Origin of the sequence: Streptomyces sp. NPDC088794 (genome assembly GCF_044750545.1) — a bacterium.
Classification (GTDB): domain Bacteria; phylum Actinomycetota; class Actinomycetes; order Streptomycetales; family Streptomycetaceae; genus Streptomyces.
In genome coordinates this window covers 481216-707629 of record NZ_JBIVKB010000002.1, presented here as the reverse complement: position 1 = coordinate 707629, position 226414 = coordinate 481216, and the positions used below count along the sequence as shown (strand labels likewise).

General features: G+C 70.1%; 218 protein-coding genes, 4 tRNA genes and 1 pseudogene (2 of these 223 running past the window's edge). 147 read left to right on the top strand and 76 right to left on the bottom strand.

Annotation, left to right across the window (positions count from 1 at the left end; all coding sequences use genetic code 11):
* The 20 genes from ACIP6U_RS07895 to ACIP6U_RS07800 all read right to left on the bottom strand — a co-directional run.
* Positions 1–614, bottom strand: the beginning of a protein-coding gene (locus ACIP6U_RS07895) for a tyrosine-type recombinase/integrase (RefSeq protein WP_401714119.1). 754 nt of this gene lie to the left of the window's left edge; the window shows 614 of its 1368 coding nt (coding positions 1–614); it begins with the start codon at positions 612–614; the stop codon falls past the left edge of the window.
* Complete coding sequence (locus ACIP6U_RS07890) at positions 611–820, bottom strand: excisionase (protein ID WP_280878513.1); 210 nt, start codon at positions 818–820, stop codon at positions 611–613. Before ACIP6U_RS07890 ends, ACIP6U_RS07895 begins: the two co-directional genes overlap by 4 nt.
* A gap of 175 nt (positions 821–995) precedes the next feature.
* On the bottom strand, positions 996–2237 hold the full coding sequence (locus ACIP6U_RS07885) for a DUF3631 domain-containing protein (protein ID WP_401714117.1): 1242 nt from the start codon (positions 2235–2237) through the stop codon (positions 996–998).
* The gene (locus ACIP6U_RS07880) at positions 2234–2575 is read right to left on the bottom strand and encodes a hypothetical protein (protein ID WP_401714115.1); all 342 of its coding nucleotides are present in this window, start codon (positions 2573–2575) and stop codon (positions 2234–2236) included. Before ACIP6U_RS07880 ends, ACIP6U_RS07885 begins: the two co-directional genes overlap by 4 nt.
* Positions 2576–2781: 206 nt before the next feature.
* Entirely contained in the window at positions 2782–3453 is a 672-nt protein-coding gene (locus tag ACIP6U_RS07875; RefSeq protein ID WP_401714114.1) for a hypothetical protein, read from the bottom strand.
* Between the two features lie 113 nt (positions 3454–3566).
* Positions 3567–3902 carry a hypothetical protein gene (locus ACIP6U_RS07870; protein ID WP_401714112.1) on the bottom strand — a complete coding sequence of 112 codons (336 nt, stop codon included), beginning with the start codon at positions 3900–3902 and terminating at the stop codon, positions 3567–3569.
* 64 nt (positions 3903–3966) lie between these two features.
* Entirely contained in the window at positions 3967–4878 is a 912-nt protein-coding gene (locus ACIP6U_RS07865) for a bifunctional DNA primase/polymerase (RefSeq protein WP_401714110.1), read from the bottom strand.
* On the bottom strand, positions 4875–5618 hold the full coding sequence (locus ACIP6U_RS07860; RefSeq protein ID WP_401714108.1) for a DNA methylase: 744 nt from the start codon (positions 5616–5618) through the stop codon (positions 4875–4877). Before ACIP6U_RS07860 ends, ACIP6U_RS07865 begins: the two co-directional genes overlap by 4 nt.
* 89 nt (positions 5619–5707) lie before the next feature.
* On the bottom strand, positions 5708–6157 hold the full coding sequence (gene ssb / locus ACIP6U_RS07855; protein WP_401714106.1) for a single-stranded DNA-binding protein: 450 nt from the start codon (positions 6155–6157) through the stop codon (positions 5708–5710).
* 23 nt (positions 6158–6180) lie between these two features.
* Positions 6181–6486 (bottom strand): hypothetical protein, encoded by a 306-nt coding sequence (locus ACIP6U_RS07850; RefSeq protein WP_401714104.1) that lies wholly within the window; start codon positions 6484–6486, stop codon positions 6181–6183.
* Positions 6487–6497: 11 nt separating this feature from the next.
* Complete coding sequence (locus ACIP6U_RS07845) at positions 6498–6836, bottom strand: MazG-like family protein (protein WP_401714102.1); 339 nt, start codon at positions 6834–6836, stop codon at positions 6498–6500.
* A gap of 17 nt (positions 6837–6853) precedes the next feature.
* Positions 6854–7159, bottom strand: a complete 306-nt coding sequence (locus ACIP6U_RS07840; RefSeq protein ID WP_401714100.1) for a hypothetical protein — start codon at positions 7157–7159, stop codon at positions 6854–6856.
* Positions 7160–7380: 221 nt separating this feature from the next.
* Complete coding sequence (locus tag ACIP6U_RS07835) at positions 7381–9516, bottom strand: hypothetical protein (protein WP_401714432.1); 2136 nt, start codon at positions 9514–9516, stop codon at positions 7381–7383.
* A gap of 23 nt (positions 9517–9539) precedes the next feature.
* Positions 9540–11087, bottom strand: a complete 1548-nt coding sequence (locus ACIP6U_RS07830) for a hypothetical protein (RefSeq protein WP_401714098.1) — start codon at positions 11085–11087, stop codon at positions 9540–9542.
* A 91-nt stretch (positions 11088–11178) separates the two neighbouring features.
* Entirely contained in the window at positions 11179–11418 is a 240-nt protein-coding gene (locus ACIP6U_RS07825; RefSeq protein WP_401714096.1) for a hypothetical protein, read from the bottom strand.
* Complete coding sequence (locus ACIP6U_RS07820) at positions 11415–11744, bottom strand: hypothetical protein (RefSeq protein ID WP_401714094.1); 330 nt, start codon at positions 11742–11744, stop codon at positions 11415–11417. The genes ACIP6U_RS07825 and ACIP6U_RS07820 overlap by 4 nt, the downstream gene beginning before the upstream one ends.
* 232 nt (positions 11745–11976) lie before the next feature.
* Positions 11977–13032, bottom strand: coding sequence for a hypothetical protein (locus ACIP6U_RS07815; protein WP_401714092.1), 1056 nt, complete (start codon positions 13030–13032; stop codon positions 11977–11979).
* Between the two features lie 41 nt (positions 13033–13073).
* The gene (locus ACIP6U_RS07810) at positions 13074–13451 is read right to left on the bottom strand and encodes an RRQRL motif-containing zinc-binding protein (protein ID WP_401714090.1); all 378 of its coding nucleotides are present in this window, start codon (positions 13449–13451) and stop codon (positions 13074–13076) included.
* Positions 13451–13780 (bottom strand): hypothetical protein, encoded by a 330-nt coding sequence (locus tag ACIP6U_RS07805; RefSeq protein ID WP_401714088.1) that lies wholly within the window; start codon positions 13778–13780, stop codon positions 13451–13453. The genes ACIP6U_RS07810 and ACIP6U_RS07805 overlap by 1 nt, the downstream gene beginning before the upstream one ends.
* Positions 13777–14067, bottom strand: a complete 291-nt coding sequence (locus ACIP6U_RS07800) for a hypothetical protein (RefSeq protein ID WP_401714086.1) — start codon at positions 14065–14067, stop codon at positions 13777–13779. Before ACIP6U_RS07800 ends, ACIP6U_RS07805 begins: the two co-directional genes overlap by 4 nt.
* A gap of 846 nt (positions 14068–14913) precedes the next feature.
* Between ACIP6U_RS07800 and ACIP6U_RS07795 the strand changes: the two genes are divergently transcribed.
* A complete protein-coding gene (locus ACIP6U_RS07795; RefSeq protein ID WP_401714431.1) occupies positions 14914–15921 on the top strand; it encodes an XRE family transcriptional regulator in 1008 nt (335 codons plus the stop codon).
* Here the strand turns inward: ACIP6U_RS07795 and ACIP6U_RS07790 are convergent.
* Entirely contained in the window at positions 15905–16693 is a 789-nt protein-coding gene (locus ACIP6U_RS07790) for an NUDIX domain-containing protein (RefSeq protein ID WP_401714084.1), read from the bottom strand. The genes ACIP6U_RS07795 and ACIP6U_RS07790 overlap by 17 nt on opposite strands.
* Positions 16694–16919: 226 nt before the next feature.
* Entirely contained in the window at positions 16920–17891 is a 972-nt protein-coding gene (locus tag ACIP6U_RS07785) for a hypothetical protein (RefSeq protein WP_401714082.1), read from the bottom strand.
* Positions 17892–18589: 698 nt separating this feature from the next.
* Between ACIP6U_RS07785 and ACIP6U_RS07780 the strand changes: the two genes are divergently transcribed.
* Positions 18590–18670: transfer RNA gene (locus ACIP6U_RS07780), tRNA-OTHER, on the top strand.
* A gap of 156 nt (positions 18671–18826) precedes the next feature.
* A complete protein-coding gene (locus tag ACIP6U_RS07775) occupies positions 18827–19039 on the top strand; it encodes a hypothetical protein (RefSeq protein ID WP_401714080.1) in 213 nt (70 codons plus the stop codon).
* Between the two features lie 25 nt (positions 19040–19064).
* Here ACIP6U_RS07775 and ACIP6U_RS07770 read toward each other — a convergent pair whose 3' ends face one another.
* Together ACIP6U_RS07770 and ACIP6U_RS07765 are read right to left on the bottom strand one after the other, a co-directional pair.
* A complete protein-coding gene (locus tag ACIP6U_RS07770; protein ID WP_401714078.1) occupies positions 19065–19721 on the bottom strand; it encodes an NAD(P)H-binding protein in 657 nt (218 codons plus the stop codon).
* 119 nt (positions 19722–19840) lie between these two features.
* Complete coding sequence (locus ACIP6U_RS07765; RefSeq protein WP_401714076.1) at positions 19841–21136, bottom strand: amidohydrolase family protein; 1296 nt, start codon at positions 21134–21136, stop codon at positions 19841–19843.
* A 261-nt stretch (positions 21137–21397) separates the two neighbouring features.
* On the opposite strand from ACIP6U_RS07765, the gene ACIP6U_RS07760 reads away from it, so the two are divergent.
* The 8 genes from ACIP6U_RS07760 to ACIP6U_RS07725 all read left to right on the top strand — a co-directional run bounded on the left by ACIP6U_RS07760 (position 21398) and on the right by ACIP6U_RS07725 (position 26788).
* Positions 21398–21470, top strand: a tRNA-Thr gene (locus ACIP6U_RS07760).
* 46 nt (positions 21471–21516) lie between these two features.
* Positions 21517–21589 (top strand) — tRNA-Met (locus tag ACIP6U_RS07755).
* An 88-nt stretch (positions 21590–21677) separates the two neighbouring features.
* On the top strand, positions 21678–21842 hold the full coding sequence (gene rpmG, locus ACIP6U_RS07750; protein ID WP_003948671.1) for a 50S ribosomal protein L33: 165 nt from the start codon (positions 21678–21680) through the stop codon (positions 21840–21842).
* Between the two features lie 101 nt (positions 21843–21943).
* Positions 21944–22396, top strand: a complete 453-nt coding sequence (locus ACIP6U_RS07745) for a MaoC family dehydratase N-terminal domain-containing protein (RefSeq protein ID WP_401714074.1) — start codon at positions 21944–21946, stop codon at positions 22394–22396.
* A 7-nt stretch (positions 22397–22403) separates the two neighbouring features.
* Complete coding sequence (locus ACIP6U_RS07740) at positions 22404–22832, top strand: MaoC family dehydratase (RefSeq protein WP_401714072.1); 429 nt, start codon at positions 22404–22406, stop codon at positions 22830–22832.
* 163 nt (positions 22833–22995) lie between these two features.
* Positions 22996–23583, top strand: a complete 588-nt coding sequence (locus ACIP6U_RS07735) for a TetR/AcrR family transcriptional regulator (protein WP_401714070.1) — start codon at positions 22996–22998, stop codon at positions 23581–23583.
* Between the two features lie 145 nt (positions 23584–23728).
* A complete protein-coding gene (locus ACIP6U_RS07730; protein ID WP_401714068.1) occupies positions 23729–25171 on the top strand; it encodes an MFS transporter in 1443 nt (480 codons plus the stop codon).
* Positions 25172–25732: 561 nt separating this feature from the next.
* Positions 25733–26788: a UDP-N-acetylmuramate dehydrogenase gene (locus tag ACIP6U_RS07725; protein WP_401714066.1), complete on the top strand. Its 1056-nt coding sequence runs from the start codon at positions 25733–25735 to the stop codon at positions 26786–26788.
* Positions 26789–26828: 40 nt separating this feature from the next.
* On the opposite strand, the gene ACIP6U_RS07720 is transcribed toward ACIP6U_RS07725, so the two are convergent.
* Complete coding sequence (locus ACIP6U_RS07720) at positions 26829–27461, bottom strand: NAD(P)-dependent oxidoreductase (protein WP_401714065.1); 633 nt, start codon at positions 27459–27461, stop codon at positions 26829–26831.
* Between the two features lie 102 nt (positions 27462–27563).
* Between ACIP6U_RS07720 and ACIP6U_RS07715 the strand changes: the two genes are divergently transcribed.
* Positions 27564–28160 carry a TetR/AcrR family transcriptional regulator gene (locus tag ACIP6U_RS07715; protein ID WP_401714063.1) on the top strand — a complete coding sequence of 199 codons (597 nt, stop codon included), beginning with the start codon at positions 27564–27566 and terminating at the stop codon, positions 28158–28160.
* An 8-nt stretch (positions 28161–28168) separates the two neighbouring features.
* Here ACIP6U_RS07715 and ACIP6U_RS07710 read toward each other — a convergent pair whose 3' ends face one another.
* Both ACIP6U_RS07710 and ACIP6U_RS07705 read right to left on the bottom strand, forming a co-directional pair.
* Positions 28169–29206 carry an adenosine deaminase gene (locus ACIP6U_RS07710; RefSeq protein WP_401714062.1) on the bottom strand — a complete coding sequence of 346 codons (1038 nt, stop codon included), beginning with the start codon at positions 29204–29206 and terminating at the stop codon, positions 28169–28171.
* A gap of 141 nt (positions 29207–29347) precedes the next feature.
* Positions 29348–30574: a pyridoxal phosphate-dependent aminotransferase gene (locus ACIP6U_RS07705; RefSeq protein ID WP_401714060.1), complete on the bottom strand. Its 1227-nt coding sequence runs from the start codon at positions 30572–30574 to the stop codon at positions 29348–29350.
* Between the two features lie 282 nt (positions 30575–30856).
* Here ACIP6U_RS07705 and ACIP6U_RS07700 point away from each other — a divergent pair.
* The 12 genes from ACIP6U_RS07700 to ACIP6U_RS07645 all read left to right on the top strand — a co-directional run bounded on the left by ACIP6U_RS07700 (position 30857) and on the right by ACIP6U_RS07645 (position 45439).
* A tRNA-Trp gene (locus tag ACIP6U_RS07700) sits at positions 30857–30929 on the top strand.
* 108 nt (positions 30930–31037) lie between these two features.
* Complete coding sequence (gene secE, locus ACIP6U_RS07695; RefSeq protein ID WP_401714058.1) at positions 31038–31322, top strand: preprotein translocase subunit SecE; 285 nt, start codon at positions 31038–31040, stop codon at positions 31320–31322.
* 80 nt (positions 31323–31402) lie between these two features.
* Positions 31403–32251 (top strand): transcription termination/antitermination protein NusG, encoded by an 849-nt coding sequence (nusG, locus tag ACIP6U_RS07690; RefSeq protein WP_401714056.1) that lies wholly within the window; start codon positions 31403–31405, stop codon positions 32249–32251.
* 14 nt (positions 32252–32265) lie between these two features.
* The gene (locus tag ACIP6U_RS07685) at positions 32266–32781 is read left to right on the top strand and encodes a DUF3592 domain-containing protein (RefSeq protein ID WP_401714055.1); all 516 of its coding nucleotides are present in this window, start codon (positions 32266–32268) and stop codon (positions 32779–32781) included.
* A 120-nt stretch (positions 32782–32901) separates the two neighbouring features.
* A complete protein-coding gene (gene rplK, locus ACIP6U_RS07680; protein ID WP_030359033.1) occupies positions 32902–33336 on the top strand; it encodes a 50S ribosomal protein L11 in 435 nt (144 codons plus the stop codon).
* 82 nt (positions 33337–33418) lie between these two features.
* A complete protein-coding gene (rplA, locus tag ACIP6U_RS07675; protein WP_123998331.1) occupies positions 33419–34144 on the top strand; it encodes a 50S ribosomal protein L1 in 726 nt (241 codons plus the stop codon).
* A gap of 167 nt (positions 34145–34311) precedes the next feature.
* Positions 34312–35253: a hypothetical protein gene (locus ACIP6U_RS07670; RefSeq protein ID WP_401714053.1), complete on the top strand. Its 942-nt coding sequence runs from the start codon at positions 34312–34314 to the stop codon at positions 35251–35253.
* Positions 35250–36080: an LppX_LprAFG lipoprotein gene (locus tag ACIP6U_RS07665; RefSeq protein WP_401714051.1), complete on the top strand. Its 831-nt coding sequence runs from the start codon at positions 35250–35252 to the stop codon at positions 36078–36080. Before ACIP6U_RS07670 ends, ACIP6U_RS07665 begins: the two co-directional genes overlap by 4 nt.
* Before the next feature lie 285 nt (positions 36081–36365).
* Entirely contained in the window at positions 36366–36896 is a 531-nt protein-coding gene (gene rplJ / locus ACIP6U_RS07660; protein ID WP_280878475.1) for a 50S ribosomal protein L10, read from the top strand.
* A gap of 123 nt (positions 36897–37019) precedes the next feature.
* On the top strand, positions 37020–37400 hold the full coding sequence (gene rplL / locus ACIP6U_RS07655; protein WP_401714430.1) for a 50S ribosomal protein L7/L12: 381 nt from the start codon (positions 37020–37022) through the stop codon (positions 37398–37400).
* Between the two features lie 553 nt (positions 37401–37953).
* Complete coding sequence (rpoB, locus tag ACIP6U_RS07650) at positions 37954–41439, top strand: DNA-directed RNA polymerase subunit beta (RefSeq protein ID WP_401714049.1); 3486 nt, start codon at positions 37954–37956, stop codon at positions 41437–41439.
* A 100-nt stretch (positions 41440–41539) separates the two neighbouring features.
* Complete coding sequence (locus tag ACIP6U_RS07645) at positions 41540–45439, top strand: DNA-directed RNA polymerase subunit beta' (protein WP_123998326.1); 3900 nt, start codon at positions 41540–41542, stop codon at positions 45437–45439.
* A gap of 61 nt (positions 45440–45500) precedes the next feature.
* Here the strand turns inward: ACIP6U_RS07645 and ACIP6U_RS07640 are convergent, their stop codons facing one another.
* The 3 genes from ACIP6U_RS07640 to ACIP6U_RS07630 form a co-directional block, all read right to left on the bottom strand.
* Positions 45501–45794, bottom strand: coding sequence for a hypothetical protein (locus tag ACIP6U_RS07640; RefSeq protein ID WP_401714047.1), 294 nt, complete (start codon positions 45792–45794; stop codon positions 45501–45503).
* Between the two features lie 40 nt (positions 45795–45834).
* Complete coding sequence (locus ACIP6U_RS07635; RefSeq protein WP_401714045.1) at positions 45835–46164, bottom strand: hypothetical protein; 330 nt, start codon at positions 46162–46164, stop codon at positions 45835–45837.
* Between the two features lie 254 nt (positions 46165–46418).
* Positions 46419–46859, bottom strand: coding sequence for a helix-turn-helix domain-containing protein (locus tag ACIP6U_RS07630; protein ID WP_401714043.1), 441 nt, complete (start codon positions 46857–46859; stop codon positions 46419–46421).
* A gap of 209 nt (positions 46860–47068) precedes the next feature.
* Between ACIP6U_RS07630 and ACIP6U_RS07625 the strand changes: the two genes are divergently transcribed.
* The 7 genes from ACIP6U_RS07625 (at position 47069) to ACIP6U_RS07595 (ending at position 54789) form a co-directional block, all read left to right on the top strand.
* Positions 47069–47812 carry a hypothetical protein gene (locus ACIP6U_RS07625; RefSeq protein WP_401714041.1) on the top strand — a complete coding sequence of 248 codons (744 nt, stop codon included), beginning with the start codon at positions 47069–47071 and terminating at the stop codon, positions 47810–47812.
* A 253-nt stretch (positions 47813–48065) separates the two neighbouring features.
* Positions 48066–48530 (top strand): DUF1707 and DUF4190 domain-containing protein, encoded by a 465-nt coding sequence (locus ACIP6U_RS07620; RefSeq protein ID WP_401714429.1) that lies wholly within the window; start codon positions 48066–48068, stop codon positions 48528–48530.
* 332 nt (positions 48531–48862) lie between these two features.
* The gene (gene rpsL / locus ACIP6U_RS07615; RefSeq protein ID WP_003948652.1) at positions 48863–49234 is read left to right on the top strand and encodes a 30S ribosomal protein S12; all 372 of its coding nucleotides are present in this window, start codon (positions 48863–48865) and stop codon (positions 49232–49234) included.
* A 2-nt stretch (positions 49235–49236) separates the two neighbouring features.
* Entirely contained in the window at positions 49237–49707 is a 471-nt protein-coding gene (gene rpsG, locus ACIP6U_RS07610) for a 30S ribosomal protein S7 (RefSeq protein WP_007384059.1), read from the top strand.
* Between the two features lie 39 nt (positions 49708–49746).
* Positions 49747–51876 carry an elongation factor G gene (gene fusA / locus ACIP6U_RS07605; RefSeq protein WP_401714039.1) on the top strand — a complete coding sequence of 710 codons (2130 nt, stop codon included), beginning with the start codon at positions 49747–49749 and terminating at the stop codon, positions 51874–51876.
* 142 nt (positions 51877–52018) lie between these two features.
* Positions 52019–53212: an elongation factor Tu gene (gene tuf / locus ACIP6U_RS07600; protein WP_123998321.1), complete on the top strand. Its 1194-nt coding sequence runs from the start codon at positions 52019–52021 to the stop codon at positions 53210–53212.
* A gap of 326 nt (positions 53213–53538) precedes the next feature.
* Positions 53539–54789, top strand: coding sequence for an acyltransferase family protein (locus ACIP6U_RS07595; protein WP_401714036.1), 1251 nt, complete (start codon positions 53539–53541; stop codon positions 54787–54789).
* Between the two features lie 36 nt (positions 54790–54825).
* Here ACIP6U_RS07595 and ACIP6U_RS07590 read toward each other — a convergent pair whose 3' ends face one another.
* Positions 54826–56163, bottom strand: a complete 1338-nt coding sequence (locus ACIP6U_RS07590) for a S41 family peptidase (protein WP_401714034.1) — start codon at positions 56161–56163, stop codon at positions 54826–54828.
* A 199-nt stretch (positions 56164–56362) separates the two neighbouring features.
* Here ACIP6U_RS07590 and ACIP6U_RS07585 point away from each other — a divergent pair, with 199 nt between their 5' ends.
* The 37 genes from ACIP6U_RS07585 (at position 56363) to truA (ending at position 81089) form a co-directional block, all read left to right on the top strand.
* Positions 56363–60964, top strand: coding sequence for a DUF6531 domain-containing protein (locus tag ACIP6U_RS07585; protein ID WP_401714032.1), 4602 nt, complete (start codon positions 56363–56365; stop codon positions 60962–60964).
* Between the two features lie 11 nt (positions 60965–60975).
* Positions 60976–61728 (top strand): hypothetical protein, encoded by a 753-nt coding sequence (locus ACIP6U_RS07580; RefSeq protein WP_401714031.1) that lies wholly within the window; start codon positions 60976–60978, stop codon positions 61726–61728.
* On the top strand, positions 61721–62104 hold the full coding sequence (locus ACIP6U_RS07575) for a hypothetical protein (protein WP_401714029.1): 384 nt from the start codon (positions 61721–61723) through the stop codon (positions 62102–62104). The genes ACIP6U_RS07580 and ACIP6U_RS07575 overlap by 8 nt, the downstream gene beginning before the upstream one ends.
* A 4-nt stretch (positions 62105–62108) precedes the next feature.
* Positions 62109–62708, top strand: a complete 600-nt coding sequence (locus tag ACIP6U_RS07570) for a hypothetical protein (protein WP_401714028.1) — start codon at positions 62109–62111, stop codon at positions 62706–62708.
* A 56-nt stretch (positions 62709–62764) separates the two neighbouring features.
* Positions 62765–63178 carry a hypothetical protein gene (locus ACIP6U_RS07565; protein ID WP_401714026.1) on the top strand — a complete coding sequence of 138 codons (414 nt, stop codon included), beginning with the start codon at positions 62765–62767 and terminating at the stop codon, positions 63176–63178.
* On the top strand, positions 63175–63627 hold the full coding sequence (locus ACIP6U_RS07560) for a hypothetical protein (RefSeq protein ID WP_401714025.1): 453 nt from the start codon (positions 63175–63177) through the stop codon (positions 63625–63627). The genes ACIP6U_RS07565 and ACIP6U_RS07560 overlap by 4 nt, the downstream gene beginning before the upstream one ends.
* 279 nt (positions 63628–63906) lie before the next feature.
* A complete protein-coding gene (gene rpsJ / locus ACIP6U_RS07555) occupies positions 63907–64215 on the top strand; it encodes a 30S ribosomal protein S10 (RefSeq protein ID WP_003948644.1) in 309 nt (102 codons plus the stop codon).
* A gap of 17 nt (positions 64216–64232) precedes the next feature.
* Positions 64233–64877: a 50S ribosomal protein L3 gene (rplC, locus tag ACIP6U_RS07550; RefSeq protein ID WP_123998314.1), complete on the top strand. Its 645-nt coding sequence runs from the start codon at positions 64233–64235 to the stop codon at positions 64875–64877.
* 7 nt (positions 64878–64884) lie between these two features.
* Positions 64885–65541: a 50S ribosomal protein L4 gene (gene rplD / locus ACIP6U_RS07545; protein WP_401714023.1), complete on the top strand. Its 657-nt coding sequence runs from the start codon at positions 64885–64887 to the stop codon at positions 65539–65541.
* A complete protein-coding gene (rplW, locus tag ACIP6U_RS07540) occupies positions 65541–65960 on the top strand; it encodes a 50S ribosomal protein L23 (RefSeq protein ID WP_401714021.1) in 420 nt (139 codons plus the stop codon). The genes rplD and rplW overlap by 1 nt, the downstream gene beginning before the upstream one ends.
* A gap of 38 nt (positions 65961–65998) precedes the next feature.
* A complete protein-coding gene (gene rplB / locus ACIP6U_RS07535; protein WP_123998311.1) occupies positions 65999–66835 on the top strand; it encodes a 50S ribosomal protein L2 in 837 nt (278 codons plus the stop codon).
* 12 nt (positions 66836–66847) lie between these two features.
* The gene (rpsS, locus tag ACIP6U_RS07530) at positions 66848–67129 is read left to right on the top strand and encodes a 30S ribosomal protein S19 (protein ID WP_030930516.1); all 282 of its coding nucleotides are present in this window, start codon (positions 66848–66850) and stop codon (positions 67127–67129) included.
* A gap of 40 nt (positions 67130–67169) precedes the next feature.
* Positions 67170–67517: a 50S ribosomal protein L22 gene (gene rplV, locus ACIP6U_RS07525; protein WP_003974262.1), complete on the top strand. Its 348-nt coding sequence runs from the start codon at positions 67170–67172 to the stop codon at positions 67515–67517.
* Positions 67517–68350 (top strand): 30S ribosomal protein S3, encoded by an 834-nt coding sequence (rpsC, locus tag ACIP6U_RS07520; protein ID WP_401714019.1) that lies wholly within the window; start codon positions 67517–67519, stop codon positions 68348–68350. The genes rplV and rpsC overlap by 1 nt, the downstream gene beginning before the upstream one ends.
* Positions 68351–68355: 5 nt before the next feature.
* Positions 68356–68775: a 50S ribosomal protein L16 gene (gene rplP / locus ACIP6U_RS07515; protein ID WP_030788270.1), complete on the top strand. Its 420-nt coding sequence runs from the start codon at positions 68356–68358 to the stop codon at positions 68773–68775.
* Positions 68775–68999 (top strand): 50S ribosomal protein L29, encoded by a 225-nt coding sequence (gene rpmC, locus ACIP6U_RS07510; RefSeq protein ID WP_003998824.1) that lies wholly within the window; start codon positions 68775–68777, stop codon positions 68997–68999. The genes rplP and rpmC overlap by 1 nt, the downstream gene beginning before the upstream one ends.
* A complete protein-coding gene (gene rpsQ / locus ACIP6U_RS07505; protein ID WP_280878456.1) occupies positions 68999–69283 on the top strand; it encodes a 30S ribosomal protein S17 in 285 nt (94 codons plus the stop codon). The genes rpmC and rpsQ overlap by 1 nt, the downstream gene beginning before the upstream one ends.
* Before the next feature lie 107 nt (positions 69284–69390).
* Positions 69391–69759 carry a 50S ribosomal protein L14 gene (gene rplN / locus ACIP6U_RS07500; RefSeq protein ID WP_003998823.1) on the top strand — a complete coding sequence of 123 codons (369 nt, stop codon included), beginning with the start codon at positions 69391–69393 and terminating at the stop codon, positions 69757–69759.
* Positions 69760–69761: 2 nt separating this feature from the next.
* Positions 69762–70085 (top strand): 50S ribosomal protein L24, encoded by a 324-nt coding sequence (gene rplX, locus ACIP6U_RS07495; protein ID WP_052839850.1) that lies wholly within the window; start codon positions 69762–69764, stop codon positions 70083–70085.
* A complete protein-coding gene (rplE, locus tag ACIP6U_RS07490; RefSeq protein ID WP_266435027.1) occupies positions 70085–70642 on the top strand; it encodes a 50S ribosomal protein L5 in 558 nt (185 codons plus the stop codon). Before rplX ends, rplE begins: the two co-directional genes overlap by 1 nt.
* Positions 70643–70647: 5 nt before the next feature.
* Positions 70648–70833 carry a type Z 30S ribosomal protein S14 gene (locus tag ACIP6U_RS07485; RefSeq protein ID WP_003948630.1) on the top strand — a complete coding sequence of 62 codons (186 nt, stop codon included), beginning with the start codon at positions 70648–70650 and terminating at the stop codon, positions 70831–70833.
* A gap of 208 nt (positions 70834–71041) precedes the next feature.
* On the top strand, positions 71042–71440 hold the full coding sequence (gene rpsH / locus ACIP6U_RS07480; protein WP_007384075.1) for a 30S ribosomal protein S8: 399 nt from the start codon (positions 71042–71044) through the stop codon (positions 71438–71440).
* Between the two features lie 21 nt (positions 71441–71461).
* Positions 71462–72001, top strand: coding sequence for a 50S ribosomal protein L6 (gene rplF / locus ACIP6U_RS07475; RefSeq protein ID WP_401714016.1), 540 nt, complete (start codon positions 71462–71464; stop codon positions 71999–72001).
* A 3-nt stretch (positions 72002–72004) separates the two neighbouring features.
* Positions 72005–72388 carry a 50S ribosomal protein L18 gene (rplR, locus tag ACIP6U_RS07470; protein WP_123998306.1) on the top strand — a complete coding sequence of 128 codons (384 nt, stop codon included), beginning with the start codon at positions 72005–72007 and terminating at the stop codon, positions 72386–72388.
* Between the two features lie 38 nt (positions 72389–72426).
* Positions 72427–73035, top strand: a complete 609-nt coding sequence (gene rpsE, locus ACIP6U_RS07465) for a 30S ribosomal protein S5 (protein ID WP_007384078.1) — start codon at positions 72427–72429, stop codon at positions 73033–73035.
* On the top strand, positions 73035–73217 hold the full coding sequence (gene rpmD / locus ACIP6U_RS07460; protein WP_280878454.1) for a 50S ribosomal protein L30: 183 nt from the start codon (positions 73035–73037) through the stop codon (positions 73215–73217). The genes rpsE and rpmD overlap by 1 nt, the downstream gene beginning before the upstream one ends.
* A gap of 2 nt (positions 73218–73219) precedes the next feature.
* Entirely contained in the window at positions 73220–73675 is a 456-nt protein-coding gene (gene rplO, locus ACIP6U_RS07455) for a 50S ribosomal protein L15 (protein WP_123998304.1), read from the top strand.
* Between the two features lie 187 nt (positions 73676–73862).
* Entirely contained in the window at positions 73863–75176 is a 1314-nt protein-coding gene (gene secY / locus ACIP6U_RS07450; protein WP_401714012.1) for a preprotein translocase subunit SecY, read from the top strand.
* Positions 75176–75838: an adenylate kinase gene (locus tag ACIP6U_RS07445; protein WP_123998302.1), complete on the top strand. Its 663-nt coding sequence runs from the start codon at positions 75176–75178 to the stop codon at positions 75836–75838. The genes secY and ACIP6U_RS07445 overlap by 1 nt, the downstream gene beginning before the upstream one ends.
* Positions 75839–75959: 121 nt before the next feature.
* Positions 75960–76796, top strand: coding sequence for a type I methionyl aminopeptidase (gene map / locus ACIP6U_RS07440; protein ID WP_401714010.1), 837 nt, complete (start codon positions 75960–75962; stop codon positions 76794–76796).
* A gap of 153 nt (positions 76797–76949) precedes the next feature.
* A complete protein-coding gene (infA, locus tag ACIP6U_RS07435) occupies positions 76950–77171 on the top strand; it encodes a translation initiation factor IF-1 (RefSeq protein WP_003948620.1) in 222 nt (73 codons plus the stop codon).
* A gap of 29 nt (positions 77172–77200) precedes the next feature.
* Positions 77201–77314, top strand: coding sequence for a 50S ribosomal protein L36 (gene rpmJ, locus ACIP6U_RS07430; RefSeq protein WP_003998809.1), 114 nt, complete (start codon positions 77201–77203; stop codon positions 77312–77314).
* 214 nt (positions 77315–77528) lie between these two features.
* Positions 77529–77909: a 30S ribosomal protein S13 gene (rpsM, locus tag ACIP6U_RS07425; protein WP_280878449.1), complete on the top strand. Its 381-nt coding sequence runs from the start codon at positions 77529–77531 to the stop codon at positions 77907–77909.
* Positions 77910–77978: 69 nt separating this feature from the next.
* Positions 77979–78383, top strand: a complete 405-nt coding sequence (gene rpsK / locus ACIP6U_RS07420; RefSeq protein WP_003956432.1) for a 30S ribosomal protein S11 — start codon at positions 77979–77981, stop codon at positions 78381–78383.
* A 114-nt stretch (positions 78384–78497) separates the two neighbouring features.
* Complete coding sequence (locus ACIP6U_RS07415; protein ID WP_019055532.1) at positions 78498–79520, top strand: DNA-directed RNA polymerase subunit alpha; 1023 nt, start codon at positions 78498–78500, stop codon at positions 79518–79520.
* An 83-nt stretch (positions 79521–79603) separates the two neighbouring features.
* Positions 79604–80101, top strand: a complete 498-nt coding sequence (rplQ, locus tag ACIP6U_RS07410; RefSeq protein ID WP_401714008.1) for a 50S ribosomal protein L17 — start codon at positions 79604–79606, stop codon at positions 80099–80101.
* Positions 80102–80231: 130 nt separating this feature from the next.
* Positions 80232–81089 (top strand): tRNA pseudouridine(38-40) synthase TruA, encoded by an 858-nt coding sequence (truA, locus tag ACIP6U_RS07405; RefSeq protein ID WP_401714007.1) that lies wholly within the window; start codon positions 80232–80234, stop codon positions 81087–81089.
* Between the two features lie 101 nt (positions 81090–81190).
* On the opposite strand, the gene ACIP6U_RS07400 is transcribed toward truA, so the two are convergent.
* Positions 81191–82069, bottom strand: coding sequence for a hypothetical protein (locus ACIP6U_RS07400; protein WP_401714005.1), 879 nt, complete (start codon positions 82067–82069; stop codon positions 81191–81193).
* Positions 82070–82179: 110 nt separating this feature from the next.
* Between ACIP6U_RS07400 and ACIP6U_RS07395 the strand changes: the two genes are divergently transcribed.
* From ACIP6U_RS07395 to glmM, 4 genes are all read left to right on the top strand, one after another.
* A complete protein-coding gene (locus tag ACIP6U_RS07395) occupies positions 82180–83328 on the top strand; it encodes a glycosyltransferase 87 family protein (protein ID WP_401714003.1) in 1149 nt (382 codons plus the stop codon).
* A 209-nt stretch (positions 83329–83537) separates the two neighbouring features.
* Positions 83538–83981 carry a 50S ribosomal protein L13 gene (rplM, locus tag ACIP6U_RS07390; protein ID WP_401714001.1) on the top strand — a complete coding sequence of 148 codons (444 nt, stop codon included), beginning with the start codon at positions 83538–83540 and terminating at the stop codon, positions 83979–83981.
* A gap of 46 nt (positions 83982–84027) precedes the next feature.
* A complete protein-coding gene (rpsI, locus tag ACIP6U_RS07385; protein ID WP_280878442.1) occupies positions 84028–84555 on the top strand; it encodes a 30S ribosomal protein S9 in 528 nt (175 codons plus the stop codon).
* Between the two features lie 247 nt (positions 84556–84802).
* Positions 84803–86161 (top strand): phosphoglucosamine mutase, encoded by a 1359-nt coding sequence (gene glmM / locus ACIP6U_RS07380; protein WP_401713999.1) that lies wholly within the window; start codon positions 84803–84805, stop codon positions 86159–86161.
* A gap of 123 nt (positions 86162–86284) precedes the next feature.
* Here the strand turns inward: glmM and ACIP6U_RS07375 are convergent, their stop codons facing one another.
* From ACIP6U_RS07375 to ACIP6U_RS07360, 4 genes and pseudogenes are all read right to left on the bottom strand, one after another.
* Positions 86285–87223, bottom strand: coding sequence for a DUF389 domain-containing protein (locus ACIP6U_RS07375; RefSeq protein ID WP_401713998.1), 939 nt, complete (start codon positions 87221–87223; stop codon positions 86285–86287).
* Between the two features lie 16 nt (positions 87224–87239).
* Positions 87240–88208: a type I pantothenate kinase gene (gene coaA / locus ACIP6U_RS07370; protein WP_401713997.1), complete on the bottom strand. Its 969-nt coding sequence runs from the start codon at positions 88206–88208 to the stop codon at positions 87240–87242.
* A 627-nt stretch (positions 88209–88835) separates the two neighbouring features.
* Entirely contained in the window at positions 88836–89282 is a 447-nt protein-coding gene (locus ACIP6U_RS07365; RefSeq protein ID WP_401713995.1) for a hypothetical protein, read from the bottom strand.
* A 9-nt stretch (positions 89283–89291) separates the two neighbouring features.
* Positions 89292–91391 (bottom strand): annotated as a pseudogene (locus tag ACIP6U_RS07360) (Tox-REase-5 domain-containing protein); the annotation flags it as partial.
* A gap of 341 nt (positions 91392–91732) precedes the next feature.
* Here ACIP6U_RS07360 and glmS point away from each other — a divergent pair.
* Positions 91733–93580, top strand: coding sequence for a glutamine--fructose-6-phosphate transaminase (isomerizing) (gene glmS, locus ACIP6U_RS07355; protein ID WP_401713993.1), 1848 nt, complete (start codon positions 91733–91735; stop codon positions 93578–93580).
* Between the two features lie 65 nt (positions 93581–93645).
* On the opposite strand, the gene ACIP6U_RS07350 is transcribed toward glmS, so the two are convergent.
* Both ACIP6U_RS07350 and ACIP6U_RS07345 read right to left on the bottom strand, forming a co-directional pair.
* A complete protein-coding gene (locus ACIP6U_RS07350; protein WP_401713991.1) occupies positions 93646–94002 on the bottom strand; it encodes a hypothetical protein in 357 nt (118 codons plus the stop codon).
* A 97-nt stretch (positions 94003–94099) separates the two neighbouring features.
* Positions 94100–94600 carry an RICIN domain-containing protein gene (locus tag ACIP6U_RS07345; protein ID WP_401713989.1) on the bottom strand — a complete coding sequence of 167 codons (501 nt, stop codon included), beginning with the start codon at positions 94598–94600 and terminating at the stop codon, positions 94100–94102.
* 132 nt (positions 94601–94732) lie between these two features.
* Between ACIP6U_RS07345 and ACIP6U_RS07340 the strand changes: the two genes are divergently transcribed.
* The 3 genes from ACIP6U_RS07340 (at position 94733) to ACIP6U_RS07330 (ending at position 97640) form a co-directional block, all read left to right on the top strand.
* Entirely contained in the window at positions 94733–95104 is a 372-nt protein-coding gene (locus ACIP6U_RS07340) for a holo-ACP synthase (protein ID WP_401713987.1), read from the top strand.
* 49 nt (positions 95105–95153) lie between these two features.
* On the top strand, positions 95154–96620 hold the full coding sequence (locus tag ACIP6U_RS07335) for an NAD(P)H-hydrate dehydratase (RefSeq protein WP_401713986.1): 1467 nt from the start codon (positions 95154–95156) through the stop codon (positions 96618–96620).
* Positions 96621–96728: 108 nt separating this feature from the next.
* Positions 96729–97640 carry a L,D-transpeptidase gene (locus ACIP6U_RS07330; protein WP_401713984.1) on the top strand — a complete coding sequence of 304 codons (912 nt, stop codon included), beginning with the start codon at positions 96729–96731 and terminating at the stop codon, positions 97638–97640.
* On the opposite strand, the gene ACIP6U_RS07325 is transcribed toward ACIP6U_RS07330, so the two are convergent.
* Positions 97637–98635 carry a phosphotriesterase gene (locus ACIP6U_RS07325; RefSeq protein WP_401713983.1) on the bottom strand — a complete coding sequence of 333 codons (999 nt, stop codon included), beginning with the start codon at positions 98633–98635 and terminating at the stop codon, positions 97637–97639. The two genes, ACIP6U_RS07330 and ACIP6U_RS07325, sit on opposite strands and share 4 nt — an antisense overlap.
* Positions 98636–98823: 188 nt before the next feature.
* Between ACIP6U_RS07325 and alr the strand changes: the two genes are divergently transcribed.
* From alr to ACIP6U_RS07305, 4 genes are all read left to right on the top strand, one after another.
* Entirely contained in the window at positions 98824–99999 is a 1176-nt protein-coding gene (alr, locus tag ACIP6U_RS07320) for an alanine racemase (protein ID WP_401713981.1), read from the top strand.
* A 120-nt stretch (positions 100000–100119) separates the two neighbouring features.
* Complete coding sequence (locus tag ACIP6U_RS07315) at positions 100120–101370, top strand: alpha/beta fold hydrolase (protein WP_401713980.1); 1251 nt, start codon at positions 100120–100122, stop codon at positions 101368–101370.
* A complete protein-coding gene (gene tsaE, locus ACIP6U_RS07310) occupies positions 101336–101848 on the top strand; it encodes a tRNA (adenosine(37)-N6)-threonylcarbamoyltransferase complex ATPase subunit type 1 TsaE (RefSeq protein ID WP_401713979.1) in 513 nt (170 codons plus the stop codon). The genes ACIP6U_RS07315 and tsaE overlap by 35 nt, the downstream gene beginning before the upstream one ends.
* 158 nt (positions 101849–102006) lie before the next feature.
* Positions 102007–102180, top strand: coding sequence for a hypothetical protein (locus tag ACIP6U_RS07305; protein WP_401713978.1), 174 nt, complete (start codon positions 102007–102009; stop codon positions 102178–102180).
* 19 nt (positions 102181–102199) lie between these two features.
* Here ACIP6U_RS07305 and ACIP6U_RS07300 read toward each other — a convergent pair whose 3' ends face one another.
* Positions 102200–102757 (bottom strand): hypothetical protein, encoded by a 558-nt coding sequence (locus tag ACIP6U_RS07300; RefSeq protein WP_401713976.1) that lies wholly within the window; start codon positions 102755–102757, stop codon positions 102200–102202.
* A gap of 218 nt (positions 102758–102975) precedes the next feature.
* Here ACIP6U_RS07300 and tsaB point away from each other — a divergent pair, with 218 nt between their 5' ends.
* From tsaB to ACIP6U_RS07280, 4 genes are read left to right on the top strand one after another with little or no spacing between them, the layout of a single operon-like run.
* Positions 102976–103635 carry a tRNA (adenosine(37)-N6)-threonylcarbamoyltransferase complex dimerization subunit type 1 TsaB gene (tsaB, locus tag ACIP6U_RS07295; RefSeq protein WP_401713975.1) on the top strand — a complete coding sequence of 220 codons (660 nt, stop codon included), beginning with the start codon at positions 102976–102978 and terminating at the stop codon, positions 103633–103635.
* Entirely contained in the window at positions 103632–104141 is a 510-nt protein-coding gene (rimI, locus tag ACIP6U_RS07290; protein ID WP_401713973.1) for a ribosomal protein S18-alanine N-acetyltransferase, read from the top strand. The genes tsaB and rimI overlap by 4 nt, the downstream gene beginning before the upstream one ends.
* On the top strand, positions 104134–105246 hold the full coding sequence (gene tsaD / locus ACIP6U_RS07285) for a tRNA (adenosine(37)-N6)-threonylcarbamoyltransferase complex transferase subunit TsaD (protein ID WP_401713971.1): 1113 nt from the start codon (positions 104134–104136) through the stop codon (positions 105244–105246). The genes rimI and tsaD overlap by 8 nt, the downstream gene beginning before the upstream one ends.
* Positions 105243–105500 carry a hypothetical protein gene (locus ACIP6U_RS07280; RefSeq protein ID WP_401713969.1) on the top strand — a complete coding sequence of 86 codons (258 nt, stop codon included), beginning with the start codon at positions 105243–105245 and terminating at the stop codon, positions 105498–105500. The genes tsaD and ACIP6U_RS07280 overlap by 4 nt, the downstream gene beginning before the upstream one ends.
* On the opposite strand, the gene ACIP6U_RS07275 is transcribed toward ACIP6U_RS07280, so the two are convergent.
* The 3 genes from ACIP6U_RS07275 to ACIP6U_RS07265 all read right to left on the bottom strand — a co-directional run bounded on the left by ACIP6U_RS07275 (position 105451) and on the right by ACIP6U_RS07265 (position 107369).
* Positions 105451–105963, bottom strand: a complete 513-nt coding sequence (locus tag ACIP6U_RS07275; RefSeq protein ID WP_401713967.1) for a hypothetical protein — start codon at positions 105961–105963, stop codon at positions 105451–105453. The genes ACIP6U_RS07280 and ACIP6U_RS07275 overlap by 50 nt on opposite strands.
* Positions 105964–106059: 96 nt before the next feature.
* The gene (locus tag ACIP6U_RS07270; protein ID WP_401713966.1) at positions 106060–106698 is read right to left on the bottom strand and encodes a TetR/AcrR family transcriptional regulator; all 639 of its coding nucleotides are present in this window, start codon (positions 106696–106698) and stop codon (positions 106060–106062) included.
* The gene (locus ACIP6U_RS07265) at positions 106695–107369 is read right to left on the bottom strand and encodes a DUF998 domain-containing protein (RefSeq protein WP_401713964.1); all 675 of its coding nucleotides are present in this window, start codon (positions 107367–107369) and stop codon (positions 106695–106697) included. Before ACIP6U_RS07265 ends, ACIP6U_RS07270 begins: the two co-directional genes overlap by 4 nt.
* An 86-nt stretch (positions 107370–107455) precedes the next feature.
* Here ACIP6U_RS07265 and ACIP6U_RS07260 point away from each other — a divergent pair, with 86 nt between their 5' ends.
* Positions 107456–108289: a Scr1 family TA system antitoxin-like transcriptional regulator gene (locus tag ACIP6U_RS07260; protein ID WP_401713962.1), complete on the top strand. Its 834-nt coding sequence runs from the start codon at positions 107456–107458 to the stop codon at positions 108287–108289.
* Positions 108286–108495 (top strand): DUF397 domain-containing protein, encoded by a 210-nt coding sequence (locus ACIP6U_RS07255; RefSeq protein ID WP_401713960.1) that lies wholly within the window; start codon positions 108286–108288, stop codon positions 108493–108495. The genes ACIP6U_RS07260 and ACIP6U_RS07255 overlap by 4 nt, the downstream gene beginning before the upstream one ends.
* Here ACIP6U_RS07255 and ACIP6U_RS07250 read toward each other — a convergent pair.
* A complete protein-coding gene (locus ACIP6U_RS07250) occupies positions 108414–110738 on the bottom strand; it encodes a glycoside hydrolase family 3 N-terminal domain-containing protein (RefSeq protein WP_401713958.1) in 2325 nt (774 codons plus the stop codon). The two genes, ACIP6U_RS07255 and ACIP6U_RS07250, sit on opposite strands and share 82 nt — an antisense overlap.
* 133 nt (positions 110739–110871) lie before the next feature.
* On the opposite strand from ACIP6U_RS07250, the gene ACIP6U_RS07245 reads away from it, so the two are divergent.
* The 6 genes from ACIP6U_RS07245 to ACIP6U_RS07220 all read left to right on the top strand — a co-directional run bounded on the left by ACIP6U_RS07245 (position 110872) and on the right by ACIP6U_RS07220 (position 118646).
* A complete protein-coding gene (locus ACIP6U_RS07245; protein WP_401713956.1) occupies positions 110872–111942 on the top strand; it encodes a LacI family DNA-binding transcriptional regulator in 1071 nt (356 codons plus the stop codon).
* Between the two features lie 81 nt (positions 111943–112023).
* Positions 112024–113382 carry an endo-1,4-beta-xylanase gene (locus tag ACIP6U_RS07240; RefSeq protein ID WP_401713954.1) on the top strand — a complete coding sequence of 453 codons (1359 nt, stop codon included), beginning with the start codon at positions 112024–112026 and terminating at the stop codon, positions 113380–113382.
* 81 nt (positions 113383–113463) lie between these two features.
* Entirely contained in the window at positions 113464–114516 is a 1053-nt protein-coding gene (locus ACIP6U_RS07235) for an LCP family protein (protein ID WP_401713952.1), read from the top strand.
* A gap of 197 nt (positions 114517–114713) precedes the next feature.
* Entirely contained in the window at positions 114714–115070 is a 357-nt protein-coding gene (locus ACIP6U_RS07230; protein WP_401713950.1) for a YciI family protein, read from the top strand.
* A 137-nt stretch (positions 115071–115207) separates the two neighbouring features.
* Complete coding sequence (locus ACIP6U_RS07225; protein WP_401714428.1) at positions 115208–116434, top strand: RNA polymerase sigma factor; 1227 nt, start codon at positions 115208–115210, stop codon at positions 116432–116434.
* 190 nt (positions 116435–116624) lie between these two features.
* Positions 116625–118646, top strand: coding sequence for a cell wall-binding repeat-containing protein (locus ACIP6U_RS07220; protein WP_401713948.1), 2022 nt, complete (start codon positions 116625–116627; stop codon positions 118644–118646).
* A gap of 18 nt (positions 118647–118664) precedes the next feature.
* On the opposite strand, the gene ACIP6U_RS07215 is transcribed toward ACIP6U_RS07220, so the two are convergent.
* Positions 118665–119825, bottom strand: coding sequence for a methyltransferase domain-containing protein (locus ACIP6U_RS07215; RefSeq protein ID WP_401713947.1), 1161 nt, complete (start codon positions 119823–119825; stop codon positions 118665–118667).
* A gap of 90 nt (positions 119826–119915) precedes the next feature.
* On the opposite strand from ACIP6U_RS07215, the gene ACIP6U_RS07210 reads away from it, so the two are divergent.
* The 4 genes from ACIP6U_RS07210 (at position 119916) to groL (ending at position 124012) form a co-directional block, all read left to right on the top strand.
* Positions 119916–120875 (top strand): polysaccharide deacetylase family protein, encoded by a 960-nt coding sequence (locus tag ACIP6U_RS07210; protein ID WP_401713945.1) that lies wholly within the window; start codon positions 119916–119918, stop codon positions 120873–120875.
* On the top strand, positions 120872–121693 hold the full coding sequence (locus ACIP6U_RS07205) for a polysaccharide deacetylase family protein (protein WP_401713944.1): 822 nt from the start codon (positions 120872–120874) through the stop codon (positions 121691–121693). The genes ACIP6U_RS07210 and ACIP6U_RS07205 overlap by 4 nt, the downstream gene beginning before the upstream one ends.
* A gap of 265 nt (positions 121694–121958) precedes the next feature.
* Positions 121959–122267 carry a co-chaperone GroES gene (gene groES / locus ACIP6U_RS07200; RefSeq protein WP_008747517.1) on the top strand — a complete coding sequence of 103 codons (309 nt, stop codon included), beginning with the start codon at positions 121959–121961 and terminating at the stop codon, positions 122265–122267.
* A gap of 122 nt (positions 122268–122389) precedes the next feature.
* Positions 122390–124012, top strand: coding sequence for a chaperonin GroEL (gene groL, locus ACIP6U_RS07195; RefSeq protein WP_401713942.1), 1623 nt, complete (start codon positions 122390–122392; stop codon positions 124010–124012).
* 199 nt (positions 124013–124211) lie between these two features.
* On the opposite strand, the gene ACIP6U_RS07190 is transcribed toward groL, so the two are convergent.
* A complete protein-coding gene (locus ACIP6U_RS07190; RefSeq protein WP_401713941.1) occupies positions 124212–124985 on the bottom strand; it encodes an SDR family NAD(P)-dependent oxidoreductase in 774 nt (257 codons plus the stop codon).
* Positions 124986–125126: 141 nt separating this feature from the next.
* Positions 125127–125813, bottom strand: coding sequence for an MOSC domain-containing protein (locus ACIP6U_RS07185; protein WP_401713940.1), 687 nt, complete (start codon positions 125811–125813; stop codon positions 125127–125129).
* Between the two features lie 91 nt (positions 125814–125904).
* On the opposite strand from ACIP6U_RS07185, the gene ACIP6U_RS07180 reads away from it, so the two are divergent.
* On the top strand, positions 125905–126804 hold the full coding sequence (locus ACIP6U_RS07180; protein WP_123998262.1) for a LysR family transcriptional regulator: 900 nt from the start codon (positions 125905–125907) through the stop codon (positions 126802–126804).
* A gap of 87 nt (positions 126805–126891) precedes the next feature.
* Here ACIP6U_RS07180 and ACIP6U_RS07175 read toward each other — a convergent pair whose 3' ends face one another.
* Positions 126892–127221, bottom strand: a complete 330-nt coding sequence (locus ACIP6U_RS07175) for a WhiB family transcriptional regulator (RefSeq protein ID WP_401713939.1) — start codon at positions 127219–127221, stop codon at positions 126892–126894.
* 382 nt (positions 127222–127603) lie between these two features.
* On the opposite strand from ACIP6U_RS07175, the gene ACIP6U_RS07170 reads away from it, so the two are divergent.
* The 4 genes from ACIP6U_RS07170 to ACIP6U_RS07155 all read left to right on the top strand — a co-directional run bounded on the left by ACIP6U_RS07170 (position 127604) and on the right by ACIP6U_RS07155 (position 132030).
* On the top strand, positions 127604–128215 hold the full coding sequence (locus ACIP6U_RS07170; RefSeq protein ID WP_003948568.1) for a response regulator transcription factor: 612 nt from the start codon (positions 127604–127606) through the stop codon (positions 128213–128215).
* A 311-nt stretch (positions 128216–128526) separates the two neighbouring features.
* Positions 128527–129114 (top strand): sigma-70 family RNA polymerase sigma factor, encoded by a 588-nt coding sequence (locus ACIP6U_RS07165; RefSeq protein ID WP_123998260.1) that lies wholly within the window; start codon positions 128527–128529, stop codon positions 129112–129114.
* 183 nt (positions 129115–129297) lie between these two features.
* Positions 129298–130800 (top strand): IMP dehydrogenase, encoded by a 1503-nt coding sequence (guaB, locus tag ACIP6U_RS07160; protein ID WP_401713938.1) that lies wholly within the window; start codon positions 129298–129300, stop codon positions 130798–130800.
* Between the two features lie 105 nt (positions 130801–130905).
* Positions 130906–132030 carry a GuaB3 family IMP dehydrogenase-related protein gene (locus tag ACIP6U_RS07155; protein WP_123998258.1) on the top strand — a complete coding sequence of 375 codons (1125 nt, stop codon included), beginning with the start codon at positions 130906–130908 and terminating at the stop codon, positions 132028–132030.
* Between the two features lie 658 nt (positions 132031–132688).
* Here the strand turns inward: ACIP6U_RS07155 and ACIP6U_RS07150 are convergent.
* A complete protein-coding gene (locus ACIP6U_RS07150; protein ID WP_401713936.1) occupies positions 132689–133897 on the bottom strand; it encodes a nucleotide sugar dehydrogenase in 1209 nt (402 codons plus the stop codon).
* Between the two features lie 398 nt (positions 133898–134295).
* On the opposite strand from ACIP6U_RS07150, the gene ACIP6U_RS07145 reads away from it, so the two are divergent.
* Positions 134296–136002, top strand: a complete 1707-nt coding sequence (locus ACIP6U_RS07145; protein ID WP_401713934.1) for a glycerol-3-phosphate dehydrogenase/oxidase — start codon at positions 134296–134298, stop codon at positions 136000–136002.
* Positions 136003–136094: 92 nt separating this feature from the next.
* Here the strand turns inward: ACIP6U_RS07145 and ACIP6U_RS07140 are convergent, their stop codons facing one another.
* Positions 136095–137144: a serine hydrolase domain-containing protein gene (locus ACIP6U_RS07140; RefSeq protein WP_401713932.1), complete on the bottom strand. Its 1050-nt coding sequence runs from the start codon at positions 137142–137144 to the stop codon at positions 136095–136097.
* A 437-nt stretch (positions 137145–137581) separates the two neighbouring features.
* On the opposite strand from ACIP6U_RS07140, the gene ACIP6U_RS07135 reads away from it, so the two are divergent.
* The 5 genes from ACIP6U_RS07135 (at position 137582) to ACIP6U_RS07115 (ending at position 148623) form a co-directional block, all read left to right on the top strand.
* The gene (locus tag ACIP6U_RS07135) at positions 137582–139915 is read left to right on the top strand and encodes a serine/threonine-protein kinase (RefSeq protein WP_401714427.1); all 2334 of its coding nucleotides are present in this window, start codon (positions 137582–137584) and stop codon (positions 139913–139915) included.
* Between the two features lie 162 nt (positions 139916–140077).
* Positions 140078–143116 carry a protein kinase gene (locus ACIP6U_RS07130; RefSeq protein WP_401713930.1) on the top strand — a complete coding sequence of 1013 codons (3039 nt, stop codon included), beginning with the start codon at positions 140078–140080 and terminating at the stop codon, positions 143114–143116.
* Between the two features lie 210 nt (positions 143117–143326).
* Complete coding sequence (locus tag ACIP6U_RS07125; RefSeq protein ID WP_401713928.1) at positions 143327–145201, top strand: protein kinase; 1875 nt, start codon at positions 143327–143329, stop codon at positions 145199–145201.
* Between the two features lie 92 nt (positions 145202–145293).
* Positions 145294–146970 (top strand): protein kinase, encoded by a 1677-nt coding sequence (locus ACIP6U_RS07120; RefSeq protein ID WP_401713926.1) that lies wholly within the window; start codon positions 145294–145296, stop codon positions 146968–146970.
* Between the two features lie 54 nt (positions 146971–147024).
* Positions 147025–148623, top strand: coding sequence for a serine/threonine-protein kinase (locus ACIP6U_RS07115; protein WP_401713924.1), 1599 nt, complete (start codon positions 147025–147027; stop codon positions 148621–148623).
* Between the two features lie 7 nt (positions 148624–148630).
* On the opposite strand, the gene ACIP6U_RS07110 is transcribed toward ACIP6U_RS07115, so the two are convergent.
* Positions 148631–149542: an AraC family transcriptional regulator gene (locus ACIP6U_RS07110; RefSeq protein ID WP_401713922.1), complete on the bottom strand. Its 912-nt coding sequence runs from the start codon at positions 149540–149542 to the stop codon at positions 148631–148633.
* A 104-nt stretch (positions 149543–149646) separates the two neighbouring features.
* Here ACIP6U_RS07110 and ACIP6U_RS07105 point away from each other — a divergent pair, with 104 nt between their 5' ends.
* The 5 genes from ACIP6U_RS07105 to ACIP6U_RS07085 all read left to right on the top strand — a co-directional run bounded on the left by ACIP6U_RS07105 (position 149647) and on the right by ACIP6U_RS07085 (position 157408).
* The gene (locus ACIP6U_RS07105) at positions 149647–150552 is read left to right on the top strand and encodes an MBL fold metallo-hydrolase (protein WP_401713920.1); all 906 of its coding nucleotides are present in this window, start codon (positions 149647–149649) and stop codon (positions 150550–150552) included.
* A gap of 58 nt (positions 150553–150610) precedes the next feature.
* Positions 150611–152443: a protein kinase gene (locus ACIP6U_RS07100; RefSeq protein ID WP_401713918.1), complete on the top strand. Its 1833-nt coding sequence runs from the start codon at positions 150611–150613 to the stop codon at positions 152441–152443.
* 135 nt (positions 152444–152578) lie between these two features.
* Entirely contained in the window at positions 152579–154207 is a 1629-nt protein-coding gene (locus ACIP6U_RS07095) for a succinic semialdehyde dehydrogenase (protein WP_401713916.1), read from the top strand.
* Positions 154208–154247: 40 nt separating this feature from the next.
* Positions 154248–156026 (top strand): GMC oxidoreductase, encoded by a 1779-nt coding sequence (locus ACIP6U_RS07090; RefSeq protein ID WP_401713914.1) that lies wholly within the window; start codon positions 154248–154250, stop codon positions 156024–156026.
* Positions 156027–156265: 239 nt separating this feature from the next.
* Positions 156266–157408, top strand: coding sequence for a hypothetical protein (locus ACIP6U_RS07085; RefSeq protein WP_401713912.1), 1143 nt, complete (start codon positions 156266–156268; stop codon positions 157406–157408).
* Positions 157409–157981: 573 nt separating this feature from the next.
* Here ACIP6U_RS07085 and ACIP6U_RS07080 read toward each other — a convergent pair.
* Positions 157982–158314 (bottom strand): chorismate mutase, encoded by a 333-nt coding sequence (locus tag ACIP6U_RS07080; RefSeq protein WP_401714426.1) that lies wholly within the window; start codon positions 158312–158314, stop codon positions 157982–157984.
* Between the two features lie 232 nt (positions 158315–158546).
* On the opposite strand from ACIP6U_RS07080, the gene guaA reads away from it, so the two are divergent.
* On the top strand, positions 158547–160127 hold the full coding sequence (gene guaA, locus ACIP6U_RS07075) for a glutamine-hydrolyzing GMP synthase (RefSeq protein WP_401713910.1): 1581 nt from the start codon (positions 158547–158549) through the stop codon (positions 160125–160127).
* A gap of 13 nt (positions 160128–160140) precedes the next feature.
* Here the strand turns inward: guaA and ACIP6U_RS07070 are convergent, their stop codons facing one another.
* Positions 160141–160614: a pyridoxamine 5'-phosphate oxidase family protein gene (locus ACIP6U_RS07070; RefSeq protein WP_401713908.1), complete on the bottom strand. Its 474-nt coding sequence runs from the start codon at positions 160612–160614 to the stop codon at positions 160141–160143.
* A gap of 141 nt (positions 160615–160755) precedes the next feature.
* On the opposite strand from ACIP6U_RS07070, the gene ACIP6U_RS07065 reads away from it, so the two are divergent.
* Positions 160756–161550: a class II aldolase/adducin family protein gene (locus tag ACIP6U_RS07065; protein ID WP_401713906.1), complete on the top strand. Its 795-nt coding sequence runs from the start codon at positions 160756–160758 to the stop codon at positions 161548–161550.
* A gap of 35 nt (positions 161551–161585) precedes the next feature.
* On the opposite strand, the gene ACIP6U_RS07060 is transcribed toward ACIP6U_RS07065, so the two are convergent.
* Positions 161586–162482 (bottom strand): DUF4429 domain-containing protein, encoded by an 897-nt coding sequence (locus ACIP6U_RS07060; protein ID WP_401713905.1) that lies wholly within the window; start codon positions 162480–162482, stop codon positions 161586–161588.
* Between the two features lie 186 nt (positions 162483–162668).
* Here ACIP6U_RS07060 and ACIP6U_RS07055 point away from each other — a divergent pair, with 186 nt between their 5' ends.
* The gene (locus ACIP6U_RS07055; RefSeq protein WP_401713903.1) at positions 162669–163994 is read left to right on the top strand and encodes a hypothetical protein; all 1326 of its coding nucleotides are present in this window, start codon (positions 162669–162671) and stop codon (positions 163992–163994) included.
* Between the two features lie 166 nt (positions 163995–164160).
* Positions 164161–164691: a DoxX family protein gene (locus ACIP6U_RS07050; RefSeq protein WP_401713901.1), complete on the top strand. Its 531-nt coding sequence runs from the start codon at positions 164161–164163 to the stop codon at positions 164689–164691.
* A 134-nt stretch (positions 164692–164825) separates the two neighbouring features.
* Here ACIP6U_RS07050 and ACIP6U_RS07045 read toward each other — a convergent pair whose 3' ends face one another.
* Together ACIP6U_RS07045 and ACIP6U_RS07040 are read right to left on the bottom strand one after the other, a co-directional pair.
* Positions 164826–165062: a hypothetical protein gene (locus ACIP6U_RS07045; RefSeq protein ID WP_401713899.1), complete on the bottom strand. Its 237-nt coding sequence runs from the start codon at positions 165060–165062 to the stop codon at positions 164826–164828.
* The gene (locus ACIP6U_RS07040) at positions 165049–166548 is read right to left on the bottom strand and encodes a PspC domain-containing protein (RefSeq protein WP_401713897.1); all 1500 of its coding nucleotides are present in this window, start codon (positions 166546–166548) and stop codon (positions 165049–165051) included. The genes ACIP6U_RS07045 and ACIP6U_RS07040 overlap by 14 nt, the downstream gene beginning before the upstream one ends.
* A 244-nt stretch (positions 166549–166792) precedes the next feature.
* Between ACIP6U_RS07040 and ACIP6U_RS07035 the strand changes: the two genes are divergently transcribed.
* Entirely contained in the window at positions 166793–168085 is a 1293-nt protein-coding gene (locus tag ACIP6U_RS07035; protein WP_401713895.1) for a PspC domain-containing protein, read from the top strand.
* Positions 168082–168804, top strand: coding sequence for a response regulator transcription factor (locus ACIP6U_RS07030; RefSeq protein ID WP_123998235.1), 723 nt, complete (start codon positions 168082–168084; stop codon positions 168802–168804). Before ACIP6U_RS07035 ends, ACIP6U_RS07030 begins: the two co-directional genes overlap by 4 nt.
* Before the next feature lie 16 nt (positions 168805–168820).
* Here the strand turns inward: ACIP6U_RS07030 and ACIP6U_RS07025 are convergent, their stop codons facing one another.
* Positions 168821–169894, bottom strand: a complete 1074-nt coding sequence (locus ACIP6U_RS07025) for an NlpC/P60 family protein (protein ID WP_401713892.1) — start codon at positions 169892–169894, stop codon at positions 168821–168823.
* A 414-nt stretch (positions 169895–170308) separates the two neighbouring features.
* On the opposite strand from ACIP6U_RS07025, the gene ACIP6U_RS07020 reads away from it, so the two are divergent.
* Positions 170309–170662 (top strand): hypothetical protein, encoded by a 354-nt coding sequence (locus tag ACIP6U_RS07020; RefSeq protein WP_401713890.1) that lies wholly within the window; start codon positions 170309–170311, stop codon positions 170660–170662.
* Here the strand turns inward: ACIP6U_RS07020 and ACIP6U_RS07015 are convergent.
* Positions 170640–171623: a tellurite resistance/C4-dicarboxylate transporter family protein gene (locus ACIP6U_RS07015; protein WP_401713888.1), complete on the bottom strand. Its 984-nt coding sequence runs from the start codon at positions 171621–171623 to the stop codon at positions 170640–170642. The two genes, ACIP6U_RS07020 and ACIP6U_RS07015, sit on opposite strands and share 23 nt — an antisense overlap.
* Before the next feature lie 185 nt (positions 171624–171808).
* Complete coding sequence (locus ACIP6U_RS07010) at positions 171809–172960, bottom strand: NlpC/P60 family protein (RefSeq protein ID WP_401713886.1); 1152 nt, start codon at positions 172958–172960, stop codon at positions 171809–171811.
* Positions 172961–173254: 294 nt separating this feature from the next.
* Here ACIP6U_RS07010 and pcrA point away from each other — a divergent pair, with 294 nt between their 5' ends.
* Positions 173255–175753, top strand: a complete 2499-nt coding sequence (gene pcrA, locus ACIP6U_RS07005; protein WP_401713884.1) for a DNA helicase PcrA — start codon at positions 173255–173257, stop codon at positions 175751–175753.
* An 83-nt stretch (positions 175754–175836) separates the two neighbouring features.
* Here pcrA and ACIP6U_RS07000 read toward each other — a convergent pair whose 3' ends face one another.
* The gene (locus ACIP6U_RS07000; RefSeq protein ID WP_401714425.1) at positions 175837–177273 is read right to left on the bottom strand and encodes a M23 family metallopeptidase; all 1437 of its coding nucleotides are present in this window, start codon (positions 177271–177273) and stop codon (positions 175837–175839) included.
* Between the two features lie 318 nt (positions 177274–177591).
* Positions 177592–178461, bottom strand: coding sequence for a lipase family alpha/beta hydrolase (locus ACIP6U_RS06995; protein ID WP_401713882.1), 870 nt, complete (start codon positions 178459–178461; stop codon positions 177592–177594).
* A 385-nt stretch (positions 178462–178846) separates the two neighbouring features.
* Here ACIP6U_RS06995 and ACIP6U_RS06990 point away from each other — a divergent pair, with 385 nt between their 5' ends.
* Positions 178847–179263 carry a cobalamin B12-binding domain-containing protein gene (locus ACIP6U_RS06990; protein ID WP_401713880.1) on the top strand — a complete coding sequence of 139 codons (417 nt, stop codon included), beginning with the start codon at positions 178847–178849 and terminating at the stop codon, positions 179261–179263.
* A 6-nt stretch (positions 179264–179269) separates the two neighbouring features.
* Here ACIP6U_RS06990 and ACIP6U_RS06985 read toward each other — a convergent pair whose 3' ends face one another.
* Together ACIP6U_RS06985 and ACIP6U_RS06980 are read right to left on the bottom strand one after the other, a co-directional pair.
* Entirely contained in the window at positions 179270–180940 is a 1671-nt protein-coding gene (locus tag ACIP6U_RS06985; RefSeq protein WP_401713878.1) for a DUF5691 domain-containing protein, read from the bottom strand.
* A 76-nt stretch (positions 180941–181016) separates the two neighbouring features.
* The gene (locus ACIP6U_RS06980) at positions 181017–182372 is read right to left on the bottom strand and encodes an SWIM zinc finger family protein (RefSeq protein ID WP_401713876.1); all 1356 of its coding nucleotides are present in this window, start codon (positions 182370–182372) and stop codon (positions 181017–181019) included.
* 156 nt (positions 182373–182528) lie between these two features.
* On the opposite strand from ACIP6U_RS06980, the gene ACIP6U_RS06975 reads away from it, so the two are divergent.
* From ACIP6U_RS06975 to sucD, 7 genes are all read left to right on the top strand, one after another.
* Positions 182529–183659, top strand: a complete 1131-nt coding sequence (locus ACIP6U_RS06975) for an AAA family ATPase (protein WP_401713874.1) — start codon at positions 182529–182531, stop codon at positions 183657–183659.
* A gap of 310 nt (positions 183660–183969) precedes the next feature.
* Positions 183970–186618, top strand: a complete 2649-nt coding sequence (locus tag ACIP6U_RS06970; protein ID WP_401714424.1) for a DUF5682 family protein — start codon at positions 183970–183972, stop codon at positions 186616–186618.
* Positions 186615–186785 carry a hypothetical protein gene (locus ACIP6U_RS06965; protein ID WP_401713872.1) on the top strand — a complete coding sequence of 57 codons (171 nt, stop codon included), beginning with the start codon at positions 186615–186617 and terminating at the stop codon, positions 186783–186785. Before ACIP6U_RS06970 ends, ACIP6U_RS06965 begins: the two co-directional genes overlap by 4 nt.
* Before the next feature lie 65 nt (positions 186786–186850).
* Entirely contained in the window at positions 186851–188008 is a 1158-nt protein-coding gene (locus ACIP6U_RS06960; protein WP_401713870.1) for a VWA domain-containing protein, read from the top strand.
* 199 nt (positions 188009–188207) lie between these two features.
* Entirely contained in the window at positions 188208–189173 is a 966-nt protein-coding gene (locus ACIP6U_RS06955; protein WP_401713868.1) for a hypothetical protein, read from the top strand.
* 511 nt (positions 189174–189684) lie between these two features.
* Positions 189685–190863 carry an ADP-forming succinate--CoA ligase subunit beta gene (gene sucC, locus ACIP6U_RS06950; protein ID WP_401713866.1) on the top strand — a complete coding sequence of 393 codons (1179 nt, stop codon included), beginning with the start codon at positions 189685–189687 and terminating at the stop codon, positions 190861–190863.
* Positions 190864–190883: 20 nt separating this feature from the next.
* A complete protein-coding gene (gene sucD, locus ACIP6U_RS06945) occupies positions 190884–191768 on the top strand; it encodes a succinate--CoA ligase subunit alpha (RefSeq protein ID WP_401713864.1) in 885 nt (294 codons plus the stop codon).
* Between the two features lie 189 nt (positions 191769–191957).
* Here sucD and ACIP6U_RS06940 read toward each other — a convergent pair whose 3' ends face one another.
* Positions 191958–193115, bottom strand: a complete 1158-nt coding sequence (locus ACIP6U_RS06940) for a helix-turn-helix domain-containing protein (RefSeq protein ID WP_401713862.1) — start codon at positions 193113–193115, stop codon at positions 191958–191960.
* A 96-nt stretch (positions 193116–193211) separates the two neighbouring features.
* Between ACIP6U_RS06940 and ACIP6U_RS06935 the strand changes: the two genes are divergently transcribed.
* Entirely contained in the window at positions 193212–194843 is a 1632-nt protein-coding gene (locus tag ACIP6U_RS06935; RefSeq protein WP_401713860.1) for a DUF6350 family protein, read from the top strand.
* Between the two features lie 139 nt (positions 194844–194982).
* On the opposite strand, the gene ACIP6U_RS06930 is transcribed toward ACIP6U_RS06935, so the two are convergent.
* Complete coding sequence (locus ACIP6U_RS06930; RefSeq protein WP_401713858.1) at positions 194983–195570, bottom strand: hypothetical protein; 588 nt, start codon at positions 195568–195570, stop codon at positions 194983–194985.
* 137 nt (positions 195571–195707) lie between these two features.
* Positions 195708–196529, bottom strand: coding sequence for a hypothetical protein (locus ACIP6U_RS06925; RefSeq protein WP_401713856.1), 822 nt, complete (start codon positions 196527–196529; stop codon positions 195708–195710).
* A gap of 334 nt (positions 196530–196863) precedes the next feature.
* On the opposite strand from ACIP6U_RS06925, the gene purN reads away from it, so the two are divergent.
* The 3 genes from purN to ACIP6U_RS06910 all read left to right on the top strand — a co-directional run bounded on the left by purN (position 196864) and on the right by ACIP6U_RS06910 (position 199934).
* The gene (gene purN / locus ACIP6U_RS06920) at positions 196864–197502 is read left to right on the top strand and encodes a phosphoribosylglycinamide formyltransferase (protein WP_401713854.1); all 639 of its coding nucleotides are present in this window, start codon (positions 196864–196866) and stop codon (positions 197500–197502) included.
* On the top strand, positions 197499–199073 hold the full coding sequence (gene purH / locus ACIP6U_RS06915; RefSeq protein ID WP_401713852.1) for a bifunctional phosphoribosylaminoimidazolecarboxamide formyltransferase/IMP cyclohydrolase: 1575 nt from the start codon (positions 197499–197501) through the stop codon (positions 199071–199073). Before purN ends, purH begins: the two co-directional genes overlap by 4 nt.
* Positions 199074–199193: 120 nt before the next feature.
* Complete coding sequence (locus ACIP6U_RS06910; RefSeq protein WP_401713850.1) at positions 199194–199934, top strand: AAA family ATPase; 741 nt, start codon at positions 199194–199196, stop codon at positions 199932–199934.
* 93 nt (positions 199935–200027) lie between these two features.
* On the opposite strand, the gene ACIP6U_RS06905 is transcribed toward ACIP6U_RS06910, so the two are convergent.
* From ACIP6U_RS06905 to ACIP6U_RS06890, 4 genes are all read right to left on the bottom strand, one after another.
* The gene (locus ACIP6U_RS06905) at positions 200028–200429 is read right to left on the bottom strand and encodes a hypothetical protein (protein ID WP_401713848.1); all 402 of its coding nucleotides are present in this window, start codon (positions 200427–200429) and stop codon (positions 200028–200030) included.
* A 90-nt stretch (positions 200430–200519) separates the two neighbouring features.
* Positions 200520–202079, bottom strand: coding sequence for a protein kinase (locus ACIP6U_RS06900; protein WP_401713846.1), 1560 nt, complete (start codon positions 202077–202079; stop codon positions 200520–200522).
* Entirely contained in the window at positions 202076–202825 is a 750-nt protein-coding gene (locus ACIP6U_RS06895; RefSeq protein ID WP_401713844.1) for an FHA domain-containing protein, read from the bottom strand. Before ACIP6U_RS06895 ends, ACIP6U_RS06900 begins: the two co-directional genes overlap by 4 nt.
* A 136-nt stretch (positions 202826–202961) precedes the next feature.
* Positions 202962–203651 (bottom strand): RDD family protein, encoded by a 690-nt coding sequence (locus ACIP6U_RS06890; RefSeq protein WP_401713842.1) that lies wholly within the window; start codon positions 203649–203651, stop codon positions 202962–202964.
* Positions 203652–203904: 253 nt separating this feature from the next.
* On the opposite strand from ACIP6U_RS06890, the gene ACIP6U_RS06885 reads away from it, so the two are divergent.
* The 6 genes from ACIP6U_RS06885 (at position 203905) to ACIP6U_RS06860 (ending at position 210185) form a co-directional block, all read left to right on the top strand.
* Entirely contained in the window at positions 203905–204762 is an 858-nt protein-coding gene (locus ACIP6U_RS06885; protein ID WP_123998210.1) for a bifunctional methylenetetrahydrofolate dehydrogenase/methenyltetrahydrofolate cyclohydrolase, read from the top strand.
* Between the two features lie 82 nt (positions 204763–204844).
* Positions 204845–205375: a DUF3017 domain-containing protein gene (locus tag ACIP6U_RS06880; RefSeq protein WP_401714423.1), complete on the top strand. Its 531-nt coding sequence runs from the start codon at positions 204845–204847 to the stop codon at positions 205373–205375.
* A 233-nt stretch (positions 205376–205608) separates the two neighbouring features.
* The gene (locus ACIP6U_RS06875; RefSeq protein WP_401713839.1) at positions 205609–206103 is read left to right on the top strand and encodes a helix-turn-helix domain-containing protein; all 495 of its coding nucleotides are present in this window, start codon (positions 205609–205611) and stop codon (positions 206101–206103) included.
* A gap of 380 nt (positions 206104–206483) precedes the next feature.
* Positions 206484–207749: a DUF2690 domain-containing protein gene (locus ACIP6U_RS06870; RefSeq protein WP_401713837.1), complete on the top strand. Its 1266-nt coding sequence runs from the start codon at positions 206484–206486 to the stop codon at positions 207747–207749.
* A 358-nt stretch (positions 207750–208107) separates the two neighbouring features.
* Positions 208108–209097 carry a malate dehydrogenase gene (locus ACIP6U_RS06865; protein ID WP_401713835.1) on the top strand — a complete coding sequence of 330 codons (990 nt, stop codon included), beginning with the start codon at positions 208108–208110 and terminating at the stop codon, positions 209095–209097.
* Between the two features lie 158 nt (positions 209098–209255).
* A complete protein-coding gene (locus ACIP6U_RS06860) occupies positions 209256–210185 on the top strand; it encodes a hypothetical protein (protein WP_401713834.1) in 930 nt (309 codons plus the stop codon).
* A 60-nt stretch (positions 210186–210245) separates the two neighbouring features.
* On the opposite strand, the gene ACIP6U_RS06855 is transcribed toward ACIP6U_RS06860, so the two are convergent.
* Together ACIP6U_RS06855 and ACIP6U_RS06850 are read right to left on the bottom strand one after the other, a co-directional pair.
* Positions 210246–210935, bottom strand: coding sequence for a siderophore-interacting protein (locus ACIP6U_RS06855; RefSeq protein ID WP_401713832.1), 690 nt, complete (start codon positions 210933–210935; stop codon positions 210246–210248).
* Between the two features lie 41 nt (positions 210936–210976).
* Positions 210977–212386 (bottom strand): MFS transporter, encoded by a 1410-nt coding sequence (locus ACIP6U_RS06850; RefSeq protein ID WP_401713830.1) that lies wholly within the window; start codon positions 212384–212386, stop codon positions 210977–210979.
* 108 nt (positions 212387–212494) lie between these two features.
* Between ACIP6U_RS06850 and ACIP6U_RS06845 the strand changes: the two genes are divergently transcribed.
* Positions 212495–213469 (top strand): LysR family transcriptional regulator, encoded by a 975-nt coding sequence (locus ACIP6U_RS06845; RefSeq protein ID WP_401713828.1) that lies wholly within the window; start codon positions 212495–212497, stop codon positions 213467–213469.
* On the opposite strand, the gene ACIP6U_RS06840 is transcribed toward ACIP6U_RS06845, so the two are convergent.
* Complete coding sequence (locus ACIP6U_RS06840; RefSeq protein WP_401713826.1) at positions 213424–214353, bottom strand: GNAT family N-acetyltransferase; 930 nt, start codon at positions 214351–214353, stop codon at positions 213424–213426. The two genes, ACIP6U_RS06845 and ACIP6U_RS06840, sit on opposite strands and share 46 nt — an antisense overlap.
* Before the next feature lie 153 nt (positions 214354–214506).
* On the opposite strand from ACIP6U_RS06840, the gene ACIP6U_RS06835 reads away from it, so the two are divergent.
* The 3 genes from ACIP6U_RS06835 to ACIP6U_RS06825 all read left to right on the top strand — a co-directional run bounded on the left by ACIP6U_RS06835 (position 214507) and on the right by ACIP6U_RS06825 (position 217472).
* A complete protein-coding gene (locus tag ACIP6U_RS06835; protein ID WP_401713824.1) occupies positions 214507–216213 on the top strand; it encodes a hypothetical protein in 1707 nt (568 codons plus the stop codon).
* Complete coding sequence (locus ACIP6U_RS06830; RefSeq protein WP_401713822.1) at positions 216203–216562, top strand: hypothetical protein; 360 nt, start codon at positions 216203–216205, stop codon at positions 216560–216562. The genes ACIP6U_RS06835 and ACIP6U_RS06830 overlap by 11 nt, the downstream gene beginning before the upstream one ends.
* Before the next feature lie 178 nt (positions 216563–216740).
* Positions 216741–217472 (top strand): hypothetical protein, encoded by a 732-nt coding sequence (locus ACIP6U_RS06825; RefSeq protein ID WP_401713820.1) that lies wholly within the window; start codon positions 216741–216743, stop codon positions 217470–217472.
* 31 nt (positions 217473–217503) lie between these two features.
* Here the strand turns inward: ACIP6U_RS06825 and ACIP6U_RS06820 are convergent, their stop codons facing one another.
* Positions 217504–218295, bottom strand: a complete 792-nt coding sequence (locus tag ACIP6U_RS06820; protein ID WP_401713818.1) for a hypothetical protein — start codon at positions 218293–218295, stop codon at positions 217504–217506.
* A 207-nt stretch (positions 218296–218502) separates the two neighbouring features.
* Between ACIP6U_RS06820 and ACIP6U_RS06815 the strand changes: the two genes are divergently transcribed.
* From ACIP6U_RS06815 to ACIP6U_RS06795, 5 genes are all read left to right on the top strand, one after another.
* A complete protein-coding gene (locus ACIP6U_RS06815) occupies positions 218503–220032 on the top strand; it encodes an aldehyde dehydrogenase family protein (protein ID WP_401713816.1) in 1530 nt (509 codons plus the stop codon).
* 64 nt (positions 220033–220096) lie between these two features.
* Entirely contained in the window at positions 220097–221650 is a 1554-nt protein-coding gene (locus ACIP6U_RS06810) for a GMC family oxidoreductase (RefSeq protein WP_401713814.1), read from the top strand.
* On the top strand, positions 221650–222690 hold the full coding sequence (locus ACIP6U_RS06805) for a glycine betaine/L-proline ABC transporter ATP-binding protein (protein WP_401713812.1): 1041 nt from the start codon (positions 221650–221652) through the stop codon (positions 222688–222690). Before ACIP6U_RS06810 ends, ACIP6U_RS06805 begins: the two co-directional genes overlap by 1 nt.
* Before the next feature lie 31 nt (positions 222691–222721).
* On the top strand, positions 222722–224665 hold the full coding sequence (locus tag ACIP6U_RS06800) for an ABC transporter permease (protein WP_401713811.1): 1944 nt from the start codon (positions 222722–222724) through the stop codon (positions 224663–224665).
* Position 224666: 1 nt separating this feature from the next.
* A complete protein-coding gene (locus ACIP6U_RS06795; protein WP_401713809.1) occupies positions 224667–225614 on the top strand; it encodes an ABC transporter substrate-binding protein in 948 nt (315 codons plus the stop codon).
* Positions 225615–225647: 33 nt separating this feature from the next.
* Here the strand turns inward: ACIP6U_RS06795 and ACIP6U_RS06790 are convergent, their stop codons facing one another.
* Positions 225648–226373, bottom strand: coding sequence for an isocitrate lyase/phosphoenolpyruvate mutase family protein (locus ACIP6U_RS06790; protein WP_401714422.1), 726 nt, complete (start codon positions 226371–226373; stop codon positions 225648–225650).
* A gap of 2 nt (positions 226374–226375) precedes the next feature.
* A protein-coding gene (locus tag ACIP6U_RS06785; protein ID WP_401713807.1) for a carboxymuconolactone decarboxylase family protein crosses the window boundary here: on the bottom strand, positions 226376–226414 show its 3' end. The gene runs 483 nt beyond the window's last position; the window shows 39 of its 522 coding nt (coding positions 484–522); the start codon falls outside the window, past its right edge — the gene reads right to left on this strand; it ends in the stop codon at positions 226376–226378.

The following is a 226414-nucleotide window of genomic DNA, read 5'->3' as shown; positions in this document are numbered from 1 at the left end:
CCGAGGGCGTTGTGGAAAATGGCTCGCTTCCTGCGGATCACGCTCGCGGCGGCCGTCGTGCCGTCCAGCTTCTTCGTCAGCGCGTCCAGAGCGGCACGTACCTGCATGCGGTCCGCCAGAGCAGATGTGGGCACGGACTTCAGCTCGAACCAGGCGAGTACCTTCACGACTTCGTCCGGGGGCTCCTTCGTCCAGCGGTTCTTGTTGAACGCCCAGCTATAAAGGGCAGTGCGTACGACTCGCGGATCCGCCATGCCCTTGGTGTCCTTCACCATCGCGGCCGTAACCGTCGCCATGGCTTCGGCGAGCGTGCGGCGCGTGGACGCGGGGGAGTGGTCCCACTTCATGGCGATGTAGTTGCGGGCATGCTCGTACCACGAGATGTCGCGTTCCTTGGCGAGCAAGGACTTCGGGAGGCCGCTCTCCACATCGAATGGTTCGCCCGCGCGAGTGGCCGTGATGAGCTGGGCCCGGCGGCTCTCCGCCAGGCCCGATGTCTTGAAGGACTCCGAGTGCGGGCGAGTGCCCGTTCCCCAGCGCACTTGGTAGGGCTTCCGCGTCGAATCGCGCTTGCGGATAGCCCAGATCTTGACGTCGTAAGTCCACTCAGTCACGCGGCATCCAGTTCTTCTTTGAAGGTGTCCAGGACACTTCGGCGCACACAAATGCGGCCGGACGGCGTGCGCCGCGCCTCCGGCGTGTAGCCGCGGTTTCGCCACCGGTACCAGGTGGCGCGGGTTATGCCGATCTCGTCCAGCACGTCGCTGAGCGGCACCAGTTCGTCTTTGGGCTCGCGACGGCGGCGGGAAGGGGTGGCCATGTCGGGGTCTCCTTGAGACAGCAGGAGGGGCAGACGAACGAGAGGGACCGCCGCCACCCCTTTCGGGATCGCGCGGCCCCTCTCGGGAATCCGCTACATCCGCTACATCCGCTACAGCGCAGGTCAGGGGCCTGGTTCGTGTCGCGGATGGGTGGGATGTAGCGGATAGGTGGCGCTACGCCGTGCGGTGGGCGGTAGCGGCTTTGGGGGTGATGTAGCGGATGCCGGGAAGCTCTTCCGCTACAGATTCACCCCCGTTGACCTGCGATGTAGCGGATGTAGCGGATGTAGCGGATTTCTCAGGGGGGAGGGGGCAGTAGCGCAGCCACGCGTCCGCGAGATCTTCCGCGTAGTAGCCCTTTGGCACGCCGTGCGCGGTGCGGATGGACCGGGGCCGGATCGGGGTGTTGTCGGGACGCACGTACTGGCTCAGGAGCTTGGACAGGCCCCGTGCGGTCAGTGCTTTGCCGTCGTCGGTCAGGTCGGCCCACGGGGCATCGTCAAGTCCGAAGAGGACTTCGAGGATGGCGGCGGTGGGCATGCGGTCGGCACCACAGAACACGCGGTCGCGCAGGTCCGTCAGCAGGCGTACCCCGAGGGAGGCTTCGTCGCCGTCCGTTGCGGATTTGATGAGCGCTGTGCAGGCGGCGCGGGCGCGTTCGGGCCAGTGTCCGCCGGCCGCGTCGGCGACGGCGAGCAGGGGTTCCCACACGTCGGCGGGCCGGTCAGAGACGCCGTCGGGCATCTCGGGCCAGGCTTGGGCCACTTCGTCGTGGACGGTAGCGGCCCAGTCGGCGAGTTGGTCGCGCAGCGCGTGGCCCTGCTTCTCGTGGACACGCCGACGGTAGGGCTCGGCCTTCTCGTTGGGGGCCTTCTTGCGCATGCGGATGATGACCGAACGGGTCAGGATCGTGTCCGGCAGCGAGCCGAGCCCCGCCATGGCGACCGCGCAAAACGAGGAGAACCACTCCGTGTTCTGGTTCGAGCCGTCACCGACGCAACGCAGGGACTTAGCGCCGCGCCGGTAACCGGAGTTGAGGAACCCGCGGACCTCTTCGTTCCCGCCAGCTTTGGGACCGAAGACGGTGTCGATCTCGTCAAAGAGCAGCGTCGGGGTTCCGCCGTCAGCTTCTACGAGCCGGAAGAGGGCGTTCGCGGACGCGTTGACGGTGGTTGCCGCGCGCGGGGTGAGGGTTTCCACGATCTCCAGTGCACGGGACTTGCCCGATCCCGGTTCGGGGGAGAGGAATGCGAGGCGGGCGGTGCCGTCGAACGCGTCGATGAGGTGTGCGTGGGCGTCCCAAAGGGTGACGGCGACGTATGCGGCTTCGGTGGGGAAGACGTTGAAGCGGCGGTGGAAGGCTTCCACCTCGTCGAGCAGTGCGGCGCCGTCGATGAGGGCATGGGGCCTGGTCATGCGGCGTTCCCCCTTTCGGTACGGAGGGTGGGGGTACCGGTACAGAGGTTCTTGTGTGCCTCGTGCTCGGTGACCAGGTCGGCCACGGCGTCCTGTCCTTTGGCGGCGCCGGTCTGGCCGCAAGGACAGGCGTAGACGGCGGTGGGGGTGACGCCGTAGCGCTTAGACCAGCGGGCGCCGTCGTAGTGGTGGCGGTAGATCGGCGGGGCGTAGATGCGGATACCCGGCCGATCCGGCGTCGGATCCTCGTTGTCGTGGCGAGGCCGGCCGGTCGGGTGCGGGTCAGAACCAGGAGCTGAAAGGACGCCCTTGCGGGCGGCCTTCTTTCGGCCGCTCACGCCGGTCGGGGGTCGGGGGCTGTTGGCGGCTGAGGGTTGAGGGCTCTCCGTTGCTTGGGGTCGCCCGAAGGGGACGGGATCGGTCATGCTGGATGTCTCCTGATCTCTGTGTGAGGGCAGGGGTGACCGGAGCGACCGCGTGTCTTTGGCGAGATGGGGCGGTCGCTCCGGGAATTTGAGGGGTTACGGCTGGACTGGCGGCGCTTCTACCTGCGGTGTCCCGTGCGGGGACGCAGGGTCCAGTTCTTGCCGTTGGAGACGCCGCGGCGCTCGTACCAGATGGTGTTCATGCCGTACATGAGCATGGTGAGTCCGCTGCCGTTGAAGAGGGTTAGGTAGCCGACGTTGTACTGGCCGAGAAGGCCGTCGATGAAATGGCCCAGGTCGTCAACGCCGTCGCCAGGGAGGTTGCGATTTCGAACGAAGGGGTCGGGGCACATGAGGATCGGCAGACGCCCGTAGCCATCCCAGTCGACCATGGAGTAGTCGATGGCCTGAGCTACCCAGCCGATGCGGTCCTTCCTACTCGCGTCTGCGACATGGGAGTCCCAGGCCTTGAACTCGATTCCGAGCGCTACACGGGGGTTCTTCCAGACGTGGGCGTCACGCGGCCTGAGGACGGCGTCTATCCGGCAGGGGCTGCCGGTGGGGTGGGTGCCGGTGACCTCGCGCTGGATGCGAAACCAGGGGGTCAGGCGTCCAAGAACGGCCGTGGCAAGTGCGGCTTCGTCGGCGTAGCCGGCCAGGGGGACCTGTAGACCGGAAAGCGGGTAGCCGGGCGGTGGGCCAAACGGGGAAGGCTCACCGGCGAGCGGCTGGAAGGACGCGGCAGCACTCTGGAGCAGTAAGGCGGTCTCCACAGGGGCATCTGTCGTCACGGAGGGGGTCTCCCGATGGGTCATGGTCCAGCAGGACCGGCGGAAAGACGGCTGCAACATGGAGGGGGGATGCCTCCGCTCCATGTTGCAGCCGGTTGGCGCAGCCAACCGTTTCAACTACCCAACCGCCGGGGCCGTTTGGCACCCATCCGAAGACCTGAGGCGATGGTGCCGTGTGCTTCGCGTTCGCTCTGACCGACACCGCAGCTCGCGGTGACGAGCCATTCGGTCACCTCGTGCGCGGCGAGTTCGCCTCCCGCGATCAGTTGTCCCAGAGCCACCGACGCACGGTGCAGCAGTGGGGCGTAGATGCGGATCCCGGGCCGATCCGGCGTCGGATCGGGCGTGGTGTGGCGGGCCTGGTCGCTGCGGAACTGGTCAGAGCCAACAGCAGTGAGGACGCCCTTACGGGCGGCGCCTTTCGGCACGCCTACGGCCGTCGTGTCCACAGCCTGTGGAGCGGCCGACTCTCGGGGGAGGCGGGGGAGGCTCTTAGTAGGCGGGGGGGGGTGCTCATGCCGCCCTCCCACCAGAGCTGTTGTGGGAGATCGACCAGTCCAGACCACGCGTGATCACGTCGTCGTAGTAGCGCTGGGACTCGGTCGCGTTGCCCGATGCCGCCCTACTAAGAGCCTCCTCGACATCCCCACGGTCCAGGTCGCCGGACGCGACCAGCCGACCCAGAGCCCGCGCGGCCCGCAGCAGCACGGCGTTGCGGGTGCCGGCCGCGGCGGTGGCCACGTTGTGCGCCTCACCGCGCAGCGCCGCCGCGGCGTACCCGCTCGCGCGGGTCGTCACGGCGACCGTACTGCCCTGTACGGGCCGCGGGCGGGGCTTGAGTAACTCGTGCAGCCAGTCGGGCAGTACGGCCGGGGGCCGGTCGTCCAGTACCTCGTACGTGCCGTCCGGGGTGGTGCTGCCGGGGGCGACGACGTACCCGCCCCACCCGCGAGTGTCGATCTTCTTCGCGAGGCGTCCGGCAGTGGAGTGCAGCCGGACACTGGGGGGTCGGGTGAAGTACAGGTGCTCCCCACCGCGCGCGGTCCGCACCCGGTGGGTCGCCGGCATGTCCTGTCCGGCGCGCTCGCAGAGCGCTGCAAAGGAAGTCGCGCCGTCAGGCGCTCCTTTCGGATCTTCGGGCTTGAGCGTGTCCAGGTCGACCACCAGCAGCCCGGACGGGCCGGTGGCGATGCCGACGTTGTACGGCTGCCGCGCCCACGCGACGATGAGCAGTTCAAGATCCGTGGTAGCGCGCTGCTCGGGTGTCCTGTGCCCGTCCGTGCAGCGTCCGGTGCCGGGGCAGTACTTGCCCGCGTGGCCGGCCGGGCGTTTGTCGTGCGGCCGGAGCGGGATCACGTGCCAACCGCGTTGAGCGGCCTGCGTCGCCCACGCCAGCAACCCGAGCCGGACCAGGTCGATGCTCATGCCGCGGCCCCCAGCTCAAGCACGGGCACAGCGGCGAGAAAGGCCCGGCCGATCCACTCCGTGTAGCCGGGCGGCAACGCCTCCCGTAGACGCAGGTGGTCGGTAGACCAGTTGATGCCCTTGGCCGCGCGGATCTCGTCCACGGTGGCTTTGCCGCCGCCCTCGCCGTACGCGGCGACGTACGGGCCCTCGCGGTACTCGCCGTGGCGCCAACCGCGCACGTAACCACGGTGCTTGGGGTGCGCCGGTTGCGCGGTGGTCCAGCCTCCGAGTTCGAAGTAGCGGTGCATAAGCACCCCGAGCCCGAACTGTTCCCCGCACAGGCGGATGTCCTTGCGGACCTCCGAGCCGGGGACGTTCTCCATCACGTACGGCCGGCCCGTGGCCTCCAACGCGGCACGAGTGGGGGCGATCAGGCGGGGGTAGGTGCGGCCGATCGCGGCGTTCCGTGCCTTGTTGGTGCCCTTGGTGGGAGCACCCTCTCCCTGGCAGGGCGGGGATGCGTGGATGAAGTCGTACTCGTGGCCGTGGGCGCGGATGAAGTCGATCGCGTCGCCCTGGTGGAAGGCGTCGCCCCGGTAGTCGGGTTGGGCCTGGATGTCGACGCCGGTGATGTGGACGCGGGGGCCGAACGCGCGGCGGTATCCCTCGGTGCCGCCGCCGATGCAGGAGTAGGCGTCCAACACTCGGAAGGGTTCGGGCAGGGCGAGCAGTCGTCCGATGTCGGTGGGTTGGGTCATGCTGGATGTCTCCAGTTCCCTGGTAGGTGACTGGCTGACAAGGGCGACCCCGGTTCTTTGGCGAGATGCGGGGGTCGCCCTTGGCGTAGCTAGAACGGGGGCTCGGCGTCCGCCGCGCCTCCGGTACTGGTCTTGGCCCACGGGTCATCGCCGCCAGCACCGCTCTGGGTGGCGGGCTTGGCGTTGATGCTCACGGTGGTGAAGCGGATGGAGGCGCCGATGTCGTCGACTTCGACGGCGAGCATGGAGCGCTTCTCGCCCTGCTCGTTGGTCCAGTCGTGCTGGCGCATCCGTCCCGAGGCGACCACGCGCGAGCCCTTCTTGAGGCTGTCGGCGACGTGTTCGGCCAGGGTGCGCCAGGCTGCGCAGCGGTAGAACGCGGTGGTGCCGTCCTTCCACGTGTTCGCGGTGCGGTCGAAGCTGCGCGGGGTGACGGCGATGGTGAACTTCGCGAGCGCCGCGCCACCTTCGGTGAACTTCAACTCCGGCTCGTCGGTCAGGTTGCCGACCAGCGTCACGGGGGTCTCTCCGAACGACATGCTTGTCTCCTGATCTCGCAGGGCTAGAAGGGCAGTTCGTTGCTGTAGCTGCCCGGCAGGGTGGCCGGGCGGAGACGGACCGGCGTGCACGGCGGGGCCGTGTAGAAGTACGGCTTCTCGCAGACCACGCACACGGAAGGGATCCGCCAGCGCTCGACCCTGGTGGGCTTCCCGTCGACTTTGACGTCCTCGTGGCAGGAGAACCGGGGAAGGCCGATCACGCGTACGCCGGCGGTGTGGGCCGGACCGGGACCGCAGTACGGGCTGATGTCCAGCACGTCGCCGGACATCAGCTCCCGGACACGACTCTCGTTGCGACTGAGGGTCATCGCGTGGCCTCCTACTCCTCGGGGAGAGGCCAGGAGGGTCCGGCGTTCAGCCGCCGGACCGCGGCGTGCAACTTGGCGTCCAGGACGGCGGGCGGCGCGGTGGTGAACGCGTACAGGGCAACCGCGCTGGCGATGATGACGTCGCACAGCTCATCGGCCACGTCCGCGCGGGTGTGGTTGACGCCCTTGCGGGGGTTTTGGCCGGTCATGCCGATGTACGCGGCCGACGCCTCGCCCGCCTCTTCGACCACCTTCATCAGGCGCATCGCCACCTCGTGCTCACCGGTGCCGTTGGCGATGTTCAGGGCAGCGACGATGCGGGCCACGACGGGCCACAGAGCAGCACTCATCAGGGATCCCTTCTGGGTCACTTCTTCGAGAAGAGCTTGAGAGTGATGCCGCCGGCGCCGACGGGTCCGGCGACGCTGGCGATGACGGTGGCGGTGTGTGCGGCGACGTCCATCAGCCAGCACAGTGCGGCGACCACGCCCCACGTGCCGAGCGCGGCGGAGCCGGCGATCGCGAGCGGGATGAGTAACCGCTGCCAGGGGAAGCCGGCCGGTGCGGTGTCGTGGACGACGATGACGACGGGTTGTCCGGTGGCTTGGGCGCGGTGGTAGACGTCGGCGGGGATGTGCGGGGCGAGGTGTCCGGGCGGATCCGTGCGGTGCATGTGGTGCTCCCTTCCGGCATGCCGGGGACATGCGGGCGCCCGCCGGGAGGTGTTCCGGGCGGGCGCCTGCTGGTGACGGTGTGTGGTTGTAGTGGCTACCGGCTAGTGCCTACTGGCAACCCGGAAAGCCCTGTTGAAGGCCCCTGGTTGCCAGTAGAGGGCCGTTCTACTGGCTAGTGGCAAGTTGTCACTAGCCAGTAGCCGGTAGCCGTGTGTGAGCGTCAGGCGTGGTCGGGGTGGACGTAGACCGAGTGCGGTCCGTTGTCCCGGTAGACCAACTCCCCCCGCTCGGCAGCGGCCTTGAGCGCGTCGCGGACGGCCTGCCGGCTCCTGCGGACGTGGTCGGCGACGGCGGACGGTTTCATGCCCGTCGGGCCGGCATCGGCCAGCGCGGCGATCGCGTCCGCCAGCCAGTCCGGCCCCACGCTCGGAACATCCTCCGCAGCGGGCGCCTGCTCGTCGCCGCGCAGCGCGGACAGGTTCAACCCCGGACGCTCCGAGCGCGGACGCTCCGGTTCGGGGGCGGTGGCAAAGTGCTCGTCGATCTCGCGCATGAACGCATCCGCGAGCCGATCCACCTCCGAGCCTGCTCCCGCAACGGGCGCTTCACTCGAACTACCCTGCAGAGCAGACAGGTTGAGCCCCTGCCGACTCTCCCCACCCTCGTTGCCGAGCGCGGCGGGGGTGGTGTGCGGACTACCCATCCATGCGATGCGGCCGGCGTCCCAGCGGCGCGCGTACGCGTCGCCGGCGGCCACGGCCGACACGGAGTCGAGCCCAGGATGCCGCTCACTCGTTGCGGCGACGATCTCCCGGATTTGGTGCGGGAGGATCCGCCACGTCTTGAACAACGCGGCCGGCGATTCCGGTGTTCCCATGAAACCCGCCCCCTTGTACGGGGCTTGCTCGACACGCAGGCCACGGGAGCCGGGGAACATCTTCGACAGATCCATGCCCTCGGTCTCGCCCCCGGTGAGCGCGACGCGCACCTTGGCCTCACGGCGGATCATGAGGTTGCCCAGCACGCTGCCGGTGGCACCGAGCGCGGTCAACACGGTGCGGATGCCCATGGAGCGGGCGATGCGGATGACTTCCAAGATCTTGTCTGCCAGCTTGCGCATACGCCGGTCGTTGCTGACCAGGATCTCCGCACCCTCGTCGATCAGGATCTCAATCTGAGGGATCGCGGGACTGATCGGCAGCAAGTCGGTGTTGTTGCGGTGCATCAGATCTTGGTAGGCGGTCTTGCGGTGCCGCGCCACCGCCAGCGCCGTGTCGAGCATCAGCGTGGCCTCCTCGTAGGTGGAGGCCAGCCAGTCCACCCCGGGCCGCATCGGACGCTCGCCCGGGGCGGGTTGGTGGGTGAGAGCAGGCAGAACCCAGGGCAGGCCTGCCGAACCGGCGTTGAGGTCGATCACCCACGGCAGCACATCCGTGGCGCGAGCAAAGCCGGCCAGGATGATGTGGACCATGTTGGTCTTGCCCGATCCGGTCGGCCCGACCATCAGCGCACACTGCTCCCGCAGGTAGACCAGGATCTCGTCCGCGTTGGAGCGGTAACCCCACGGAATGCCGGAATGCACCGACAGTGGCGCGTAGTCGACGGGGTAAGTGCGCTCATCCATCAGCACGTTGACCGTGGCCACATCGATCAGCGCACGGCCCTGGTGGATGCCGGGGCCGGCGGCGACGGTGCAGCCGTGCGGCAACTGCGCATCCGCGGACAGCGCCGCGGACCGCTTGCTGATCAGATCGAAGGTCGCGCCGCCGGGCAGTTCCGCGTCGATGGTGAACCCGGTTCCCGCGGCCCACTTCTCGACGGCGAGCACCCGCAGCCGGATGCCACAGATCCGCTCGATCCGCGCCACCCACTCCTCTGCGACCGCGCGGCGTTCCGCAGACAACTCCGCAGCCACCGCCCGCTGTTCAGCAGCGATCGCTTCCTCTTCGCGGGCCTCTTCGTAGAGGTTCGTCGACCTGGTCGCTGTACCCATCCCGACACCGATCACAGCGAGGGAGCCGAGCGCTTGCCAGGTCAGCGGACCGTGCGTCATGGCCCACGTCGTCCAGCCTGCACCGACCAGCCAGGACGCCGCGCGTGCGGCGATCGTGCGGCCGGCGTTGCGCAGCCGGATACCGGCGGCGGCGTGCCCGAGCGCGCCGGCCGTGCCGACGGCGAGTGCCCACCCTGGGGGCATGCCGGTGGCGGTGCCGGTGGTGGCGACGGCGAACATGCCGGTGGTGGCGGACAGGGCGCCGGTCACGGGTCCGTGACCGGCAGCCCAGTCCCACACCGGACCACCCTGGGAAGCGGGAGCCTTCTTCGACGTACTGCTCTTCCTGTTGTTGCTGGTCATGGTGGCCTCGGTGGCAGTCATGGCTAGACGTTCCAGCCCTTCTCAGCGTCGGTGCCGTTGCGGGGGTCCTCGTGGCGGGCGATGTCCGCGGCGTGGACGTCGCGGAAGAGCGGCACGAGGGTTTCGCCGGAGTCGACCGCGTTCAGGAGGGTGCGGTGGATGTCGTCGAAGGCGTCGGCGACGCCCTTCTCGAAGGCGAATTCTTGGTCGGAGCGTTCGGCCAGGATGCGGAAGGTGTTGGCGACCGACAGCAGCGCGGTGGGCAGGTTGTCGATCATCGTGAGGATTTCCATGTTGCCGTCGGGCTCGTAGGTGCGGGCCGCGTTCTCCATCTCGGCCGCGGCCTCTTCGAACTTGAAACCAGACATGTGAATAGCCTCCTGACCAGGAATGACGGGAATGAGGTGGGTCGGGCGCTGCACGCGGTCACCGATCTCACCCGTGCCGGCCGCATTGGCGGCGGCCTCTTCCGCGGCGCGAGTGGCGCGGACATGCTCGTCGCGAGCGGCACGCTTCTCGCGCGCCGCTTGCACCAGGCGCCGGTACAGGCGCCTGCCGGGGTGCATCAGCGCTCGCCAGCCGAGCTTCCTGCCGAGCGGGGTGGTCAGGCAGCCCAGCACGCCGGCCGCGCCGCCCGCCAGCGCGGCGAGCAGGCGGCGGCCCTGGAAGCGGGCCGCGGACTTCAACAGCCCCCAGCGCGCCTTCCGGCGAGCAGGCGCCTTACGCACCTGGTCACGCTTGGCATCCACCTGACCAGCGGTGTTCCGGTCCCGCAGAGCGCGGGCCTTGTTCACCAGGGCGCGGGTGCCGGACGCCGCCCAGCCACCCGCCCGACCCAACCGGCCGCGCGAGGCAGCCGACTTGGCCGCACGGGTCGCGGTGCGGACATCGCGGCGGGCGTCGGCAACAGCACGTCGTGCGGCGGTGGTCTGCTGTCGTGCCGCCGAACGGGACGGCGACTGAGCGCGGCTCTTCTGACGCAGCGCGCGCACCTGCCCAAGACGTCCGGCACCGCCACCGTGACGGCCCGTGCCGGTCGGTGCAGTGCCGGGGCGGGAGGTGTGACGTCCGGTGTGGCGGCCCGCCATGCCACGACCGGAGCGCAGGCCCGATGCCAACGCGCCTTTGCGGCTGCGGGACTTGGCGCCCGTTCCGTGTCCGCGCCCGCCGGCGAACAGGCCGGAGGAGCCACCGGTGCGGGATGCGGGCGAGCGGGTGGTGCGGCTCGCGCGGCTCTGCCGGTTGGAGCCTGTGGCACGTCGACTGCCCCTGCCCGTACCGGAGTTGCGGCGGCGGGCGCGGAGGGCGGCGGTGGTGCCCAGGACGGCGGCGCCGCCCGCGGCCACGGCGAGCGCGATCGGTCCGCCGCCGACCAGGGCGACGGCGCCGACAGCGCCGACCGCGCTGTTCGTGCCGGACAGGGCCAGCGGCAGGACGGGGATTCCGCCGGGGGTGTGCGCCAGGTCCGGGGGAACGGCCGCGGTGGTGGCCTGCTCGCCGGGCGGCAACGGTCCTGGCGGGGGTGGGGTGGCAGTCGGCGGGGCTACCGGTTCGGTGGTGGTGTCGGTCATGCTGGGGGCACTCCTTTATGGGGAGGCAGGGCCCGGATGCGCGCTTTGGACGGCAGGGCGTCCGGGCCCTGCGCATGGGGAAACGGGCTGGTCAGAGCTGGTTGGGTTCCAGCGAGAAGAACACGACCGTGGCGCCGCGCAGATACGGGTCGCCTGCGGTGACGTACTCGTAGATCTCGCGGTAGGCGCTCGCCCGGGTGCTGCCGGGCGGCGGGGTGTAGGTGCCGGTGCGAGTGGCACAGGCCATACCGGGCTTGTCCACGGACAACACCCAAAAGTGCGTGTCCTGCCCGCGCTGCTGGCCGGCATCGGTCGGTTCGGCGGTGCTCACAGTGCGCTCCCCGAGCCGGCCATGTGGTCGGGGTGGGCGGCGGCGATCTCCTGCCAACGCCGGTTTTCCGCAGCGTCGGTGTGGGTCAGGCGTACCTGGAAGTCGCAGCCGGCCGCGGTGCAGTGGTGGGTGGTCGTCGACCAGGCATCCACCACACGGAAGAACAGACTGGAGAAGGTGGCCAGGCAGGACAAGCAGCACGCCAGCAACAGCGCGGAGGGCACGCCGTAGCCGGACAGGCGCACCCCGATCACGGCGGACAGAGCCGCACTCGCGGCGACAACCGCCGACAGCGCGAAGCGGCGGCGGATGGATGAGGTGTTCACCAGGGAAGTTCCCTTCAAGAGAGCAGGACTTGAGACGTCGTGCTGAACCCCGGACGCGGTGGCGTGTGGGGGTGGTGGTCAGCTCGCCGGGTCTGCTCCGGGTCTGCGAAGGTGCCGCTCGCCGGTGCTCACCGGGTCTGCTTCACTGGTGCGGTCGACTGCTCCGGCAGTCGCGACGAAGGCCAGCCCAATTGCCGTGGGCTGGCCTTCATTGATGTGTGCCGGAGACGGCTTACGCTTCGGTTTCCTCGTGAGACATCAGTGAGCCCCACGCTTTGCGCACCCGCTGCTCGCCGCCGACGAAGCCGGCTTCGCGGAACGCGGCGACGGCCTGGCGGTAGGACAGCGGCGGGTCGTCCAGGTAGCGCAGGTGACGCAGCACGACAACGAGCTGTGCGTCCGTCAGTGGCTCCCCGAGAGCCGGTGTCGGTACCCCGGCTATGGCCGCCAACTCTTTTAGCGTCACGGGCGGTTCGACCGGCGGCGTCACGGGCGTGACGCGCGGCGGCGGAACGGCCGGGAGGAGGGGTGTGACCTGCGTGCCTTCCTCCGTCACGGGGGGCGTGACACTGTCCTCGGTCGTGGCCGCGAGCGCGGGGGGTTGCGGGGTGGGCGTCACGGCCGTGACGGGGGGTGTGACGGGCAGGGCGAACATGCCGGCAAGCGCGGCGTCCGCGCCGGCCGTCATCCGCTCGCGCTGCACGTCGACCAGGTGCGCCCCGAGCAGAGCGTCACCGGTGCCGACCTTCTTCGCGAGCTTCCACGACTCCAACTCCGAAGCCTTCCGGGCGTCTTGGTTGGGGTGGTTGGCGGCGCGGGCGCGGTGGTAGGCGAGGTGCTGCATGACCGCGGCGTTGCGGCGCTGTGCTTCGGCATCAACTCCGGTGCGAAACACCACGATTCGGCGGGCGAGCAGGCCCATGCCCTCCGCGGCCACGCACATGGCCATGGGGGTGAAGGCGAACACCACCGACTCCGTTCCGGTCGGCGCGATCACCGCGCCGGTCACGGAGGCCAGTGCGGGCAGCGTCCACAACCCGAGCCGCACGGCCGCGGGGGAAGACTGGCCCAGCATGGTCAGCCCGACCAGGGTCAGCGCGAGAACGAGGGTGGCACCCTCACCCGCGGCGACCACACCCAGCGCGGTCGCGGACCGGTGGAACACGGACGTGATGTTGGAGTAGGTTCCCCACGCACCCAGGCCACCGAAGCCGACCATGGGCAAAGCGGCGGCACCCAGTACGAGTACCTGGCCCCAGCTCAGGGCCCTTTCCGGGGGATGCTTCACAACGTGCTCCTTCACAGGGAGATACCGCCCGACCAGGCCGGTCAGGCGGCGCACTGGTCCTCGGGATACGCGCACGGGACGCACACCCCAAGCGAGGCAGGGATGACGTATCCGGCGTCGGTGCGGCACTGCGGGCAGGTCCGCCGGGCGCGCATCGCGCACTCCAGCGCGCGGCGCTTCGCCGGCGTCATCGGCCGCACAGGCTTGGCCTGGTCGAGCCGGTAGAGATAGGCCACCAGCGGCCCGCGCCGATACCGCGGCCGGAGCACCTGCCCCACGACCGGCTGACCACCGGGGCGCAAGCCACGGGCCCGTAACTGCCGTCTAGTGGCCAGCCCGTCAGGGGCACAGCGCCAGGGGAAGGTGGGGATGCCGTGCCGGGCACCGGTGGGGTCGATGCACTTGCCCCACGCGGCCATCAGGCCGACGCCCCAACCTGCTCAGGGGCGGGAATGTGGCCGTAGCCGACCAGCTCCAGCGTGGCGCCCCCGTACTCGGTCACCATGCGCAGGACACGGGTCCGGCCCGCGCTCTGCGTCCCATGGGTGACCGCGTCCGGGGCGATGCCGAGCGCTTCGCGCCAGGACTCGAAGCCGGCCAAGTCGTCATGGAAGTCCAGTTCCAGACGGTCGGGCCAGATCGTCGTGACTCGCACGGCAGGCGCCGGCAGGTGCCCGAAGTCGACGGCGAGTAGGCGTAGCGCCCGCAGCGCTACGGACAGGTCGTCCAGGGTGAGAGCGTCGCTCATGCCGCAACTCCCTTGCGCGCCGAACGGCGGGTGGGGCGGGCGAGCGGGACCACGTTGAACAGGTCCGGGTGGGTCTCGACAACCTGCGCGGCGAGACGGAGCAGGTCGTCGGGCAGGCTGCGGAACTCGGGGGCGGTGAGGATGTCGCGGGCCGCGTCCAGGCGGGCCGCTCGCTCCTCGTTGCTCTCGCCGTCGACCCCGAGCCACAGCTCAACTGGGGTGCCCAGCGCCAGTTCCGCGAACTCCGAATCAGTCACGGCCTGATGACCGGCAACGATGTACTTCATGGGACGGACTCCTCATAGACGGGAACGGCCCAAGACAGCGGCCCCGGTGCTCGAACACCGGGGCCGCGCGCCGTTGTGGAACCAGCTGATTCCGGCTCCCCTCAACCCCGCCCGTACGGGTGCCGCGCAGTACGCGGAACCGGACGGGCGAGGGAGGCAACCGGCCGCGGCGCTGGCCGCCGCGATGGCAGGAAGAGAACGGACCAGGTTGGCCGTGAGCGCGTGTGCTCCGCTCACGAACCGGGAGGTCGTACGGGCGTCGCCGGCCGGTCCATCACGGCGGCGCCCACCGATGTCGTCGGTGCACCGGGATTCCTCTCAGCCGAGATCAACACATGTGAAGCACTGCAAGGGGGACCAAGTCCCCACACGCCGGCCGTTGCTCGCGGTCACCGGGCCACCTCGCCAGTCGGGCCGAAGCCCTGTCCCCTGGCCTTTAGCGGGATTGCAGCGTCCCCGCCCTCTGCTTTGCACACCGCGAATCGGATGCGACTCCATCATCTGGTGCGCACCAGAAGGAAAGCATCTGGTGCGCACCAGAGTCAAGAGGTCTCGCCGCTTCGAGCGGCGAGGGCCCGCCTCGGTGCATCTCCAGAAGACCCGTTCGGGAGGGTGGTCGGTAGCCAACAGGCCTTAACTCGCGTCCTGTTAACCCCTGTTGACCTGCGGCGACGTGAGGCATGCTGGGAAGGTCATGAATGGACCTATCGCCGGACGGTGGGCGTGAGCACAGGACTGCGGAGCGCGCGAACGGCGCGAGGCTGGTCTCAGGAGCGACTGGTCCGCGAGATCGAGCAGTACGCCCGACAGCACGTCACGGACGTTGCGTCGACCGCGAGTTTGCGGGTGTACGTGTCCGAGTGGGAGAACGGCAAGCGCAATATCTCGGATCGCTACGCGGCGATCCTGCGACAACTCATGGGCGTCACGGACGCAGAGTTGAGGGGCGGTCCGCTCGTAGTTCCCCCGTCGGTGGCCGACGGGTACGACGAACTTCTGAGCAGGATCGATTCAGCCAGTAGCGTCAGCCAGTCCATGGTGAAGGCATTCGAAGCTCAGACCGAGCTACTGCGGACCATGGACCGGGAGAGAGGTGCGTCTGGTCTGGTGGACCAGATGGCGGGACACCTGGGCGCACTCGAAGACGCCCTGAACTTCGCAGTGCTCCCGAATGCCAGGCGGCCCGTGGCACTCGCCCTCGCAGGGGCGTCCACCCTCGCGGCGTGGCAGGCGATCGACTCGGGCGCGGTCGAAAGGGCGTGGCGGCACTACGAACTCGCGAAGCGAGCGGCGCGCGACGCTGAGGCCCCGATGTACCTCGCGCACGCGATGGCTGAGCAGGCGTACGTATTGTGTGAAGCAGGACGGCCGACGCTCGGTGTCGAACTGGTCCGCGATGCCCAACGCGCCATCGGCCAAGCCGGATCACCCCGGCTTCGGGCATGGCTGTACGCCGCGGAAGCGGAATTGTGCGCCCATGCGGGACTGCCCGACGATTGCCGACGAGCACTCGATGCGGCCATGTCGACGATTCCTCCGGGCTCGGAGGATCGAGACCCGGACATGCTGAGCATCTTCCTGAACGGCGCTCATCTGGCCCGATGGCACGGCAACGTGCTTGCCCTGCTCGGCGACGGTGAGGCGGTGACCAGCCTCTATGACGCGCTGGACGTGATGGACCCGACCTTTGTCCGAGCGCAGGCCGGGTTGCATGCCGACCTCGTGCAGGCGCACTTGTCGCGAGCCGAGTACGACGATGCGCACACCCACCTGAGGCAGGCGCGGCTGTTGGCGAGCCGCACCGGTTCGGTGCGGCAGCGCCGCCGTGTCGACCTTCTCAGTGCGAGGTTGTGACCCCCGGCTTACCCCGGCTTACCAGGATGTGTAGCAGGGCCACGAGGGTGCCGGAACCCATCAGTTCACCGCGAGCCATCAGGCCAGGGATTTCAGCCAACGGCACCCATTCGACGTGTCCAGCCTCTTCAAGGTCCGTCGGTGAGCCGACTCGCTCGGCTCCGTGTCCCACGAAGATCTCGTGAGGCGAGTCGACCATGCCGACCATGGGCTGATAGCTGACGACATGTTCCACGGACTTCGGGCGCCACCCTGTCTCTTCTACGACTTCTCGCACTGCTGTGTCCGCCGGCTCTTCCCCTTCATCGACGATCCCGCCGGGGAGTTCCCAACCCCACTGCTGTGGCACGAAGCGGTAGCGCCACATCATCAGTACGCGGTCCGAGTCGTCCAGGACTGCGGTAATGGCGACGCGGTGCAGCTTCACCACGTGATGTTCGAAGCGCTCCACGCCGGGCGGCTCCACGTCCCACAGTTGGAGCTTGACCCACGGATTGTCGTACACATCCCGCTCACCGTGGATGCGCCATGGCTCCAACCCTTCGGGGGCCTTGACGCTCACGGCCCCGGGCACACGGTACGAACTACGCCCGCGGACTTCCAGGGCGCCCTCGGACACGAGTCGGGCCATGACCTGACGGAGCGCGGTGCGGCCGATGCCGAGGTCTTCCACGAGCGCCCGTTCTGAGGGGAACTTGTCACCGGGGGCGTACTCGCCGGCGGTGAGCCGTTCGCGAAGCGCCTCGTAGACCTTGGTCGTCTTCGGACCCATGCTCGGAGCACTCTCCGTTCTGCCGTGGTGCGTACCAGGGTAGCGGGCAGGAACTGTTCATCAGGGGTGTTGGCAGTTCCTGTTCAGTTCGCACCAGTCGTTGTCTAGCGCGCTGGCGGACGGCGAGTGTTGCCTCCGTAGCGACCGGCGTGCGCTCCATCACTCGGTCCGTATCGATTAGGCTTGAAAGTAGGTCGAGAATTGGGTGCACCTGCTCGGCTGCGCTCTAAAATGGAGGTTCATCTGCAACGCTCAGGATCCTTTGAGCCAGCGCATCATCACCATACTTTCTGATCTGCTCTGCATATTCTGAATGTTTATCGTAGGGAATTCCTCGGAGGATGTCGCGAATTAACTCATCGACTGATTCGTGATTCGCGATTTCGTCAACCATGTTCTTAATTGAGTACCAGCCAGCGGCTCCGACTCCTCGGAGAATCCTCGTCGCGTCGCCGGTTTCCCCTGACGTGCGGAACGCAAACACAACCTCGGGAACGCGATCGGTCTGTCGCTTCGATCCTACGAACTCAAGAACCTTGTTCGCGTCGGTTGTCAGTGTGGCTGCCCGTAACTGTCGGACTATGTGCTGAATGCTGCGTGCTGGCTGTAGGCGGGCATTGGCGATGAGATATTGATTGACGTGCTCGCCGATTTCTGCTCGGCGCATGGCTACGACGATGGCGGGAGTTGCCCTTGCTCCATGCCTTCGGGCCGTGTGGGTCAGTAGTGAGCCAACCGTTCGATCATTCTCGCTGACTAGCCAGGGGTTTGACTTTTTCCACGGATCGGATTCTGTATCGGGGAAGACTTCGTTGAGTGCTACGAGGGTTTGAATGATCTGTTGAGGGCTGTCTTCCGCGGCCCTTTTTGTGAATTCGAGAACAGACATCTCGGCAAGCAGCATCGGTGCCACTACCTTTGGAAGCCAGGATGCGGTTGGGGTATCGCCGGAATTCTGGACGATCTCGACGAGGTCGTGCATTTGAGCCAGCTTCAGTGCCTCCACGTTCCATGGCCTCTGCTGTTCGGCGGAGATAGGTGCCGTGTGCGACGCGCTGAGAGTCCTTGAGGGTGCTTTCTTAGAGGCTGATACCCGCTCGCGCCAGACGCCGGGATCTATTTCCTGAGAGGGAAGTGGAGCTCCACTGAGCCTCGCGTGTTCTGCCAGCGCCTCAACAATTGACAGCACTTCAGGCAAGTTAGATGGGCTCTTCCCTGATAACTTGTCCTGAATGGTCGAGCGTGCCATTTTTCGGTCTCGCCCTTGCCGCGCAATTAGGCGCTCAATCTGGCGAACTGTCGGGCTCCCTGCCCGTAACCGCAACTCCTGAAGTTGTGGCGCCAAGCTCATCTCTCGGCTTCCTTTCTGCGTCCGCAGCCGTCCGGGCATGGCCGAGGCTGTCCGGTGCCGTCCGGCGGATGCGCCAAAACCCTAGTTGACATGCATCGAAGGTGTCCGGACTTTGCCGGACTTGGCCGAGGGCATCGCTTCGCTCGCGCCGGACGGGTTGTGTTGCAACAGGAAGAACAGGGGCGCCCCCGTCGTGGCTGACGGGGGCGCCGCCGATTCGCGCGGCCATGGCACTAGGACTGCTCATGGCACTTCATTGACCGGAGGAGCAATCTGATGAAGCCCGAGACCCCTCCTGTTGAGGAGCGTAGGGAGGACCACCCCCACTGGGTCAACCGCTCGCTGCCCGCAGTGACTGCTCTGGCAGGATTGATCGGGGCATTCGCAGCATTGATCAGTGCCCTTCGGGGGTGAGTGGAACCTTGCCTTCGATGGGGCGTGAGTCACTGCCGTCACGCGGGAGCGAACTTGATCCAAGCTGCTGTGGACGACACGTGGACGGCTCATGGCCCGACACCCTGCACCTCTACCAAATGTGCAGGTCAGGCGACGTACCTTGGCGCCATACATAGCAGACTGTAAATCTGCCGGCTCAGCCTTCCCAGGTTCGAATCCTGGCGCCGCCACACGGGAAAAAGACCCCCTCCGACTTGCGTAAGAGCAGGGCGGAGGGGGTCTTTGCGTGCTCCGCCGGTTTCCTCATGCCGCCACCCCGGCTGACGTCCACCTCGCCCCGGCCGCGCGCACGCGCAACACAGTGACCCTCGGGGCACACTGACAGCATGTCCACTCCCCGTAGACACTGTCCCGAATGCCGGCGTGAGATCGCCGTGGTCGCCGGACGGATCGCGCGGCACGATCCGCCCGGGGCGCGAGAGGCGGGGGAGCTGGTGTCGTGCCCCGGGTCGCGCCGTCAGACGCAACTGGGTGCCGCGCAGCCGTCGTTGGACGGCTACACAGTTCCCGAATTCCCCGGCCAGCTCCCGCTCTTCTGACCGCTCCGACGGACTGCCGTCGGTCTCAATTCCCCGCCACCGACTTGACCGCGACCGACACCGGCGTCGAGCCACTGATCAGTTCCAGAACCAGGCCCGCCGTCGCGACGCTGTCCACCAACTCCGCCAGTACGGCGGCCACGTCGTCGCGCGGTACCGCGCCGCGGCCCGTGCGGGCCTCCAGGCGGACGAGACCGGTCCCGGCGTCGTTCGTGAGCGCGCCGGGGCGCAGGATCGTCGCGTCCAGCGCGTTCAGGCCCTGCACGTACGCGTCCGCCTCGCCCTTGGCGCGCAGGTACACGTCGAAGATGCCGTCCCCCTGGTGCGCGGGGTCGGCGCCCATCGACGAGACGACCACGTGTCGTCGTACACCCGCCTTGACCGCCGCGTCCGCGAACAGGACCGCCGCGCCCTTGTCCACCGTGTCCTTGCGGGCTGCGTCGCTGCCCGGGCCCGCGCCCGCCGCGAAGACCGCCGCGTCGGCGCCCCGCAGTTTCTCCGCGACCTCCTCCACGGAGGCCGACTCCAGGTCCAGGAGCACCGGTTCGGCACCGGCCTCCCGCAGATCGTCGGACTGTTCGGGGTGGCGGATGATCCCCGCGACCTCGTCTCCGCGCGCGGCGAGCAGGCGCTCCAGCCGCAACGCGATCTGACCATGACCACCAGCGATGACAATGCGCATGCCTTCGACCGTACGCCCGGACGGCCGCATCCGCCGTACGACTTGAGCCACGCCTCAGGGGCGCACCCGGGAGCGGATACAGGCGGCTCGCGCGCCGGAGGCGTGCGCCATCCGCCCCGTCACGACACCTCGCCCCGGCCCTGCCGAGGCAACCCCAGTTCCGCTGCCGCCGCCGAGTTGCAGTACTCCCGTACCGCGCTCGTTCGTGCCACCACGCGCCCCCGGTGTACGACGATGCGGCTGTACGCCAGGGAGAGGGCGCCCGCGAGTCGGTCGCCGCGTACCGCGAGGAGTTCGGCGGGGAAGCCGGCCTCGACGCGGACCTCGGGCAGGCCGAGGGCGGCGCGGGCTGAGGAGCTCACGGCGTCGTAGGCGTCCTCGGGGCGCAGGCCGTAGCGGGAGGCCAGGAGGTAGGCCGCCTCCAGGGGGTCCCCGCGGCCCACCGGGTTCGACAGGTCGCGCAGGGCGCCGCTGCCCGCGGCGACGCGTACGCCGGCCGAGCGCAGCAGCCGTACCGGAGCCGTGTCGCGGCGGTCGACGGCGGCGCAGCCGCCCTGGGGCAGACACACCACGGTCACGCCGGCCGTGGCGAGCCCGTCGGCGATGCGCGGGGCCGCCTCGGCGGGCAGCCGGTCCAGGCCGCCGCACGGGCCGAGGGTCACGCCGGTGCGCAGACCGCCGGACATCGCGGCGAGGCGGGCGAGGCGCGCCGGGTCGGCGGCGTCGGTGTGCAGGTCGACGGGGCAGCCGTGCTCGGAGGCGACCTCGAGAACCGCCTCCACATAGCCCGTCGGGTCGGGGTCCAGGTCGGGACAGCCGCCCACCACCGAGGCGCCCATCTTCAGCGCGTCCCGGAGCATCGCGAGCCCGTCCGCGCCGGCCACGCCCGTCAGCAGCCGCGGCATGGCGACCGCCGTCAGCTCCGTCAGGCCGCGCAGCGAACGCCGTGCCTGCAGCACCGCGGCCAGCGCGCCGAGCCCCTGGACGTCACCCACGCGCACGTGCGCCCGTACGGCGGTCGCCCCGTGGCCGAGTTGCAGCAGCGCGGCCTCGGTCGCCCGGCGTTGGACGTCCTCGGGGGCGGAGGAGGCGGGCCCGTCGCCGTCGGCCGACAGGGCGGTGTCACCGTGGGTGTGCGGTTCGGCCGGGGCCGGCAGGAGCAGATAGCCGGTGAGGTCCACGCGCGCGCCGCAGCCCCGAGCGGCGTCCGTCGCCAGGCTGCCGGCCGTACCGACCGCCTCGATACGCCCGCCACCCAGCCGTACGTCCACCGTCCGGCCGTCGGTCAGCCGCGCCCCGCACAGCAGCAGGGAGGCCGAGTCGCCCTGTCCCGACGAGCCCGCGGGGCCCGAGGAACCGGAGGAGGAAGACGAGGAGGACGACGAGTGGGGCGGCTGCGGCTGGCTGTCGGGCATCGCGCTCCAGGGGCTCGGGGCTGCGCGGACTCGGGCACTGCGGACCGGGTGCTCACCGGGGCGGCAAGATCACGCAGAGTGAGTCGAGCCTAGGGCGGTGATCCGCCCGTGTCGGGGAGGAGCGCAATAGTCGTACCGGTGTGGTCCGACGGTCCCGAGGGGCTCCGGAGGCCGCTGGGGGAGCGGCTGGATGGGCCTGTATGGGGGCCACGAAACGGATTTGGGTGAACGGCTGCCGAGCGTGTAATGTCTTCATCGCTCGCCCCAATAGCTCAGTCGGTAGAGCGTCTCCATGGTAAGGAGAAGGTCTACGGTTCGATTCCGTATTGGGGCTCTGGTGTGAGAGGTTCCCGTCGCAAGGCGGGAACTGATCGCATCACAGCGGTGTAGCTCAGTCGGTAGAGCAAGCGGCTCATAATCGCTGTGTCACCGGTTCAAGTCCGGTCACCGCTACTGACAGTAGCCGATTGCGGGGTCGGTCCTTCGATCGGCTACTCTTTTATGCGTTCATCGTCCCATCCGTTCGTCAAGGAGCACTCCTGTGGCTGCCACCGACGTCCGCCCGAAGATCACGCTGGCCTGCGTGGAGTGCAAGGAGCGGAACTACATCACCAAGAAGAACCGGCGTAACAACCCGGACCGACTGGAGATGAAGAAGCACTGCCCGCGTTGCAACGCGCACACCGCGCACCGCGAAACGCGATAAATCAGGCTCGTACACGAGGCCGCCCCCGCAGTCGGGGGGCGGCCTCGTGTCGTTATCGGCCCCGGTTACCGACCGGTTCAGACAACAGGAGGTGCCGAGCCATGGCGCTCGACCAGTCCTTCGTGGGGCGGACCTATCCGCCCACCGACCCGTACGAGGTGGGCCGGGAGAAGATCCGTGAGTTCGCGGTCGCGGTGGGAGACACCAACCCGGCGTACACGGACCCGGAAGCCGCCAAGGCGCTCGGTCACCCCGATGTGATCGCCCCGCCGACCTTCGTGTTCGCGATCACCTTCAAGGCCGCGGGACAGGTCATCGAGGACCCGCAGCTGGGCCTGGACTACAGCCGGGTCGTGCACGGCGACCAGAAGTTCGTCTACGTCCGCCCCGTGCGGGCCGGTGACCGGCTCACCGTCACCTCGACCATCGAGGCCATCAAGTCCATGGCCGGCAACGACATCCTGGACATCCGCGGCGAGGTCCACGACGAGGCGGGCGAGCACGTCGTGACCGCCCTGACCAAACTGGTCTCCCGCGCGGCAGAGGAGGCGTGAGGAACCGATGACGGCGAAGATCGCTTACGACGACGTCGAGGTCGGCACCGAGCTGCCCGCCCAGACCTTTCCCGTGACCCGTGCCACGCTCGTCCAGTACGCGGGCGCGTCCGGGGACTTCAACCCGATCCACTGGAACGAGAAGTTCGCCAAGGAGGTCGGGCTGCCGGACGTGATCGCGCACGGCATGTTCACCATGGCCGAGGCGATCCGTGTGGTCACCGACTGGACCGGCGACCCGGGCGCGGTCGTCGAGTACGGCGTCCGCTTCACCAAGCCGGTCGTCGTCCCGAACGACGACCAGGGCGCCGTCATCGAGGTCAGCGGCAAGGTCGCCGCCAAGCTCGACGACAACACGGTCCGCGTGGACCTCATGGCGACCAGCGCCGGCCAGAAGGTGCTGGGCATGTCCCGGGCGGTCGTACGGCTGGGCTGAGACACGCACGCGTGGCTTGCGGTAAGGGGCGTACTCCATCGAGGGCGCCCCTTACGCATGCCTCGGCCTTCACCCCAACCTCCCCCTCCGTCTCCACAGCCTCCTCAACCACCTCTTCCGCACCCACTTGACGTAGTTAGTGATTGAGTACTAACTTCGTCACATGGTCAGGATGAGCGCAGAAGAGAGGCGCGAGAGCGTCATCCGTGCGGCGACCGCCGAGTTCGCGCGGGGTGGGTACTACGGCACGTCGACCGAGGCGATCGCCAAGCGCGTCGGTGTCTCGCAGCCGTATCTCTTCCGGCTCTTCCCGGGCAAGAAGGCGATGTTCCTCGCGGCGGCGCAGCGGTGCGTGGACGACACGATCCGCACGTTCGAGGAGGCCGCCAAGGGGTTGCAGGGCGAAGAGGCCCTGCATGCCATGGGAGAGACGTACCGCAAGGTCATCGCGGAGCAGCCGGAGCGGCTGCTGATGCAGATGCAGATGTACATCACCGTGGCCGCCGCCGAGCAGGCCGGCGACCTCGAACTCGGCGAAGAGGTGCGGGCGGGCTGGTCGCGGCTGTGGGACACGCTGCGGCTGTCCTTCGGTGCCGATGTCGACGAGACGACGTCGTTCCTGGCGTACGGGATGCTCATCAACTGTCTGGTGGCCATGGGTTTTCCGCCGGAGCATCGGGTCTGGGAGGGCTTTGGGCCGGAGGCCCGGCTCAGGGGCAATCCGTGCAACCAGATCACCGGGAACGGCTAGTTCGACCAACGCAAGTGGTTCACGTGAGCGGGGAGAAGGCGCCGCAACCGCCTTTTCATGCCCGCAAAAGTTAGTAATCAATAACTAATTAAGTAAGCAGCAGCAGACTCACCACCGAAGCGACTGATCACTCTCTGGGGGAGCGATGTCAGAGCAGACAGCACGTCGCGGGGGAACCGTCTGGGCCCTCGTCATCACCAGCGTCGCCGGATTCATGGCGGCCCTCGACAACCTCGTGGTCACCACCGCCCTGCCCTCCATCCGCAAGGATCTCGGCGGCGCGCTGGGCGACCTCGAATGGACCGTGAGCGCTTATACGCTCACCTTCGCCGTGCTCCTGATGTTCGGCGCGGCGCTCGGTGACCGGTTCGGCCGCCGACGGATGTTCCTCGTCGGCATCAGCGTCTTCACCGTCGCGTCCGCGGCGGCGGCCATGGCCACCGGCATCGACAGCCTCATCGCGGCGCGTGCGGTCCAGGGCGTAGGCGCGGCGATCATGATGCCGTTGACCCTCACCCTCCTGACCGAGGCCGTACCGGCAGCCAAGCGCGGCATGGCGTTCGGAATCTGGGGCGCGGTCAACGGCCTCGCAGTGGCATCCGGCCCCCTCATCGGCGGCAGCCTCACCGAGCACATCTCCTGGCACTGGATCTTCTGGCTGAACGTCCCGCTCGGCATCGCGTTGCTGCCCCTGGCCCGCCTTCGCCTCTCCGAGTCCTTCGGCACGGGTGCGCCGCTGGACGTACCCGGCACGCTCCTCGCCAGCGGCGGCCTGTTCGGGATCGTCTACGGCCTGGTCCGCGGCCCCTCCGACGGCTGGAACAGCTCTCTGGTCCTGACCGGCCTGTTCGCCGGAGCCGTATTGCTCGTCGGATTCGTCCTCTACAGCATCCGGGCCAAGAACCCCATGCTCCCGATGCGGCTGTTCCGCTCGCGGGCCTTCGCCGGCATCAACGCGGCGAGTCTGCTGATGTTCCTCGGGATGTTCGGGTCGATCTTCCTGCTCAGCCAGTACATGCAGGGTGTCCTGGGCTACTCGCCCACCGAGGCGGGCCTCCGGATGCTGCCCTGGACCGGTATGCCGATGCTGGTCGCGCCCATCGCGGGCATCCTCTCCGACCGGATCGGTGGCCGCCCCGTCGTCGCCACGGGCCTTTTCCTTCAGGCGGCCGGTCTCGCCTGGATGGCTTCCGTGGTCACCCCTGATGTGTCTTACGCCGTCCAGTTGCCGGGTCTGATCGTCAGCGGCATCGGTATGGCGCTGTACTTCGCTCCGGCCGCCAACCTGGTCATGTCCAGCGTTCTGCCCAAGGAACAGGGGATCGCGTCCGGGGCGAACAACGCCCTGCGCGAGGTCGGTGGCGCGCTCGGCATCGCCATCATGGCGTCGATCTTCGCGTCTCAGGGTGGGTACGAGTCGGGGCAGCGGTTCGTGGACGGCCTGCAGCCGGCGCTGGTGACGGGGGCGGGGGTTGTGGCTCTCGCGGGTGTTGCTGCGCTGCTCATCCCGACGCGGCGGTCCGAGAAGGCGGCGGAGTCTTCGCGGACGGAGGACCAGGCGCCGGCCTTGGAGTCGATCGCCGGCTGATAGCCCGACCCGGCCGCAATGAAACGGCTCTGCCAGGACAGGCAGGGCCGTTTCGTCGTACCCGCGCACTGGAGCTGGTGCGGGGGTGGGTCGCGCAGCCCGGCGCTGACGGGGCGCCGCCTGCGCCCACCCGTGCCGCCCCAGCGGCACGACTGCCCGCAGCTTGGGTGGGGGGAGGCGGGTGGGGATGTGCCGACGGCCCGCACCCGCCCTCGGTGTGAAGGGACGTATCGACGGCCCGCACCCGCCCACCGTGTGAAGGGACGTATCGACGGCCTGCACCAGCCCTCTGTGTGAAGGGGGTTGTCCACGACCCGCACCCGCTCACCGTGCGAAGGGGACGGGGCGGGGGGTGTCCGCCCGCAGTGGCCGGCGTTCACGTACCGCGCTTCGTCGGTCGGCGGTACCGCCGGTCCGAGGACGGATACCCCCCGCCCCGGCCCCGACCCACGGTGCGCGCGTAGGCGCTACGCGCGCCCCCGCCGATCCCGCGCAGGCGCCGCAGGCATTCGTCCCTGGCCCCGGCCGACCCTGTCAGTCCCGTCTCGTACTCTTGGGCGCGTGCAGGAACTTCACGATGCCCCCCTCGCCCCGTTGACCACCTTTCGGCTGGGTGGGTCCGCTGATCGGCTGATCACCGCGACGAGCGACGCCGAGGTGATCCGGGCTGTTCGGGACGCCGATGACGCGCGGACGCCGTTGTTGGTGATCGGTGGGGGGTCGAATCTGGTGATCGGGGACAAGGGGTTCGCCGGGACCGCACTCGTCGTCGCCACCAAGGGTTTCCAACTCGACGGCACCCGTCTCGAGCTTGCCGCCGGTGAGGTGTGGAGCGACGCCGTCGCCCGTACCGTCGAGGCCGGGCTCGCCGGGATCGAGTGTCTGGCCGGGATTCCGGGGTCGGCAGGCGCGACGCCGATCCAGAACGTGGGGGCGTACGGACAAGAAGTGTCGTCCACGATCACCGAGGTGGTCGCGTACGACCGGCACGCCCGCGAGACGGTCACCCTCGCGCCCGCCGACTGCGCCTTCTCCTACCGCCACAGCCGCTTCAAGGCAGACCCCGAGCGATACGTCGTCCTGCGCGTCCGCTTCGACCTGGAGGACGCGGACGGCCTCTCCGCGCCGATCAAGTACGCCGAGACGGCCCGCGCACTCGGCGTCGAGCCCGGCGACCGCGTCCCGCTGGCCGCCGCCCGCGAGACCGTCCTCAAGCTGCGAGCCGGCAAGGGCATGGTCCTGGACCCCGACGACCACGACACCTGGTCGGCCGGTTCCTTCTTCACGAACCCGATCCTCACCGACACGGAGTTCGCCGCGTTCCACGCACGCGTGCGTGAGCACTTGGGCGAGGGCGTGGAACCGCCCGCGTTCCCGGCGGGGGAGGGACACACCAAGACCTCCGCGGCCTGGCTGATCGACAAGGCGGGCTTCACCAAGGGCTACGGCACCGGCCCGGCCCGCATCTCCACCAAGCACACCCTCGCCCTCACCAACCGCGGCGACGCCACCACCGAGGACCTGCTCACCCTCGCGCGCGAGGTCGTCGCCGGCGTCCGGGAGACCTTCGGCATCACGCTGGTCAACGAACCGGTGACGGTCGGCGTGACCCTCTAGCACCACAGCCTCACTTCAACTCAGCCCAGCGCAGCCCACCTCAATACGCCACCCCCACCCCCTGCTTCACCACCCCCGGATCCCCGGTCATCGCCAACATCGCGTGCGCCACATCCGCCCGCCCGATGAACCGCCCCTTGGCAGGGAAACCGCCGACCACCGTCCGGTACACCCCCGTGACCGGCTTGTTCTGCAGCCGCGGCGGCCGCACGACCGTCCAGTCCGTGGCGCTACGGCCCAACTCGGCCTCCATCGCGCCCAGGTCGGCGTAGACATCCTTCAGAAGCGCCGTGACGATCCGTCGTGCCGTGCGGTCGAGGAGACCCTCCACCGCGGGCACCGGACCCACCGGACCCGCGCTCACCACGACGAGCCGCCGTACCCCCGTCGCGTCCATCGCGCCCAGCACCGTACGCGTGAGCCGGGCCGTGACCCCGGCCTCCTTGCGGGTGCGCGCGCCCAGCCCCGACAGGACCGCGTCCCGGCCGGCCACGGCGGCCCGCACCTCCTCCGGGTCGGTCAGCTCCGAGCGGACCACCTCGAGCTGCTCACCGGTCGCCGCCAGCCGCGCCGGATCCCGTACCACCGCGGTGACCCGGTGCCCCGAATCCAGGGCCTGCCGGACGATCTCCTGGCCGATGCCTCCCGTGGCACCGAAGACTGTGAGGTGCATGGCTCCTCCTGGGTTCGTGTGGTGGGTGAGTATTCACTCACCTCTGCCTCTCCCTAGAATGGGTAAGCACTCACTCACCCGTCAAGCCCGATTGGCCGTGCCATGGAGAAGAAGCCAGCCCGCGTCCGTCTCCTCGACGCCGCTCACGAACTGATGCTCACCGTCGGGCTGGCCCGTACCACCACCAAGGAGATCGCCAAGGCGGCGGACTGTTCCGAGGCGGCGCTCTACAAGTACTTCGACAGCAAGGAAGACCTGTTCATCCGCGTCCTCACGGAGCGGCTGCCGCAATTGACGCCCCTGCTGAGCAGCCTGGTCGCCGAGCCCGGCCGGGGCACACTGACGGAGAACCTCACCGAGATCGCCCGCCGGGCCGCCCTCTTCTACGAGCAGAGCTTCCCGATCGCCGCCTCGCTGTACGCGGAGACCCAGCTCAAGCGCCGGCACGACGACGCGATGAGGGAGATCGGCGCGGGGCCGCACCGGCCCATCGAGGGCCTCGACGCCTACCTGCGTGCCGAACAGGCCGTCGGCCGCGTCCGCCCCGATGCCGACACCTTCGCCGCCGCCTCCCTGCTCCTCGGCGCGTGCGCCCAGCGCGCGTTCGCGTACGAGGCGACCGCAGAGGGCGTACGGCCGCCGGTCGACGAGTTCGCCGCACGGCTGGCCCGCACCCTGCTCGCCGGGATCGCGGACTGACCCCGCCGCTACACGCCCTGCGCCAGCCAGTCGTCGACCCCCGCCAACAGCTTCGCCTTCACATCCGCCGGCGCCGCCGAACCCCGCAGCGACTGCCGTGCCAATTCCGCCAACTCCTCGTCCGTGAAGGCGTGATGGCGGCGCGCGATCTCGTACTGGGCGGCCAGCCGCGAGCCGAAGAGCAAAGGATCATCCGCCCCCAGAGCCATCGGGACCCCCGCCTCGTACAGCGTGCGCAGCGGCACGTCCTCGGGCTTCTCGTAGACGCCCAGGGCGACGTTCGACGCCGGGCACACCTCGCAGGTGATGCCCCGCTCGGCGAGGCGCTTCAGCAGCCGCGGGTCCTCCGCCGCGCGCACCCCGTGACCGAGCCGGTCGGCGTGCAGGTCGTCGAGGCAGTCCCGCACCGACGACGGCCCCGTCAGTTCGCCGCCGTGCGGAGCGGACAGCAGTCCGCCCTCCCGCGCGATGTGGAAGGCCCGGTCGAAGTCCCGCGCCATACCCCGGCGTTCGTCGTTCGAGAGGCCGAAGCCGACCACGCCCCGGTCCGCGTACCGCACCGCGAGCCGGGCCAGCGTGCGCGCGTCCAGCGGGTGCTTCATCCGGTTCGCGGCGACCAGCACCCGCATCCCCAGGCCCGTCTCGCGGGAGGTCGTCTCGACCGCGTCCAGGATGATCTCCAGCGCCGGGATCAGCCCGCCCAGACGTGGTGCGTACGACGTCGGGTCGACCTGGATCTCCAGCCACCCGGAGCCGTCCTTGACGTCCTCCTCGGCGGCCTCGCGCACCAGCCGCCGGATGTCGTCCGGCTCCCGCAGACACGACCGCGCCGCGTCGTACAGACGCTGGAAGCGGAACCAGCCCCGCTCGTCGGTCGCCCGCAGACTCGGCGGTTCCCCGCTGGTCAGCGCCTCGGTGAGGGCGTCGGGCAGACGGACGCCGTACTTGTCGGCCAGTTCCAGCACGGTCGCCGGCCGCATCGACCCGGTGAAGTGCAGATGCAGATGGGCCTTCGGCAGCTCAGAGACATCACGTACACGCTCCATTCGAGGATCCTGCCGTACCGCGGAGGCCTCCCGATACCGGATTCCCCGTACGTGGTCTTGCTCGCACGCAGAAACGGGCCGCCTCCCCCAGGGGAGACGGCCCGTCACGCGCGCGTGGAGCGCGAAAACGTCAGTCCAGCGTCAGTCCTGCGCCTCGGCCAGCAACTTCTGGATCCGGCTGACGCCCTCGACGAGATCCTCGTCACCCAGGGCGTACGACAGCCGCAGATACCCGGGGGTGCCGAAGGCCTCGCCCGGGACGACCGCGACCTCGACCTCCTCGAGGATGAGCGCGGCCAGCTCGACCGAGTCCTGCGGGCGCTTGCCGCGGATGTCCTTGCCGAGCAGCGCCTTGACCGACGGGTACACGTAGAAGGCGCCCTCGGGCTCCGGGCAGACCACGCCGTCGATCTCGTTCAGCATCCGCACGATGGTCTTGCGGCGGCGGTCGAAGGCCTCCTTCATCTTCTCCACGGCGGAGAGATCACCGGAGACGGCGGCCAGCGCGGCGACCTGGGCCACGTTGGAGACGTTCGACGTGGCGTGCGACTGGAGGTTCGTCGCGGCCTTGACGACGTCCTTGGGGCCGATGACCCACCCGACCCGCCAGCCGGTCATCGCGTACGTCTTGGCGACACCGTTGACGACGATCGTCTTGTCGGCCAGCTCCGGTACGACCACCGGGAGGGAGTGGAACTCCGCGTCGCCGTACACAAGGTGCTCGTAGATCTCGTCCGTCAGGACCCACAGGCCGTTGTCGGCGGCCCAGCGGCCGATCTCCTCGATCTGCGCGCGCGTGTAGACCGCGCCGGTCGGGTTGGAGGGGGAGACGAAGAGGAGGACCTTCGTGTTCTCGGTGCGCGCCGCCTCCAGCTGCTCGACCGAGACCCGGTAGCCGGTCGTCTCGTCCGCGACGACGTCCACCGGGACACCGCCGGCCAGCCGGATCGACTCCGGGTACGTCGTCCAGTACGGCGCCGGGACGATGACCTCGTCGCCCGGGTCGAGGATCGCGGCGAAGGCCTCGTAGATGGCCTGCTTGCCGCCGTTGGTCACCAGGATCTGGGACGCCTCGACCTCGTAGCCGGAGTCGCGCAGCGTCTTCGCGGCGATCGCGGCCTTCAGCTCGGGCAGACCGCCGGCCGGCGTGTAGCGGTGGTACTTGGGGTTCTTGCAGGCCTCGACGGCCGCCTCGACGATGTAGTCCGGGGTCGGGAAGTCGGGTTCGCCGGCGCCGAAGCCGATCACCGGACGCCCGGCGGCCTTGAGGGCCTTGGCCTTGGCGTCGACAGCGAGGGTGGCGGACTCGGAGATCGCGCCGACTCGGGCGGAGACCCGGCGCTCGGTGGGAGGGGTTGCAGGGCTCATGGGCCCCATCGTTTCAGACCGGAAACGCCACCGGCACGCGGGTTTCACAGACTGAACATGTAGCGGTCGGCCACTGAACACCCGTCCGGAATCACGCGGTGGCCAGGTGATCTTCCGTCGGTTTTCCGGCGATCTTCCTCCGCCAAGGCCCCTACGGGCGCTTTCTGTTCGACGGGGCGCCCCGGACCACGTACACTCTCACCTCGTTGGCCATCAACTGCCGCGCCGTGGAAGGTGCACTCCGAGCACCCGGTCGGATGCGGTACGTTGGGGGACGCGCAAAGGGTCGTAGCTCAATTGGTAGAGCACCGGTCTCCAAAACCGGCGGTTGGGGGTTCAAGTCCCTCCGGCCCTGCTACACACACCTTCGCCAGGATGTGTGTGCATGTACGTACAGTAGTGCACAGCCGTGCGGCTCATACCGGGCGCGGCACGGCCACGACCCGGGAACAGGTGAGGACGAATGGCGGACGCCGTGGGCTCCATCGACACGCCTGGTGCCCAGGACGAGGCGCAGGAGACGAAGAAGACCCGAAAGGGCGGCAAGCGGGCCAAGAAAGGTCCGTTCAAGAGGCTTGGCCTCTTCTACCGTCAGGTCGTCGCCGAGCTGCGCAAGGTCGTCTGGCCCACGCGCAACCAGCTGACGACGTACACGACCGTGGTCATTGTCTTCGTCGTCATCATGATCGGCCTGGTGACCGTGATTGACTATGGGCTCAGCCACGCCGCCAAGTACGTCTTCGGCTGAGTCTAGAGCGAAGGGCGCCGAGGTAACCGGCGCCCCTTTCGCATGTTCCACCCCTATGTATCCAGGAAGAAGCAGCCATCGTGTCTGACCCGAACCTGAACGACGCCGCCGTCGAGCCCGATGAGTCGGTCGATGACGAGCTCGACATCGTCGAGGGCTCGGACGAGCAGGACGAGTTCGAGGCTGCCGAGGCCGAGGCGGGCGAGCCCGCCGAGGAAGCCGCGCTGCACGTCGAGGACGAGGACGAGAGTGCCGAGGACGCGTCCGACGAGGACGCCGAGGACGAGCTCGTCGAAGAGGAGCCCGAGCCGGTCGACCCGGTCGAGGCCCTCCGCCAGGAGCTGCGCGCGCTGCCCGGTGAGTGGTACGTCATCCACACCTACGCCGGTTACGAGAACCGCGTGAAGACCAACCTCGAACAGCGTGCCGTCTCGCTGAACGTCGAGGACTTCATCTTCCAGGCCGAGGTGCCGCAGGAAGAGGTCGCGCAGATCAAGAACGGCGAGCGCAAGACGATCAAGCAGAACAAGCTCCCGGGCTACGTCCTGGTCCGCATGGACCTGACGAACGAGTCCTGGGGCGTCGTCCGCAACACCCCTGGCGTCACCGGCTTCGTGGGCAATGCCTACGACCCGTACCCGCTGACCCTGGACGAGATCGTCAAGATGCTCGCGCCGGAGGCCGAGGAGAAGGCCGCCCGTGAGGCCGCCGAGGCCGAGGGCAAGCCCGTTCCGCAGCGCAAGGTCGAGGTCCAGGTGCTGGACTTCGAGGTCGGCGACTCGGTCACCGTCACCGACGGCCCGTTCGCGACGCTCCAGGCGACCATCAACGAGATCAACCCCGACTCGAAGAAGGTCAAGGGCCTGGTCGAGATCTTCGGCCGCGAGACGCCGGTCGAGCTCTCCTTCGACCAGATCCAGAAGAACTGACGCACGCGGGTCCGTTGACCGACACAGACAGAGAGAGCGCCCTGAGCCGGGCGGCAGTCACGCCACGGCTCGGGCGCTCTCGTCGTTTTCTGCTCGCCGGAGTGTTCCTGCTGATCGGCGCGGTCGTCTCGGCCTGCGCCGCCTACGTGGGCGTGACCCAGTGGGCGCAGGTCTCCTCGCTCCAGCGGGACGGGGTCCGCGCGGTCGGCGTCTTCCACAACGAGGGCGCGGCCAACTGCTGGCGCCACCGCTGCTGGGCCGAGTTCGAGCTCGACGGGAAGAAGGTGGAGGCCGATCTGCCGGCCCTCACCGCCGCCAAGAAGAACAAGGTCTCCCGCGAGGGCGAGCCGATCACCATCCGGTACCGGCCCTCGGACCCGACGGTGGCCGCCGAGGAGGGCGGGCTCGGTCAGGTGGGCGCCATCACCGCGCTCATCGGCATGTTCGGGGCCGGGTTCCTGATCGCGGGGCTGGTCCAGCTGGTGGTCGCGAGCCGGGACCGTACCCCCGCGCCCGTGCAGCCGTCCTGACCTCGACGATTTCTTTCCGGGGGAGGTCATCGGCTACCGTGGTGCGGTATGCCATCTGCCGGATGATTCATCCAATTGATGCAGCTGGTAACCAACTCTCAGTAAGGACCCGGAGAGAGCATGCCTCCCAAGAAGAAGAAGGTCACGGGGCTCATCAAGCTCCAGATCCAGGCCGGCGCGGCCAACCCGGCTCCGCCGGTCGGCCCCGCGCTGGGTCAGCACGGCGTGAACATCATGGAGTTCTGCAAGGCGTACAACGCCGCGACCGAGTCGCAGCGTGGCTGGGTGATCCCGGTGGAGATCACGGTCTACGAGGACCGTTCCTTCACCTTCATCACCAAGACGCCGCCGGCCGCCAAGATGATCCTCAAGGCCGCGGGTGTGGAGAAGGGCTCCGGCGAGCCGCACAAGACCAAGGTCGCCAAGATCACTCAGGCGCAGGTCCGCGAGATCGCCACCACGAAGATGCCCGACCTCAACGCCAACGACCTGGACGCCGCGTCGAAGATCATCGCCGGCACCGCCCGTTCCATGGGCATCACGGTCGAGGGCTGAGCCCCACCCCCCGTTCCACCGCAGAAGTGGCAGGACCTGCTCGGTCCGGACCACGACTCCTCAAGACTCACCAGGAGAAGAAGTGAGCAAGCGCAGCAAGTCTCTCCGCGCTGCGGACGAGAAGATCGACCGGGACAAGCTCTACGCCCCGCTCGAGGCCGTCCGTCTCGCCAAGGAGACCTCCACCTCCAAGTTCGACGGCACCGTCGAGGTCGCCTTCCGCCTGGGTGTCGACCCGCGCAAGGCCGACCAGATGGTCCGTGGCACCGTGAACCTTCCGCACGGCACCGGTAAGACCGCCCGGGTCCTGGTCTTCGCGACCGGTGACCGTGCCGAGGCCGCGACCGCCGCGGGCGCCGACATCGTCGGCTCCGACGAACTCATCGACGAGGTGGCGAAGGGCCGGCTGGACTTCGACGCCGTCGTCGCCACCCCGGACCTCATGGGCAAGGTCGGCCGCCTGGGCCGCGTGCTCGGCCCCCGTGGCCTCATGCCGAACCCCAAGACCGGCACGGTCACCCCGGATGTCGTGAAGGCTGTCAACGACATCAAGGGCGGCAAGATCGAGTTCCGCGTCGACAAGCACTCGAACCTGCACTTCATCATCGGCAAGGCGTCCTTCGACGACACCAAGCTGGTGGAGAACTACGGCGCCGCGCTGGAGGAGATCCTCCGTCTGAAGCCGTCCGCCGCCAAGGGTCGCTACATCAAGAAGGCCGCGATCAGCACCACGATCGGCCCCGGCGTTCCGGTCGACCCGAACCGCACCCGCAACCTCCTCGTCGAGGAGGACCCGGCCGCCGTCTGAGCCGAGCGCTCATCCCGGTAGCCGCGTCAGGGACGCGACAAAAGCACGACGGGCTCCGCAACCTTCACGGGTGCGGGGCCCGTCCTTTGTGTGTGCGGATATTTCCGTACGGCTGTCAGTGCCCTGAGCTACCGTCGGGACACAGCAAACGCTTAGGGGTGGGACGAATGAAGAGCACGACCGTGCGCCGGGTGGCCCTGTCGATCGCTGTGGGGACCGCTCTGGCAGGGGTGGCCGCCTGCGGTTCCTCGGACTCCGGCGGCGGGTCCGCCAAGGACGACAACGCGGCCGGCAAGGGCAGCGCCCGGTTCAGCCCGATAGCCGCCCTGCGCACCGCCGAGAAGTCCACCGACGGCGCCGACTCCGCCAAGGTCGAGTCCACGACGTCCATGGGCTCCGTGATGTCGATGACCGCCGACGGCGCCCTCGGCTGGGCCGACGGTCTCACCGGCAACCTCGTCATCACGTACACCGGCGGCACGATGGCCGACACCATGCGCCAGCTGGGCACCACGTCGATGCAGGCCCGCTATCTGCCCGACGCCTACTACGCGAAGATGGGCGAGCAGTTCGCCCAGCAGGCCGGCGGCAAGCACTGGATCCGGTACGGCTACGACGACCTCGCGGACCTCGGGGGCAGCTCCGGCGCGTACCTCAAGGACCAGATGCAGAACACGACCCCGAACCAGTCGGTGAAGCTCCTGCTGGCCTCCGGGGACGTCAAGAAGGTCGGCACCGAGAAGGTGCGCGGCGTGCAGACCACGCACTACTCGGGCACGGTGGACGTGGCCGACCTGGCCCGCAAGAACTCCAACCTCACCGCGAGCCAGCTGGCGGGCCTGAAGAAGCAGCTCACCCAGGCCGGTGTCAGCACCGAGACCGTGGACATCTGGATCGACGGCAAGGACCTGCTGGTCAAGAAGGTCGAGAAGGGCCAGATGACAGCCGGTGAGTACACGCAGACCGCGTACTACAGCGACTACGGCACGAAGGTGTCCGTCACCGAGCCGGCGGCGAGCGACACCGAGGACTTCAAGGACCTGCTGAAGAAGCAGGGCATGACACCGGGCAGCGGCGACACCGCCAGCGGCTCCGACTCCAGCTCTTGAGATCGGCGGTCGGGGCGGGCACGGTCGGAGCGACCGGGCTCGCCCTGCTGCTGTGCGCGGGCTGCGTGGACGGTAGTGGTGGCGCGGGAGGGTCCTCGGACTCGTCCGCCGCCGCGGCCGTCGCCCGGGCGGTCAGGGCGACCGAGGGCGTCTCGTCGGTGCACTACCGGACCAGCGGGCGGATACCGGAGCAGGGGCAGGTCGAGACCGAGGCGTCCGTCGCCGCGAAGCCGGCCCGGGCCCGCATGGTCACCAGCAGCCGGGACGACGGCAACTCCACGGAGGCCGAACTGCGCCTGGTCGACGGGGTGTTGTACCAGAAGGCGACCGACAACGGCGTGGCCCAGCAGGCACACGGCAGACACTGGGCCGACTTCGGTTCAGAGGCCAAGTTCACCGCGGCCGGCGGACTCAGGATGGACGTCGGTGGGCTACGCGACCAGGTCGGGCAGAACCCGGCCCGGGACGCGGCCTTCCTGGCGGCCGCCGACGACGTACGGCGGACCGGCACCGAGACCGTCGCGGGCACCCGCACCACGCACTACACGGGAACGGCGACCCTCGACGGCCTCCGCGACTCCGTGACCGGGAAGGCGAAGGCGGACCTCGCGCAGTACGAGAAGCTGGGCGTCGACGAGCTCACCCTCGATGTGTGGGTGGACGGCGACGACCACGTCAGGCGGCTGCGCACCCAGGGCTTCGGCCGGCACGGGGAGCTCGATCTCACCGTCACGCTCCTCGACTTCGGCAAGCCGCTGACGGTGCGGGCACCGGCCGCCGACGACACGGTGGACGTGCCCGAGGCGGTCGAGGAGTCGCGGGGCTGAGCATCGTAGGAGCGGATTTGCTTGACAGGGATGCGGTCCCGTACTCTCCAGGAGAAGCCAAAGACCGCTGGTCGTTGCCGGGCTCTCGGAAGAGGGTTCGGTGGCCGAAGGATCCGCTGAACTGCGGACGACCCGCGCAGGTGACACTGTGGAAGTACTCCCGGAGTCTGCTGCCCAACAGCTGCTGAATCCGGTCGAGTTACGCCCCGTGCGCCTGCGCCGGGGCGTTTCGTATTCCTCAGCCCCTTCTGAGCGGTCCAACACCCGGAAGGAGGCCGACGCTCTATGGCAAGGCCCGACAAGGCTGCCGCGGTAGCCGAGCTGACGGAGCAGTTCCGCAGCTCGAACGCCGCCGTGCTGACCGAGTACCGGGGTCTCACCGTGGCGCAGCTCAAGACGCTGCGTCGTTCGCTCGGTGAGAACGCCCAGTACGCCGTGGTGAAGAACACGCTGACCAAGATTGCGGCCAACGAGGCCGGGATCTCCACGCTCGACGACCTGTTCAACGGTCCGACGGCGGTCGCCTTCGTCACCGGTGACCCGGTGGTGTCGGCGAAGGGTCTTCGTGACTTCGCCAAGGACAACCCGAACCTCGTCATCAAGGGCGGTGTCCTTGACGGCAAGGCGCTGTCCGCCGACGAGATCAAGAAGCTCGCGGACCTCGAGTCCCGCGAGGTTCTGCTCGCCAAGCTGGCGGGTGCCTTCAAGGGCAAGCAGACCCAGGCTGCTCAGGTCTTCCAGGCGCTCCCCTCGAAGTTCGTCCGCACCGCGGAGGCGCTTCGTGCCAAGCAGGCCGAGCAGGGCGGTGCCGAGTAATTCGGCTCGCGAAATGACCGCCGCCTGAGGCTCCGCGCCCCGAGGCAACGGTCGTAGCGGGCCGAACGTACGCCCGCCAGACATGTACACACCCGGCACCAGCCGAATTAGTGAAGGGAAGCCATCGTGGCTCTCACCCAGGACGAACTGCTCGCCGAGTTCGAGACGATGACCCTCATCCAGCTTTCCGAGTTCGTGAAGGCGTTCGAGGAGAAGTTCGACGTCACCGCCGCCGCCGCGGTCGCCGCCGCCCCGGCCGGCCCGGCCGCCGCTGCCGAGGTCGCTGAGGAGCAGGACGAGTTCGACGTCATCCTCACCGGCGCCGGCGAGAAGAAGATCCAGGTCATCAAGGTCGTGCGTGAGCTGACCTCGCTGGGCCTGAAGGAGGCCAAGGACCTCGTGGACGGCGCCCCGAAGCCCGTCGTCGAGAAGGTCGCCAAGGAGGCCGCCGAGAAGGCTGCCGAGTCCCTCAAGGCCGCCGGCGCCTCCGTCGAGGTCAAGTAACACCTTCGAGGCCCCCTGGGCCTCCGCGCGCGAACGCGGCCCGATCGGGCTGTAACGCGAGAGCACCGAAGAGCGATCATCCATCCGGGTGGTCGCTCTTCGGCGTTACGGGGAGGCGGGCCACGGTTGCCTTGCACCCGCTGTGGCGGCGGGTATGGTGATCTTCGTCGTGTCTCCCGCGCACCGGGTTTGCGCAGAGGGGCCTTGACGAACCGCACGGAGCGCGCAATTCTCAGGACGCGTCGCCAGAACGGTCCGAATCCGAGGCATGGATCGGCGACGAAGAGGGCAGTATCAACGTGCGTTGAAGGCAGGCATGGCGCAGGCGTTGAGGACAACGAGGGTCTCAGAAAATGGGGACTGGACATCAGTGTGCCGAGTGGCTACACTGACCCTTTGCGCTGCCTGTTAGCTGTCCCCTGCCCGTCACCAGGGGTCTGCCCTCACCTGAGCACCGATGACCGAAGCCCCTTTGAACTGGGGTTTCTGTCTCCGTGGCCGGGGAGGGACCGGGGAGCGCGTAGTGAGTCCGAGCCCTCGGAAGGACCCCCTCTTGGCCGCCTCGCGCACTGCCTCGACCGCGAATACGAACAACGCTGCCAGCACCGCCCCGCTGCGCATCTCTTTTGCAAAGATCAAGGAGCCCCTCGAGGTTCCGAACCTTCTTGCGCTGCAGACCGAGAGCTTCGACTGGCTGCTCGGCAACGACGCGTGGAAGGCTCGAGTCGAGGCGGCTCTGGATTCCGGTCAGGACGTCCCCACCAAGTCCGGTCTGGAGGAGATCTTCGAGGAGATCTCCCCGATCGAGGACTTCTCCGGGTCGATGTCGCTGACCTTCCGCGACCACCGTTTCGAGCCGCCTAAGAACAGCATTGACGAGTGCAAGGAGCGCGACTTCACGTACGCGGCTCCGCTCTTCGTCACCGCCGAGTTCACGAACAACGAGACCGGCGAGATCAAGTCCCAGACCGTCTTCATGGGTGACTTCCCCTTGATGACGAACAAGGGCACCTTCGTCATCAACGGCACCGAGCGTGTCGTGGTGTCGCAGCTGGTCCGCTCGCCGGGTGTCTACTTCGACTCCTCCATCGACAAGACGTCCGACAAGGACATCTTCTCCGCCAAGATCATCCCGTCCCGGGGTGCCTGGCTGGAGATGGAGATCGACAAGCGCGACATGGTCGGTGTCCGTATCGACCGCAAGCGCAAGCAGTCCGTCACCGTTCTCCTGAAGGCTCTCGGCTGGACCACCGAGCAGATCCTCGAGGAGTTCGGCGAGTACGAGTCGATGCGCGCCACCCTGGAGAAGGACCACACCCAGGGCCAGGACGACGCGCTGCTCGACATCTACCGCAAGCTGCGTCCGGGCGAACCGCCGACCCGTGAGGCCGCGCAGACGCTGCTCGAGAACCTCTACTTCAACCCCAAGCGCTACGACCTGGCCAAGGTCGGCCGCTACAAGGTCAACAAGAAGCTGGGTGCGGACGCTCCGCTGGACGCGGGCATCCTGACCGTCGAGGACATCATCTCGACGATCAAGTACCTGGTGAAGCTGCACGCCGGTGAGACCGAGACGGTCGGCGACAGCGGCGGCTCCATCGTCGTCGAGACCGACGACATCGACCACTTCGGCAACCGTCGTCTGCGCAGCGTCGGCGAGCTCATCCAGAACCAGGTCCGCACGGGTCTGGCTCGTATGGAGCGCGTCGTGCGTGAGCGCATGACGACCCAGGACGTCGAGGCGATCACGCCGCAGACCCTGATCAACATCCGGCCGGTCGTCGCCTCCATCAAGGAGTTCTTCGGCACCAGCCAGCTGTCGCAGTTCATGGACCAGAACAACCCGCTGTCGGGTCTCACCCACAAGCGCCGTCTGTCGGCTCTTGGCCCGGGTGGTCTCTCCCGTGAGCGGGCCGGCTTCGAGGTCCGTGACGTGCACCCCTCGCACTACGGCCGCATGTGCCCGATCGAGACCCCTGAAGGTCCGAACATCGGTCTGATCGGTTCGCTCGCCTCCTACGGCCGCGTCAACGCGTTCGGTTTCGTGGAGACGCCGTACCGCAAGGTCGTCGACGGTCAGGTCACCGACGAGGTGGACTACCTGACGGCCGACGAAGAGGACCGATTCGTCATCGCGCAGGCCAACGCCACGCTCAACGACGAGATGCAGTTCACCGAGGCCCGGGTCCTCGTCCGCCGCCGTGGCGGCGAGGTCGACTACGTCGCCGGTGACGACGTGGACTACATGGACGTCTCGCCGCGCCAGATGGTGTCGGTCGCGACCGCCATGATCCCGTTCCTCGAGCACGACGACGCCAACCGTGCCCTGATGGGCGCGAACATGATGCGTCAGGCCGTTCCGCTCATCAAGAGCGAGGCCCCGCTCGTCGGCACCGGCATGGAGTACCGCTCCGCCGTCGACGCCGGTGACGTGGTCAAGGCCGAGAAGTCGGGTGTCGTCCAGGAGGTCTCCGCGGACTACATCACCACCGCCAACGACGACGGCACGTACATCACGTACCGCCTGGCCAAGTTCGCCCGCTCCAACCAGGGCACCTCGGTCAACCAGAAGGTCATCGTCAACGAGGGCGACCGGATCATCGAGGGCCAGGTCCTGGCCGACGGTCCGGCCACCGAGAACGGCGAGATGGCGCTGGGCAAGAACCTGCTCGTGGCGTTCATGCCGTGGGAGGGTCACAACTACGAGGACGCGATCATCCTGTCGCAGCGCCTCGTGCAGGACGACGTCCTCTCCTCGATCCACATCGAGGAGCACGAGGTCGACGCCCGTGACACCAAGCTCGGCCCCGAGGAGATCACCCGGGACATCCCGAACGTCTCCGAGGAGGTCCTCGCCGACCTCGACGAGCGCGGCATCATCCGGATCGGTGCCGAGGTCGTCGCCGGTGACATCCTCGTCGGCAAGGTCACGCCCAAGGGCGAGACCGAGCTGACCCCCGAGGAGCGCCTGCTCCGCGCGATCTTCGGTGAGAAGGCGCGCGAGGTGCGCGACACCTCGCTGAAGGTGCCGCACGGCGAGATCGGCAAGGTCATCGGCGTCCGCGTCTTCGACCGCGAGGAGGGCGACGAACTGCCGCCCGGCGTCAACCAGTTGGTCCGGGTGTATGTTGCGCAGAAGCGCAAGATCACCGACGGCGACAAGCTGGCCGGCCGCCACGGCAACAAGGGCGTCATCTCGAAGATCCTGCCGATCGAGGACATGCCGTTCCTGGAGGACGGCACCCCGGTCGACATCATCCTCAACCCGCTGGGTGTCCCGTCCCGAATGAACCCGGGACAGGTCCTGGAGATCCACCTCGGCTGGCTCGCCAGCCGCGGCTGGGACGTCTCCGGCCTCGCGGACGACTGGGCGCAGCGCCTCCAGGTCATCGGCGCCGACCAGGTCGCGCCGGGTACCAACGTCGCGACCCCGGTCTTCGACGGTGCCCGCGAGGACGAGATCTCGGGTCTCTTCGAGGCCACGATCCCCAACCGCGACGGCGACCGGCTGGTCCAGCCCTCCGGGAAGGCCAACCTGTTCGACGGCCGCTCCGGCGAGCCGTTCCCGAAGCCGATCTCCATCGGCTACATGTACATCCTCAAGCTGCACCACCTGGTCGACGACAAGCTGCACGCGCGTTCGACCGGTCCGTACTCGATGATCACCCAGCAGCCGCTGGGTGGTAAGGCCCAGTTCGGTGGCCAGCGCTTCGGTGAGATGGAGGTGTGGGCGCTGGAGGCTTATGGCGCCGCGTACGCCCTCCAGGAGCTGCTGACCATCAAGTCCGACGACGTGACCGGCCGCGTGAAGGTCTACGAGGCCATCGTCAAGGGCGAGAACATCCCCGAGCCCGGCATCCCCGAGTCCTTCAAGGTGCTCATCAAGGAGATGCAGTCCCTGTGCCTCAACGTGGAGGTGCTGTCCTCGGACGGCATGTCCATCGAGATGCGCGACACCGACGAGGACGTCTTCCGCGCTGCGGAGGAGCTTGGCATCGACCTGTCCCGGCGTGAGCCGAGCAGCGTCGAAGAGGTCTGACGGGAGTCCGGCCGAAGGTCCTGGTGAGGAATCTTCGGCCGGCCCCTGGACCCCCGTATCAGACCCCATGACTTACAACCCTGAGAGGGATTGACGCATAGTGCTCGACGTCAACTTCTTCGATGAGCTCCGGATCGGTCTGGCCACCGCTGACGACATCCGTCAGTGGAGCCACGGCGAGGTCAAGAAGCCTGAGACCATCAACTACCGCACCCTCAAGCCCGAGAAGGACGGACTCTTCTGCGAGAAGATCTTCGGTCCGACCCGGGACTGGGAGTGCTACTGCGGCAAGTACAAGCGCGTTCGCTTCAAGGGCATCATCTGTGAGCGCTGCGGCGTCGAGGTGACCCGCGCCAAGGTGCGCCGTGAGCGGATGGGCCACATCGAACTGGCCGCGCCCGTCACGCACATCTGGTACTTCAAGGGTGTCCCGTCGCGACTGGGCTACCTGCTCGACCTCGCCCCGAAGGACCTCGAGAAGGTCATCTACTTCGCGGCGTACATGATCACGTTCGTCGACGAGGAGCGCCGCACCCGCGACCTGCCCTCCCTGGAGGCGCACGTCTCCGTGGAGCGTCAGCAGGTCGAGAACCGGCGTGACTCCGACCTCGAGGCCCGCGCCAAGAAGCTCGAGGCCGACCTGGCCGAGCTGGAGGCCGAGGGTGCCAAGGCCGACGTGCGCCGCAAGGTGCGCGAAGGTGCCGAGCGCGAGATGAAGCAGCTGCGCGACCGTGCGCAGCGCGAGATCGACCGCCTGGACGAGGTGTGGACCCGGTTCAAGAACCTCAAGGTCCAGGACCTGGAGGGCGACGAGCTCCTCTACCGCGAGCTGCGTGACCGCTTCGGCACGTACTTCGACGGTTCGATGGGTGCCGCGGCGCTGCAGAAGCGCCTGGAGTCCTTCGACCTCGACGAAGAGGCCGAGCGGCTTCGCGAGATCATCCGCACCGGCAAGGGCCAGAAGAAGACCCGTGCGCTGAAGCGGCTGAAGGTCGTGTCTGCCTTCCTGCAGACCTCCAACAGCCCCAAGGGCATGGTCCTCGACTGCGTCCCGGTCATCCCGCCGGACCTTCGCCCGATGGTGCAGCTGGACGGTGGCCGCTTCGCGACCTCCGACCTGAACGACCTGTACCGCCGTGTGATCAACCGCAACAACCGCCTGAAGCGCCTTCTCGACCTCGGTGCCCCCGAGATCATCGTGAACAACGAGAAGCGCATGCTCCAGGAGGCCGTCGACGCGCTCTTCGACAACGGCCGTCGTGGCCGCCCGGTGACGGGCCCCGGCAACCGTCCGCTGAAGTCGCTGTCCGACATGCTCAAGGGCAAGCAGGGTCGCTTCCGTCAGAACCTGCTCGGCAAGCGCGTGGACTACTCGGCGCGTTCCGTGATCGTCGTCGGTCCGCAGCTGAAGCTGCACCAGTGCGGTCTGCCGAAGGCCATGGCGCTGGAGCTCTTCAAGCCGTTCGTGATGAAGCGCCTGGTCGACCTGAACCACGCGCAGAACATCAAGAGCGCCAAGCGGATGGTCGAGCGCGGCCGCACGGTCGTGTACGACGTCCTGGAAGAGGTCATCGCGGAGCACCCGGTTCTGCTGAACCGTGCGCCCACGCTGCACCGCCTCGGCATCCAGGCCTTCGAGCCGCAGCTGGTCGAGGGCAAGGCCATCCAGATCCACCCGCTCGTCTGCACCGCGTTCAACGCGGACTTCGACGGTGACCAGATGGCCGTGCACCTGCCGCTGTCCGCGGAGGCGCAGGCCGAGGCCCGCATCCTGATGCTGTCCTCGAACAACATCCTCAAGCCCGCCGACGGCCGTCCGGTGACGATGCCGACCCAGGACATGGTGCTGGGTCTGTTCTTCCTCACCACCGACGGCGAGCTGCGGAACGTGAAGGGCGAGGACCGCTCCTTCGCGTCCGTCGCCGAGGCCATCATGGCGTTCGACGCCGGCGAGCTCTCGCTGCAGTCGCGCGTGGACATCCGCTTCCCGGTGGGCACCATCCCGCCGCGCGGCTGGACCCCGCCGGCGCAGGAGGAGGGCGAGCCGGAGTGGCAGCAGGGTGACAGCTTCCGGCTGAAGACGACCCTGGGCCGCGCGCTCTTCAACGAGCTGCTGCCCGAGGACTACCCGTTCGTCGACTACGAGATCGGCAAGAAGCAGCTCTCCGAGATCGTCAACGACCTCGCCGAGCGCTACCCCAAGGTCATCGTGGCGGCGACGCTCGACAACCTGAAGGCGGCCGGCTTCTTCTGGGCGACCCGTTCCGGTGTCACCGTGGCCATCTCCGACATCGTCGTGCCGGACGCGAAGCGCGCGATCGTCAAGGGCTACGAGGACCAGGACGAGAAGGTCCAGAAGCAGTACGAGCGTGGTCTGATCACCAAGGAAGAGCGCACGCAGGAGCTCATCGCGATCTGGACCAAGGCGACCAACGAGGTCGCCGAGGCGATGAACGCGAACTTCCCGAAGACCAACCCGGTCTCGATGATGGTGAACTCGGGCGCACGAGGCAACATGATGCAGATGCGTCAGATCGCCGGTATGCGTGGTCTGGTGTCGAACGCCAAGAACGAGACGATCCCGCGTCCCATCAAGGCGTCCTTCCGTGAGGGCCTGTCCGTGCTGGAGTACTTCATCTCCACGCACGGTGCCCGTAAGGGTCTGGCGGACACCGCCCTGCGTACCGCCGACTCGGGTTACCTCACTCGTCGTCTGGTCGACGTCTCGCAGGACGTCATCATCCGCGAGGAGGACTGCGGCACCGACCGTGGCCTCAGGCTCCAGATCGCGGAGGTCGGCGCGGACGGCGTGCTGCGCAAGGCCGACAACGTCGAGACCAGCGTGTACGCCCGTGCGCTGGCCGAGGACATCACCGTCGACGGCAAGGTGCTGGCCCCGGCCAACACCGACCTGGGTGACGTCCTCATCGACGAGCTGGTCAAGCACGGTGTCTCCGAGGTCAAGACCCGCTCGGTCCTGACCTGTGAGTCCGCCGTCGGCACCTGCGCCATGTGCTACGGCCGCTCGCTGGCCACCGGCAAGCTGGTCGACATCGGTGAGGCGGTCGGCATCATCGCCGCCCAGTCCATCGGTGAGCCCGGTACCCAGCTGACGATGCGTACCTTCCACACCGGTGGTGTGGCCGGTGACGACATCACCCAGGGTCTGCCCCGTGTCGTCGAGCTCTTCGAGGCTCGTACGCCGAAGGGTGTCGCCCCGATCTCCGAGGCCCAGGGCCGCGTGCGGATCGAGGAGACCGAGAAGACCAAGAAGATCGTCATCACCCCGGACGACGGCAGCGACGAGACGGCGTTCCCGATCTCCAAGCGCGCCCGTCTGCTGGTCAGCGAGGGCGAGCACGTCCAGGTGGGCCAGAAGCTCACCGTGGGTGCCACCAACCCGCACGACGTGCTGCGGATCCTCGGTCAGCGCGCGGTCCAGGTCCACCTGGTCGGCGAGGTCCAGAAGGTCTACAACTCGCAGGGTGTGTCGATCCACGACAAGCACATCGAGATCATCATCCGGCAGATGCTGCGCCGGGTGACGATCATCGAGTCGGGCGACGCGGAGCTGCTGCCCGGCGAGCTGGTCGAGCGTTCGAAGTTCGAGACCGAGAACCGTCGTGTGGTCCAGGAAGGCGGCCACCCGGCCTCCGGCCGTCCGCAGCTGATGGGTATCACCAAGGCCTCGCTGGCGACGGAGTCCTGGCTGTCGGCCGCCTCCTTCCAGGAGACGACCCGAGTGCTGACGGACGCGGCGATCAACGCCAAGTCCGACAGCCTCATCGGCCTCAAGGAGAACGTCATCATCGGTAAGCTCATCCCGGCCGGTACGGGTCTGTCCCGCTACCGCAACATCCGGGTCGAGCCCACCGAAGAGGCCAAGGCCGCGATGTACTCGGCCGTCGGCTACGACGACATCGACTACTCGCCGTTCGGCACCGGCTCCGGCCAGGCCGTCCCGCTGGAGGACTACGACTACGGTCCGTACAACCAGTAAGGCGTACGTCTGCTGAAGGGCGGTCACCTCGCTTCGCGCGGGGTGGCCGCCCTTCGGCATGTCAGCGAGCGGTGAGCTGGACGAAGGTCACGACCGCGGTGGCGATCGCGGCCAGGACGCCGATGCTGGCGAGCGGCCAGCGGGAGCGCTCCAGCGACTCCACGCGCCGCTCGTGGTCGGCGAGTTGCCGGTCGGTCTGGTCGCAGCGCTGGACCACGAGCGCCAGCGAGCCGTCGACCCGGGCGAGGCGGGAGTCCAGGGAGCCGCGCAGGCGCTCCAGCTCCAGTGCGACGGCGAGCGAGTCGGTCTGGTCAGGGTCGGTGCCGGCCTGGTTCCGCGAGTTGGCGGGGCCCACGTTGCGTCATCTCCTCGGGGGTCTGTTCGGTACGGCCGTCTCAGGGCCGTTCGGTGTCCGGGTGGGGGCGGGCCGGCTGGGGGCCGGAGAGGGGCGGGAAGGGGAGGACCGTCGCGTCGGCGGGGGTGCCGTGGCGGGGCCCCGGCTGTGCCGCCGCCTCCGCCCTGCGGCGCTCGTCGTGTTCGCCGCGGTCCCGCCAGCCCTGGCCGTACGCGGTGAACTCCCGGCGCTCGATCTCGGTCCGTGTGGTGATCACCAGGTCCGGCGGAATCGGACGGCCCTTGAGGTGTGCGGCAAGGGCCCGTCGTAGCTCGGCGCTTGTCCCGGCCTCGTCGGTCTCGTTCCGTTCCGTGTCGTCGTCCCTGGTCATGAGGCCCTCGTATCCCTCCGTACCGTGCGGACCCTCGCTCGGTTCCACTCCGTTCGAATCGAACAAGTGAGCGATAGCTGTTCGCAGGGTACTCCACGCGTGTGCCCGCGCGGGGGAGAAACGGAAGCGATCACCTCCGGTGGGGGGTTCGGGGTGCGGACATGCGAAACGGCGGGCCGTCACCCGGTGTCCGGGTACAGCTCCGCCGCTGCGTCTACTGTGACATGTTGCGATCGCGCTCGCAACTAGTTGGCTCAGTCGGCCGCGAGCGTTCCGGCATCGCCCTCGTCCGGCAGGAACTGCTCGACCACCCGTACGAACATGTCCCGCCGGTCGGCCGGTACGCCCAGCAGCTCCGCGACCTCCTGGGGAGTGGGCCGGCGGCCGGGCTCGGCGCCCGTGGCGGGGAAGGGGGCTCGCTCCTGCGGGTCGGCCAGCTCCTCGGCGGTCAGCCGTCCCGAGCGGATGAGCAGGTCGCGCACCGGCACCCCGAGCACGCGGGCGAGCCGGCGCGTGGTCTCCAGGTCAGGCATGCTCTGGCGGTGCAGGAGGCGAGTGACGGCGGCGCGGTGCACGCCCGCCTCGTCCGCGATCCGCGACTTGCCGCCGCCGCGCGGACTGTCGATGTCGTAGCCGCGGTCGCGCATCAGGCCCTCGACCCATGTGGCGAACGCGTCCAGATCCGGACTGGTCATCTGTCTGCTCGCTTCCCTAGGCGGGGACGTCCAGTTTGCTTGCGCGCGCGGTACTACGTGCGCTCGTGCAAGCAATGAGTATAGAGGCGTGGGTGTCGGATGGGCAGAGTGGCCGGAACTAGATTGCGTGCGCACGCGCAACATGTCAGGGTGGACGGCCCCTGAAAGCCCCCTGCTCCTTCCCCTTTTCTCCCGGACCGAGAGAGGCCATGGCTCCCATCACCCCCGCCACGCCCGCCACCCCCACCGCCCAGGCCGCCCGCTGGATCGACCGGCTGCTCCAGCAGCTCCCCGAACTGGTGGCGGAATTAGCGCCGGGCCGCCCGGCACCGGCCCACCGCCTCGCTGCCCCGCCGTCGACCGGCCACGGCACCGCCCCGATCCGCGTCCACGTCTCCGACGCCCTCCGTGACATCACCGACGGCGTGTTCGAACTGGAGGAGGCCGTGTGCGACCGCCTCGGCCTGCCCCGGCCGCACCGCGCGTCCGTGCCCGAGCGGCTCCGGCGTATCGCCGCGCTCCTCGACGGCATCGCCGCCGACCCCGTGCTGGCCGCGCACGTGCGCGACGAGAGCCGGCGGCTGGCCCGGCGGTGCGCGCGGGCGCTGGGGGACACCGAGACCGTCGTACGGGTCTCCGGGCGCTGCCCCCGGTGCGACTCCGTCTCGCTGCGCGACTTTCCCGAGCGGGGTGCCGTCCTCTGTGTGAACCCCGGGTGCCCGGCGGGCCCGGAGCGGCGGCAGGGGCGGGACGAGGCGGTTCCCGGTGCCCTCGCCGCCCGGGAGGTCGGGGTCGCGCCCGCGACCGTCCGCAAGTGGGTCCAGCTCGGCCGGCTTCAGGTGGCCGGGCGGGCGGGGCGGGCGCGGCTCTTCCGGCTGGAGGACGTGTTCGCGGCCGAACGCGCGGCGCGGAGCGGCTCGCGGGGCCGGGGTGATTCGGGCGACGCACCCTGACGGCAGGGCGTCCGATGCCGCATCATGGAGGAACCTCGGGGGGTTCGGGAGGTGCTCGGTGTCTCAACCGTCGTGGCAGCCGTGGCAGGACAAGGACGAGTCGTCGGCCAACGGCACGCCGTACGACACACCGGGGAGAGACGCGTCCCGGCCGAACTCCCACCCGCACCTTCAGCCCCAGCCGTACTTCCAGCCCCAGCCCTCTCCGTATTTTCAGCCGTGGCAGACCCCCGTCGCCCACACCGCCCCCGCCATGCTCGCCTCGCACGCCGACCGCGAGCGGGCCGTGGACGTGCTCAGGGCGGGGTTCGGGGAGGGGCGGCTGGAGAAGGGGGAGTTCGACCGGCGGGTGGAGCGGGTGTACGCGGCCCGGACCGTCGGGGAACTGGCGCTGCTCGTGGCCGACCTGCCGCTGGGTCCCGTACCGCAGCCGGCGCCCGTCACCGTCGTACCGCGGACGTTCCTGCCGCAGCCGGTGCCGCGGACGAACGGGAAGGCGGTGGGGGCCGCCATCTGTGGGGTGCTGTGTCTGCCGACCTTCGGGCTGACCGGGATACCGGCGGTGGTGCTCGGGCACACGGCGCGTACGGAGATCCGGCGGACCGGGGAGAGCGGCGACGGGCTCGCGCTGACCGGGCTCGTCCTGGGCTGGCTCTCCACGGCGGGCTGGGCGCTGCTGCTGACGCTGATGATCCTGGTGGGTGTCACGACCGGATGACGGCCCGATGACGACCTGGCCCGGCGTGTGCGGAATGTGAAATCGAAGATCGACTACGGCGTAGGGGCTTGACACCGGAGGCCCGGCACTGTTGGTGCCGTCCATTTGTTTTGACCGCAGCGTATGAGCTAGGTACCCTCGGACCTTGTGCCTGGGGTGTGCCCTGGCCCTTGTGCGTGCCTTCGAACCGTACTCGGACCGTGAGCGGCCACCGCAATCTGCGCTCTTACTGCCTGGCGGCGGAAGTCTGCAGCATTCGACACACCCGACCGCGTGGGTCGGCGACGTTCCAGGTTAGCTTCACCATTCGGCACACAGAAACCGGAGAAGTAGTGCCTACGATCCAGCAGCTGGTCCGGAAGGGCCGGCAGGACAAGGTCGAGAAGAACAAGACGCCCGCACTCGAGGGTTCCCCTCAGCGTCGTGGCGTCTGCACGCGTGTGTTCACGACCACCCCGAAGAAGCCGAACTCGGCCCTGCGTAAGGTCGCGCGTGTGCGTCTGACCAGCGGGATCGAGGTCACCGCTTACATTCCGGGTGAGGGACACAACCTGCAGGAGCACTCCATCGTGCTCGTGCGCGGCGGCCGTGTGAAGGACCTGCCCGGTGTTCGCTACAAGATCATCCGCGGCTCCCTTGACACCCAGGGTGTCAAGAACCGCAAGCAGGCCCGCAGCCGCTACGGCGCCAAGAAGGAGAAGTAAGAATGCCTCGTAAGGGCCCTGCCCCGAAGCGCCCGGTCATCATCGACCCGGTCTACGGTTCTCCTCTTGTCACCTCCCTGATCAACAAGGTGCTGCTGAACGGCAAGCGCTCCACCGCCGAGCGGATCGTGTACGGCGCCATGGAGGGCCTGCGCGAGAAGACCAGCAACGACCCGGTCATCACGCTCAAGCGCGCGCTGGAGAACATCAAGCCCACGCTTGAGGTCAAGTCCCGCCGTGTCGGTGGCGCCACCTACCAGGTGCCGGTCGAGGTCAAGCCCGGCCGCGCCAACACGCTGGCGCTGCGCTGGCTGGTCGGTTACTCCCGCGCCCGTCGCGAGAAGACCATGACCGAGCGTCTGCTCAACGAGCTTCTGGACGCTTCGAACGGCCTCGGCGCGGCCGTCAAGAAGCGCGAGGACACGCACAAGATGGCCGAGTCCAACAAGGCCTTCGCGCACTACCGCTGGTAGTCGCTACCCACATCGAGACCGAGAGAAGACCGAAGCCTTATGGCTACTACTTCACTTGACCTGGCCAAGGTCCGCAACATCGGGATCATGGCCCACATCGACGCGGGCAAGACGACCACCACCGAGCGGATCCTCTTCTACACCGGCGTCAGCTACAAGATCGGTGAAGTCCACGACGGCGCCGCCACCATGGACTGGATGGAGCAGGAGCAGGAGCGTGGCATCACGATCACCTCTGCTGCCACCACCTGTCACTGGCCGCTTGAGGACGACGACTACACGATCAACATCATCGACACCCCCGGGCACGTCGACTTCACCGTCGAGGTGGAGCGTTCGCTCCGCGTCCTCGACGGCGCCGTCACCGTGTTCGACGGCGTGGCCGGTGTCGAGCCGCAGTCCGAGACGGTGTGGCGTCAGGCCGACCGTTACGGCGTGCCGCGCATCTGCTTCGTGAACAAGCTGGACCGTACCGGCGCCGAGTTCCACCGCTGCGTGGACATGATCTCGGACCGCCTGGGCGCCGTGCCGCTCATCATGCAGCTGCCGATCGGTGCCGAGGCCGACTTCAAGGGCGTCGTGGACCTGGTCCGCATGAAGGCGCTCGTGTGGTCCGCCGAGGCCGCCAAGGGCGAGATGTACGACGTCGTCGACATCCCGGCCACGCACACCGAGGCTGCCGAGGAGTACCGCGGCAAGCTGGTCGAGGCGGTCGCGGAGAACGACGACGAGATCATGGAGCTGTTCCTGGAGGGCCAGGAGCCCACCGAGGAGCAGCTGTACGCCGCGATCCGTCGTATCACCATCGCGTCCGGCAAGTCCGACGGCATCACGGTCACCCCGGTGTTCTGTGGCACCGCGTTCAAGAACAAGGGCGTTCAGCCCCTGCTCGACGCGGTCGTGCGCTACCTGCCGACCCCCCTGGACGTCGAGGCCATCGAGGGCCACGACGTCAAGGACCCCGAGGTCGTCGTCAAGCGCAAGCCGTCCGTGGACGAGCCGCTGTCCGCGCTCGCGTTCAAGATCATGAGCGACCCGCACCTGGGCAAGCTCACCTTCGTCCGGGTGTACTCGGGCCGCCTGGAGACCGGCACCGCGGTGCTGAACTCCGTCAAGGGCAAGAAGGAGCGCATCGGCAAGATCTACCGCATGCACGCGAACAAGCGTGAGGAGATCGAAGCGGTGGGCGCCGGCGACATCGTCGCCGTCATGGGCCTGAAGCAGACCACCACCGGTGAGACGCTGTGCGACGAGAAGCAGCCGGTGATCCTGGAGTCCATGGACTTCCCGGCGCCGGTCATCCAGGTCGCCATCGAGCCCAAGTCCAAGGGCGACCAGGAGAAGCTGGGTGTCGCCATCCAGCGTCTCGCGGAGGAGGACCCCTCCTTCCACGTCCACTCGGACGAGGAGACGGGCCAGACCATTCTCGGCGGTATGGGCGAGCTGCACCTCGAGGTGCTGGTCGACCGTATGAAGCGCGAGTTCAAGGTCGAGGCCAACGTCGGCAAGCCGCAGGTCGCGTACCGCGAGACGATCCGCAAGAGCGTCGAGCGTCACGACTACACCCACAAGAAGCAGACCGGTGGTACCGGTCAGTTCGCCAAGGTGCAGATCGCGATCGAGCCGATCACCGAGTCGGACGGCCCGGCGTACGAGTTCGTGAACAAGGTCACCGGTGGCCGTATCCCGCGGGAGTACATCCCGTCGGTGGACGCCGGTGCGCAGGAGGCCATGCAGTTCGGCATCCTGGCCGGCTACGAGATGACGGGCGTCCGCGTCATTCTTCTCGACGGCGGCTACCACGAGGTCGACTCCTCCGAGCTCGCCTTCAAGATCGCCGGCTCGCAGGCCTTCAAGGAGGCCGCCCGCAAGGCCAGCCCCGTGCTGCTCGAGCCGATGATGGCCGTCGAGGTCACCACGCCCGAGGACTACATGGGTGAGGTCATCGGCGACATCAACTCCCGCCGTGGTCAGATCCAGGCCATGGAGGAGCGTGCCGGTGCCCGCGTCGTGAAGGGCCTCGTGCCCCTCTCGGAGATGTTCGGCTACGTCGGCGACCTCCGCAGCAAGACCTCGGGTCGCGCAAGCTACTCGATGCAGTTCGACTCCTACGCCGAGGTTCCCCGGAACGTCGCCGAGGAGATCATCGCGAAGGCCAAGGGCGAGTAACACACCCCGTTTACACGCTTTAGGCTTGACACCGACCGCCGGGGCTCACCCGGGAGGGCAGACCCCGGCGGGCGGCACCCCAGCAAAGATCACCTGGCGCCGATGAGTAAGGCGTACCAGAACCACTCCACAGGAGGACCCAGTGGCGAAGGCGAAGTTCGAGCGGACTAAGCCGCACGTCAACATCGGCACCATCGGTCACATCGACCACGGTAAGACGACCCTCACGGCCGCCATTACCAAGGTGCTGCACGACGCGTTTCCGGACCTGAACGAGGCCTCGGCCTTCGACCAGATCGACAAGGCTCCTGAGGAGCGCCAGCGCGGTATCACGATCTCGATCGCGCACGTCGAGTACCAGACGGAGACCCGTCACTACGCCCACGTCGACTGCCCCGGTCACGCGGACTACATCAAGAACATGATCACCGGTGCGGCCCAGATGGACGGCGCCATCCTCGTGGTCGCCGCCACCGACGGCCCGATGCCGCAGACCAAGGAGCACGTGCTCCTGGCCCGCCAGGTCGGCGTTCCGTACATCGTCGTCGCCCTGAACAAGGCCGACATGGTGGACGACGAGGAGATCCTGGAGCTCGTCGAGCTCGAGGTTCGTGAGCTGCTCTCCGAGTACGAGTTCCCGGGCGACGACCTGCCGGTCGTCAAGGTCTCGGCGCTCAAGGCCCTTGAGGGCGACAAGGAGTGGGGCCAGTCCGTCCTCGACCTGATGAAGGCCGTCGACGAGAACATCCCGCAGCCCGAGCGTGACGTCGACAAGCCGTTCCTCATGCCCATCGAGGACGTCTTCACGATCACCGGTCGCGGTACGGTCGTCACCGGCCGTATCGAGCGTGGTGTCCTGAAGGTCAACGAGACCGTCGACATCATCGGCATCAAGACCGAGAAGACCACCACCACGGTCACCGGCATCGAGATGTTCCGCAAGCTGCTCGACGAGGGCCAGGCCGGTGAGAACGTCGGTCTCCTCCTCCGTGGCATCAAGCGCGAGGACGTCGAGCGCGGCCAGGTCATCATCAAGCCCGGCTCGGTCACCCCGCACACGGAGTTCGAGGCCCAGGCGTACATCCTGTCCAAGGACGAGGGTGGCCGTCACACGCCGTTCTTCAACAACTACCGTCCCCAGTTCTACTTCCGTACGACGGACGTGACCGGCGTCGTGACCCTCCCCGAGGGCACCGAGATGGTCATGCCGGGTGACAACACCGAGATGAAGGTGGAGCTCATCCAGCCCGTCGCCATGGAAGAGGGCCTGAAGTTCGCCATCCGTGAGGGTGGCCGGACGGTCGGCGCCGGCCAGGTCACCAAGATCAACAAGTAGTTCTGTTGGTCTGACCCGGTAGCTCCAACGCGAGTTCCAGAAAAGGTCCGTACGACTTCGGTCGTACGGACCTTTTCGTTTGCGGGGCCCATTCGTTGCCGGGCCCTTCTGCTGTCGGGCCTTTCTGCTGTCGGGCCACGGCGATGATTCCTGGGTGAAGTCTTGGAGAACCTTGTGAGGCGTCTTTTCGAGGACTGAGCCAATTCCGGGCGGCCGGTGCACCGAATGTTCTTGTCTGTTCGCTGTGGGGTGGTTGTGACGGCCTAGCGTGGAGGGCTCGTAGGGCCGGCGGGGCCAGGACGCACACAGGGGATGGCTGGAGTCTGATGCGTGAGGCGCACAGCGGATCGTTGATCGTCACCGGCGGCACCAAGGGCGGCATCAAGGGCGGGGTCCCGCAGCAACGACAGCTGCTGGACGACGTACCGACCCAGCAGCTGCGGACGGTACGGCCGGGACAGCACAGGACGGCCCCGAGTGTCCCGAGCACCCCGAGCGCCCCCGTCCGACGTGAACGCCCGCGCCTGTACGCCATCGATGGCATCCGTCTGGTCGCCGCGCTGATGGTGGCGGTGCACCACTACGCGGGCACGTACCGCGTGAACCAGCCGCACAACGCCATCTGGGACCGGCCGGTGTCGGACATCATGCCGACGGTGTTCCATGTCGCGACCTACGGCTGGATCGGCGTCGAGATCTTCTTCGTCATCAGCGGTTTCGTGATCTGCATGTCGTGCTGGGGCCGCACCCCGAGGCAGTTCTTCACCTCCCGGGTGATGCGGCTCTACCCGGCCTACTGGTTCGCCATCGCCTTCACCACGGCCGTGCTCGTCGCCCTGCCGGGCGTCTGGGACCGGCAGCGGCCGCGCGACACCCTCCTCAACTTCACGATGCTGCAAGCGGGTTCGAAGGTCGGCAACGTCGACGGCGTCTACTGGACCCTCTGGTCGGAGCTCCGCTTCTACCTCCTCTTCCTCGTCGTCGTCGCCATGGGTCTGACGTACCGCAGGGTCGTGCTGTTCTGCTGTCTGTGGGGCGCGGCGGCGATGCTCGCGCCGGTCGCGAAGTTCCCGCTGCTGGAGCTGGTCGCCAACCCCGAGGGCGCCTGGTACTTCATCGCCGGCCTCGCCCTCTACCTCATGTACCGCTTCGGCCAGGACCTGCTGCTGTGGGGCATCCTCGGGATGGCCTGGCTGATGGGCCAGCGCGAACTGGGCCTGCGGATCGACGAGGTCGAGCATGTGTCGGGGTGGCGGGGGAGCGTGGCGATCTTCACCGTCTTCCTGCTGGTCATGGTCGCGATCGCCCTCGGCGCGACGGACCGCGTCCAGTGGAAGTGGCTGGTGACGGCCGGTGCGATGACGTATCCGCTGTACCTGATGCACTACGTGGCCGGTACGACGCTGATCCACCGGCTCAAGGACACGATGGACGCGCGGCTGCTGGTCGCGGTGGTCATCGCCGGCTTCATGGCGCTGAGTTGGCTCGTGCACCGGCTGGTGGAGCGGCCGGTGGCGGGGCTGATGAAGCGGGGGTTGGACACGTCGTTCGCACGGCTGCGGAACGCGGGGTCGTAGGGGCGGGGTGCCGCTCCGGGGCCGGTGGGTTCGTGTTCAGGACCGGCGCAGTACGTTCACCGCGGTGTCGAAGGCGGAGTCCCGGTTCTTCGCGAACTCCTCCTTCGTGAACACCGGTTCGGTCAGCTGGGGCGGGATGCCGGTGCCGTCGAAGGTGCGGCCGGTGCGGGTCAGGAACTCCTCGTTGGGCAGCCAGGCGACCATGCCGTTCGGCAGCCGGCGGGCCATGGTGTCGGAGAAGACGCCCTGGGTGGCCTGACCGATCCGGACGGTCCGGCCCGGTCGGTCGATGAGGGCCTGCGTGAAGGTCTCCCCGGCGCTCACGGTGGAACCACCGGTGAGTACGGCGATCGGGCCCGTGTAGCGCGGTGCCTTGGCCGGCGTGACGCGGATCGGCTCGGGACGCGTGAACCGGGTCGGGTCGGCGGGGTCGTTGCGGGCGCGCTTGGCGTAGGCGACGTAGGGCGTGTCCGTGAGGCGCTCGGCGATGTGGATGCCGAGGGAGTCGGCGCCGCCGCCGTTGACGCGGAGGTCGATGATCAGGCCGCGGAGGTGCCGGGTGCGGTCGGGGGTGAGTACGGCGGTCAGGGCGCGGTCGAGTTCGGTGAGATCGGCGGCGTAGGAGTCGTCGTCGGGGTTGTAGCCGGAGAAGGTGGCGATGCGGAGGTATCCCAGGGTGCCGGTTCCACCCTTGAGGTCGGCGTAGGTGATCAGGCCACCGGCGAATTCCTGTACGGGTGAGGCGCCCTTGAGGTCCCTCGCGATGACGAACTTCCGTACCTTGTCGTTGAGTTCCGGGCCGGGAATCTCGGTGCCGGGGCGGCCTTCGCCGTAATGGCGGTCACCGTCCTGGACGACGACGTGGGCGTCGTGCAGGGGCTTCACCATGCGGCTGAAGAGCGCGAACAGCTCGTCGCGGGTGGTGTCCGCGTGGACCTGCGGGCGGTAACGGTCCCGGACGGCCCGCCAGTCGATGCCCTTGGCGGCGAAGAAGGGGTAGTTCTCCTCGAACGACTGCCAGAAGACGTCGAAGGCGGCGCGGGGGTCGTCGGCGGGGAGCGGGTGGGCGCAGGCGGCGGGGAGGGCGGCGTGGTCGTGGTCGGGCCCCGGCCGCACGGTCAGCACGGCACCGCCCGTGGTGTACGTCCCCGGACCCGACCGCGCGGCGAAGTCGCCCTTGACGCAGCTGACGGCGGTCGTCTGGTACTCCTGTAGGCCGTCCTCGGTGAGGGCGAGGACGGTGCCGTAGCCGTCCGTGCGCCAGAGGGTGGGGGTGCGGAGGCCCGGGCCTTCGGAGCCGGCGACGGCGGCCGGGGCCGCGACCGCGGCGAGGGTGAGGGCGACGGCCGGGACGAGGGCGAGGCTGGTGCGCACGGTGGGGTCCTCTCGATGGCGATGTCTCCACGGTGACGGCGAGATCACCGGGGGACCATCCGGCCCGCTGGTGCTTGGGGGGTGGGGAGAGCCCCAGGCCCGGTGACCGGGATGCCCTTCACATCGAAACTCCGTGCCGGGTAAGTTCGCGTGTGCATACGGGTGTTGATGGTGTGGTGCGCGTGACGGGGGTTGCGGGATGGCGGGGTATCGGCCTTCGGACTGGCATGTGCTGGATCTGGACAGGGATCCGACGCCGGGTGATCCGGATCGTGTGCGCTCGTTGGCGAAGCAGTTGCACGACTTTGCGGATGACGTGTCGGATGCGTTGCGTCTGGTCAAGGGGATGGCTGAGGACGATGCGACGTTGCAGTGGGCGGGGAAGTCGGCGGAGGTGTTCCGGGATCAGTTCTCGGGTGTGCCGAAGAATCTGAAGAAGCTGAAGAAGTCGTACGAGTTGTGCGGGAACGCACTGACTGATTTCTGGCCGAAGCTGGAGCGGGCGCAGGCGCTGGCGGACAAGGCGCTCGTGAAGGCGCGGGAGGCGCGCAGCAACCTCTCGTCCGCCCAGTCGCGGTTGTCCTCTGCTGACTCGTGGGTGACGCGGGCGTCGAAGGAATCGGACAAGTACAAAGACGATCCGACCGGCAGCAAGTCGGATGCGGACAAGCCGGATGAGGCGAAGGTCCGCGCCGCTACACGTGATGTGCAGAACGCCAAGTCGGCCCACACCAAAGCCCAGTCGGACGTCTCCGATGCCCAGGATGCGTTGGCCGCGGCGAAGAAGATGGCGGCTGATGCGCGGCAGATGCGGGACGAGGCGGCGGGGGACGCGAAGCGGAAGATCGACGAGGCGTCGGACGCGGGTATTCAGAACCGGTCGTGGTGGGAGGACGTGGGGGACTGGTTCGAGGACAACTGGGACACCATCGTCACGGTCTGCAAGGTGGTCGTGGCGGTGCTCGGCATCGTCGCGATGATCATCGGTGGGCCGATTCTGGGCGCGATCGTGCTCATTGCCGCCCTCGTCGTTCTGGCCGACACGCTCTACAAGTATTCGAAGGGCCAGGCGTCCCTATGGGACGTGGCGTTCGCGGCGCTGGACTGCATACCCGGCGGCAAGGGCATCACCAGTCTCGGCAAGCTCGCCAAGGGCATGAAGACGCTCGGCAAGGGCGGGCTGAAGGCCATGGCGAAGGGTCTTGGAAAGGGGCTGCGCAGGGAGGCCGACGACGCTGTCGCGAAGAGCAAGCCGGGTGAGGGGAGGTGCCTCAACGGCGATCCGATCGACATGGTCTCGGGCGAGATGTTCATGGGGCACACCGATGTCGAACTGCCCGGCCTGCTTCCCCTGATCCTGCGCCGTACCCACGTGTCGAGCTACGCCTCCGGACACTGGTTCGGACCCTCCTGGGCCTCGACCCTCGACGAACGCCTCGAACTCGACGGCGAGGGTGTCCTCTTCGCAGGGGAGGACGGGATGGTGCTCGTCTATCCGATCCCCGCCCAGGGCGCGTCGGTGATGCCTCTCGAAGGGCCGTGCTGGCCCCTCGACTGGGACGGTGGGCCGGGGGCACCCATCCGGATCACCGATCCCGCCACGGGGCGCGTGAGGCATTTCGCGGCGCCGCACGAGCAGCCCGCCCACGCCGATACCTTCACGCTTCCGCTCGTCGCCGTGTCCGATCGCAATGGTCATCGGATCACCGTCGACCGCGACGAGCGCGGTACGCCCGTCGGTCTGCGGCACTCCGGTGGATACCACGTCCACGTCGACACCGACGGCGAGCGGATCACACGGCTGCGGCTGAGCGACCCCGATGCGGGCCCTGAGGGCGTCACCCTTCTCCGGTACGGCTACAGCCCCGAGGGCAACCTCACCGAGATCCACAACTCAAGCGGTCTTCCGTACCGGCTGACGTACGACGACCGGGAACGCGTCACCTCGTGGACCGACCGCAACGGATCCTGGTACCGCTACACGTACGACGCGCTCGACCGTTGCATACGGGGAGAGGGGGCCGACGGCTTCCTCAGCTGCGCGGTCGTCTATGACGAGGACGTCCGGGAGACGCGGTACACCAACTCCCTCGGCCACACCACGGTCCATCGCTACAACGACCTCCTCCAGCGCACGGAAGTCACCGATGCCCTGGGGCGCACGGTCCGCACCGAATGGGACCGGCACAACCGGCAGGTGTCCCGCACCGACGCGTCGGGGCACACCACTACCTTCGAGTACGACCCGCGCGGAAACCTCGTCACCATCACACGCCCCGACGGATACCGCACCACGGCGGAGTACGACGAACTCGACCTTCCGGTCCGAGTGGTCGAAGCCGACGGAGCCGTCTGGCAGCAGAACTTCGACGCACGGGGCAACCGGCTGAGGACCGTCGACCCGGCGGGGAACTCACGTCAGTACGCCTACGACGGGCAGGGGCGGCTCACGGCCGTGACCGATGCCCTCGGCCATGTGCGGCGCACCGAACGCAATCCGGAGGGGCTCTCGGTCGGCGAGACCGACGCCCTCGGCCACACGACCGTCGCGCGGCGGGACGCGTTCGGCCGGATCACGAGCGTCGTCGACGCCTCGGGCGGGGTCGAGCACATGGGCTGGACGGTCGAAGGAGCGCCGGCCTGGCGGGTCGCCGCCGACGGCAGCCGGGAGAGCTGGGAGTGGGACGGGGAGGGCAACCTCGTCGCGCACGTCGACCGGACCGGCCGGCGGTCCGCCGTCCGGACGGGACACTTCCACCAACCCACCAGCCGGACCGACCGCGCCGGCGTCGAACACCGCTTCACCTATGACACCGAGGTGAACCTGACCAAGGTGACGAATCCGCAGGGCCGTACCTGGGAGTACGTCTACGACGCGACCAACCGCCTGCTCTCGGAGACCGACTTCGAGGGGCGCACGCTCACCTACACCTATGACGCCGCGGGCCGCATGGCATCCCGTACCAATGGCGCGGGCGAGGAGATCGTCCTGATCCGCGACGAGCTGGGCCGGACGGTCGAGCAGCACATCGGTGATCGGACGACACGCTTCACCTACGACCCCGCGGGCCGCCTCCTGCGGGCCGTGGGCGCCGACTGCACGCTGGAGAGCTCGTACAGCGTCACAGGGCGTCTGGTGCGTGAGGTCCTCGACGGCGCCGAGACCACCTACGCATACGACGCCCTCGGGCGCCGCGTGGAGCGCCGTACCCCCAGCGGAACGGTCTCCACCTGGACCTATGACGCGGTGGGCCGTCCGGCGTCGCTGGCAGCCGCCGGGCACACCGTGACCTTCGACTACGACGCTCTGGGGCGTGAACTGTCCCGCGCGTTCGGGGACTTCGCGACGCTCACCCAGGCATGGGACGACATGGGGCGCCTGGTCGGGCAGCAGGTCCGCGGCACCCGCCAACCCGGTGAAGTCCTCCTTGAGGAACGGTCGTACGGATACCGCCCCGACGGCCTCCTGGCGGAGATCACCGAACTCACCACCGGGCGGCGCACGTTCGACCTCGACCCGGCGGGGCGTGTCACCGCCGTGCGCGCCCGGAACTGGACCGAGAGCTACGCGTACGACGCCCTCGGCAACATCAGCGAGTCGATCGCGCCGTCCGGCGGCGAGCGGCCCACCGAGCGCGAGTACACCGGCACGCGACTCGTGCGGTCGGGCCGGACGACGTACGAGTACGACGGTCAGGGGCGCCCGGTCCGGACCGTGAAGAGGCTGCTCAACGGGCAGAAGCGCGTCGCCGCCTTCACCTGGGACGCGCAGGACAGGCTGACGGCGGCCGTCACACCCGAGGGCGACCGATGGCGATACCGGTACGACCCCACAGGGCGGCGGTGTGCCAAGGCCCGCCTGGACTCCGGCGGCGAGGTGGTCGAGGAGACCCGGTTCACCTGGGACGGCACGAGGGTCGGCGAACAGCGGACGGACAAGGCGGAGGCGATCACCTGGGACTACTTCTCCGGTACCCATCGCCCGCTGACCCAGGTTCACCGGGACGCCGACGGGACCCGGTTCCACGGGGTCGTGACGGACACGGTGGGTTCGCCGACCGAACTGGTCAGCAGTGAGGGCGAGTTGGCGTGGCAGCGCAGAACGGAGCTGTGGGGACGGGCACGGGAGTCGGACCCGTCCGCGCAGCCGTCCGGTACCGCGGTCGACTGTCCACTGCGCTTTCCAGGACAGTACGCCGACGCCGAGACCGGCTGGCACTACAACTACGCGCGCTACTACGACCCCGACAACGCGCGTTACCTCACCCCCGACCCGTTGGGCCTGGCCCCGCAGCCCAATCACTACGCCTACGTCCCCCACCCCTTCTCCTTCACGGACCCGCTGGGGCTGGATCAGGTGCGCGGACCGGGGGGCCGGTACGCGAGGGATCCCGACGCCCCGGAGACCCGGCACAACCGATCGTCGGAGTACCCGCATCAGTACGAGACGTCGACGCACGAGGACATGGTCACGAGGTTCACCGACGAGGGGCGGGCGGCCGGCGGCTGGCCGCTGGACGAGCACGGAAACCGAATTCCCAGGGATCAGCTCACGTGGCGCAACAATGCGGGTGAAGTCATTCCGGCGGACTCGGCCACGCTCACCTACGACCACAATCCGCGTGTGGTCGAGCACTGGAACGAGACGGGATACAACACCAATTATGCGGAACGGGCAGATTGGTACAATGACACGACTGATATGGAACCGATGACCAGGGCCGACAACGGGCGTGACGGTCAGCGGGCTCCGAGATACCGTCAGGACACCGGTCCGAATTATTCGTGCAGAGGCGCTTAAGGGGAGGAATCATGGATCCGGCTGCTGTCGTGGCGGGCTTTCCAGGAGTTGAGGAGTTCGCGGGTGTTCCCGATGCGTGGCACTGGTCGCCGGTGCCGGGGCTGGACTTCGCGGCGGCTCTGAGCGCGGACGGACGGCACCTGTTTCAGGTGAGCGCCCGTGACACGTACGACGAGGAGCTGGTGCGGGCGATTCTCGTGACCGCGCGGGAGAACAGCTCCCGGTTGTTGGCCGAGGACGTATTGCTGGGCACCCAGCCGGGATTTCGCTTTCCGGGCCGCGACTTCGAGGTCGTCGCGGCGGCGAGGCCGGGTGTCCACCGGTACCACGAGGTTCAGCAGCCTGAATTGCAGAAGGTCACCTGGGCGGTATTTCCTGGATACTCGTGCGAGTTCGCGGCACCGGACCATTATTCTCTCGAAGACGCGCGTGAGAGTTTCATCAGGTTCCTTTCCCCGGCCGACCTGGACCGGGAACCCGTCCCTTTTCTCAGGCTGTGGTTCGACAACACGGTCACCAAGGGGGGGACGGACAACCCCGACGGGATCCTCGCGTTGCCGAAGACTCTGTACCGCGAGATCAAGCTGCTTGAGCGCGCGCCGGGCAGTTTCGTCCGGTTCGAGAACTTCCTGGGGCAGGGCTTCCGGGTCGAATGGGACGCAGAGCACGCCTGGACGCTGGGGGAGGAGTCCAAGGGCGGTGCGGCACGTCCCGTCGAACTCGCCGATCTGCTGGCGTTCGTGGAGAAGACTCTCTGTGGCTGAGCACCGGCTGCGTCTCTCGAACGCGGACGGCGACACGTGGGACGACCCCTCCGAGGAGCAGATCGACCGCCACTACTCCAGGCTCAACCTGCGCCACCGGTTCCTCGTTCTGGATCGGCTCGATGTGCCGGCAGCGGAGGTTGGTGAGCATTACCTGCAACTCGCCCTCAACGACGACTTCAGCGTGGTGATCGAGTACCGGGAGGGGGGTGCCGACGCCCACTACCGCGCCGAGGTGACCACACCGTCGGACCGGGGAGGCGACGAGATGGTGCGTCCGGTGCTTCTCGGTTGGGCGGCGGGCCGTCCGGGTTGGGGCGACGGGTTGTCGTGGGTGCGATGGGATACGGCACGGGAGCGTCCCTGGGATGCCTAGGCTCATGGATCTTCAGTCCGCCATCGCCGGATTCCCCGACGTGACCCCCCTCGAAGGCCTGCCCCACGCCTGGCAGTGGAGTCTCAACCCCGTGCTGCGCTACGCGGGCGTGCTGACCGCGGACGGGACGCGGCTGCTGCAGATGAACACGCGGGGGAAGTACAGCGAGGAGCTGACCCGTGCGGTGCTGTCCTTCGCACAGTCGCATGAAGGGGAGCTGCTCCAGGAGGGGCGGTTCCTCGGGGTCGTCGGGGGGTTCGGCGTTGCGGGGCGCGGCTTCGATGCCGTCGCGGTCGCCGATCCCGAGGTGGCGCAACTGCACAAGGTGCGGGATCCTGCCCTCACGCCGGTGACCTACGCGGTCTTCCTGCCTACGCCTGTGAATTCTCGGGCACCGAGACCCCAGGAGAAGATCCTGCTCCAGGAGATCCCGAAGCTGGAGAACGAGCCCGGCGGCTTCGTCGAGTTCGAGAACCGGCACGGGAAGGTCTGGCGTGCCGAGTGGGACAACGGCTGGTTCCTCGGGGAGGAGAGCGGCGCTGCGGCTCGTCCGGTCGCGCTCGCCGAGCTTCTTCCCTTCGTGAGCGCACGGTTGCGCGAATGAACGGGGTCAGGGGTGTCCAGGGGGTGCCAGGACCTCTTCCGGCCGATCATCGGGAGTTGACCCGTACCTATGGCACGGGCTGTTTCGACGAGTTTCTGTGGATCTTCGCGGACGGTGCGGCGAACGCCCGGCTCGACATCCGTCACCAGACCGAGCAGTTGCGGTCGACACTCCACGGCAAGCCGTTGGATGCGCTGAGGGGTGTGCTGAACGAGCACGGGGCCTGCCCCGGGGACCTGATCCAGTGGGGCGTGACCGACAATGCCGACGTGTTGGCGTGGATCGCGGTGGGGGAGCCCGACGACTGGCCGACGGTGATCATCCAGGCCGGGCAGCTCGGTGCCGTCGTCTCGACCGAGGGCTCGGCCGGCACGCTGCTCCGTCTTCTCGCGGGCTCGCTGCGGGTGCCGTTCTTCCCGGAGGACTTTCCGAGCGGGCATCCGGGGTTCTCCGTGGACCCGTATGCGTGAGCGCGGACATGGCTGCGCCTCGACTGCGCCTCTCGAACGCGGACGGCGACTCCTGGGACGACCCGTCCGAGGAGCAGATCGACCGCCACTACTCCAGGCTCAACCTGCGCCACCGGCTCCTCGTTCTGGATCGGCTCGACGTGCCGGCCGCGGAGGCCGGTGAGCACTACCTGCAGCTCGCTCTCAACGACGACTTCAGTTACTTCTCGGCTGGGCGGCGGGTCGCTCGGGATGGCGTGGCGGGCTGGAGTGGGTGCGGTGGGATACAGAGGGGGAGCGGCCGTGGGGTGCTTAGCGGCGCCGGGATTCCGGCGGAGGTGCAGGCCGGGACGCCACGCGGGTGGTACCTGTGTTTGACCTGCGTCACTCCCGGGGTATTCTCTCCGGCCCGATTGGCCAGGGCCCTGCGCCATATGGCAGACTGTCGGAGTTGCTCGGTCGAGTGTTGATGCTGCGCGCCTCCCGCCGGGAGGACCGGAAGCGAGTCCCACAGTACTCGTCGCCCTAACTGCCGTAAGGCAGCGCTGGGGCGGACGTACGGGAATCTTTCGGGAAGTGCGGTGCAGCGCCGGCCAGGCGCCCGGTGAACCTCTTTCTCAGGCAAGGGATGTTCGGACAAGGGACATCTGTGTCGGTGAGAGTGCGACACACCCGACCGCGTGGGTCGGAGGAAGTCGATGGAGCACCGGGTTCCAGAGCTGTAAAAGAGACAGGACTACTGAGTAGCCATGGCGGGACAGAAGATCCGCATCCGGCTCAAGGCCTACGACCACGAGGTCATCGACTCCTCGGCGAAGAAGATCGTCGAGACGGTGACCCGCACTGGTGCGTCGGTCGCGGGCCCGGTGCCGCTGCCCACTGAGAAGAACGTGTACTGCGTCATCAAGTCGCCGCACAAGTACAAGGACTCTCGCGAGCACTTCGAGATGCGCACGCACAAGCGCCTCATCGACATCCTCGACCCCACCCCCAAGACCGTTGACTCTCTGATGCGACTCGACCTCCCGGCCGGTGTCGACATCGAGATCAAGCTCTAGGGGTCGGTGAGCTGAAGATGGCAAAGCAGATCAAGGGCATCCTGGGCGAGAAGCTCGGCATGACGCAGGTGTGGGACGAGAACAACCGTGTTGTTCCCGTCACCGTCGTCAAGGCCGGCCCCAACGTCGTGACCCAGGTCCGTACGAACGACAGTGACGGCTACGAGTCGGTCCAGATCGCCTTCGGCGAGATCGACCCGCGCAAGGTGAACAAGCCCCTCAAGGGCCACTTCGCCAAGGCCGATGTCACCCCGCGTCGCCACCTCGTCGAGATCCGCACCGCGGCCGCCTCCGAGTACACGCTCGGCCAGGAGATCACCGCTGAGGTGTTCGAGGCCGGCGTGAAGGTCGACGTGACCGGCAAGAGCAAGGGCAAGGGCTTCGCCGGTGTCATGAAGCGTCACAACTTCAAGGGCCTCGGCGCCGGACACGGCACCCAGCGCAAGCACCGCTCTCCCGGCTCCATCGGTGGCTGTGCCACCCCGGGCCGTGTGTTCAAGGGCCTCCGCATGGCGGGTCGTATGGGCAACGAGCGGGTCACCACCCAGAACCTGACCGTCCACGCCGTTGACGCGGAGAAGGGCCTGCTCCTCATCAAGGGCGCGGTTCCTGGTCCGAACGGCGGCCTCGTCCTGGTCCGCACTGCGGCCAAGGGGGCCTGAGGTACCGATGAGCACTGTTGACATCCTTTCGCCTGCAGGCGAGAAGACCGGCTCCGTCGAGCTCCCCGCGGAGATCTTCGGCGTGGAGAAGATCAGCATCCCGCTGATCCACCAGGTCGTCGTCGCGCAGAACGCCGCTGCCCGCCAGGGCACGCACAAGACCAAGCGTCGCGGCGAAGTCCGTGGTGGCGGCAAGAAGCCGTACCGCCAGAAGGGCACCGGCCGCGCCCGTCAGGGCTCGACCCGTGCGCCGCAGTTCGCCGGCGGTGGCGTCGTCCACGGCCCGCAGCCGCGTGACTACTCGCAGCGGACCCCGAAGAAGATGAAGGCCGCGGCCCTGCGCCACGCCCTCACCGACCGGGCCCGCCATGACCGCATCCACGTCGTCTCCGGCGTGATCGAGGGCGACAACCCGTCCACGAAGGCCGCTCGGACGCTGTTCGGCAAGATCTCGGAGCGCAAGAACCTGCTCCTGGTCGTCGAGCGCGCCGACGAGGCCGCGTGGCTGTCCGCCCGCAACCTGCCCCAGGTGCACATCCTGGAGCCGGGCCAGCTGAACACGTACGACGTGATCGTCTCCGACGACGTGGTCTTCACCCAGGCCGCTTTCGAGTCCTTCGTGTCCGGCCCGCAGGCCACCGACACCGAAGGGAGCGAAGCCTGATGGCTACGCGTCACCCGAGCATTGCCCCCAAGGCGGCCAAGGCCGCCAAGGCCGCGCGCGTCGCCAAGGCGAAGCGCCACGCGACCGAGGGCAAGAACACCGTCGTCACTCCGCTCAGCAAGTCGTACACGGACCCCCGTGACGTGCTGCTGAAGCCGGTCGTGTCGGAGAAGAGCTACGCGCTCCTGGACGAGAACAAGTACACGTTCATCGTCGACCCGAACGCCAACAAGACCCAGATCAAGCAGGCCGTCCAGGCGGTCTTCTCGGTCAAGGTCACCGGGGTCAACACGATCAACCGCATCGGCAAGCGCAAGCGCACCAAGACCGGCTTCGGTCAGCGCGCGGGCAGCAAGCGAGCGATCGTGACCCTCGCTGAGGGCGACCGTATCGACATCTTCGGCGGTCCGTCCGCGTAAGCGGGTCGGATCGTCCGATATCGGACGAGGACTGAAAAATGGGAATCCGCAAGTACAAGCCGACTACGCCGGGCCGTCGTGGCTCCAGCGTCGCCGACTTCGTCGAGGTCACGCGGTCCACGCCGGAGAAGTCGCTGGTCCGCCCGCTGCACAGCAAGGGCGGCCGTAACAACGCCGGTCGTGTGACCGTTCGCCACCAGGGTGGCGGACACAAGCGCGCCTACCGTGTCATCGACTTCCGTCGCCATGACAAGGACGGCGTGCCGGCGAAGGTCGCGCACATCGAGTACGACCCCAACCGCACCGCGCGCATCGCGCTGCTGCACTACGCGGACGGCGAGAAGCGCTACATCCTCGCCCCGCGCAACCTGCAGCAGGGCGACCGCGTCGAGAACGGTCCCGGGGCCGACATCAAGCCGGGCAACAACCTGGCGCTGCGCAACATCCCCGTCGGTACGACGATCCACTCCGTGGAGCTTCGTCCGGGCGGTGGCGCCAAGTTCGCCCGTTCCGCCGGTGCCTCCGTGCAGCTGCTCGCGAAGGAGGGCTCGATGGCCCACCTCCGCATGCCGTCCGGTGAGATCCGTCTGGTCGACCAGCGCTGCCGCGCCACGGTCGGCGAGGTCGGCAACGCCGAGCAGAGCAACATCAACTGGGGCAAGGCCGGCCGCAAGCGCTGGCTGGGCGTCCGCCCGACCGTTCGCGGTGTGGCGATGAACCCGGTTGACCACCCCCACGGTGGTGGTGAGGGCAAGACCTCCGGTGGTCGCCACCCGGTCAGCCCCTGGGGTCAGAAGGAGGGTCGTACTCGTTCGCCGAAGAAGGCTTCGAACAAGTACATCGTCCGCCGCCGCAAGACGAACAAGAAGCGCTAGGAGCGGGTTTAGATGCCGCGCAGTCTCAAGAAGGGGCCTTTCGTCGACGAGCACCTCGCCAAGAAGGTGGATGCTCAGAACGAAGCCGGTTCCAAGAACGTCATCAAGACCTGGTCCCGCCGCTCGATGATCGTCCCGGCCATGCTGGGCCACACGATCGCGGTGCACAACGGCAAGACCCACATCCCGGTGTTTGTCACCGAGTCGATGGTCGGCCACAAGCTCGGCGAGTTCTCGCCGACGCGCACCTTCCGGGGTCACGTCAAGGACGACCGGAAGTCGAAGCGCCGCTAGCGCGGGGCGACCGACCATGACAAACACTGAAGGGACAACCATGGAAGCCAGGGCCCAGGCGCGGTACATCCGCGTCACGCCCATGAAGGCCCGCCGCGTGGTGGACCTCATCCGTGGCATGGACGCCACGGAGGCTCAGGCGGTCCTGCGTTTCGCCCCGCAGGCCGCGAGCGTGCCGGTCGGCAAGGTGCTGGACAGCGCCATTGCCAACGCCGCGCACAACTACGACCACACCGACGCCGACAGCCTCTTCATCTCCGAGGCCTACGTCGACGAGGGTCCGACCCTGAAGCGGTTCCGTCCGCGCGCCCAGGGTCGTGCCTACCGGATCCGCAAGCGGACCAGCCACATCACCGTGGTCGTCAGCAGCAAGGAAGGAACCCGGTAATGGGCCAGAAGGTTAACCCGCACGGGTTCCGGCTCGGCATCACCACGGACTTCAAGTCCCGGTGGTACGCCGACAAGCTGTACAAGGACTACGTCAAGGAAGACGTCGCCATCCGTCGGATGATGACGTCCGGCATGGAGCGCGCCGGCATCTCGAAGGTGGAGATCGAGCGCACCCGTGACCGTGTGCGTGTGGACATCCACACCGCGCGTCCGGGCATCGTCATCGGCCGCCGTGGCGCCGAGGCCGACCGCATCCGCGGTGACCTCGAGAAGCTCACGGGCAAGCAGGTCCAGCTGAACATCCTCGAGGTCAAGAACCCCGAGACGGATGCCCAGCTGGTCGCGCAGGCCGTCGCCGAGCAGCTCTCCTCCCGCGTCTCCTTCCGCCGCGCCATGCGTAAGAGCATGCAGTCGGCGATGAAGGCCGGCGCCAAGGGCATCAAGATCCAGTGCGGCGGTCGCCTCGGCGGCGCCGAGATGTCCCGCTCGGAGTTCTACCGCGAGGGCCGCGTGCCCCTGCACACGCTCCGCGCGAACGTGGACTACGGCTTCTTCGAGGCCAAGACGACCTTCGGCCGCATCGGCGTGAAGGTCTGGATCTACAAGGGCGATGTCAAGAACATCGCCGAGGTCCGCGCTGAGAACGCTGCCGCCCGTGCGGGTAACCGCCCGGCTCGCGGTGGCGGCGGCTCCGACCGTCCGGCCCGTGGTGGCCGTGGCGGTGGCGAGCGGCGCGGTCGCAAGCCGCAGCAGGCTGCCGGCGCCGAGGCCCCCAAGGCCGAGGCTCCCGCTGCCGCCGCTCCGGCTGAGAGCACCGGAACGGAGGCCTGACCGACATGCTGATCCCCCGTAGGGTCAAGCACCGCAAGCAGCACCACCCGAAGCGCCGCGGCGAGGCCAAGGGCGGTACGACGGTTGCGTTCGGCGAGTACGGCATCCAGGCCCTCACTCCGGCGTACGTGACCAACCGCCAGATCGAGGCGGCCCGTATCGCGATGACCCGCCACATCAAGCGTGGCGGCAAGGTCTGGATCAACATCTACCCGGACCGCCCGCTGACGAAGAAGCCTGCCGAGACCCGCATGGGTTCCGGTAAGGGTTCTCCCGAGTGGTGGATCGCGAACGTGCACCCGGGCCGGGTCATGTTCGAGCTGTCCTACCCCAACGAGAAGATCGCCCGTGAGGCCCTGACTCGCGCAGCCCACAAGCTGCCGATGAAGTGCCGGATCGTCAAGCGCGAGGCAGGTGAAGCGTGATGTCGGCCGGTACCAAGGCGTCCGAGCTGCGCGAACTGGGTGACGAGGAGCTTCTGGCGAAGCTCCGCGAAGCCAAGGAAGAGCTGTTCAACCTCCGCTTCCAGGCGGCGACGGGTCAGCTCGAGAACCACGGTCGGCTCAAGGCCGTCCGCAAGGACATCGCGCGGATCTACACCCTGATGCGTGAGCGCGAGCTGGGCATCGAGACGGTGGAGAGCGCCTGATGAGTGAGAACAACGTGACCGAGACCGCAGAGGCCCGCGGCTTCCGCAAGACCCGTGAGGGTCTCGTCGTCAGCGACAAGATGGACAAGACCGTCGTCGTCGCCGTCGAGGACCGTGTGAAGCACGCGCTGTACGGCAAGGTCATCCGCCGTACGAACAAGCTCAAGGCCCACGACGAGCAGAACGCCGCAGGCGTCGGCGACCGTGTCCTCCTCGCGGAGACCCGGCCGCTGTCCTCGACGAAGCGCTGGCGCATCGTCGAGATCCTCGAAAAGGCCAAGTAAATCTCCTGCGGGCACCCCCGCAGGACAGTTCCGCCAGGCTCGGCAGGGGCCTCTCCTCGTAAAGAGGCGGCCCCTGCCGGGAACCGGCAGACAAACAGGAGATAGACGTGATCCAGCAGGAGTCGCGACTGCGCGTCGCCGACAACACTGGTGCGAAGGAAATCCTTTGCATCCGTGTGCTCGGTGGCTCCGGTCGCCGCTACGCGGGCATCGGTGACGTCATCGTCGCCACCGTCAAGGACGCGATCCCCGGTGGCAACGTGAAGAAGGGTGACGTCGTCAAGGCGGTCATCGTTCGCACCGTCAAGGAGCGCCGCCGTCCGGACGGCTCGTACATCCGCTTCGACGAGAACGCCGCCGTCATTCTGAAGAACGACGGCGACCCTCGTGGTACCCGCATCTTCGGCCCGGTCGGGCGCGAGCTGCGCGAGAAGAAGTTCATGAAGATCATCTCGCTGGCTCCGGAGGTGCTGTAAGCATGAAGATCAAGAAGGGCGACCTGGTTCAGGTCATCACCGGCAAGGACAAGGGCAAGCAGGGCAAGGTCATCGCGGCCTTCCCCCGCGAGGACCGCGTCCTGGTCGAGGGTGTCAACCGGGTCAAGAAGCACACCAAGGCCGGCCCGACCGCTCGCGGTTCGCAGGCCGGCGGCATCGTCACGACCGAGGCGCCCGTCCACGTCTCCAACGTCCAGCTGGTCGTTGAGAAGGACGGCAACAAGGTTGTCACGCGTGTCGGTTACCGCTTCGACGACGAGGGCAACAAGATCCGCGTTGCCAAGCGGACGGGTGAGGACATCTGATGACTACCACCACGACTCCGCGTCTCAAGACGAAGTACCGCGAGGAGATCGCGGGCAAGCTGCGTGACGAGTTCAAGTACGAGAACGTCATGCAGATCCCCGGCCTCGTCAAGATCGTGGTCAACATGGGTGTCGGCGACGCCGCCCGTGACTCCAAGCTCATGGACGGTGCCGTCCGTGACCTGACCACCATCACCGGTCAGAAGCCGGCCATCACCAAGGCCCGCAAGTCCATCGCGCAGTTCAAGCTGCGCGAGGGTCAGCCGATCGGTGCCCACGTCACTCTTCGTGGCGACCGCATGTGGGAGTTCCTGGACCGCACCCTGTCGCTCGCGCTGCCGCGCATCCGCGACTTCCGTGGTCTGTCTCCCAAGCAGTTCGACGGCCGTGGCAACTACACCTTCGGTCTCACCGAGCAGGTCATGTTCCACGAGATCGACCAGGACAAGATCGACCGCGTCCGGGGTATGGACATCACCGTGGTCACCACGGCGACCAACGACGCCGAAGGCCGTGCCCTTCTCCGTCACCTCGGCTTCCCCTTCAAGGAGGCGTAAGCGAGATGGCGAAGAAGGCTCTGATTGCCAAGGCTGCTCGTAAGCCCAAGTTCGGAGTACGTGGCTACACGCGCTGCCAGCGCTGCGGCCGTCCGCACTCCGTGTACCGCAAGTTCGGCCTGTGCCGCGTCTGCCTTCGTGAGATGGCTCACCGTGGCGAGCTGCCGGGCGTGACCAAGAGCTCCTGGTAATCCCTTCAGGGATTCCGGAGTCTCTCGGTAAGCAAAGGGTTTGGTCAGGAGCCCACCCCTCCATGGCTTAGGCTAGGAGGGTTGGGCGCTCTGACGCCCGTAAGACTTACTACGCCGTAGGTCCACCGTGCCGCACCCGCCCCGTCTCGGATCGGGGAGAGGGATGGCGCACCAGGAAACCCCGGCGAGAGAGGCCGAAGGCCACTTCATGACCATGACTGATCCGATCGCAGACATGCTTACGCGTCTGCGGAACGCGAACTCGGCGTACCACGACTCAGTGACGATGCCGGCGTCCAAGATCAAGTCTCACATCGCGGAGATCCTCCAGCAGGAGGGCTTCATCACGGGCTGGAAGGTCGAGGACGCCGAGGTCGGCAAGAACCTCGTTCTCGAGCTGAAGTTCGGCCCGAACCGTGAGCGCTCCATCGCGGGCATCAAGCGGATCTCCAAGCCCGGTCTCCGGGTGTACGCGAAGTCCACCAACCTGCCGAAGGTGCTGGGCGGCCTGGGCGTGGCGATCATCTCCACGTCGCACGGGCTCCTCACCGACAAGCAGGCCGGCAAGAAGGGCGTAGGCGGGGAAGTCCTCGCCTACGTCTGGTAGCGGAAGGGAACGGAAGAAGCTATGTCGCGTATTGGCAAGCTCCCCATCACGGTTCCCGCCGGCGTGGACGTCACCATCGACGGCCGCACGGTGTCGGTCAAGGGCCCCAAGGGCACCCTGTCCCACACCGTCGCCTCGCCGATCGACATCGCCAAGGGTGAGGACGGCGTGCTCAACGTCACCCGCCCCAACGACGAGCGTCAGAACAAGGCCCTGCACGGCCTGTCCCGCACGCTGGTGGCGAACATGATCACCGGCGTGACCGAGGGTTACGTGAAGAAGCTCGAGATCAGCGGTGTCGGTTACCGCGTTGCGGCCAAGGGCTCGAACCTCGAGTTCGCGCTCGGCTACAGCCACTCGATCACCGTCGAGGCGCCCGAGGGCATCTCGTTCAAGGTCGAGAACCCGACGCACTTCTCGGTCGAGGGCATCGACAAGCAGAAGGTCGGCGAGGTTGCGGCCAACATCCGCAAGCTGCGCAAGCCCGACCCGTACAAGGCCAAGGGCGTCAAGTACGAGGGCGAAGTCATCCGCCGCAAGGTCGGAAAGGCGGGTAAGTAAGCCATGGCATACGGACAGAAGATCCTTAAGGGCGACGCCTACAAGCGCGCCGCGATCAAGCGCCGTCACATCCGGATCCGTAAGCACATCAACGGAACGGCGGAGCGTCCGCGTCTGGTCGTTACCCGCTCCAACCGCCACATCGTGGCCCAGGTGATCGACGACATCAAGGGTCACACCCTGGCGTCGGCGTCCACCCTGGACACCACGGTCCGTGGCGGCGAGGGTGACAAGTCCGCGCAGGCCAAGCAGGTCGGCGCCCTGGTCGCCGAGCGTGCCAAGGCCGCCGGTGTCGAGGCTGTCGTCTTCGACCGTGGCGGTAACCAGTACGCCGGGCGCATCGCCGCTCTGGCGGACGCCGCCCGCGAGGCCGGGCTCAAGTTCTGAGCCGCCGTAGCTAGCGGATATAGAGAGAGGTAATTCCAATGGCTGGACCCCAGCGCCGCGGTGGCGGTGCCGGTGGCGGCGAGCGGCGGGACCGGAAGGGCCGTGACGGTGGCGCAGCTGCCGCCGAGAAGACCGCGTACGTTGAGCGCGTCGTCGCGATCAACCGCGTCGCCAAGGTTGTCAAGGGTGGTCGTCGCTTCAGCTTCACTGCGCTCGTCGTAGTGGGCGATGGCGATGGCACCGTCGGTGTCGGTTACGGCAAGGCCAAGGAGGTGCCGGCCGCGATCGCCAAGGGTGTTGAAGAGGCCAAGAAGCACTTCTTCAAGGTCCCCCGTATCCAGGGCACCATCCCGCACCCGATCACGGGCGAGAAGGCCGCGGGCGTCGTCCTGCTCAAGCCTGCCTCCCCCGGTACCGGCGTCATCGCCGGTGGCCCGGTGCGTGCCGTGCTCGAGTGCGCCGGTGTGCACGACATCCTGTCGAAGTCGCTCGGCTCGTCGAACGCGATCAACATCGTGCACGCGACCGTGGCGGCCCTCAAGGGTCTGCAGCGTCCCGAGGAGATCGCGGCCCGCCGTGGTCTGCCCCTCGAGGACGTCGCGCCCGCGGCTCTGCTGCGTGCGCGTGCCGGGGCTGGTGCTGCGTAATGGCACAGCTCCGGATCACGCAGACGAAGTCGTACATCGGCAGCAAGCAGAACCACCGTGACACCCTGCGCTCCCTTGGTCTCAAGGGCATCAACTCGCAGGTCGTCAAGGAGGACCGCCCCGAGTTCCGCGGCATGGTTCGCCATGTCCGCCACCTCGTGACGGTCGAGGAGGTCGACTGATCATGGCGGAGAACAACCCGCTCAAGATCCACAACCTCCGTCCCGCCCCGGGCGCCAAGACCGCCAAGACCCGTGTGGGTCGTGGTGAGGCGTCGAAGGGTAAGACGGCCGGTCGTGGCACCAAGGGTACGAAGGCCCGTTACCAGGTTCCGGAGCGCTTCGAGGGTGGCCAGATGCCCCTCCACATGCGTCTTCCGAAGCTGAAGGGCTTCAAGAACCCGTTCAAGACCGAGTACCAGGTCGTGAACCTCGACAAGCTCTCCGCCCTCTACCCCGAGGGTGGCGAGGTGACCGTCGAGGGTCTCGTGGCCAAGGGCGCTGTTCGCAAGAACAGCCTCGTCAAGGTCCTCGGCCAGGGTGAGATCTCCGTGGCGTTGCAGGTGACGGTGGATGCCGTCTCCGGTTCCGCCAAGGAGAAGATCACCGCGGCCGGCGGTACCGTCACCGAGCTCGTCTGAACACCACAGGCGTCTCGATGACTTGAACGATCCCGACCGGGGATACCTCACAACGGGGTATCCCCGGTTGGTCGTTCCTAGGGAAGCGGTGTCGCCGGTAAGGTGGCCTGCGCTGTTCTTTTTCCTATTCGTCGAACCTCAAGACCGTCACCCTTGACGCAGTTGCGCGGGGGTCGCAGGAGGCACCGTGCTCACCGCGTTCGCCCGGGCGTTCAGGACGCCCGACCTGCGCAAGAAACTGCTCTTCACGCTCGGCATCATCGTGGTCTACCGGGTCGGTACCCACATTCCGATTCCCGGCGTCAACTACACGGCCGTCCAGCAGTGTGTGGACGAGGCCTCCGGCAACCAGGGCCTGTTCGGTCTGGTCAACATGTTCAGCGGCGGCGCGCTGCTGCAGATCACGATCTTCGCGCTGGGCATCATGCCCTACATCACCGCGAGCATCATCCTGCAGCTGCTGACCGTGGTGATCCCGCGCCTCGAAGCCCTCAAGAAGGAGGGCTCGGCAGGCACCGCGAAGATCACGCAGTACACGCGTTACCTGACCGTGGCGCTGGCCATCCTGCAGGGCACCGGCCTGGTGGCCACCGCCCGCAGCGGCGCTCTCTTCTCCGGCTGCACCGTCGCGTCGAGCATCGTCCCCGACCAGGCCATCTTCACCACCATCACGATGGTGATCTGCATGACGGCCGGTACGGCCGTCGTCATGTGGCTGGGCGAGCTCATCACCGACCGCGGCATCGGCAACGGCATGTCGATCCTCATGTTCATCTCCATCGCGGCGACCTTCCCGTCGGCGCTGTGGGCCATCAAGAAGCAGGGCACGCTGGCGGGTGGCTGGATCGAGTTCGGCACCGTCATCGCCGTGGGTCTGGTCATGGTCGGCCTGGTCGTCTTCGTCGAGCAGGCTCAGCGCCGGATCCCGGTGCAGTACGCGAAGCGCATGATCGGCCGCCGTTCCTACGGCGGTACGTCGACCTACATCCCGTTGAAGGTCAACCAGGCCGGTGTCATCCCGGTCATCTTCGCGTCCTCGCTGCTCTACATCCCGGCGCTCATCGCGCAGTTCTCGGGAAGCACCTCCGGCTGGAAGACCTGGATCGAGCAGAACCTGACCAAGGGCGACCACCCGATCTACATCAGCATGTACTTCCTGCTGATCGTTTTCTTCGCCTTCTTCTACGTCGCGATCTCCTTCAACCCCGAAGAAGTCGCCGACAACATGAAGAAGTATGGTGGCTTCATCCCGGGCATCCGGGCTGGCCGACCGACCGCTGAGTACCTCTCGTACGTGCTCAACCGGATCACCTGGCCGGGTTCGCTGTATCTGGGTCTGATCGCTCTTGTGCCGACGATGGCGTTGGTGGGCTTCGGGGCAAGCCAGAACTTCCCGTTCGGTGGGACGAGCATCCTCATCATCGTGGGTGTCGGTCTCGAGACGGTGAAGCAAATCGAGAGCCAGCTCCAGCAGCGCAATTACGAAGGGTTCCTCCGCTGATGCGAATCGTCCTCGTCGGGCCGCCGGGCGCCGGGAAGGGCACGCAGGCCACTCGGCTCGCCGAGAAGCTGCGCGTCCCGCACATCTCCACGGGTGACCTGTTCCGCGCCAACATCAGCCAGCAGACGGAGCTCGGGAAACTCGCGAAGTCCTACATGGACGCCGGCAACCTCGTACCCGACGAGGTGACCATCGCGATGGCCAAGGACCGTATGGAGCAGGCCGACGCGGAGAACGGCTTCCTCCTGGACGGTTTCCCGCGCAATGTCTCGCAGGCCGAGGCGCTCGACGAACTCCTCACCACCGAGGGCATCAAGCTGGACGCGGTGCTGGATCTCGAAGCACCGGAGGAAGAGGTCGTGAAGCGGATCGCCGGTCGGCGCATCTGCCGCAACGACTCGGCGCACGTCTTCCACGTGTCGTACAAGAAGCCGGCCAAGGAAGGCGTCTGTGACGTCTGCGGCGGCGAGCTGTACCAGCGGGACGACGACTCCGAGGCGACGGTCCGCACACGTCTCGAGGTCTACCACACCCAGACCGAGCCGATCATCGACTACTACAAGGTCCAGGGCCTCGTGGTGACGATCGAGGCGATGGGTCCGGTGGACGAGGTCACGCAGCGGGCCCTGAAGGCCCTCAAGCGCGAGGACGACGACAAGTAGTCGCAGTCCGATCCGGCCGTGACGCCCTGCCCCAGACTCTGTCCGGGGCACCCAGGGCGTCGCGGCCGTAGTGTTGTGTACGTATCCGAATGACGTGAGTGACGGAGAGCGCAGGCCCCCCATGGTGCAGATCAAGAGCCCCGAGCAGATCGCCAAGATGCGTGAGGCGGGCCTGGTCGTCGCCGCGATCCACGCGGCCACGCGCGAGGCGGCGGTGCCCGGGGCCACGACCAGGGATCTGGACCAGGTCGCGCGCAAGGTGCTCGCGGAGCACGACGCCAAGCCGAACTTCCTTGGCTACGGCGGCTTTCCGGCCACGATCTGCACGTCCGTGAACGAGGTCGTCGTGCACGGCATCCCGTCCGACGAGGTCGTCCTCAAGGACGGCGACATCATCTCCATCGACTGCGGCGCGATCATCGACGGCTGGCACGGCGACGCGGCGTACACGGCGTTCGTGGGCTCGGGGCACTCCCCGGAGCTGATCGAGCTGTCCCGGGTCACCGAGGAGTCGATGTGGGCCGGCATCGCCGCGATGAAGCTCGGCAACCGGCTGGTCGACGTCTCCCGTGCCATCGAGACATACATCCGCCGGCAGCCGAAGCCGGGCGGCGGGAAGTACGGGATCGTCGAGGACTACGGCGGGCACGGCATCGGCACCGAGATGCACATGGACCCGCACCTGCTGAACTACGTCGAGAAGCGCCGCGGCAAGGGACCCAAGCTGGTCCCCGGGTTCTGCCTGGCGATCGAGCCGATGGTGTCCCTCGGCACGCCCAAGACCGAGGTCCTCGCCGACGACTGGACGGTCATCACGACGGACGGCACGTGGTCGTCCCACTGGGAGCACTCGGTCGCGTTGACGGAGGAAGGGCCGCTGGTGCTCACGGCTCCTGACGGCGGCAAGGCCAAGCTCGCGGAGCTCGGGATCACGGCTGCGCCGGATCCCCTTGCTTAAGGATCTTGCAGGTGGGGCATCCTTCCTCGATTCGTCTTTCCGAGTGGCCTGACGTAGACTGACTCGTCGGCTCTCGTGCAGCCGCATGTCCGCATGCACCCTCAAGAGGGAAGCACGTGAGTCGATCAAGGTAGTCGATTCGAAGGGCGAAGCGTGGCCAAGAAGCAAGGTGCCATCGAGATCGAGGGCACTGTCGTCGAGTCTCTTCCGAACGCCATGTTCAAGGTCGAGCTCCAGAACGGCCACCAGGTCCTGGCACACATCAGCGGCAAGATGCGTATGCACTACATCCGCATCCTCCCTGACGACCGGGTCGTGGTGGAGCTGTCTCCGTACGACCTGACGCGTGGCCGGATCGTCTACCGCTACAAGTAGATCCCTCTGACTCGGAGAGCCTCAGTCCCATGAAGGTCAAGCCGAGCGTCAAGAAGATCTGCGACAAGTGCAGGGTGATCCGCCGTCACGGTCGGGTCATGGTCATCTGCGAGAACCCGCGCCACAAGCAGCGCCAGGGCTGACGCACGACTGACCGTTCCCTCTGCATCGATATCGCAGAGATTCGCGCGACGCGAGCAAAGCAAGTTCATACGCAGGACCCAGGCGTAGTAGGCGCTTGATACCCCCGGCTCGGAGGCTGGGGACCTGTTCCGTACCAACTCTTCGAGACAGAAGAGGCCGGCGGACGGGAACCGGTTCTGTGGAAGACCTCCGAAGATCACCAGGAGCCATTGAATGGCACGCGTTTCCGGTGTCGACATCCCGCGCGAAAAGCGCGTGGAGGTCGCCCTCACCTACGTGTTCGGCATTGGTCGGACCCTTTCCCAGCTGACGCTGGCCGAGACCGGCATCGACCCCAACACCCGCGTTCGCGACCTCTCGGAAGAGCAGCTCGTCGCGATTCGTGAGTACGTCGACGCCAACATCAAGACCGAGGGTGACCTCCGTCGCGAGGTCCAGGCCGACATCCGCCGCAAGGTCGAGATCGGTTGCTACCAGGGTCTGCGCCACCGTCGTGGCCTGCCCGTCCGCGGTCAGCGCACCAGCACGAACGCCCGTACCCGCAAGGGCCCGCGTCGCGCCATCGCCGGCAAGAAGAAGCCGGGCAAGAAGTAGTCCGCAGCGGACAACGCTTCATCAGCGGTCTTCGCTGTAGGACCGACCACCTCCCCGTAGGAGTTATAGATGCCCCCCAAGGGTCGTCAGGGCGCTGCCAAGAAGGTGCGCCGCAAGGAAAAGAAGAACGTCGCTCACGGCCACGCGCACATCAAGAGCACGTTCAACAACACCATCGTCTCGATCACGGACCCCTCGGGCAACGTGATCTCCTGGGCCTCCGCCGGCCACGTCGGCTTCAAGGGCTCGCGCAAGTCCACCCCCTTCGCCGCGCAGATGGCCGCCGAGTCGGCCGCCCGTCGCGCGCAGGAGCACGGCATGCGCAAGGTCGACGTCTTCGTGAAGGGCCCGGGCTCGGGTCGCGAGACGGCCATCCGTTCGCTTCAGGCGACCGGTCTTGAGGTCGGCTCCATCCAGGACGTCACCCCCACCCCGCACAACGGCTGCCGTCCGCCCAAGCGCCGCCGCGTCTGACGCACGGTTGTCTCAGGTTTCGGGCGGTACGGCACCTCGGTGCGGTGCCGCCCGTACCCTTGCAGTACTCAAGGACATCAAATAGTGGGTGTCCATGACTGAAGGATTCACTTCATGCTGATCGCTCAGCGTCCCTCGTTGACCGAAGAGGTCGTCGACGAGTTCCGCTCCCGGTTCGTGATCGAGCCGCTGGAGCCGGGCTTCGGCTACACCCTCGGCAACTCCCTGCGTCGTACGCTCCTCTCCTCGATCCCCGGTGCGGCTGTCACCAGCATCCGGATCGACGGTGTCCTGCACGAGTTCACCACCGTGCCGGGCGTCAAGGAGGACGTCACCGACCTGATCCTCAACATCAAGCAGCTGGTCGTCTCCTCGGAGCACGACGAGCCGGTCGTGATGTACCTGCGCAAGCAGGGTCCGGGTCTGGTCACCGCCGCCGACATCGCGCCCCCGGCCGGTGTCGAGGTGCACAACCCCGACCTCGTCCTGGCCACGCTCAACGGCAAGGGCAAGCTGGAGATGGAACTCACGGTCGAGCGTGGCCGCGGTTACGTCTCCGCCGTGCAGAACAAGCAGGTGGGTCAGGAGATCGGGCGCATCCCGGTCGACTCGATCTACTCGCCGGTGCTGAAGGTCACGTACAAGGTCGAGGCGACGCGTGTCGAGCAGCGGACCGACTTCGACAAGCTGATCGTCGACGTCGAGACCAAGCAGGCCATGCGTCCCCGTGACGCCATGGCTTCCGCCGGTAAGACGCTCGTCGAGCTGTTCGGTCTCGCGCGCGAGCTGAACATCGACGCCGAGGGCATCGACATGGGCCCGTCCCCGACGGACGCAGCCCTTGCCGCGGACCTCGCTCTGCCGATCGAGGAGCTGGAGCTCACGGTCCGCTCCTACAACTGCCTCAAGCGCGAGGGCATCCACTCCGTGGGTGAGCTCGTGGCTCGTTCCGAGGCCGACCTCCTGGACATCCGCAACTTCGGTGCGAAGTCCATCGACGAGGTCAAGGCGAAGCTGGCCGGCATGGGCCTGGCCCTGAAGGACAGCCCGCCCGGATTCGACCCGACGGCCGCGGCGGACGCGTTTGGCGCGGACGATGACGTGGACGCGGGTTTTGTGGAGACCGAGCAGTACTGATCGGTTGTTGCCGGTGAGCATCCGCTCATCGGGTCCTGCCCCCGGTACCTGATACGGCCGGGGCAGATACCAAGGAGAAAGACATGCCGAAGCCCACCAAGGGTGCCCGTCTGGGCGGCAGTGCCGCGCACGAGAAGCTGCTTCTTGCGAACCTCGCGAAGTCGCTGTTCGAGCACGGCCGTATCACCACCACCGAGGCGAAGGCCCGCAAGCTGCGGCCCTACGCCGAGCGTCTGATCACCAAGGGCAAGAAGGGCGACCTTCACAACCGCCGTCAGGTGCTTCAGGTGATCACGGACAAGAGCGTCGTCCACACGCTCTTCACCGAGATCGGCCCGCGCTACGAGAACCGTCCCGGTGGGTACACCCGCATCACCAAGATCGGTAACCGTCGTGGCGACAACGCGCCCATGGCTGTCATCGAGCTGGTCGAGGCCCTGACCGTCGCGCAGGCGGCGACGGGTGAGGCCGAGGCTGCGACGAAGCGTGCCGCCAAGGACGCGGAGACGCCGGCTGTCGAGGACGCCAAGGTCGATGTGACCAAGGCCGATGACGACGCTGAGGAGTCGAAGGAGGCGTAAGGCCGTCCTTCGGCTGCAGGCCCGCCGTGGCTGGTCGCGCAGTTCCCCGCGCCCCTGAAAACGGGCGTGTCAGCGGGTCCGTTCCTTCTTGGGACGGGCCCGCTTTTGTGCACCTGAAAGGAATCCAGGGGTGAGTGACGAAGTTCAGCCCGGTTACGTCCGCGTCCGTCTCGATCTCTCCTACGACGGGGCCGACTTCTCCGGGTGGGCCAAGCAGGCCGGGGGGCGGCGGACCGTGCAGGGGGAGATCGAGGAGGCCTTGCGGACCGTTACGCGGTCGGGGGAGGCCTCGTACGAGTTGACCGTGGCCGGGCGGACCGATTCCGGGGTGCATGCGCGGGGGCAGGTGGCGCATGTTGATCTGCCGGGGGAGGTGTGGGCCGAGCACCGCGAGAAGCTGCTGAAGCGGCTTGCGGGGCGGTTGGCCAAGGATGTGCGGGTGTGGGCACTCGACGAGGCTCCCGTCGGGTTCAACGCCCGGTTCTCGGCTGTGTGGCGGCGGTACGCCTATCGCGTCACCGACCATCCCGGTGGGGTCGATCCGCTGCTGCGCGGGCATGTGCTGTGGCACGACTGGCCGCTCGACGTCGACGCCATGAACGAGGCGGCCCAAGCGCTGCTCGGGGAGCACGACTTCGCGGCCTACTGCAAGCGGCGCGAAGGGGCGACCACGATCCGGACGCTCCAGGAGCTGAGCCTTGTGCGGGGGGACGACGGGATCGTCACCGCCACCGTGCGGGCCGACGCCTTCTGCCACAACATGGTGCGCTCGCTGATCGGGGCGCTGCTGTTCGTGGGGGACGGGCACCGCACGCCGGACTGGCCGGGCAAGGTGCTGGCCGCCGGCGTACGGGACTCCGCCGTGCATGTCGTACGGCCGCACGGGCTCACGCTGGAGGAGGTCAGCTACCCGGCCGACGAGCTGCTTGCCGCGCGCAGCAAGGAGGCGCGCAACAAGCGGACGCTGCCCGGGGCCGGGTGCTGTTGAGCGAGGACTAGGGGCTGTCGTTTGGATCAGGTCGGCTGTGAGGTGCGGTGCCTCTTGGCCGAGCAGACCCCGCGACGCCGGACTGATCCAAACGACAGCCCCTAGCCGACCGCCGCCGACGCCTGGGCCTCGCCGCGGCGGCGGATCTGGCGGAAGGTGAACTCGGCCAGGTCGTCGCCGGTCGAGAAGACCTTGGTGTCCTTCGTCGTGACGTCCTTGGCGTTGGTGAAGCCCGCGATGGTGAAGTAGGCGTACCGGCCGTAGGAGTTGGTGGTCGTGCGGCAGAGCGCGGCGTCGCAGAAGGACTTCACGCCGGCGCCGGTGAGGGGCTTGACGAAGCCCTTCTTGTCCGCGTCGCCCTTGGCCTTGAGGGCCTTGGCCTCGGTGTCGAAGACGGCCACGCCGACGGTGACCGCGACGCCGTCCTTGGTGTAGGTCACGCGCATGAAGCTGGTGCAGCCGCTCGCGGTGAGGACCTTCGGGAGCGTGCCCTGGGCGGCCGAGGCGCAGTTCTTCGTGTCGGCCGTCGGGCCCTTCTTGTACACCACCGAGCCCATGGTCAGCTGGGTGCCCGGGAAGAGCAGCGTCGCGCTGAGGGGCGCGGTGTCCTTGGCCTTGCTGTCGATGAACTCCTTCGGGTCCAGCGGCGGGGGCGCGCTGGTCGGCTCGAAGGAGGGGGCCGAGGCGCTGCCGCTGGGGATGGAGGCGCTGGCGGGCAGGTTGGACGGGTCGCCCGAGGCCTGGTTGCCACCGTCCGAGGACACGACGGCCATCGCGACGGCGGTGCCTATCGCGATCGTGGCGACCGCGCCGCCGCCGATGAAGAACAGCCGGCGTCTGCGGTTGCGGGTCTCGGACGCCTCGGCGAGTGCGGCCCAGTCCGGGGTGCCGTCACCGCCGCCGTCGGTCCACGGCTGCTGCGATTGCGGTTTCCAGGGATCCCACTGGGACGGGGGCCCTCCCTGCTGCCCAAAGCTCATGGGCCGCATCTTAGACGGGCGAGGGCGCGTGCTGGTGCGTCTCAACAGGCTCTGTAGCACCTAGCGTTGGGCCGGTGAATACGGAGAAAAGGGATATCTCTGGGTGGTTGGTGCGACCTGCTTCCTGGCCGTTGTGGGTGGTGCTCGCCGCCGTGCTGGGTGCCACCGCGGCCCGCACAGCCCGGCTGACCTCGGACGGAGGCATGGACAACGCGATCGTCGTACGGGCCGCGCGGACCTGGTTGGCCGGTGGCTCCCCGTATGACGATCCACACTTCCTCTATCTGCCGAGCGCGGTCCTGGCGGCCGCCCCGCAGACCCTGTTGTCCCCTCTTGTACTGCGTGTGCTGGTACCACTGGTGGTGACCGGGTGTCTCGGACTTGGCTGGATCTGTGCGCTACGGCTCTACGGCGTCCCGCTCCGCAGCCGGCTCGCCGCCCTCGGCCCGGCCGCCCTGGCCGCCGGGTTCGCGCCCTTCGGACACCTGGTGCTGCTGGCGAACTGGACCGCGACCGCCGCGCTCGCGCTGCCGCTGGCCCTGCTGCTCGCGAGCCGGGGCCGGTGGGTGGCGGCGGCCGTGGTGGTGGGTGCGGCGATCGCCCTGAAGCCGCTGCTGGCCCCGCTGGCGCTGCTCTTCGTCTTCGCCCGCCGCTGGCGCGCCCTGGCGGTCCTGGTGGCGCTCCCGGCGCTCGCGTCGGCCGGCGCCGCGCTCCTGCTGCCGGACCCGGCGGGCTTCCTCACCCGCACCCTGCCGTTCCTGCTCCGCGGCGACGACGGTTTCGTACGGCTCTACGAGGCCTCGCCGGCGGCGGTGCTGCCGCGACTGGGGATGCCCGCGGCGGTGGCCGGGGCGACGGCACTGCTCGGGGCCGGCGCCGGGGTGCTGTGCGCGTATCGGCGCTGGCGGCGCGGCGAACCCGGGCCGCTGTCTCTCGCCGAGACCGCGGCGACGCTGATGCTCTCGGCGTTCCTGGTCTCCAGGCCGTCGTACGACCATTACCTGGTCGTCGTGCTCCCGGTGCTGCTCGCCGGGCTGCCGCGGGCCGGGTCGGTGGCCCGGAGTCCGTGGTTCTGGCTGGCTCTGGTGCCGCAGTTGCCGGGGCTGAGTTGGCCGTACCTGGAGACGGTCCAGCGGCGGGCGTTCAAGGACGCGTTCACGCTGTGCGTGCTGGCGGTCACGGTCGCCGTGCACGGCCGGTCGCGGTGGACGCAGGCGCCCGTGCGGTCGGCCGGAGCGGCCCCCGCCGTCACGTTTTGACCCGTCCGGGGCGGCGCGGGTACTCTTACGGTTTGTTATGCGTATCGGTCAGGTCGTTCCTGGACCACAGGCCCTTGCGTAGGTTCCCTGGAGCAGTTACCAGTGGGCGGCATACGGGCATCGTCCCCGGCCATTGTCGTCCCCAGCTGCACGATCGCTTCAGTGATGCCATGTGTCAGCACCCATCCACTGAAGAAGAAGGCTGCGAAGTGCGTACGTACAGCCCCAAGCCCGGCGATGTGACTCGCCAGTGGCACGTCATTGACGCGCAGGACATCGTCCTGGGCCGTCTGGCTACCACTGCCGCGAACCTCCTCCGCGGCAAGCACAAGCCGACCTATGCCCCGCACATGGACATGGGCGACTTCGTCATCATCATCAACGCCGACAAGGTTCACCTGTCCGGCAACAAGAAGACCCAGAAGCTGGCGTACCGCCACTCCGGTTACCCGGGTGGTCTGCGCTCCGTCCGCTACGACGAGCTGCTGGCGAAGAACCCCGAGAAGGCCGTCGAGAAGGCCATCCGGGGCATGATCCCCAAGAACACCCTGGGCCGTCAGATGCTCGGCAAGCTGAAGGTCTACTCGGGCGACCAGCACCCGCACGCTGCGCAGCAGCCGGTGCCGTTCGAGATCACCCAGGTCGCGCAGTAGTTCCGGCCACACACCCCCTAAGACAGAAAAGAATCTGAGGAGAACCGTGGCCGAGACCACCGTTGAGCAGCCGGTCGAAGAGACCGAGACCGAGCTCGTCGACGTCGAGAGTTACACCACCGAGTCCGACGCGCCCGTCGAGGGCGAGTACACGTCGGAGTCGACCGCGTCCCGCTTCGGCGACCCGCAGCCGGCCGCCGGCCTGGGCCGTCGCAAGAACGCCATCGCCCGCGTCCGGATCGTCCCGGGCACCGGCAAGTGGAAGATCAACGGTCGCACCCTTGAGGACTACTTCCCCAACAAGGTGCACCAGCAGGAAGTCAACGAGCCCTTCAAGGTGCTCGAGCTCGAGGGCCGCTACGACGTCATCGCGCGCATCGCGGGTGGCGGCGTCTCCGGTCAGGCCGGTGCCCTGCGCCTCGGCGTGGCCCGCGCCCTGAACGAGGCCGACGTGGACAACAACCGCGGCGCCCTCAAGAAGGCCGGCTTCCTCCGTCGCGACGACCGTGCGGTCGAGCGCAAGAAGGCCGGTCTCAAGAAGGCCCGTAAGGCCCCGCAGTACAGCAAGCGCTAATCGCAGCTGCCTGCTCGTACTCCGAACGCCCCGGCGGCACGCCACAGTGCCGTCGGGGCGTTCGTTTATTGCGACGGTGGGCGTATAACGGCACAAGGCGCTCAAAGGCTTGTGTGATCGGATGGCCAGGCGATGAATGCATGAACTGCATGGATCGCCTGGGACGCGAAAGCCGTGGGTGCGGGCCGCATCCATAAGAACTGCATCAGCACCGGCTTCCGTAACTGACGCTTCCTCAGGAGGACAAGTGGGACGACTCTTCGGCACGGACGGCGTGCGGGGCGTAGCCAACGCGGACCTGACGGCGGAGCTGGCCCTCGGGCTCTCCGTGGCCGCGGCGCACGTACTGGCCGAGGCGGGCTCCTTCGAGGGGCATCGGCCCACGGCGGTGGTCGGCCGGGATCCGCGGGCGTCCGGGGAGTTCCTGGAGGCGGCCGTGGTCGCGGGCCTGGCCAGCTCGGGCGTGGACGTACTGCTCGTCGGTGTGCTGCCCACCCCCGCGGTGGCGTATCTCACCGGCGTGCTGGGCGCCGACCTCGGCGTGATGCTCTCCGCGAGCCACAACGCCATGCCCGACAACGGACTGAAGTTCCTCGCGCGCGGCGGGCACAAGCTCGACGACGAGCTGGAGGAGCGGATCGAGAAGATCTACGAGGAGCACCGCACCGGCGCGCCCTGGGACCGCCCCACCGGCTCGGGCGTCGGCCGGGTCCGGCGCTACAACGAGGGCTTCGACCAGTACGTCGCCCACCTCATCGGCGTACTCCCCAACCGGCTCGACGGGCTGAAGATCGTCCTCGACGAGGCGCACGGCGCTGCCTCGCGGGTCTCGCCGGAGGCGTTCTCGCGGGCAGGTGCCGAGGTCATCACGATCGGCGCGGAGCCGGACGGGCTCAACATCAACGACGGGTGCGGGTCGACCCACCTGGAGCTGCTGAAGGCGGCCGTCGTCGAGCACGGGGCGGACTTCGGTATCGCGCACGACGGTGACGCGGACCGGTGCCTGGCCGTGGACCACACCGGTGACGACGTCGACGGCGACCAGATCATGGCCGTGCTCGCGCTGGCGATGCGTGAGCGGGGCGCTCTGCGGTCGGACACCGTTGTCGCGACGGTCATGTCGAACCTGGGCTTCAAGCTGGCCATGGAGCGGGAGGGGCTGACGATCATCCAGACCGCCGTCGGCGACCGCTATGTGCTGGAGGAGATGAAGGAGCACGGGTACGCGCTGGGCGGTGAGCAGTCCGGGCACGTGATCATCCTCGACCACGCGACGACCGGGGACGGGACGTTGACCGGGCTCATGCTGGCGGCGCGGGTTGCTTCCAGCGGGCGGTCGTTGCGGGAACTGGCGGCTGTGATGGAGCGGTTGCCTCAGGTGCTGATCAATGTGCCGGATGTCGATCGCGGTCGGGTGGGCAGTTCGGCGGAGCTGGCGACTGCCGTTGCTGAGGCCGAGCGGGAACTCGGGGCTACGGGGCGGGTGTTGCTGCGGCCGTCGGGGACTGAGCCGTTGGTTCGGGTGATGGTCGAGGCGGCGGATATCGATCAGGCTCGGTCTGTGGCGGGGCGGTTGGCCGATGCGGTGAAGTCGGCGCTGGGGTAGTTTCGCGGGCCGGGTTCGGGGTGGGGGATCTGTGTGGTGCGGGCTGCGGGTTTGTTGTGGCTGGTCGCGCCCAAGCGGCGGAGCCGCACATCGACACAGCCTCGCGCCCCTGAGGTCGATGCCCTACAGGGCGTTCTGGCGGCGCCGTTGGCTTGACCACAGCCACTTCTGCGTCACCAATGTGAAAGTGCCTGCCAGGACGATTCCCAAGAGGTTCAGGAGTAGTTGCTCCGTGGAGCCCCAGGCCTGTCTGTACTCGTTGTAGGTGAAGGCCACGGCGGCGTTCGCGGCGGCCGGGACGGTGGTGACCGAGATGGCCACGCCTACCAGGAGGCCGGACTTCGCCGAGGTCAGCGAGAGGGTGCCGGCGATGCCGGCGAGGACCGCCACGACGAAGGAGAACGCGTCGGGCCGGTAGATGAAGTTGGTGTTGGGGCGGTCGGCCTCAAGGCTCCCCTTGCTGAACTGGCCGAGGGCGTCCATGAAGTAGCTGAAGCCGACCGTGATCAGCATGGCGACGGCGAAGCCGACGAGCAGAGCGATCAGGGAGCGCAGGGCAAGGCGGGGCGCCCGGCGCACGATCGCCGTGCAGATGCCGGCCAGCGGGCCGAACTCCGGGCCGACCGCCATCGCGCCGACGATCAGGATCGCGTTGTCGAGCACGACACCGCAGGCCGCGATCATCGTGGCGAGCGTGATGAAGGCGACGTAGGTGACCGAGAGCGTCGACTCCTCGTGCGACGCGTCGGCGAGGTGCTCCCACAGGACCGCGTCGGCGCCCTCGCCGGGTGCGTCCGCCTCCGCCTTGTCGGCGCGCTCGGACAGCGACAGGTCGATGTTGTCGACGGCGATCGAACCGGTGCGGTCCAGGTCCAACTCCCGCAGCCCGGCGATGAGTTCGTCGCCGGCCTCGCGGGCCACGTCGCACAGCACCAGGTCCCCGGCGGGGTCGCGGGCGGCGCCCGGCAGCACGACCAGGTGGGTGGTGCCGACGGTTCCTTCGATCAGGCGGACCACGTCGTCGGTGCGGGTGGACGGGGTGATCAGGCGGAGGTGGAGCATGGGGGCAGGCTAGCGGTCAGAGTTTGCGCAGGCTCAGTCGCTGGACCTTGTGGTCCGTGCTCTTGCGGATGATGAGGGTGGCGCGGCCTCGGGTGGGGGCGATGTTCTCGACGAGGTTGGGCTTGTTGATGGTGCGCCAGAGGGTGCGGGCGTAGTCGAGGGCCTCGTCCTCGGAGACCTGGGTGTACTTGCGGAAGTAGGAGTCCGGGTTCTGGAAGGCGGTCTGGCGCAGCTTCCGGAACCGGTTGAGGTACCAGCGCTCGATGTCGTCGCCGCTCGCGTCCACGTAGACGCTGAAGTCGAAGTAGTCGGCGAGGCCGACGCGGGTGCGGCCGTCCTTGCCGGGGAGGGCGGGCTGGAGGACGTTCAGGCCCTCGACGATCAGGATGTCCGGGCGGCGGACCGTGAGGCGCCGGTCCGGGACGATGTCGTAGATCAGGTGGGAGTAGACGGGGGCGGTGACCTCGTCCTTGCCCGCCTTGATGTCGGCGACGAAACGGGTGAGCGCGCGGCGGTCGTACGACTCCGGGAAGCCCTTGCGTGACATCAGGCCGCGGGCTTCCAGTTCCCGGGTGGGCAGGAGGAAGCCGTCGGTGGTCACCAGCTCCACGCGTGGGTGCTCGGGCCAGCGGGAGAGCAGGGCCTGGAGGAGGCGGGCGACGGTGGACTTCCCGACCGCCACGGAGCCGGCGACGCCTATGACGAACGGGGTGCCGGACTGGGAGCCCTGTTCGCCCAGGAAGGTGTTCAGCGCGTTTCTCAGACCGTCCGTGGCGCCGACGTAGAGATTGAGGAGTCTGGACAGCGGGAGGTAGATGTCACGCACCTCGTCGAGGTCGATGACATCGCCGAGTCCGCGCAGCTTCTCGACCTCCTCGGCGGTGAGCGGCAGCGGCGTCTTGTCGCGCAGCGCGCTCCACTCGGCTCGGGTGAGGTCGACGTAGGGAGTCGCCTCCGGCCTGTGCCGGTGGGCGCTCCGGGGCATCGGGGAGACCGGAGAGATCACAGTCCATTGTTAACGGAGTTTGAACGGGGTGGCGGGTGGGGTCCGTCACGTGGGGGAGCCGGGGGGCAGCTCCAGCTTGGATACCACGATGACGATGACCGTGATCAACACGGCGGGGACGTGATCGGCGAGCGGATGCAGGCGTCGAGGACCACAACCTCCCATACGTTGTCGTGCATGAGGACCATGAAGTGGTGCGGGAGGCCGAGTGCGGTGCGGGTGGGTGGTGTACCTCCCAGGTGCCGAACTCCTCGATCAGGAGACGGTAGGAGGGCGGGAAGGTGAGAGCCATCTCGCGTTCGGCACGGGCGATGGTGTCGGGGGAGCAGCCGTGGTGGTGCCGTGCGCGGTCCTCGTCGGCGCGAACCAGCTCGATGACCTCTCGGCTCGCTTCGAGAGGTGTCATCAGCCCGTCACCTGGACTCTGGTCCCGAAACCGTGTCTGTCCGGCGCTTCGACCTCGAAGCCCGACTTGGGGATGACGTTCCTCATTCTCCGGTTGCCTTTGCCGCGTATTGCCGGATTGCTGTGGTGGGGAGAAATGTGGGGCCCTGCCGAAGACTTGGCTTCCGCAGGGCCTCACGAGCTATGTCAGTCGGTTCTCTGTCAGTAGTGGGCCCTGATCTGTCTGACGGGATGCCCCAGCGCTTCGCCGACGGTGCTCAGTTCGCTGTCGGACAGCCAGGAGCGGCCCGGGTTCCACACCGAGATGTCGAACCGGGCAAACCCGCAGGGCTCGCGGTAGACGAGATCGTTCAGAGTCAGCTCAGCCCCACAGCAAGGAACGATGACGGTGAACGAACCTGTTTCGGACAGTTCACTCAACCGGTCGCGCAACCATGTCCTGTCCAGAACCGAGTCGCACCGCGGACAGGCGACCTCGTAGAAGAGGCTGCCGCAGTCCACGAACACGGTCGCATCGTGCCAGGTCGCCTTGGTTCCGTCGTCCTCGGGTGTCAGGGCGTTCAAAGCCCGCACCGCTCTGTCTGCGCCGTCCTGGCTGGGCTGCCACTGTGGATCCGCCGGAATGACCGACAGTATTTCGTCGCTCAAGACCGCTCCCTACTGCTTCGGCGTGTGTACGACGTTGATACCAGTAATGCCGTTGTCGGCGAACAGGTTCCTGATCGCTACGGCGGCTTCGTCTTCGGCCACATGCCAAGTGATCGGTGTGTGCGCACCGACGGCCCGCACGGCGTCAAGCTGACGGTTCGCCTGGCCCACCATGCTTTGAGCGCCCTTGTAACTCGGTATGAACCTGCCGTTCTTGACCGCCCACGCGTAGTTCTCGCCCTTGGCATCCAGCAGAACGCCGTTCTTGTATCCGTCGAACTTGACGAATCCCCTCGCGTTCGGCGTGCCGTGAATGACGTAGCCGAAGCCTACTGGAATGCCGGTTACCTGTTCCTCGTATGCGACAGCGGCAGGCTTGTCCTTTGCTTCGTCCTTGACCCACTGCCAGACTCCGGGACCTCCCTTCTCGACCCAGCAGCGCTCGGCCGCCACGCTGGCACGTGCGACGTCGGCGGCCGCGCACGCATCGTTCAACTCCTTGAGTGCCCTGGTGCCGATGCCGGCCATGGCCTCTTCGGCCAGTCCGAGGGAACGCAGAGCCTTCCATGCGTCCTCGAACGCGATACCGGTCCGAGCAGCCGCGTCCACCGCCCTGACCGCGTCCGCGATGGGACGCAGGATCTTGCCCGCGAACAGGCTCGCGACATCCACGGCCGCCCACGCGCAGCCGCTCAGGCTTCCGCCCGAGATGCCCGGGGCGATCTTCTGGACGCATTTGATCCAGCTGCCGAAGAGGATGTCGACAGGGTCGATGTTCCGCTGGTACTCGGCGATCGTGATGGTGTGCGTGACTTCGCTGGAGAGTTCTCTGGTCGGGTGCTCGCCCAGGTAGACCGTGGCGCTGGAGGGGCAGCGGTACTGCTCCAGGTCCAGGTCCTGCGCGGTGCACATGTACAGGTCGAGGACCGCCGTGAAGCGGATCTTCGTGGTGAGGGTGCAGTCGCCCTTGTAGAAGAGCTTGTCGATCCAGCCGTCGCACCCGTCCGTCTTCCGCACGGTCTCCGGACTGCCGACCTTGTTGAGACGGTCGACGACGTAGAACATGTTGCCGATGGAGCCGCCTACCTCGTCGACGACGGTTCCTGTCTCGATCTGGTGTGCGTTCTCCTGCCGCTCGGTCCGGTCGGCCGCGTCCTGGGCCTCCGTCGCGTACTTGTCGGCGTCCTTCGCCGCCTGTTCCGCCTCCGTCGCCGCCGTGTCCGCGCGGTCGGCCGCGGCTCGGGCGTCCTTGGCGGCCTGTTCTGCTTCATCGGCTGCGGCGTGGGCGGCTGTTGCGTCCAGGGCGGCCTGGTCTGCGGCGGCGCGGGCCGAGGTGGCGTACCCCTCCGCGCGGCCTGCTGCCGCGTCGGCGGCTGCCGCGTCCTCCGTGGCCTGCCGGTCGTACTCGACCGTGCGGGCGAGTGACTTCGTGGCCTCGGCGGCGGCGTCCGCCGCGTCGGCCGCGTAGACCAGGGCCTCCTGGGAGTAGCCGCGGGCATCGCTGGCGTAGCCGGCGGCGTTGGCCGCGTGCTGGAGTGCGGCCTTGGCGTCGCCCGTCGCCTGGTCGGCGATGGACTGAGCCGAAGCGGCTTCCTCGAACGCGTTGCGGACGTGGGCCACGGCCACGGCCTGCTGCTGCTCGGCGATCGTCTTGGACGACTGCCCGCTCAGTACGACGAGACTCGCGGCCGAGTCGGTGGTGAGATAGGGCGAACCGAGCTGGATCGCGTCGTTGGCCGGTGCGATGACCTGTTCGGCGGACTTCGCCGCGTCCACCGCCGCCTGGGCGGTGACGTGGGCGAGTCCCGCGGCTTTCGCCGCCGCGATCCGTGAGTTGGCGGCCTCCTTGAGCGCCGCGTTCGCGTTGCTCTTCGCGGTCTTGGCCAACGCCTCTGCCTGGTCGGCCAGTTGGACCGCGGTCTTCGCCTCCTCGGCGGCGCGTGCGGCAGCCTTGATGGCGTCGGCGACCGCCGCTGTGGCGGTGCGTACAGCGGCGTCGGCCTTCAGCTTGGCGGCCTGGGCGGCATCGGAGTCGGCGCGGGCACGCTTGGCGGCGGCCTCGGCACGGGTAGCGGCGGCGTCCGCTTCGGCGGCGGCTCGCGTGGCGGCGACACCGTTCCCCCGGTCGCTGGCTTGGACTGAGCGCTTGTGGCTTGGTCATGAGCCGGTCAAGCTCGCGTCACTTTAGGCAGTTGCTGAGGCGCCCCGGTAAGGGTTTCCTGGGTGGTTGACGCGGGATGGCGCGAAGCCGCCCATGGTCGGTGGGCGGGTGCGCGAGGAGCGAAACCCTGTCGCACTCAAGGGGGCCCTGTGTTCCTGTCGTGTTGCACCTGTGTGGAAAACGTGAATACGAAGAGCGGGATCGGCTTGTTTTCGATCACGGCCGCAATTTCCGAAATCGGGCAGGATGTGTCGTGTTCTGGCGGCTTTCGGTGTCTAGGCTGCCGCCCATGTGCGGAATCGTGGGATACGTGGGGTCGCAGTCGGCGCTTGATGTGGTGATGGCCGGGCTGAAGCGGCTGGAGTACCGGGGGTACGACTCGGCGGGGGTCGCCGTGCTCGCGGACGGGGGGCTGGCGGCGGGCAAGAAGGCCGGGAAGCTGGTCAATCTGGAGAAGGAGCTGGTGGAGCGGCCGCTGCCGGCGGGGGGTACCGGGATCGGGCACACCCGGTGGGCCACGCACGGTGGGCCGACCGATGCGAACGCCCATCCTCATCTCGACAACGCGGGGCGGGTCGCGGTCGTCCACAACGGGATCATCGAGAACTTCGCCCTGCTGCGGGCCGAGTTGGCCGAGCGGGGGCATGAGCTCGCTTCCGAGACCGATACCGAAGTGGTCGCGCATCTGCTCGCCGAGGAGTTCTCCGCCACCGCCGATCTCGCTGAGGCGATGCGGCTCGTGTGCCGGCGGCTGGAAGGGGCCTTCACGCTGGTCGCCGTGCACGCCGACGCACCGGACGTGGTGGTGGGGGCGCGGCGGAACTCGCCCCTGGTGGTGGGTGTCGGCGAGGGGGAGGCCTTTCTCGCCTCGGACGTCGCCGCGTTCATCGCGCACACGCGGTCGGCGGTCGAGCTCGGGCAGGACCAGGTCGTCGAGCTGCGGCGGGACGGGGTGACGGTCACCGGGTTCGACGGGACCCCGGCCGAGGTCCGCTCGTACCACGTCGACTGGGACGCCTCCGCCGCCGAGAAGGGCGGCTACGACTACTTCATGCTCAAGGAGATCGCCGAGCAGCCGAAGGCCGTCGCCGACACGTTGCTGGGGCGGATCGACGCGGAGGGGCTGCTGCGGCTGGACGAGGTCCGGATCCCGGTGCACGAGCTGCGCGAGGTCGACAAGGTCGTCATCGTCGCGTGCGGTACGGCCTTCCACGCCGGGCTGATCGCCAAGTACGCCATCGAGCACTGGACGCGGATTCCGTGCGAGGTGGAGCTGGCGAGCGAGTTCCGGTACCGGGATCCGATCCTGGGCGCGCGGTCGTTGGTCATCGCCATCTCGCAGTCCGGGGAGACCATGGACACGCTCATGGCGCTGCGGCACGCCCGTGAGCAGGGTTCGAAGGTGCTGGCCATCTGCAACACCAACGGGTCGACGATTCCCCGTGAGTCGGACGCGGTGCTGTACACGCACGCGGGGCCGGAAGTCGCGGTCGCGTCGACCAAGGCCTTTCTGACGCAGCTGGTGGCGTGCTACCTGGTCGCGCTGTATCTCGGTCAGGTGCGCGGCACCAAGTGGGGCGACGAGATCGGGGCCGTCATCCGGGACCTCGCGCAGATCGGCGGCGAGGTCGAGCGGGTCCTCGAAACCATGGAGCCCGTACGGGAGTTGGCGCGGTCGCTCGCCGACAAGAACACGGTGCTGTTCCTCGGCCGGCACGTGGGGTATCCCGTCGCGCTGGAGGGTGCGCTCAAGCTCAAGGAACTCGCCTACATGCATGCGGAGGGCTTCGCGGCCGGGGAGTTGAAGCACGGGCCGATCGCGCTGATCGAGCCGGATCTGCCGGTCGTGGTGGTCGTGCCGTCGCCCCGGGGGCGGTCCGTGCTGCACGACAAGATCGTGTCCAACATCCAGGAGATCAGGGCCCGGGGGGCGCGGACCATCGTCATCGCGGAGGAGGGGGACGAGGCGGTGGTGCCGTACGCCGACCATCTGATCCGGATCCCGGCGACGCCGACCCTGCTCCAACCCCTGGTCGCCACCGTGCCGTTGCAGGTCTTCGCGTGTGAGCTGGCCACGGCTCGGGGCAACGAGGTGGATCAGCCGCGGAACCTGGCGAAGTCGGTGACGGTGGAGTGAGCGGGTCGCTCTGAACGCGGGGAGGGGTGGACGGGCGCGTGCCGGCCACCCCTCCTTCTGTTCCGTCAGTACGTGCAGGTCTTCGTGACCCAGCCCTTCTTCGAGCCGTAACTCCCGTAGTACCACTGGTCGCTCGTCTTGCCGCAGGCCGTGTACGAGCCGCCCTTGTAGGACTTGCCGTCGTTGCAGATCGCACCGCTCTTGCCCTTGGGCCAGACGCCGATCGCGGTGGCCGAAGTCTTCGGGCTGGTGCGGATGTTGACGCTTTCCTTGGGCTTGATGGGGCTCAGGAACTTGCTGCAGTCCGTGGGCAGGGCGGCAGCCGCCGCGGTGGCGGGCTGAGCGACGGCGACACCGCCGGTGAGCGCCGTACCGACCAGGGCGACGGCCGCTGCCGCGGTGCCGAGTGCCTTCAACTTCATTGCGTGCGTTCTCCCGTTGACGTGCGTTCGCGTCCGCAACGGCGGACACGGGTCACGGGGAACAGTACTTGGGGCGCGGGCATGTCATGATCGCGGGTCATTGCCAGGTCTGGTCGTTGTTCGTGTTGCACGTCCACAGGATCGGCTCGATGCCGCTGGTGGTACTGGAGTTGGGGATGGCGAGGCAGAGGTTGGCGTACATGCTGCGCAGGCGGAAGTCGCTGTCGTGGATCCAGAGATCCTGCCGGCCCGGAGGGTTGTCCGAGTCGCAGGTCCACTGAATGGGCTTCGTGCCGCTTGTCGCGCCGCCGACGACGAGGCACTTCTGGCTGTTCTTGTTGATGATGGTGACGCGCCCGTCGGCCTGCGGCTTCAGGTACCACTGCTGTTCGGCGTCGTCGCTGCAGGGCCACTGGACCGGAACGACATCGTTGGCGCCGCTGGCGTGGGGTATCGCCAGGCACTGGAAGCTGTTGCCGTTGACCAGCGTCGAGTAGGTGACGGCGGCCTGCGCCGGTGACGGCGACAGGAATCCGACGGCAGCGAGCGTGAGCGCCACGGCGCCGGCTCTGCGGGCGGCTTTGAGGGCACGGGGCATACATCTCTCCTTGAACGAGGACAGGGGTACGGCTCCTTCACCAGCCGCACACCCTCGCACCCCGGCCCCAACTCCCGTGGAACACCGGGTCAAGACGAGGTCAGCTTCTCCACCCGCCATAAGGTGCTCCGCATGAGCATCATCGGGGTCGGAATCGACGTGGCCGAGATCGATCGGTTCGCGGCGTCGCTCAAGCGCACGCCCGGGATGGCGGAGCGGCTGTTCGTGGAGAGTGAGTTGTTGTTGGCCGGCGGGGGGCGGCGGGGGGTCGCCTCGCTGGCCGCCCGGTTCGCGGCCAAGGAGGCGTTGGCCAAGGCGCTCGGGGCGCCGGCCGGGCTGCTGTGGACGGACGCCGAGGTCTACGTCGAGGAGAGCGGACAGCCCCGGCTGCGGGTGAAGGGGACCGTCGCCGCGAAGGCGGCGGAGCTGGGCGTGCGGTCCTGGCACGTGTCGCTCAGCCATGACGCCGGGGTCGCGTCGGCCGTGGTGATCGCCGAGGGGTGAGCCGGGTGCCCGGGTGCGGTGGCGCGCGCCCGCGCGAGAGACTCGACGCATGCGTACTGCGTACAGCGTGGAGACGGTAAGGACCGCCGAGCGGGCGCTCATGGCGCGGCTTCCGGAGGGGGCGCTGATGCAGCGCGCCGCCGCCGGACTCGCCGTCGCCTGTGCCGAGGTGCTCGGTCGCGTCTACGGGAGCCGGATCGTCCTGCTCGTCGGGAGCGGGGACAACGGGGGCGACGCCCTGTACGCCGGTGCGCGCCTCGCCCGGCGCGGGGCGGGGCTCGCCGCCGTGCTGCTCGCGCCCGAGCGGGCTCATGCCGGAGGGCTCGCGGCCTTTCGGCGGGCCGGGGGTCGGGTGGTCGCCGCCGGCGACGTCGACGCCGATCTTGGCGTCGACCCCGTCGAGGAAGCTGTCCTGCGGGCCGACCTCGTCGTCGACGGCATCGTCGGGATCGGCGGCAGCGGCGGGCTGCGGCCCGACGCGGAGCGGTTGGCCGAGGTCGTCGCCGAGGCCCGCGTTCCCGTCGTCGCCGTCGACCTGCCCAGCGGGGTCGAGGCGGGTAGTGGCGAGGTGCGAGGGGCTGCTTTGCGGGCCGATCTGACCGTCACCTTCGGCACGCACAAGCCCGCGTTGCTGATCGATCCCGCCCGCGAGTACGCAGGGTCCGTGCGGCTCGTCGACATCGGGCTGGGGGAGGTGCTCCCCGACGAGCCCGAGCTGGAGGCCCTCCAGCATGCCGACGTGGCCGCGCTGCTGCCCGTGCCCGGGGCCGAGAGCGACAAGTACCGGCGCGGTGTCGTCGGGATCGCGGCCGGGTCGGCGCGGTACCCGGGCGCGGCCGTGCTCGCCGTCGCCGGGGCGCTGCGGGGCGGTGCCGGGGCCGTGCGGTACGTCGGTCCCGCCGCGGACGCCGTGCTCGCGCGGTTCCCCGAGGTGCTCGTGTCCGACCAGGGGCCCAAGCACGCGGGGCGCGTACAGGCGTGGGTGGTCGGGCCCGGGGCCGGGGACGACGCCTCGTACGTGGGCGAGGTGCTCGCCGCCGACGTGCCCGTGCTGATCGACGCCGACGGACTGCGGCTCGCCGACCGGGATGCCGTACGGGCCCGTACCGCGCCGACGTTGATGACCCCGCACGCCGGTGAGGCCGCCGCGCTGCTCGGCGTGGCCCGCGAGCAGGTCGAGGGGGCCCGGCTGGCGTCGGCGCGGGAACTGGCGGCGCGGTACGGGGCGACCGTACTGCTCAAGGGCTCGACCACGCTGATCGCCGACGCCGCGGGCGGAGCCGTACGCGTCAATCCGACCGGGACCGGGTGGCTGGCCACCGCCGGCAGCGGGGACGTGCTGTCCGGGCTCGGCGGGTCACTGCTCGCCGCCGGGCTGAGCGCGCGGGACGCGGGGAGCGTGGCCGCGTATCTGCACGGCCTGGCCGGGAGGTTCGCCTCGGACGGGGCGCCGGTGGGGGCACATGACGTGGCCGAGGCGGTCGTACGGGCGTGGCGGGATGTGCGCGACCAGTAGGACGAGGTCGGCACAGAGGACCAATGAGGGGGTCCGCGCGGATACGTATGGGTGACCCCGTCCGCGTGCCACCCCTGTCCCGGGCGCCGGGCACGTTTCTCTGATCGCATGATCAGCAGACGTATCGCATGTCGCAGTGTTGCCGTGGTCCTCGCCGTCGTGACGGCCCTTCCCGTCACGGCCCTTTCCGGCGGTACCGCCTGGGCCGCGCCCGTGCCGCCCGCTCCCGCCGTTTCCGGTCCGGAGGCCGAGCTGGTGCCCGGGGTGGCTCCGGGCCCGTATCAGCCCTGGCAGATCGATACGCCCGACCAGGTGTTGCCGCCGCAGGTGTACACGCCCACGCGGGCGGAGGATGCCGTGGAACCGCGGGACGCGGCGGAGGGGACGTACGACCTCGTCGAGTACGTGCCGCTCGGGGACGCCGTCGCGAAGGTGGCGTGCAGCAAGCGGACCGGGCCCTATCAGCGGCCGGTCGAGCGGTGGTTGAAGCGCAAGGCGGACGGGAAGCAGTCGGCCGCCGACTGCAAGGCCATCCGGAACTTTCAGTTGAAGCAGAAGATCAAGCCCGCTATCGGGTTCGCCGGGCCCGTGACCTGGGCGACCATGCAGTACATCGGGGCCCGGAAGAATCCCAACGCCAAGAAGCTGTGCCCGGTGAAGTCGTACCGGGTCGCCTGTGTCGATCTCAATCGCGAGCTGACCTGGGTGCAGAAGGGCAAGAAGGTCGTCTTCGGGCCGGTGCCGATGCGCAGCGGGCGCACCGGGCACCGGACCCGGCTCGGGTGGCACAAGGTCTTCTGGAAGCACAAGAACCACTGGTCGACGCTGTACAACTCGCCCATGCCGTATGCCCAGTTCTTCGACGGCGGGCAGGCCTTCCACGCCGTCTACGGGAGCATCTACACGACTACCGGGTCCTGGGGCTGCGTCAACCTACGGCTCGGCGACGCCCGGAAGCTGTGGGGTGTGCTGAAGAAGGGCGACCGGGTGTACGTGTGGGGACACCGGCCCGGCAACTAGGCGAGGGGCGTGAAGTAGCGGCGCGGGTTGTCGACCAGCATGGTCGTCAGCTGGTCCGCCGTGACGCCCGCGGCGCGCAGTGCCGGGAGCACCTCGTCGTGCAGGTGCGTGTAGTGCCAGTTCGGCGCGATCCGCTCGCGCACGCCCGGCGGGAACCAGTCGATGTGGCAGGACGCGTCGTGCGACAGCACCATCCGGTCGGCGAAGCCCTCGGCCGCGAGCTTCGCGACCGTCGCCACCCGCTGGTCGCCCGGCAGCAGGATGTCGAGGCCGAAGCGGTCCATGCCGACGTACGAGCCGTTGTCGATGAGCCGGTGCAGGTGGTCGAGGTCGGCGGTGTCACCGCTGTGGCCGATGACCACCGCCCCGAGGTCCACGCCCTCGCCGCGCAGGATGTCCTGCGCGACCAGCCCGGTACGGGCCTGCGCGCTGGTGTGCACGGTGATCGGGGCGCCGGTGCGCAGATGGGCCTGGGCCACCGCGCGCAGCACCCGCTCCACGCCCGGGGTGAGCTCGTTCTCGATCGCGCACTTGAGGAACGCGGCCCTGATGCCGGTGTCCGCGATGCCCACGGCGAGTTCGCGCACGAACAGCTCGGTCATGGCCTCGGGGCCGCCGAGGAGCGTGCCCGGTCCGTGGTAGCGGAAGAAGTGGGGGACGTCGGTGAGCGTGTACACGCCGGTGGCCGCGACGATGTTGAGGTCGACCTGGGCGTTCACCTCGGCCACGCGCGCGACGTCGCGGCCGAGGCCGATGACGGTGGGATCGACGATCGTGGTCACGCCGGTCGCGGCCAGGGCCTTCAGCCGGGTCACCGCGTCGGCGATCCGCTCCTGCTCGTCCCAGGTCTCCGGCAGGCTCTGCCGCAGCTCCTCGCTGAGGACGAAGACGTGCTCGTGCATCAGCACGGTGCCGAGGTCGCTCGCCGCCACGGGGCCGCGGACGGTCTGTACTACAGGTGACGTGTCCGGTGACATTTCCGGTGACGAGGGCATGCGTGTCCTTCGGTGGTGGTGTGAGTCGTGCTGCCGGAACGACTCTCACAGCGGGCCGGTACGGCCGTCTTTCGCGCCGGCGCGCACTCCTTTCCCGCGGACGCGCACCTCGGCCGGGAACGCCCTTGCGCCGGACCACCGGACGGGTTCCCGGTGTTGTCGCACGCCTCTGAGAGACTGGGGACGTCATGAATGAGACAGCCACCGCCCCGACCGCACCGCTGCGCGCCCGTGCCGAGATCGATCTGGCCGCCCTGCGGGCCAATGTGCGGACCCTGCGCGCTCTGGCGCCGGGTGCGCGGCTCATGGCCGTCGTGAAGTCCGAGGCGTACGGCCACGGTGCGGTGTCGTGCGCCCGCGCGGCCGTCGAGGCGGGGGCCGGCTGGCTCGGCACGGCGACGCCCGAGGAGGCGCTCGCGCTGCGGCGGGCCGAGGGGCTCACGCCCGAGCGGGTGCGGGTCATGTGCTGGCTGTGGACGCCCGGCGGACCCTGGCGTGAGGCGATCGAGGCCGACATCGACGTGTCCGTCAGCGGGATGTGGGCCCTGGAGGAGGTCACGGAGGCCGCGCGCGCCGCCGGGATCCCCGCGCGCGTGCAGCTCAAGGCCGACACGGGACTCGGGCGCAACGGGTGCCAACCGGGCGACGACTGGGCCGAGTTGGTCGGCGCCGCCCTGCGCGCCGAGGCGGAGGGGCTGGTCCGGATCACCGGGCTCTGGTCCCACTTCGCCTGCGCCGACGAGCCGGGGCATCCCTCCATCGCCGCCCAGCTCACCCTCTTCCGGGAGATGCTGGCGTACGCCGAGGGCCAGGGCGTGCGCCCCGAGGTGCGGCACATCGCCAACTCGCCGGCCACGCTCACGCTCCCCGAGGCCCACTTCGACCTCGTCCGCACCGGGATCGCCCTCTACGGCATCTCGCCCAGTCCGGAGGTCGGCACCCCGGCCGACTTCGGACTGCGCCCGGTGATGACGCTCGCGGCGAACATCGCCCTCGTGAAGCACGTCCCCGGGGGTCACGGCGTCAGTTACGGGCATCACTACACCACCCCCGGCGAGACCACCCTCGGCCTCGTGCCCGTCGGCTATGCGGACGGCATCCCGCGGCACGCCTCCGGCACCGGGCCCGTCCTGGTCGACGGCAAGTGGCGGACGGTCGCGGGGCGGGTCGCGATGGACCAGTTCGTCGTCGACCTGGGCGGGGACGAGCCGCCGCCCGGCACGGAGGCGGTGCTGTTCGGACCCGGCGACCGGGGCGAGCCCACGGCCGAGGACTGGGCGCAGGCCGCGGGCACCATCGCGTACGAGATCGTCACGCGCATCGGAACGCGCGTTCCTCGCGTCTATGTGAATACGGCTACTTGAACGAGGAACGAGCTGTGAACAGGGAACAGGTGGGGTAACCCCCTCGGGGACACCTCACGACCTGTGCCACACCATCACCCGATCCGGCGAACAGCAGTCCGGCGAAGAGGAGCGATACACGTGAGCGAGAGCAGTGCGGAGGCCGTCGAGGCCGTCGCAGCCGTAGCCTCCGCCACGGCGGCGGGCGGCAACTGGCGCAGGGCGACCGGGATCGCGGGCGCCGCGATAGGCGTGATCGCGGCGGGCGCGGCGGCCGGTGTCGCCATCGAGCGGCTGACGGTCGGCCGCGGGATGCGCCAGAAGGCCAAGCTCGCGCTCGACTCGACGGGACCGTACGGCGGGCTGCGCGGCATGCCCGGCAGGGCGTACGCCGACGACGGCACGGAGTTGTACTACGAGGTCGACGACGTCGACCCCGAGGCCGTGCCCTCGATCGGTCCGCGCCGGCGCCGGCTGTTCGGCCGCAAGGCGCCCGCTCCCGTCACCGTCGTCTTCAGCCACGGCTACTGCCTCAGCCAGGACTCCTGGCACTTCCAGCGGGCCGCCCTGCGCGGTGTCGTCCGCGCCGTGTACTGGGACCAGCGCAGCCACGGGCGGTCCGGGCGGGGCGTGCGGCAGCACCAGGACGGCGTGCCGGTCACCATCGACGAACTGGGCCGCGACCTGAAGGCCGTGCTCGACGCGGCCGTGCCCGAGGGGCCGATCGTGCTGGTCGGACACTCCATGGGCGGAATGACGGTGATGGCCCTGGCCGACCAGTACCCCGAGCTGATCCGCGACCGCGTGCTCGGCGTCGCGCTCATCGGTACGTCGTCCGGACGGCTCGGCGAGGTCAACTTCGGGCTGCCGGTGGCCGGGGTCAACGCGGTGCGGCGGATCCTGCCGGGCGTGCTGAAGGCGCTCGGGACGCAGGCGGCGCTGGTGGAGAAGGGACGGCGGGCCACCGCCGACCTGTTCGCCGGGATCATCAAGCGGTACTCGTTCGCGACCCGGGACATCGATCCGGCGGTCGAGCGGTTCGCGGAGCGGATGATCGAGTCCACGCCGATCGACGTGGTCGCCGAGTTCTACCCGGCGTTCACCGACCACGACAAGACGCTGGCGCTCGCCCACTTCAAGGAGCTGCCGGTGCTGGTGCTTGCCGGGGTCAAGGACCTCGTCACGCCCAGCGAGCACAGCGAGGCCATCGCCGACCTGCTGCCGGACGCCGAGCTGGTGCTGGTCCCGGACGCCGGGCACCTGGTCATGCTGGAGCACCCGGAGGTGGTCACGGACCGGCTCGCGGACCTGCTGACCCGTGCGGGCGCCGTACCGGCAGGAGCTACCGTGGGTGGCTATGGAAGCACCAGCGGCACCGCACAGCCGGGCTGAGACCGAACTGACCGTCACCTCCCCCGACCAGATGCGGGAGTTGGGCCGCCGGCTTGCGAAACTGCTGCGCGCCGGCGACCTCGTGATGCTCAACGGGGAGCTCGGCGCGGGCAAGACGACGCTCACCCGGGGGCTCGGCGAGGGGCTCGGGGTGCGGGGCGCGGTCACCTCGCCGACGTTCGTGATCGCACGCGTGCATCCCTCGCTGGGGGAGGGGCCGCCGCTGGTCCACGTCGACGCGTACCGCCTGGGCGGCGGGCTGGACGAGATGGAGGACCTCGACCTCGACGTCTCGCTGTCCGACTCGGTGATCGTCGTGGAGTGGGGCGAGGGCAAGGTCGAGGAGCTGACCGACGACCGGCTGAACGTCGTCATCCACCGGGCCGTCGGGGACACCACGGACGAGGTGCGGCACGTGACGCTGACGGGGCTGGGGGAGCGGTGGGCCGCCGCCGACCTGAGTGTGCTGTCGGCCTGAGCGTGCTGTCCGCCTGACGGCGAATGGTCGGTTTTGATGAAGGTTCCGACAACGCGTCGGCAAGATATTGCGTTTGGTGTCTTGTGCGTGGTCACATGGTACTCAATCGGTAGTTAGGTCTGCCTAACTACGCCCGCCCCCGAACCCAGGAGGCGTCCATGTCGGTCACGGAACGAGTGGAACGGGACGAGGTGCCCGCGCACCGGGCGTCCGGGGTGTCCATGCGGGACCTGCTGGCCTCGTGCGCCGCCGCGCGGGCCGTCTCCACCCCGCCGCGCCTGCCGGACCCCGAGGTGGCCCAGCCGCCGGCCGAGCACCGCAAAGCGGCCTGACCTCAGGGGATCCGCCTGCTCAGCGGATCACCACGACCGGCTCGCCGATCGTCGCGAACTCCCACATCGCGTCGCCGTCCGCGCGGGACTCGCGGATGCCGCCCGTGCGCACGTACGCGCCGGGGGTCGGGGACGGCGCGTTCTCCACGGCCGCGCTGAAGCCGATGGCCACGCCGTCCTCCGTGGCGAAGCGCACCACGTGTTCGATGGGGGTGCCGTCCGTTCCGGTGATGGCGTTCGAACGGGACGTGACCGAGTAGCTGCCCAGGGACGGGTCGACGGTGCCCGGGGTGACCTTGAAGGTGCGCCGGACCTTGTCGCGCGCGCCGACCAGCCACACGCGGTCGTCGTCCACCGAGTACACGACCCGCTCGCCCTTGCCGGAGCCGGCGGGCAGGGCCACGGGGTTCTTCTTGTCGCGGGGCGCCTTCGAGGCGGCCACCGAGGGCTTGCCGCTCTTGTCCGGTCCCGAAAGGCCGGCCGGGACGCTCGCGGACGCCTGGTAGGCGAGGAAACCGACCGACGCGAGCGCCGCCGTGGTGAGTCCCAACACGAACCCGGAGCTGCCGCCTGCCACCGTCGCCCACCTCAGCCATCACGTCGTACGTAGCGATTCCCGGCGACCGTAGCAGTGAACGTCCGCAGGTCCGGGCCGCCGTGCCCGAGTCGTCGCCGGTCCGTTCGGGTGCCCCGCGCGGCCCGCCCTCACAGCCCGTTCGGGCACACCCCGGGTGTGAATGAGGGCGTGGTGGTGGGACGTCCGACAGGGAGCCCGGGGAGCCGTAGGCTGTTTGTGTGCTCTTGCTCGCTCTGGATACCGCCACCCCCGCCGTCACCGTCGCGCTGCACGACGGTACGGACGTCATCGCCTCGTCGAGCCAGGTGGACGCGCGTCGGCACGGGGAGCTGCTGCTGCCGGCCGTCGACCGTGTGCTCGCCGACGCCGGGCTGAGGCTCGACGCCGTCACCGGGATCGTCGTAGGGATCGGGCCCGGTCCGTACACGGGACTGCGGGTCGGGCTGATGACCGCCGACACGTTCGGGCTCGCGCTCGGCGTCCCCGTGCACGGACTGTGCACGCTGGACGGTCTCGCGTACGCCGCCGATGTCGGGGTGGGGCAGCCCTTCGTCGTCGCGACCGACGCCCGGCGCAAAGAGGTCTACTGGGCGACGTACGCCGACTCGCGCACCCGGCTGACCGACCCCGCCGTCGACCGGCCCGCCGACATCGCCGAGCGGGTGGCCGGGATGCCGGCCGTCGGCGCGGGCGCGCTGCTGTACCCGGACACCTTCCCGCAGGCGCACGAGCCGGAGCACGTGTCGGCCGCCGCGCTGGCGGGGCTGGCCGCCGAGAGACTGGCGGCCGGTGAGGAACTGCCCCCGCCCCGGCCGCTGTATCTGCGCCGGCCCGATGCCCAGGTCCCCAAGAACTACAAGGTGGTCACCCCCAAGTGACCACACCCGCGACCCCCCGACTGCGCGAGATGCGCTGGTGGGACATCGACTCCGTGCTGGAGCTGGAGAAGGAACTCTTCCCCGAGGACACGTGGTCCCGGGGCATGTTCTGGTCCGAACTGGCCCACGCGCGCGGCGCCGAGGCGACCCGCCGCTACGTCGTCGCCGAGGACGGCGCAGGACGGACGGTCGGGTACGGGGGCCTCGCCGCCTCCGGTGACCTGGGCGACGTGCAGACCATCGCGGTCGCCCGCGACCACTGGGGCACCGGCCTCGGCGGACTGATCCTCACCGAACTGCTGCGCGCGGCCACGGCCTTCGAGTGCGCCGAAGTGATGCTGGAGTGCCGGATCGACAACATCCGCGCCCAGAAGCTCTACGAGCGCTTCGGCTTCGAGGCCATCGGATTCCGCCGCGGCTACTACCAGCCCGGCAACGTGGACGCGCTGGTGATGCGTCTGACCGACCCCACGACTTCAGTGCGAGGAACCGAGATCAATGGCTGACACCCGGGACGAGCCGCTCGTCCTCGGCATCGAGACCTCCTGCGACGAGACCGGCGTCGGCATCGTCCGCGGCACCACCCTGCTCGCCGATGCCATCGCCTCCAGCGTCGACGAGCACGCCCGCTTCGGCGGTGTCGTCCCCGAGGTCGCCTCCCGGGCGCACCTGGAGGCGATGGTGCCGACGATCGAGCGCGCGCTGAAGGAGGCAGGGGTGAGCGCGAAGGACCTGGACGGGATCTCGGTCACCGCCGGTCCCGGGCTCGCCGGCGCCCTCCTGGTCGGCGTCACCGCCGCCAAGGCGTACGCCTACGCGCTCGGCAAGCCCCTCTACGGCGTCAACCACCTGGCCTCGCACATCTGCGTGGACCAGCTGGAGCACGGCCCGCTGCCCGAGCCGACGATGGCCCTGCTGGTCTCCGGCGGTCATTCGTCGTTGCTGCTCTCGACCGACATCACGTCGGACGTACGGCCCTTGGGCGCGACCATCGACGACGCGGCGGGCGAGGCCTTCGACAAGATCGCCCGCGTGCTCAACCTGGGCTTCCCCGGCGGCCCGGTCATCGACCGGTACGCGAAGGAGGGCGACCCGAAGGCGATCGCGTTCCCGCGCGGGCTCACCGGGCCGCGCGATCCGGCCTACGACTTCTCCTTCTCCGGGCTCAAGACCTCCGTGGCCCGCTGGATCGAGGCCAAGCGGGCGGCCGGTGAGGACGTGCCGGTGCGGGACGTGTCGGCTTCCTTCCAGGAGGCCGTTGTCGACGTGCTGACCCGCAAGGCCGTACGGGCCTGCAAGGACGAGGGCGTCGACCACCTGATGATCGGCGGCGGGGTGGCCGCCAACTCGCGGCTGCGGGCGCTGGCCCAGGAGCGGTGCGAGGCGGCCGGCATCCGACTGCGGGTGCCGCGGCCCAAGTTGTGCACGGACAACGGCGCGATGGTCGCGGCGCTCGGTGCCGAGATGGTCGCGCGGAACCGGGCCGCCTCCGACTGGGATCTGTCGGCGGACTCGTCGCTGCCGGTGACCGAGACGCATGTGCCGGGCCACCACCACGCGCACGACCACGACCATGTGCACGAGGTCAGCAAGGACAACCTGTACTCGTGACCGTCGCGTTGATGTGGGAGGCGCGGGCCGTCGAGGGTCGGGGCGCCGAACTGCTCGCCTGGGCACGGGAGTTGGAGCTGCCGCTGACACCCGTGCGCCGGGAGTCCTTCCGCGGCCCGCAGGACCGCGTCCTCGTCATCACCTGGTGGGACGCGGCCTACGACGCCGAGCTGCCCGAACTCCCGGAGCCGGACGGCGAGTTGATCACACGGCCGGTCCATCGGTGGCGGTTCGAGTCACTGGGGACGGACTAGCGGACGTGTACGACAGCTTCCACGGCTCGTCCCTGCGGTACCCGCGCCACAGCACCTTGCCGTTCCGGCGCTCCCAACGGGCGGCCACCGCGCCCTGGATGAGCCAGTTCAGGCCCAGCATCAGGGGGATGAACACCGCGAACCCGAGGTACGAGGTGAACACGGCGGCGAGCACGAACAGCACGAGCATCCGCACGTAGTAGACGCGGTCGGCCGGCGTGTCGGCACCCGGCCGCGGCACCGCGGCGTCGAACTCCCGCACCTTTCCGATCCACTTGAGCCGGCTCGACCTGAGCAGCGCCGTCGCGACGAGGTAGGCGACCGCGAATGCGGCCGTCACGGCCACGCCGCGGCCCGACATCGGGTCCTCGTCCCGTACCTCGACCGCCACCGCCACGCCGACGGCGATGCCGGCCAGCATCGCCAGCGCTGCCAGCAACTCCTGATGTACGTACCTGCCCATCACGTTCCCCCGTGTCCCCCGTGTACCGGATCTCACCAACGGTAGTTCCAGGGTGCCCGGTTCGACCAGCCTTGTACCGGCGCGGCGCCGGTCCGCTCAGGGCTTCGGCCAGGTGCCGAGGATCTGCGCGTCGGTCATCGCGGGCTGCCGCATCGCCGTCGCCGGTTCCAGGCCGAAGCCCCTCAGCAGGACGTCGACATAGCGGAGCCAGGCGTCCGGCGCGACGTCACGGGTGCGGTCGGCGACGGCGCCGATCATGTACAGGTAGGCGTACACGTCGGTGCTGGCGAAGCCCTCGCGGACCGCGCCCGCCGCCACGGCCCGTTCCACCAGGGCGTCCACCCGGCGGCCGAGCTCGTCGCGCATCCCCGCGGCCGGCGCCACCTCCAGGTCCGCGTGGGCGAGGATCACGTCCAGCGCCGGGTCACCGGCCCGCCGGCGCGCCGCCTCCACGAGGTAGTGCCGCAGCGCCTGGCCCGCCTCCGCGTGGTCGGCAGCGGTCTCCGCGAGCTGGAGGAACGTGGTGAACCGCTCGGCGAACAGCGCGTTCATCAGGGAGGCGAGGTCCGGGAAGCGGCGGTACACCGTGCCGACCCCGACGCCGGCCTCGTGCGCGATCTCGTTGAGCGTGGCCACCGAGCCCCGCTCCGCGAACAGGCGCTCGGCCGTGTCCATGATCAGCCGTCGGTTCCGTTCCGCGTCCGCGCGCAGCGGGCGTTGCCTGTCCTCGCTCACACCAAGGCATTCTCCACGACGGCCGGCCGGCGCAGGTTCCTGGCCAGCAGCAGTACGCCGGTCACGACGCTCCACAGCAGCCACGAGTAGACGCCGCCGCGCTCGAACGCCCCGGCCGTGCTGGTCGAGATCCCCACGCCCAGCTCACTCACCAGGCCGAGGACACCGACCGTCACACTGAAGACGCGGTACGGCTTCGGCAGGTCCAGGCTCTTGATCCGCCCCGCCATGATCACCACCGTGTTCGCGCACACGATGCCGATCAGCGCGCCCACGAGGTGCAGGGCGAGCACGTACGACGCCCCGTCCGGCGAACCGTGGAAGATCCCGACCATCACGAACCCCACGCCGTGCGCGACCGCGAGCACCGACACGATCCGCCGCGTCCTGCCCTCCAGCATGCGGGCCAGCAGCAGCACGCCGATCGCGAACAGGATCCCCTGGGCCATGAACGACGTGTTCATCACGTCGTGCGACGGCGAGCAGATGTCGCGGCCCTGGAACTCCACGCCGCAGTCGGGTACGCCCAGGTCGCTTATGTAGTTGTAGGCGTAGCGGTAGGACGGGCTCTTCCACGCCCCGGCGGTGACCGCCTCCGAGATCACCCACTGGAGGGCGTTCACGACCAGCACGACGGCTCCCAGCGACAGCCAGGTTCTTTTCTGTGTCATGAGATCCACGGTAGCAGTAAGTGGATGGATCTATCCGTTTAATGGATATGGGTGCGCGGTGGGCCGAGATTCGTCACTCTGAGTGCATGAGCGGTGGCATCGAGGTAGGCGGGGAGCCCGAGGCGTCGGACAGCATGAGGACGTTCGGCGCGTTCGTGCAGGGGCTGCGGGAGCATGCGGGAATGAGCCGGGAGGAGTTGGGGGAGCGGGTTCATCTGTCCAAGCACTCCATCGCGTCCATCGAGTTGGGACGGCGGCTCGCGGACGAGCAGTTCGTGGAGATGGCGGAGCCGGCACTTGGCAACACGGGGGCGCTCCGCAAGGCGTTCGGGAGGGTGGGGCGGCAACCGGGGTTCGCGGCGTGGTTCCGGAGGTGGGCCCAGCTGGAGCGGGAGGCGGTGAGTCTGGCGACCTATGAATGCCGGTTGGTTCCGGGGCTGTTGCAGTCGGAGCCGTATGCGCGGGCGGTGTTCGGGAACAGCATTCCGCCGTTGTCGGACGAGCAGGTGGATGCACAGGCGGTGGCACGTATGGAGCGTCAGCGGATGCTCACCGAGCGCCCCAACACGTCCTTCAGCTTCGTCATGGACGAGCACATCGTGCGGCGGCAGTTGGGCGGCGCAGAGGTTGCGCGAGTCCAGTTGGACCACATGTTGGGCTATGCCCAACTCCGCAATGTGGAGATCCAGGTGATGTCGCTCGACTGCCAGGTGCACGCGGGCCTTGACGGGCCGTTGGCGCTGCTGGAGACGCAGGAGGGCGGGCACCTTGCCTACTCGGAGGGGCAGAAGACCGGCCAGTTGATCACTGACCCGAAAGTGGCCGCCGTCCTGCACCGCCGCTATGCAACACTCCGCTCACAGGCTCTCAGCCCGCTGGACTCCGTGAGCCTGCTGGAGCGCATCAGAGGAGAGCTATGAGCGACACCACTCAGCTGGCCTGGTTCAAGTCCAGCTACAGCGGCACCGAGGGCGACAACTGCATAGAGGTCGCCCTCACCCCCGCCACCATCCACATCCGCGACACCAAAGACCGCACCCGCCCTCACCTCACCGTCGGCCCCGCCGCCTGGTCCACCTTCGTCGCACAGCGCAGTACGCGGGAAGCGTCCAACTCCCTCAGCTGACCCGTGAGTTGAATGCGTGCCGTATGCCGGATGTCCGCGCTGGACGCGCCGAGCCGTAGTTCCAGCGCACCCGGTTCCACCACCCGGACCCCCCGCCGATCGGTGAACGCCGACAGGTCCGCGTGGAATCGGAACGTCACCCGGCGAGCCTCACCCGGCTCCAACTCCACACGCTGGTAACCGATCAGCCGGACATCAGGGCGGGTCACCGAGGCCACCGGGTCGTGCAGGTACAGCTGGACGACCTCCGCCCCCGCCCGCTCCCCGGCGTTCCGGACGGTCAGCGCGAGATCGTACGTACCGTCCGTGCCGATCTCCTGGGCGGAGCCGCCGGTGAAGTCCTCCCAGGCGAACGTCGTGTAGGACCGCCCCTCGCCGAAGGCGTACAGCGGAGTCGGGTCGAGGTTGCTGACCTCGCCCGCGAGACCGAGGGGCGGCTGGAGGTAGGTCCACGGCTGGCCGCCCGGCACCCGCGGGACGCTCACCGGTAGCCGCCCGGACGGGTTGACGCGGCCCGACAGCACCCCCGTGACTGCCGGGCCGCCCTCCTCCCCCGGGAAGAACGCCTGGACCACGGCGGCCAGTCGGCCGTGCCAGCGGCCCAGGGCGTAGGGGCGGCCGGTGAGCAGGACCAGGACCACCGGGACCCCCGTGGCGACCAGCGCGTCCAGCAAGTCGCCCTGGACGCCCGGGAGTTGCAGGTCCGCCACATCGCAGCCCTCGCCGGAGGTGCCCCGCCCGAACAGGCCCGCCCGGTCGCCGAGCACCGCCACGCACACGTCCGCCTCCGACGTGCGTGCCACCGCCTCCGTGAACCCCGAGTCGTCCGGGTCGGACACCCCGCAGCCCTCGGCGAACGTCACCTTGGCGTCCGGGAGTTCGGCCCGCAGCGCCTCCAGGACGGTCGGGATCTCGATGCCCATCGGCACCTCGGGGTGGTGGGTGAGCACGTGGGACGGGAAGGAGTAACAGCCGAGCATGGCAAGGGAGTCGGCGGCGCGCGGGCCGACCACCGCGATCCGGGTGTCGGGGGAGAGGGGCAGGACGCCGTCCGGGTTGTCCAGCAGCACCACCGACTCCTCGGCCAGGCGCCGGGCGAGCGCGCGGTTGGTGGTCGAGTCCAGGTCGATCGTCTCCGTCGGCTCCGGGCTCCAGCCCTCGTCCAGCAGCCCCAACTCGCACTTCTGCACCAGCACTCGGTGAGCGGCCCGGTCGACGAGGGCCTCGGGCACCTCACCCGCCCGCACCGCGTCGAGCAGCGGCTGCCCGTAGCACTTCAGCGTCGGCAGCTCCACGTCGATCCCGGCCGCCAGCGCCGCGTGCGCCGCCTCGGCCGGGGTGCCCGCCACCCGGTGCAGGGTCTGGAGGAAGCCGATGCCGAAGTAGTCGGCGACCACCGTTCCGGTGAACTCCCAGTCCTCGCGCAGGAGTTGGGTCAGGAGTCCCGGGTCCGCCGAGGCCGGGACGCCGTCCGTGTCGGTGTACGCGGCCATCACCGAACGCGCGCCGCCCTCGCGCAACGCCATCTCGAAGGGCGGCAGGGTGATGTCCGCGAACTCGCGGACGCCCGCGCGCACGGGAGCGAGATTGCGGGCGCCCGCCGAGGAGGCGTACCCGGCGAAGTGCTTGAGGGTGGCGATGATCCCGGCCGACTCCAGCCCCCGGACGTAGGCCGCGCCGACCGTCCCGACCAGGTACGGGTCCTCGCCGATGGTCTCCTCGACCCGGCCCCAGCGCGGGTCGCGGACGACGTCCAGGACGGGGGCGAGGCCCTGGTGGACGCCGGCCGCGCGCAGGTCGTGACCGATGGCGCGGGCCATCTCCTCGACCAGGGGCGGGTCGAAGGTGGCGCCCCAGGCGAGGGGCACGGGGTAGGCGGTGGCGCCCCAGGCGGTGAAGCCGGCCAGGCACTCCTCGTGGGCGATCGCCGGGATGCCGAACCGGCCCGCCGCCGCGATCCGGTGCTGGGCGAGGGCCAGTGCGCGCGCGCCGAGGGCGGGGTCGACGGGGGCGGTGCCGAAGGAGCGGGTGAGCTGGCCCAGGCCGTGGGTGATCAGCTCGTCCCAGTCGTAGGCGGCGGTCATCTCGCTCTGTAGGGGCGCGACTCCGTCGCCGTCCGTGGCGGCGCCCACCCAGACGCCGTACAGCTGGGCGGTCTTCTCCTGGAGGGTCATCCGGGAGAGGAGGTCGTCGACGCGGGCGGCGGTGGGCAGGGCTGGGTCACGCCAGGGGGCGGTGGTCATGAAACTCCTGCTCTGGTCGAGGGGGTGTGGCTGACCCTCTCGCGAATGTTTCGACGCATCTATCGAATGTTCCGGGAACCTAGGGCGGTGTGTGGGGTTCGTCAAGAGGTCGCGCAGGGATACGATCGCCGCCATGACACCCCCGGAGCCCGTGGAAACCCGGACGGCGACGCCGACGGCAGGCCGGTCCTCGCAGACGGCGACCCTCGCGGAGATCGCCCGCGAGGCCGGCGTGTCCGCGCCGACTGTTTCGAAGGTCCTCAACGGCCGTGCGGACGTGGCCCCGGCCACCCGCAGCCGCGTCGAGGACCTGCTGCGCGCGCACGGCTACCGGCGCCGCCGCGCCGAGGCCAGCCGCTCACCCCTGATCGACCTCGTCTTCCACGAACTGGAGAGCGCCTGGGCGATGGAGGTCATCCGGGGCGTGGAGAACGTGGCCCGGGAGCACGGTCTGAGCGTGGTGCTCAGCGAGAGCGCGGGGCGGCTGACACCCGGGCGGACCTGGGCCGACCAGGTCGCCGCCCGCCGGCCGCACGGCGTGATCCTCGTACTGTCCGGACTCGACGAGTCCCAGCGCGCCCTGCTGACCAGCCGCTCCATCCCGTTTGTGGTGATGGACCCGGCCGGCGACCCCGGTGTGGACGTGCCCTCGATCGGCGCCACCAACTGGCAGGGCGGCCTGGCCGCCACCCGGCACCTGATCGACCTCGGTCACACCCGCATCGGCGCGATCACCGGGCCGACCCGCATGATGTGCAGCCGCGCGCGGGTGGACGGCTACCGGGCCGCGCTGGAGACCGCGGGCCTGCCGGTCGACCCGGCGCTGATCGCGACCGGCGACTTCCACCACGAGGCCGGCTACCGGCACGGTCTGGAGCTGCTGCGCCGCCCGGACCGCCCGACCGCCGTCTTCGCCCTCAACGACCTCCAGGCGCTCGGACTCTACGAGGCCGCGCGGGAGTTGGGGCTGCGCATCCCGGAGGACCTGAGCGTGGTCGGCTTCGACGATCTGCCGATCGCCCGCTGGATCGGGCCGCCGCTGACGACCGTACGGCAGCCGTTGATGGAGATGGCCGAGGCGGCGGGCAAGCTCGTCCTCGACCTGGGGCGCGAGGATCAACCGCCGGTGGCCACGCGGGTGGAGCTGGCGACGAGCCTGGTGGTGCGCAGCAGCACGGGGGCGCCGCCGGTGGCCGGAAGGTGACGTATTGACGGGTGGTGCGGGCGCGCCCACACTCCTCCGAAGCCAATCGGTTCATCGACCGAAACTTTCGGAGGCACCCGCATGAGATCTCTGAGAACAGGCTTACCGGGAACGGGCTTGTCGCTGGCGGCAGTTGTGGTCGGCGCCGCGATGCTGGTCACGGCACCCGTGGCGCACGCGGCCGACACTCCACTGCGCGATCTGGCCGCCGCGAAGGGCAAGGTCGTCGGTACGGCGGTCACCGGCTCCAAGCTGACCGGGTCGTACGGCGACATCGCGGGGGCGCAGTTCAACTCGCTCACCCCCGGCAACGCCATGAAGTGGGGGTCGGTCGAGCCGACCCAGGGCTCCTTCAACTGGGCGGAGGCCGACCAGATCGTCGCCTTCGCGCAGGCCCACAACCAGCAGGTACGCGGCCACACCCTGGTCTGGCACAGCCAGAACCCGAGCTGGCTGACGAACGGCAGCTGGACGTCGGCCCAGCTCGGCACGCTCCTCCAGAACCACATCAACACCGAGGTCGGCCGCTACAAGGGCAAGATCGCCGCGTGGGACGTGGTCAACGAGGCGTTCAACGAGGACGGCACCTACCGCTCGACCCTCTGGTACAACGGCCTTGGCGCCAACTACATAGCGCAGGCGCTGACTTGGGCCCGCGCGGCCGACCCGGCCGCCAAGCTGTACATCAACGACTACAACGTCGAGGGTGTCAACGCGAAGTCGACCGCCCTGTACAACCTGGTCAAGTCCCTGAAGGCGGCGGGCGTCCCGATCGACGGCGTCGGTCTCCAGGCCCACCTGATCCTCGGCCAGGTCCCGGCCACCCTCCAGCAGAACATCCAGCGCTTCGCCGACCTCGGCGTCGACGTGGCGATCACCGAGCTGGACGTACGGATGGCACTGCCGGCGGACAGCGCGAAGCTCGCCCAGCAGGCCGCCGACTACAAGGCCGTGGTCGCCGCGTGCGTGGCCGTCACCCGCTGCGTCAACGTCACCGTCTGGGGCTTCACCGACTCCGACTCCTGGGTGCCGAGCACGTTCCCGGGGTACGGGGCGGCGACACCGTACGACGAGAGTTACGGGCCGAAACCGGCGTACTACGCGATCGCGGAAGCCTTGGGCGGAGGCACGACGACCCCGCCGACAGGCGCCTGCAAGGCGACGTACGGGGTGACCAGCCAGTGGAACACCGGGTTCACGGGCCAGGTGACGATCGCCTGCTCCGGGGCCTCGCTCTCCTCCTGGCACGCGAACTGGACCTTCGGGGCGGGCCAGCAGGTCACGCAGGCCTGGAACGCGGTCTGCGCACAGTCGGGCGCGACCGTGAGCTGCGCGAACGCCTCGTACAACGGGTCGGTGCCGGACGGGGGCTCGGTGACCTTCGGGTTCAACGGGTCGTGGAGCGGGAGCAACCCGGTGCCGACCGTGACGCTCGGCTGAGAATGTGAGATTTTCCGAAGAAAACCGTCCTGGGACGCTTCCCCTAACAGTCTCCTAATAATTCGGACTTACGTTCCTTCCGTGACGGGAGACGAGAGCGGCGACGAGGGCAGACGAACGGGCCGGCGGCCACGCGTGCTGAAGGCCGTCGGCCTCGCTCTCGCGGGCGCGCTGGTGCTGACCGTGGCGGCGGCCGGCTGGGCCTACTGGCATCTCAACAACAACATCAAGAGCGTCGACATCAACAGCGCACTCGGCGACGACCGCCCGGCTCCGGGGGTCACCACCCCGTCCGCCTCGGCGAGCGTGTCGCCGTCCCCGTTGCCCACCGGTGCCGTGAACATCCTGGTGCTGGGCTCGGACTCGCGCAGCGGCAAGGCGAACCAGGAGCTCGGCGGGGGCGACAGCTCGGGCGCGCGCTCGGACACGGCGATGGTCGTGCACATCGACGCGGGCCGGACCAGCGCCACGGTGGTGAGCATCCCGCGCGACACCTTGGTCACCCGGCCCTCCTGCCCCCTGTCCTCCGGGGGTTCGACGTCGGTGGCGTACAACTCGATGTTCAACAGCGCCTATTCGGTCGGCGGGCCGGTGTGCGCGGTCAAGACGGTCGAGTCGATCACGAACGTCCGCATGGACCACTACATAGAGATCGACTTCGCGGGCTTCGCGAAGCTGGTGAATGCCCTCGGCGGTGTCACCGTCACCACGGACGAGGACATCGACGACGACGACAGCCACCTGCACCTGAAGGCGGGCACGCACCACCTCAACGGCACGCAGGCGCTGGCGCTGGCGCGGACGCGGCACGGCATAGGCGACGGCAGCGACCTGGGCCGGATAGGCCTCCAACAGAAGCTGGTAAAAGCCCTGTTGACGCAGATCTCGTCCACGAACCTCCTCACGAACCCAGCCAAGCTCTACGAGGTCGCCGACGCGGTCACGGACAGCCTGACGACGGACACGGGCCTGAACTCGTTGAGTGAACTGATGCGTCTCGGGCAGAGCCTGAAGTCGTTGTCGGCGAGCGATCTCAAGACGGTGATGATGCCGGTGGTACCGGCACCGTCGGACTCGAACCGGGTGGTGGCGAAGGAGCCGGCGGCGAGTGATCTGTGGGAGTCGTTGCGCTGACGGGCTGCCGCGGTGCTCGCCTTCGGTGCCCTCGTGGGCGGGCTCCTGTACGGGAAAACGGCTCGGCCTGCGGAAACGTACCCCGGGAAAAAATCTTCGAAGAATTCCGGCGGTCGTGTCGATCCGGCCGGATCCCGATCGACGCAGGGGTGAGAGGCCGGGAAGGACCCGGCCCCGCATCGAATGAGGAGGGCACCATGCCCCGTTACCTGTCGCTCGTGCAGATCGACGAGAAGACCGCCCCCGCCGAGGGACCCAGCCCCGAGCTGATGCAGCGCATGGGCGAGCTGATCGAGGAGGTCACCAAGGCCGGGGTGATGCTCGACACCGCCGGTCTCACCCCGACGGCGCAGGGCATGAAGGTGCACTGGGAGAACGGCGAGATCAGCGTCACCGACGGGCCCTTCACCGAGTCCAAGGAGGTCGTCGGCGGCTACGCGATCATGCAGTGCAAGGACCGCGCCGAGGCCCTGGAGTGGACCAAGCGGTTCCTGAAGGTGCACGAGGAGTTCTGGACGGTGACCTGCGAGGTGCGGGAGATCATGGAGGGCTGAGCGGCCGCGCTCGTCCGTATGCCGGTCGTCCTTGGTCCTGCGCCGGTCCGGGTGTCGAATGGGGGGCTGTGAGCCCACAGCCCCCCGGCGGCCGACAGTCGCACGACCGACCGGCACCCGCCGACCCCGGTCCCGCCATCGAGACCGTCTTCCGCATCGAATCCCCTCGGATCATCGCCGGCGTCGCCCGCATCGTCCGTGACATCGGGATCGCCGAGGAACTCGCCCAGGACGCGCTCGTCGCCGCCCTGGAGCAGTGGCCGCGGGACGGCGTGCCGGACAACCCGGGCGCCTGGCTCATGGCCACCGCCCGCCACCGCGCCGTCGACCTGATCCGGCGCCGGGAGAACTACGCCCGCAAGCTCCAGGAGATCGGCCGCGACCTGGAGACCACCGCCCCGCCCGAGGAGCCGGCCGACCCGGAGGACATCGACGACGACCTGCTCAGGCTCGTCTTCACCGCCTGCCACCCCGTGCTGTCCGCCGAGGCCCGCATCGCCCTCACCCTGCGCCTGCTCGGCGGCCTCACCACCGCCGAGATCGCCCGCGCCTTCCTCACCCCCGAACCGACGGTCGCCCAGCGCATCGTCCGCGCCAAACGCACCCTCGCCACGAAGAACGTCGACTTCGAGGTGCCCTACGGCCCCGAGCGAGCGGCCCGGCTGGGCTCCGTACTCGACGTCATCTACCTGATCTTCAACGAGGGGTACGCGGCCACCGCCGGCGACGACTGGCTGCGCCCGGCGCTGTGCGAGGACGCGTTGCGGCTTGCCCGCGTGCTGTCCGGGCTGATGCCGAAGGAGCCCGAAGTCCACGCGCTGACCTCGCTGTTGGAGTTCCAGGCGTCCCGCACGGCCGCCCGCACCGGACCGAACGGCGAGCCCGTGCTGCTCGCCGACCAGAACCGCCGCCGCTGGAACCGCATGCTGATCGCCCGCGGCATCACCGCCCTGGGCCGCGCCGACGCCACCTCCACCGGTGCCCCCGGCCCGTACGCCCTCCAGGCCGCCATCGCCGCCTGCCACGCCCACGCGTACCGCTACGAGGAGACCGACTGGCGCACGATCGCCACGCTTTACGGCTTGCTGGCGGTCCGCGCGCCCTCCCCGGTCGTCGAACTCAACCGCGCGGTCGCCGTGTCGATGGCCCAGGGACCGGCCGAAGGGCTCGCGATCGTCGACGCCCTCGCCGCCGAACCCGCCCTGAAGGACTACCACTTGCTGCCCAGCGTCCGCGGCGACCTGCTGGCGCGGCTGGGGCGTACGGCGGAGGCGCACGAGGAGTTCGTACGGGCGGCGGGGCTCGCGCGCAACGAGCGGGAGCGGGAGATGCTGCTGGACCGGGCCGGGAAGTGCCGCTCTTGACCTGGAACCACCCCACTGTTTACTCGTAACTCTGTTCCCCTCCCGCCTCGTTGCGCACTACAGTGATCCGGCCGCTGAGCATCGGCTGTGTGGTCGCCTGGGGGACAGACGCCGACCCGGCCGCGCGCGGCATCGAATCGACCGGACATCGACCGGATGACGTCATCCGATCCGTGGGGGAGACAACAACTTGAGACCGTTCACGCGCCGCCATGTCGCGGCGCTCGCCACCGCGGCGGCACTCGCCGCCGTAGGGACCCTGGCCACCGCGCCCGGTGCCGTCGCCGACGACGCCGGGCCCTGGCCGGGCACCGAGGGCAGGATCCTGACCGACGGGCCGTGGCTGGTCGACCCGGCCACCGGCGCGGCCACCGCGGTACCGGGCGCAGGCTCGGGGGAGTACGCGGCCTGGGCGCCGGACGGCAGCCGCTTCGCCGTCATCAACGGGCAGACCATCACCAGCGTCCGCACCGGCGGCACCACGAAGATCACCCTGCCCCGGGCCGAGGGCATGCGCTCCAGTGCCACCTACACGGACCTGACCTTCGGGTGGGGCGGCCGTTACGTGGCCTTCGCCACCGGCGGCCAGCTCGCCTACGGCCCCTCCGACGGCTCCTACGCCCCGGCCCCGCTGCTGTCCAACTCCCTTGAGCCGTCCACGGTCTGCGACACCGAGCCGACCGTGAACACCGCCGGCCTGGTCGCCTTCGAGCGCCGCACCGGCACCTGCTCAAGCACCCCGGGCGTGTACGTCTACACGGGGTCCACGAACACGGTCAAGCGCGTCCTCACCGACGCCACGCAGCCCGCCTGGTCGCCCGACGGCACCAAGCTGGCCTTCGTCCGCGACGGGCAGGTCTTCACGGCGAAGGCCGACGGCACCGGCGTCACGCAGCTGACCACCGACGCCCGCTCCTACGCCAACCCGTCCTGGTCGCCCACCGGCACCCGGATCGTCTTCGACGTGCAGACCTCGGCGAACGGCGTCGACACGCACACCACCGAGTACGCGGACGTGGCGAGCGGCGCCCTCACCGCGGTCCCGGGCGGCGCGCACGGCAGCAACCCCAGCTGGCAGCCGCTGCGCAAGAACACCACCGCCCGCGTCTGGGGCAGCGACAGCTACGCCACCGCGATCGCCGCCTCCCGCTGGAGCTGGAACACCCTCGGCTCCAGCTCGCCCGGCCTGCTGGACGCCAAGTCCGCGGTGCTGATCAACCGCGACAGCACGGCGTACTCGCTCACCGCGCCCGCCCTGGCCGGCAAGAAGCGGGGCCCGGTGCTGATGACCCCGAAGACGGGTCTGTCGACGGCGGTGAAGAACGAGCTGAAGCGCACCCTGAAGAAGGGCGCGTCCGTCTGGCTGCTCGGCGGCACCTCGACCCTCGCCACGAACGTCTCCACCCAGGTCAAGGCGCTCGGCTACGTGCCCAAGCGGCTTTCGGGCGTGGACCGTTACGACACCTCGGTCAAGGTGTCCAAGGCGATCACCACCGCCCCGAAGTACGTGTTCCTGGCCAGCGGCACCGACTACAAGGCGGCCCTCCCGGCGGCCTCCGCGGCGGGCTCCGACGGCACCGCGAGCACGGCGACCTTCGTCCTCAGCAACGGCAAGAAGCTGACGTCGGCGGTGAAGTCGTACCTCAACAGCGTGAACCCCGACAAGACCATGGTCATCCCGGTCGGTTCGGACGCGAAGTACGCGCTGACGCACACCTCGTTCTCCAAGTGGCCGTCGACGTACTACTACTACCCGGTCACCTCGGGCACGAGCGAGGGGCTCTCGGTGGCCCTCGCCAAGTTCTGGTGGACCGTGCCCAGTCAGGTGGCGTTCGCCTACACCGGCGCCTGGCGGGACGGCGTCTCGGCGGGTGCGGCGATGAACATCTACGCGCCGCTGCTGTGGACCTCGAAGCCCGACCTGTCCGCCGACCCCAAGAGCTACCTGCTCCGTGAGTCCGCGGGCACGCAGTCCGCGATCGCCTTCGGACCCACGTCCTCGGTCACGGCGGGCACGCTGAACACGGCCGGCGCGGCGATGAGCGCGAACGGCAGCCAGTTCACGTACGTGCCGTTCTACAACGGCGTCCCGGCCACGAGCGCGCAGTCACTGCGCGCGGACACCGCGGGACCCGCCGCCACCCCGGCCAAGTCCGGCCCGGTGACGGCCGATCCGCACCTGGGACCGCTCAGGACGGCCAACCACCAGTAGGGCAGCGGTAGTCACGCCCTAAGCGGGGGCGCCGACCAACATGGTCGGCGCCCCCGCGACGCGTGTCAGGAAGACCGTCGCCGAGTTCGGCCCCTGCGGCTTGACCTTCCTGCGCAACTCCTCCGGCTCCACCGCCGACCCCCGCTTCTTCACGGTCAGCACCCCGACCTCCCGCTCCCGCAGCAGCGCCTTCAACTTCTTGAGATTGAAGGGCAGTTGATCGGTGATCTCGTAGGCGGTGGCATACGGGGTCGGGTGCAGTTCGTCCGCGGTGACGTAGGCGATCGTGGGGTCGATCAGGCCGCCGTCCAGCTCCTCGGCCACCTCGGCGACCAGATGGGCGCGGATGACGGCGCCGTCGGGCTCGTACAAGTAGCGCCCCACGGAACGGACTTGGGGATCCGGGAGGCCCCTGCCGAGCAGCGTGCGCGGGCCCGGCAGCAGGGTCGCGCGCATCGCGCCCGGCTCGGTTCCGAACCACAGCACCGCTTCCTTCACGTCCCCGCCGTCCGAGATCCACTCGGCCTCGGCCGCGCCGGGCACCGCCTCGTGCGGGATGCCGGGGGCGACCTTCAGCGCGGCGCGGGGCGCCTTGTGCGCGGCCTCGATCGCCCAGGACAGGGGCGGCGAGTAGGCCTCCGGGTCGAAGATCCGGCCGCGTCCGCCGCGCCGGGCGGGGTCGACGAAGACGGCGTCCCAGCCCGCCGTGTCCACGTCGGTGACGTCGGCCTCTCGCACCTCGATCAGCTCGGCGAGACCCAGCGCCGCCGCGTTCTCGCGGGCCACGGCCGCCGTCAGCGGGTCCCGGTCCACGGCGAGCACCCGGATCCCGGCCTGCGCCAGCGCGATCGCGTCCCCACCGATCCCGCAGCACAGGTCGGCCAGCGACGTCACCCCCTGCGCCTTCAGCCGCCGCGCCCGGTACGTCGCCACGCTCGCCCGCGTCGACTGCTCGACGCCGTTCGGCGTGAAGAACATCCGCGCCGCGTCCTGCGCCCCGAACTTCGCCACCGCCCGCTGCCGCAGCCGGGCCTGGCCGAGCGCCGCCGACACCAGTTCGGCGGGGTGCTCGCGGCGCAGCCGGGTGGCGACGGTCAGTTCGTCGGCCGGGGCCGTGTCGCGGACCTCGTGGAGGAGGGCGCGGCCTTGCGGGGTGAGGAGGAGGGCGAGGTCGTTCACCGGGTCATTGTGGGCCAGTCGGTGGATGGTGTGCCGCCGGCCGCGGTGTCGGGCCGGGAGCAGGGGCCTGGCCTGCGAGGATCCGGCACCATGCGAGCAGTCGTACAAAATGACAAAAATGGGTCGTTCTGGGGTCGGCGGGTCCGTGGCGGAATCGCCGTGCTCGCCGTCGCCGCCCTCGCCGCCGGCTGTGCGCAGGACGGCGGCCCGGACGGTGGGGCTGGGCGCGGGCACGGGCATGCGGTGCGGCCGGCGCCGGGCCAGCAGGTGCTCAAGGCGGCACCCGCCCGTGCCCTCGACGCGTACGCCACGCGACTGCGTGCCGCCCATGCCGCCCGGGTCGCCGCCGCGAAGCGCTGGGGCCTGCGGACGGTCCCGCTGACCGCGCCCGCCGCCCCCGCGCACAAGCCGGAGATCACCGCCCGCAAGGGCTTCGAGGTGGACGACCAGGAGGAGTTGAACCTCCCGCCGGTCTTCACCACGATCCCCACCAAGGAGAAGGTCGTCTTCCTCACCATCGACGACGGCGCCGAGAAGGACCCGGCGTTCCTGCGGATGATGAGCGACCTGAAGATCCCGTACACGGCCTTCCTCAGCGACTACCTGATCAAGGACGACTACCCGTACTTCAAGAAGATGCAGGACCGGGGCGTCGTCCTGAACAACCACACCCTCCACCACCCCTACCTGCCGGCCCTGTCCTACCGCCGCCAGAAGCACGAGATCTGCGGCATGCAGGACGTGATCGAGAAGCGGTACGGCAAGCGCCCCACCCTCTTCCGCCCGCCCTTCGGCAACTACAACCAGGACACCCTGCGCGCCGCCAAGGACTGCGGCATCAAGTACGCGCCGATCTGGGACGAGGAGGTCTTCGTCGACCACTGGGAGTACCGCGAGTGGGACCGGGACCTGCACCCCGGCGACATCGTGCTCAGCCACTTCCGGGGCCGCGAGGACTGGAAGGGCACCATGCCCGACATGGTCCGCCGCTTCCTCGACAAGGTCACGGCCCAGGGCTACGCGGTGGCCCGGCTGGAGGACTACCTGTGAAAACGCGGGGCCGGGGCCTGCTGGCCGGCGTCCTCGCGGCCGCGCTGCTCGCCGGCTGCGCCCAGTCCGTCGACCCGATCGAGCGGCTGGGCAGGAAGGCGGCCCAGCGGGTACGCCCGCACGGGCCGGCCGGCGCCGCGCAGCCGCCGTACCGCCGCTGGGGCCTGACCGCCCCCCTCGCCCCGGCCCCGCGGGCCGTCCGACTCCCGGCCGCCCGCTCGGCAGGTCCGGGGCTGCCTCCGGTCCTCTCCCATGTCCCCACCCGCGACAAGGTGGTCTTCCTCACGTACGACGACGGCGCCGAGCAGGACCCGCGCTTCGTCGACATGGTCCGCGAACTCCGGCTGCCCGTCAGCATGTTCCTCACCGACAGCGTGGTGGGACCGGGCTACGGCCACTTCGCGCGGCTCCAGTCGGTCGGCGCGAGCATCCAGAACCACACTCTCGACCACGCCGCCCTGCGCGGCCTGCCCTACCTCGGCCAGCGCGCCGAGATCTGCGGCCAGCAGGACAAACTCCGCGCCCGCTTCGGCCTCCGCCCCCGCCTGTTCCGCCCGCCCTACGGCACGTACGACACGACGACGCTGCGGGCGGCGGGGGACTGCGGGGTGTCGGCGGTGGTGCTGTGGCGGGCCGCGGCGGCAGACGACGGCGCGCTGACATACGACGGCGGGGCGCGGCGGCTGCGGCCGGGCGACATCGTGTCGATCCCCTCGGACGAGACAGCGGGCCTGACCCTGCGGGAACGGACGGTAGGGGTACTGCGGGAGGCGGAGAAGGCGGGACTTACGGTGGGACGGCTGGAGGATTACGTCTAGGGCGAGGTCTCGATGCCGGTCGTGATTTCAGCCCGTCCGGCGTTTGAGGACAAGGCCGTCCAGGCCGATGAACCCCGCCGAAACGCCGTAGGCATTGGCACTCCGCTTGACCGAGTGCTAATCGCGGTCATAGTCTCGGTTCTGGCACTCGCCACTGGGGAGTGCCAATAGCGACGGGCAGGTCCGGCACCCGCGACGACGGATCCACCTGGTCGCCACCTCAGACAGTTAACCCCGTGAGATCTCCGAAGGGGGAGGTCGGATCGTGACGACCGCCAGCTCCAAGGTTGCCATCAAGCCGCTTGAGGACCGCATTGTGGTCCAGCCGCTCGACGCCGAGCAGACCACGGCCTCTGGCCTGGTCATCCCGGACACCGCGAAGGAGAAGCCCCAGGAGGGCGTCGTCCTCGCTGTGGGCCCGGGCCGCTTCGAGAACGGCGAGCGCCTGCCGCTCGACGTCAAGACCGGCGACATCGTGCTGTACAGCAAGTACGGCGGCACCGAAGTGAAGTACAGCGGCGAGGAGTACCTCGTCCTCTCGGCTCGCGACGTTCTCGCGATCATCGAGAAGTAATTCACTTCGCTTCACCCAGTTTTGCAGTGAGCTGCGCCCCTGGCCCCCGCGACCTTATGAAGCCGGGCGTCGGGGGCGTGGTTCGTTTCACCCACGTTTTCCGAGAGGGCTGAACCGCTCCCATGGCGAAGATCCTGAAGTTCGACGAGGACGCCCGTCGCGCCCTCGAGCGCGGCGTCAACAAGCTTGCCGACACGGTCAAGGTGACGATCGGCCCCAAGGGCCGCAACGTCGTCATCGACAAGAAGTTCGGCGCACCCACCATCACCAACGACGGTGTCACCATCGCCCGCGAGGTCGAGCTCGACGACCCGTACGAGAACCTCGGCGCCCAGCTGGTGAAGGAGGTGGCGACCAAGACCAACGACATCGCGGGTGACGGTACGACCACCGCCACCGTGCTGGCCCAGGCGCTCGTCCGCGAGGGCCTGCGCAACGTCGCCGCCGGCGCCTCCCCGGCCGCCCTGAAGAAGGGCATCGACGCGGCCGTCGCCGCCGTCTCCGAGGAGCTGCTCGCCACCGCGCGCCCGATCGACGACAAAGCCGACATCGCGGCCGTCGCCGGTCTGTCCGCGCAGGACAGCCAGGTCGGCGAGCTCATCGCCGAGGCGATGGACAAGGTCGGCAAGGACGGTGTCATCACCGTCGAGGAGTCCAACACCTTCGGTCTGGAGCTGGACTTCACCGAGGGCATGGCCTTCGACAAGGGCTACCTGTCGCCGTACTTCGTCACGGACCAGGAGCGCATGGAGGCTGTCCTCGACGAGCCCTACATCCTCATCACGCAGGGCAAGATCGGCGCCATCGCCGACCTGCTGCCGCTGCTGGAGAAGGTCATCCAGGCCAACTCCTCCAAGCCGCTGCTGATCATCGCCGAGGACGTCGAGGGCGAGGCCCTGTCGACCCTGGTCGTCAACAAGATCCGCGGCACCTTCAACGCGGTCGCGGTCAAGGCCCCCGGCTTCGGCGACCGCCGCAAGGCGATGCTGGAGGACCTGGCGATCCTCACCGGCGCCACGGTCGTCTCCGAGGAGGTCGGCCTCAAGCTCGACCAGGTCAACCTGGACGTGCTCGGCTCCGCCCGCCGCGTCACGGTCACCAAGGACGACACCACGGTCGTCGACGGGGCCGGCGACTCCGGCGCGGTCACCGGCCGTGTCGCCCAGATCAAGGCCGAGATCGAGAACACCGACTCCGACTGGGACCGCGAGAAGCTCCAGGAGCGCCTCGCGAAGCTGGCCGGCGGCGTGTGCGTGATCAAGGTCGGCGCCGCCACCGAGGTGGAGCTGAAGGAGAAGAAGCACCGTCTGGAGGACGCCATCTCCGCGACCCGCGCCGCGGTCGAGGAGGGCATCGTCTCCGGTGGTGGCTCCGCGCTCGTCCACGCCGCGAAGGTGCTGGAGGGCGGCCTGGGCAAGACCGGCGACGAGGCCACCGGTGTCGCCGTCGTGCGCCGCGCGGTCGTCGAGCCGCTGCGCTGGATCGCGGAGAACGCGGGCCTCGAGGGCTACGTCATCACTGCGAAGGTCGCCGAGCTGGAGAAGGGCCAGGGCTTCAACGCCGCCACCGGCGAGTACGGCGACCTGGTCAAGGCCGGCGTCATCGACCCGGTCAAGGTCACCCGCTCCGCCCTGGAGAACGCCGCCTCCATCGCCTCCCTGCTCCTCACGACCGAGACCCTGGTCGTCGAGAAGAAGGAAGAGGAAGAGCCGGCCGCCGCCGGTGGCCACAGCCACTCCCACTGACGCACGTCGGTGAACAACCGAAGGCCCGGCACCCCTCAGGGGGCGCCGGGCCTTCGCGCTGCCGGGCACGCCCTGCGAAGGGGCGCGCGGATCCGCTGGAGCGGGGCGAGTGGCCGAGTCGGCACAGCCACCGACTCCGACCCGCGGATTCCGGTGCCGTGATTCCCTGCACCACCTGGCGGGACGCCTCCCGCCGCCGTCACTGCGGCCCGTACTTCCGCCCGGTCTTCGACGTGACCCCGCCGAGCAGGGCCTGCGGAGTGATCTTCGCCAGGCCCATCAGCACCTTGTAGCGCGGATCGGGGATCGACAGCGACTTGCCGCGCGCCAGATCGTGCAGCGCCGCCGCGACCAGTTTGTCCGCGTCGAGCCACATCCAGCCCGGGATGTTGTCCGTGCCCATGCCGGCCCGCTCGTGGAACTCCGTCCGCACGAAGCCCGGCGCCAGCGCCATCAGCCGCACCCCGCTGCCGGCCAGGTCCTTCGCCGCGCCCTGCGTGAACTGCACGACCCACGCCTTGGACGCGCCGTACGTCCCGCGCGGCACGAAGGCCGCCACCGACGCCACGTTGACGACCCCGCCCCGACCGCGCTCGCGCATCGCCTCCGTCGCCGCCGACGTCAGCCGCAGCACCGCCTCGCAGTGCACCTTGAGCATCCTCAGCTCGTCGGCCATCGGTACTTCCAGATAACGGCCCTTGTTGCCGAAGCCGGCGTTGTTGATCAGCAGGTCAACGGGGTTCTTGCGGTCGGACAGCCGCGCGGCCACCGCCTCGATGCCGGCGTCCGTGGCCAGGTCCGCCGTCAGGACCGTCGCCTCGATGCCGTGCCGGTCGTGCAGCTCGGTCGCCTGCTGCCCGAGCCGCTCGGTGTCCCGGGCCACCAGCACCAGGTTGTGCCCGTCGGCCGCCAGCCGCCGCGCGAACGCGGCGCCGATGCCCGCGGTCGATCCCGTAATCAGAGCCGTTGTCATGGCGCAAGATTAGTGACCTGGAACGCATTCGCCCGATTGCTGCACACGCCCTCCCGATAGGTGAAGGCCCGGCGAACAAAGCCTGCGCGCACGGTCGGCCCGCGCGCTCCAGGACGGTCGGCCCGTGTGCTCCGGGACGGGTCAGCCCGCCTGCTCCGCAGGGTGCCCGGCGGCATGCTCCGCCGCGTACTTCCGCGCCTGGGCCAGCGACTCCGGGTGCAGCGCCTCGCCCGCGGGCAGCAGCCGCGGCAGCAGCTCACGCCGCGTGGTGACCGCGCGGAACTGAAGGGCCACCGTCACGTCGTGGTCCGGGCGGTGCACGACCTCGATCGGATCGCCGGCCCGGATCTCACCCGGCACGATCACCCGGAAGTACGCGCCCGGCGCGCCCCGCTCCGTGAACCGCTTCGTCCACCGCTTCTCACCCAGATGCTCCTGGAACGTCCGGCACGGAATCCGCCCGCAGGTCACCTCCAGGACCACGTCGGCCCCGATGCGCCAGCGCTCGCCGATCCGCGCCCCGGACACGTCCAGGCCCAGCGTCGTCAGGTTCTCCCCGAAGGAGCCGTTGGCGAGCGGGCGGCCCAACTCGCGCTGCCAGTCGTCGAGATCCTCGCGCGCGACCGCGTACACCGCCTGGTCGTCCCCGCCGTGGTGCCGCTTGTCGCACACGTCGTCCCCGGCCAGTCCGCTCGCGCCGACCCCCTTCGGCCCGGGCGCCGACACCAGCACGGGTCCGGTCACCGGCCGCTTGTCGATGCCGGTGACTCCCATGTCCGCGTACGGGACGGTCCGGGCGTGTCCCAGGTTCAGCGAGAGAAGCTCCATACGGGCACGATAGCGAGCCCCATGTCAAAGCGTCGACGCATTTTTCGACGACGTATCAAAGACTCGCTTATCACTGGCCTATCCTCGAAGGATGATCGAGGCACGTCATCTCCGCGTCCTGCGTACCGTCGCCGCGACCGGTTCCTTCTCGGCGGCGGGCCGTGCGCTGGGCTGCACCCAGCCCGCCGTCAGCCAGCAGATGAAGGCGCTGGAGGCGTCCGTGGGCACGCCGTTGCTGATCCGCAGCGGGCGCGAGATGCGGCTGACCCAGGCGGGCGAGGCACTCGTACGGCACGCGGGCGGCATCCTCGCCGGGCTCACCGCCGCCGAGGAGGAGGTCGCCGCGATCGCGGGCCTGCGCGCCGGACGGGTGCGGCTGGTCTCCTTCCCCAGCGGCAGCTCCACCCTCGTACCGACCGCGCTCGCCGCCCTGCGAGCCGCGCACCCCGGCACCCGCGTCTCCCTGGAGGAGGCCGAACCGCCCGCCTCCGTCGAGCTGTTGCGCGAGGGCGACTGCGACATCGCACTCGCCTTCCGCTACGAGGGCGCGGCGGGCGCGGAGGAGTGGGACGACCTCGTCGTCCGTCCCCTGCTGACGGACCGCCTGGTCGGGCTCGTGCCGGAGCGGCACCGCCTCGCGGGGGCCGGCACCGTGGCCATCGGCGAACTCGCGGACGAGCCGTGGATCGCCGGATGCCCGCGCTGCCGCGGTCAGTTGGTGGAGGTGTGCGAGGGCGCGGGCTTCACGCCCCGCATCGACTTCGCCACCGACGACTACCCGGCCGTCGTCGGCCTGGTCGGCGCGGGTCTCGGCGTCGCCGTACTGCCCCAGCTCGCGATCGAGTCCGTACGGCCGCGGCACGCGCGCGTGCTGACGCTGGAGCCGGCGGTGCGGCGGGAGATCGTCGCGCTGACGCTGCCCGACCTGGCCCAGGTGCCGGCGGTCGCGGCGACGCTGGAGCAGCTCGGGCGGGCGGCGGCCCGACAGTGAAAACCGGTGGGCACGCGTGCGCGTGCCCACCGGCCTGGTGCTCGGTCCAGGAACTGTTCCGGAGCCCTGGATCGAAGAAACGTTCCTTCAGTTGTTCGAGACGCCGTCCCCGGTACCGGCCGAGGCCGACACCAATCGGTTCCGCGCCCGTCCCATCAGCTCTTCGCGCTCGTCCTCGGTCAGCCCGCCCCACACGCCGTACGGCTCTCTGACCGCCATCGCGTGCGCCGCGCACTGGGCGCGGACGGGGCATCTCATGCAGACCTCCTTGGCCGAGTTCTCGCGAGCGCTCCGGGCCGCACCGCGCTCGCCCTCCGGATGAAAGAAGAGCGAGCTGTCCACCCCGCGGCAGGCAGCCAGAAGCTGCCAGTCCCACAGGTCCGCGTTCGGTCCAGGAAGGCGGGAGAAATCTGCCATTACGTGACCCCTTGTAGCCGTGCTGAGCGGATACGGTGCCCACGACCGTACATCTACTATCTAAGGAGATGAAAATATGACTCATTGCGAATCTAGCCTCAGACACCAGCAGAAGGGAAGAAATAGAGCTAAATGGGGCACCGGTTGTGATGAAACGTTGTGGGTCGACGTCGCACGTCTGCGCTGTGTCCGCCCCCTCACGTAGAGTGCCGAAGATGGCACACGGCCCCGTAACTCTTTCGAGTGACCATCGTTGAGAGTGGCGGAGGCGGTTGGAACAACGAGTGCTCGGGCAGGCGTCCGAGACGGTCGACCGCACAGGTGACGATTTCGTACCAGCCTGGAGGCTCAAGGTGACGTGCATCAGCTGCGGAGGGCGGCCATGACATCCGTCCTCGTCTGCGACGACTCCCCGCTTGCCCGAGAGGCGCTCCGCCGGGCGGTCGCGACCGTGCCCGGCGTCGAGCGCGTGACGACCGCGGCCAACGGCGAGGAAGTCCTCCGCCGCTGGGGCGCCGACCGCTCGGACCTGATTCTGATGGACGTACGCATGCCCGGTCTGGGCGGCGTCGAGACCGTCCGGCGGCTGCTGTCCGCGGACCCCGGTGCGCGCATCATCATGCTCACCGTCGCGGAGGACCTGGACGGGGTCGCTCTCGCGGTCGCGGCGGGTGCGCGGGGTTATCTGCACAAGGACGCCTCGCGGGCGGAATTGCGGGCGACCGTCACGCAGGCGCTCGCCGATCCGACGTGGCGGCTCGCGCCGCGGCGGTTGCGGTCCGCGGAGATGGGGGCGGCGCCCACGCTCACCGCGCGTGAGATCCAGGTCCTCGAGGGGATGAGTCACGGGCGGTCGAATGCGGAGATCGGGCGGGAGTTGTTCCTTTCCGAGGACACCGTGAAGACGCATGCCCGGCGGTTGTTCAAGAAGCTGGGTGCGTCCGACCGGGCGCATGCGGTGGCGCTCGGCTTCCGTTGGGGATTGGTTCGCTAAAAGGTCGGTTCCAAAGGGCTCGGTCCTACAGGTTGTCGCTTTGGTGCGGGTCGTTCGTGGCTGGTCGCGCAGTTCCCCGCGCCCCTGAAGGGGCGCGGTCGCGAGGTCGGTTGCACGGCCCCGTCGGCGCCCCGCTGCTCGTTTCGGCGCGGATGCCGCATCCTTGAGGTGTGGAGTCTCTCGGGGACGAGTCGGTCGAGCGGAAGGGGAGGGTGCAAGGGATGAGTTCCGGCGCACCTGCTCATAACGCTTCGGCACACAACATCGGACGCGGTACCACGGACCGCAACGCCGCAAGGCACCATGGACCGATGCGCGACGACGAGGCGGCCGGGGCCGCAGGGGCGATCGGTGCACTCGTCCATCGCGCCGTCGACGGGGACGAGCAGGCCACGCACGACCTGCTCGCCCATGTCCACCCCCTCGCGCTGCGCTACTGCCGCACCCGTCTGTCCCGGTTGCCGGGCGACGCCCGGCACTTCGTGGAGGACCTCGCGCAGGAGGTCTGCGTCGCCGTCCTGCTCGCGCTGCCGCGCTACCGGGACACCGGACGCCCCTTCGAGGCCTTCGTCTTCGCCATCGCCGCGCACAAGGTCGCCGACCTCCAGCGGGCGGCGATGCGGCACCCCGGCTCGACGGCGGTCCCGTCCGACGAGATGCCGGAGCGGCCGGACGACTCCCTCGGCCCGGAGGAGCGCGCGCTGCTCAGCAGTGACGCCGAATGGGCCAAGAAACTCATGGCCAACCTGCCGGAGAACCAGCGCGAACTGCTGCTCCTGCGGATCGCGGTGGGCCTCACGGCCGAGGAGACCGGCCAGATGTTGGGAATGTCACCCGGCGCGGTGCGGGTGGCACAGCACCGGGCACTGAGCCGGCTGCGGGCGCTCGCGGAGCAGTAGGGCCGGAGGGGAACGGCGAGGCCTGCGGGGCATGGGGCTTGTGGAGGCTTTGCCTGAACGGCTCGGCGGCCGGTTGCGTACGAACATACGAAGCCGGGGGCGGACGTAACCGTGGAATTTGGGACCGGTGGTTCCCGTTAGCATGGACATCCGCACCGATCAAGGCCATTTGGGGAAGGTGTCATGACTGCGAACGTCGACGGAGTGCCCGGAAAATTCGCGACACTCGGGCTGACCTACGACGACGTGCTGCTGCTGCCGGGAGCGTCCGAGGTGCTCCCCAACGCGGTCGACACCTCGTCCCGCATCTCCCGCAACGTGCGGGTGAACATCCCGCTGCTGTCGGCGGCGATGGACAAGGTGACCGAGTCCCGGATGGCGATCGCGATGGCCCGCCAGGGCGGCGTCGGCGTGCTGCACCGCAACCTGTCCATCGAGGACCAGGTCAACCAGGTCGACCTCGTGAAGCGCTCCGAGTCCGGCATGGTCACCGACCCGATCACGGTGCACCCGGACGCGACGCTGGGCGAGGCCGACGCGCTGTGCGCCAAGTTCCGCATCAGCGGTGTCCCCGTGACGGACGGCAACGGCAAGCTGCTCGGCATCGTCACCAACCGCGACATGGCCTTCGAGTCGGACCGCTCGCGGCAGGTGCGTGAGGTCATGACCCCGATGCCGCTGGTCACCGGCCACGTCGGCATCTCCGGCAGCGACGCCATGGGACTGCTGCGCCGCCACAAGATCGAGAAGCTTCCGCTGGTCGACGACGCGGGCATCCTCAAGGGCCTCATCACGGTCAAGGACTTCGTCAAGGCCGAGCAGTACCCCGGTGCCGCCAAGGACTCCGAGGGCCGGCTGATCGTCGGTGCCGCCGTGGGCGCCAGCCCCGAGGCGCTGGAGCGGGCCCAGGCGCTGGCCGAGGCCGGCGTGGACTTCCTGGTCGTCGACACCTCGCACGGCCACAACAGCAACGCCCTCAGCTGGATGTCGAAGATCAAGTCGAGCGTGCGCGTCGACGTGATCGGCGGCAACGTCGCCACCCGTGACGGCGCCCAGGCGCTCATCGACGCCGGAGTCGACGGCATCAAGGTCGGGGTCGGCCCCGGCTCGATCTGTACGACCCGTGTGGTCGCCGGCATCGGCGTCCCGCAGGTCACCGCCATCTACGAGGCGTCCCTCGCCGCCCGCCCGGCCGGCATCCCGCTGATCGGCGACGGCGGCCTGCAGTACTCCGGCGACATCGGCAAGGCGCTGGCCGCCGGCGCCGACGCCGTGATGCTGGGCTCGCTGCTCGCCGGCTGCGAGGAGTCGCCCGGCGAGCTGCAGTTCATCAACGGCAAGCAGTTCAAGTCGTACCGGGGCATGGGTTCGCTCGGCGCGATGCAGTCCCGCGGCCAGGCCAAGTCGTTCTCGAAGGACCGCTACTTCCAGGCTGAGGTGTCCTCCGACGACAAGCTCGTGCCAGAGGGCATCGAGGGCCAGGTGCCCTACCGCGGTCCGCTGGGCAACGTCCTGCACCAGTTGGTCGGCGGCCTGCGCCAGACCATGGGCTATGTGGGCGCCGCCTCCATCGACGAGATGGAGACCAAGGGCCGGTTCGTCCGGATCACCTCGGCGGGCCTCAAGGAGAGCCACCCGCACGACATCCAGATGACGGTCGAGGCACCGAACTACAGCCGCAAGTAGTCGCCAGACGTGTGATGGGGCGGTCCCGGAGCATCCGGGGCCGCCCTTGTCGTACCCGTCGGCGATACTGGAAGACGCTGAAACGCAGAGGGAAAGGCCACAGACGTGACTGAGATCGAGATCGGGCGCGGCAAGCGCGGCCGGCGGGCGTATGCCTTCGACGACATCGCCGTCGTCCCCAGCCGCCGTACGCGGGACCCGAAGGAGGTCTCGATCGCCTGGCAGATCGACGCCTACCGCTTCGAGCTGCCCTTCCTGGCCGCTCCCATGGACTCGGTCGTCTCCCCGGCCACCGCGATCCGCATCGGCGAGCTCGGCGGCCTCGGCGTGCTGAACCTCGAAGGGCTGTGGACGCGGTACGAGGATCCGCAGCCGCTGCTCGACGAGATCGTCGAGCTGAACGTGGACGCCGCGACCCGCCGCCTCCAGGAGATCTACCGGGCTCCCATCAAGGAGGAGCTGATCGGGCAGCGCATCAAGGAGGTGCGCGACTCGGGCGTGGTCACCGCCGCCGCGCTCTCCCCGCAGCGCACGGCGCAGTTCTCCAAGGCCGTGGTCGACGCGGGCGTGGACATCTTCGTCATCCGCGGTACGACGGTCTCGGCGGAGCACGTGTCGGGCTCGCACGAGCCGCTGAACCTGAAGCAGTTCATCTACGAGCTCGACGTTCCGGTGATCGTCGGCGGCTGCGCCACGTACACGGCGGCCCTGCACCTGATGCGCACCGGCGCGGCGGGCGTGCTCGTCGGCTTCGGCGGCGGCGCCGCGCACACCACGCGCAACGTGCTGGGCATCCAGGTCCCCATGGCCACCGCGGTCGCCGACGTGGCCGCCGCCCGCCGGGACTACATGGACGAGTCCGGCGGCCGGTACGTGCACGTGATCGCGGACGGCGGTGTCGGCTGGTCCGGCGACCTCCCCAAGGCGATCGCCTGCGGCGCGGACTCGGTGATGATGGGCTCCCCGCTGGCCCGCGCGACCGACGCGCCGGGCCGGGGCAACCACTGGGGCATGGAGGCGGTCAACGAGGAACTGCCCCGCGGCAAGAAGGTCGACCTCGGCACGGTCGGCACGATCGAGGAGGTCCTGGCCGGCCCCTCCCACACCCCCGACGGCTCGATGAACTTCTTCGGCGCCCTCCGCCGCGCGATGGCCACCACCGGCTACAGCGAACTCAAGGAGTTCCAGCGGGTGGAGGTCACGGTGGCGGACTCACAGCACAAGCGGTAGTCCGCAGGACGCGGCCCACACGACGAGAGGGCGGCCGGTCACCTGACGAGGTGACCGGCCGCCCTTTTTTGTGCTGGCCGGGTGCTCGTGGCGCGTGGCGTGGTGCGGGGGCGCACGGTTGCCTTCGAGGTGGAAGAGGGCTGGTCAGCGGGGTGCGGGGCGATAACGTCCGTGTCGGCGCTCCAGGTCTTTGGAGCGCCCCCTTCCAAGGACGTCGTTCCGGTCCCCGGCCCTCGGGGCCCGGCCCGAGTTCCGACGGACCGCCTACCGGGTCTCTGGGCGGCTCGTGGAAGGGGGCGCCCGTGGGACGCCACCGCAAGCCCACTCGCTGGGATCGGATCCGTCTTCGGACGGTGAAGTGCCGGAGGAGGTGGATCTTGCGGCTTTTCGGATGGTGAGCGGCCGCCCCCATATGGACTAGGGGCGGACACTCCGCGAACCATCAGGAGCCTGCCGCAGTACCCCCTGCGGTGGGCTCCACCTACTTTTCCGGTGGTGAGCGGCCGCCCCCATATGACGTAGGGGCGGACACCCGTGATCCATCAGGAGCCTGCCGCAGTGACCCCTGCGGTGGGCTCCACCTACTTTCGTACGGTACCCGTGGCGCGAGCCCCGTGCCACCAGCCTCCGGAGTTCGCGGAGTGCCGCGCGCCCCCGTTCACAACCGGTGCGCCGCCCCCGTCGGGGTCGCGCCGCAGGTGTCGAGGAGGAGTTGGGCCTTGACCGACAGGCCCTGGAGGTCGTACGTGCGGTGGTGTTGGAGGAGGATCGTGAGGTCGGCTTCGGCGGCGGCCTCGTAGAGGGAGTCGGCGCGGGGGACCGGGCGGTCCAGGACGCTCCAGGACGGGACGTGTGGGTCGTGGTAGCTGACGGAGGCGCCGAGTTCCATGAGGCGGACGGCGATCTCGCGGGCGGGGGTGGCCTGTTGGTCGGCGAGGTCGGGTTTGTAGGTGACGCCCAGGAGGAGGACGCGGGCGGCGCGGGCCGACTTGCCGTGCTCGTTGAGGAGGGCCGCGGCGCGCTGGATGACGTAGCGCGGCATCTGGGTGTTGACCTGCTGGGCGAGTTCGACCATGCGCAGGGTGCGGCCGGTGTGGCCGGTCAGGTCCTGGGGGACGGCGTGGCCGCCGACGCCGGGGCCCGGGCGGAAGGCGTGGAAGCCGAAGGGCTTGGTCTCCGAGCAGCGGATGACGTCCCAGAGGTCGACGCCCAGGTCGTGGCAGAGGACGGCCATCTCGTTGACGAGCGCGATGTTGACGTGCCGGAAATTGGTCTCCAGGAGCTGCACGGTCTCCGCCTCGCGCAAGCCACGCGCGCGTACCACCTTGTCGGTGAGACGCCCGTAGAACGCGGCGGCCGACTCGGTGCACGCGGGCGTGAGGCCGCCGATCACCTTCGGGGTGTTGGCCGGGGTGAAGTCGCGGTTGCCCGGATCCACCCGGCTGGGGGAGTACGCGAGGTGGAAGTCGCGGCCCGCGCGCAGCCCTGAGCCCGCTTCGAGGATCGGGCGCAGAACCGTCTCCGTGGTGCCCGGGTGCACGGGCGACTCCAGGATCACGGTGGTGTGCGGGCGCAGCTGCGCGGCGAGCGTGCGCGCGGCCGTCTCCACCGGGGTGAGGTCGAGGCCGCCGTCCGCGCCGCGCGGGGTGGGCACACAGATGACCGCGGTGCGTACGCGGCCCAGCTCGGCCGGGCTGGTCGCGTGCCGGAAGCCCCCCGAGAGCATCCGGCGCAGTTCGGCGGGGCTGAGCGAACCGGGCTCGGGCCCGGTCCGGTAGCCGAGCGTGGAGATGCCGGCGGCGACGGCGGCCTGGGCCAGCGGCAGGCCGAACGGGCCGAGTCCGATGACGGCGAGATCTGCGGGCATGGCGTGGGCCGTCCTTCCCAGTAACCGAAGCGGGACAGGTGCGCAAGCCCTGTGGACAGAACGAGCGAGCGCAATGTCAGACTAGGAGTAAATATGACCGATATGCGGGATTGGTCGGCTGTGTTTTCCGGGCGGGCGGTGAATGTTGTCCACAGGCTGGGGGTGGGGCCTTCCTTTCGGATCAGACTGGCTGTGAGGTGCGGCGCGTCCTGGCCGACCCCGCGACGCCGGGCTGATCCGAAAGGGAGGCCCCAGTGGTGGCTGAAGTTGGGCAACACGGTCAGAATTTGGGCAGGAGGGGGACGTAGGAATCCGGGTCGGGGGGAGTAGGGAACGGGAACGGGCTTCGCCCGACGGGTGTGGCCGGCGCTACCGAGAGCGGAAAGCGGGAGGCAGCTGTGAGGACAGCGACACTGGGGCCGGCGCAGCGGGCCGAGTCACTGGCGGGAATGGCCGAGCGCGAGCTGGATCTGTTGGTGGTGGGCGGCGGTGTGGTCGGCGCGGGCACCGCCCTGGACGCGGTGACCCGCGGCCTGTCGACGGGCCTGGTCGAGGCGCGCGACTGGGCCTCGGGCACGTCCAGCAGGTCCAGCAAGCTCATCCACGGCGGCCTGCGCTACCTGGAGATGCTCGACTTCGCCCTCGTACGAGAAGCGCTCAAGGAGCGCGGGCTGCTGCTTGAGCGGCTCGCCCCGCACCTGGTGAAGCCGGTGGCGTTCCTGTACCCGCTCCAGCACAAGGGCTGGGAGCGCCTGTACGCCGGATCGGGCGTCGCGCTCTACGACGGCATGTCGATGGCCCGCGGGCACGGCCGAGGGCTGCCCACGCACCGGCACCTGAGTCGCCGTCACGCCCTGCGCGTGGCCCCCGCGTTGAAGAAGGACGCGCTGGTCGGCGCGTTGCAGTACTACGACGCCCAGATGGACGACGCCCGCTACGTGGCCACCCTGGTGCGCACCGCGTCGTCGTACGGCGCGAAGGTCGCCAACCGCGCGCGCGTGACGGGCTTCCTGCGCGAGGGCGAACGGGTCGTCGGCGCGCGCGTGCAGGACGTCGAGGCGGGCGGCGAGTACGAGATCCGCGCCAAGCAGATCGTGAACGCGACGGGCGTGTGGACCGACGACACCCAGGGGCTGGTGGGGGAGCGCGGCCAGTTCCACGTCCGGGCCTCCAAGGGCATCCACCTCGTCGTACCGAAGGACCGCATCAACTCCTCCACCGGCCTGATCCTGCGCACCGAGAAGTCCGTCCTGTTCGTCATCCCCTGGGGCCGGCACTGGATCGTCGGTACGACGGACACCGACTGGGACCTCGACAAGGCGCACCCGGCCGCGTCCAGCGCGGACATCGACTACCTCCTTGAGCACGTGAACTCGGTGCTCGCGGTGCCGCTGACCCGGGACGACGTCCAGGGCGTCTACGCCGGTCTGCGCCCGCTGCTGGCCGGCGAGTCCGACGCCACCAGCAAGCTGTCGCGCGAGCACACCGTGGCGCATCCGGTGCCGGGGCTCGTCGTCGTGGCGGGCGGCAAGTACACGACGTACCGGGTGATGGCCAAGGACGCGGTGGACGAGGCCGTGCACGGACTCGACATGCGCGTCGCCGAGTGCGTCACCGAGGACGTGCCGCTGATCGGCGCGGAGGGCTACCGGGCGCTGTGGAACGCGCGGGCGCGGATCGCGGCCAAGACCGGCATCCATGTGGTGCGCGTGGAGCACCTGTTGAACCGCTACGGGTCGATGGCGGAGGAGGTCCTCGACCTCATCGCCGGCGACTCCTCGCTCGGCGAACCCCTCCAGGCCGCCGACGACTATCTGCGCGCCGAGATCGTCTACGCCGCCTCGCACGAGGGCGCCCGGCACCTGGACGACGTGCTGACCCGGCGCACCCGCATCTCGATCGAGACGTTCGACCGCGGGACGCGCAGCGCCCGTGAGGCGGCCGAGTTGATGGCGCCGGTCCTCGGCTGGGACAAGGACCAGATCGAGCGCGAGGTCGAGCACTACGAGAAGCGGGTGGAGGCCGAGCGGGAGTCCCAGCGCCAGCCCGACGACCTGACGGCGGACGCGGCGCGGTTGGGGGCGCCGGACATCGTGCCGCTGTAGACCTCGCCCGGTGACGCCCGTTTCACCGAAGGGTCCCGCTATCACTCGAACGAGTGTCGTGAACCGGGATCTTCGTTCGGAACCGGCTCGTTCTACGAGGTGCGGGGGCAGAACTCGGCGGCGAGCAACCGGGGTTCGAGGTCGGGGTCTGCGATCGCGGTCGTGTTCACGCGGAAGGTGAGGACCCGACGGCCGTCGACGGTGGCAGCGGTGCGCACGTAGCTGCCGGAGATGCGTCCGTTGTGCCCCCACACCGTGATGCCGCACGACAGCTTCACGGGAAACAGGCCCATGCCGTACGAGCCGTGTGCGGACCGGGTGTCACGCATCTCGCGCAGCCAGTGCGGGGGCAGCAGTTCACCGCCGAGCAGGGCCGCGTAGAAGCGGTTCAGGTCGGCGAGCGTGGTCACCAGCTCGCCCGCGGCGCCGGCCACCCGCGGGTCGAGTTCGGTGACGTCGGTTCCGTCGGCGGCGTAGGCGCGGCCGTGCGGGGAGGGGAGCGTGGTGCGCGAGCCGGGGAAGGAGGTGCCCGTCAGACCCAGCGGAGCGATGATGCGGCGCTCGGCCTCGGTGGCGTACGAGCGGCCGGTGACCTGCTCGACGACCATGCCGAGTACGACGTAGTTGGTGTTGGAGTAGGCGAAGCGGCCGCGGTCGGCCGGGGGGTGGGTGAGTGCGAGGCGTACGGCTTGAGCGGGGCTGAGGGGGACGCTGCCGGCGGTGTCGCGCGTGTAGTCGTACAGGCCGCTGGTGTGGGTGAGCAGGGCGCGCAGGGTCAGGGCGCGGCCGTCGTTGCCCGCGCCGTGGACGAGGCCGGGCAGGTGGTCCTCGACGGTGTCGGACAGGGACAGCCGGTGTTCGGCGGCCAGTTGGAGCACGACCGTCGCGATGAAGGTCTTCGTGATGCTGCCGGCGCGGAAGATGCCGGTGCCCGCGGCGGCGTAGCGGGTGCCCGACTCCTCCTGCGCGAGCAGTGCCGCGGCGGGGGCGCCGCCCTCGGCGACCAGGAGCGGGAGGAGTGCGTCCGTGGCCGGTGGCTCGGGGGCGGAGGAGGCTGCCGGGGTCAGGGCGAGGAGCGTGACGAGGGATACGAGGGACACGAGGGACACAGGCAGGGCCAGTAGTGTCCGAAGCGGTGGCATCGCGGGTCCCGTCGTGGGTCCTTGTCGGGTCCATCTCTGAACCGGGTCCGAACCATCGCCGGTCCCTCGCGGGCCCTCGCTGGTTCGCCTTCGGTCCGTCTCTGGTGGGGCCCATCATGCAGGGCGGGTGGGGGCGGGGTCCAAGGGGGGCCGGGTTGGGCGGAACGGGCGGTTCCGGTGGGGGAGTTCCGGGGTCCGGGGGCTCGGGGTTTGGGGCCCGAGGTACTGAAGTGCCGGGCTCGGGGTCTTGAGATGCGGGGCTTCGGGCGCTTTGTTACTGCGGGTTCGGGCGGCTGGAAGCCAGGGTTCCGCATGCGTGGGGTTTTTGGGGCAGGTGTTCGGGTCCAGGTGGGGCGTCAGAGGCACCCTGGGCGTAGGGCACTTGTCGGGTGAGGGACAATGGAGGCTCTGTCAGGGCGGGTTGCATGAGGGGACGCATGTCGGAGGCGGAGCGGGCGGGCACATCTCGCCAGGACACTCGTCAGGACAAGAGCGAGCGTCTTCTCGCCGGGCGGTACCGCCTGGGAGGAGTGCTCGGCCGCGGAGGCATGGGCACGGTCTGGCGGGCCGAGGACGAGACCCTGGGCCGGACGGTCGCGGTCAAGGAATTGCGGTTCCCGTCGAGCATCGACGACGAGGAGAAACGGCGGCTGATCACACGGACGCTGCGCGAGGCGAAGGCGATCGCGCGGATCCGTAACAACAGCGCGGTGACGGTCTTCGACGTGGTCGACGAGGACGACCGGCCGTGGATCGTGATGGAGCTCGTCGAGGGCAAGTCGCTCGCCGAGGTCATCCGCGAGGACGGCCTGCTGGAGCCGAAGCGGGCCGCGGAGGTCGGCCTCGCGATACTCGACGTGCTGCGTTCGGCGCACCGCGAGGGCATCCTGCACCGCGACGTGAAGCCGTCGAACGTGCTGCTGGAGTCCGAGACCGACCGTGTCGTGCTCACCGACTTCGGCATCGCCCAGGTCGAGGGCGACCCGTCCATCACCTCGACCGGCATGCTCGTCGGCGCGCCCTCCTACATCTCCCCGGAGCGGGCGCGCGGGCACAAGCCCGGTCCGGCGGCCGACCTGTGGTCGCTGGGCGGGTTGCTGTACGCGGCGGTCGAAGGTGCGCCGCCGTACGACAAGGGTTCCGCGATCGCGACCCTCACCGCGGTGATGACCGAGCCGTTGGAGGACCCGAAGAACGCGGGGCCGCTGAAGGACGTCATCTACGGGCTGCTCACCAAGGACCCGGCGCAGCGGCTCGACGACGCGGGTGCGCGGCGGATGCTGAACGCGGTCATCCACGCGCCCGAGCCGAAGGCCGAGCCGGAGCCGGCGGTCGACACGACCAGGGTCGTGCCGTTGCCGGAGCAGCCCGACGGGCGTCGGGGCAGGGGGAGTTCGGGCTCGACGGGTTCCGGCGGCAAGCGCGGCGAGGAGGCCGCGGAGAAGCTGCGCGGGGCGTTCCGTTCCGTGAAGAAGGCGGCGGTGGCGGCCGGTGCCGCCGGGTCGGCGGCTGCGGCGCGGACCAAGTCAGGGAGCGGGTCGGCGGGTTCGAAGGCTGAGGGTGGGACCGGGGCCGGAGCAGGGGCGCGGGCTGGTGCCGGGTCCGGGACTGGTGTCGGGCCCGGGACTGGTGTCGGGTCCGGGGCTGGGGTCCGCGACGACCGTGTCGGTGGCTCGGCCGGGGCGGTGGCTTCGGCGGGTTCTACGGCTCCTGCGGGTTCGACGACCCCCATGGCTCCCGTGACCCCTTCGGCTCCGGCTGTTCCTGCGGCTCCCAAGACTCCCGCCGCGTCCGGTGGTTCGGCTTCCCGGGGTTCTTCCGGCGGGGCCTCGACGACGGCGTCGCCGTCGTCCGGGGTGTCCTCGTCATCGGGGGCTTCGGGGGCTTCGGGGTCCAACGCCTCGGGCGGTGGGCGGAGTTCGGGGTGGCCCGTGATGACGCCGCCGGATCTGCCGCCGCGGTCGGTGCCGAGGGCGCCGATCACGGACGTCGTGCCGAGGCGGACGCTGGTGATCATCGCGGCCGTCGTGGTGCTCGCCGTGCTCGGTGTCGTGCTGGCCTTCACGCTCGGTGGGGACGACGACGGGTCCAACAGCGGCAAGAGCGAGGGCGGGAAGACCGTCGCGAGCGCCGATTCGAGCGCGAAGGCGAGCGCGGGGCCCGGGTCGGAGGCCAACACCAAGGAGGACACCAACGCTGGCAAGGGCGCGGGCGGGTCCTCGTCGGGGGACACCGGTTCCGGGACCGAGACGGACTCGACGGCCAGTGCGAACGCGTCCGGCGACGGGTCGAGTTCGGGCAGTTCGAACGGGTCGAGCGGGTCTTCCGGGGACGCCGCCGGCGTGGAGTCGACGCACAAGGGCGGCCAGGGGTACTCGATCGGGCTGCCCGCGGGGTGGAAGTACAAGTCCTCGGACGCTGCGGGTGACCGGTTCACGGGGCCCGACGGGCAGAAGCTGCTGGTCGCCTGGACGTCCACGCCGAAGGGCGACCCGGTCGCCGACTGGAAGAACCAGGAGCGTGCCATGGCGCGCTCGCAGTACACGAAGATCCGAATAGAGCAGGTGGACTACCGCGGCTGGAACACGGCCGACTGGGAGTTCACCTACGTGGACGGCGGCACCAAGTACCGCACGATCGACCGGGGCTTCGTGGTGAACGGGAGTCTCGGGTACGCGCTGATGTACACGGCGAAAGCCGCGAACTGGGACACTGACCTCCGCAAGGCCACCTGGCAGACCCTCGCGAAGACGTTCGAACCCAAATCGTGAGCTGACTGGCCCCTGTTTGGGGCGTGAGATCTGGCATCCCCTCTTTGCGAGTTGCCTCCGGCACGTATCGTGAAGGTTCGCGGACCGTACGCATCCGGGTATGCGTCGGAACGGGACGCGAGGCGAACGGAATTGACCGACCGGGCGGCTGGGGGAGGCAACGTGGACGACTATGCGGGACGGGTCCTGGCCGACCGCTACCGCCTGCCGCTGCCGCCTTCCGACGAGTACGAACTGACCGAGACCCGCGCCTTCGACACCTACAGCGGACAGGAAGTCCTCGTCCGGCAGGTGCCGTTGCCGGAGGTCGTCGAGGCCGAGGTGCTCGACGACCAGGGGTTGCCCGAGGGGTTCACGGCGCGTGACCGGGGCGTGCGACGGCCCCCGGCGCGTGGTGAGCCGCGGCGGCCCGCCGATCCGGCCGTGCGGCGCGCGGTCGACGCCGCGCAGGCCGCGGCCCGGATTCCCGACCATCCCCGGCTCGACCAGGTCTTCGACGTGTTCGCCGAGGGCGGGTCGCTGTGGATAGTGAGCGAGTTGGTGCCCGCGAGGCCGCTGTCCGCGCTGCTCGCGGAGAAGTCGCTGACGCCGTACCGGGCGGCCGAGGTCGCGTCCGACGTCCTCATGGCGCTGCGGGTGCTGCACGCGCACGGCTGGGTGCACCGGAACATCACCGCGCGCACGGTGCTCGTCTGCGACGACGGCCGCGTGATGCTGACCGGGCTCGCGGTGGGGGCGGCGGAGGAGGCGTTGTGCGGGTACGACCCGGTGCCGGCGCCGGATGACGACGGCGCGGGCGCGGGTGCGAGCACAGGTGGCGGTGGGGCTGGGCCTGGGGCGTCAGGTACGCCGGGGCATGGGCATGGGCAGGGAATTGAGCTTGGGCAGGGGGCTGGGCAGAGGTCCGGAGCGGGACAGGGGCTCGGCGGGTCCGGCGGGTCCGCAGGTCAGGGATTCGCAGGGGCCGGTGCTGGTGCCAGTGCCTTAGGAGTGGGCAACTCCCCTGGGGGTGCGGGGGCTTCGGGGAGTCACGGTGGTGCGGGTGGTGCCGGGGGCGTTGATCCCGAGGCCGCTCGCCGTGCTGCCATCAACGCGCGTGCGGCGGGCGGGTTGCCGCCGGCCGGGACGGAGACGGCGGCCAACGGGACGGGGACGTCCGGCGCCCTCGCGCCGAAGGCGCTGGAAGGAGGCGGGGACATCAGGGCCGCGCGGGCCGGGGCGATCGCGGCGTACCGGGCGGGCGCCCGTGCCGCGGCCCGGGTCCAGGAGGCGCAGCAGCACGGGCGGGCGGCCCTGCCCGGTGCCCGGCCGGCGCCCGAGGTCGGGCCCGGCCCACAGACCAACGGCTCGTCACAGCCGTATCCCTCCGGGGGCGGCGGGGAGAGCAGGCCCGGTGCGGGAGCGCCGCCGGGGCAGATCGCCGACCCCTATGGCGTGGGCACCTCCTGGCACGGTGCGACGCCTCGCGGGGCGACTCCGGTGACGGAGGGGCAGGACCGTACGGCGCTGCCGGCCGGTGGCGACCCCGGCGCGGGTACCGGTCCCGGCTTCAGCATGCCCTCCGCGCCCGGTGCCCCGGCTCCCGGCCTGGGCGCGGCCCCCGCGACGGGCGTCCCGACTCCCGGCCAACCCGGTTTCGGCACGCACCCCGGCACGCCGGGTCGTCCCGACACGTTCGGCCACCCCGACTCCCCGTCAGGCCCGCACGGCGTGCCCGGCATCGGGTCTCACCCCGGTCAGCCGGGGCAGGCGGGCATCCATCGTGGTGCCGCCGCCCTTCCCGCCGCGGGTCACGCCGCGCCTGAAGTCGGGGTGTCCGGTCACTCCGGCCAAGGGCTCCAGGCCCCCGGCACCGCCGTCCCCACCCAGCGACCCCACCCCCCGAACCGCTGGGACGACCTCCGTGCCGACGTTCCGGCCGCTCGGCGTGGGCCCGCCACGCCGCTCGCCGCCGAGCGGGCGCGGCAGGCCCGGATGGCCGTGGTGGGTCCGGTGACCGAGCGGTGGGCGCCGGAGCAGGCCGGGCCCGTGCACGAGAACTGGCAGTTGGCGGCGCCGATCGGGCCCGCCACCGACCTGTGGGCCTTGGGGGCGTTGCTGTACCGGGCCGTGCAGGGGCACGCGCCGTATCCGGAGGAGTCGACGGCCGAGCTGGTGCAGATGGTGTGCGCCGAGCCGCCGGCCTTCGCGGAGGAGTGCGGTCCGCTGCGGCCGGTCGTCGAGTCGTTGCTGCGTCAGGATCCGACCGAGCGGCTGGAGTTCGAGGAACTCCGGGGCTGGCTGCGGTCGTTGGTGCGCTCCGCGCCCGAGGCCGAGGCCGGGGTGAACGTGGTGGCCGCGCCGCCCGCCGACTCCAGCCGGTTGCCCATCGTGCGCCGACGGGGCGAGTTGGTGCGCCGGCGCCGGGCCGGGCTGCCCGCGACCTCCCCGCACGGGCGGCACAAGCGGGCCAAGACGGAGGCGAAGTCGCCGCGTCACCTCGGCCGCACCCTCCTGCTGCTGATACTGCTTCTGCTGGCCGGGGCCGTCGCGTACGCCCTGATGTTCATGCCGAAGTCCGGCGACGACGGCGCGGCCGGCACGGACCGGACCGGGGCCGCGGGGGAGGCCAGTCCCGAGCCGCAGCGGTCGGACGTGACCGCGAGCAGCGAGCCGCGGCCGGACCAGACCTCGCCCCAGACGCAGAAGACACCGTCGAAGTCGGCGTCGGCGAGCGTCAGTGAGACGGCGACCAGCGGACCCGACGTCGGCGCCGGGTTCACCCTGCGCAAGGACCCCGAGGGCTTCCAGGTCGCCGTGGCCAAGGGCTGGACCCGCACGCCCAAGAACTCCTGGAACCAAGTGGTCTACTCGCACGGCGACTTCGAGCTCATCCTCGTGCCCGGCCGCGACGGCGCCGTGACCTACGGCAGCGACCCGATGGCGTACCAGCGGGACACGGAGCACGAGTTGCAGCCGTACCGCACCTCCAGTTGGGCCACCGCCACCGGGCTGAAGTCGATCACGGTGGGCGAACGGGAGATGGCCGAGGGGCAGTACACCTGGAGCGACGACTCGGGGCGCGACCTCTTCGTACGGAATCTCGCGATCCTGATCAACGGGCGGTACCACGTGGTGCAGGTGCGCGGGCCGGAGTCGGAGCGGGACGAGGTGACACGGCTGTACGAGCAGGCGTCGGCCACCTACCAGTTCACCCGCTGACCTCCCGTCCGCAGGACGGGCTGACCTCTGCTCGCGTCACCAGACGGCCTCCACTTGTGAACAGTGCGTGAAGAGGGCGATCGGTTCACTCTCCGGCCCAGAAGCGACAACTGTCACAGTGGGGTTTCCTTGGGACCCCCCTGGTTCCCTGGACGTGGACCGGTCCTTAGTCTGAGCCTGTCAAGACCATTGCGGGGCAACGTGAATCAGATGCAGGGCCAGCTTGTCGCCGGCCGTTACCGGCTCGCCGAGTCGATCGGCAGCGGTGGCATGGGCCGCGTGTGGCGCGCCCACGACGAGGTGCTGCACCGGGCCGTCGCGATCAAGGAGTTGACCGCCGCGCTCTATGTGTCCGAGGGCGACCAGGAACGGTTGCTCGCGCGGACCAGGGCCGAGGCGCGGGCCGCCGCGCGGATCAACAACTCCGCCGTCGTCACCGTGCACGACGTGCTGGAACACGACGGCCGGCCGTGGATCGTGATGGAGCTGGTCGAGGGGTACTCGCTGGCCGACGCGGTCAAGGAGCGCGGACGGATCGAGTCCGCCGAGGCCGCGCGCATCGGTCTGTGGGTGCTGCGGGCGCTGCGCGCCGCGCACACCGCCGGTGTCCTGCACCGCGATGTGAAGCCTGGAAACGTACTCATCGGGCACGACGGGCGCGTGCTCCTCACCGACTTCGGCATCGCCCAGATCGAGGGCGACTCGACGATCACCCGCACCGGCGAGGTCGTCGGCTCGGTCGACTACCTCGCCCCCGAGCGCGTCCGCGGCCACGACCCGGGCCCCGCCTCCGACCTGTGGGCGCTGGGCGCCACGCTGTACACGGCGGTGGAGGGCAGGTCGCCGTTCCGCCGCACCTCGCCGCTGTCCACGATGCAGGCGGTCGTCGAGGAGGAAGCCGCCGAGCTGCACCACGCAGGACCGCTCGCCCCCGTCATCACCGCGCTGCTGCACAAGGACCCGGCCCTGCGCCCGGACACCGCCGAGGCCGAGCAGCTGCTCGCCGAGGCGGCGGAGGGGCGCCGGCCCAACGGGGCGCAGGTGTACGTGCCGACGCAGCACACGGGCGTACGGCACGATCCGGAGTCCGGTACGGGCTCGCAGGCCGAGTCCTGGACGGACTCGCAGTCGGGGCCCGGCGGGCGCGGCTCGCAGGCCGGTTCCGCGATGCCGCCTCACGTGACGCCGCCGTATCCGTCCGGTTCCGGCAGCTCGTATCCGCCGCCCGGTCCGGGTACGGGGTATCCCTCGGGCTCAAGTGCCGGGTACCCGTCCGGCTCGGGCACCGCCTATCCCTCCGGTCCGGGTGCCTCGTATCCCTCCGGCTCGGCCACCCCGTACCCGCCGGTGAACGGTCCGACGTCGGTCGGGCCGCACGGGATGGGACCGGAAGGGCCCACCGGCGTCGGCGCGGGGCCCGCGCCCAGGCGCCGGCGGCTGCGGACCCTCGTGCTCGCCGTCGTCCTCGCGGCGGTCGTCGGCGGAGGGACGGTCGTGGCGCTCCAGAAGTGGGACGAGGGGCGGCAGAACGACGGGTCGGGCGCGGTGTCGTCGAGCCCGGAGCCGTCGGCGTCGTCGACGTCCACGGAGAACACCAACGGGGCCGTGCCCGCCGGGTGGCGGAAGTACGACGACCCCTGGGGCTTCAGCGTCTATCTGCCCGCGGGCTGGAAGCGGTCGGTCGTCGGGGTCGACGGCGATCTGCGGCAGGTCGACTACACGCCCGACGGCGGCGAGCACTTCGTCCGGATCGCCGTCGACACCTCGCCGGACTTCGCGACCGCCTACGACCACCAGGCCGACCTGGACCAGCAGCTCCAGGTGCGGCTGGTCGACTACAAGACCGTGCGGCTGCAGAAGAACATCTACCGCGACCGCGACGGCTCCGTCTGGGAGTACACCTGGACCGCTCGGCCGAAGGACACCCCCTTCCCCGGGCCGCGCCGGGCCGTCGAGGAGACGTACATCGCGCGGGACGGCACCGAGTACGTGATCTACATTTCCTCGCCGGCCGCGGACTGGGCGACGACGAGCAAGCAGTTCACGTCGGTGCTTCAGGGCTGGCAGGAGAAGACCTCCCAGTGATCTGAACGGCCGTCCCGCCGAAGGGGGTTGGCGCGCGGGTTGGCCGGTCGCGGCCCCGGAGCCGGTTCGTCCGGTGCGGCATGATGGGACGCATGGGGACCGAGGGGGCAGGCGTCCGCGTCATCGCGGGCCGTTACCGGCTGGAGTCGAGGCTGGGACGCGGCGGCATGGGTGTGGTGTGGCGCGCGACCGACGAACTGCTCGGCAGGCAGGTGGCGGTCAAGGAGATACCGCTCGACCTCGACGAGACGCTCTCCGCGGAGGAGACCCGCCGTCAGCGCGACCGCACCCTGCGGGAGGGGCGTGCCGTGGCCCAGCTCCGCCACCCGCACATCATCGTCGTCCACGACGTCGTCGAGCAGGACGAACGCCCGTATCTCGTCATGGAGTTGATCGACGGCGGATCCCTGGCCGACCGGATCTCCACGCGCGGCCCGGTCGACGCCCCCGAGGCCGCGCGGATCGGCATCGCCCTGCTGAGCGCGCTCGCCGCGGCGCACGCGGCCGGTGTCCTGCACCGCGACATCAAGCCCGCCAACGTGCTGCTGGGGTCCGAGGGCGACCGGATCGTCCTCACCGACTTCGGTATCGCGCAGGTCGCGGGCGCCACGACGCTCACCGAGACCGGGGCCTTCGTCGGCTCGCCCGAGTACACGGCTCCGGAGCGGATGTCGGGGGCGCGGACCGGACCGGAGTCCGACCTGTGGTCCCTTGGCGCGCTGCTGTGCACGATCGTCAGCGGTGAATCCCCGTTCCGGCGCGACTCGTTGGGCGGCATCCTGCACGCCGTCGTCTTCGACGAGATCCGCCCGCCGGCCCAGGCCGCCCCGCTCCTGCCCGTCGTCCGGGGCCTGTTGGAGCGCGATCCGGACCGGCGCCTTGACGCGCCCCAGGCCGAGCGGATGCTGCGCGCCTATCTGGACTCCGGCCGCACGCCCCAACTGTCGCCCCGCTACACGCCGACCCGGCGGGACACGCCCACGCCGTCGCCCGCGCCGGCGACTCCTGTCCCGTCCTCCCCGACGGTGGAGACCCGGCGCTCCACCCGGGGCGTACTGGTGGCCGCCCTGCTCGTCGCCGCGACGGCCGGGGCGGGGGTGTCGGCGGCGGCGCTGCTCATGAACGGGGACGGAGACGGAGGCGGCGGGACGCCGAAGAGTTCGGGGCCCGGGGTGTCGGTGAGCGCGACGACGGGAGCTCGTACGCCGACTTCGCACCCGTCCTCCCCGAGCACGCCGGTGAGCGGTACACCGACAGCCGGTACGCCGACGCCGAGCGCGCCCCGCGCGTCCTCCCCCGCGCCCACCGACGGGACCCATGCCTCCGCGCCCTCGGGCTACCGCGTCGCGGACGACCCCGCCGGATTCTCGCTCGCCGTCCCGGAGGGCTTCACCCGCACGCCCCAGGGCGAGCGCGTCTTCTACATGTCGCCGGGGCAGACCTTCCGCCTCGGCATCAAGGTCGCCGAACCCCAGGAGGGCGGCCCGCTCGGGGTGATGCGGCGCGCGGCGGCCAAGGGCCCGGACACGAACCCCGGTTACCACGACGGCCGGGTCACCGAGACCACGCACCACGAACTCCCCGCCGCGCTCTGGGAGTTCACCTGGAACGGCTTCAGCACGGCCGAGGGTCCCCGGCACACGTACGACGTGTGCTGGGAGGAGGACGGGCGGCTGTACGACGTGTGGGTGTCGGCGCCGGTCGGGAAGGTGCGCGAGGCGAAGGAGTACTTCGATGTCGCGGTGGACACGTTCGTCACGGCTCTGTGACCGCTGTGCCCGCTGTCTGGATGTGGAGCCACGTGGCGCGATATGCATGGTGACATGAGCAGCAACGGGGGATCCGGGCACCGGCCCGACGACACGACGAGTTTTGTTCTGCAACCGCCCAGTCAGGTCGTCGCCCATCCGCAGGTCGGGCCGCAGGAGCCCGGGACCGGTCGTCTCATCGCCGGTCGCTACCGACTGCTGGCCAAGCTCGGGCACGGCGGCATGGGGACGGTGTGGCGGGCCAAGGACGAGACGGTGGACCGCGAGGTCGCCGTCAAGGAGCCCCGCGTCCCCGACACGCTTCCCGAACGCGAACGCTCCAATGCCTTCGAGCGGATGCGCCGCGAGGCCCGCGCCGCGGCCCGCCTCGACCATCCGGCCGTCGTGAACGTCCACGATGTGGCCGTCGTGGACGGCCAGCCGTGGATCGTCATGGAGCTGGTGCACGGCCGGTCGCTCGGCGACGCCCTCCAGGAGGGCACGCTGGACGCGCGCGAGGCGGCCAGGGTCGGCCTGGAGGTGCTCGGTGCGCTGGAGGCCGCGCACGCGGCGGGCATCCTGCACCGGGACGTCAAACCGGACAACGTGCTGCTCGGCCGGCACGGCCGGGTCGTCCTCACCGACTTCGGCATCGCCCAGATCGAGGGCGAGACGAACCTGACGGACACCGGCGGCTTCGTCGGCTCGCCCGAGTACATCGCCCCCGAGCGGGTGCTGGGCCAGCGCCCCGGCCCCTCCTCCGACCTCTGGTCCCTCGGCGTCGTCCTCTACGCGGCCACGGAGGGCGTCTCGCCGTTCCGCCGCAGCAACACGCCAGCGACGCTCCAGTCGGTCCTCAACGGCACGCCGGCGCCGCCGACTTCGGCGTCCGGGCCGCTGGCCGACGTGATCACCCGCCTGCTCCACAAGGACCCGGCGCACAGGCCGAACGCGGCGCAGGTCAGGGCGCTGCTGGAAGAGACGGCGAACCCGCCGACTCCCTTGCCCACACAGCCGGTTCGGGTCATCGCGCCGGGTGCCGGGGGCGGGCGCAGGACGTGGCTGGCGTTCGGCGCGGGAGTCGTCGTGGCGGCGGTGGTGGCGGGGGCGTCGGCGTATGTGGCGGTGGCGGATCCGTTCGGGGGGTCGGGGGGTCTGCCGGGTGGGTGGAAGACCCACCACGTTCAGGATGTCGCGGCCACAGTGGCCACGCCGGACAGCTACCTGCCGCAACTGCCCGACCGGGAGAACGACAAGACCCACTGGGTCAGCTACAGCGATCCGAGCGGCGCGATCCGGATCACCCTGGGCCTGGCGAAGAAGTCCGAGGACACCTCCCGCGACATCAAGGGTTCCTCGGCCGCCCAGATGTACGCCGACAACGACACGTTCAGGGAGAACGGCGAGTACGACCTCAACATGCCCGCCAACCCGAAGACCGACCCGAAGCAGACGACGTACAAGAACAAGCAGGCCGCCGAGAACACGGTGGTCTACCAGACCGACGACAGCCAGAACCCGCTGCCGCGCGAGGTGCGGGTCTTCTACTACAAGACCTCGGCCGGCGACCTGTACCGCCTCACCGTCAGCTACCCGGGCAAGGGCGACTTCACCGACCGTGGCCGCGAGGTGGCGCAGGCCGCGATCGACAACCTGGACGTCGACCACCTCTGACCCGCCCTCACTCGGCACGCACCCCCGCCCGATACCTCCCCGGCGTCACCCCGAACTCCCGGCTGAACGCGTGCGAGAGGGCGTACGGCGTGCTGTACCCGGTCTCGCGGGCCACGGACGCCAACGGGACGTCGGTGTCCCGCAGCAGCGCCGCCGTGCGGGTCAGCCGCCACCACGTCAGGTACGCCATCGGCGGCCGCCCCACCAGCGCCGTGAACCGCCGGGCCAGCGTCGCCCGGGAGACCCCCGCCTCGGCGGCCAGCCGGTCGTTGGTCCAGGGCGCCGCCGGATCCGAGTGCAGGGCACGCAGGGCGGCCGTGGTCACCGGGTCGCTCAGCACCGCCGGCCACACACCCGTCGCCGCGTCCGACATCCACGCCCGGACCATGTAGATCAGCAGCAGATCGAGCAGACTCGGCAGAGCAAGGCAGGAACCCGGCCGGCGCTCGTCGAGCTCACGGGCCAACAGATCGACGGCGGCGCGGAGTTCGGGGTGCGCACCGACCCGGTTGGGCAGGTGGACGACCTCCGGCAACTCGGCCATCAGCGGATGCACACGGCTGCGGTCGAGGCGGTACTTCCCGCACAGCAACTCCACCGCACGCCCACCTCTGCCCTCACGCCCGCCCCCGACCGGCCCCCGCATCTCCTCGAACGGCACCGCCCGCCCCGTGTCCCCGGGCGCATCCGCCAGCACATGCCCCGCCCCGTGCGGCAGCAGTACGACATCGCCGGCGCCCAGCGTCACCGCCGGGCCGCCTCCGTCCGGCACCAGCCAGCAGCCGCCCGCGAGCACGACATGGAACCCCGCGCCCCCGTAGGGCGCGAGCCGGGTGCACCAACTCCCCTCGACCCGCAGCCGGTTGGAGGAGGGCTGCCCGATCCGCACGGCGGAGATCGCGTCGCTCACCACGTCCATGGTCCCCAGGTTACGCGCCGACGGATCGCCGCTGAGGCGTTCGCGTATTCAGACGAGCAGTTCAGGCATTGGGATGCTCACCCACTCCCCATAGCGTCGACGGCATGGCTGATGACAACGCACAGAGTTTCCTGATCGGTGACGTCGAACTCACCCGGGTCGTCGAATGGCAGGCGCCCTACGCCGGGACCCGGGACTTCCTCCCCACCGCCGGGCCCGAGGTGTGGCAGGCCCACCGGGACGTGCTCGTACCGGACCACTGGGAGCCCGAGAGCGACCGGGCCGTGGTGGCGATCCAGACGTGGGTGCTGCGCAGCGGCGGGCGGACCGTGGTCGTGGACACCGGCGTGGGCAACGGGCGGGAACGGCCCGGCAATCCGCTGTTCCACCAGCGGCAGGGCGGCGATCTGCCGGGCCTGCTGGCGCGGGCCGGCGTGCGGCCCGAGGACGTCGACCTCGTCGTGAACACCCACGTCCACGGCGACCACGTCGGCTGGAACACCCATGACCAGGAAGGGAGTTGGGTGCCCACCTTCCCCGACGCGACCTACCTCCTGCCGGCCGCGGACGACCGCCACTTCGGCCCCGACGGTGACTTCGGCGCCGGTGCGCGCCCCGACGACCGTCTGATCTACGAGGACAGCGTCGCGCCCGTGCACAAGTCCGGGCAGGCCCTGCTGTGGGACGGCGAGTACCGCATCGACGACCACCTCACCCTGGAGTCCGCTCCCGGCCACACCCCGGGCTCGTCCGTCCTGCGGATCCACTCGCGCGGCGAACGGGCCGTCCTCGTCGGCGACCTGCTGCACAGCCCCGTCCAGATCCCGCACCCCGAGTGCAACAGCCGCTTCGACCTGGACCCCGCCCGGGCGGCCACCAGTCGCCGCCGGGTGCTGGAACGGGCCGCTGACCAGGGCGAGTTGGTGATCCCCGCGCACCTCGCCGGTTCGGGCGTCGCCGAGGTGAGCCGGCGGGACGGCGCGCTGGTCTTCGCCCGCTGGACGCCGTAGCGGTCGTCACGGCCGGCCCGCGTCGACAACCGGGCGCCCCGCAGGGTACTGATGGGGCATGAGTGCAGGCGGCGAACGGACGCGCGAGGGACGGCTGCTCGGTGGGCGCTACCGGCTGACCGAGCGCATCGGCTCCGGCGGGATGGGCACTGTCTGGCGGGCGTACGACGAGCTCGTGGGCCGGGACGTCGCCGTCAAGCAGCCCCGGCTGCCCGGCGATCCCGAGGACGAGCACCGGCAGCGGGCCGCCCACCGCCTCTACCGTGAAGCCCGCGCCGCCGCCCGGGTCGAGCATCCGGCCGCCGTCTCCATCCATGACGTCGTCGTGGAGGAGGACGGACTCCCTTGGATCGTCATGGAGTTGGTCCGCGGCGAGTCCCTGCACGAACTCCTCCAGCGCGGCCCGGTCGACGCCCCCGAGGCCGCCCGGATCGGCCACGCCGTCCTCGGCGCCCTCCAGGCCGCGCACTCCGTCGGCATCGTCCACCGGGACGTCAAGCTGGCCAACGTGCTCCTGGGCACGCACGGCCGCGTCGTCCTCACCGACTTCGGCATCGCCCATGTCCAGGGCGAGGAATCCCTCACGATGAGCGGGGAGTTCATCGGTTCGCTGGAGTTCGTCGCGCCCGAGCGGATGTCGGGTCGCGGCGCGGGTCCGGCCTCCGACCTGTGGGCCCTGGGTGTGGTGCTGTTCGCGGCCGTGGAGGGCTGGTCCCCGTTCCGGCGTACGACGTTGGAGTCCACCCTCGCCGCGGTCATCGCCTCCGACCCGCCCGAGCCCAAACAGGCCGGTCCGCTCGGTTCGTTGATCACCCGTCTGCTGGCGAAGGACCCCGAGCAGCGGCCGGGCCCCGAGGAGGCGTCCGCGATCCTGGAGGCGGTGGCCGAGGGCTGGCCGGTACCGGTCGGCTCCGCCGGGGAGGTGACGGACATTCAGGATGCTTCGCTGCTGAGGGAGTTCAAGGACGACGCGGGAACGGTACGGCTGGGGGCGGGACCGGCGTCCCGTACACCGTCGGAGTCGGCGTCACGAGCAGCGGCGGCGTCGGGGTCGGCGGCGGCGAGTGACGTGACGGCCGGGGGAGGACGGGTGCCCGAGCGTGCGTCGCACCCCGCCACCACGCCGGACTCCGAGGACGCCCCGCTCGCCGAGGGCACCCCGCCTTCCGAGGACCCGCCCCCTGCCGAACCGGTGACCCAGGCCGTCCCCACCCCCGACACCCACCCCCGCACCCGCCCAAGGCGCTCACCCCTCCGCCACCCCGCCCTCCTCGCCACCGCCGGGATCCTCGTCCTGGGCGGTGCCCTGCTCACCGTGCCCCGCTTCACCGCGTCCGACGACGGATCCACCACCGAAGTCACCGTCACCCGGAGCGTGGCCCCGGCAGCCTCCGGAACCGCGGCTCCGGCCCCCGCCCCCAGCCCCTCCGCCACCACCTCCTGGATCGCCCACCGCGAGCCGGAGATGGACGCCGTCCTCTCCCTCCCCGCCGAGTACAAGGAGGCCGCCCGCGAGGGCAGCGCCGCCGACCAGCCCCGGCTCGTCGTCTACGACATCGGGCTCGTCCAGGTCCGCCTCACCCTGTGGGACAAGGCGCCCGGCACCGTGCTGGACCGTGCGCAGAAGGCGTACAACATCTGGAACGGCTACGCGCACGACGCGAGCGGCGGAGGGACCCGTACCGTCTTCCAGGGCCTGGACGCGGTCCTCTCCGACATCACCTACAACAAGGACGAGTCCCCGACCCGGGTGATCCAGCTGATCATCGCGACCGCGGACGACCGCATGTACGAGCTGCGCGTGGACATGCCCAAGGGCACGCCCAGCGAGAAGAAGGGCGCCGCGGTGTTCGAGGGCGCCAAGGACCGTCTGGTGATTGCGAAGGGCTGAACAGGGCTGTTGGCCTTGCACAACGGCCTGATCAGCGCGTTCGTTGCCAGTCATCACTGGCGGTGTGTGTGCGGTCGGTGAAGCCGCGTTACCGACGGGTACCCAAAGCCTCCGCTCCGGCATACGCTGCCCGTCATGACGGACTCGCAGGCCCCGGAGAAGACCGGCACCACCGTTGCCGGCACCAACCCCCTCGCCCCCGCCCCCGAGGGCGCCCGCACCGCCGCGGACGTGGTCACCCCCGAGCTGGTCGCCCAGCTCACCAAGGGCGTGGCCGGTTCCGGGCGCACCGCCAACCACAGCCCCTTCACGGGCGAGAAGCTGGCCGACCTGCCGGAGTCGACGCCCGAGGACGTGGCGGAGGCCTTCGCGGCGGCCCGCGCCGCACAGGCGCTGTGGGCGCAGGTGCCGGTCCGGCAGCGCGCGGCCGTGCTGCTGCGCTTCCACGACCTGGTGCTCGCCCGCCAGGCCGAGGTCCTCGACCTCGTCCAGCTGGAGACCGGCAAGGCGCGGCTGCACGCGCACGAGGAGGTCCAGGCCGTCGCCGTCGCGGCCCGCCACTACGGCCGCAAGGCGCCCGCCTACCTCAAGCCGAAGCGGCACACCGGAGCCGTCCCGACCCTCACCAAGGTCACCGAACTGCGCCACCCGCGTGGGGTGGTGGGCCAGATCGCCCCCTGGAACTACCCCCTGGAGCTGTCGGTCGGCGACGCGCTCCCCGCCTTCGTCGCGGGCAACGCGGTCGTCATGAAGCCGGACACCGAGACCTGCCTGACCGCCCTGTGGGCCCGCGACCTCCTCGTCGAGGCCGGTCTGCCCGCCGACGTCTTCCAGGTCGTCATCGGCGACGGCCCGGTCATCGGCCCGGAGATCGTCAAGCACGCCGACTACGTCTCCTTCACCGGCTCCACCCGCACCGGCCGCGAGGTCGCGCAGGGCGCGGCGGCCCGCCTGGTCGGCGTCTCCCTCGAACTCGGCGGCAAGAACGCCATGTTGGTCCTGGAGGACGCCGACATCGAGAAGGCCGCGGCCGGCGCGGTCCGCGCCTGCTTCTCCTCCGCGGGCCAACTCTGCGTCTCCATCGAGCGGTTGTACGTCCACGAGTCGGTCGCCGACGCCTTCCTCGACCGCTTCGCCGCCCGCACCAAGGCGATGCGCCTGGGCACCTCCCTCGCCTACGGCGCCGACATGGGCTCGCTGGCCGGCGAACGCCAGCTGGAGTCCGTCACCCGTCACGTCGAGGAGGCCGTCGCCAAGGGCGCCACGCTCGTGGCCGGCGGCCGGGCCCGCCCGGACATCGGCCCGTACTTCTTCGAGCCGACCATCCTGGACGGCGTCGAGGCCCCCATGGCCGTCTGCGCCGAGGAGACCTTCGGCCCGGTCGTCTCCCTCTACCGCTTCAAGACCGACGACGAGGCCGTGGAAGCCGCCAACTCCACGCCGTACGGCCTCAATTCCTCGGTCTGGACGAAGAGCGCGGCCCGCGGGCGCGAGGTCGCCGCCCGGCTGCGCACCGGCACGGTCAACGTCAACGAGGGCTACGCCTCCGCCTACGGCAGCGTCCAGTCCCCGATGGGCGGCATGAAGGACTCCGGCCTCGGCCGCCGCCACGGCTCCGAGGGCATCCTCAAGTACACCGAGGCCCAGACGATCGCCCAGCAGCGCCTGCTGCCGATGGCCCCGTCGTTCGGCATGACCGACGAGAGGTACGCCGCGTTCATGAGCACCAGCCTGAAGGCGATGAAGGCCTTCCGGCTCAGGTGACCGACGACGGCCCGCAGCGCATCTCAATGAGGAGAACACGTTGTCGCAAGATGCCTATGACTACGACGTCCTGGTCGTCGGTTCCGGCTTCGGCGGTTCCGTCACCGCCCTGCGCCTGACCGAAAAGGGCTATCGCGTCGGCGTGTTGGAAGCGGGCCGCCGTTTCACCAGGGAGTCCCTGCCCAAGAACTCCTGGGACCTCAAGAACTACCTCTGGGCCCCCAAGCTCAACATGTACGGAATCCAGCGCATCCACCTGCTGGGCAACGTCATGGTCCTCGCCGGCGCGGGCGTCGGCGGGGGCTCCCTCAACTACGCCAACACCTTGTACGTCCCGCCGAAGCCGTTCTTCGACGACCCGCAGTGGCGTGACATCACGGACTGGCAGGAGGAGTTGAAGCCGTACTACGACCAGGCGCAGCGCATGCTCGGCGTACGGCTCAACCCGACGATGACCCCGTCCGACGTCCATCTGAAGGCCGCGGCCGAGCGGATGGGCGTCGGCGACAGCTTCCACATGGCCCCGGTCGGCGTCTTCTTCGGCGACGGCAAGGACGCCGAGGGGGAGTCGAAGGCGGCCCCCGGCGACCCGGTCGCGGACCCCTACTTCGGCGGCGCGGGCCCCGACCGCAAGGCCTGCACCGAGTGCGGCGAGTGCATGACCGGCTGCCGGCACGGCGCGAAGAACACCCTGAACGAGAACTACCTCTACCTCGCCGAGAAGGCGGGCGCGGTCGTCCACCCGATGACGACCGTCGTGTCGGTCACCGACGACTCGCAGGGCGGCTACGCGGTCGCCACGCTGCCCACCGATGCCCGCCGGAAATCCGCAGGGCGCACCTTCAAGGCCCGCCGGATCGTCCTCGCGGCCGGCACCTACGGCACCCAGACCCTGCTGCACCGGATGAAGGCGGGCGGCCAACTCCCGTACCTCTCCGAGAAGTTGGGCGAGCTGACCCGCACCAACTCCGAGGCGCTGGTCGGCGCCCAGACCGACAACCGCCGCTACCGCAAGGCGACGGGCGAGCCGAAGGTCGACTTCACGCGCGGAGTCGCCATCACCTCCTCGGTCCACCCGGACGAGAACACCCACATCGAGCCGGTCCGCTACGGCCGGGGCTCCAACTCGATGGGCGGCCTGTCGATCCTCCAGGTCCCGTACGCGGAGGGCTCGTCGAGGGCGCTGGCCTGGCTGCGCAACGCCACCCGCCACCCCCTCCTCGTGCTGCGCTCCCTCTCCAACCGGCAGTGGTCGGAGCGGACCATCATCGGCCTGGTGATGCAGTCGCTGGACAACTCCCTGACGACGTACCTGAAACCGGACGGCGTCGGCAAGGGGCTGCTCACCGCCCGGCAGGGTCACGGCGCCCCCAACCCCAAGCAGATCAGGGCCGCTTCGGAGGCCGCGACCGCGATCGCCGCCGAGATCAACGGCTTCGCCGGCTCGAACGTCGGCGAACTGATGGGGACCCCGCTCACCGCCCACTTCCTCGGCGGCTGTCCGATCGGCTCCTCGCGCGAGAGCGGTGTCATCGACCCGTACCACCGGCTCTACGGCCACCCCGGCATCTCCGTCGTCGACGGCTCCGCGGTCTCGGCCAACCTGGGCGTGAACCCCTCGCTGACGATCACCGCCCAGGCCGAGCGCGCGATGTCGTTCTGGCCCAACCAGGGCGAGGCGGATCCGCGTCCGGCGCAGGGAACGGCGTACGAGCGGCTGAAGCCGGTCGAGCCGCAGGCGCCGGCCGTCCCCGCGGACGCGTTCGGCGGGCTGCGGCTGCCGTTCCTGGGGATGCCGACGGTGCCGCCGAAGAAGTAGGGGACGAAGCCGAAGCAGTCGACGAAGCAGACGAAGTGGGGGACCTGCACCCCCCTCCGAGCGCAGGTCCCGCACTTCGTCTGTGGCTGTTGGTCCTGGTGGTGAGACCGGTGCTTCTGGTGGTCTGACCGACGAGGCGCGGGAATGGTTGCCTCCGTATTCACGGAAACTTTTCGGCGTGAGTAATCGGCATGGGCATGGCTATCCTCGGCCGGTCGACCCAGCCAAGAGAGAGTCCGATGTCTGACAGACGGTCCGAAGATCCATCGGGGGACGAGCCGTCGTCCTCACCCATATCCGACGAGGTGTGGGAGCAGTTCATCCGTGACAACGAACGGAGCATCCGCGACTCCGCTCCCAAGGAACCCTCCGCCCGGGCCCGCATGGTCACCGAGCGGCTGAAGTGCGAGGGGGCACCGCCCGAGGGCTGGCGCACCGGCCCGACCGGTACGCCGAAGAAGGGCCGTCGGCGCAAGGCGTGGGCGATCATCGGCGTACCCGTCGCGATCGCCGTGGCCGTCGTGGCGATGAAGCCGTCGCTGCTGCCGGGCGACCCCTTCGGTTCGGGTGCGGATTCGGGTGCGGGCGCCTCCTCCTCCCCGCTGCCCGCCGAGAGCACGAAGCCCACCGCGCCGCCCGCCGCGGCCGACCCCGACGTCCCCACGCTCGACGAGCCGTTCGCCGGTTCGCCCGCGCTGCGCTGGGCCGACGGCGAGGCGGGCATCGTGCTGCCGAAGGCCACGGCCGTCGGCGCGGTCCCCAAGGACAAGGTCGAACTGGCCCTCCGGCAGACCAGGAAGCTGCTCGTCGACGCGAACCTGAACCCGAAGGTGGTGGCCGGTGCCCGGCCGGTGGCCGCGCTCTCGGTGCTCGACCCCAAGCAGCCCGGCCTGATCGACGACCTGAACACCGCGCTGCGTTCGCCGAGCGAGGCCCACGACCCGCTGTCGATGTTCAGCCGCTTCGACCCGGCCGAGGTGCGGCTGGTCGGTGACGTGATCAAGACGCGCGGCCGGATCACCTTCAAGAAGGGCAAGTTCGACGCGGTCGCGGTGCACGCCGACTACACCTTCGTCTACCCGGTCGTGCGCACCGACGGCTCGACCGAGGTGACCCGCACCATCGTGCGCCGCGTCATCGACACCGAACTCCCCGACCCCGTGCACTACAACGTCACGTCCGGCCGGTTGATGGTCGTCAAGTACGACGAGGACGCCGGGAATTCGGCCTGTGACGTCAATGACGGTTATCTGCACCCCCAGTTCCCGTCCCAGGCCCCCTCCGCGAGTGCCACGCCGAGCGGTCCCGCGGTCGACCCGTACGACCGCAGCCGGGACATCGGCAAGGAGAGCGGGGACTGCGGCACGGTGAGCCGCACCTGACAGACTCCGTACCCATGCGAAGGGCCCCGCGGGACGTGCGTCCGCGGGGCCCTTCTCCGTCAGCACCGACGTCAGGGCAGCGCCGGTGCCTGGGAGCGGCGCCGGGGGGTTGCGCCGCTTGTCTGTGCGCCCTGGTCGCCGCCCCGGCGCGAACCGGGCGCACGGATGGTCTCGACCTCTGGCAGTACGGAAGTACAGGGCTGTGCGATGGGCTGTACAGGTCAATACGGGGAGCTGTGGCGGGACTTGGGGCTTTCTAGGCATCGTGCTGGATGCTCGCGGCCTCCGCAACCGTTTGACCCAGGATCGTGCATATTTGCATATTCCGCCGGGCGGCCCCGGGCGTCCCCGGAGCCGACCGTTCTCTTGGGTGACCGGGCTGCTGTCCCCTGCCGTCCGGTCACGACCCTGGAGCGAGGTCCCACGACACACGGCACGATCCCGTACGTCTCATCGCCCCAGCGGAGCCACGCGTGGTTCTTTCGGGCCCGCCCCTGGCTGGCACGGACATCGGGACCAACGAAGCGGTTCGCGCCGCGGTCACGGGCCGTACGGGTGAGAGGGGGCCCGAACTCAGATGCGCCCCCTGGACAGTTCGAGAAGCGTCATCGCGAGGGAGGTGCCGGGCTTGCCGAGCGCGCCGCTGTAGCGGCTGAGGATCTCGTTCTCACGGGACAGGTTCACGCGCCGGCCGCCGGACTCGATCCGGGCGTCCTGGATGACGGCGGAGACAGCCATCCGTTCCTGGATCAGGCCGATGATCCGGTCGTCGAGCGCGTCGATGCGCTCCCGGGCGCCGGTGATCACGTCGGCGGCCTCGGGGGTGTGCGCGCCGGTCTGCTCCGCTGCGGTGGCGGTCATGTCTGGGCTCCTCGTCGGATGCGGTGCGGAGCCCCGGAGCGGCAAGGTCCGGAAAACCACAGGCGCCCCGGACCTTGTCGGCCCGGGGCGCCTGGGAAGTCGCTTGTCAGTTGCTCAAGCAGCACGACCATGGCAGCCGGTGGGCCGGTTGCCATAGGTAAAGAGGAAGGTCGGGTGCGTGAGCATGGGCGCCAGTATGCCACGGGACCGAGCCGGGGCGGGCCTCGGTAGAATCGGCGTACGCACAAGACCCCCGCCCCACCGCCGGAAGGCTCCCGTGTCACCAGCGACCCCTACTGCCGCCGCCCCCGACACCGTCCTGGTCGTCGACTTCGGCGCGCAGTACGCCCAGCTCATCGCCCGTCGCGTCCGTGAGGCCCGGGTCTACAGCGAGATCGTGCCGAGCACCATGCCGGTCGCCGAGATGCTCGCCAAGAACCCGGCGGCGATCATCCTCTCCGGCGGCCCGTCCTCGGTGTACGCGGAGGGCGCCCCGCGCCTGGACCGCGCGCTCTTCGACGCCGGCGTCCCCGTCTTCGGCATGTGCTACGGCTTCCAGCTGATGGCGACCACCCTCGGCGGCACGGTCGACAACACCGGGGCCCGCGAGTACGGCCGGACCCCGCTGCACGTCTCCCGGTCCTCCTCCACCCTCTTCGAGGGCACCCCGGACGAGCAGTCGGTGTGGATGTCGCACGGCGACGCCTGCTCGGCCGCCCCCGAGGGCTTCTCGGTCACGGCCTCCACGGACGTCGTCCCGGTCGCCGCCTTCGAGCACGACGAGAAGAAGCTCTACGGCGTCCAGTACCACCCCGAGGTCATGCACTCCACGCACGGCCAGCAGGTCCTGGAGCACTTCCTGTACCGGGGCGCGGGCCTGACCCCGTCCTGGACCACCGGCAACGTGATCGACGAGCAGGTCGCCGCGATCCGCGAGCAGGTCGGCGACAAGCGCGCCATCTGCGGCCTGTCCGGCGGCGTCGACTCCGCCGTGGCGGCGGCCCTCGTCCAGAAGGCGATCGGCTCGCAGCTGACCTGCGTGTACGTCGACCACGGTCTGATGCGCAAGGGCGAGACCGAGCAGGTCGAGAAGGACTTCGTGGCCGCGACCGGCGTCCAGCTGAAGGTCGTGGACGCGGAGGAGCGCTTCCTCACCGCGCTCGCCGGGGTCTCGGACCCCGAGGAGAAGCGGAAGATCATCGGCCGCGAGTTCATCCGCGTCTTCGAGCAGGCCCAGGCCGAGATCATCGCGGACGAGGGCCCCGAGGTCGCGTTCCTGGTGCAGGGCACGCTCTACCCGGACGTCGTCGAGTCCGGCGGCGGCACCGGCACGGCCAACATCAAGTCCCACCACAACGTGGGCGGCCTGCCCGAAGACCTGGAATTCCAGCTCATCGAGCCCCTCCGCAAGCTGTTCAAGGACGAGGTCCGGATGGTCGGCCAGGAGCTGGGCCTGCCGGACGAGATCGTCCAGCGCCAGCCCTTCCCCGGCCCCGGCCTCGGCATCCGGATCGTCGGCGAGGTCACCAAGGACCGCCTCGACCTGCTCCGCGAGGCCGACGCCATCGCCCGCGAGGAGCTGACCGCGGCCGGCCTGGACCGCGAGATCTGGCAGTGCCCGGTGGTCCTGCTCGCGGACGTCCGCAGCGTCGGCGTCCAGGGCGACGGCCGCACCTACGGCCACCCGATCGTCCTGCGCCCGGTCTCCTCCGAGGACGCCATGACGGCCGACTGGTCGCGACTGCCGTACGACGTCCTCGCGAGGATCTCGACCCGGATCACGAACGAGGTCGCCGACGTCAACCGGGTCGTCCTCGACATCACGAGCAAGCCGCCGGGGACCATCGAGTGGGAGTGAGCCTCCCCAGGCTTCAGGTCCGCTTGAGCGTGCGCAGCGGCTCTCCGGGCCGCCAGATCTCGACGACGAGGTACTTCTCGTCCTCGACGTAGGTCCGTACGACCTCCGTCAACTCGGTGCGGAAGAGGTGGAACGGCTCCGGCGGTTCCACCTCCCGCACGTACGCCGCCTTCGCCGCCCCGTCCTCGACCTCCACCGCCCGGCCGCCGACGCGGATGTCCCCGCCGGCCATGCCGGTGCCCTCGCCGGGGTTGGTCTGGAGCGCGAAGCGCGGGTCCCGGCGCAGGTCGAGGGCCTTGAGCGAGCCGGTCATCATCCCGAACCACAGCTCACCGGCCAGGAAGCGCACCTCCAGGCCGCTGGTGCGCGGCGAGCCGTCCGCGCGCAGGGTGGCCAGGACGTGGTGGATGTGGCCGGCGAAGCGCTCCTCGGCGGTCCGCGCCAGCTCGGGTTCGGCGCTGCGGAAGGCGGCCCAGTTCGATGTCATACGCCGATCGTCGCCCGTAAACCCGACATCTTCTGTCGTGATTCGGTCGCGTGCGTCATCTTTACATCACAACCCTGTTCTCCTGCGCTGACCGACGGTAACTTCCGCCCTTTAGAACACCCCAGTGCCGGAGGACCACACATGCACGGGCCGACCCCACCGCTGCCGCTCCCCACGGATCGGCTGCGCTTCGCCATGCCGCCCATGCACGAGTCGCTCGACGACGAGCGCCGGCACCGCAAGGAGCGGCTCGCGGGCGCGCTGCGGATCTTCGGACGGCTCGGCTTCGAGGACGGTGTGTCGGGGCACATAACGGCTCGCGACCCCGAGTACAGCGACTGCTTCTGGGTCAATCCGTTCGGCATGCCGTTCAAGCACGTCACCGTGAGCGACCTCGTCATGGCCAACTCCGACGGCCAGGTCATCGAGGGCCGCTACCACGTCAACCAGGCCGCCTTCACCGTGCACGCCCAGGTCCACGCGGCCCGCCCCGACGTCGTCGCCGTCGCCCACTGCCACTCCGTGCACGGCCGCGCCCTGTCCGCCCTCGGCGACCTCCTCGACCCCCTCACCCAGGAGAGCTGCGCCTTCTACGAGGACCACGCGCTGTACGACGCCTACACCGGCGTCGCCGTCGACGCCGACGAGGGCCGCCGGATCGCCGCGGCGTTGGGCTCCCGCAAGGCGCTCGTGTTGCGCAACCACGGGCTGCTGACGGTCGGCGACTCGGTGGACGCGGCGGCCTGGTGGTTCCTGTCCATGGAACGCTCCAGCCAGGTCCAGCTCCTCGCCAAGGCGGCCGGCCGCCCGCTGCTCATCGACCACAAACTGGCCGTCGCCACCCGCGAACAGCTCGGCGGCGACCTGGTGGCCTGGATCAACTACCAGCCCGTCTGGCAGGACATCAGCCGCAGTGAGCCGGATCTGCTGAGTTGACGGTCCCGGAGCCGGCGGACGGCGTGCGGGCGGGCTCAGAAACCACGCAGCACCGCTGCCTTCGTCATCGCGAACTCCTCGTCCGTCAGCACCCCGTCCCGGTACAGCTCGCCCAACTCCCGCAGCCTGCGCAGCAGTACGTCGTGATGGTCCGACTGCGCCGGCACGGCCGCCGCCAACTGCGGCCGCTCCTGGTCGTGGTCCGCGAGATCGCCGCCGGCACGGGTGGACGGGTGCGGGAGCCGGGCGGTTACGGCGGTGGCGATCAGCGCCGTGAGCAGGTCACGGCGGGTACTGCCCCACAGATCGAGGGCGTACGGATCCTTCTCCGGCGGCAGTTTGGAGAACACCGTTTCCCGGGTCACGAAGCGCAGAAAACCGTCCTCGTAGCCGGAGTTGGGCAGCCACTCCACCTGCACGAGGTCGCCGAGGGCGATGATCCGCGGCCCGGTCGCCCGCTTGACCCGGTCGGAGGTGTCGGCCCAGTCGAGCCGCACCTGGGTGCCGTCGAAGGAGACGGTGCCGTCGGAGGAGCGCACCGAGACCGGCACCGGCGGCCCCGGCAGCAGATACGCCTTGGTCGGATCCTTCGGGATCCGGTCCAGCATCAGGGCCTGGCGGATCTCCTCCGCGATGTACTCGGCGACCCCGGAACGGTCCACGTCCACCAGCAGCCGGTACGGGTCGGCCGCCTCCGGCAGTCGCCCGCCGGTGGCCTGCAACAGCGGGTCGGCGCCCTCGCGCAGCCGCAACCGCAGCCGCCCGCGCTTGCGTTCGGGTTCGAGGACCACGCCCGCGACGGCTTCGAGGGGCACCGCGACCTCTCCGTAGGTCTGCCGGAACAGTGGCACGGAGCGGTGGAGACCCGGCGTGATCCTGACCGTGGTGCCGTCGAAGGCCCAGGTCCCGTCCCGCTGGATGATCTCGGCCATAGGGAAATTCTCGCAGCCGGGTCAACACTGCGGTCCGGGCTTCACCCGCCTCGACCAGACCTGCCGGACGCGGACGGGGTGGCGTAGGGCACAATGCGCTGTCATCACGCGGGACTTGCAAGGCGGCGGCCGGCACTCGGTCGGGGCCGCCGGTCGATGGGGTTGTGGGGAAGGCGGGCGTCGGGCGTGGCGGTGCAGGAGGCGAGAGGGGGCGCGGACGCGAGCGCCGGCCGGACGGGATACGGAACAGTGCCGGGCAGTGCTCCCGGAGGCGCGCACGGGGGTGGCTGCACCTGCGGGGACTGCCCGCACGGGGCGCGCGAGGGACATCGGCGCGCGGTCGCCGAATTCCTGCTGCTGCGCGAGGGGTTCGCCGCCGGACAGGGGCTGCCCGCCGCGGTGGCGCACTCGGCCCAGGCCTCCCGGCAGTGGGTCTCCGAGGAACTGACCCAGTCCGCGGGGCTGGTCGCCGAGCGCGGCCGCGCCGAGGGCGAGGCCTGGCTGGCCTGTCTGTGGCGCCGGGCCGTGTTCACGGTGTGGGCCCTGGTCCTGACGCTTCTGCTGGTGCAGGCCCTCACGGCGATCGGCGCCGGCTGGACCGCCGCGCGCACCGCCGGACTGCTCGCCGCGCTGCTCGTGGCCGGCGCCCTGACCGCCGCGTCCTGGTTCCACCGGTCGCGCGGTGGCGTACTGGCCCCGATCATCGGCGAGGACAACCGCCTCTCCACCTCCCGCACGGTCGCCGCGGTCTGGGTGCTGTTCGTCGTCTACGCCGTCCTGGTGCTGGTCGGCCGGCTGGCCGCCGCGTCCGACCACGCGCAGCGCGACACCCTCATCTCCGGGCTCGAACTCGCCCGCGGCGCCGGGGTGGTGACCGTCCTCGCCGTGGTCTGCGCGATCGCCGTGCTGGTCCGCCGGGTCGTGGGCCTGCGGGTGCTCGGACAACGACTCCAGAAGGTACGGGCGGACCGGCCCCGCGCGGCCGACCTGCTGACCGACGACTCCGGCCGCGGCACCTTCGCCGACATCCAGTACGCCGTGATCAGCGCCGTCGCCGTGGTCTTCGCCGGCGTGCGCCTGGCCCGCCGCCCGGACCAACTCCCCGACCTGCCCTGGGGTCTTGCCGTGGTCGTCCTCGTCTCCGCCGCCACCTACGTGGCCGGCAAGTACGCCGAGGGCGGGCGCCCGGTGATCCTCTCCGTGGTCCGCTCCCGCGAGGCCGGCGACCTCGACGCGCCCATCCGCACGGGCGACGACATCGAGATCCGGGGCGCCGGTTTCGTACCGCCGGGCGCGCAGGGTGCCGACCGGCTGTCCCGGATGGTCGTCCGGATCGGCGCGGTCCACGTCCATGTACCGCTGGTCCCGGTGGCCGGCGGCTTCCGCAACCCGACGGACGCGGTCCTGACCGTGCCGGTGCCGGCTGACGTGGAACCGGGGCGGGTGGAGGTCCAGGTGGTCACCGCGGCCGGGGTGGAGACCAACCGTTACGCGATCGACGTCACGGACTGACCAGGACTGACCAGGACTGACGCGGCCCGACAACGACCGATACGTACGGGCGCCGGGCGTGTGCGCCCCGGCTCGAAATTCTGCACGAACGGATTGAGCGCTCCGCCCCTTACGTACGTATGGTCTTTGAAGGGGTCTTTGGCATGGCGGGCGAGAGGCGACGGCTATGACTTACGGCACGCGTACGGATATGCAAACCCCCTATCTCGACGAGGGCCCGAGCTGGCGGGACACCGCGACCCGATACGCCCTCCTCCCTCTCCGTGTGTTCCTCGGCGTCACGTTCATCTACGCCGGGTTGGACAAACTCACCGACAGCGCCTTCCTCAAGGACTCCGGCTCCGGCTCCGTCGGCGAGATGATGCGCGCCGTACGGGACTCCTCGGCCATCCCGGCCATGGTCGACATGGCCCTGAAGAACCCGGTCGGCTTCGGCTACGCCATCGCCTTCGGTGAACTCGCCGTCGGCATCGGCACCCTGATCGGGCTCCTGGCCCGACTCGCCGCCTTCGGCGGAGCGCTGATCTCCCTCAGCCTGTGGCTGACCGTGAGCTGGGGCTCGGACCCCTACTACTACGGCAACGACCTTGCCTACCTGATGGCCTGGCTGCCGCTGGTCCTCGCGGGCGCGTCCGTGTTCTCCCTGGACGCGGCACTGCGAGCGAGGCGGAGGCAACGCGCGGGCGGATACCGGTAGGTCCGTCTGGCCGGCGGAGACATCGGCCGAGGTGTGGGTGGGGCAGGTCCGTCGTCGGCCTGCCCCGTCGGCGTCCGGCGAGGCGGTGGCCGCCGGGGCGGGCCGTCCCGACAGGCCGGCCTCGGCGACCTGAGTCAGGCCGGTATGTCCTGGCGGGGCTCGGTGACTTTTCGTGGTGACCGGCGGCGGCGTACCGCCCGGGTCAGGACGCTGGTCGCGCCGGCCAGGAAGAGGCCGACCGTGAGGAGCGGGATGATCGCGAACCACGGGGTGTCCCAGAGGCCGCCCGCGTCGCCGGCGTAGACGACGCCCGCGAGGGCGAGGGCGAGGCCCGCGATCAGTTTTCCGGGCTGGAACTCATGACGTGGCACGGCTCACCTCCGCCTGTCCGAGGCCGACCTGGATGTCGATGTCGAGCGTGCCGGCGTTCTTGCCGCCCGTGACGGGTTTCAGGGTCACTTCCTTGTGCTTGTCCGGCGCCACGTCCACGTCCTTCTGCTCGTCACCCGGCAACTGGATGTCACCCACCCCCACGTCGATGCTCAGCCTCACGGTCGCGTCCTTCGGCACGATCACCTTCACCCGGCCCGCGCCGATCTCCGCCTCCGTCTCCACCGTCCGCCCCTCGGCCACGTGCACACGGCTCAGGTCCAGCGTGCCGACCCCGGAACCCAGGTTGTACTTCGCCCGCACGTCGGCCGCCGAGGCGGGCTGCCAGGTCGTGCGGATCCAGTGCGTGTCGATGTCCTTCGGGAGCGCGACCGAGCCGGCGAGCAGCGCCGCCGTGATGATCGCGAGGAAGATCGAGCCCGCGCCCGTGCGTCCCCGGACCGCGCTGACCGCGATGCCGAGGCCGAAGACGATCAGCGCGCAGGCCAGACCGGTCTGGAGGCTGGTGCCCAGGGCGTGGTCCTCCCAGGTCCCGGCGGTGCCCAGGCCGCCCGCGAGAAGGGCCAGCAGGAACACCCAGCCGCCGATCCAGCGCGACCCGCGCTGCCTCGGTGCCGGGACCTGCGGGGCGCGTATGTCCGCGCGGCTGCGCGAGGTGGAACCCAGGCTGATGTTGACCGCCGCCGCGATGTCCCGGTCGCGGGAGTCCTGGGGGCCCCAGAGATAGCCGGTGCCCCCCACGTGCGTGCCGTCCTTGACGATCGGGTCCCGCCACCAGGAGGGGTACGCGGCGGGGACCGGCGGCGCCTGGGCCTCCGGCGGGGCGTCGGCGGCGGCCTGGGCGGCGAGCGGGTCGGGGTCGTGGTTGCCGCGCTGCCGCGACCAGTACCCCGCGCCCGCGAGGAGCAGGGAGAGGACGACGGCGAAGGTCATCACCCCGCCGTTGGCCACCATCGTCAGGAACACTCCGCAGCCGACCAGCGCGAACAGCACCGCGGTCAGCGCCTGGCCGTCCACCCGGCCGGTGAGGAGCTTGCGGACCTCGTTCTCCTCCTCGTCCTCGTACGGGACGAGCAGCCAGGCGAACCCGTAGAAGATCAGGCCGATACCGCCGGTCGCGGAGAGCACGGCGAGCGTGATCCGGAAGATCACCGGGTCCATGTCGCACTGCCGCCCCAGCCCCGCGCACACGCCCGCGAGCATTTTGTAGTCGCGGTCGCGCCGGAACCTGCGGGAGGAGTCGTCGACGGTTCCCTGACCGGTACCGAGCCCGGCAGCGGAACCAGCAGTGGGTCCGGCACCGGAACCAGCAGTGGGACCGGACGTCGGCGCGGTGGACGATGTGCCAGCCGGTCCCTGTCCCCCGGCGGGTCCCGCGGGCGCGGCATCCTGCGGCCCGGCGCCCGCAGCGGGGCGCGGGCCGGAGCCGGGTCCCGGACCCGTCGCGGCGCGCTCGTGATCTGTCATGTGTCCATGGTGACGGGCGCGACGCGACGACGGCAGTCCGTACGACCCTGGCCGGACCCTGATTTCACCCCTGACCCGAGGCCGGGGAAGCGTTCGACCGGCCCGGATCGCGGAGGTCGGGCCGGGAATCCGGGGGCGATCCCGACCCGACGCCGAAGATCACCCGACCCGGCGCCGAAGATCAGGGGAGTCTCCGGGGTCGACCCTGATGCTCTGCCGGCCTGGTCATGTGACCATCGATGCCATGCCGGAAGCCGCAGCAGCGCCCCTCGTCGAACCGCGGCCGCCGCGCAAGCTCTACCGCAGCAGTGACGGACGCTGGCTCGGTGGTGTGGCGCGGGGGCTCGCCGGGCATCTCGGGCTGCCCGTGATCTGGGTGCGGCTCGTGTTCGTCGGCCTGTTCATGGCGGACGGGCTCGGCGCGCTGCTCTACGCCGCGTTCTGGTTCTTCGTGCCGCTCGGCATCGGGGGCGTGGCCGGGCAGCGGCCGCCGTCGCTGGTCTCGACCGAGACCTCGCCGGACGGTCGGCGAAGGCTGGTCGCCCGTCGCCCCGACAAGGGGCAGATCGTCGCGCTGCTCCTCATGGTCGTCGTGGCCATGGTCTTCGTCGGCAGCGTGAATCTGGGCAACGGCGCGAAGGCCTACCTGTGGCCCGTCGTCCTCGTCGGCGCGGGCGTCGCCCTGGTCTGGCGCCAGGCGGACAACGCGCGGCGGGCCCGCTGGGCCGAGGTCGGCCGCCGCAAGCGCACCCTGCGGCTGCTGCGTGCCGCCGGCGGTGTCCTCCTCGTCACGGCCGGCGTCACCGGCATCTTCGTCCTTCAGGGTTCCGCCGCCCACCTCGGTTCCGTCCTCCAGGCGGCGCTCGCGGTGCTGGTGGGGATAACGCTCCTCGCCGGCCCCTACCTCGTCCGCATGACCCAGGACCTCTCCGAGGAGCGCCTGATGCGCATCCGCGCCCAGGAGCGCGCCGAGGTCGCCGCCCACGTCCACGACTCGGTCCTGCACACCCTCACCCTGATCCAGCGCAACGCGGAGAACGCGAGCGAGGTGCGCCGCCTCGCCCGCGCCCAGGAGCGCGACCTGCGCACCTGGCTCTACAAACCGGAGGGCACCGGCAAGGACGAGGCCGACGAACCCACCACTCTGGCCGACGCGGTGCGCCGCAACGCGGCCGAGGTGGAGGACAAGCACGGCGTCCCCATAGAGGTCGTGATCGTCGGCGACTGCGAGCTCGACGACCGCACGGGAGCACAGATGCAGGCCGCGCGCGAGGCAATGGTGAACGCGGCCAAGTACGGTGGCGAGGGCGGCGCGGTCCAGGTCTACGCCGAAGTCGAAGGAAAGACGGTCTTCGTGTCCGTCCGGGACCGCGGGCCGGGCTTCGACCCGGACTCGATACCCGCCGACCGGATGGGTGTCAGAGAATCGATCATCGGCCGCATGGAACGCCACGGCGGAACAGCCAGGCTGCGCGCGGTGCCTGACGGCGGCACAGAGGTCGAGCTGGAGATGGAGAGGGCGGAGATGACGTCATGAGCGACCCGACCGAGGCGAACCCGGAGCGCACGGAACAGGCGGCCGGCGGCGCGGGGGAGCGCCACGTACGCGTGGTCCTCGTCGACGACCACCGCATGTTCCGTACCGGAGTGCAGGCCGAGATCGGCCAGACGGCGCAGACCGGCGTCGAGGTCGTCGGCGAGGCCGCGGACGTCGACCAGGCGGTCACGGTCATCACCGCGACCCGCCCCGAGGTCGTCCTCCTGGACGTCCATCTGCCGGGTGGCGGCGGGGTCGAAGTCCTGCGCCGCTGCGCCCCGTTGATGGCCGACGCCGAGCAGCCGGTGCGCTTCCTCGCGCTGTCCGTGTCGGACGCGGCGGAGGACGTCATCGGCGTGATCCGTGGCGGCGCGCGCGGATACGTGACCAAGACGATCACGGGCACGGACCTGGTCAACTCCATCTTCCGGGTCCAGGAGGGCGACGCCGTCTTCTCGCCGAGGCTGGCCGGGTTCGTTCTCGACGCCTTCGCCTCCACGGACGCCCCGCCGGTCGACGAGGACCTCGACCGCCTCACCCAGCGCGAGCGGGAGGTGCTGCGGCTCATCGCCCGGGGCTACGCCTACAAGGAGATCGCCAAGCAGCTGTTCATCTCGGTGAAGACGGTCGAGTCGCACGTCTCGGCGGTGCTGCGGAAGCTTCAGCTGTCCAACCGGCACGAGTTGACCCGGTGGGCCACGGCACGACGGCTGGTGTGACGGGACGATCCGGGGTTCACACCACGCGCGTGGCGCCCGCGAACGGCATCTCGTCGATGGGCGCGATCCGCACCGGCGCCGAAGGATTCGGCGCGTGGATCATCTGGCCCTTGCCGATGTAGATGCCGACATGGCTGATGCCGGAGTAGAAGAACACCAGGTCGCCCGGGAGCAGTTCGGAGCGGGTGACGCGGCGGCCGGCGCCGATCTGGGCGTAGGTCGTGCGGGGCACGGAGACGCCCGCGGAGCGGTACGCGGCCTGCACCAGGCCCGAGCAGTCGAAGGCGTCCGGCCCGGTCGCGCCCCAGACGTAGGGGCTGCCGAGCTTGGCGTAGGCATACGAGACGGCCGCCGAAGCACGGGAGTTGGGGGCCGCGGCCGTGGCGGAGGAGGGGGCCTCCAGAGCGGTCCGGGCACCCGAGGAGGACCGGGACGCGCGGTCCGAGCCGGCTCCCGTGCCCTCCTCGAACTGGGCGCGCTCCGCGGGCGACAGCTCCGACAGCAGCCGCTTGGCCGCGTCCAGCTTCCCGGTGATCGCCTTCTTGTGGCGGCTCTGCTCCGCCTGCCGTGACCGCAGCGCGGCCAGCTCGACGCGCGCGGCCCCGCGCAGTCGCTCGATCTCGCGCAGCTCCTCGCGGACGCCCGCGACGGCCGCGGCCTGCCGGGTGCCGGTACGGTCGACGAACTCGGCGCCGTCGAGGTAGCGGTCGGGGTCGTCGGACAGCGCGAGTTGCAGTGCCGGGTCCAGACCGCCGTCGCGGTACTGGGCGGCGGCCATCGAACCCAGCGACGCACGCGCCGAGTTGAGCTTGTCCGTCTTGCGGGCCGCCTCGTCCCGCAGGGTGCCGAGACGGTGCTCGGCGGAGTCCGCCTTCTCCTTCGCCCCGTTGTACTTCTCGGTGGCCTTCTCCGCCTCCTGGTACAGCTGGTCCACCTTCGCCTTGACCTGCGTCGGCGTCAGTTTCGGCTCCGCGTGTCCCGTCCCGTCGAGGGCCGTCGCGGTCGCCGCGCCCGCCAGGGCGATGGTGAAGGCGGTGCGGGCCGTACTGCCGCCGGCCGAACGCCGGCCGGGCTTTCGGTGCGCTGCCAAGTGGACTGCACGTCCTTTCGTACGACCGCTCTCACACGTCCGGCGGCGGCCCGCACAGGGGGAGCGGGCCGCCGCCGGACCTTCTCGGCGGTGGTGGCCGACTGCCGCCCCTGGCCCGGGCGGCGGTGGGGAGCCGGTCACCTGGGGAAGGACGCTAAACCCGACTGTGTCGGCTTGGTAACGCGATGTGCGGAACTGCCGCCAGGGGACCGTCCGGTGACCGGAAACGATCGTGATCCCGGCCCGGGTCCGTCGACTTCACACAGTGCGTTGACCGATGTGACGATTCCCGGACACGTATGGGCGACGCGGTGCTATGGCCCGCATTTATGCAAGATCGGCCCTATGGGTTCGGCGCGTGCGGGGCGGCCCGGTGTCGGGTGGCACCCGGACCCCTGACTAGGCTCCGGCGTCATGGACGTACTCATCCATCTCTTCGTCGGCCTGCACATCATCGGCATCGCCTCGCTGCTGGGCGGTTTCCTCACCCAGATGAAGGCGATGGGCCGCGGCGAGGCCCGGTTCGTCCCGGCGATGCTGCACGGCGCGCTGACGATGCTGGTCACCGGCGCGATCCTGGTCGGCCTCAACCAGGCCGACGACCAGCACGTGAACAACATCAAGATCGGCCTGAAGCTGGCCCTGCTGGTCGTGATCCTCGGCCTGGTCTATGTGAAGCGCGACGACGAGAAGGTCGACAAGAGCCTGTTCGGCCTGGTGGGCCTGCTCACCACGGCGAACATCTTCATCGCGGTGCTGTGGACGTGACGTCGCCCCGGCCCGCGGTGTAGGACCGCAGCGCCTCCGCGGCGACCACCAGCCAGGCCGCCACGGACACCCACAGCAGCACCTCCCCGGGGTCCCTGAACCACGACAGGTCCACGGCGGCGGAGACCGACAGGGTGGCCGCGGCCGTCATCCCCATCGGGAACACGGTCGACCAGCGCCGCACGTCGTAGCCGAGCCGCGGCCGGAGCACCTCCGCGACGAGCAGGACGGCGAACCAGGCCAGGTCGAGCACGAGCAGCGCGACCGTGACGCCGCGCAGGACACCTCGGTCGTCGTCGTTCCACAGGTACAGCCGCGCGCCGTCGGCGGCCAGCAGCTTCGACCCCGCGAGCGCCGAGATGGCGAGCGCGCCGCCCGCGATCCAGTGGTCGCCGACGCCCGTGACCACCTGGCGCAGGTCGAAGCGGGGCAGCGCGACGAGGTAGAGGGCCAGGCCGAGCCAGAAGAGCACCAGGGCCGCGTGCGCGAGCCACGCCGTGGTCCCGGCGGCGGCGAGGGAGGCACCCAGCACGGCGAGGCCCTGCGTGGCCACACACCCCAGGAACACACCGCCGGGCATACGGCGCTTCCAGTGCCGTACGACATCGACGAGCAGCACCGGCCACAGCACGGCCGCCAGCGCGAGCAGCGCCTCGGCGAGGGTCCGCCAGCCGAGGGCGACGAACCGGGTGCCGAGTACGGTCGTCGCCGCGACGGCGGTCAGCGCGGCCGGTGTCGCCGCCTCCGCCCGCCATCTCGCCCGGTCCCGCAGCAGCCGTACGACGAAGTCCGCGGCCAGCGCCGTCCAGGCGACGCAGGCGACCACCAGGGCGATCCGCGACAGGACCTCGTATCCCGTCAGATGCCAGCCGACGGACACGATGCCGGTCGCCATCACGACGGCTCCGGCCGCCGGCGGACGCTGCGCCCACCAGGCGCGAAGGGAGGAGAGACCGGACATGGGCCGATGCTAAGGAGCACGGCACGGGTTGCGGGCGGGGCACGCGCGCGGGGGTGCGGAAATACGCGCGGGTGCGGGGCAGCGAGGTGGCACGGGGGGCGTGTACTCCTCCCGGCGCCGGAAACGGTCGCTCCGCGCGCGTACGAAGAAACGGTCGCTACGCGCGCGTGGTGGCCGGCGTCGGGTCAGGCCGGGCGGACCACGCTGTGGATCGCCGACTCGCCGTCGTAGTAGATCGACTCCTCGCGGACGTACGCGCCGGGCTTGGGGGCGTGGATCATCATGCCGTCGCCTATGTAGAGGCCGACGTGGCTGATGTCGTCGTAGAAGAAGACCAGGTCGCCGGGTCGGGCGTCGGCGAGGGAGACGGTGGTCCCGGCGTTCACCTGGTCGTAGGTGACGCGGGGGAGGGTGACGCCGGCGGCCTTCCAGGCGGCCTGGGTGAGGCCGGAGCAGTCGTAGGAGTCGGGGCCGGTGGCGCCCCACACGTACGGCTTGCCGACCTGCGCGCGGGCGAAGGCGAGCGCCTTGGCGGCCTTGGTGGCGTAGGCGGAGTCGGAGCCGCTGGTGCCGGACGAGGAGGAGCCCGAGCCGTTCCGGGACGCGGCCTCCTGCGCCGCCTTCTCCTCCGCGGCCTGCTGCTCCGCCAGTTCCGCCGCCTTGCGCGCGGCCTCCTGCCGCTTCTTCTTCTCGAGCTCGGCGAGCCGCGCCTTCTCCTGGGCGGTCAGCTGCGACAACAGGCCGCGCGCGTCGGCGAGTTTCTTCTGGACGGTCGACTTGGCCGTCCGCAGATCGGTCTGCGTCTCGGTGAGCGTCTCCAGGCCCTGAGACGCCTCCTGACGCTTCTTCATCGTCGCGGACTGCTCGGTGACGTAGTCGTCGACCGCGTCCTTCTGGCGGCCGGTCAGCCGGTCCATCAACTGGGTCTGGTCGAAGTAGTCCTGCGGGGAGTCGGCCAGCAGGAAGGTCGACGTGTCCGGTGCGGTGGCGCCGGTCCGGTACTGGGCGGCGGCGATGGAACCGAGCTCCGCCCGCGCCTCGTTGAGCTTCTGGGTGCGCTGGGCCACGTCGTCCAGGAGGGTGTCGACGCGCTTGCGCTGCTTGGTGGTCTTCTCTTTCGCCGCGTTGTACTTCTCGGTCGCCGACTCCGCCTGGCGGTACAGGTCGTCGACCTTCTTCTCGACCTCTTCGAGGCTCGGGTTCCCGTCGGCGGACGGGGCGGCCTCGGCCGTCTGGGAGAGCAGGGCCACGGAGGTGAGGGCGGCCGTGGCGATCGCAGGGGTGCGTATCCCTGCTACGCGCGTTCCCGAAGGGCGCGACTTTCGGTGCGACGCCAAAAGAGGCGACTCCTTCCCATGCTCCGACTACAGAGTCCGTGGTGGGGGGCCCAGACTGTTCGGTCGGTCCCTGAAACGGTAGCCAACTGGTGTGGCCTGTGTGAAGGTTGATGTTCGATATGCCCGATACGTTTTTGTGACCTCCGGTCAGGGATCGTCCGGCGGGGGCACGAGGATTGCGGAACGTGAATATCCGGTTCCGGAGGGTGGGGAGAGGTCGCACCGTCACCGAATCCGGGGATGTTCCCGGGGCGGCGGCGGGTTGTCAGTGGGGCGCCCTAGACTCGGAGAGCGATGAGCAGCCTCTTTGACGACAGCTTCCTGGCGGACCTCCAAGCCCCTCGCGGGCACGCGGAGGAGCCCCCGCCACCGCCCGAGGACGAGCACGGACCGGAGCCCGTTCCGGACGATCTGTTCGGCGGGAAGTTCGACGCGCCGCCGGACAGAGACGCGTACTACCGCGACGGCGCCCCGCGCCCGGCGCTGGACGCGGCGACGCTCCTGGAGGGGCTGAACGAGAACCAGCGCGCGGCCGTCGTGCACGCCGGCGCGCCCCTGCTCATCGTGGCCGGCGCCGGCTCCGGCAAGACCCGTGTGCTCACCCACCGCATCGCCCACCTGCTCGCCGAGCGGCATGTGCACCCGGGCCAGATCCTCGCGATCACCTTCACCAACAAGGCCGCGGGCGAGATGAAGGAGCGCGTCGAGCAGCTCGTCGGCCCGCGCGCGAACGCGATGTGGGTGATGACCTTCCACAGCGCGTGCGTGCGCATCCTGCGCCGCGAGAGCAAGAAGCTCGGCTTCACGTCGTCGTTCTCCATCTACGACGCCGCCGACTCCAAGCGCCTGATGGCCCTGGTCTGCCGGGACCTGGACCTCGACCCCAAGCGCTACCCGCCGAAGTCCTTCAGCGCCAAGATCTCGAACCTGAAGAACGAGCTGATCGACGAGGAGGACTTCGCCGCCCAGGCCACCGACGGCTTCGAGAAGACCCTCGCCCAGGCCTACGCCATGTACCAGTCGCGGCTGCGCGAGGCCAACGCCCTCGACTTCGACGACCTGATCATGACGACGGTCAACCTGCTGCGCGCCTTCCCGGACGTCGCCGAGCACTACCGCCGCCGCTTCCGGCACGTCATGGTCGACGAGTACCAGGACACCAACCACGCGCAGTACGCGCTCGTGCGCGAGCTCGTCGGCACCGGTGCGCACGATGAGGACACCCCGCCCGCCGAGCACGACCTGCCGCCCGCCGAGCTGTGCGTGGTGGGTGACGCCGACCAGTCGATCTACGCCTTCCGCGGCGCGACCATCCGCAACATCCTCCAGTTCGAGGAGGACTACCCGAACGCGACGACGATCCTCCTGGAGCAGAACTACCGCTCCACGCAGACCATTCTGAGCGCCGCCAACGCGGTCATCGAGCGCAATGAGTCCCGCCGCCCCAAGAACCTGTGGACCAACGCGGGCGCAGGCGCGCGCATCACGGGCTACGTGGCGGACACCGAGCACGACGAGGCCCAGTTCGTCGCCGAGGAGATAGACCGTCTCACCGACGCGGGCGACGCGAAGGCCGGCGACGTCGCCGTCTTCTACCGCACCAACGCGCAGTCCCGTGTCTTCGAAGAGATCTTCATCCGCGTCGGCCTGCCCTACAAGGTCGTCGGCGGCGTCCGCTTCTACGAGCGCAAGGAGGTCCGGGACGTCCTCGCCTACCTGCGGGTCCTGGCCAACCCGGAGGACTCCGTCCCGCTGCGCCGCATCCTGAACGTGCCCAAGCGCGGCATCGGCGACCGCGCCGAGGCCATGATCGACGCGCTCTCGCAGCGCGAGAAGATCAGCTTCCCGCAGGCGCTGCGCCGCGTCGACGAGGCGTACGGCATGGCCGCGCGGTCGACGAACGCGGTCAAGAAGTTCAACACGCTGATGGAGGACCTCCGTACGATCGTCGAGTCCGGCGCGGGCCCGGCGACCGTCCTCGAGGCGATCCTCGAACGGACCGGCTACCTCGCCGAGTTGCAGGCCTCCACCGACCCGCAGGACGAGACCCGCATCGAGAACCTCCAGGAACTCGCCGCCGTGGCCCTGGAGTTCGAGCAGGAGAACAGCGGGGGCGACGGCGAGAGCGAGACGCCCGCCGGACTCGCCGCCTTCCTGGAGCGGGTCGCGCTGGTCGCCGACTCCGACCAGATCCCGGACGAGGAGGAGGACGGCTCGGGCGTCATCACCCTGATGACCCTGCACACCGCCAAGGGCCTCGAGTTCCCCGTCGTCTTCCTCACCGGCATGGAGGACGGCGTCTTCCCGCACATGCGCGCCCTCGGCCAGCCCAAGGAGCTGGAGGAGGAGCGCCGCCTGGCGTACGTCGGCATCACCCGCGCGCGTGAGCGCCTCTATCTCACCCGCTCCTCCCTGCGCAGCGCCTGGGGGCAGCCGTCGTACAACCCGCCCTCCCGCTTCCTGGAGGAGATCCCGACACAGCACGTCGACTGGAAGCGGACCGGCGCCACCGCGTCGGCCCCCGCCGGACCGGCGTCGGGCGTGGCGGCCTCGCTGTCCTCGTCCCGCTCCCGTTCCTCCGCCTCGGGTGCGTCCGGCTTCGCCACGCGCCGGAGTTCGGAGAAGCCGGTCGTGTCGCTGGCCGTCGGTGACCGCGTGACGCACGACCAGTTCGGACTCGGCACGGTCGTGGGGGTCAAGGGCACGGGCGCGAACGCCGAGGCGACGGTCGACTTCGGCGAGGAGAAGCCGAAGCGGCTCCTGCTGCGGTACGCGCCGGTGGAGAAGCTGTAGGCAACTCGCAGGAGACATGAGCTGAGCCCCCGCTGTAACTGCGGGGGCTCACAAGGAAGTCGGCGGGACGGCTCGCGCGGGAGCTACGTCGGGTTGATGCCGTGGCTGCGCAGCCACGGGAGCGGGTCGATGGCCGCTCCGCCGGCCGGTCGGACCTCGAAGTGCAGGTGCGGTCCTGTCGAGTTGCCGGAGTTCCCGGAGTACGCGATCGCGTCGCCGGCCTTCACGGTCGTACCGGAGGCGACCTGGTAGCTGGAGAGGTGGCAGTACCACGTCTCCGTACCGTCCTTCGCGGTCACGATCATCATGTTGCCGTAGGCGCTGTTCCACTGCGTCCGTACGGTGCCGTCGGTCGCGGCCATCACCTTCGTGCCGTACGAGACCGGGAAGTCGATGCCGGTGTGCACGGACATCCAGTTGATGCCGGCCTGGCCGAAGTAGGCGCTGAGTCCGTGCTGCGCGACCGGGAGCGCGTACTTGGGGCGCAGCCGCTCCTTGCGGGCGGCCTCCGCGGCGGCCTTCTTCTTCTCGGCCAGCTGCTCGGCCTTGAGGTCGATACGTTCCTGCGTACGGCTGGCCCGGTCGGCGAAGTCGTCGGCGCCGGCGGAGAGGCTCTTGAGCTGGGCGTCCAGCTTGTTGTTGGCGGCGGACGGTTTCACCGCCGTCGCGTCCGAGGCCGTGGTCGACGAGTCCTGCTCGCTGGAGAAGGTGCCGACGGAGGCGACGGCGACGCCCGCGACGCCCATCACGCACGCCGACGGGACGGCGATGGTCAGCAGCGCCGAGCGCTTGGGGGGCGGACGCCGGCGGGAACGGTTCGCGTTCCTGGTGGCCGCGCGGCCCTGCGTCGGTACGACCTCTTCCTGGTCGTCCAACAGCGGGGCCACGGCGGGCAGTTCACCGGTGGAGGCCAACTCGTCCTCGGCCGGGGCGTGTTCGCCGTACTCGGTGTAGTCCTCGAACTGGTCCTGCTGCTCGCCCTGTTCGCCCGGTGTGCCCTGACCGTCCGAGTTCCACTGCGTGGCGTCGTAGGCGCCGGTGTCGAAGGCCTGCGTGCCCCATTCCCAGTGCTGGGTCTGGTCGGCCGCGGCGGCGGTGGTCTGGTCGGGCTGGAGCCAGGCGTTCGCGTCCCACTGGCCGGAGGTGTCGTTCCCGGTGGCCTGCGGCGGGATGGCGGAGAGCTGCTGGTACTCGGCGGACCAGGCGGTCGTCTCGTACGCGCCGGTGTCGTAGGCGGCGGCGTGGTGCTGGGCCGCGTACGCGTCGTAGTTCAGGGTCTGCTGCCCGCCGGTGGACCAGGTCGAGCTGTCGTACGTGCCGGTGCCTGTCCCGTCGTCCGGGAGGCAGCCGAAGAGGGGGTCGGCCGCGAAGGTCGCCGTGGCGTGGGTGCCGGTACCGGTCGCGAAACCGTTGGCGTCGTAGTCGCCGTACGTGGTGAAGTCGCCGTACTGGCCTTCCTGGGTGCCGTAGGACGCGTAATGCGTCGCGGCGGCCTCGGAGGCCGGAGCCGGGGTGGTCATGGTCCCCGACGGGTGACGGTCGTTCACCAACTTCTCTTTCGCCTCGACAACAGGGGCTGGCAGAGCAGTGCGGCGACTGTACCCGGCGGTACGCGGGCGCGACAATCTTCAACAGGTTTTGCGCTCGCAGGAAACGGGCATTCGGCTGTGTTTCGGGGGAGGCCGGGCGAGGGTTTGGCCCTGTGTTCGAAGAGCGTTCGATGCGCGGGAGCTGTCCGAGGGGTGTCTGAGGGGTGTGGGGCGGCTGTGCGGAGGCGTCCCCCGGCTCTCCGACAGCCCACCGGACGTCACGCGCGGTGTGTCACCGGCATCCCACCGTCACGCCACCGTCAGACCGCCGGCGTGCGCGACTGCCGCGGATCCCGCTTCCGTCGCGTCGAGGGCCTGCCGTATCCCGGTCGCGACGGCGGGGTGCACGGGCAGGGCGAGATGCCCGATTCCGCTCACCCGCACGTTCTGCGCGATCAGGTCGGGGTGGTCGACGCAGGCCGTCTCCAGCGGGTCCATCAGGTGGTCGAGGTCGCTCCAGAAACTGACGAAGTGCGTACGGCAGCCCGGCGCGGGCCGGGTCAGCTCCTCCAGGACGTCCGAGCCGGGGCGCATCTGGCGCACGATCGGGTGCGCGTTGGCCAGCGGCGCCACGTTCGTGCCGGAGTGCGGGGTGCCGAGCGTCACCAGCGTGCGGACCCGGAGGTCACCGCCGAGGCGCTGCACGTAGTACCGCGCGATCAGCCCGCCGAGGCTGTGCCCGACGACGTCGACCTGCCGGCTGCCGGTGCGCTCGCAGATCTCCTCTATATGTCGGCCGAGCAGTTCGGCCGCGGTGCGGATGTCGCAGGTCAGCGGTGAGTAGTTCAGCGACTCGACCTGCTGCCTGCCGTGCTGGGCGAGGCTGCGGCGCAGCAGGACGAAGACCGAGCGGTTGTCTATGAAGCCGTGCAGCAGGACGACCGGCGGTTTGGTCCGGGTGGGCAGCTGTGCCGTGCCCTCGTCCGACGCGGGGAGCGGGTCGGCGGGGCCTCGGCGCTCCTGGGTGATGCCCGAGGGATAGAGGAGGAGGTGTCCCGCGAGGATCGCGAACTCCAGCGCGGTCGCTTTCAGCAGGGCCAGGGAGAGTCCCGCCAGCCGGCTCGGCAGCAGCTTCTGGCAGAGCGGAAGAAAGGGCGACACTGCCCCGGTGACCTTCATGGCCGACCTCCTGTCGGCACGCGGAGGACGGCTCTGTCCCCCGTGTGCCCTCGTGGGAGGTCGCGACGAAGGTGGTCGGCGGTGTGCGGGCGACCTGCGGCGTGCGGGCTGTCGGTCCCGTACGCCCTTCCCGCCGTCGCCGACCCGCCGCACCACCACGTCGCGCGGCCTGCGGCGCGATGGTGCGGCGACCCCGTTGCGGCTCCCGTCGCGCGAAATATGCGCTACGAACGTGTCCCACCGTGTGATTTCCCCCTCGGTCTCCCTCGCGAAACTGCCGGTTGCGGGATGCTGGAGATAACGTTCGTTCACTTGCTGGTAGGTCGGTACCCATGCCGGTACACATGTCGGTACGGATGGATGTAGTCGCTTCATGGAGGCAGTGATGGGTGTGGCAGCCGGTCCGATCCGCGTCGTGGTGGCCAAGCCCGGGCTCGACGGGCATGACCGCGGAGCAAAGGTGATCGCGCGGGCGCTGCGCGATGCCGGTATGGAGGTCATCTACACCGGCCTCCACCAGACCCCCGAGCAGATCGTCGACACCGCGATCCAGGAAGACGCCGACGCGATCGGGCTGTCCATCCTGTCCGGCGCCCACAACACGCTCTTCGCCGCGGTGATCGACCTGCTGAAGGAGCGGGACGCGGCGGACATCCTCGTGTTCGGCGGCGGGATCATTCCGGAGGCGGACATCGCGCCGCTCAAGGAGAAGGGCGTCGCGGAGATCTTCACGCCGGGGGCCACGACGCAGGCGATCGTGGACTGGGTTCGGGTTGCGGTGCGGCAGCCGACTGAGGCGTAGGTCGGTTCAAACGCCGGACGGGCTGGATTGGGCCGGCCTGCTCTCCAATTCCTCCGCCATCCTCGCCCGCAACCGCAATGTCGTGACCAGGCGTTGGAACGCCTCCGCCCAGTAGCCGCCCGCTCCCGGTGACGCGTCCTCCGCCTCCTCCGGTATCGATGTCAGGCCCTCCAGACGGCTTGCCTGGCCCGGGTCGAGGCAGCGTTCGGCGAGGCCCATGACTCCGCTGAAGCTCCACGGGTAACTCCCGGCGTCCCGTGCGATGTCGAGCGCGTCGACCACCGCCCGCCCGAGCGGCTCGGACCACGGCACCGCGCACACCCCGAGCAACTGGAACGCCTCCGACAGACCGTGCGTCGCGATGAACCCAGCGACCCAGTCCGAGCGTTCGGCCGCGCTCAGGGTGCCGAGCAGCTTGGCGCGCTCCGCCAGGGACACCGCCCCCGGGCCGCCGGCCTCGGGCGCGGACGGCGTACCGAGCAGGGCCCGTGCCCACTCGGCGTTCCGCTGCCGTACCGCGGCCCGGCACCACGCCGCGTGCAGATCGCCGTGCCAGTCGTCGGCCACCGGCAGCGCCACGAGCTCCTGGGGCGTACGTCCGCCGAGCCGCGCGGGCCACGTCGCCAGCGGGGCCGCCTCCGCCAACTGTCCGAACCACCACGACCGTTCACCCCGGCCCGCCGGGGCCTTGGCGACCACGCCGTCGCGCTCCATGCCCGCGTCGCACTCGTGCGGGGCCTCGACGACGACCGTCGGCGTCTGTCGCATCGGGTCGACGGCCACGCACGCCCCGGCCCTGACCGCCATCCGTCCGGCGAGTGCCGAGTCAGGCAGCGCGGAGAGCAACTCCGCCGCCGTCGCCCGTACGTTGCGGCTGCGGTCGGCCAACGCCTGTTCCAGGAACGGCTCGTCCCGCGGGCCCAGACCCGACCGCAGCGAGTCGAGGAACATCAGGCGGTCCTCGGCCCGCTCCGTCGGCCAGGTCGTCGTGAGCAACTCGCGTGCGGCGGCGGGTGCGTGGGCGCGCAGGGCCGACAACAACGCGACCCGTTCGGCGAACAGGCCCTCCTGCCAGAGCCTTCGGGTGCCCTCCTCGTCGTCCGGACCGGGCAGCGCCGCGCCCCCGCCCGGCGTCGCGCGCAGGGCGAAACGCCAGTCCGGGTTCAGCCGGGCGAGCCACACCGCGCGCGCCCCCGCGAACGTCAGCGCCGCCGGCCGCAGATCCGTCCGCCCGCGCGCCGCGTCCAGCAGGGCGGGCAGCACCTGCGGGGGCGCCCCGAACCCCCGGGCGTTCGCCGCCGCGAGCCACTGCGGCAGCAGCTCCATGAGGTCGGGTGCCGTGCCCCTGCGGCCACCACCGCCCGTACCGGGGCGGTCGGCGAGCAACAGGGCCAGCCTGCGGGCCGCCGCGGCGGGCAGCGCTGGACGCGAGTCCTGCGGGGCCGGTTCCGGGCGTGCGGCCGCCTGCGCAGGCCGCAACCCGGCCCGACGGCGTACGGTCTCGACGGCCGCCGCGTCCAGCAAGGCGACCGGTGCCTGGCGAACTGGCCCGTGCGCGTGTCCATGTCCGTGCACCGGCGGGGTACGCCGGTCCGTGCCGAGCAGCGCCGCTGTGACCAGTTCTTCCCAGCTGTTCGGCGCGGACCTGCTGGTGGCAGTGGACCCCGTGCTGCTCATGCGGTTCCTCTCCGTGGAGTGTGAGTGGAGGGCTTGGGCGAGGGTGCGGGCCGTACCGGAGTCCCGGGCCGTCGGGTCAGCACAGCGTCACCGCCGCTGCCGTGCCCTCTGCCCAGGCCGTCAGCGGCGTGAAGCCTCGGTGGCCGCACTCGCCGAAGACCTTGACGGGGCTGCCGCCCGAGAGAGCGATCAGGCGCCAGAGGCCCGGGCGGGTACGGGCCGTGGGGGTGAGAGGGAGCGCGGTGTCCGTGCCGGCGTCCACGAGCTGCCAACCGTCGCCCGCCGGGGTCGGTATGACGCGGTCCAGGGTGATGGGGACCGAGTCCAGCCAGGGGTCGTCGCGCAGTGCCTCGCCGTAGCGGGCCGCGGCCTGGGTCGTCGTCACTCCCGGTGGGCGTATCCCGGCGGGTGTCGGGGGTGCGAACTGCTCGCCGAGCGCCGCCCGGGGCTGGCCCGCGCCCGGATACGCGGACACCTCCGCGTCCAGGGTCAGGCCCACCGGGAGCGCCAGTTCGGGGGCGCGGCCGGCGGCGCCGTAGGAGAGGAGCAGGGCCGTGCGGTCCGAGTCGGCGCCGTAGAGCCAGACGCGACGGGTCGTCAGGCGGGCGTCCGCCGTGTCGTACTGGGCCAGGATCAGCCAGCGGTCGCGCAGCGGCGGGCCGTCCGCCGAGTTGGGGAGGCCGATGCGGGAGCGGACCGTCGCCGCCAGGGACTCCGGCAGCCCTTCGCGGCGGAGCCAGGCCTGGTCGAGGAGGTGGAGCAGCGCGCACTCCTCCAGCAGCCGCACCGGCCAACCAGGGCCGGACGACGGGATCGCCCCCAACTCCCGTACCCGCGCGGCCAGTCCGGGCGCCTGGGCGTCGACCATGCGGGCCGCCGTCTCCTCCCACAGTGCGTACCCCGTCTGCTCCGCGCCGGCCAGGCCACCGCGCAACAGATCCGCCAGCCGCTGCTCCAACTCGGTCGCGCCCGCGGTGATCCGCTCGGCCCGGCGCTCCGCCCGCCGCCGCGCCGCCTCCGGGTCAGCGGATCCGGACGCGGAGTCGGAGTCACCCGCGGTCCGCTTCTGCTCGGTGCGTTTCCTTCTCCCCTCTATCCACTCCTGCGCCCAGTCCGGCGGCGCACCCGGCGCCACCGCGCCGTCCTCGCCCGCCCACAGCAGCAACAGCCCGAGCGCGTGTTTGCACGGGAACTTCCGGCTCGGACAACTGCACTTGTACGCGGGCCCGGAGGCGTCCGCGATGTCGACGACCGTCTGATACGGCTTGCTGCCACTGCCCTTGCACAGCCCCCACACCATCCCCTCCTCGCCGCTCCCCGCCTCGGACCACGGCCCCGCCGCCCCGAGTTTGCTCCCCGCTTTGCGTGATGCGGTGTCAGGAGCCAGTGCCAGCACCTGATCCGCGCTCCAGCGCACCCCCAGCTCAGTCATGACATCGAAGGTAGAGCCCAGCACTGACAATCGGTCCGCGAGCGGTTCGGCGGGCGGGCCGGAGCGGGTGTTTCCGCAGGTCAGATCGCGTTGTCAGTGGCATGGTGCACGGTGGACACCAGATCCGAACCGGCCGAGCTGGAGGGGGCCTCAGCCATGACTGTGTCCGTAGAACCCGCGTCCGTCCGTGCGAGCGAGAAGCCGTCGAACGAGCCGTTGCGGCCGCACGCCGAGCACGCCTTCGCCGATGAACTCGCCGCACTGGCCGCGCAGGACGACCGCCCGCGCCCGGCCCGCTGGAAGCTGTCGCCGTGGGCGGTGGCGACCTATCTGCTCGGCGGCACACTGCCGGACGGCACGGTGATCACGCCGAAGTACGTCGGCCCGCGGCGCCTCGTCGAGGTCGCCGTCACCACCCTCGCCACCGACCGCGCCCTGCTCCTGCTCGGCGTGCCCGGCACGGCCAAGACCTGGGTGTCCGAGCACCTGGCCGCCGCCGTCAGTGGTGACTCGACGCTGCTCGTACAGGGCACGGCGGGAACGCCGGAGGAGGCGATCCGGTACGGGTGGAACTACGCCCAGTTGCTCGCCCACGGCCCGAGCCGCGACGCCCTCGTGCCCAGCCCGGTCATGCGGGCCATGGCGGAGGGGATGACGGCGCGGGTGGAGGAACTGACCCGCATTCCCGCCGACGTACAGGACACGCTGATCACGATCCTTTCCGAGAAGACGCTGCCGATACCGGAGTTGGGGCAGGAGGTGCAGGCGGTCCGCGGCTTCAACCTGATCGCGACGGCCAACGACCGCGACCGCGGGGTCAACGACCTCTCCAGCGCCCTGCGCCGCCGTTTCAACACGGTGGTGCTGCCACTGCCGGAGAGCGTCGAGGCCGAGGTCGACATCGTCTCGCGCCGCGTCGACCAACTTGGCAGCTCCCTCGACCTGCCGTCCGCACCCGACGGCATCGACGAGATCCGCCGTGTCGTGACGGTCTTCCGCGAGCTGCGTGACGGGGTGACGTCCGACGGCCGTACGAAGGTGAAGTCGCCGAGCGGCACGCTGTCGACGGCGGAGGCGATCTCGGTCGTCACCAACGGACTTGCGCTGGCCGCCCACTTCGGCGACGGCGTGCTGCGGGCCGGCGACGTCGCGGCGGGCCTCCTCGGCGCGGTCGTCCGCGATCCGGCGGCCGACCGCGTGATCTGGCAGGAGTACCTGGAGGCGGTCGTGCGGGAGCGCGACGGCTGGACGGACTTCTACCGGGCCTGCCGAGAGGTGAGCGTGTGACGAACGATCTGGGGTGGGGGCGCTCCGGCGGGGGCCAGGGATCGGGCGGATCGGGTGGGAGCGGGGGAGCCGGCGGGACCGGCGGGTCCGGCGCTTCGGGGGAGTCGGGCGGCGCGGTGTGTGTGGGGTGCGTGGCTGCCGGGGGCGGTCGGGGCGACGGGCGCGGGCGCCGGGGGAGGCGTCCGGTTCGACGAGGGGAACGGGGTCGATGGGGGCGGCGGTGGCTTCGATGGCAGAGCGGGGGTCGGGGTCGTTTTCGGCAGGGTGTCCGGCGGGCGAAGTCGGTGGGTGCGGTGAGGAGGGGGACGTGGTGACGGGCCTTGAGCCTGAGCGGGGTGAAAGCGGGGCGGTCGGTGATCGGCCGTTGCTGCTGGGCGTACGGCACCACGGGCCGGGGTCGGCGCGGGCCGTGCGGGCGGCGCTGGACGCGGCCCGGCCGCGGGTCGTGCTGATCGAGGGACCGCCCGAGGCCGATTTCCTGATCCCGTTGGCCGCCGAGGAGGACATGCGGCCGCCGGTCGCCCTTCTCGCCCATGCCGTGGACGAGCCCGGCCGCTCCGCGTTCTGGCCGCTGGCCGAGTTCTCGCCGGAGTGGGTGGCCATTCGCTGGTCCCTGGAGCACGACGTACCGGCCCGTTTCATCGACCTGCCCGCGACGCACACGCTGGCATGGGAGAAGGAGCCGGAGGACGGGCCGGGCGAGACGCCGGATGAGACGCCGGACTCCGGCTCACAACAGGCCCTCGACGCCTCCATCCGGGTCGATCCGCTCGCCGTGCTCGCCGACGCAGCCGGTTACGACGACCCCGAGCGGTGGTGGGAGGACGTCGTCGAGCACCGGGGGGTGGGCGAGGGGGACGCGTTCGCGCCGTTCGCCGCGCTGGAAGAGGCCATGAGGGCGCTGCGGGAGACCTACGGCGCCGGGGGACACGACCGAGATCTCGTGCGAGAGGCGTACATGCGGCTCCAAGTGCGGGCCGCACAGCGTGAGTTCGGGGACGACGTGGCCGTGGTGTGCGGGGCCTGGCACGTGCCGGCGCTGCGGCAGCGGACGGCCGTCGCCGCCGACCGGGCGCTGGTGAAGGGGCTGCCCAAGGTCAAGGCGGACATGACGTGGGTGCCGTGGACGCACCGGAGGCTGGCGCGGGTCAGCGGATACGGGGCCGGGATCGACTCGCCGGGCTGGTACGGGCACTTGTTCAGCGCGCCGGACCGGCCGGTCGAGCGGTGGCTGACCAAGGTGGCCGGACTGCTGCGGGACCAGGACCGGTTGGTGTCCTCGGCGCATGTCATCGAGGCGGTGCGGTTGGCCGAGACGCTCGCCGCGATGCGTGGGCGTCCGCTGCCGGGGCTCGGTGAGACGACCGACGCCGTGCGCGCGGTGATGTGCGAGGGCTCGGACGTGCCGCTGGCGCTGGTGCACGACCGGTTGGTCGTGGGGGACGTGCTGGGGGAGGTGCCGCGGTCGGCGCCGGCGGTGCCGTTGCAGCGGGACCTCGACCGGATCCAGCGGAAGCTGCGGCTCAAACCGGAGGCGCTGGAGCGGGAGTTGGAGCTCGATCTGCGCAAGGAGACCGACGCCGGGCGCAGCAGGCTGCTGCATCGGCTGCGGCTGCTGGGCATCGGGTGGGGCGAGTCGACGGCCTCGCGGGGGAGCACGGGGACCTTCCGGGAGACGTGGCGGCTGCGGTGGGAACCGGAGCTGTCCGTGCGGGTGGCCGAGGCCGGGGTGTGGGGCACGACCGTGCTCGGCGCCGCGACGGCCAAGGCCGAGGCGGACGCGGTGGGTGCGCGGGGCCTCGCCGACGTCACCGGGCTCGCGGAGCGCTGCCTGCTGGCCGAACTGCCCGACGCGCTGCCGGTGGTGATGAGGGTCCTCGCCGACCGGGCCGCGCTCGACACGGACGTCGGTCATCTCGCCCAGGCCCTGCCGGCCCTGGTCCGTTCGCTGCGGTACGGCGATGTGCGCGGCACGGACACCGGGGCCCTGGCCGGGGTCGCCGCGGGCCTCGCCGAACGCGTCTTCGTCGGCCTTCCCCCGGCCTGCGCCGCCCTGGACACCGACGCGGCCGAGGAGATGCGGCGCCATCTGGACGCGGTGCACGGGGCGGTGGGGTTGTTGGCCGACGCGCCGGTGCGAGTGCGCTGCGCGGCGGACACGGCGGGCGGCACTGCGACGCAGGGAGCGGGGGAGGCGGCCGGGGCAGGGGGCGACATATCGGTTCAGGGTGATGGAGCCGCTGCCGGGGTGTCGGGCGACGGGTCCGGGTCGAATGCTGAGGGTGCGGGGGCGGTGGGCGACGTGCCTGCGCAGGGTGCCTTCGGGGTGGGGATGGCCCCGGCCGATTCTGGGGCCGATTCCAGGGCCGCAGCCCGGGACGGTGGGACTGCGTTGCGGGGGCGTTGGCATCGCGTGCTGCGGGTCCTGGGGGTGCGGGACACCGTCGCGGGGGTGGTGCGGGGGCGGGCCGTGCGGTTGCTGCTGGACGAAGGGGAGTTGGGGCAGGACGAGGCCGCGCGGCTCATGGGGCTCGTGCTGTCGCCGGGGACGGCGCCGGGGGACGCGGCCGCGTGGATCGAGGGGTTCGTGGGCGGTGGGTCCGGGGGCGGGATGCTGCTCGTGCACGACGAGCGGCTGCTCGGACTGGTCGACGCCTGGCTGACGGGGGTGCCGGCGGCCGCGTTCACGGACGTACTGCCGCTGCTGCGGCGGACGTTCTCGGCGTACGAGCCCGGGGTGCGGCGGACCCTCGGTGAACTGGTCCGGCGTGGGCCCGGACGGCCGGGGCATACGGCGGTGACCGGTGCCGGGATACCCGGCTTCGCGGCCGAGCTCGACGCCGAGCGCGCGGACGCCGTACTGCCCGTGGTGCGGCTGCTGTTGGGACTGGACGCCGTGGACGGCGTGAACGGCATGGCCAAGGACGCGGACGACAACCTTGTGGGGGTGGCTCGATGAGGACCGACGGGCGGGCGCAGGCGGGGGAGCGGGGCGATGCGGTGGACGCCGATGGGCGCGCGCCCGGTCGCAAGTGCGGGCAGCGGACGGCGACTTACCGTCGGCCGGTGACGACCGTGACGGTGGTGCCGCTGTGGGACCGGCGCCGTACGGAGGTGCGCGGATGAGCACCGGGACGACGGACACGGGAGCGGGAACGAGAGCCTCGGCGGGTGCGGCAACGGGGGCCCCGATGGCCCCGGACCCGACCCAGGAGCGGCTTCGGCGGTGGCGGCTCGTGCTCGGGGGTGACGCGGCCGACGGCACCGGATGCACGTTGTCGGGGCAGGACGCGGCGATGGACGGGGCGTTGGGCGCGCTGTACGGGAGAGGCGAGGGGCAGGCGAAGTCGGGGCGGGATCGTTCGGCGGGGCTGGGGGCGTCGGCGCCGTCGGTGGCGCGTTGGCTCGGGGACATCCGGACGTACTTCCCCTCCTCCGTCGTGCAGGTGATGCAGCGGGACGCCATCGACCGGCTCGGGCTGTCCGCGCTGCTGCTCGAACCGGAGATGCTGGAGGCGGTGGAGGCCGACGTGCACCTGGTCGGCACGCTGCTCTCCCTCAACAAGGCGATGCCGGAGACGACGAAGGAGACGGCATGGGCGGTCGTACGCAAGGTGGTCCAGGACCTGGAGAAGCGGCTCGCCACCCGCACCCGGGCCACGCTCTCCGGCGCCCTGGACCGCAGCGCCCGTATCAACCGGCCGCGTCACCACGACATCGACTGGAACCGCACGATCGCGGCCAACCTCAAGCACTACCTGCCGGAGTACGGCACGATCGTGCCCGAGCGGCTCATCGGGTACGGGCGTGCCTCCCAGTCGGTGAAGAAAGAGGTCGTCCTCTGCATCGACCAGTCGGGGTCGATGGCGGCGTCCGTCGTCTACGCGTCGGTGTTCGGGGCGGTCCTCGCGTCCATGCGGTCGATCAGCACCCGGCTGGTCGTCTTCGACACGGCGGTCGTCGACCTCACCGACCAGCTCGACGACCCGGTCGACGTGCTGTTCGGCACCCAGCTCGGCGGCGGCACGGACATCAACCGGGCGCTCGCCTACTGCCAGTCCCAGATAACTCGCCCTGCCGAGACGGTGGTCGTGCTGATCAGCGACCTCTACGAAGGGGGGATACGGGACGAGATGCTGAAGCGGGTCGCGGCGATGAAGGCGTCGGGGGTGCAGTTCGTGGCGTTGCTCGCGCTGTCGGACGAGGGGGCGCCGGCCTACGACAGGGAGCATGCGGCGGCGTTGGCCGCGCTGGGCGCACCGGCGTTCGCGTGCACGCCGGACCTCTTCCCGGAGGTGATGGCGGCGGCGATCGAGAAGCGGCCGATACCGGTGCCGGACACGGCGTGAGGGTTCGGCAACTCGTGCGCGAGGCGGGCGACTTGGTGGGCGACTTGTCGATCCGTTGACACCGGCGCGGGCAGCAAAACGGACATGAGTGTCCATCGGTAACAGGGGGCTTGCGCAACCTCGGCAGGGGCGTGCAAGGATCGACGCCCGCCAGCGGTGCGCATGAGTCGCCCGCCCGTACGGGAGGACCCGCCCCCACTTGAACCGGCCCGCAGCACTGCCCGGTGCCGCTCTGCGCGTGATGCGCACGGCGGTTGGGCGGCGTGCGCTGCAAGTGGCGTTACTGGTGGGCGGGTTGTTCGCGGTCGGGCTCCTCTGCGGAGAGCAGGCACAGGCGGCGGACGGGGTGACCTCGGGATCGTCGGTGCGGCCGTTGACGGTGCATGTGGTGGGGCAGTTGCTCAAGCCGCGGGCGCCGGCTGGAGTCAGGCCCTTGAAGCCGCCGAGGCCGACGGAGCTGCCGAGGCCGCCGAAGTCGACGGAGTCGCCGAGGCGGGTCAAGCCGGTCGCGGTGGCCGATCACGTCGTGCAGTCCGTGAACGGCGGGGTCCTGGAGCCGGTCGGCGGAGTCGTGCAGGCGGTCACCGACGAGCTGGGCGAGGTGACCGCGCAGATACCGCCGCTGTCGTCGTTGCCGATCCTCTCCTCGCTCCCGGACCTCCCTGCGCTGCCCACGCTCCCCACCCTGCCCACGCAGCCGGAGCCTCCCGAAGCGCCGGGACAGACGTTGCCCGCCCCCACCCCCGCGCCCGTCGTGCAGGCGCCTCAGCCGGACGGCGCCGGGCACACGACAGGCAGGGTCCCGGGTAAGGACAACGGCAAGGCCAGGGGACGGAGCGGCTCGGCCGAGGTCGGATCGACGACGTACGGCCCGCTGCTCGTCGTCGATGCCGGTGCCGTCGGGCATGTTTCGGCGCCGAGCCGTGGTCAGCGGGTTGCCGGTGCCGGGTACGCGCCCGTGCACCAGGCGCCGGGCGGTGACCCGAGCGATGGTGCGGCGGGCAGCCGTTCGGGTGTCGACGGTGGTTCCTCGCGGCACGGTGACGCGCATGCGGTCGCGCTGACTCACCGGGTGCCGTTGCGGTTCGTGGCCGGTGCCGCCGGGCGGTCCGGGGCGGCCGAGATCCGGGACAGGCACCGGGACATTCCGGTCTCCCCCGCGTAGAGCGGTCTCCCACGGCACTCAGGACCCTCCCGGCTCCTCTGCTGCTCCCTCCCTTGCTGTCCCCTCCCCTTTCTTTCTGCTTCCTGTTCTTTCTGCTTCCTGCTGCCTGCCGCCGTTCACGACTCCGCGGGTCCTGAGCAAGGACGACCGAAAACCGTCGGTCGGTCCTGCTGACATCCCGCGGTCGGGGCGGGTGATTCCCATTGGGGTGGGCGTCACCCGTTCCGCGCCCCTCGGGGCGGTACCAGGGGCCCCACCGGGTCAACCCCAGCCTGGTGGGGCCTCACTCGCGGCACGGCGTGCCAGTGAGCACGGCATCATGTGACAGGTATCACCGCTCAGGTGTGACCCTCGATTTAGGGGCCCTCCGCAAGCAGCGATAACCTGCGAGACGGACATGCCGCGCGCTCGGTCACCGTGTGCGCCTCCCTTGTGACAGCGGACGTCACGTTGCCCTTCGCGGCACGCCCACGCATCCAACGAACCGCGAGATCACTGAGGACGGAAGCGCGTGGACCTGTTCGAGTATCAGGCGAGGGACCTCTTCGCCAAGCACGATGTACCGGTGCTGGCCGGTGAAGTCATCGACACGCCTGAGGCGGCCCGCGCAGCCACCGAGCGGCTCGGTGGCAAGTCCGTCGTCAAGGCCCAGGTGAAGGTCGGCGGCCGTGGCAAGGCCGGTGGCGTGAAGCTCGCCGCCACCCCGGACGAGGCCGTCGCGCGTGCGACGGACATCCTCGGCATGGACATCAAGGGCCACACGGTCCACAAGGTGATGATCGCCGAGACCGCGCCCGAGATCCTGGAGGAGTACTACGTCTCCTTCCTTCTCGACCGCACCAACCGCACCTTCCTCGCCATGGCGTCCGTCCAGGGCGGCGTGGAGATCGAGGTCGTCGCGGAGGAGAACCCCGAGGCCCTCGCGAAGGTCCCGGTCGACGCCAACGAGGGTGTCTCGATCGAGAAGGCCCGCGAGATCGTCGCGCAGGCGAAGTTCCCGGCCGACGTGGCCGAGCAGGTCGCCGAGATCCTGGTGACGCTGTGGGACACCTTCGTCAAGGAGGACGCCCTCCTGGTCGAGGTCAACCCGCTCGCCAAGGTCGCCTCCGGCAAGGTCATCGCCCTTGACGGCAAGGTCTCCCTCGACGAGAACGCCGAGTTCCGCCAGCCGGAGCACGAGGCGCTCGAGGACAAGGACTCGGCCAACCCGCTCGAGGCCGCGGCCAAGGCCAAGAACCTCAACTACGTCAAGCTCGACGGCGAGGTCGGCATCATCGGCAACGGCGCGGGTCTCGTCATGAGCACCCTCGACGTCGTCGCGTACGCCGGTGAGGCGCACGGTGGGGTCAAGCCCGCCAACTTCCTCGACATCGGCGGCGGCGCGTCCGCGGCCGTGATGGCGAACGGCCTGGAGATCATCCTCGGCGACCCGGACGTCAAGTCCGTCTTCGTCAACGTCTTCGGCGGCATCACCGCCTGCGACGAGGTGGCCAACGGCATCGTCCAGGCGCTGCAGCTGCTCGCGGACAAGGGCGAGGACGTCACCAAGCCGCTGGTCGTCCGTCTCGACGGCAACAACGCCGAGCTGGGTCGCAAGATCCTCTCCGACGCCAACCACCCGCTGGTCCAGCGCGTGGACACCATGGACGGCGCGGCCGACAAGGCCGCCGAGCTCGCGGCTGCGAAGTAAGGGACGAGGGACTAACAGCCATGGCTATCTTCCTCAACAAGGACAGCAAGGTCATCGTCCAGGGCATGACCGGTGCCACGGGCATGAAGCACACCAAGCTCATGCTGGCCGACGGCACGAACATCGTCGGCGGCGTGAACCCGCGTAAGGCGGGCACGTCCGTCGACTTCGACGGCACCGAGATCCCGGTCTTCGGCACGGTCGCCGAGGCGATCGAGAAGACGGGCGCGAACGTATCCGTCCTCTTCGTACCGCCGGCCTTCTCCAAGGCCGCCGTCGTCGAGGCCATCGACGCCGAGATCCCGCTCGCGGTCGTCATCACCGAGGGCATCGCCGTCCACGACTCGGCCGCGTTCTACGCGTACGCGGTCGCGAAGGGCAACAAGACGCGCATCATCGGTCCGAACTGCCCGGGTCTGATCACCCCCGGCCAGTCGAACGCCGGCATCATCCCGGGCGACATCACGAAGCCGGGCCGTATCGGCCTGGTCTCGAAGTCCGGCACGCTGACGTACCAGATGATGTACGAGCTCCGTGACATCGGCTTCTCGTCGGCGGTGGGCATCGGTGGCGACCCCGTCATCGGCACCACCCACATCGACGCTCTGGCCGCCTTCGAGGCCGACCCCGACACCGACCTGATCGTGATGATCGGTGAGATCGGTGGCGACGCGGAGGAGCGGGCCGCGGACTTCATCGCGAAGAACGTGACCAAGCCGGTCGTCGGTTACGTCGCGGGCTTCACCGCGCCCGAGGGCAAGACGATGGGCCACGCCGGCGCCATCGTCTCCGGCTCCTCCGGTACGGCCGCGGCGAAGAAGGAGGCCCTTGAGGCCGCGGGCGTCAAGGTCGGCAAGACGCCGACCGAGACGGCCAAGCTCGCGCGCGAGATCTTGGGCGGCTGAGGTCAGCTAGCTGAACGTTGATGGGCTCGTTCTGTGGGTTGGGGCGGGCCCATCGGCGTGTTGTCGGGCGGGTGCGGGTTCGTTGTGGCTGGTCGCGCAGTTCCCCGCGCCCCTAAAAGATGGGGCGTCCGAGCCGACCTGCTTTTAAGGGGCGCGGGGACCTGCGCGACCAGCCCCACCGGGCCGCGGCTAACGACTCAGCGGAAGCAGTCTCTCGGGTCCGCTCGTCATCTCGCCGTGCAGCTTCTCCCGGAGCTCGATCTCCTCGTCCGACAAAGAACCCGGCGCCACCTGCGGTGGCACACCCTGCACCTCCGCCCCGGGGGCGATCGGTGGCTCGTAGTGCGTGGGAGCCGTCCGCACCGTGAGGGCCGTCGTGCCGATCAGGGCGATGGTGAACGCGATCGCCGCCCGCGTCCAGAAACGTGCCCTCCGCTCACTCCCGATCCGCACCGCCGGCGGCCGAGCCGCGCGCAGCCGCTCCGTCGCGGCAACCTCGGCCAGCCGCCGATGCAGCACCGCGGGGTCCGCCAACTCCGGCAACCGCGCGGCCAGCGCCTCGCGCGCGTGCAGCAGCCGGTTGGCCGTCGCCGGCGTGCTCGCCTCCGTCTCCGCCGCCGTCTCGGGCAAGTCGAGGCCGACACCGTCGTAGAGCATGAGGGTGCGGCGGTGCGGGGCCGGGAGTTTGAGGAGGGCGGTCAGCAAGGCGCGGTCGGCCGCGTCGGGGGGTGGCGGCTCGGGGTGGCGGTAGCGCGGGCGGAGGCGGTGCCAGGGGGAGAGCGCGTATTCGTACGCCGTCGCCCGCACCCAGCCCGCCGGGTCCCGGTCGACCGCCACCTCGGGCCAGCGCTGCCAGGCGAGTTGAAAGGCCCGCTCGACCGACTCGCGCGCGAGTTCGCGGCGGCCGGTGAGGAGATAGGCCTGGCGTACGAGGGCGGGGGCGCAGAACGCGTAGAGCGCGTCGAAGGCCTGAGTGGGCGTCAGGGGGGTGGCAGGTTCGGTGGCGGGCACGGCGGCGGGCTCCGGCACTGACTCCGGCACCGGCTCCGGCGCTGACTCTGGCTCCGGCTTTGACTTCGGCTTCTGTGGCTTTTCCAGAGACACCGTCACCGGCCGGGGATTCGGCGGCTCCTGACGGGGAGTCGGGCATTCGAGCGAAGCCAGCAGTTTCGCGTACGCCTCCCGTTTGTCGCCGCGTGGAGTCGTGCGGCCTGTCTCCCAGGAGCGGACGGTCTCGCGCGAGACGCCGACCCGTTCGGCGACCTGAGCCTGCGTCAGCGAGCCGGACTCGCGAAGGCGTCGGCGTTCCTTGGGTGAGGGGAGGGGAGTTGCAGGGCTCTGCGTCACAGGACGCCCCTTCGTACGAAAAAGTACATAAATATATATTGGGCGACACTTCGGAGGTTCGCCTGTTACGACGAAAAAGCGCGTGTCGTTGGGAGCATGACGGGCGTGATCCAGATGACCGCTCGTCGATCGCCGTTGTCGTCCCTGCTCACCCGGATGCTCGACCGATCACCCGGACTGGCTGCCAGCCTCCTGGGTGGTGTGCTCGCGGCCGGCCTCGGGCTGGGGTCGTTCGCCGTGCTCGTGATGGTGCTGTGGATCAGTTCGCCGTATCCCGACAGCGGGCCCGGGGGCGCGCTGCATGTCGCGGCGGCGCTGTGGCTGCTCGCGCACGGTGCCGAACTGGTCCGTACCGACACGCTCTCCGGCGTTCCCGCGCCGGTCGGTGTCACCCCCTTGCTGTTGCTCGCGGTGCCCGTGTGGCTGGTGCATCGGGCGGCGCGGGATGCCGTCGACGGGGGCGGGGGAGCGGGCGACGGTGTGGATGGGGACGAGGGGGAGGGCGGGGACGGTGATCGGCCGCTGGTGGCCGGGCGTACGGCGTGGGTCGGGGTCGTGGTCGGGTATCTCGGCGTGGGGACGGCTGCCGCGCTGTACGCGTCCGGCGGGGAGTTGCGGCCCTCGTGGGCGTGGACCGTGGTGTGTCTGCCGACGGTGGTCGTGGTGGCGGCGGGGGTGGGGGTGTGGACGGCGTACGGGCGTCCGCGGGATGTCGCCGACGGGGTGCTGATTCTGTTGCCGGGGTCGTTGCGGCGGCTGGTGCTCGGGGTGGAGGCACGGGAACGGCTCGGGGTGGCCGTGCGGGGTGGGCTGGCCGGGGTGGCGGTGCTTGTCGGGGGTGGGGCGTTGTTGCTCGGGGGCTCGCTGGTGTGGCACGGCGGGGTGGTTCGGGGGTCGTTTCTGCAGTTGACGGAGGGGTGGTCGGGGCGGTTCGCGGTGCTGTTGCTGTGTGTGGCGTTGGTGCCGAACGCGGTGGTGTGGGCGGTGGGGTACGGGGTGGGGCCGGGGTTCGTGCTGGGGGCGGGGCATGTGGTGGGGCCGTTGGCGTCCGATCCCGCGCCGTTGCTGCCGCCGTTTCCGTTGTTGGCCGCGGTGCCGGGGGTGGGGGGCGGGGGGCCGTTGGAGTGGGCGGTGGGGGTGGTGCCGGTCGTTGCGGGCGTGGTGATGGGGTGGTTCGTGGGGCGGGGGGCCGGTGTCGGGGGCGGGGGTGAGAGGTGGTCGCGGGGGCGGACTGCTGGGGTTTGTGGGGTGGCGGCGGTGCTGGGTGGGGGGATGGTCGCGGTTCTGGCGGGGCTTGCGGGTGGGCGGCTCGGGGTGGGGGCGTTGGCTCAGTTCGGGCCGGTGTGGTGGCAGGTGGGTGGGGTGGCGGTTGTGTGGATGGCGGGGGTGGGGGTGCCGGTCGCGTTGGGGGTTCGTGGGTGGCGGGGGCGTGAGGTTGGGGCGGGGTTTCGGGTGGGTGCGGTGGTGGGGTGGCTGGGGATTCGGAAGGGGGGTGGGGAGGTGCGAGGAGCGGGGGCCTGTGAGGAAGGGGCTGCTGCGGCTGAGGGGCCGGTGGTTCAGGGGGCTGTCGTGGCCGCGTTGCTGCGGGATCAGCGGAGCGATGATGCGTTGGAGCCGTATGACCTGTTGCCGGTCGAGCCGGTGGAGGGGGGTTGGCACGATGACGCTGCGCGGGAGGCTCGGTGGGCGGCGCTTCGGGAGGCGGCGGATGGTTCTGACGGGGGTTGATCGCCCCCGCCGCCCCTACCCGTCCCATCCCCAGGGGCGCTGCCCCTTCGACCCCGCCGGGGCTCCGCCCCGGACCCCGATCGGCCCTGAAGGGGCCTCGTCCTCAAACGCCGGACGGGCTGAAAGATGCGGGCTGCCGTCAGCTCTCGGGTTTGATCTTTGAGGACAGGAAGGCCAGCCCCGCCGTTGTCGCGATGAAACCTCCGGCCAGTTCCTCGTAGCCCTTGAAGTACGCGACGAAGATGGCGATGGCCGATGCTCCCGCGATGACGTCTATGGCCCGGCCAATGACGCGTCGGAGTCTGCCCGGTGGGGGCGGGTGGTGGGGGTTCGGGGGGTTTCCCCAGTACGGGAACGGGCCCGGTCTTGGTTTCCAGCCGTCGTCCAGGAGGCTTACGAACTCCGGGTGGTGGCGGGCGTAGCCCAGGCGGTGGGGGGCCAGGCGGCGCCACGGCAGGTGAGCGTGTCTGATCGCGAGCCACGTCAGTCCGGGCAGGCAGGCCACGATCGCCCAGATCGCCGCGACCGTTCTTTCCGTGGGTGACGTCGGCACAATGCCGAGGAGGTGGTCCAGCTGGCCGCTTGCCGAGTAGGCGATCAGGGAGGCCGCGAAGAGTATCGCCGCTGTCACTTCCAGCTGGTGGCCCGTGTGGCAGCGCGCGCACCTCGGTACGTGCACCACCTCCCTGCGCCACGTGGTGCGCAGGACCACGATCCATGCCGTCATGTTCGTTTCAGCGTCTCGGTGCAAGCCCATGACGCGGTCGTGCCACGACGGCGGTGCGGCCTTCTCGCAGAACCAGCACTCCCGGTCCTGATCCTGATCCCGCACCACGAACTCCCCCCGACGACCCGCCTGTTACATCAGCTGTTCGTCCCCAGAATGTTCCGCAGCTCCGACGGCAGCAGCTGCTCGCAGGCCTGCTTCGCCTGGTTGGTGAGGGCGTCGCTGGTGCAGGTGTAGTAGTCGCTGTACACCAGCTGGGCGGTGAACGTCGCGCCCACCAGGGCGATGGCCAGGGTCGCCGTGACCAGGCCGCTGATCGCTGCCGTGGTCTGGGGGCGCGGGGCGGACGTGTCGGTGGTGTCCTGGGCCGCTCGGGCCTTCGCGCGCAGCGCGCTGATGCCCCAGTAGAGGGAGAGCGCCCCGAGGAGCAGGGCCACGTACGGCCAGCTGAAGAGGGCGAAGAAGAACGCCCACATGCCGGAGAGCAGGGAGTAGCGGGCGCGGCGCTGGATGGGGTCCGTCGGGTCCCAGCGCATGCCCGTGTTCGGGCCGTTGCCGCCCGGGTTCTCGGGGGCCGGGGGGCCGGGGCGGTCTCCGGGGCGGTCGCCGAAGCCGCCCTGGGAGCGGCCGGGCTGGCGGTCGCTCCACTGGCTGCCCCAGGGGGATGGTGAATCGCCGTCGCCCTGCGCGTCGTCGCCCTCCGTGGGGCGGCGCGGCTGCCAGGGGCGGTCCGGCGTGCCCTCCGGCGGCGGCGCGAACGGGTTGTCGTCCTGGCCGGCACTGTGCTGGCCGCCACCGCTCTGGCCGGCGCCGCTCTGCTCGTCGCCGTCGCCGGTCTTCTTGCCCGAGGGCGCGTCCGGGGGCGAGGCGGGGCGCTCTCGGAGCAGGACGGCGCCACGCTCCCCTCCCCGCGCCGGGAGCGGAGAGAGCGTGAAGAGTCGCAGGCTGCGGTCCGACATCAAGTGAGCGTCTTCCCCTTGGTCCGATTCCGATTCGGGTGCGGTCGTGCTGTGCGGTTGGCCAGGTTCGTGGCCGGCCAGGTATGCGAGTGGTCAGGTAAAGCGCGCGAACTGTCACTTCGTGAACGCGTCGCACCACCACCGCGTTCCCGAGCCCGTCCCTCGCAGACGCTACCTTCCGGCCACGCCCCCGTCCCACGGGGGCCGTCCGGTGTGCCGGTATCGTTGCTGACGGCCGACCGCTTCGTAGACTTCCCCGTATCCCGGGGCGCGAAGCATTCGTACGACTGTACAAACCGGCCGTACAGATGCTCCCCCGAGAAAGGGCCCCACCGTGGCCGCCACTCCCGCCGGCCGAGCGGTCAAGCGCCTCGTCGTGCTGGTCTCCGGATCCGGCACCAACCTTCAGGCGCTGCTCGACGAGATCCAGCGGACCGGCATCGAGGCCTACGGCGCCGAGATCGTGGCCGTCGGCGCCGACCGCGACGGCATCGAGGGGCTCGCGCGCGCCGAGCGGGCCGGGCTGCCGACCTTCGTGTGCAGGGTGAAGGACTTCGGGAGCCGGGGGGAGTGGGACGCCGCCCTCGCGCAGGCCGTGGCCGACCACGACCCCGATCTCGTGGTCTCCGCCGGGTTCATGAAGATCGTGGGGAAGGAGTTCCTCGCGCTCTTCGGGGGGCGGTTCGTGAACACGCATCCCGCGCTGCTGCCCAGTTTCCCGGGGGCCCACGGCGTGCGGGACGCGCTCGCGTACGGCGCCAAGGTGACCGGTTGCACCGTCCACTTCGTCGACGACGGCGTCGACACCGGACCGATCATCGCCCAGGGCGTGGTCGAGGTCCGGGACGAGGACGACGAGAGCGCTCTGCACGAGCGCATCAAGGAAGTCGAGCGAAGGCTGCTCGTCGAGGTCGTGGGGCGGCTCGCCCGCAACGGCCATCGCATTGAGGGACGAAAGGTAGTTATCCAGTGACCGCCGAGACCATCGAGAACGGCAAGCGCGCGATTCGCCGGGCGCTCGTCAGCGTCTACGACAAGACCGGTCTGGAAGAGCTGGCGCGCGGGCTGCACGAGGCCGGGGTCGCGCTCGTCTCCACCGGTTCCACCGCCGCCCGCATCGCCGCCGCCGGTGTCCCCGTCACCAAGGTCGAGGAGCTCACCGGCTTCCCCGAGTGCCTGGACGGCCGGGTCAAGACCCTGCACCCCAAGGTGCACGCGGGCATCCTGGCCGACCTGCGGCTGGAGAGCCACCGGCAGCAGCTCGCCGAGCTGGGTGTCGAGCCCTTCGACCTCGTCGTCGTCAACCTCTACCCGTTCCGCGAGACCGTCGCCTCGGGCGCCTCGCCCGACGAGTGCGTCGAGCAGATCGACATCGGCGGTCCGTCGATGGTGCGCGCCGCCGCCAAGAACCATCCGTCCGTGTCCGTGGTCACCAGCCCCGCGCGGTACGGCGATGTCCTGGCCGCCGTGCAGCACGGCGGGTTCGACCTCTCCACCCGCAAGCGGCTCGCCGCCGAGGCCTTCCAGCACACGGCGACCTACGACATCGCGGTCGCCTCCTGGTTCGCGAGCGCCTACGCGCCCGTGGACGACTCGCTGTTCCCCGACTTCCTGGGCGCCACCCTGGAGCGCAAGAACACCCTGCGGTACGGCGAGAACCCGCACCAGCCCGCCGCCCTCTACGTCGACGGCACGGGTGTCGGTCTCGCCGAGGCGGAGCAGCTGCACGGCAAGGAGATGTCGTACAACAACTACACGGACACGGATGCCGCCCGTCGTGCCGCGTACGACCACGACGAGCCCTGTGTCGCGATCATCAAGCACGCCAACCCGTGCGGGATCGCGATCGCCTCGGACGTCGCCGAGGCGCACCGCAAGGCGCACGCGTGCGACCCGCTGTCGGCGTTCGGTGGTGTGATCGCCGTCAACCGGCCGGTCAGCAAGGAGATGGCGGAGCAGGTCGCCGAGATCTTCACCGAGGTCATCGTCGCGCCCGACTACGAGGAGGGGGCCCTGGAGGCCCTCGCCAAGAAGAAGAACATCCGGGTGCTGAAGGCGCTGGCCGCGCCCTCCCACCCGGCCGAGGTCAAGCCCATCGACGGGGGCGCCCTGCTCCAGGTCACCGACCGGCTCCAGGCCGACGGCGACGACCCGGCCAACTGGACGCTGGCGACCGGCGAGGCCCTGACCGCCGACGAGCTGGCCGAGCTGTCCTTCGCCTGGAAGGCCTGCCGGGCGGTGAAGTCCAACGCCATCCTGCTCGCCAAGGACGGTGCCTCCGTCGGCGTCGGCATGGGTCAGGTCAACCGCGTCGACTCCGCGAAGCTGGCCGTCGAGCGGGCCGGTGAGGAACGCGCGCGTGGCGCGTACGCCGCCTCCGACGCCTTCTTCCCCTTCCCCGACGGCCTGGAGATCCTCACCGCGGCCGGCGTCAAGGCCGTGGTCCAGCCCGGCGGTTCGGTCCGCGACGAACTGGTCGTGGAGGCCGCGAAGAAGGCCGGCGTCACCATGTACTTCACGGGGACGCGGCACTTCTTCCACTGACGGCAAGGGAGAACGGGCGGCGGTCGGAGCGATCCGGTCGCCGCCCTGCCGTTTCCCCCTGCCGTTGTCGCCTGTCGCTGTCCCCTGCCGTTGTCAGTGGTGGGTGAGAGCCTTGAGGGCATGATCGTCGAACGCGCCTACGCGCATGTCGCCGAGGCCGACCGGGGCGACGGGAGTCAGTGGCCGTGGTCGGTGCCGTGCGTGCGGCAGCTGCTCGACGGCGGGCTCCGGTTCACCGCCCCGGTCACGTTCCTGGTGGGGGAGAACGGATCGGGGAAGTCGACCCTCGTCGAGGCACTGGCCGAGGCCTTCGGCCTGGATTCCTGGGGCGGGTCGGCAGGGAACCGGTACGCGGGGCCGCGTGAGCCGTCGCCGCTGGGCGGGCGCATGCGGTTCGAGGCGGCGAAGACCGGGCGGCGGATGCTCCAGGGGCCGCGGACCCGTCGTAAAGGCTTCTTCCTGCGGGCCGAGACCGCGCTCGACGCGCTCGGCAGGGAGCGGGGGCGCGGGCGGATATCGGGATCCCCGGAGGAGATGAGCCACGGCGAGGGTTTCCTGATGGCCTTCCGCGAGCGCTTCCACGAGCCGGGGCTGTATGTCCTGGACGAGCCCGAGGCCGCCCTGTCCTTCGCCTCCTGCCTGGAACTGGTCGGGCTGCTCGACGAGTTGACGCGCGCCGGCGGCCAGGTCGTCTGCGCCACGCACTCGCCCCTGCTGACCGCGCTGCCCGGCGCGGCGATCGTCGAGGTGGGCGAGCACGGGATGCGGCCGGCCCAGTGGCAGGACCTGGAGATCGTCGACCACTGGCGGCGGTATCTGGACGACCCGTGGCTCTATCTGCGGCACATCGTGGGGAGTTGAGCGGGCACCGCCGGTGAGGAGTCGGACGGGCACGGCGGAAGCGGAGCTCCGGCCCTCCCCCGAGGAAGCCGGAACTCCGCCGTGAGCCGGGCGTCAGCAGATGGCGAGACCAGGGATGGGCTCGTAGTTGTTGCCGCCCGAGACCTTGTTCGCCGGGAACCAGCCCCAGCCGTCCTCGGAGTAGGCGTCGTCGCCCTGGGTGTAGAGCCACCAGTTGTTGCGGGCGTCGCCGACCGGTGCGTTCTCGCCGTACTGGACCTGGCAGACGAACCAGTTGTCCCCGGCGTAGAGATAGCCGGTGTCCGTCTCGAAGAAGCCGACGACGTCGCCCTGGTAGTTGTGGCAGTAACGGGCGGTGTACGTCTTGCCGTTGAACGACTTCTCGCCTGCGTCCCCCCAGCAGCCGCTCGCCGCCGACGCGCTCGCCGGCGTCAGGGCGACGGCGCTCGCCGCCAGTACCGCCGCCGCGCCGATCGAGGCGAGGATGCGCTTCATGGTGTGTCCCTCCGGTGCTGCCACCCCCGTTGGTGGACACGACCACCGTGGTGTACGCCGCCCGCGCGCGGAACCTCGGAACTCTCAGGGTCACTTCGCGCCCGGCGGCGTGTACTCCTTGAGGTAATGGGCGACGCGGGTGGTGTAGGCACGGTTCTGCTCGGGGATGCCGCCGGTCGCGTTCACCTTCTTGTACGAGGTCCGGTAGGAGGCGGCGAGCAGGAGGCGGCGGTCGCCGGGCAGCGAGGTGTCCAGGCGCGGTTCCATGAAGCACAGGTAGCGGGCCATCGCCGGGATCGACTGGGCCGGCGTGAGCGGCGGTCGGGGAGTCTTCTTGGCCGGGACGCCGTCCGAGCGGAGCCACCAGCGCAGCACGCTCGGGGTCCAGCGGGCGATGCCGTACTCGCCCTCCCCGCCCGCGGTCGGATCCGACAGATCGGCGTCGAAGTTGCTCTCCGTCTTGAGCATCGCCGCGATGAGCGCGGGCGAGACCTCGTGCTGGAGACAGTCGTGGGCCGAGTCGACGATCATCCGCCGGTACTGCACCGGGACGCCCTTGTCGGTGCGGAGTTCGGCGGCCCCGTACGTGGCGGCCGTGTTCTTGCCGGACGCGTTCGCGCCGCCCGTCGTGCCCGAGTCGGCCCAGGTGCTGATGCCGTACCCCAGCGCCGCCACGGCGACCGTCGCGGCCGCCGAGACCGCGGCCAGCACGGCCCGGCGCCGGCGCGGCAGCGGGGCCCGGGGCAGCTTGGGGGAGCGGCCCGTGCCGGCCGCCGCCTCGACCCGGCGCAGCAGCGCGTCGGTGCCGATGCGGTCGGCGTGCGTACGGGCCAGACAGTCCCGCACGATCTCCCGCCAGGCGTCCGGGAGTTCGGGCGCCAGCCGGAGTTCGTCGTGACCGCGCGCGTAGGCGGCGGCCGCGTCCCGGCGGGCGCTCGGGGTGCCGCCGGGCAGCGGGAAGGCGCCGGTCAGCAGGAGGTGGGCCAGCACACCGAACGCCCAGACGTCCGCCGACGGGCGGATCCGGCGCCCGCGCTCGCCGATCTCCGCCCAGAGCAGTTCGGGGGGTGTGTAGTCCGGGGTGGAGAACGCGGGCGTGTACGCGTGCGTGCCCTCCAGTTCGGCCGCCATGTTGAAGTCGGCGAGCCGCGCCGAACCGTCCGCCATCAGCAGCACGTTGGCCGGTTTCAGGTCCCCGTGCACCCAGCCCGCGTGATGCAGCTGGGCCAGCCCCTCGCAGATCTGCGCCAGCAGCGCGGGCCCGGCGGCCGGGCGGGGCGCGGCGGCGAGCAGGTCGGCCAGGGAGCGCTGCGCCCGCTCCAGTACGAGGACGGTGGCGCCGTCGAGACGGGGGCGCCGCGGGTCGTCGACGACGAGGGTCTCGTACATCCGGATCAGTCGGGGGCGGGTCAGCCGGCGGTACAGGTCGATCTCGCGCTCGACGAGTTCGCGCAGATGGGCCAGTTGGCGCGGGGTGTCCGTGCCGGTGGGCAGGAACTTGAGGGCGGCCACGCGGGGGAGGTCGCCGTCGCCGCCGGTGCGCCTGCCCTCGTAGACACTGCCGAAGGCGCCCGTCGCGATGGGCTCGCGCACCTCCCAGGCACCGACCCGGTAGCCGCTGGGCACCGGCACGGCGTACGGCTCGGTCACCGGGACACCCGGCCCGGCCGCTCGGCTGCCAGCACGATCAGGTCGTCCTCGCGCACCAGGTCGAAGCGGAGCGCCAGGGAGACCAGGGACTCCTTCTTGCCGTTGAGGCGCGGGCCCGAGTCGGCCTCCTCGGGGCCGGGCTTCAGGCGCAGCTTCACCGCCAGGTAGTCGATGTTCCACTGCACCGAAGTGCGGGACGCGGCGGGCCAGTTGGGGCGCAGCCGGTCGACGACCTGGTCGACGGTGGGCAGCGGGGCGTGCGGTTCGCCGCGCAGGCGGGGCTCGCACAGGGCGGCCAGGACCGCGAAGTAGCGCTTGGTGCGGTCGACGGAGAAGGCGGGCGCGGTGGTGTCGCCGGCCAGGCCGCCCTCGGTGCGCAGATAGTCGTGGCGCGGTGCCCACACCTGGATCGGCAGCAGGTCGCCCGCGGCCGGCAGCACGATCCGCGAGAACTCGAAGGGGACCGGGGCGTCGAGGCGGCCGGGTCCGACCTTGATGTGCTCGCCCGCGCCCTCCGGGTTCTCCACGACGTAGGTCTGCCCGCCGCTCAAGTTGCTCAGCGTCCAGAAGGCGCCCTGCGCGGTGATCGCGCCCGCGCGGCGGGACACGCCGTCGTGCGTGATCGCGAGGTCGTTGTCGCGCGCCAGCCGTCCGAAGGTGATCCGTTCGCCCGGCGCGAGCCGGAGCTGGGTGCGGTCGCGCTCGTCCTCCGTGGTCGTCGGAGGTACCACGATGATGCTGTACAAGGTGCGTCTCCCCGTGCCTGCCCGCTACGGAGGTCAGACTAGGCGGACGTGGCAGGGCCGTGTCCCCCTAGGGCGGGTGAGACACGGCCCTTGCACAGGAATGGCGCGAACGTGATGCCCGCGATGGTTCGGCGGGTCAGTTCTGGATGACCATCGTGCTCGCGGCCTTGTCGTGCCAGCCCTGCTGGCGGCCCGACTTGTCCCAGAACGGCGAGAGGTAGACGAGAAGCGAGCCGATACCGCAGGCGAGGGAGCCGACCATCGGGATGACCCAGCGGATGAACGCGGAGCCCAGGCCCGGCTTCTGGCCGGTGTCGACCTTCACCACGCGGATGCCGACGGCGAGCTTGCCCAGGGTGGCGCCGAACGCGGCGATCATCAGCAGTTCGTAGAGCAGGCCGATGATCCCGAGGACCAGGACGACCGCGCCGAACTTGGCCGCGATGTCCGAACCCGCGTTGTCGAGGCAGGAGTTGTAGTCGGCGGCGTTCGGGTCGCAGTCCTTGGCAGAGGCGAAGGCACCCGCGACGCCCACGACGGCGAGACCGGTGTAGATGATCGAGAACACCACGGCGTCGATCGCCCGGGCGCCGAAGCGGCGGCCCATCGAGGCGACGCGCGGACCGGGACCGCCGCCGGGGTAACCGGGCTGCTGCGGATAGCCGTAACCCTGCTGCGGGGGGACACCGGGGGCCTGCGGATAGCCGTAGCCGGGGGGCTGCTGGCCCTGCTGGGGATAGGGCTGGCCCTGCTGGGGGTAGCCGTAGCCGGGCTGCTGCGGATTCTGCGGCTGTCCGTACGGGTTGTTCGGCGAACCGAAGCTCATGGCTGGTTTCCTCCGTTGCGCATGGGGACGGCGCGGACCGCACGGAGGAACGACATGAAGTGAGCGGTTTGCCCCCCGAACACGAACCGCGGTACTGCGGCGCTCATCGTTCTTCACGCGCGTCTTACTTGTCCAGCGGCATTCCCTATGTGTTGTGCAAGTGCAACATCGACGATCATGGCCGGATATCGGGTACGGGAGCGCCGGGGACCCGGATTGGAACCGGGGGCCGGTCATCCGCGAGGATGGGGTCATGACCGCCCAGATTCTCGATGGCAAGGCCACCGCAGCCGCGATCAAGTCCGACCTGACCGCCCGCGTGGCGGCGCTGAAGGAGAAGGGCGTCACGCCCGGCCTCGGCACGATCCTGGTCGGGGACGACCCCGGCAGTCAGAAGTACGTCGCCGGCAAGCACCGCGACTGCGCGCAGGTCGGCATCGCCTCCATCCAGCGCGAACTGCCCGCCACGGCGACGCAGGAGGAGATCGAGGCGGTCGTCCGCGAACTGAACGAGGACCCGGAGTGCACGGGTTACATCGTGCAACTCCCGCTGCCCAAGGGCATCGACGAGAACCGGATCCTGGAGCTGATGGACCCGGACAAGGACGCGGACGGCCTGCACCCGATGAACCTCGGCCGCCTCGTGCTCAACGAGCCGGCCCCGCTGCCCTGCACCCCCAACGGCGTCCTGACCCTCCTCCGCCAGTACGGCGTCGAGATCAAGGGCGCCGAGGTCGTGGTCGTCGGCCGCGGTGTCACCATCGGCCGCCCGATGCCGCTGCTGCTCACCCGCCGCAGCGAGAACGCGACCGTGACCCAGTGCCACACCGGCACGCGCGACCTCTCCTCGCACCTCAAGCGCGCCGACATCATCGTCGCGGCGGCCGGCTCCGCCCACCTGGTCCGCCCCGAGGACGTCAAGCCGGGTGCGGCCGTCCTCGACGTCGGCGTCTCGCGCAGCGCCGAGGGCAAGATCGTGGGCGACGTCCACCCGGGCGTCGCCGAGGTGGCCGGCTGGATCTCCCCGAACCCCGGCGGCGTGGGTCCGATGACCCGGGCCCAGCTCCTGGTCAACGTGGTCGAGGCGGCGGAGCGCAGTGCCGCCGGCTGAGCGGGGGGAGGCCGGGTCGGCCGACGTGGAGCCCGCCGAGCGGGCCGAGGGCTCGGCGGCGGGTGACCCGGAGACGGGTGACGTGAGGGCCGAAGAAGCTACGGCGGACGCCCCGGAGGGGCCCGAGCAGCAGGCGGAGGCTGTCGTGCGGAGTGCGATCAGTGCGAGCGGCGCCGAGCAGGACGCCGACGCCGGTGCCGAGAGCGGGCGGAAGCCGCGCCGCGGTACCCGGCGGTTCCCCTTGTTCACGCGGGACACCGCGCGCCCCGAGGGCGGTGGCCGGGCGGCGCCCCGTGACGCGCCGGCGCCCGCTCGGCAGTGGCCGATCCTCGCCGTGCTGGGGCTCGTCGCGCTCGGCCTGCTGCTGACCGCGCTGGACGCCTTCCGGTACGGCACGCTGCTGATCGGCGTCGCCCTGCTGGCCGGCGGTGTGCTGCGCTGGGTCATGCCCGACGTCGGCATGCTCGCCGTACGCTCCCGCTTCACGGACATCGCCACGTACGGCCTGCTCGGCCTCGCGATCGTCCTGCTGGCGATGATGGTGCAGCCGCACCCCTGGCTGCAGATCCCGTTCCTCAAGGACACCCTGCACTTCACCGTGAGCAGCAGCTAGGACCACCGCGCACGACGACGGCCCGTCCTCTCCCCCGAGCAAGGACGGGCCGTCGCCACGCCTCACCCTCGTGCACGTCGAACCGCCTGTTCAACGCCTGTCAGCGCGCTGTGGCACAGCGGTGACGGTGTCCGTGCCGTGCCACGGGCGGCGCGGGCCGCGCACGGGAACCAACGACCGTCCGACGTCGTCCATCGCACCGACCGGACAACGCGACGCCATGGAGGTGTGTGATGAGCGCCTGGCAGCCGCTGCCCGACGATCTGCCGCCGGAGGTGCGGCACTTCGTGGAGCAGTTGCGGCTCCTCAAGGACCGCACGGGGCTCAGCCTCGTCGCACTCGGCGCCCGCACCGCCTACAGCAAGTCCTCCTGGCACCGCTACCTCAACGCCACCCAGCCCCCGCCCCGCCAGGCCGTCACCGCCCTGTGCCGGATCGCGGGCCTCGCCGGATCCGACGCCGAACGCTTCACCGTCCGCTGGGAACTGGCCGTCCGCGCCTGGCCCCGCCCGGCCACCCTGCCGTCGAGCCCCGCCGGCACCCCGGGCGGCCCGGGCGCCCCCGGCGGCGAGGAGTACGAGGACGACCCCACCCTGCCCTGGTGGGACACGCCCCCCGAGGAGGAGCGCGGCGGACGGCTGCCGGGCGGAAAACTGCTCCTGTACGCCGTACTGCTGCTCCTGTTCCTACTCCTTGCCGCGGTCGTCGGTGCCCTCGCACTGGGGTGAGTTGCCCCTGGGTGGGCCGAATAGGGCCGAGGCGGGTGGGGTTGTCCGTGTGTGGCTGCGGTGTCGATGTATTGACAAGTTTGCGGATTTGACACGGGGTTGTGAAACAAGGGCGCTAGCGTAGGCGGGTCCGGCCGGGCGGTCGAGGGGGACCTCCGGTGGGACACTGGACCACGGCCCGCCGGGCGTGCAACGGTGCATGTCCGCGGCTCAACGCTCCCGTGCGCCCCCACCCCGGGAACTGAGATCCTTAGTGGGCGCATCCCTGTGGGTAGCCAGAACGGGGACTCGGAACAGGGCGCCACGCGCGGGGGAAAACGCGAGGAAGACCAGCACGAACCGGGGGGAAGAGGGGGGAAGCAATGCCTCGTTGGAGGGCCTTGCCGGATGAACTCGATCCGCAGGTCAGGGAGTTCGCGAGCCAGCTGCGCCGGCTTGTGGACCGCAGCGGCCTGAGCGTCGCGTCGGTCGCCGACCGCACGGGCTACAGCAAGACGTCCTGGGAGAGATATCTCAACGGGCGGCTGCTGGCACCCAAGGGCGCGATCGTCGCCCTGGCGGAGGTCACCGGCACCAATCCGATCCATCTGACCACGATGTGGGAGCTCGCCGAGCGTGCCTGGAGCCGTTCGGAGATGCGCCACGACATGACCATGGAGGCCATCCGGATCTCCCAGGCGCGCGCCGCGCTCGGGGAGTTCGGGGCGCCTCCGGCGAATGCCAAGGGCAGCAGGACGGCCCGCAAGGGCGGGAGCGCGACGGCGATACCCGGAGTGGCGGGACCGGCGGGCGTGGCACCGACGGTGCCGCCGCAGCCGACGGCGCCCGACACCCGTGACGCGCGGGATGTACGGGATCCGGCGGCGACTCCCGCCGACGCGGCCGGCGGGTCCTCGGGGGCGTCCTCCTCCGGCGGCAACTCCTGGGGGATCGCCGGGTACCAGCGGCCACCGCAGACCGCGGCCCGCGCCTCGGGAACCGCGTCCCCGGCATCGACACCGGCGTCGGCCTCGTCCCCGGTGCCCGACGGTCCCGGCTGGACGCCGGGCACGCCGAGCCCGTTCGGGCAGCCGCCGCAGAGCGGTTCAGCCGGGTCCGCGGGGTCCGTCGGGTCGGGTGGCTCCGGCCGCTCGCGCGGTGACGGCGGTGGCAGGCGGCGGCTGACGATGTTCCTCGCGGGGGTCGTCGGCGTGCTGGTCGTCATAGCGGCCGTGTTCTTCCTGACCGACAAAGGCAAGGACAAGACGGACGACGACGCCAAGGCCTCGGTCTCGCCCTCGGCCAGCGTCCAGACCGACCTGCCGCCCGGCGTGAAGTGCGCGGGCGCCTCCTGCACCGGCAAGGACGCCGAGGCGATGGGCTGCACGACGGACGCCAACGCGGTGACGACCGCGAAGACCGCCACCGTCGGCACGACCATCGTCGAGGTCCGGTACAGCGAGACCTGCGGCGCCGCCTGGGGCCGTATCACCCAGGCCGCCCAGGGCGACCAGGTCCAGGTGGCCGCGGGCACCGCGAAGGAGAACGACAGCATCACGACGGCCGGCGACACCATCGCGTACACGCCGATGGTCGCGGTGAAGGACGCGGGCGAGGCGACGGCGTGCGCGACCCTCGCGTCCGGGCAGAAGGGGTGCGCCCAGTAGCGCAGCGGAGACGGCGAAAAAAGGAGGGCGGCCGCCCGGTCCGGGAGAGGGGGACCGAGGCGGCCGCCTTGTGGGGGTACCGACTGCGCCGGACTCCCGTGGGGGTACGGTTCGCGTGCCCGAGTTGGGGGCGACTATGCGTACCGCCCGCGAAATGGTGCGAGGGTTCACTCGACCGAGTGATCCGATGCCGTGAGCCGACAACGGTGAGGGCTGTGGGACGGGCCACATCGGACCCGGACGTACGCGATCCCGGATGCGCGATAGCCTGACCGGTGGATCTCTCTTGATACCAAGAGATCGATCATCTGTACGTCCCACCCGGACGCTCCACCGCCAGCTGTATACGGAGAACGCCATGACCCGCACTCCCGTGAACGTCACCGTCACCGGCGCGGCCGGCCAGATCGGTTACGCCCTGCTCTTCCGCATCGCCTCCGGCCAGCTGCTCGGCGCGGACGTGCCGGTCAAGCTGCGCCTCCTGGAGATCACCCCGGCGCTCAAGGCCGCCGAGGGCACGGCGATGGAGCTCGACGACTCCGCCTTCCCGCTCCTCCAGGGCATCGACATCACCGACGACCCGAACGTCGCCTTCGCCGGCGCCAACGTCGCCCTCCTCGTGGGCGCCCGCCCGCGCACCAAGGGCATGGAGCGCGGCGACCTGCTCTCCGCCAACGGCGGCATCTTCAAGCCGCAGGGCAAGGCCATCAACGACAACGCCGCGGACGACATCAAGGTCCTCGTCGTCGGCAACCCGGCCAACACCAACGCGCTCATCGCGCAGGCCGCCGCCCCGGACGTACCGGCCGAGCGCTTCACCGCGATGACCCGCCTGGACCACAACCGCGCGCTGACCCAGCTCGCGAAGAAGACGGGCACCACGGTCGCCGACATCAAGCGCCTGACCATCTGGGGCAACCACTCCGCCACCCAGTACCCCGACATCTTCCACGCCACGGTCGCCGGCAAGAACGCCGCCGAGACCGTGAACGACGAGAAGTGGCTGGCCGAGGACTTCATCCCGACCGTCGCCAAGCGCGGTGCCGCGATCATCGAGGCCCGCGGCGCGTCCTCCGCGGCCTCCGCCGCCAACGCGGCCATCGACCACGTCCACACCTGGGTCAACGGCACGGCGGACGGCGACTGGACGTCCATGGGCATCCCGTCGGACGGTTCCTACGGCGTCCCGGAGGGCCTCATCTCCTCCTTCCCGGTCACCACCAAGGACGGCGTCTACGAGATCGTCCAGGGCCTGGACATCAACGAGTTCTCCCGCGCCCGCATCGACGCGTCGGTGCAGGAGCTGACGGAGGAGCGCGAGGCGGTCCGCGCCCTCGGTCTGATCTGAGCCACCCTCAGCAGGGCTCTTCGGCCCCGCTCACCCCACGGCTTCTGTCACGAGCCTGCACGGGCCCTGTTCCGGTTCCATCCGGAACGGGGCCCGCGTCCGTTTTCGCCGCTACCGTCAGGACAGGTGCCCGCCAGGGTGATATCGGGGGGTTCGCGATGAGCGGATGGAACGGCTACAGCTCGGGTTCCGGCGAGCGTGAGCCGAGCGAGGAGAGCGGGCAGGCGGCCTGGTCGGGAGGGCGGTCCACACCGCCGCCGGACTGGGCGAGCGCGGAGACCCGTACGAACGTCACGCCCCCGGACTGGGTCGCTGCCCACGGTCGCCCGGGCGATCCGGTGCCGCCGCCCACGGGTTGGACACCACCGGCCCCGTATCCGTATCCGCCGCCCGCGCCGGCGCCCGGCCGGTCCGGCGGCGCACGGCGGCTGCTCGTCACACTCACGGCGACGGTGGTCCTCGGCGCGGGCGCGGGGGCCGGGTTCTGGTACGTCAATCGGGACGGCTCCACCGGGGATACGGCGACTCCCGCGACCAGCGTCAGTGCCGGCACGAGTGAGAGTCCGCAGCCGCAGACCTCCACCCCGCCCGCCTCGCCCCTGGCTTCCGTGACGCCCAACTCGCCGTCCCCGTCAACCGGTTACCGCCGTGCCCAGGACCCGACCGGCTACACCGTCGACGTGCCCGAGGGCTGGACCCGTCGGCAGAAGACGGGGCAGCTCGCGCCCGTGGTCTTCTACGACGCTCCCGGCGACAGCCGCCAGTTGCAGATCTTCCGGGTCTCCGAGGCCACGCCCTACGAGTCCCTCGAACTGGCCGAGACCGACCCCGGGTACGGGTTCGCGAAGCAGCCCGGGTACCAGGTGATCGAGCGCGATCGCGGGGACACCTGGGCCGAGTTGACGTACCGCTACGACGATCCGGAGACGGGGGCGCGGCAGATCGTCGACCACCGGTTCCGGGCGGCCGACGGGTCGCTGTACGCGATCCGGGCGGGCGGACCGGCGGACCTGGCACCGGAATCGGTGCGGGAGCCGCTCGCCATGGCGGTGCGGTCCTTCTGCCCGGCGGGCGCGGAGTGCACGTGAGTCGGGCTGCGGGAGTGCGTGCGAGTCGGGCTGCGGGAGTGCCCGTGAGCCGGCCCGCGCCTACTCCAGTCCGCGCTTGCCCGGTGCCCAGAACGGCTTGGTGAGGACGGACCGTCGGTCCCAGCCCGCCTCGCGGACCAGGATCTGCCGTACCTGCTGCACGGTCCGCGCCTCGCCGGCGACATAGGCGATCCCGCCCGGCTCGGGGGCCAGCCGCTGGACCGCGTCCGGGAGCGAAGTGGCGCCCCTGGTCAGCCAGTTCAGGCGGTCCGCGTGGGGGAGCGGGAGTCGGTCGTCGGGTGCCTCCGTCTCCACGCAGCCGGAGATCCGCGCGTCCTCCGGCAGCGCGGCCAGCATCGCGCCGAAGGCGACGGACGCCGTCTCCTCACCGACGAAGACGTGGTGGGTGGCGTCGGAGCGGAGGGTGAAGGTGCCCTCGGGCTTCCGCAGCCGCACCTGGTCCCCGACGCCGACGCTCTTCCCCCAACGGGCCCCGGGTCCCCCCTCGGAGTGGTCAAGGACGCGCAACTCGACGGCGCCGGACGGGTCGTAGTGCCACACGGAGTACGTCCGCAGGGTCAGGCCGCCGACCAGGACGCGTACCTGCTGGCCGGGGCGGACCTCGAGTCCGGCGAGGGCGTCGCCCTCGACGCGCAGTCGGCGCATGCGGGCGGTGACGGGTTCGGCCGCGGTGACGGTGGCGCGGAGGGTCAGCAGGTCGAGGACGGGGTTCAGGAGGGCGGCGGGCACGGGGGCTCCTCAACTGGGTCGCGCGTGAGGGGAGTCGATGATCAGATGCGACGGGATGGACGCGATAGTACGCGTTTCCCGTCGGACGCGATAGTGCGTGTGGTGGTGGTCCGGTCGCGGTGTCCGACGATCACGAGGGCCGTCGCCGCGAGGACGATGAACGCCACCGTACGCAGGGCCGGGCCCATGCCCTGAGCCAGGTCGGGGTGGGCGGCCAGGACGGTGCCGGTGACCGCGACGCCGAGGGCCGCGCCGAGTTCGCGGGCGGAGGTGCCCAGGCCGGAGCCGAGGCCCGTCTGGTGCGGCGGCAGCGAGGTGACGACACCGACCGTGAGCGCGGGCATCGACAGCCCGGTGCCCGCCGAGATCACGAGCAGCCAGCAGGCGTACGTCCAGTACGGGGTACCCGCGTCGGCGGTGGACGCGCCGAGCAGGCCCAGGCCGATGAGGGCGAGACCGGTGCCGATGACCGGCCGCGGGCGGTGCGCCCAGCGGACGGCGAGCCTCGGGACCAGGGCCATGCCGATCGTCAGCGGCACGATCGCGACGCCGGTGACGGCGGCGCCGTAGCCCTTGATGCCTTGCAGGTACTGGGAGTTGACGTAGAAGAGGGAGAACAGGCCGAAGAAGCCGGTGGCCGTGCCGAGGGTGGCCGCGCGGAGGGTGGGGGAGGTGAAGACACGCGGGTCGAGGAGGGGGGTGCGGGAGCGCAGGGCGTGGAGCGTGAACGCCGCTGTGAGGGCGGCGCCCGTCGCGAAGGCCGTGATGATGCGCGGGGAGGTCCAGCCGTGGGCCGGGCCCTCGATGATGCCGAAGAGGACGGCGACCAGGCCGGTGGTCAGCAGGACCGTGCCGGTGGGGTCGAGGTTGCTGTGCGCGGCGCGGGCCGTGCGGGGTGTGGTGAGGGTGACCGCGAGGGCCAGCAGGGCGGCCAGCGGGACCATCGCCCCGAACAGGGCACGCCAGGACAGGAACTGGCCGACCAGACCGCCGCCGAGGTTCCCGGCGAGTCCGCCGAGGCCGAGCGCGAGCGTCCAGGACGCCATCGCGCGGGATCGGTGTTCCGGGGCGGAGAGGTGGACCAGGATCGACATCGTCGCCGGGGTGATCAGCGCCGCGCCCGCGCCGGACAGGCCGCGGCCCGCGATCAGCGTCGCCGGGTTCTGGGCGAGCGCGCTGGTGGCGGCGCCCGCCGCGAAGAGCGCGAGCCCGGCGAGCAGCGCGCCCTTGCGGCCGTACCGGTCGCCCAGGGCGCCGGCCGGGATGAGGAGTCCGGCGAAGACGATGACGTACGCGTCGACCATCCACAGGAGTTGGGTGTGCGAGGGGTGCAGGGCGGACGAACTCAGCTGTGGGATCAGGAGGTTGATGGCGGCGACCATGCTCTGCGCGACGAGCACGCAGGCGCAGAGGGTGAGCAGGACGGACCGTTTGAGGGCAGGCGGGGGCATGGCTCCTCCAGGGAGCTTCGGTGGGGTGCGGGAGGTGTGGTGAGGGATGCCCCGTCACCGTAGGCTCGGCAGTGGCCTGCTTTCCAGTGCAACCTTTGCAAGGGGAGAATGCGTGTGACGCAATCCGCGAGTTCCGGCGGCTCAGGGGGCCTGGACCTCAATCTGCTGGTCGCCCTCGACGTGCTGCTCGAGGAGCAGAGCGTGCAGGGTGCCGCCCGGCGACTGCATCTCTCCGAACCCGCCATGAGCCGCACCCTGGGCCGGATCCGCAAGGCGCTCGGCGATCCCGTGCTGGTCCGGGCCGGGCGGCAGATGGTGCCCACCCCGCACGCGCTGGCCGTGCGGGCCGAGGTGAGCGCGGTGGTGGAGCGAGCCCGGGCCCTGTTCGCGCCCGGCCGGGGCGCCGACCTCAGGACCGTCAGCCGGACGCTCACGATCATCGGGCACGACGCGCTCGCCGCCCTGTACGGCGCCCGGCTGCTCGCGCGCGCCGCCGAGGAGGCGCCCGGCATCCGGATCCGCTTCCTCGCCGAGAGCCATGTCGACGCGCCGGTCCTGCGCCAGGGCACCGCCGACCTGGAGGTCGGGGTCCTGGACGCGACGGCGCCCGAGGTGCACCACGAACTCCTCTACGAGGACCGGATGGTCGGCGTCGTCCGGCCCGGACACCCGTTGCTGGAGGGGGAGTTGACGCCCGAGCGGTTCGCGGGCGAGGCCGACCACCTGATCGTCTCGCGGCGCGGCAAACTGCACGGTCCCGTCGACGCGCGGCTCGCCGAACTCGGCCTGAAACGCCGGGTGGTGGGCACCGTCGGCACCTTCCCCGCCTCGCTGTTCGTGCTGCGCGACACCGACCTGATCGGCCTGATCAGCTACTGGACCGTGCCGCTGGCCGTCTCGCTGGGCCTGGTCACCTTCGACGTACCGCTGCGACTCCCGGTTCTAGAACTGGGGTTGGCCTGGCATCCACGGCATGACGCCGACCCGGCGCACGCGTGGTTGCGGGCCTGTGTGCGGGAGCTGCTGGGGGAGGAGGGTCAGCGGGCGCCGGCCAGCCGCTTCTCGAACCAGTGGGAGGCGTAGACGTGGTCGACGTAGGCCGGGATCTCCGTGTACCCGCACGCCCGGTACATCGCCTGCGCCTCCGTGAGCACCGCGTGCGTGTCCAGTCGTACGACGTCGAAGCCGTGCTCCACAGCGGCCCGCTCCAGCTCCGCGAGGATCCGGCGGGCCAGGCCCAGGCGGCGGGCCTCGGGGTGGACCCAGACGTGCCGGATCTCGCCCACGCCCGGCTCGAGCGTCCGTAGCGCCCCGCAGGCCATGGGCCGCCCCTCCTCGTACGCGACGAAGAAGGCGCCCGCGTCGCCGGTGACCTCCTCGGGCCGTACGAGGTCGGACTTGTCGAAGCCCTCCGGGAAGCGGGCGCCGATGTCGGCCGCGTAGCCGTCCAGGCAGCCGCGGGCGTCCTCGGCGGCGCCGTCGACCAAGGTGACCGTGATCGCGGCCAGCCGGAGCAGGCGCTGGGCGGTGGCCATCGCGTGGGTGAGTTCGGCGCGCTGGGGCTCGCTGAGGGTGTCGAGGAGGCCGGCCGCGAGCGCGTTGGCCCGGCGGTTCTGCTCCTTGATCTCGACGCGTCCCGCCGGGGTCAGTTCGACCCTGCGCAGGCGGTTGTCGGCCGGGTCCGTGCCGATCCGGACCACGCCCTGCGCCTCCAGGGTCTTCGCCATCCGGCTCAGATACCCGGCGTCCAGGCCCAGGCGGCTCCGCAGCTCGCGCAGCGAGACCCCGTCCCCGGACTCGATGTCCCCGGACTCGATCTCGAACAGCAGTCGGGCCTCGCCGAGCGGGCGGTCCTGGCCGAGGTAGTGGTCGTCGAGCGCGCCGATACGGCGGGTGAAGTAACGGTTGAACCGGCGGAGGGTCGCCACCTGCTCCGCCGGCACGGGTTCGGTGTTCTCGCGCCTCATAATTCTTTGACTTTAGTCAAAGAATCCGGGTCCGTCCATCCCTGTCGCTCCATCCCTGTCATTCCACTTTCGCCCGTCACTTCCGTCGCTCTATGCTGACGGTTTGTCAACTGAGCGTCTGGCAAAGGTCTTTCCACGCATCGGGGGAACCGCGTGACTACCGCTTCGCCGCCTTCTCTGCCTTCCTTACCTCCGCACGCCAGTGAGGCGACCCGGCTGCTGTGCGCGGGCACCTATCTGGACTCCGGCTACCGCGACCGCGTCATCGAGGAGCTCCACCTCAACGAACAGCGGATGGTGGCCCCCTCGCTCGGCTTCGACGCCGCCCGGGTCCTCGCCCACGCCCTGCGCGCCCGCCGCCACGAGCTGCTGTGGGCCGGGGCCGTCATCGGCCTGTGGGTGGTGGGGGCGCCGCTCAGCGGCGGGCTCCTCGCCTTCTTCCTGTGGCCGAGCGTGGCGCTCGCGATCGCGCCCTGGGTCAGGGGCCGGGCCGCGGAGCCGCCGCTGTACCGGCTGATCCCGGCGTTCCTGCTGCGCTGGTGGGGGCGGGTGTTCTTCGCGGTGTTCCTGGTCTTCACGGTCCTCGCCGCGTTCGGCGAAGGCTCGGACACCGCGGACACGTCCGGCTCCTCGGACCCGGCGAGCCTCGGTGACGTCGTCGTCCCGAGCGTCGACGACATCGGCGGCCTCGCCGAGCCGTGGCACGCCTGGGTCACGCTCGGGGTGTTCGCGCTCATCGCGCTGTGCCTGCACGCGCAGCGCGATCAGTTCAGCCGGGCGCTGGCCGCCGAACTCTCCCCGCAGCGCTTCCCGGACGCCGCCGCCGACCCCGCCGAACAGGCCGACGGCCACCGTCTCCGGCGGCTCACGCAGCGCATCCGGCTGGAACAGCACGCGCCGCTGGTCATGTACCACGAGGCCCGTCCGTTCTGCGGGGCGGGAACGGCGTACGACACCTGGGTGCTCGCGGTGGAACTGCGGCCGGACGAGACCAACAGCCGGCGGCCGCTGAGCAACCGCGTGGTCCTGGAGCGGATCCGTCCGCTGCTCGAACAGCTCCGGGTGCCCGCCGAGTACGCGGGTCCCGGTGTCCGGGACCGGCTGCGCTGGCTGGAGATCGACGAGTGCGTGTTCCTGCCGGCCGAGGGGCTGACCAGCCGGGAGCAGGCGCCGTACACCCCGCAGGCCTTCGAGGAGCACCGGGCGCGGGCCGTCGAGGAGGGCGCCGAGAAGCGGCGGCACTTCCTGCGGATCCGCGTCGGCGGCTGGGAGGAGGAGCTGGTCGTCACGGTCTTCGTGCGCATCCACACGCAGGGCAGCATGCTGATGCTGGAGATCGCCCCGCACGTACTGACGCCGGTGCGGGCGGAGTTCAAGGACGCCGACCGTACGGCGCACCGGTTCCGCAACAACAACGCGCTCGGCAAGGGCGCGGCGGCCCTCGCCCTGGTGCCGGCCTCGGCGGGCCGTGCGCTGGCCCAACTCGGCCGCGGCCTCTACTACTTCTGGCGCCTGCTGACCGGTGGCTACGCGGGCGCGCTGCCCGACGGCCCGGCGCTGTCGGTACGCGAACTGGGCGCGGTGCCCGCGGGTTCCCTCTTCCAGGAGATGGACGTCGCCCGCTATCTGCGCAGCGTGCAGGACCGGGTCGCGAACGGCGTACGGGTCGCGCTCGCCGAATGCGGTTACGAGACCGGCGAGTTCGTCCAGAAGATCGTCAACATCAGCAACGGCGACGTGAACATCGGCCGGGTCGAGGGCAGCACGTTCGCCGTCGGCAGCCATGCGACCGCGTCCGCCTCAGCCACTGTCTCGGGCGGCCCCGCGCCGCAGAAGGGGGCGGAAAGCCATGCCCAGTGAAGAACCGAACGTCAGCTTCGGAAACGTCTCGGACAGCACCTTCGCGGTCGGCAGCCACGCCCACGCCGAGAGCCACCACCAGCACGGGCCGGCCGGGGAGCGCGACCAGGCGACCGAGGAACTGCTCGCGGCGGTACGGGAGTTGAGAGCCGACCTGGAACGGGTGCGGGCGAGCGAACAGACGGCGGCACTGGCGGCGGAGCTCGCGGAGACCGAGACCGAGATCACCGGCACGGGCCAGGCGGGGCACGGCCGCCGCCAACGCCTGCGCGAACTGCTCGCCGACTCCCAGTCCCTGCTCGACGTCCTCGCCTCGGCGGGGGCGGTCGCCGCGCTGGTGGGGTTGTGAGAGGGGCGCGATGAGCGGGGGAGAGCGCTACTGGAACGAGGACCTGCAACGGTGGGAGGAGGGGACGAGGGAGGGCGCGGGGGCGGTGACTCCGCCGACGCCTCCCGTCAATGAGTGGGCCACTGTGGGTAGTTGGGCACCCGAGGTGCCGGCCCCCGCTCCCGCGACCGTCGGTGGGATGAATCGGCGGCTTGTGTGGTCCGTCGTCGTCGGGGCGGCCGTGGTCGGGGTGGCCGTGAGTCTCGTCCTGACGTTGGTCGTGGGGAAGGGCGACGGCGGGTCGGACGACAAGCCGGTCGCGGGGAGTTCCGTGGGGTCTCCGTCGCCGTCGGAGTGGAGTGCTGCCGGAGTGACGCCCGGCGAGGGGACGGTCTCCCCGTCGGTGTCGGTGTCGGTGTCGCCGTCGGTCTTCGGGCCGCCCGCCGGGTACGAGAAGTACGACGACGCGGAGGGGTTCCAGATCGCGGTTCCCGAGGGGTGGACGCGCGGTACGGTCGACTCCGAGTTCGGGATCGCGGTGGTCAACTACCGCAGTGCGGACCGGTCTCACCGGTTGCAGGTGTACCAGGTGGCGGAGGATTCCCCGGCCGCCTCCTTCGAGCTGTTCCTGTCGGACCGGACCAGCAAGGCCGCCGGCTTCCGGAAGCTCGATCTGCAGACGCTCGACGACGGGCAGTTCACCGGCTCGCGCCTCGAATACCTGGCCGACACCATCAAGGGCGAGCCCGACGTCGGTACCTGGCACGTCTACGACGAGCGTTTCGTCGCGGCCGACGGCAACATCTACGCCCTTGCCTCCTACGGCCCCGACTCCGACGGGCGCGCGGACGAACTCGCCCGTCTGGCCACCGCGTTGACCTGGTTCTGCCCGCCCTACACCTCCTGCGGCACCGACGCCGGCCTGGACTGACGGGACAGGGGGACGGCACCCCGACGCGGGCTCACGCGGTGCGCAGCTCCTGCTGGAGCTTCCCGATGTCCACCGTGTCGTCCGGCGCGGGGGTCGCCGACGGCACAGGTTCGCCGTAGTCCCGGAAGGTCAAGGCCATGTCGGTGCCGTCGCCCTTCTGGGTGGCCTCGACCAGGCGGTGCGGTGCCGCCGAAGTGACGTACAGAACCGTCCGCTTGCCGTCCCGCGTGCCCTTCAGCGGGATGACCTTCGTGCCGTCGATCTTCGTCTCGGCGCCCTTGGTGAGCGGGGTGTCGCTGGTGGACCCGCCGGTGTAGAGCTCCTTCTGGAACGCGGTGAGGTCGCAGGTGCCGGAGAGGCTCTTCAGCAGGGAGTCCTTCGTGGAGCCGAGGATGGTGGGGGTCCCCCCGGTCGAGCGAAGCCGAGAGTGGGGGAGGTTCTTGAAGAGCTCGGCCACCGCCTCGCCCTGGCCACCGGGCACCTGGGCCTTCCAGAACGCGGTGTCCGGCTTCATCCACACCTCCTCGCCCCGCTTGACCAGTTCGAGGCTGCCCCCGCCGGAGCCCATCCGCAGCGTGCCGACGCAGTTGCCGTCCCGGTCCAGGGCCAGATCCATCGAGGTCGGCTGGGTCTTGCCGTCCTTGGCGTCCGTGCCGCGGTCGGTCAGTTTCAGGTGCACGGAGTCGGTCTTGAGCAGGTTGTCCTTGGCCTGGTCGGCCAGTTCCCCGGCGGAGGGGCCGTCGTCGGCCACCGCGACGGCTGGGGCGACGGACAGCAGCAGGGCCGCACTCGCCGCCGTGCAGATCAACGCCTTCCTGGTCATTGCCCCACCTCCAGGCTCTGCCCCACGGGTCGGCCTCACCGTTCAGCGTACGGTTCGCCCCATTTGCCCGCATGCCCAGTGACACAGCGCACTTTCGGCCATGAATTGCGCATGCAATCGGGGGCCGGGGGCATGTGCTCACGGTCCCGCTGGGTGACATCCGTGTCACTCAGGGGCGCTGAACAGGAACGGAAGGCAACACCGATCATGGCGGACACAGCAGACGGCCTGGGGCTAGAGGCGCAGGCGACCATCCACGTGCGCGGGGAATGGCGTGAAGCCGTCTCCGGTGCCGCGCGCGAGGTCCTCGACCCCGCGGACGGGCTGCCGTTCGCCCTGGTCGCGGAGGGTGACGAGAAGGACACGGACCTGGCGGTCGCCGCCGCCCGGCAGGCCTTCGACCACGGCGACTGGCCGCGCACCCCGGTCGCCGAGCGCGCCGCCCTGCTGCGCCGCGTCGCCGACCTGCTCGTGCGCGACCGCGAACGGCTCGGGCTGCTGGAGAGCCGGGACGCAGGCAAGACCGCCGAGGAGGGCCGCGTCGACATCGACTGTGTCGCGGACGCCTTCCGCTACTTCGCCGACCTCGTCGCCGCCGAGTCCCCCGGCCGGATCGTCGACGCGGGCTCGCCCGACATCCACAGTGTCGTCGTACACGAACCCGTCGGTGTCTGCGCTCTGATCACCCCCTGGAACTACCCCCTCCTCCAGGCCAGTTGGAAGATCGCCCCGGCGCTCGCGGCCGGCAACACCTTCGTGGTCAAGCCCAGCGAGATCACCCCGCTGACCACGATCGCCCTGATCGACCTGCTCACCGAGGCCGGCCTGCCCGCCGGCGTCGCGGGCCTGGTCACCGGACCCGGCCACACCGTCGGCGCCCGCCTCGCCGAACACCCCGACGTCGACCTGGTCTCCTTCACCGGCGGCCTGGTCAGCGGCACCAAGGTCGCCCAGGCCGCCGCCCCCACCGTCAAGAAGGTCGCCCTCGAACTCGGCGGCAAGAACCCCAACGTCGTCTTCGCCGACGCCTGCGCCACCGACGAGGACTTCGACACCGCCGTCGACCAGGCCCTCAACGCGGCCTTCATCCACAGCGGCCAGGTCTGCTCGGCCGGCGCCCGGCTCATCGTCGAGGAGTCCCTGCGCGAGCGCTTCGTCGCCGAACTCGCCCGCCGCGCCCAGAAGATACGCCTGGGCCGGGGCACCGAGGACGGCGTCGAGTGCGGCCCGCTCGTCTCCGAGCAGCAGCGCGCCAAGGTCGAGGCGTACGTCGCCTCCGCGCTCGCCGAGGGTGCCGTGCTGCGGGCCGGCGGCCGACGCCCCGAGCCGTCCGTCGAACGCCCGGCCGGCGGCTACTTCTACGAGCCCACCGTCCTGGACCAGTGCCACCGCGAGATGCGGGTCGTGCGCGAAGAGGTCTTCGGCCCGGTCCTCACCGTCGAGACCTTCCGCACCGAGGACGAGGCCGTCGCGCTCGCCAACGACACCGAGTACGGCCTGGCCGGCGGGGTCTGGACCGGCGACGGCGCCAAGGCCCGCCGGGTCGCCGCCCGGCTGCGGCACGGCACCGTCTGGATCAACGACTTCCACCCCTACCTCCCGCAGGCGGAGTGGGGCGGCTTCGGGAAGAGCGGCGTGGGGCGGGAGTTGGGCCCCGCCGGACTCGCCGAGTACCGCGAGACCAAGCACATCTACCAGAACCTCGCGCCGAAGCCGGTGCGTTGGTTCGCGGGCTGAGCCGACGCACGGCCCTTCCACCCTCAGCTTTCAGACCCCAGCCCCCACTGGAGTGAGCACCCCTATGCCCCAGAGCGAGAACGAGAACCAGAACGAGAACGCGTACGCATACGACTACGTCGTCATCGGCGGCGGCACCGCGGGCTCCGTCATCGCCTCCCGCCTCACCGAGAACCCCGACGTCACCGTCGCCGTCATCGAAGGCGGCCCCAGTGACGTGGGCCGCGAGGACGTCCTCACCCTGCGCCGCTGGATGGGCCTGCTCGGCGGCGAGTTGGACTACGACTACCCCACCACCGAGCAGCCGCGCGGCAACTCCCACATCCGGCACAGCCGCGCCCGGGTGCTCGGCGGCTGCTCCTCGCACAACACCCTGATCGCCTTCAAGCCGCTGCCGTCCGACTGGGACGAGTGGGAGACGGCCGGCGCCCGGGGCTGGGGCGCGGTGCCGATGGAGGCGTACTACGCCCGGCTCCTCAACAACATCGTGCCGGTCGACGAGAAGGACCGGAACGCCATCGCCCGCGACTTCGTCGACGCGGCCCGGACCGCGCTGGGCGTCCCGCGCGTCGAGGGCTTCAACCAGAAGCCGTTCACGGAGGGCGTCGGCTTCTTCGACCTCGCCTACCACCCCGAGGACAACAAGCGGTCGAGCGCGTCGGTGGCGTATCTGCACCCGGTGATGGACGAGCGCCCCAACCTCCGCATCTTCCTTGAGACGTGGGCGTACAAGCTGGAGCTCGACGGCACCCGTGCCAAGGGCGTGCACGTGCGCACCCAGGACGGCGAGGAGCTGCTGATACGGGCCCGCAACGAGGTCGTCCTGTGCGCGGGCGCCGTCGACTCGCCCCGCCTGCTGCTGCATTCGGGCATCGGCCCCCGCGCCGACCTCGAAGCGCTCGGCATCCCGGTCGCCCACGACCTGCCGGGCGTCGGCGAGAACCTCCTCGACCACCCCGAGTCGGTCATCGTCTGGGAGACGAACGGACCCCTCCCCGAGAACTCCGCGATGGACTCCGACGCGGGCCTGTTCGTGCGCCGCGACCCCGAACACCTGGGCCCCGACCTGATGTTCCACTTCTATCAAATCCCGTTCACCGACAACCCGGAGCGCCTCGGCTACGAGCGGCCGGAGTTCGGCGTCTCGATGACCCCCAACATCCCCAAGCCCAAGAGCCGCGGCCGGCTCTTCCTCACCAGCGCCGACCCGTCCGTCAAGCCCGCCCTCGACTTCCGCTACTTCACCGACGAGAACGACCACGACGGCCGCACCCTCGTCGACGGCATCCGCATCGCCCGCGAGATCGCCAAGACCGAGCCGCTGGCCGGCTGGCTGAAGCGCGAGGTCTGCCCCGGCCCGGAGGTCCTCGGCGACGCCGAGCTGAGCGAGTACGCCCGCAAGGTCGCGCACACCGTGTACCACCCGGCCGGCACCTGCCGCATGGGCGCCGTCGACGACGAACAGGCCGTGGTGGACCCGGAGCTGAGGATCCGCGGCCTGGACGGCATCCGGATCGCCGACGCGTCCGTCTTCCCGACCATGCCCGCGGTGAACCCGATGATCGGGGTGTTGATGGTCGGTGAGCGGGCTGTCGACCTGATCGGAGGCGGTGCGTGATGAGCGAGGCAGTCTTCTCGGTCGACGGCCTGTGGAAGGTCTTCGGCCCCAAGTCCGACTCCGTCCCCACCGACCCCGACCTGCGCGCTCTCGACCCCGTCGAACTGCGCACCCGTACCGGCTGCACCGCCGCCGTCCGTGACGTCTCCTTCGACGTGCGCAAGGGCGAGGTCTTCGTGGTGATGGGCCTGTCCGGCTCCGGCAAGTCGACGCTCGTGCGCTGTCTGACCCGGCTGATCGAGCCGACCGCCGGCACGATCTCCATCGACGGCGAGGACGTCCGCGCCATGGACAAGGCCCGGCTGCGTGAACTGCGCCGGCACCGTGCCGCGATGGTCTTCCAGCACTTCGGTCTGCTCCCGCACCGCACGGTCCTCGACAACGTGGCCTACGGCCTGGAGATCCAGGGCATGGGCAAGGCCGAACGCCGGGCACGGGCCCAGGAGGTCGTCGCCAAGGTCGGGCTGGAGGGCATGGAACAGCGCAGGCCGGCCCAGCTCTCCGGCGGCCAGCGGCAACGCGTGGGCCTGGCCCGTGCGTTGGCGGTCGATCCCCAGGTCCTGCTGTTCGACGAGCCGTTCAGCGCGCTGGACCCGCTGATCCGGCGGGACATGCAGGAGGAGGTGGTCCGCCTGCACCGCGAGGAGGGCCGCACGATGGTCTTCATCACCCATGACCTCAGCGAGGCCCTGCGGCTCGGCGACCGGATCGCCCTGATGCGCGACGGCCGGGTCGTCCAGCTGGGCACGCCCGAGGAGATCGTCGGCAGCCCCGCCGACGACTACGTCCGCGACTTCGTCCGGGACGTCCCCCTCGAACAGGTCATGACCGTGCGTACGGCCATGCGCCCCGGTGACTGCGGCGGCCCGGACCATCCGGGCGCGCTCGCCCCCGACGCCGTGGTCGCCGACGCGATCAAGGCCGTCGCCCGCAGTGGCCGGACGGCCTGTGTGGTGGAGGACGGCCACTGTCTGGGCGTCCTCGACCACGAGCGCCTCCTCGCGGTCGTCGCGGGGGAGCGGTTCAAGGAGGCGGTCTGATGCCGACGAATCGGCCCAAGGAGGCGGTCTGATGGCCACGTTCACCGCATCCGTCCCCCGCGCCCTCCCCACCGACCTGCTCAAGCGCCGGTCGGTCCAGAAGCTGCTGCTCATCGCGCTCGCCGCGGCGATCCTCGTACCGCTCGCCAACGCCCGCTGGGCCAGCGGAAGTTGGCCCGACGCGCTCACCGTCGACCTCACCAAACCGCTGACCGACGTCAGCGACTGGATCATCGACAACCGCGACAGCCACCCCCTGTTCCTCTACTTCTTCGGCTACGTCAGCAACGCGGTCGTCATCTGCGTACGCGCCGTCTATCTCGTGCTCCTCGCCGCGGGCTGGGCCGGGGTCACGGCCTTCGGCGCGCTGGTCGCCTGGCGGGTGGCCGGCGTGCGGCTCGCGCTCGGCACGGGCGCCGCGTTCCTCGCCTGCGGGCTGCTCGGCATGTGGGTGCCGACCATGCAGACGCTCGCGCTGATGGTCGTCGCCGTCCTCGCGTCGGTCGCCGTCGGCCTCCTGCTGGGCCTGGCCGGCGGTCTCTCGGAACGGCTCGACCGCGCCCTGCGCCCGGTCCTGGACACCATGCAGGTGCTGCCCGCCTTCGCCTACCTGCTGCCCGTCGTCCTGGTCTTCGGCATCGGCGTGCCCGCGGCCGTCCTGGCCACCGTCGTCTACGCCGCCCCGCCGATGGCCCGCCTCACCGCCCTCGGCCTGCGCGGCGCGGACAAGGAGGTCCTGGAGGCGGTCGACTCACTCGGCGCGAGCGCCCGCCAACGGCTGCTGACCGCCCGTATCCCGCTGGCCCGCAGGGAACTCCTGCTCGGCCTCAACCAGACGATCATGATGGCGCTGTCCATGGCGGTCATCGCCTCCGTGATCGGCGCCGGCGGCCTCGGCGACCGCGTCTACCAGGCGCTCGCCTCCGTCGACGTCGGCGCGGCCCTCGCGGCCGGCATCCCGATCGTGCTCCTCGCGGTCGTGCTGGACCGGGTGACCGGCGCGGCGGGCGACAGCACGGGCGAGGAAGAGATCGGGAGCCGCCGTTGGCTCTACGCGGGCGGCACCGTCGTGGTCGTGGCCCTCGCCGCGCGTCTCGCGGGCCGGCTCGACTGGCCCGAATCCTGGACGCTGAACATCGCCACGCCGGTCAACCGCGCCGTCGACTGGATGACCGCCCACCTCTACTCGGGCGTCCCGGTCGTCGGCGGCACCGCAGACTGGGCCGGGCACTTCACCACCTGGGTCCTGGACCCCGTCCGCGACGGTCTGCAGTGGCTGCCCTGGTGGTCGGTGCTGCTCCTGGTCGCCACCCTCGCCTGGCTGATCGGCACCTGGCGCACCGCACTCACCGCGGTCCTCGCCATGGCCGCGATCGGCGTCCTCGGCGTGTGGAAGCCGTCCCTCGACACGCTCTCGCAGGTCCTCGCGGCCGTCGCCGTCACCCTCGTCCTGGGCTTCGCGACCGGCATCGCGGCGGCCCGCAGCGACCGCTTCGAACGGCTGCTGCGGCCCGTCCTGGACGTCTTCCAGACCATGCCGCAGTTCGTGTACCTGATCCCGGTCGTCGCGCTGTTCGGCGTCGGCCGCGCGCCCGCCGTCGCCGCGGCGGTCGTCTACGCGCTGCCCGCCGTCGTCCGCATCACCACCCAGGGCCTGCGTCAGGTCGACCCGGCCGCGCTGGAGTCCTCGAACTCGCTCGGCGCGACCAGCTGGCAGCAGCTGCGCCAGGTCCAACTCCCGCTCGCGCGACCGGCGTTGCTGCTCGCCGTCAACCAGGGCGTGGTCCTCGTCCTCGCCGTCGTCATCATCGGCGGCCTGGTCGGCGGCGGCGCGCTCGGCTACGACGTCGTCTTCGGCCTGGCCCAGGGCGACCTGGCGACCGGCCTGGTGGCGGGCGGCGCGATCGTCTGCCTCGGCCTGATGCTCGACCGGGTGACCCAGCCGACGCGGCGCCGCACGAACAAGGGAGCGTGACATGCGCGTACGTACGACCGCTGCCGTCGCGTCGCTGGTCCTGCTGACCGGCTGCGGCGCCGCCGACATGACCAAGCAGGCCTCGCCCTTCGCCAACGCGCAGGGCGCCAGGACGGTGACCCTCTCCGTGCAGTCCTGGGTCGGCGCGCAGGCCAACGTGGCTGTCGCGCAGTACCTGTTGGAGCATCGGCTCGGCTACCGCGTCGACACCGTCCAGGTCGACGAGGTGCCCGCCTGGGACGCGCTCAGCCAGGGCCGGGTCGACGCGATCCTGGAGGACTGGGGCCACCCCGACCAGGAGAAGCGCTACGTCGACGACAAGCACACCATCGCCCGGGGCGGCGGACTCGGGGTGACCGGCCACATCGGCTGGTACGTGCCGACGTACCTCGTCAAACAGCACCCGGACATCACCGACTGGAAGAACCTCAACAAGTACTCGTCGCTGTTCCGCACCCCCGAGAGCGGCGGCAAGGGTCAGTTGATGGACGGCTCGCCGTCGTACGTCACCAACGACAAGGCGCTGGTGAGCAACCTGAAGCTGGACTACCAGGTGGTGTTCGCCGGTTCGGAGGCCGCGCAGATCACGCAGATGCGGCAGTTCGCCAAGGAGAAGAAGCCCTTCCTGACGTACTGGTACGCGCCGCAGTGGCTGTTCAAGAAGGTCCCGATGACCGAGGTCAAGTTGCCCGCGTACAAGGAGGGTTGCGACGCGGACCCGGCGAAGGTGGCCTGCGCCTATCCACACACGCCGTTGCAGAAGTACCTCAACGCGGACTTCTCGAAGAAGGGCGGCGAGGCGGCGGCCTTCCTGAAGAAGTTCAAGTGGACGACCGAGGACCAGAACGAGGTCTCCCTGCTGATCGCCGACCAGAAGCTCACACCCGAGCAGGCGGCGAAGAAGTGGGTGGACAGCCACACGTCCACGTGGAAGGCGTGGCTGTCCTGAACGCCCTTGTTCCGTAGGGTCGTCGGCCGTCTCCTACTTCTTGAGGCGGTCGGCGATCCCACGGAGCGCGTGCGCCGCCGCGCGCTGCATGCCCGGTCCGAACGTCACGCGCGTGGCCCCGAGTTCACCGAGTTCGGTGGGCGAGGGGCCCTCGCCGTCCAGCCGGCCCGCCATGTTGATCGGCCCCTGGATCCCGGACCGCAGCAGCGGCAGTACGTCCGTCGGGGCGCCGATCGGATAGACGCAGTCGGCGCCGGCGGCGACGTACAACGCGGCCCGCTCGATGGCCCGTTCGGGATCGCCGTCCCCGTGCAGGAACGTGTCCACCCGGGCGTTGACGAACAGCTCGTCCCCGGCCGCGTACCGCACCTCGGCGAGCCAGTCGGCGTGCTCGCGCGGGTCCTTGAGAACACCACCCCCGTCGGAGTCCTCAAGATTGCAGCCCACGGCCCCTGCTTCCAGCAGCCGCTCCACCAGCTCCTTCGGCGCCAGCCCGTACCCGCCCTCCACATCCGCGGAGACCGGCACGTCCACGGCCCGCGTGACGCGCGCCACCGCGGCGAACATCTCCTCGCCCGGCACGTCCCCGTCCGCGTACCCGAGCGCCGCGGCGACTCCCGCGCTCGGGGTGGCGAGCGCGGGGAAACCGGCCTCCACGAGGACCCGCGCGCTGGCCGCGTCCCAGGGACCGGGCAGCACGAGCGGGTCGCCCGGGACGCGCCCCCGGTGCAGGGCGCGGAAGGCGGCGACCTTGCTCACGGTCACTGGTACTGCCCGGCGGTGTAGTGGCCCGGGACCAT

Coding starts and splice junctions, on each gene's coding strand:
- rplV (WP_003974262.1), top strand. CDS start 67,170: ATGGAAGCCAGGGCCCAGGCGCGGTACATCCGCGTCACGCCCATGAAG.
- rplB (WP_123998311.1), top strand. CDS start 65,999: ATGGGAATCCGCAAGTACAAGCCGACTACGCCGGGCCGTCGTGGCTCC.
- ACIP6U_RS06935 (WP_401713860.1), top strand. CDS start 193,212: ATGACGGGCGTGATCCAGATGACCGCTCGTCGATCGCCGTTGTCGTCC.
- ACIP6U_RS07115 (WP_401713924.1), top strand. CDS start 147,025: ATGAGCAGCAACGGGGGATCCGGGCACCGGCCCGACGACACGACGAGT.
- sucD (WP_401713864.1), top strand. CDS start 190,884: ATGGCTATCTTCCTCAACAAGGACAGCAAGGTCATCGTCCAGGGCATG.
- rplW (WP_401714021.1), top strand. CDS start 65,541: ATGGCTACGCGTCACCCGAGCATTGCCCCCAAGGCGGCCAAGGCCGCC.
- ACIP6U_RS07180 (WP_123998262.1), top strand. CDS start 125,905: ATGATCGAGGCACGTCATCTCCGCGTCCTGCGTACCGTCGCCGCGACC.
- ACIP6U_RS06810 (WP_401713814.1), top strand. CDS start 220,097: ATGCCCCAGAGCGAGAACGAGAACCAGAACGAGAACGCGTACGCATAC.
- ACIP6U_RS07165 (WP_123998260.1), top strand. CDS start 128,527: ATGCGCGACGACGAGGCGGCCGGGGCCGCAGGGGCGATCGGTGCACTC.
- ACIP6U_RS06980 (WP_401713876.1), bottom strand. CDS start 182,372: ATGACTGAGCTGGGGGTGCGCTGGAGCGCGGATCAGGTGCTGGCACTG.
- rplJ (WP_280878475.1), top strand. CDS start 36,366: ATGGCAAGGCCCGACAAGGCTGCCGCGGTAGCCGAGCTGACGGAGCAG.
- ACIP6U_RS07860 (WP_401714108.1), bottom strand. CDS start 5,618: ATGACCCAACCCACCGACATCGGACGACTGCTCGCCCTGCCCGAACCC.
- glmS (WP_401713993.1), top strand. CDS start 91,733: ATGTGCGGAATCGTGGGATACGTGGGGTCGCAGTCGGCGCTTGATGTG.
- ACIP6U_RS07185 (WP_401713940.1), bottom strand. CDS start 125,813: ATGGAGCTTCTCTCGCTGAACCTGGGACACGCCCGGACCGTCCCGTAC.
- ACIP6U_RS07770 (WP_401714078.1), bottom strand. CDS start 19,721: ATGCGCATTGTCATCGCTGGTGGTCATGGTCAGATCGCGTTGCGGCTG.
- ACIP6U_RS07810 (WP_401714090.1), bottom strand. CDS start 13,451: ATGGCCGCGTGGGGCAAGTGCATCGACCCCACCGGTGCCCGGCACGGC.
- ACIP6U_RS07265 (WP_401713964.1), bottom strand. CDS start 107,369: ATGACACAGAAAAGAACCTGGCTGTCGCTGGGAGCCGTCGTGCTGGTC.
- ACIP6U_RS07350 (WP_401713991.1), bottom strand. CDS start 94,002: ATGAAGTTGAAGGCACTCGGCACCGCGGCAGCGGCCGTCGCCCTGGTC.
- tsaD (WP_401713971.1), top strand. CDS start 104,134: ATGGCTGACACCCGGGACGAGCCGCTCGTCCTCGGCATCGAGACCTCC.
- ACIP6U_RS06805 (WP_401713812.1), top strand. CDS start 221,650: ATGAGCGAGGCAGTCTTCTCGGTCGACGGCCTGTGGAAGGTCTTCGGC.
- ACIP6U_RS07620 (WP_401714429.1), top strand. CDS start 48,066: ATGCTCGCCTCGCACGCCGACCGCGAGCGGGCCGTGGACGTGCTCAGG.
- ACIP6U_RS07595 (WP_401714036.1), top strand. CDS start 53,539: ATGCGTGAGGCGCACAGCGGATCGTTGATCGTCACCGGCGGCACCAAG.
- tsaE (WP_401713979.1), top strand. CDS start 101,336: ATGGAAGCACCAGCGGCACCGCACAGCCGGGCTGAGACCGAACTGACC.
- ACIP6U_RS07020 (WP_401713890.1), top strand. CDS start 170,309: ATGGACGTACTCATCCATCTCTTCGTCGGCCTGCACATCATCGGCATC.
- guaB (WP_401713938.1), top strand. CDS start 129,298: ATGACTGCGAACGTCGACGGAGTGCCCGGAAAATTCGCGACACTCGGG.
- ACIP6U_RS06795 (WP_401713809.1), top strand. CDS start 224,667: ATGCGCGTACGTACGACCGCTGCCGTCGCGTCGCTGGTCCTGCTGACC.
- ACIP6U_RS06840 (WP_401713826.1), bottom strand. CDS start 214,353: ATGAGGCGCGAGAACACCGAACCCGTGCCGGCGGAGCAGGTGGCGACC.
- ACIP6U_RS07120 (WP_401713926.1), top strand. CDS start 145,294: ATGGGGACCGAGGGGGCAGGCGTCCGCGTCATCGCGGGCCGTTACCGG.
- ACIP6U_RS07260 (WP_401713962.1), top strand. CDS start 107,456: ATGAGCGGTGGCATCGAGGTAGGCGGGGAGCCCGAGGCGTCGGACAGC.
- ACIP6U_RS07060 (WP_401713905.1), bottom strand. CDS start 162,482: ATGGCCGAGATCATCCAGCGGGACGGGACCTGGGCCTTCGACGGCACC.
- ACIP6U_RS07835 (WP_401714432.1), bottom strand. CDS start 9,516: ATGACCAGCAACAACAGGAAGAGCAGTACGTCGAAGAAGGCTCCCGCT.
- ACIP6U_RS07705 (WP_401714060.1), bottom strand. CDS start 30,574: ATGAGCCCTGCAACCCCTCCCACCGAGCGCCGGGTCTCCGCCCGAGTC.
- rplK (WP_030359033.1), top strand. CDS start 32,902: ATGCCTCCCAAGAAGAAGAAGGTCACGGGGCTCATCAAGCTCCAGATC.
- ACIP6U_RS07150 (WP_401713936.1), bottom strand. CDS start 133,897: ATGCCCGCAGATCTCGCCGTCATCGGACTCGGCCCGTTCGGCCTGCCG.
- ACIP6U_RS06875 (WP_401713839.1), top strand. CDS start 205,609: ATGAGCGCCTGGCAGCCGCTGCCCGACGATCTGCCGCCGGAGGTGCGG.
- ACIP6U_RS07255 (WP_401713960.1), top strand. CDS start 108,286: ATGAGCGACACCACTCAGCTGGCCTGGTTCAAGTCCAGCTACAGCGGC.
- ACIP6U_RS06825 (WP_401713820.1), top strand. CDS start 216,741: ATGAATCGGCGGCTTGTGTGGTCCGTCGTCGTCGGGGCGGCCGTGGTC.
- ACIP6U_RS07670 (WP_401714053.1), top strand. CDS start 34,312: ATGAAGAGCACGACCGTGCGCCGGGTGGCCCTGTCGATCGCTGTGGGG.
- ACIP6U_RS07325 (WP_401713983.1), bottom strand. CDS start 98,635: ATGCCCTCGTCACCGGAAATGTCACCGGACACGTCACCTGTAGTACAG.
- ACIP6U_RS07740 (WP_401714072.1), top strand. CDS start 22,404: ATGACGGCGAAGATCGCTTACGACGACGTCGAGGTCGGCACCGAGCTG.
- ACIP6U_RS07210 (WP_401713945.1), top strand. CDS start 119,916: ATGCGAGCAGTCGTACAAAATGACAAAAATGGGTCGTTCTGGGGTCGG.
- rplR (WP_123998306.1), top strand. CDS start 72,005: ATGGCATACGGACAGAAGATCCTTAAGGGCGACGCCTACAAGCGCGCC.
- ACIP6U_RS06845 (WP_401713828.1), top strand. CDS start 212,495: ATGCGTGTGACGCAATCCGCGAGTTCCGGCGGCTCAGGGGGCCTGGAC.
- ACIP6U_RS07345 (WP_401713989.1), bottom strand. CDS start 94,600: ATGCCCCGTGCCCTCAAAGCCGCCCGCAGAGCCGGCGCCGTGGCGCTC.
- ACIP6U_RS07630 (WP_401714043.1), bottom strand. CDS start 46,859: ATGACCAGTCCGGATCTGGACGCGTTCGCCACATGGGTCGAGGGCCTG.
- ACIP6U_RS06800 (WP_401713811.1), top strand. CDS start 222,722: ATGGCCACGTTCACCGCATCCGTCCCCCGCGCCCTCCCCACCGACCTG.
- ACIP6U_RS07765 (WP_401714076.1), bottom strand. CDS start 21,136: ATGCCCGACAGCCAGCCGCAGCCGCCCCACTCGTCGTCCTCCTCGTCT.
- ACIP6U_RS06985 (WP_401713878.1), bottom strand. CDS start 180,940: ATGAGCAGCACGGGGTCCACTGCCACCAGCAGGTCCGCGCCGAACAGC.
- ACIP6U_RS07305 (WP_401713978.1), top strand. CDS start 102,007: ATGTCGGTCACGGAACGAGTGGAACGGGACGAGGTGCCCGCGCACCGG.
- ACIP6U_RS07000 (WP_401714425.1), bottom strand. CDS start 177,273: ATGACCACCCCGGCTCCGGCCTCCGAGGCCGCCGCGACGCATTACGCG.
- rpmJ (WP_003998809.1), top strand. CDS start 77,201: ATGAAGGTCAAGCCGAGCGTCAAGAAGATCTGCGACAAGTGCAGGGTG.
- ACIP6U_RS07250 (WP_401713958.1), bottom strand. CDS start 110,738: ATGACCACCGCCCCCTGGCGTGACCCAGCCCTGCCCACCGCCGCCCGC.
- ACIP6U_RS07035 (WP_401713895.1), top strand. CDS start 166,793: ATGCCGGAAGCCGCAGCAGCGCCCCTCGTCGAACCGCGGCCGCCGCGC.
- ACIP6U_RS07170 (WP_003948568.1), top strand. CDS start 127,604: ATGACATCCGTCCTCGTCTGCGACGACTCCCCGCTTGCCCGAGAGGCG.
- ACIP6U_RS07720 (WP_401714065.1), bottom strand. CDS start 27,461: ATGCACCTCACAGTCTTCGGTGCCACGGGAGGCATCGGCCAGGAGATC.
- rpsM (WP_280878449.1), top strand. CDS start 77,529: ATGGCACGCGTTTCCGGTGTCGACATCCCGCGCGAAAAGCGCGTGGAG.
- ACIP6U_RS07065 (WP_401713906.1), top strand. CDS start 160,756: ATGCACGGGCCGACCCCACCGCTGCCGCTCCCCACGGATCGGCTGCGC.
- ACIP6U_RS07190 (WP_401713941.1), bottom strand. CDS start 124,985: ATGACAACGGCTCTGATTACGGGATCGACCGCGGGCATCGGCGCCGCG.
- ACIP6U_RS07635 (WP_401714045.1), bottom strand. CDS start 46,164: ATGACCAGGGACGACGACACGGAACGGAACGAGACCGACGAGGCCGGG.
- ACIP6U_RS07335 (WP_401713986.1), top strand. CDS start 95,154: ATGCGTACTGCGTACAGCGTGGAGACGGTAAGGACCGCCGAGCGGGCG.
- rpmD (WP_280878454.1), top strand. CDS start 73,035: ATGGCACAGCTCCGGATCACGCAGACGAAGTCGTACATCGGCAGCAAG.
- rpsJ (WP_003948644.1), top strand. CDS start 63,907: ATGGCGGGACAGAAGATCCGCATCCGGCTCAAGGCCTACGACCACGAG.
- groL (WP_401713942.1), top strand. CDS start 122,390: ATGGCGAAGATCCTGAAGTTCGACGAGGACGCCCGTCGCGCCCTCGAG.
- ACIP6U_RS06905 (WP_401713848.1), bottom strand. CDS start 200,429: ATGAAGCGCATCCTCGCCTCGATCGGCGCGGCGGCGGTACTGGCGGCG.
- rplP (WP_030788270.1), top strand. CDS start 68,356: ATGCTGATCCCCCGTAGGGTCAAGCACCGCAAGCAGCACCACCCGAAG.
- ACIP6U_RS07580 (WP_401714031.1), top strand. CDS start 60,976: ATGGATCCGGCTGCTGTCGTGGCGGGCTTTCCAGGAGTTGAGGAGTTC.
- ACIP6U_RS07840 (WP_401714100.1), bottom strand. CDS start 7,159: ATGCACCGCACGGATCCGCCCGGACACCTCGCCCCGCACATCCCCGCC.
- ACIP6U_RS07140 (WP_401713932.1), bottom strand. CDS start 137,144: ATGCCACCGCTTCGGACACTACTGGCCCTGCCTGTGTCCCTCGTGTCC.
- ACIP6U_RS06995 (WP_401713882.1), bottom strand. CDS start 178,461: ATGAAGGTCACCGGGGCAGTGTCGCCCTTTCTTCCGCTCTGCCAGAAG.
- ACIP6U_RS07775 (WP_401714080.1), top strand. CDS start 18,827: ATGTCCACTCCCCGTAGACACTGTCCCGAATGCCGGCGTGAGATCGCC.
- ACIP6U_RS07445 (WP_123998302.1), top strand. CDS start 75,176: ATGCGAATCGTCCTCGTCGGGCCGCCGGGCGCCGGGAAGGGCACGCAG.
- rpsG (WP_007384059.1), top strand. CDS start 49,237: ATGCCTCGTAAGGGCCCTGCCCCGAAGCGCCCGGTCATCATCGACCCG.
- ACIP6U_RS07100 (WP_401713918.1), top strand. CDS start 150,611: ATGAGTGCAGGCGGCGAACGGACGCGCGAGGGACGGCTGCTCGGTGGG.
- ACIP6U_RS06860 (WP_401713834.1), top strand. CDS start 209,256: ATGAGCGGATGGAACGGCTACAGCTCGGGTTCCGGCGAGCGTGAGCCG.
- ACIP6U_RS06975 (WP_401713874.1), top strand. CDS start 182,529: ATGACTGTGTCCGTAGAACCCGCGTCCGTCCGTGCGAGCGAGAAGCCG.
- ACIP6U_RS07845 (WP_401714102.1), bottom strand. CDS start 6,836: ATGAGTGCTGCTCTGTGGCCCGTCGTGGCCCGCATCGTCGCTGCCCTG.
- ACIP6U_RS07085 (WP_401713912.1), top strand. CDS start 156,266: ATGTCTGACAGACGGTCCGAAGATCCATCGGGGGACGAGCCGTCGTCC.
- ACIP6U_RS07070 (WP_401713908.1), bottom strand. CDS start 160,614: ATGACATCGAACTGGGCCGCCTTCCGCAGCGCCGAACCCGAGCTGGCG.
- rplD (WP_401714023.1), top strand. CDS start 64,885: ATGAGCACTGTTGACATCCTTTCGCCTGCAGGCGAGAAGACCGGCTCC.
- ACIP6U_RS06890 (WP_401713842.1), bottom strand. CDS start 203,651: ATGAGCTTCGGTTCGCCGAACAACCCGTACGGACAGCCGCAGAATCCG.
- rplF (WP_401714016.1), top strand. CDS start 71,462: ATGTCGCGTATTGGCAAGCTCCCCATCACGGTTCCCGCCGGCGTGGAC.
- ACIP6U_RS07715 (WP_401714063.1), top strand. CDS start 27,564: ATGGAGAAGAAGCCAGCCCGCGTCCGTCTCCTCGACGCCGCTCACGAA.
- ACIP6U_RS06930 (WP_401713858.1), bottom strand. CDS start 195,570: ATGACGGCATGGATCGTGGTCCTGCGCACCACGTGGCGCAGGGAGGTG.
- ACIP6U_RS07040 (WP_401713897.1), bottom strand. CDS start 166,548: ATGACAGATCACGAGCGCGCCGCGACGGGTCCGGGACCCGGCTCCGGC.
- ACIP6U_RS06910 (WP_401713850.1), top strand. CDS start 199,194: ATGATCGTCGAACGCGCCTACGCGCATGTCGCCGAGGCCGACCGGGGC.
- ACIP6U_RS06965 (WP_401713872.1), top strand. CDS start 186,615: ATGAGGACCGACGGGCGGGCGCAGGCGGGGGAGCGGGGCGATGCGGTG.
- ACIP6U_RS06815 (WP_401713816.1), top strand. CDS start 218,503: ATGGCGGACACAGCAGACGGCCTGGGGCTAGAGGCGCAGGCGACCATC.
- ACIP6U_RS07125 (WP_401713928.1), top strand. CDS start 143,327: ATGCAGGGCCAGCTTGTCGCCGGCCGTTACCGGCTCGCCGAGTCGATC.
- ACIP6U_RS07375 (WP_401713998.1), bottom strand. CDS start 87,223: ATGCTCCACCTCCGCCTGATCACCCCGTCCACCCGCACCGACGACGTG.
- ACIP6U_RS07175 (WP_401713939.1), bottom strand. CDS start 127,221: ATGGCAGATTTCTCCCGCCTTCCTGGACCGAACGCGGACCTGTGGGAC.
- alr (WP_401713981.1), top strand. CDS start 98,824: ATGAATGAGACAGCCACCGCCCCGACCGCACCGCTGCGCGCCCGTGCC.
- ACIP6U_RS07230 (WP_401713950.1), top strand. CDS start 114,714: ATGCCCCGTTACCTGTCGCTCGTGCAGATCGACGAGAAGACCGCCCCC.
- ACIP6U_RS07735 (WP_401714070.1), top strand. CDS start 22,996: ATGGTCAGGATGAGCGCAGAAGAGAGGCGCGAGAGCGTCATCCGTGCG.
- ACIP6U_RS07110 (WP_401713922.1), bottom strand. CDS start 149,542: ATGGACGTGGTGAGCGACGCGATCTCCGCCGTGCGGATCGGGCAGCCC.
- ACIP6U_RS06885 (WP_123998210.1), top strand. CDS start 203,905: ATGACCGCCCAGATTCTCGATGGCAAGGCCACCGCAGCCGCGATCAAG.
- ACIP6U_RS07105 (WP_401713920.1), top strand. CDS start 149,647: ATGGCTGATGACAACGCACAGAGTTTCCTGATCGGTGACGTCGAACTC.
- ACIP6U_RS07240 (WP_401713954.1), top strand. CDS start 112,024: ATGAGATCTCTGAGAACAGGCTTACCGGGAACGGGCTTGTCGCTGGCG.
- rpsC (WP_401714019.1), top strand. CDS start 67,517: ATGGGCCAGAAGGTTAACCCGCACGGGTTCCGGCTCGGCATCACCACG.
- ACIP6U_RS07030 (WP_123998235.1), top strand. CDS start 168,082: ATGAGCGACCCGACCGAGGCGAACCCGGAGCGCACGGAACAGGCGGCC.
- rplE (WP_266435027.1), top strand. CDS start 70,085: ATGACTACCACCACGACTCCGCGTCTCAAGACGAAGTACCGCGAGGAG.
- rpsH (WP_007384075.1), top strand. CDS start 71,042: ATGACCATGACTGATCCGATCGCAGACATGCTTACGCGTCTGCGGAAC.
- coaA (WP_401713997.1), bottom strand. CDS start 88,208: ATGCCCCGGAGCGCCCACCGGCACAGGCCGGAGGCGACTCCCTACGTC.
- ACIP6U_RS06865 (WP_401713835.1), top strand. CDS start 208,108: ATGACCCGCACTCCCGTGAACGTCACCGTCACCGGCGCGGCCGGCCAG.
- ACIP6U_RS07805 (WP_401714088.1), bottom strand. CDS start 13,780: ATGAGCGACGCTCTCACCCTGGACGACCTGTCCGTAGCGCTGCGGGCG.
- pcrA (WP_401713884.1), top strand. CDS start 173,255: ATGAGCAGCCTCTTTGACGACAGCTTCCTGGCGGACCTCCAAGCCCCT.
- secE (WP_401714058.1), top strand. CDS start 31,038: ATGGCGGACGCCGTGGGCTCCATCGACACGCCTGGTGCCCAGGACGAG.
- ACIP6U_RS07095 (WP_401713916.1), top strand. CDS start 152,579: ATGACGGACTCGCAGGCCCCGGAGAAGACCGGCACCACCGTTGCCGGC.
- ACIP6U_RS06850 (WP_401713830.1), bottom strand. CDS start 212,386: ATGCCCCCGCCTGCCCTCAAACGGTCCGTCCTGCTCACCCTCTGCGCC.
- rplC (WP_123998314.1), top strand. CDS start 64,233: ATGGCAAAGCAGATCAAGGGCATCCTGGGCGAGAAGCTCGGCATGACG.
- ACIP6U_RS07890 (WP_280878513.1), bottom strand. CDS start 820: ATGGCCACCCCTTCCCGCCGCCGTCGCGAGCCCAAAGACGAACTGGTG.
- rplQ (WP_401714008.1), top strand. CDS start 79,604: ATGCCGAAGCCCACCAAGGGTGCCCGTCTGGGCGGCAGTGCCGCGCAC.
- ACIP6U_RS07800 (WP_401714086.1), bottom strand. CDS start 14,067: ATGAAGTACATCGTTGCCGGTCATCAGGCCGTGACTGATTCGGAGTTC.
- rpsK (WP_003956432.1), top strand. CDS start 77,979: ATGCCCCCCAAGGGTCGTCAGGGCGCTGCCAAGAAGGTGCGCCGCAAG.
- ACIP6U_RS07745 (WP_401714074.1), top strand. CDS start 21,944: ATGGCGCTCGACCAGTCCTTCGTGGGGCGGACCTATCCGCCCACCGAC.
- fusA (WP_401714039.1), top strand. CDS start 49,747: ATGGCTACTACTTCACTTGACCTGGCCAAGGTCCGCAACATCGGGATC.
- ACIP6U_RS07850 (WP_401714104.1), bottom strand. CDS start 6,486: ATGACCCTCAGTCGCAACGAGAGTCGTGTCCGGGAGCTGATGTCCGGC.
- ACIP6U_RS07245 (WP_401713956.1), top strand. CDS start 110,872: ATGACACCCCCGGAGCCCGTGGAAACCCGGACGGCGACGCCGACGGCA.
- rpsQ (WP_280878456.1), top strand. CDS start 68,999: ATGAGTGAGAACAACGTGACCGAGACCGCAGAGGCCCGCGGCTTCCGC.
- ACIP6U_RS07585 (WP_401714032.1), top strand. CDS start 56,363: ATGGCGGGGTATCGGCCTTCGGACTGGCATGTGCTGGATCTGGACAGG.
- rpsE (WP_007384078.1), top strand. CDS start 72,427: ATGGCTGGACCCCAGCGCCGCGGTGGCGGTGCCGGTGGCGGCGAGCGG.
- ACIP6U_RS07570 (WP_401714028.1), top strand. CDS start 62,109: ATGGATCTTCAGTCCGCCATCGCCGGATTCCCCGACGTGACCCCCCTC.
- ACIP6U_RS06960 (WP_401713870.1), top strand. CDS start 186,851: ATGGCCCCGGACCCGACCCAGGAGCGGCTTCGGCGGTGGCGGCTCGTG.
- ACIP6U_RS07865 (WP_401714110.1), bottom strand. CDS start 4,878: ATGAGCATCGACCTGGTCCGGCTCGGGTTGCTGGCGTGGGCGACGCAG.
- rpmC (WP_003998824.1), top strand. CDS start 68,775: ATGTCGGCCGGTACCAAGGCGTCCGAGCTGCGCGAACTGGGTGACGAG.
- map (WP_401714010.1), top strand. CDS start 75,960: ATGGTGCAGATCAAGAGCCCCGAGCAGATCGCCAAGATGCGTGAGGCG.
- rplX (WP_052839850.1), top strand. CDS start 69,762: ATGAAGATCAAGAAGGGCGACCTGGTTCAGGTCATCACCGGCAAGGAC.
- ACIP6U_RS07135 (WP_401714427.1), top strand. CDS start 137,582: ATGTCGGAGGCGGAGCGGGCGGGCACATCTCGCCAGGACACTCGTCAG.
- ACIP6U_RS07330 (WP_401713984.1), top strand. CDS start 96,729: ATGATCAGCAGACGTATCGCATGTCGCAGTGTTGCCGTGGTCCTCGCC.
- ACIP6U_RS07485 (WP_003948630.1), top strand. CDS start 70,648: ATGGCGAAGAAGGCTCTGATTGCCAAGGCTGCTCGTAAGCCCAAGTTC.
- ACIP6U_RS06990 (WP_401713880.1), top strand. CDS start 178,847: ATGGGTGTGGCAGCCGGTCCGATCCGCGTCGTGGTGGCCAAGCCCGGG.
- ACIP6U_RS07400 (WP_401714005.1), bottom strand. CDS start 82,069: ATGAGCTTTGGGCAGCAGGGAGGGCCCCCGTCCCAGTGGGATCCCTGG.
- ACIP6U_RS07730 (WP_401714068.1), top strand. CDS start 23,729: ATGTCAGAGCAGACAGCACGTCGCGGGGGAACCGTCTGGGCCCTCGTC.
- ACIP6U_RS07625 (WP_401714041.1), top strand. CDS start 47,069: ATGGCTCCCATCACCCCCGCCACGCCCGCCACCCCCACCGCCCAGGCC.
- ACIP6U_RS07050 (WP_401713901.1), top strand. CDS start 164,161: ATGACTTACGGCACGCGTACGGATATGCAAACCCCCTATCTCGACGAG.
- rplO (WP_123998304.1), top strand. CDS start 73,220: ATGGCGGAGAACAACCCGCTCAAGATCCACAACCTCCGTCCCGCCCCG.
- ACIP6U_RS06925 (WP_401713856.1), bottom strand. CDS start 196,529: ATGTCGGACCGCAGCCTGCGACTCTTCACGCTCTCTCCGCTCCCGGCG.
- ACIP6U_RS07830 (WP_401714098.1), bottom strand. CDS start 11,087: ATGACCGACACCACCACCGAACCGGTAGCCCCGCCGACTGCCACCCCA.
- ACIP6U_RS07340 (WP_401713987.1), top strand. CDS start 94,733: ATGAGCATCATCGGGGTCGGAATCGACGTGGCCGAGATCGATCGGTTC.
- ACIP6U_RS07885 (WP_401714117.1), bottom strand. CDS start 2,237: ATGACCAGGCCCCATGCCCTCATCGACGGCGCCGCACTGCTCGACGAG.
- ACIP6U_RS06830 (WP_401713822.1), top strand. CDS start 216,203: ATGCCCAGTGAAGAACCGAACGTCAGCTTCGGAAACGTCTCGGACAGC.
- ACIP6U_RS07790 (WP_401714084.1), bottom strand. CDS start 16,693: ATGGGTCCGAAGACGACCAAGGTCTACGAGGCGCTTCGCGAACGGCTC.
- ssb (WP_401714106.1), bottom strand. CDS start 6,157: ATGTCGTTCGGAGAGACCCCCGTGACGCTGGTCGGCAACCTGACCGAC.
- ACIP6U_RS07015 (WP_401713888.1), bottom strand. CDS start 171,623: ATGTCCGGTCTCTCCTCCCTTCGCGCCTGGTGGGCGCAGCGTCCGCCG.
- ACIP6U_RS06820 (WP_401713818.1), bottom strand. CDS start 218,295: ATGACCAGGAAGGCGTTGATCTGCACGGCGGCGAGTGCGGCCCTGCTG.
- ACIP6U_RS07275 (WP_401713967.1), bottom strand. CDS start 105,963: ATGGGCAGGTACGTACATCAGGAGTTGCTGGCAGCGCTGGCGATGCTG.
- ACIP6U_RS07710 (WP_401714062.1), bottom strand. CDS start 29,206: ATGGAGCGTGTACGTGATGTCTCTGAGCTGCCGAAGGCCCATCTGCAT.
- ACIP6U_RS07415 (WP_019055532.1), top strand. CDS start 78,498: ATGCTGATCGCTCAGCGTCCCTCGTTGACCGAAGAGGTCGTCGACGAG.
- rpsS (WP_030930516.1), top strand. CDS start 66,848: ATGCCGCGCAGTCTCAAGAAGGGGCCTTTCGTCGACGAGCACCTCGCC.